223 protein-coding genes, 17 tRNA genes, 3 rRNA genes and 2 pseudogenes (2 of these 245 only partly in view) are annotated in these 230,686 nt (G+C 41.2%); 165 read left to right on the forward strand and 80 right to left on the reverse strand.

The annotated features are described in order from the left end of the window. Window positions 1-668, reverse strand: the start of a protein-coding gene (locus NSQ72_RS03925) for a helix-turn-helix domain-containing protein (RefSeq protein ID WP_039177198.1). 841 nt of this gene lie to the left of the window's left edge; 668 of the gene's 1,509 nt are visible here — the first part of the coding sequence; the start codon lies at window positions 666-668; its stop codon lies off the left edge, out of view. A gap of 690 nt (window positions 669-1,358) precedes the next feature. Between NSQ72_RS03925 and NSQ72_RS03930 the strand changes: the two genes are divergently transcribed. The 4 genes from NSQ72_RS03930 (at window position 1,359) to NSQ72_RS03945 (ending at window position 9,552) form a co-directional block, all read left to right on the forward strand. Then, entirely contained in the window at window positions 1,359-7,511 is a 6,153-nt protein-coding gene (locus NSQ72_RS03930) for a SpaA isopeptide-forming pilin-related protein (RefSeq protein ID WP_341083336.1), read from the forward strand. Window positions 7,512-7,532: 21 nt separating this feature from the next. Then, complete coding sequence (locus NSQ72_RS03935; protein ID WP_058837499.1) at window positions 7,533-8,135, forward strand: class D sortase; 603 nt, start codon at window positions 7,533-7,535, stop codon at window positions 8,133-8,135. After that, window positions 8,128-8,454: a hypothetical protein gene (locus NSQ72_RS03940; RefSeq protein ID WP_039177201.1), complete on the forward strand. Its 327-nt coding sequence runs from the start codon at window positions 8,128-8,130 to the stop codon at window positions 8,452-8,454. Before NSQ72_RS03935 ends, NSQ72_RS03940 begins: the two co-directional genes overlap by 8 nt. Window positions 8,455-8,739: 285 nt before the next feature. Next, window positions 8,740-9,552 carry a leucine-rich repeat domain-containing protein gene (locus NSQ72_RS03945; protein ID WP_341083337.1) on the forward strand — a complete coding sequence of 271 codons (813 nt, stop codon included), beginning with the start codon at window positions 8,740-8,742 and terminating at the stop codon, window positions 9,550-9,552. A gap of 36 nt (window positions 9,553-9,588) precedes the next feature. Here NSQ72_RS03945 and NSQ72_RS03950 read toward each other — a convergent pair whose 3' ends face one another. The 3 genes from NSQ72_RS03950 to NSQ72_RS03960 form a co-directional block, all read right to left on the reverse strand. Further along, complete coding sequence (locus tag NSQ72_RS03950) at window positions 9,589-9,903, reverse strand: DMT family transporter (RefSeq protein ID WP_003217878.1); 315 nt, start codon at window positions 9,901-9,903, stop codon at window positions 9,589-9,591. Window position 9,904: 1 nt separating this feature from the next. After that, a complete protein-coding gene (locus NSQ72_RS03955) occupies window positions 9,905-10,249 on the reverse strand; it encodes a DMT family transporter (protein WP_059377657.1) in 345 nt (114 codons plus the stop codon). Between the two features lie 80 nt (window positions 10,250-10,329). Next, window positions 10,330-10,908 carry a TetR family transcriptional regulator gene (locus NSQ72_RS03960; protein WP_039183028.1) on the reverse strand — a complete coding sequence of 193 codons (579 nt, stop codon included), beginning with the start codon at window positions 10,906-10,908 and terminating at the stop codon, window positions 10,330-10,332. 176 nt (window positions 10,909-11,084) lie between these two features. Here NSQ72_RS03960 and NSQ72_RS03965 point away from each other — a divergent pair, with 176 nt between their 5' ends. The 7 genes from NSQ72_RS03965 to NSQ72_RS03995 all read left to right on the forward strand — a co-directional run bounded on the left by NSQ72_RS03965 (window position 11,085) and on the right by NSQ72_RS03995 (window position 18,511). Continuing rightward, window positions 11,085-11,630, forward strand: a complete 546-nt coding sequence (locus NSQ72_RS03965) for a VanZ family protein (protein ID WP_039177210.1) — start codon at window positions 11,085-11,087, stop codon at window positions 11,628-11,630. After that, window positions 11,631-12,095, forward strand: a complete 465-nt coding sequence (locus NSQ72_RS03970; RefSeq protein WP_039177212.1) for a DUF6884 domain-containing protein — start codon at window positions 11,631-11,633, stop codon at window positions 12,093-12,095. It begins immediately after the preceding gene. A 152-nt stretch (window positions 12,096-12,247) separates the two neighbouring features. Further along, the gene (locus NSQ72_RS03975) at window positions 12,248-12,877 is read left to right on the forward strand and encodes a rhamnogalacturonan acetylesterase (RefSeq protein WP_039177214.1); all 630 of its coding nucleotides are present in this window, start codon (window positions 12,248-12,250) and stop codon (window positions 12,875-12,877) included. A gap of 154 nt (window positions 12,878-13,031) precedes the next feature. After that, window positions 13,032-14,072 (forward strand): NAD(P)/FAD-dependent oxidoreductase, encoded by a 1,041-nt coding sequence (locus tag NSQ72_RS03980; RefSeq protein WP_039177215.1) that lies wholly within the window; start codon window positions 13,032-13,034, stop codon window positions 14,070-14,072. Window positions 14,073-14,141: 69 nt separating this feature from the next. Then, window positions 14,142-15,746 (forward strand): helix-turn-helix domain-containing protein, encoded by a 1,605-nt coding sequence (locus tag NSQ72_RS03985; protein WP_144516533.1) that lies wholly within the window; start codon window positions 14,142-14,144, stop codon window positions 15,744-15,746. Window positions 15,747-15,856: 110 nt separating this feature from the next. Then, on the forward strand, window positions 15,857-16,783 hold the full coding sequence (locus NSQ72_RS03990) for an ABC transporter substrate-binding protein (RefSeq protein ID WP_048240082.1): 927 nt from the start codon (window positions 15,857-15,859) through the stop codon (window positions 16,781-16,783). Window positions 16,784-16,795: 12 nt separating this feature from the next. Then, window positions 16,796-18,511, forward strand: coding sequence for an ABC transporter ATP-binding protein (locus tag NSQ72_RS03995; protein ID WP_039177231.1), 1,716 nt, complete (start codon window positions 16,796-16,798; stop codon window positions 18,509-18,511). A 62-nt stretch (window positions 18,512-18,573) separates the two neighbouring features. On the opposite strand, the gene NSQ72_RS04000 is transcribed toward NSQ72_RS03995, so the two are convergent. Further along, window positions 18,574-18,900: a YnfA family protein gene (locus NSQ72_RS04000; RefSeq protein ID WP_024425817.1), complete on the reverse strand. Its 327-nt coding sequence runs from the start codon at window positions 18,898-18,900 to the stop codon at window positions 18,574-18,576. A 336-nt stretch (window positions 18,901-19,236) separates the two neighbouring features. Here NSQ72_RS04000 and NSQ72_RS04005 point away from each other — a divergent pair, with 336 nt between their 5' ends. From NSQ72_RS04005 to NSQ72_RS04030, 6 genes are all read left to right on the forward strand, one after another. Then, window positions 19,237-19,803 (forward strand): RNA polymerase sigma factor, encoded by a 567-nt coding sequence (locus NSQ72_RS04005; RefSeq protein WP_039177235.1) that lies wholly within the window; start codon window positions 19,237-19,239, stop codon window positions 19,801-19,803. Beyond that, the gene (locus NSQ72_RS04010) at window positions 19,800-20,546 is read left to right on the forward strand and encodes an anti-sigma factor (RefSeq protein ID WP_039177238.1); all 747 of its coding nucleotides are present in this window, start codon (window positions 19,800-19,802) and stop codon (window positions 20,544-20,546) included. The genes NSQ72_RS04005 and NSQ72_RS04010 overlap by 4 nt, the downstream gene beginning before the upstream one ends. A 99-nt stretch (window positions 20,547-20,645) precedes the next feature. Continuing rightward, a complete protein-coding gene (locus tag NSQ72_RS04015; protein WP_039177241.1) occupies window positions 20,646-21,149 on the forward strand; it encodes a hypothetical protein in 504 nt (167 codons plus the stop codon). Between the two features lie 90 nt (window positions 21,150-21,239). Further along, window positions 21,240-22,265 carry a zinc-binding alcohol dehydrogenase family protein gene (locus NSQ72_RS04020; RefSeq protein ID WP_039177244.1) on the forward strand — a complete coding sequence of 342 codons (1,026 nt, stop codon included), beginning with the start codon at window positions 21,240-21,242 and terminating at the stop codon, window positions 22,263-22,265. After that, window positions 22,262-22,789 (forward strand): YfiT family bacillithiol transferase, encoded by a 528-nt coding sequence (locus NSQ72_RS04025; RefSeq protein WP_106025895.1) that lies wholly within the window; start codon window positions 22,262-22,264, stop codon window positions 22,787-22,789. Before NSQ72_RS04020 ends, NSQ72_RS04025 begins: the two co-directional genes overlap by 4 nt. A 12-nt stretch (window positions 22,790-22,801) precedes the next feature. Then, window positions 22,802-23,089: a hypothetical protein gene (locus tag NSQ72_RS04030; protein WP_039177247.1), complete on the forward strand. Its 288-nt coding sequence runs from the start codon at window positions 22,802-22,804 to the stop codon at window positions 23,087-23,089. Window positions 23,090-23,113: 24 nt separating this feature from the next. On the opposite strand, the gene NSQ72_RS04035 is transcribed toward NSQ72_RS04030, so the two are convergent. Then, window positions 23,114-23,593 carry a MarR family transcriptional regulator gene (locus NSQ72_RS04035; RefSeq protein WP_024425228.1) on the reverse strand — a complete coding sequence of 160 codons (480 nt, stop codon included), beginning with the start codon at window positions 23,591-23,593 and terminating at the stop codon, window positions 23,114-23,116. A 169-nt stretch (window positions 23,594-23,762) separates the two neighbouring features. On the opposite strand from NSQ72_RS04035, the gene mprF reads away from it, so the two are divergent. From mprF to NSQ72_RS04050, 3 genes are all read left to right on the forward strand, one after another. Next, window positions 23,763-26,333 carry a bifunctional lysylphosphatidylglycerol flippase/synthetase MprF gene (mprF, locus tag NSQ72_RS04040; protein ID WP_039177250.1) on the forward strand — a complete coding sequence of 857 codons (2,571 nt, stop codon included), beginning with the start codon at window positions 23,763-23,765 and terminating at the stop codon, window positions 26,331-26,333. Between the two features lie 92 nt (window positions 26,334-26,425). Continuing rightward, on the forward strand, window positions 26,426-26,974 hold the full coding sequence (locus NSQ72_RS04045; RefSeq protein ID WP_039177253.1) for a thioredoxin family protein: 549 nt from the start codon (window positions 26,426-26,428) through the stop codon (window positions 26,972-26,974). Window positions 26,975-27,307: 333 nt separating this feature from the next. Next, window positions 27,308-27,775 (forward strand): thiol-disulfide oxidoreductase DCC family protein, encoded by a 468-nt coding sequence (locus tag NSQ72_RS04050; protein ID WP_039177256.1) that lies wholly within the window; start codon window positions 27,308-27,310, stop codon window positions 27,773-27,775. Window positions 27,776-27,811: 36 nt separating this feature from the next. On the opposite strand, the gene NSQ72_RS04055 is transcribed toward NSQ72_RS04050, so the two are convergent. After that, on the reverse strand, window positions 27,812-29,068 hold the full coding sequence (locus NSQ72_RS04055; RefSeq protein ID WP_039177258.1) for a transcriptional regulator: 1,257 nt from the start codon (window positions 29,066-29,068) through the stop codon (window positions 27,812-27,814). Between the two features lie 275 nt (window positions 29,069-29,343). Here NSQ72_RS04055 and NSQ72_RS04060 point away from each other — a divergent pair, with 275 nt between their 5' ends. Then, window positions 29,344-29,931: a nitroreductase family protein gene (locus NSQ72_RS04060; RefSeq protein WP_039177261.1), complete on the forward strand. Its 588-nt coding sequence runs from the start codon at window positions 29,344-29,346 to the stop codon at window positions 29,929-29,931. 38 nt (window positions 29,932-29,969) lie between these two features. Here NSQ72_RS04060 and NSQ72_RS04065 read toward each other — a convergent pair whose 3' ends face one another. From NSQ72_RS04065 to NSQ72_RS04075, 3 genes are all read right to left on the reverse strand, one after another. Continuing rightward, window positions 29,970-30,125, reverse strand: coding sequence for a YfhD family protein (locus tag NSQ72_RS04065; RefSeq protein WP_041087330.1), 156 nt, complete (start codon window positions 30,123-30,125; stop codon window positions 29,970-29,972). A gap of 61 nt (window positions 30,126-30,186) precedes the next feature. Beyond that, entirely contained in the window at window positions 30,187-30,297 is a 111-nt protein-coding gene (locus NSQ72_RS04070) for a YfhE family protein (protein ID WP_017358836.1), read from the reverse strand. Window positions 30,298-30,349: 52 nt separating this feature from the next. Next, entirely contained in the window at window positions 30,350-31,246 is an 897-nt protein-coding gene (locus NSQ72_RS04075; RefSeq protein ID WP_341083349.1) for a TIGR01777 family oxidoreductase, read from the reverse strand. A 94-nt stretch (window positions 31,247-31,340) separates the two neighbouring features. On the opposite strand from NSQ72_RS04075, the gene recX reads away from it, so the two are divergent. Together recX and NSQ72_RS04085 are read left to right on the forward strand one after the other, a co-directional pair. Then, the gene (gene recX, locus NSQ72_RS04080) at window positions 31,341-32,132 is read left to right on the forward strand and encodes a recombination regulator RecX (protein WP_024425808.1); all 792 of its coding nucleotides are present in this window, start codon (window positions 31,341-31,343) and stop codon (window positions 32,130-32,132) included. A gap of 3 nt (window positions 32,133-32,135) precedes the next feature. Continuing rightward, window positions 32,136-32,450 carry a YfhH family protein gene (locus NSQ72_RS04085; RefSeq protein ID WP_039177269.1) on the forward strand — a complete coding sequence of 105 codons (315 nt, stop codon included), beginning with the start codon at window positions 32,136-32,138 and terminating at the stop codon, window positions 32,448-32,450. 23 nt (window positions 32,451-32,473) lie between these two features. Here the strand turns inward: NSQ72_RS04085 and NSQ72_RS04090 are convergent, their stop codons facing one another. Next, the gene (locus NSQ72_RS04090; protein ID WP_008360604.1) at window positions 32,474-32,647 is read right to left on the reverse strand and encodes a YpzG family protein; all 174 of its coding nucleotides are present in this window, start codon (window positions 32,645-32,647) and stop codon (window positions 32,474-32,476) included. A 25-nt stretch (window positions 32,648-32,672) separates the two neighbouring features. Further along, complete coding sequence (locus NSQ72_RS04095) at window positions 32,673-32,822, reverse strand: small, acid-soluble spore protein K (protein ID WP_003217849.1); 150 nt, start codon at window positions 32,820-32,822, stop codon at window positions 32,673-32,675. Window positions 32,823-32,938: 116 nt separating this feature from the next. Here NSQ72_RS04095 and NSQ72_RS04100 point away from each other — a divergent pair, with 116 nt between their 5' ends. The 3 genes from NSQ72_RS04100 (at window position 32,939) to NSQ72_RS04110 (ending at window position 37,177) form a co-directional block, all read left to right on the forward strand. Next, window positions 32,939-33,211 (forward strand): YfhJ family protein, encoded by a 273-nt coding sequence (locus tag NSQ72_RS04100; RefSeq protein WP_024425219.1) that lies wholly within the window; start codon window positions 32,939-32,941, stop codon window positions 33,209-33,211. A 300-nt stretch (window positions 33,212-33,511) separates the two neighbouring features. Next, a complete protein-coding gene (locus NSQ72_RS04105) occupies window positions 33,512-34,495 on the forward strand; it encodes a glycosyltransferase family 2 protein (protein ID WP_024425218.1) in 984 nt (327 codons plus the stop codon). Between the two features lie 87 nt (window positions 34,496-34,582). Continuing rightward, window positions 34,583-37,177 carry a YfhO family protein gene (locus NSQ72_RS04110; RefSeq protein WP_341083350.1) on the forward strand — a complete coding sequence of 865 codons (2,595 nt, stop codon included), beginning with the start codon at window positions 34,583-34,585 and terminating at the stop codon, window positions 37,175-37,177. Window positions 37,178-37,240: 63 nt separating this feature from the next. Here the strand turns inward: NSQ72_RS04110 and NSQ72_RS04115 are convergent, their stop codons facing one another. From NSQ72_RS04115 to NSQ72_RS04125, 3 genes are all read right to left on the reverse strand, one after another. Next, entirely contained in the window at window positions 37,241-37,660 is a 420-nt protein-coding gene (locus NSQ72_RS04115) for a regulatory YrvL family protein (RefSeq protein ID WP_059377633.1), read from the reverse strand. Window positions 37,661-37,729: 69 nt separating this feature from the next. After that, window positions 37,730-38,893: an oxalate decarboxylase family bicupin gene (locus tag NSQ72_RS04120; RefSeq protein WP_341083354.1), complete on the reverse strand. Its 1,164-nt coding sequence runs from the start codon at window positions 38,891-38,893 to the stop codon at window positions 37,730-37,732. A 95-nt stretch (window positions 38,894-38,988) separates the two neighbouring features. Continuing rightward, window positions 38,989-39,153, reverse strand: coding sequence for a YvrJ family protein (locus NSQ72_RS04125; RefSeq protein WP_073204399.1), 165 nt, complete (start codon window positions 39,151-39,153; stop codon window positions 38,989-38,991). A gap of 166 nt (window positions 39,154-39,319) precedes the next feature. On the opposite strand from NSQ72_RS04125, the gene NSQ72_RS04130 reads away from it, so the two are divergent. Both NSQ72_RS04130 and rsoA read left to right on the forward strand, forming a co-directional pair. Continuing rightward, a complete protein-coding gene (locus tag NSQ72_RS04130) occupies window positions 39,320-39,922 on the forward strand; it encodes a sigma-70 family RNA polymerase sigma factor (protein ID WP_212040416.1) in 603 nt (200 codons plus the stop codon). Further along, on the forward strand, window positions 39,870-40,091 hold the full coding sequence (rsoA, locus tag NSQ72_RS04135; protein WP_039177285.1) for a sigma-O factor regulator RsoA: 222 nt from the start codon (window positions 39,870-39,872) through the stop codon (window positions 40,089-40,091). Before NSQ72_RS04130 ends, rsoA begins: the two co-directional genes overlap by 53 nt. Window positions 40,092-40,116: 25 nt before the next feature. On the opposite strand, the gene NSQ72_RS04140 is transcribed toward rsoA, so the two are convergent. Then, window positions 40,117-41,097 (reverse strand): metal-dependent hydrolase, encoded by a 981-nt coding sequence (locus NSQ72_RS04140; protein WP_034623275.1) that lies wholly within the window; start codon window positions 41,095-41,097, stop codon window positions 40,117-40,119. Window positions 41,098-41,288: 191 nt separating this feature from the next. Between NSQ72_RS04140 and mutY the strand changes: the two genes are divergently transcribed. Then, the gene (gene mutY / locus NSQ72_RS04145; RefSeq protein ID WP_341083358.1) at window positions 41,289-42,389 is read left to right on the forward strand and encodes an A/G-specific adenine glycosylase; all 1,101 of its coding nucleotides are present in this window, start codon (window positions 41,289-41,291) and stop codon (window positions 42,387-42,389) included. Here the strand turns inward: mutY and NSQ72_RS04150 are convergent. Beyond that, window positions 42,376-42,600: a hypothetical protein gene (locus tag NSQ72_RS04150; RefSeq protein ID WP_003217808.1), complete on the reverse strand. Its 225-nt coding sequence runs from the start codon at window positions 42,598-42,600 to the stop codon at window positions 42,376-42,378. The two genes, mutY and NSQ72_RS04150, sit on opposite strands and share 14 nt — an antisense overlap. A gap of 81 nt (window positions 42,601-42,681) precedes the next feature. Here NSQ72_RS04150 and fabL point away from each other — a divergent pair, with 81 nt between their 5' ends. From fabL to NSQ72_RS04200, 10 genes and pseudogenes are all read left to right on the forward strand, one after another. Continuing rightward, the gene (gene fabL / locus NSQ72_RS04155) at window positions 42,682-43,434 is read left to right on the forward strand and encodes an enoyl-[acyl-carrier-protein] reductase FabL (protein WP_341083362.1); all 753 of its coding nucleotides are present in this window, start codon (window positions 42,682-42,684) and stop codon (window positions 43,432-43,434) included. Between the two features lie 76 nt (window positions 43,435-43,510). After that, window positions 43,511-43,660 (forward strand): annotated as a pseudogene (locus tag NSQ72_RS04160) (gamma-type small acid-soluble spore protein); the annotation flags it as partial. Between the two features lie 174 nt (window positions 43,661-43,834). Next, window positions 43,835-44,095 carry a YgaB family protein gene (locus NSQ72_RS04165; protein ID WP_047204195.1) on the forward strand — a complete coding sequence of 87 codons (261 nt, stop codon included), beginning with the start codon at window positions 43,835-43,837 and terminating at the stop codon, window positions 44,093-44,095. Window positions 44,096-44,242: 147 nt separating this feature from the next. After that, window positions 44,243-44,773: a nucleoside tri-diphosphate phosphatase gene (ntdP, locus tag NSQ72_RS04170; RefSeq protein WP_024425209.1), complete on the forward strand. Its 531-nt coding sequence runs from the start codon at window positions 44,243-44,245 to the stop codon at window positions 44,771-44,773. A gap of 95 nt (window positions 44,774-44,868) precedes the next feature. After that, a complete protein-coding gene (locus NSQ72_RS04175; RefSeq protein WP_330545970.1) occupies window positions 44,869-46,611 on the forward strand; it encodes an ABC transporter ATP-binding protein in 1,743 nt (580 codons plus the stop codon). Window positions 46,612-46,722: 111 nt separating this feature from the next. Further along, complete coding sequence (locus NSQ72_RS04180) at window positions 46,723-47,745, forward strand: ABC transporter ATP-binding protein (protein ID WP_039177320.1); 1,023 nt, start codon at window positions 46,723-46,725, stop codon at window positions 47,743-47,745. Continuing rightward, complete coding sequence (locus tag NSQ72_RS04185; protein WP_341083364.1) at window positions 47,714-48,691, forward strand: ABC transporter ATP-binding protein; 978 nt, start codon at window positions 47,714-47,716, stop codon at window positions 48,689-48,691. Before NSQ72_RS04180 ends, NSQ72_RS04185 begins: the two co-directional genes overlap by 32 nt. Next, a complete protein-coding gene (locus NSQ72_RS04190) occupies window positions 48,666-50,252 on the forward strand; it encodes an ABC transporter substrate-binding protein (RefSeq protein ID WP_041087361.1) in 1,587 nt (528 codons plus the stop codon). The genes NSQ72_RS04185 and NSQ72_RS04190 overlap by 26 nt, the downstream gene beginning before the upstream one ends. A 61-nt stretch (window positions 50,253-50,313) precedes the next feature. Further along, complete coding sequence (locus NSQ72_RS04195; RefSeq protein ID WP_041087395.1) at window positions 50,314-51,315, forward strand: ABC transporter permease; 1,002 nt, start codon at window positions 50,314-50,316, stop codon at window positions 51,313-51,315. A gap of 17 nt (window positions 51,316-51,332) precedes the next feature. Continuing rightward, a complete protein-coding gene (locus NSQ72_RS04200) occupies window positions 51,333-52,229 on the forward strand; it encodes an ABC transporter permease (RefSeq protein ID WP_048240058.1) in 897 nt (298 codons plus the stop codon). Window positions 52,230-52,457: 228 nt separating this feature from the next. Here NSQ72_RS04200 and NSQ72_RS04205 read toward each other — a convergent pair whose 3' ends face one another. Both NSQ72_RS04205 and NSQ72_RS04210 read right to left on the reverse strand, forming a co-directional pair. After that, window positions 52,458-53,531, reverse strand: a complete 1,074-nt coding sequence (locus NSQ72_RS04205; RefSeq protein WP_039177329.1) for an FUSC family protein — start codon at window positions 53,529-53,531, stop codon at window positions 52,458-52,460. A gap of 247 nt (window positions 53,532-53,778) precedes the next feature. Continuing rightward, window positions 53,779-55,074: a glutamate-1-semialdehyde 2,1-aminomutase gene (locus NSQ72_RS04210; protein ID WP_064497769.1), complete on the reverse strand. Its 1,296-nt coding sequence runs from the start codon at window positions 55,072-55,074 to the stop codon at window positions 53,779-53,781. 129 nt (window positions 55,075-55,203) lie between these two features. On the opposite strand from NSQ72_RS04210, the gene bcp reads away from it, so the two are divergent. Continuing rightward, window positions 55,204-55,671 carry a thioredoxin-dependent thiol peroxidase gene (gene bcp / locus NSQ72_RS04215; protein WP_024425791.1) on the forward strand — a complete coding sequence of 156 codons (468 nt, stop codon included), beginning with the start codon at window positions 55,204-55,206 and terminating at the stop codon, window positions 55,669-55,671. Window positions 55,672-55,828: 157 nt separating this feature from the next. Beyond that, entirely contained in the window at window positions 55,829-56,266 is a 438-nt protein-coding gene (gene perR, locus NSQ72_RS04220; RefSeq protein WP_003217782.1) for a peroxide-responsive transcriptional repressor PerR, read from the forward strand. 36 nt (window positions 56,267-56,302) lie between these two features. On the opposite strand, the gene NSQ72_RS04225 is transcribed toward perR, so the two are convergent. After that, window positions 56,303-56,650, reverse strand: a complete 348-nt coding sequence (locus NSQ72_RS04225) for a YgzB family protein (RefSeq protein WP_024425201.1) — start codon at window positions 56,648-56,650, stop codon at window positions 56,303-56,305. A 189-nt stretch (window positions 56,651-56,839) separates the two neighbouring features. Here NSQ72_RS04225 and NSQ72_RS04230 point away from each other — a divergent pair, with 189 nt between their 5' ends. The 23 genes from NSQ72_RS04230 (at window position 56,840) to NSQ72_RS04340 (ending at window position 67,211) form a co-directional block, all read left to right on the forward strand. Then, window positions 56,840-57,718 (forward strand): nucleotidyltransferase-like protein, encoded by an 879-nt coding sequence (locus NSQ72_RS04230; RefSeq protein WP_024425790.1) that lies wholly within the window; start codon window positions 56,840-56,842, stop codon window positions 57,716-57,718. Window positions 57,719-58,035: 317 nt separating this feature from the next. After that, a 16S ribosomal RNA gene (locus tag NSQ72_RS04235) occupies window positions 58,036-59,584 on the forward strand. 182 nt (window positions 59,585-59,766) lie between these two features. Beyond that, window positions 59,767-62,697: ribosomal RNA gene (locus NSQ72_RS04240) — 23S ribosomal RNA — on the forward strand. Window positions 62,698-62,806: 109 nt separating this feature from the next. Further along, a 5S ribosomal RNA gene (gene rrf / locus NSQ72_RS04245) occupies window positions 62,807-62,922 on the forward strand. The 16S, 23S and 5S rRNA genes sit together here with 16 tRNA genes alongside, the layout of an rRNA operon. A 9-nt stretch (window positions 62,923-62,931) precedes the next feature. Then, window positions 62,932-63,006 (forward strand) — tRNA-Asn (locus tag NSQ72_RS04250). Window positions 63,007-63,010: 4 nt separating this feature from the next. Beyond that, window positions 63,011-63,101: transfer RNA gene (locus NSQ72_RS04255), tRNA-Ser, on the forward strand. 17 nt (window positions 63,102-63,118) lie between these two features. Further along, window positions 63,119-63,193 (forward strand) — tRNA-Glu (locus tag NSQ72_RS04260). Between the two features lie 33 nt (window positions 63,194-63,226). Continuing rightward, window positions 63,227-63,302, forward strand: a tRNA-Val gene (locus NSQ72_RS04265). Between the two features lie 15 nt (window positions 63,303-63,317). After that, window positions 63,318-63,394, forward strand: a tRNA-Met gene (locus tag NSQ72_RS04270). A 4-nt stretch (window positions 63,395-63,398) separates the two neighbouring features. Further along, a tRNA-Asp gene (locus NSQ72_RS04275) sits at window positions 63,399-63,475 on the forward strand. 18 nt (window positions 63,476-63,493) lie between these two features. After that, a tRNA-Phe gene (locus NSQ72_RS04280) sits at window positions 63,494-63,569 on the forward strand. 6 nt (window positions 63,570-63,575) lie between these two features. Continuing rightward, window positions 63,576-63,648, forward strand: a tRNA-Thr gene (locus tag NSQ72_RS04285). A gap of 15 nt (window positions 63,649-63,663) precedes the next feature. Beyond that, window positions 63,664-63,748, forward strand: a tRNA-Tyr gene (locus tag NSQ72_RS04290). A 14-nt stretch (window positions 63,749-63,762) separates the two neighbouring features. Beyond that, window positions 63,763-63,836 (forward strand) — tRNA-Trp (locus tag NSQ72_RS04295). A gap of 29 nt (window positions 63,837-63,865) precedes the next feature. Continuing rightward, window positions 63,866-63,941, forward strand: a tRNA-His gene (locus NSQ72_RS04300). A gap of 9 nt (window positions 63,942-63,950) precedes the next feature. Beyond that, window positions 63,951-64,022 (forward strand) — tRNA-Gln (locus NSQ72_RS04305). Between the two features lie 7 nt (window positions 64,023-64,029). After that, a tRNA-Gly gene (locus NSQ72_RS04310) sits at window positions 64,030-64,104 on the forward strand. Window positions 64,105-64,109: 5 nt separating this feature from the next. Next, window positions 64,110-64,180: transfer RNA gene (locus NSQ72_RS04315), tRNA-Cys, on the forward strand. Between the two features lie 14 nt (window positions 64,181-64,194). After that, window positions 64,195-64,283 (forward strand) — tRNA-Leu (locus NSQ72_RS04320). A gap of 36 nt (window positions 64,284-64,319) precedes the next feature. After that, window positions 64,320-64,401, forward strand: a tRNA-Leu gene (locus tag NSQ72_RS04325). A gap of 415 nt (window positions 64,402-64,816) precedes the next feature. Then, entirely contained in the window at window positions 64,817-65,242 is a 426-nt protein-coding gene (locus NSQ72_RS04330) for a hypothetical protein (protein WP_059377521.1), read from the forward strand. Window positions 65,243-65,653: 411 nt separating this feature from the next. Further along, entirely contained in the window at window positions 65,654-66,448 is a 795-nt protein-coding gene (locus NSQ72_RS04335) for a phosphotransferase (protein WP_341083369.1), read from the forward strand. A gap of 58 nt (window positions 66,449-66,506) precedes the next feature. Then, entirely contained in the window at window positions 66,507-67,211 is a 705-nt protein-coding gene (locus tag NSQ72_RS04340; RefSeq protein ID WP_339209641.1) for a hypothetical protein, read from the forward strand. Between the two features lie 30 nt (window positions 67,212-67,241). On the opposite strand, the gene NSQ72_RS04345 is transcribed toward NSQ72_RS04340, so the two are convergent. The 5 genes from NSQ72_RS04345 to NSQ72_RS04365 form a co-directional block, all read right to left on the reverse strand. Then, a complete protein-coding gene (locus tag NSQ72_RS04345) occupies window positions 67,242-67,787 on the reverse strand; it encodes a histidine phosphatase family protein (protein ID WP_039177341.1) in 546 nt (181 codons plus the stop codon). A gap of 62 nt (window positions 67,788-67,849) precedes the next feature. Further along, window positions 67,850-68,047 carry a hypothetical protein gene (locus NSQ72_RS04350; RefSeq protein WP_039177342.1) on the reverse strand — a complete coding sequence of 66 codons (198 nt, stop codon included), beginning with the start codon at window positions 68,045-68,047 and terminating at the stop codon, window positions 67,850-67,852. A 144-nt stretch (window positions 68,048-68,191) separates the two neighbouring features. Then, window positions 68,192-68,461 (reverse strand): hypothetical protein, encoded by a 270-nt coding sequence (locus NSQ72_RS04355; RefSeq protein ID WP_039177345.1) that lies wholly within the window; start codon window positions 68,459-68,461, stop codon window positions 68,192-68,194. A 64-nt stretch (window positions 68,462-68,525) separates the two neighbouring features. Further along, on the reverse strand, window positions 68,526-69,215 hold the full coding sequence (locus tag NSQ72_RS04360; RefSeq protein ID WP_039177346.1) for a DUF1963 domain-containing protein: 690 nt from the start codon (window positions 69,213-69,215) through the stop codon (window positions 68,526-68,528). Window positions 69,216-69,233: 18 nt separating this feature from the next. Next, entirely contained in the window at window positions 69,234-70,037 is an 804-nt protein-coding gene (locus NSQ72_RS04365; RefSeq protein ID WP_341083371.1) for a DUF2262 domain-containing protein, read from the reverse strand. Window positions 70,038-70,577: 540 nt separating this feature from the next. Here NSQ72_RS04365 and NSQ72_RS04370 point away from each other — a divergent pair. After that, window positions 70,578-72,521: an LTA synthase family protein gene (locus NSQ72_RS04370; protein WP_024427404.1), complete on the forward strand. Its 1,944-nt coding sequence runs from the start codon at window positions 70,578-70,580 to the stop codon at window positions 72,519-72,521. A gap of 155 nt (window positions 72,522-72,676) precedes the next feature. Beyond that, window positions 72,677-73,243: a signal peptidase I gene (gene lepB, locus NSQ72_RS04375; RefSeq protein ID WP_047202849.1), complete on the forward strand. Its 567-nt coding sequence runs from the start codon at window positions 72,677-72,679 to the stop codon at window positions 73,241-73,243. A 41-nt stretch (window positions 73,244-73,284) separates the two neighbouring features. Here lepB (NSQ72_RS04375) and NSQ72_RS04380 read toward each other — a convergent pair whose 3' ends face one another. After that, a complete protein-coding gene (locus NSQ72_RS04380; RefSeq protein WP_144491028.1) occupies window positions 73,285-74,580 on the reverse strand; it encodes a homocysteine synthase in 1,296 nt (431 codons plus the stop codon). A 265-nt stretch (window positions 74,581-74,845) separates the two neighbouring features. Here NSQ72_RS04380 and NSQ72_RS04385 point away from each other — a divergent pair, with 265 nt between their 5' ends. The 12 genes from NSQ72_RS04385 to NSQ72_RS04440 all read left to right on the forward strand — a co-directional run bounded on the left by NSQ72_RS04385 (window position 74,846) and on the right by NSQ72_RS04440 (window position 84,092). Next, complete coding sequence (locus NSQ72_RS04385) at window positions 74,846-75,001, forward strand: FbpB family small basic protein (protein ID WP_039177358.1); 156 nt, start codon at window positions 74,846-74,848, stop codon at window positions 74,999-75,001. A 164-nt stretch (window positions 75,002-75,165) separates the two neighbouring features. Then, window positions 75,166-75,933: an ABC transporter ATP-binding protein gene (locus NSQ72_RS04390; protein WP_126682085.1), complete on the forward strand. Its 768-nt coding sequence runs from the start codon at window positions 75,166-75,168 to the stop codon at window positions 75,931-75,933. Between the two features lie 29 nt (window positions 75,934-75,962). Beyond that, window positions 75,963-76,940, forward strand: a complete 978-nt coding sequence (locus tag NSQ72_RS04395; protein WP_376765046.1) for an aliphatic sulfonate ABC transporter substrate-binding protein — start codon at window positions 75,963-75,965, stop codon at window positions 76,938-76,940. Then, window positions 76,937-77,767: an ABC transporter permease gene (locus NSQ72_RS04400; protein WP_039177367.1), complete on the forward strand. Its 831-nt coding sequence runs from the start codon at window positions 76,937-76,939 to the stop codon at window positions 77,765-77,767. The genes NSQ72_RS04395 and NSQ72_RS04400 overlap by 4 nt, the downstream gene beginning before the upstream one ends. 17 nt (window positions 77,768-77,784) lie before the next feature. Next, entirely contained in the window at window positions 77,785-78,927 is a 1,143-nt protein-coding gene (gene ssuD / locus NSQ72_RS04405) for an FMNH2-dependent alkanesulfonate monooxygenase (RefSeq protein WP_144490852.1), read from the forward strand. A 541-nt stretch (window positions 78,928-79,468) separates the two neighbouring features. After that, window positions 79,469-79,681 carry a hypothetical protein gene (locus NSQ72_RS04410; protein WP_012009371.1) on the forward strand — a complete coding sequence of 71 codons (213 nt, stop codon included), beginning with the start codon at window positions 79,469-79,471 and terminating at the stop codon, window positions 79,679-79,681. A gap of 115 nt (window positions 79,682-79,796) precedes the next feature. Continuing rightward, complete coding sequence (locus NSQ72_RS04415; RefSeq protein ID WP_059377550.1) at window positions 79,797-80,543, forward strand: ABC transporter ATP-binding protein; 747 nt, start codon at window positions 79,797-79,799, stop codon at window positions 80,541-80,543. Continuing rightward, window positions 80,521-81,987, forward strand: a complete 1,467-nt coding sequence (locus tag NSQ72_RS04420; RefSeq protein ID WP_106025345.1) for a hypothetical protein — start codon at window positions 80,521-80,523, stop codon at window positions 81,985-81,987. The genes NSQ72_RS04415 and NSQ72_RS04420 overlap by 23 nt, the downstream gene beginning before the upstream one ends. Beyond that, complete coding sequence (locus NSQ72_RS04425) at window positions 81,971-82,876, forward strand: PqqD family protein (protein WP_107163793.1); 906 nt, start codon at window positions 81,971-81,973, stop codon at window positions 82,874-82,876. The genes NSQ72_RS04420 and NSQ72_RS04425 overlap by 17 nt, the downstream gene beginning before the upstream one ends. Continuing rightward, window positions 82,873-83,154 (forward strand): hypothetical protein, encoded by a 282-nt coding sequence (locus NSQ72_RS04430; RefSeq protein ID WP_041089539.1) that lies wholly within the window; start codon window positions 82,873-82,875, stop codon window positions 83,152-83,154. Before NSQ72_RS04425 ends, NSQ72_RS04430 begins: the two co-directional genes overlap by 4 nt. An 80-nt stretch (window positions 83,155-83,234) precedes the next feature. Continuing rightward, window positions 83,235-83,891 (forward strand): hypothetical protein, encoded by a 657-nt coding sequence (locus NSQ72_RS04435; RefSeq protein ID WP_268465454.1) that lies wholly within the window; start codon window positions 83,235-83,237, stop codon window positions 83,889-83,891. A 127-nt stretch (window positions 83,892-84,018) separates the two neighbouring features. After that, window positions 84,019-84,092, forward strand: a tRNA-Gly gene (locus NSQ72_RS04440). Between the two features lie 98 nt (window positions 84,093-84,190). On the opposite strand, the gene NSQ72_RS04445 is transcribed toward NSQ72_RS04440, so the two are convergent. Continuing rightward, complete coding sequence (locus NSQ72_RS04445; RefSeq protein ID WP_247544393.1) at window positions 84,191-84,787, reverse strand: hypothetical protein; 597 nt, start codon at window positions 84,785-84,787, stop codon at window positions 84,191-84,193. An 83-nt stretch (window positions 84,788-84,870) separates the two neighbouring features. Between NSQ72_RS04445 and queG the strand changes: the two genes are divergently transcribed. The 10 genes from queG (at window position 84,871) to NSQ72_RS04495 (ending at window position 95,513) form a co-directional block, all read left to right on the forward strand. After that, entirely contained in the window at window positions 84,871-86,019 is a 1,149-nt protein-coding gene (gene queG, locus NSQ72_RS04450) for a tRNA epoxyqueuosine(34) reductase QueG (RefSeq protein WP_126682096.1), read from the forward strand. A 61-nt stretch (window positions 86,020-86,080) separates the two neighbouring features. Continuing rightward, entirely contained in the window at window positions 86,081-86,983 is a 903-nt protein-coding gene (locus tag NSQ72_RS04455; RefSeq protein WP_144464973.1) for an amidase domain-containing protein, read from the forward strand. A gap of 43 nt (window positions 86,984-87,026) precedes the next feature. Next, window positions 87,027-87,500: a tRNA (uridine(34)/cytosine(34)/5-carboxymethylaminomethyluridine(34)-2'-O)-methyltransferase TrmL gene (gene trmL, locus NSQ72_RS04460; protein ID WP_144464971.1), complete on the forward strand. Its 474-nt coding sequence runs from the start codon at window positions 87,027-87,029 to the stop codon at window positions 87,498-87,500. Window positions 87,501-87,672: 172 nt separating this feature from the next. Continuing rightward, window positions 87,673-88,380: a YrpD family protein gene (locus NSQ72_RS04465; RefSeq protein ID WP_144464969.1), complete on the forward strand. Its 708-nt coding sequence runs from the start codon at window positions 87,673-87,675 to the stop codon at window positions 88,378-88,380. A gap of 376 nt (window positions 88,381-88,756) precedes the next feature. Next, window positions 88,757-90,652 carry a PrkA family serine protein kinase gene (locus NSQ72_RS04470; RefSeq protein WP_107163795.1) on the forward strand — a complete coding sequence of 632 codons (1,896 nt, stop codon included), beginning with the start codon at window positions 88,757-88,759 and terminating at the stop codon, window positions 90,650-90,652. Between the two features lie 126 nt (window positions 90,653-90,778). Beyond that, window positions 90,779-91,942: a sporulation protein YhbH gene (gene yhbH / locus NSQ72_RS04475; protein WP_034282299.1), complete on the forward strand. Its 1,164-nt coding sequence runs from the start codon at window positions 90,779-90,781 to the stop codon at window positions 91,940-91,942. A gap of 364 nt (window positions 91,943-92,306) precedes the next feature. Next, complete coding sequence (locus NSQ72_RS04480) at window positions 92,307-92,939, forward strand: HlyD family efflux transporter periplasmic adaptor subunit (protein ID WP_039177397.1); 633 nt, start codon at window positions 92,307-92,309, stop codon at window positions 92,937-92,939. Window positions 92,940-92,978: 39 nt separating this feature from the next. Next, entirely contained in the window at window positions 92,979-94,598 is a 1,620-nt protein-coding gene (locus tag NSQ72_RS04485; RefSeq protein WP_039177398.1) for a DHA2 family efflux MFS transporter permease subunit, read from the forward strand. 17 nt (window positions 94,599-94,615) lie between these two features. Next, complete coding sequence (locus NSQ72_RS04490) at window positions 94,616-95,140, forward strand: NAD(P)H-dependent oxidoreductase (RefSeq protein ID WP_024425322.1); 525 nt, start codon at window positions 94,616-94,618, stop codon at window positions 95,138-95,140. A 13-nt stretch (window positions 95,141-95,153) separates the two neighbouring features. Beyond that, entirely contained in the window at window positions 95,154-95,513 is a 360-nt protein-coding gene (locus tag NSQ72_RS04495; RefSeq protein ID WP_039177402.1) for a hypothetical protein, read from the forward strand. Window positions 95,514-95,626: 113 nt separating this feature from the next. Here the strand turns inward: NSQ72_RS04495 and cspB are convergent, their stop codons facing one another. Continuing rightward, window positions 95,627-95,827, reverse strand: coding sequence for a cold shock-like protein CspB (gene cspB, locus NSQ72_RS04500; RefSeq protein ID WP_008349061.1), 201 nt, complete (start codon window positions 95,825-95,827; stop codon window positions 95,627-95,629). A 211-nt stretch (window positions 95,828-96,038) separates the two neighbouring features. After that, window positions 96,039-97,130, reverse strand: a complete 1,092-nt coding sequence (locus tag NSQ72_RS04505) for a diguanylate cyclase (protein WP_341083377.1) — start codon at window positions 97,128-97,130, stop codon at window positions 96,039-96,041. A gap of 97 nt (window positions 97,131-97,227) precedes the next feature. On the opposite strand from NSQ72_RS04505, the gene NSQ72_RS04510 reads away from it, so the two are divergent. Beyond that, on the forward strand, window positions 97,228-97,608 hold the full coding sequence (locus NSQ72_RS04510) for a hypothetical protein (RefSeq protein WP_268502440.1): 381 nt from the start codon (window positions 97,228-97,230) through the stop codon (window positions 97,606-97,608). 34 nt (window positions 97,609-97,642) lie between these two features. Here the strand turns inward: NSQ72_RS04510 and NSQ72_RS04515 are convergent, their stop codons facing one another. Next, the gene (locus NSQ72_RS04515) at window positions 97,643-98,041 is read right to left on the reverse strand and encodes a hypothetical protein (RefSeq protein ID WP_059375344.1); all 399 of its coding nucleotides are present in this window, start codon (window positions 98,039-98,041) and stop codon (window positions 97,643-97,645) included. Window positions 98,042-98,192: 151 nt separating this feature from the next. Between NSQ72_RS04515 and NSQ72_RS04520 the strand changes: the two genes are divergently transcribed. Beyond that, entirely contained in the window at window positions 98,193-98,699 is a 507-nt protein-coding gene (locus tag NSQ72_RS04520; RefSeq protein WP_034282294.1) for a YhcN/YlaJ family sporulation lipoprotein, read from the forward strand. Between the two features lie 156 nt (window positions 98,700-98,855). Continuing rightward, entirely contained in the window at window positions 98,856-99,731 is an 876-nt protein-coding gene (locus NSQ72_RS04525) for a hypothetical protein (RefSeq protein ID WP_341041002.1), read from the forward strand. A 25-nt stretch (window positions 99,732-99,756) separates the two neighbouring features. On the opposite strand, the gene NSQ72_RS04530 is transcribed toward NSQ72_RS04525, so the two are convergent. Beyond that, window positions 99,757-100,401, reverse strand: a complete 645-nt coding sequence (locus NSQ72_RS04530; protein ID WP_341040280.1) for a spore coat protein — start codon at window positions 100,399-100,401, stop codon at window positions 99,757-99,759. A gap of 144 nt (window positions 100,402-100,545) precedes the next feature. On the opposite strand from NSQ72_RS04530, the gene NSQ72_RS04535 reads away from it, so the two are divergent. From NSQ72_RS04535 to NSQ72_RS04545, 3 genes are all read left to right on the forward strand, one after another. Beyond that, window positions 100,546-103,926: a CheR family methyltransferase gene (locus NSQ72_RS04535; RefSeq protein ID WP_341083378.1), complete on the forward strand. Its 3,381-nt coding sequence runs from the start codon at window positions 100,546-100,548 to the stop codon at window positions 103,924-103,926. Window positions 103,927-104,013: 87 nt separating this feature from the next. Further along, on the forward strand, window positions 104,014-106,917 hold the full coding sequence (locus NSQ72_RS04540; RefSeq protein ID WP_341040284.1) for a 5'-nucleotidase C-terminal domain-containing protein: 2,904 nt from the start codon (window positions 104,014-104,016) through the stop codon (window positions 106,915-106,917). 46 nt (window positions 106,918-106,963) lie between these two features. After that, entirely contained in the window at window positions 106,964-107,530 is a 567-nt protein-coding gene (locus NSQ72_RS04545; protein WP_041089565.1) for a class D sortase, read from the forward strand. Window positions 107,531-107,567: 37 nt separating this feature from the next. Here the strand turns inward: NSQ72_RS04545 and NSQ72_RS04550 are convergent, their stop codons facing one another. After that, the gene (locus NSQ72_RS04550) at window positions 107,568-108,476 is read right to left on the reverse strand and encodes an RluA family pseudouridine synthase (protein WP_341040288.1); all 909 of its coding nucleotides are present in this window, start codon (window positions 108,474-108,476) and stop codon (window positions 107,568-107,570) included. A 109-nt stretch (window positions 108,477-108,585) separates the two neighbouring features. On the opposite strand from NSQ72_RS04550, the gene NSQ72_RS04555 reads away from it, so the two are divergent. The 15 genes from NSQ72_RS04555 (at window position 108,586) to NSQ72_RS04625 (ending at window position 126,557) form a co-directional block, all read left to right on the forward strand. Then, window positions 108,586-108,933, forward strand: coding sequence for a DUF5365 family protein (locus NSQ72_RS04555; RefSeq protein WP_099663086.1), 348 nt, complete (start codon window positions 108,586-108,588; stop codon window positions 108,931-108,933). A 310-nt stretch (window positions 108,934-109,243) separates the two neighbouring features. Further along, complete coding sequence (locus tag NSQ72_RS04560; protein WP_041089572.1) at window positions 109,244-109,909, forward strand: HAD family hydrolase; 666 nt, start codon at window positions 109,244-109,246, stop codon at window positions 109,907-109,909. A 15-nt stretch (window positions 109,910-109,924) separates the two neighbouring features. Continuing rightward, window positions 109,925-111,463 carry a bifunctional GNAT family N-acetyltransferase/carbon-nitrogen hydrolase family protein gene (locus tag NSQ72_RS04565; protein WP_012009394.1) on the forward strand — a complete coding sequence of 513 codons (1,539 nt, stop codon included), beginning with the start codon at window positions 109,925-109,927 and terminating at the stop codon, window positions 111,461-111,463. A gap of 227 nt (window positions 111,464-111,690) precedes the next feature. Next, a complete protein-coding gene (locus NSQ72_RS04570; protein ID WP_024425308.1) occupies window positions 111,691-112,107 on the forward strand; it encodes a VOC family protein in 417 nt (138 codons plus the stop codon). A gap of 283 nt (window positions 112,108-112,390) precedes the next feature. Beyond that, window positions 112,391-113,308 carry an AEC family transporter gene (locus NSQ72_RS04575; protein WP_106025337.1) on the forward strand — a complete coding sequence of 306 codons (918 nt, stop codon included), beginning with the start codon at window positions 112,391-112,393 and terminating at the stop codon, window positions 113,306-113,308. 33 nt (window positions 113,309-113,341) lie between these two features. Next, complete coding sequence (locus NSQ72_RS04580; protein ID WP_144464967.1) at window positions 113,342-114,934, forward strand: PucR family transcriptional regulator; 1,593 nt, start codon at window positions 113,342-113,344, stop codon at window positions 114,932-114,934. A 255-nt stretch (window positions 114,935-115,189) separates the two neighbouring features. Beyond that, entirely contained in the window at window positions 115,190-116,530 is a 1,341-nt protein-coding gene (locus NSQ72_RS04585; RefSeq protein WP_341083380.1) for an aspartate aminotransferase family protein, read from the forward strand. Window positions 116,531-116,680: 150 nt separating this feature from the next. Then, window positions 116,681-117,238: a glycerol-3-phosphate responsive antiterminator gene (locus tag NSQ72_RS04590; RefSeq protein WP_024425304.1), complete on the forward strand. Its 558-nt coding sequence runs from the start codon at window positions 116,681-116,683 to the stop codon at window positions 117,236-117,238. 214 nt (window positions 117,239-117,452) lie between these two features. Beyond that, window positions 117,453-118,268, forward strand: a complete 816-nt coding sequence (locus NSQ72_RS04595; RefSeq protein WP_039177442.1) for an MIP/aquaporin family protein — start codon at window positions 117,453-117,455, stop codon at window positions 118,266-118,268. Window positions 118,269-118,283: 15 nt separating this feature from the next. Beyond that, on the forward strand, window positions 118,284-119,780 hold the full coding sequence (gene glpK, locus NSQ72_RS04600; RefSeq protein WP_039177444.1) for a glycerol kinase GlpK: 1,497 nt from the start codon (window positions 118,284-118,286) through the stop codon (window positions 119,778-119,780). Window positions 119,781-119,919: 139 nt separating this feature from the next. After that, complete coding sequence (gene glpD / locus NSQ72_RS04605; protein ID WP_047202870.1) at window positions 119,920-121,581, forward strand: glycerol-3-phosphate dehydrogenase; 1,662 nt, start codon at window positions 119,920-119,922, stop codon at window positions 121,579-121,581. A 146-nt stretch (window positions 121,582-121,727) separates the two neighbouring features. After that, window positions 121,728-123,473, forward strand: coding sequence for a phospho-sugar mutase (locus NSQ72_RS04610; protein WP_341083382.1), 1,746 nt, complete (start codon window positions 121,728-121,730; stop codon window positions 123,471-123,473). Between the two features lie 156 nt (window positions 123,474-123,629). Then, window positions 123,630-124,775, forward strand: a complete 1,146-nt coding sequence (locus NSQ72_RS04615; RefSeq protein WP_059375324.1) for a GAF domain-containing sensor histidine kinase — start codon at window positions 123,630-123,632, stop codon at window positions 124,773-124,775. Then, a complete protein-coding gene (locus NSQ72_RS04620; protein WP_059375321.1) occupies window positions 124,772-125,422 on the forward strand; it encodes a response regulator in 651 nt (216 codons plus the stop codon). The genes NSQ72_RS04615 and NSQ72_RS04620 overlap by 4 nt, the downstream gene beginning before the upstream one ends. A 250-nt stretch (window positions 125,423-125,672) precedes the next feature. Continuing rightward, complete coding sequence (locus NSQ72_RS04625) at window positions 125,673-126,557, forward strand: GNAT family N-acetyltransferase (protein ID WP_064498240.1); 885 nt, start codon at window positions 125,673-125,675, stop codon at window positions 126,555-126,557. 51 nt (window positions 126,558-126,608) lie between these two features. On the opposite strand, the gene NSQ72_RS04630 is transcribed toward NSQ72_RS04625, so the two are convergent. Further along, window positions 126,609-126,857 (reverse strand): YhdB family protein, encoded by a 249-nt coding sequence (locus NSQ72_RS04630; protein ID WP_024425297.1) that lies wholly within the window; start codon window positions 126,855-126,857, stop codon window positions 126,609-126,611. 191 nt (window positions 126,858-127,048) lie between these two features. Here NSQ72_RS04630 and NSQ72_RS04635 point away from each other — a divergent pair, with 191 nt between their 5' ends. After that, complete coding sequence (locus NSQ72_RS04635) at window positions 127,049-127,369, forward strand: YqzG/YhdC family protein (RefSeq protein ID WP_371412180.1); 321 nt, start codon at window positions 127,049-127,051, stop codon at window positions 127,367-127,369. A 144-nt stretch (window positions 127,370-127,513) separates the two neighbouring features. Here NSQ72_RS04635 and NSQ72_RS04640 read toward each other — a convergent pair whose 3' ends face one another. Beyond that, the gene (locus tag NSQ72_RS04640) at window positions 127,514-128,989 is read right to left on the reverse strand and encodes a catalase (protein ID WP_268474887.1); all 1,476 of its coding nucleotides are present in this window, start codon (window positions 128,987-128,989) and stop codon (window positions 127,514-127,516) included. Between the two features lie 160 nt (window positions 128,990-129,149). Continuing rightward, on the reverse strand, window positions 129,150-129,581 hold the full coding sequence (locus tag NSQ72_RS04645; RefSeq protein ID WP_047202875.1) for an Rrf2 family transcriptional regulator: 432 nt from the start codon (window positions 129,579-129,581) through the stop codon (window positions 129,150-129,152). A gap of 183 nt (window positions 129,582-129,764) precedes the next feature. Between NSQ72_RS04645 and NSQ72_RS04650 the strand changes: the two genes are divergently transcribed. Together NSQ72_RS04650 and NSQ72_RS04655 are read left to right on the forward strand one after the other, a co-directional pair. Next, the gene (locus NSQ72_RS04650; protein WP_058838775.1) at window positions 129,765-130,964 is read left to right on the forward strand and encodes a globin domain-containing protein; all 1,200 of its coding nucleotides are present in this window, start codon (window positions 129,765-129,767) and stop codon (window positions 130,962-130,964) included. 67 nt (window positions 130,965-131,031) lie between these two features. Further along, window positions 131,032-132,456 carry a SpoVR family protein gene (locus NSQ72_RS04655; protein WP_445285737.1) on the forward strand — a complete coding sequence of 475 codons (1,425 nt, stop codon included), beginning with the start codon at window positions 131,032-131,034 and terminating at the stop codon, window positions 132,454-132,456. Between the two features lie 47 nt (window positions 132,457-132,503). Here the strand turns inward: NSQ72_RS04655 and NSQ72_RS04660 are convergent, their stop codons facing one another. Further along, complete coding sequence (locus NSQ72_RS04660; protein WP_039177476.1) at window positions 132,504-133,868, reverse strand: alkaline phosphatase; 1,365 nt, start codon at window positions 133,866-133,868, stop codon at window positions 132,504-132,506. A 353-nt stretch (window positions 133,869-134,221) separates the two neighbouring features. On the opposite strand from NSQ72_RS04660, the gene NSQ72_RS04665 reads away from it, so the two are divergent. Both NSQ72_RS04665 and NSQ72_RS04670 read left to right on the forward strand, forming a co-directional pair. Continuing rightward, window positions 134,222-135,052: a C40 family peptidase gene (locus NSQ72_RS04665; RefSeq protein WP_025093318.1), complete on the forward strand. Its 831-nt coding sequence runs from the start codon at window positions 134,222-134,224 to the stop codon at window positions 135,050-135,052. 451 nt (window positions 135,053-135,503) lie between these two features. Next, on the forward strand, window positions 135,504-136,904 hold the full coding sequence (locus NSQ72_RS04670; protein ID WP_039177483.1) for an amino acid permease: 1,401 nt from the start codon (window positions 135,504-135,506) through the stop codon (window positions 136,902-136,904). 63 nt (window positions 136,905-136,967) lie between these two features. Here NSQ72_RS04670 and NSQ72_RS04675 read toward each other — a convergent pair whose 3' ends face one another. The 3 genes from NSQ72_RS04675 to NSQ72_RS04685 are packed head-to-tail and all read right to left on the reverse strand — an operon-like array spanning window position 136,968 to window position 138,788. Continuing rightward, window positions 136,968-137,258 carry a hypothetical protein gene (locus NSQ72_RS04675; protein WP_024425288.1) on the reverse strand — a complete coding sequence of 97 codons (291 nt, stop codon included), beginning with the start codon at window positions 137,256-137,258 and terminating at the stop codon, window positions 136,968-136,970. Next, complete coding sequence (locus NSQ72_RS04680; RefSeq protein WP_041089604.1) at window positions 137,246-138,304, reverse strand: anti-sigma factor; 1,059 nt, start codon at window positions 138,302-138,304, stop codon at window positions 137,246-137,248. Before NSQ72_RS04680 ends, NSQ72_RS04675 begins: the two co-directional genes overlap by 13 nt. Next, entirely contained in the window at window positions 138,297-138,788 is a 492-nt protein-coding gene (locus NSQ72_RS04685; RefSeq protein WP_024425287.1) for a sigma-70 family RNA polymerase sigma factor, read from the reverse strand. The genes NSQ72_RS04680 and NSQ72_RS04685 overlap by 8 nt, the downstream gene beginning before the upstream one ends. 370 nt (window positions 138,789-139,158) lie before the next feature. Between NSQ72_RS04685 and NSQ72_RS04690 the strand changes: the two genes are divergently transcribed. Further along, window positions 139,159-139,761 carry a lysophospholipid acyltransferase family protein gene (locus tag NSQ72_RS04690; RefSeq protein WP_039177489.1) on the forward strand — a complete coding sequence of 201 codons (603 nt, stop codon included), beginning with the start codon at window positions 139,159-139,161 and terminating at the stop codon, window positions 139,759-139,761. Window positions 139,762-139,800: 39 nt separating this feature from the next. Here the strand turns inward: NSQ72_RS04690 and NSQ72_RS04695 are convergent, their stop codons facing one another. Together NSQ72_RS04695 and NSQ72_RS04700 are read right to left on the reverse strand one after the other, a co-directional pair. Beyond that, complete coding sequence (locus NSQ72_RS04695) at window positions 139,801-141,132, reverse strand: hemolysin family protein (RefSeq protein ID WP_039177491.1); 1,332 nt, start codon at window positions 141,130-141,132, stop codon at window positions 139,801-139,803. A 58-nt stretch (window positions 141,133-141,190) separates the two neighbouring features. Beyond that, on the reverse strand, window positions 141,191-141,631 hold the full coding sequence (locus tag NSQ72_RS04700; RefSeq protein WP_075622707.1) for a MerR family transcriptional regulator: 441 nt from the start codon (window positions 141,629-141,631) through the stop codon (window positions 141,191-141,193). A 337-nt stretch (window positions 141,632-141,968) separates the two neighbouring features. Here NSQ72_RS04700 and NSQ72_RS04705 point away from each other — a divergent pair, with 337 nt between their 5' ends. Beyond that, window positions 141,969-143,351, forward strand: coding sequence for a hemolysin family protein (locus NSQ72_RS04705; protein ID WP_039177497.1), 1,383 nt, complete (start codon window positions 141,969-141,971; stop codon window positions 143,349-143,351). A gap of 90 nt (window positions 143,352-143,441) precedes the next feature. Beyond that, window positions 143,442-143,834, forward strand: coding sequence for a hypothetical protein (locus tag NSQ72_RS04710; protein ID WP_034282242.1), 393 nt, complete (start codon window positions 143,442-143,444; stop codon window positions 143,832-143,834). Here NSQ72_RS04710 and crcB (NSQ72_RS04715) read toward each other — a convergent pair. The 3 genes from crcB (NSQ72_RS04715) to NSQ72_RS04725 are packed head-to-tail and all read right to left on the reverse strand — an operon-like array spanning window position 143,831 to window position 145,314. Further along, window positions 143,831-144,196, reverse strand: a complete 366-nt coding sequence (crcB, locus tag NSQ72_RS04715) for a fluoride efflux transporter CrcB (protein WP_039177499.1) — start codon at window positions 144,194-144,196, stop codon at window positions 143,831-143,833. The genes NSQ72_RS04710 and crcB (NSQ72_RS04715) overlap by 4 nt on opposite strands. Next, window positions 144,197-144,592: a fluoride efflux transporter CrcB gene (crcB, locus tag NSQ72_RS04720; protein ID WP_341083391.1), complete on the reverse strand. Its 396-nt coding sequence runs from the start codon at window positions 144,590-144,592 to the stop codon at window positions 144,197-144,199. It abuts the gene before it with no gap. 5 nt (window positions 144,593-144,597) lie between these two features. Then, on the reverse strand, window positions 144,598-145,314 hold the full coding sequence (locus tag NSQ72_RS04725; protein WP_341083393.1) for a glycerophosphodiester phosphodiesterase: 717 nt from the start codon (window positions 145,312-145,314) through the stop codon (window positions 144,598-144,600). A gap of 305 nt (window positions 145,315-145,619) precedes the next feature. Between NSQ72_RS04725 and NSQ72_RS04730 the strand changes: the two genes are divergently transcribed. The 3 genes from NSQ72_RS04730 (at window position 145,620) to NSQ72_RS04740 (ending at window position 147,735) form a co-directional block, all read left to right on the forward strand. Beyond that, on the forward strand, window positions 145,620-145,721 hold the full coding sequence (locus NSQ72_RS04730; RefSeq protein ID WP_017360338.1) for a YhdX family protein: 102 nt from the start codon (window positions 145,620-145,622) through the stop codon (window positions 145,719-145,721). Between the two features lie 164 nt (window positions 145,722-145,885). Then, on the forward strand, window positions 145,886-146,974 hold the full coding sequence (locus NSQ72_RS04735; protein ID WP_039177507.1) for a mechanosensitive ion channel family protein: 1,089 nt from the start codon (window positions 145,886-145,888) through the stop codon (window positions 146,972-146,974). A gap of 29 nt (window positions 146,975-147,003) precedes the next feature. Then, a complete protein-coding gene (locus NSQ72_RS04740; protein WP_369880167.1) occupies window positions 147,004-147,735 on the forward strand; it encodes an NAD-dependent protein deacylase in 732 nt (243 codons plus the stop codon). Between the two features lie 39 nt (window positions 147,736-147,774). On the opposite strand, the gene NSQ72_RS04745 is transcribed toward NSQ72_RS04740, so the two are convergent. Then, on the reverse strand, window positions 147,775-148,629 hold the full coding sequence (locus tag NSQ72_RS04745) for a polysaccharide deacetylase family protein (protein WP_039177516.1): 855 nt from the start codon (window positions 148,627-148,629) through the stop codon (window positions 147,775-147,777). Between the two features lie 296 nt (window positions 148,630-148,925). Between NSQ72_RS04745 and dat the strand changes: the two genes are divergently transcribed. Continuing rightward, window positions 148,926-149,783, forward strand: a complete 858-nt coding sequence (dat, locus tag NSQ72_RS04750; protein ID WP_341083398.1) for a D-amino-acid transaminase — start codon at window positions 148,926-148,928, stop codon at window positions 149,781-149,783. Between the two features lie 45 nt (window positions 149,784-149,828). Here the strand turns inward: dat and NSQ72_RS04755 are convergent, their stop codons facing one another. Then, a complete protein-coding gene (locus tag NSQ72_RS04755; protein ID WP_095408097.1) occupies window positions 149,829-150,335 on the reverse strand; it encodes a universal stress protein in 507 nt (168 codons plus the stop codon). A 556-nt stretch (window positions 150,336-150,891) separates the two neighbouring features. On the opposite strand from NSQ72_RS04755, the gene NSQ72_RS04760 reads away from it, so the two are divergent. Continuing rightward, window positions 150,892-152,649: an ABC transporter ATP-binding protein gene (locus NSQ72_RS04760; protein WP_341083400.1), complete on the forward strand. Its 1,758-nt coding sequence runs from the start codon at window positions 150,892-150,894 to the stop codon at window positions 152,647-152,649. Then, a complete protein-coding gene (locus NSQ72_RS04765) occupies window positions 152,646-154,661 on the forward strand; it encodes an ABC transporter ATP-binding protein (RefSeq protein WP_058838785.1) in 2,016 nt (671 codons plus the stop codon). The genes NSQ72_RS04760 and NSQ72_RS04765 overlap by 4 nt, the downstream gene beginning before the upstream one ends. Window positions 154,662-154,766: 105 nt before the next feature. Here NSQ72_RS04765 and NSQ72_RS04770 read toward each other — a convergent pair whose 3' ends face one another. The 7 genes from NSQ72_RS04770 to NSQ72_RS04800 form a co-directional block, all read right to left on the reverse strand. Further along, complete coding sequence (locus NSQ72_RS04770; protein ID WP_039177527.1) at window positions 154,767-155,384, reverse strand: NAD(P)-dependent oxidoreductase; 618 nt, start codon at window positions 155,382-155,384, stop codon at window positions 154,767-154,769. A 285-nt stretch (window positions 155,385-155,669) separates the two neighbouring features. After that, on the reverse strand, window positions 155,670-155,873 hold the full coding sequence (locus NSQ72_RS04775; protein ID WP_039177528.1) for an alpha/beta-type small acid-soluble spore protein: 204 nt from the start codon (window positions 155,871-155,873) through the stop codon (window positions 155,670-155,672). Window positions 155,874-156,109: 236 nt separating this feature from the next. Further along, window positions 156,110-157,216, reverse strand: coding sequence for an ABC transporter ATP-binding protein (locus NSQ72_RS04780; RefSeq protein WP_341083402.1), 1,107 nt, complete (start codon window positions 157,214-157,216; stop codon window positions 156,110-156,112). A gap of 143 nt (window positions 157,217-157,359) precedes the next feature. Then, on the reverse strand, window positions 157,360-158,235 hold the full coding sequence (locus tag NSQ72_RS04785; protein WP_341083406.1) for a helix-turn-helix domain-containing protein: 876 nt from the start codon (window positions 158,233-158,235) through the stop codon (window positions 157,360-157,362). Between the two features lie 20 nt (window positions 158,236-158,255). After that, on the reverse strand, window positions 158,256-158,465 hold the full coding sequence (locus tag NSQ72_RS04790; protein ID WP_003211787.1) for a YheE family protein: 210 nt from the start codon (window positions 158,463-158,465) through the stop codon (window positions 158,256-158,258). A gap of 153 nt (window positions 158,466-158,618) precedes the next feature. Then, entirely contained in the window at window positions 158,619-159,977 is a 1,359-nt protein-coding gene (locus NSQ72_RS04795; RefSeq protein ID WP_341083408.1) for a YheC/YheD family endospore coat-associated protein, read from the reverse strand. Further along, complete coding sequence (locus NSQ72_RS04800) at window positions 159,934-161,046, reverse strand: YheC/YheD family protein (protein WP_341083409.1); 1,113 nt, start codon at window positions 161,044-161,046, stop codon at window positions 159,934-159,936. The genes NSQ72_RS04795 and NSQ72_RS04800 overlap by 44 nt, the downstream gene beginning before the upstream one ends. Before the next feature lie 215 nt (window positions 161,047-161,261). Here NSQ72_RS04800 and NSQ72_RS04805 point away from each other — a divergent pair, with 215 nt between their 5' ends. The 5 genes from NSQ72_RS04805 to NSQ72_RS04825 all read left to right on the forward strand — a co-directional run bounded on the left by NSQ72_RS04805 (window position 161,262) and on the right by NSQ72_RS04825 (window position 167,151). Continuing rightward, window positions 161,262-162,395, forward strand: coding sequence for a DUF445 domain-containing protein (locus NSQ72_RS04805; RefSeq protein ID WP_341083411.1), 1,134 nt, complete (start codon window positions 161,262-161,264; stop codon window positions 162,393-162,395). Window positions 162,396-162,516: 121 nt separating this feature from the next. Next, on the forward strand, window positions 162,517-162,873 hold the full coding sequence (locus tag NSQ72_RS04810; protein ID WP_024425750.1) for a YlbF family regulator: 357 nt from the start codon (window positions 162,517-162,519) through the stop codon (window positions 162,871-162,873). A gap of 448 nt (window positions 162,874-163,321) precedes the next feature. Next, a complete protein-coding gene (locus tag NSQ72_RS04815) occupies window positions 163,322-164,188 on the forward strand; it encodes a Cof-type HAD-IIB family hydrolase (protein ID WP_039177545.1) in 867 nt (288 codons plus the stop codon). A gap of 113 nt (window positions 164,189-164,301) precedes the next feature. After that, entirely contained in the window at window positions 164,302-165,801 is a 1,500-nt protein-coding gene (locus NSQ72_RS04820) for a coproporphyrinogen III oxidase (protein ID WP_341085013.1), read from the forward strand. A gap of 75 nt (window positions 165,802-165,876) precedes the next feature. Beyond that, complete coding sequence (locus NSQ72_RS04825) at window positions 165,877-167,151, forward strand: lysine N(6)-hydroxylase/L-ornithine N(5)-oxygenase family protein (protein WP_341083413.1); 1,275 nt, start codon at window positions 165,877-165,879, stop codon at window positions 167,149-167,151. A 37-nt stretch (window positions 167,152-167,188) separates the two neighbouring features. Here the strand turns inward: NSQ72_RS04825 and NSQ72_RS04830 are convergent, their stop codons facing one another. From NSQ72_RS04830 to NSQ72_RS04840, 3 genes are all read right to left on the reverse strand, one after another. After that, window positions 167,189-168,412: a cation:proton antiporter gene (locus NSQ72_RS04830; protein WP_268474914.1), complete on the reverse strand. Its 1,224-nt coding sequence runs from the start codon at window positions 168,410-168,412 to the stop codon at window positions 167,189-167,191. A gap of 3 nt (window positions 168,413-168,415) precedes the next feature. Beyond that, window positions 168,416-168,913 carry a cation:proton antiporter regulatory subunit gene (locus tag NSQ72_RS04835; RefSeq protein ID WP_047202899.1) on the reverse strand — a complete coding sequence of 166 codons (498 nt, stop codon included), beginning with the start codon at window positions 168,911-168,913 and terminating at the stop codon, window positions 168,416-168,418. 64 nt (window positions 168,914-168,977) lie between these two features. After that, window positions 168,978-169,304 (reverse strand): potassium:proton antiporter, encoded by a 327-nt coding sequence (locus tag NSQ72_RS04840; RefSeq protein WP_228285953.1) that lies wholly within the window; start codon window positions 169,302-169,304, stop codon window positions 168,978-168,980. Between the two features lie 184 nt (window positions 169,305-169,488). On the opposite strand from NSQ72_RS04840, the gene NSQ72_RS04845 reads away from it, so the two are divergent. Then, window positions 169,489-170,259: an enoyl-CoA hydratase gene (locus tag NSQ72_RS04845; protein ID WP_039177561.1), complete on the forward strand. Its 771-nt coding sequence runs from the start codon at window positions 169,489-169,491 to the stop codon at window positions 170,257-170,259. Window positions 170,260-170,290: 31 nt separating this feature from the next. Here the strand turns inward: NSQ72_RS04845 and NSQ72_RS04850 are convergent, their stop codons facing one another. Next, complete coding sequence (locus NSQ72_RS04850) at window positions 170,291-170,479, reverse strand: YhzD family protein (protein ID WP_047202901.1); 189 nt, start codon at window positions 170,477-170,479, stop codon at window positions 170,291-170,293. Window positions 170,480-170,650: 171 nt separating this feature from the next. Between NSQ72_RS04850 and NSQ72_RS04855 the strand changes: the two genes are divergently transcribed. From NSQ72_RS04855 to NSQ72_RS04870, 4 genes are all read left to right on the forward strand, one after another. Further along, a complete protein-coding gene (locus NSQ72_RS04855; protein ID WP_341083420.1) occupies window positions 170,651-171,865 on the forward strand; it encodes a metallophosphoesterase family protein in 1,215 nt (404 codons plus the stop codon). Between the two features lie 16 nt (window positions 171,866-171,881). Next, entirely contained in the window at window positions 171,882-174,668 is a 2,787-nt protein-coding gene (locus tag NSQ72_RS04860) for an ATP-binding protein (protein WP_341083422.1), read from the forward strand. A gap of 62 nt (window positions 174,669-174,730) precedes the next feature. Next, a complete protein-coding gene (gene yhaM / locus NSQ72_RS04865) occupies window positions 174,731-175,678 on the forward strand; it encodes a 3'-5' exoribonuclease YhaM (RefSeq protein ID WP_024425447.1) in 948 nt (315 codons plus the stop codon). 116 nt (window positions 175,679-175,794) lie between these two features. Further along, entirely contained in the window at window positions 175,795-176,025 is a 231-nt protein-coding gene (locus tag NSQ72_RS04870; RefSeq protein ID WP_041089925.1) for a sporulation YhaL family protein, read from the forward strand. Between the two features lie 53 nt (window positions 176,026-176,078). Here the strand turns inward: NSQ72_RS04870 and NSQ72_RS04875 are convergent, their stop codons facing one another. Further along, window positions 176,079-176,957 (reverse strand): peptidylprolyl isomerase, encoded by an 879-nt coding sequence (locus NSQ72_RS04875; protein WP_039177572.1) that lies wholly within the window; start codon window positions 176,955-176,957, stop codon window positions 176,079-176,081. 161 nt (window positions 176,958-177,118) lie between these two features. Here NSQ72_RS04875 and NSQ72_RS04880 point away from each other — a divergent pair, with 161 nt between their 5' ends. Beyond that, window positions 177,119-177,205, forward strand: a complete 87-nt coding sequence (locus NSQ72_RS04880) for a YjcZ family sporulation protein (RefSeq protein WP_008361129.1) — start codon at window positions 177,119-177,121, stop codon at window positions 177,203-177,205. A gap of 145 nt (window positions 177,206-177,350) precedes the next feature. Beyond that, a complete protein-coding gene (locus NSQ72_RS04885) occupies window positions 177,351-177,440 on the forward strand; it encodes a YjcZ family sporulation protein (RefSeq protein ID WP_017360317.1) in 90 nt (29 codons plus the stop codon). Window positions 177,441-177,491: 51 nt separating this feature from the next. Here the strand turns inward: NSQ72_RS04885 and NSQ72_RS04890 are convergent, their stop codons facing one another. Further along, window positions 177,492-177,677 (reverse strand): hypothetical protein, encoded by a 186-nt coding sequence (locus tag NSQ72_RS04890; RefSeq protein ID WP_072368131.1) that lies wholly within the window; start codon window positions 177,675-177,677, stop codon window positions 177,492-177,494. An 82-nt stretch (window positions 177,678-177,759) separates the two neighbouring features. Then, the gene (locus tag NSQ72_RS04895) at window positions 177,760-178,281 is read right to left on the reverse strand and encodes a DUF3267 domain-containing protein (protein WP_039177576.1); all 522 of its coding nucleotides are present in this window, start codon (window positions 178,279-178,281) and stop codon (window positions 177,760-177,762) included. Between the two features lie 232 nt (window positions 178,282-178,513). On the opposite strand from NSQ72_RS04895, the gene NSQ72_RS04900 reads away from it, so the two are divergent. After that, window positions 178,514-178,858, forward strand: a complete 345-nt coding sequence (locus tag NSQ72_RS04900) for a YhaI family protein (protein WP_039177580.1) — start codon at window positions 178,514-178,516, stop codon at window positions 178,856-178,858. Here the strand turns inward: NSQ72_RS04900 and NSQ72_RS04905 are convergent. Then, window positions 178,836-179,456 (reverse strand): HTH-type transcriptional regulator Hpr, encoded by a 621-nt coding sequence (locus tag NSQ72_RS04905; protein ID WP_039177583.1) that lies wholly within the window; start codon window positions 179,454-179,456, stop codon window positions 178,836-178,838. The two genes, NSQ72_RS04900 and NSQ72_RS04905, sit on opposite strands and share 23 nt — an antisense overlap. Window positions 179,457-179,643: 187 nt before the next feature. Then, window positions 179,644-180,000: a YtxH domain-containing protein gene (locus NSQ72_RS04910; protein WP_024425453.1), complete on the reverse strand. Its 357-nt coding sequence runs from the start codon at window positions 179,998-180,000 to the stop codon at window positions 179,644-179,646. 128 nt (window positions 180,001-180,128) lie between these two features. Between NSQ72_RS04910 and NSQ72_RS04915 the strand changes: the two genes are divergently transcribed. Next, window positions 180,129-180,320, forward strand: a complete 192-nt coding sequence (locus NSQ72_RS04915) for a hypothetical protein (RefSeq protein WP_024425454.1) — start codon at window positions 180,129-180,131, stop codon at window positions 180,318-180,320. Between the two features lie 49 nt (window positions 180,321-180,369). On the opposite strand, the gene NSQ72_RS04920 is transcribed toward NSQ72_RS04915, so the two are convergent. The 3 genes from NSQ72_RS04920 to NSQ72_RS04930 form a co-directional block, all read right to left on the reverse strand. Continuing rightward, complete coding sequence (locus NSQ72_RS04920; RefSeq protein ID WP_039177586.1) at window positions 180,370-180,888, reverse strand: tryptophan transporter; 519 nt, start codon at window positions 180,886-180,888, stop codon at window positions 180,370-180,372. Window positions 180,889-181,015: 127 nt separating this feature from the next. Then, window positions 181,016-182,095, reverse strand: a complete 1,080-nt coding sequence (gene serC / locus NSQ72_RS04925) for a 3-phosphoserine/phosphohydroxythreonine transaminase (protein WP_341083424.1) — start codon at window positions 182,093-182,095, stop codon at window positions 181,016-181,018. Between the two features lie 358 nt (window positions 182,096-182,453). Further along, a complete protein-coding gene (locus NSQ72_RS04930) occupies window positions 182,454-182,882 on the reverse strand; it encodes an HIT family protein (protein ID WP_024425457.1) in 429 nt (142 codons plus the stop codon). A 487-nt stretch (window positions 182,883-183,369) separates the two neighbouring features. Here NSQ72_RS04930 and NSQ72_RS04935 point away from each other — a divergent pair, with 487 nt between their 5' ends. From NSQ72_RS04935 to NSQ72_RS04945, 3 genes are read left to right on the forward strand one after another with little or no spacing between them, the layout of a single operon-like run. Continuing rightward, a complete protein-coding gene (locus tag NSQ72_RS04935; protein WP_047202605.1) occupies window positions 183,370-184,110 on the forward strand; it encodes an ABC transporter ATP-binding protein in 741 nt (246 codons plus the stop codon). Further along, window positions 184,103-185,323 carry an ABC transporter permease gene (locus NSQ72_RS04940; protein WP_039177593.1) on the forward strand — a complete coding sequence of 407 codons (1,221 nt, stop codon included), beginning with the start codon at window positions 184,103-184,105 and terminating at the stop codon, window positions 185,321-185,323. The genes NSQ72_RS04935 and NSQ72_RS04940 overlap by 8 nt, the downstream gene beginning before the upstream one ends. 53 nt (window positions 185,324-185,376) lie before the next feature. Then, window positions 185,377-186,084 carry an EcsC family protein gene (locus NSQ72_RS04945; RefSeq protein ID WP_099663106.1) on the forward strand — a complete coding sequence of 236 codons (708 nt, stop codon included), beginning with the start codon at window positions 185,377-185,379 and terminating at the stop codon, window positions 186,082-186,084. Window positions 186,085-186,284: 200 nt separating this feature from the next. On the opposite strand, the gene NSQ72_RS04950 is transcribed toward NSQ72_RS04945, so the two are convergent. Next, window positions 186,285-187,472 carry a M20 family metallopeptidase gene (locus NSQ72_RS04950; RefSeq protein WP_039177597.1) on the reverse strand — a complete coding sequence of 396 codons (1,188 nt, stop codon included), beginning with the start codon at window positions 187,470-187,472 and terminating at the stop codon, window positions 186,285-186,287. A gap of 283 nt (window positions 187,473-187,755) precedes the next feature. Between NSQ72_RS04950 and NSQ72_RS04955 the strand changes: the two genes are divergently transcribed. Continuing rightward, complete coding sequence (locus NSQ72_RS04955; RefSeq protein WP_228285951.1) at window positions 187,756-187,908, forward strand: hypothetical protein; 153 nt, start codon at window positions 187,756-187,758, stop codon at window positions 187,906-187,908. A gap of 64 nt (window positions 187,909-187,972) precedes the next feature. Here the strand turns inward: NSQ72_RS04955 and NSQ72_RS04960 are convergent, their stop codons facing one another. Next, window positions 187,973-188,458, reverse strand: coding sequence for an antibiotic biosynthesis monooxygenase family protein (locus NSQ72_RS04960; protein ID WP_024425462.1), 486 nt, complete (start codon window positions 188,456-188,458; stop codon window positions 187,973-187,975). Window positions 188,459-188,585: 127 nt separating this feature from the next. Here NSQ72_RS04960 and NSQ72_RS04965 point away from each other — a divergent pair, with 127 nt between their 5' ends. From NSQ72_RS04965 to NSQ72_RS04995, 7 genes are all read left to right on the forward strand, one after another. After that, window positions 188,586-190,721: a transglycosylase domain-containing protein gene (locus NSQ72_RS04965; protein WP_144464943.1), complete on the forward strand. Its 2,136-nt coding sequence runs from the start codon at window positions 188,586-188,588 to the stop codon at window positions 190,719-190,721. A gap of 124 nt (window positions 190,722-190,845) precedes the next feature. Beyond that, window positions 190,846-191,904, forward strand: coding sequence for a uroporphyrinogen decarboxylase (gene hemE, locus NSQ72_RS04970; RefSeq protein WP_341083433.1), 1,059 nt, complete (start codon window positions 190,846-190,848; stop codon window positions 191,902-191,904). Window positions 191,905-191,936: 32 nt separating this feature from the next. Next, window positions 191,937-192,875, forward strand: coding sequence for a ferrochelatase (hemH, locus tag NSQ72_RS04975; RefSeq protein ID WP_099663110.1), 939 nt, complete (start codon window positions 191,937-191,939; stop codon window positions 192,873-192,875). 22 nt (window positions 192,876-192,897) lie between these two features. After that, complete coding sequence (gene hemY / locus NSQ72_RS04980; RefSeq protein ID WP_039177605.1) at window positions 192,898-194,310, forward strand: protoporphyrinogen oxidase; 1,413 nt, start codon at window positions 192,898-192,900, stop codon at window positions 194,308-194,310. Window positions 194,311-194,483: 173 nt separating this feature from the next. Next, the gene (locus NSQ72_RS04985) at window positions 194,484-195,062 is read left to right on the forward strand and encodes a TetR/AcrR family transcriptional regulator (RefSeq protein WP_059376290.1); all 579 of its coding nucleotides are present in this window, start codon (window positions 194,484-194,486) and stop codon (window positions 195,060-195,062) included. Window positions 195,063-195,126: 64 nt separating this feature from the next. Then, complete coding sequence (locus NSQ72_RS04990) at window positions 195,127-197,436, forward strand: YhgE/Pip domain-containing protein (protein ID WP_059376286.1); 2,310 nt, start codon at window positions 195,127-195,129, stop codon at window positions 197,434-197,436. Window positions 197,437-197,580: 144 nt separating this feature from the next. After that, the gene (locus NSQ72_RS04995; RefSeq protein ID WP_039177610.1) at window positions 197,581-198,630 is read left to right on the forward strand and encodes a M42 family metallopeptidase; all 1,050 of its coding nucleotides are present in this window, start codon (window positions 197,581-197,583) and stop codon (window positions 198,628-198,630) included. A 33-nt stretch (window positions 198,631-198,663) separates the two neighbouring features. Here the strand turns inward: NSQ72_RS04995 and NSQ72_RS05000 are convergent, their stop codons facing one another. Further along, window positions 198,664-199,953 (reverse strand): cation:dicarboxylate symporter family transporter, encoded by a 1,290-nt coding sequence (locus NSQ72_RS05000; RefSeq protein WP_106025312.1) that lies wholly within the window; start codon window positions 199,951-199,953, stop codon window positions 198,664-198,666. A 339-nt stretch (window positions 199,954-200,292) separates the two neighbouring features. After that, entirely contained in the window at window positions 200,293-200,430 is a 138-nt protein-coding gene (gene yhfH, locus NSQ72_RS05005; RefSeq protein ID WP_008359029.1) for a protein YhfH, read from the reverse strand. Between the two features lie 156 nt (window positions 200,431-200,586). Between yhfH and NSQ72_RS05010 the strand changes: the two genes are divergently transcribed. The 3 genes from NSQ72_RS05010 to NSQ72_RS05020 all read left to right on the forward strand — a co-directional run bounded on the left by NSQ72_RS05010 (window position 200,587) and on the right by NSQ72_RS05020 (window position 204,048). After that, the gene (locus tag NSQ72_RS05010; RefSeq protein ID WP_180272396.1) at window positions 200,587-201,330 is read left to right on the forward strand and encodes an MBL fold metallo-hydrolase; all 744 of its coding nucleotides are present in this window, start codon (window positions 200,587-200,589) and stop codon (window positions 201,328-201,330) included. Between the two features lie 2 nt (window positions 201,331-201,332). After that, the gene (locus NSQ72_RS05015; protein ID WP_024425472.1) at window positions 201,333-202,322 is read left to right on the forward strand and encodes a lipoate--protein ligase; all 990 of its coding nucleotides are present in this window, start codon (window positions 201,333-201,335) and stop codon (window positions 202,320-202,322) included. A 172-nt stretch (window positions 202,323-202,494) separates the two neighbouring features. Then, window positions 202,495-204,048, forward strand: coding sequence for a fatty acid--CoA ligase family protein (locus NSQ72_RS05020; RefSeq protein WP_341083437.1), 1,554 nt, complete (start codon window positions 202,495-202,497; stop codon window positions 204,046-204,048). 93 nt (window positions 204,049-204,141) lie between these two features. Here NSQ72_RS05020 and NSQ72_RS05025 read toward each other — a convergent pair whose 3' ends face one another. Further along, on the reverse strand, window positions 204,142-204,549 hold the full coding sequence (locus NSQ72_RS05025) for a hypothetical protein (protein ID WP_047202362.1): 408 nt from the start codon (window positions 204,547-204,549) through the stop codon (window positions 204,142-204,144). A gap of 177 nt (window positions 204,550-204,726) precedes the next feature. Between NSQ72_RS05025 and NSQ72_RS05030 the strand changes: the two genes are divergently transcribed. Beyond that, a complete protein-coding gene (locus NSQ72_RS05030) occupies window positions 204,727-206,010 on the forward strand; it encodes a M48 family metallopeptidase (protein WP_341083439.1) in 1,284 nt (427 codons plus the stop codon). A 46-nt stretch (window positions 206,011-206,056) separates the two neighbouring features. On the opposite strand, the gene NSQ72_RS05035 is transcribed toward NSQ72_RS05030, so the two are convergent. The 5 genes and pseudogenes from NSQ72_RS05035 to NSQ72_RS05050 all read right to left on the reverse strand — a co-directional run bounded on the left by NSQ72_RS05035 (window position 206,057) and on the right by NSQ72_RS05050 (window position 211,154). Then, window positions 206,057-207,202, reverse strand: a complete 1,146-nt coding sequence (locus NSQ72_RS05035; RefSeq protein WP_341083441.1) for a serine alkaline protease SapB — start codon at window positions 207,200-207,202, stop codon at window positions 206,057-206,059. A gap of 387 nt (window positions 207,203-207,589) precedes the next feature. Next, entirely contained in the window at window positions 207,590-208,174 is a 585-nt protein-coding gene (locus NSQ72_RS05040) for a histidine phosphatase family protein (RefSeq protein ID WP_039177618.1), read from the reverse strand. Window positions 208,175-208,235: 61 nt separating this feature from the next. Continuing rightward, window positions 208,236-208,847, reverse strand: coding sequence for a methyl-accepting chemotaxis protein (locus NSQ72_RS19315; protein WP_404841197.1), 612 nt, complete (start codon window positions 208,845-208,847; stop codon window positions 208,236-208,238). 144 nt (window positions 208,848-208,991) lie between these two features. Then, window positions 208,992-209,531: pseudogene (locus NSQ72_RS19320) on the reverse strand (protoglobin family protein); the annotation flags it as partial. A 90-nt stretch (window positions 209,532-209,621) separates the two neighbouring features. Beyond that, window positions 209,622-211,154, reverse strand: coding sequence for an FAD-dependent oxidoreductase (locus NSQ72_RS05050; RefSeq protein ID WP_212043318.1), 1,533 nt, complete (start codon window positions 211,152-211,154; stop codon window positions 209,622-209,624). 142 nt (window positions 211,155-211,296) lie between these two features. Here NSQ72_RS05050 and NSQ72_RS05055 point away from each other — a divergent pair, with 142 nt between their 5' ends. After that, on the forward strand, window positions 211,297-212,157 hold the full coding sequence (locus tag NSQ72_RS05055; protein WP_024425480.1) for an SDR family oxidoreductase: 861 nt from the start codon (window positions 211,297-211,299) through the stop codon (window positions 212,155-212,157). A gap of 56 nt (window positions 212,158-212,213) precedes the next feature. Here the strand turns inward: NSQ72_RS05055 and NSQ72_RS05060 are convergent, their stop codons facing one another. Further along, entirely contained in the window at window positions 212,214-212,450 is a 237-nt protein-coding gene (locus NSQ72_RS05060) for an IDEAL domain-containing protein (protein ID WP_008348804.1), read from the reverse strand. Between the two features lie 289 nt (window positions 212,451-212,739). Here NSQ72_RS05060 and NSQ72_RS05065 point away from each other — a divergent pair, with 289 nt between their 5' ends. Continuing rightward, window positions 212,740-213,318 (forward strand): competence protein ComK, encoded by a 579-nt coding sequence (locus NSQ72_RS05065; RefSeq protein ID WP_039177625.1) that lies wholly within the window; start codon window positions 212,740-212,742, stop codon window positions 213,316-213,318. Between the two features lie 313 nt (window positions 213,319-213,631). Then, window positions 213,632-214,114, forward strand: coding sequence for a hypothetical protein (locus tag NSQ72_RS05070; protein WP_212043319.1), 483 nt, complete (start codon window positions 213,632-213,634; stop codon window positions 214,112-214,114). Window positions 214,115-214,144: 30 nt separating this feature from the next. On the opposite strand, the gene pdxR is transcribed toward NSQ72_RS05070, so the two are convergent. Beyond that, the gene (pdxR, locus tag NSQ72_RS05075) at window positions 214,145-215,584 is read right to left on the reverse strand and encodes a MocR-like pyridoxine biosynthesis transcription factor PdxR (protein WP_341083447.1); all 1,440 of its coding nucleotides are present in this window, start codon (window positions 215,582-215,584) and stop codon (window positions 214,145-214,147) included. Between the two features lie 145 nt (window positions 215,585-215,729). Between pdxR and NSQ72_RS05080 the strand changes: the two genes are divergently transcribed. From NSQ72_RS05080 to NSQ72_RS05090, 3 genes are all read left to right on the forward strand, one after another. Next, window positions 215,730-216,899, forward strand: a complete 1,170-nt coding sequence (locus NSQ72_RS05080) for an MFS transporter (RefSeq protein ID WP_144464938.1) — start codon at window positions 215,730-215,732, stop codon at window positions 216,897-216,899. A gap of 65 nt (window positions 216,900-216,964) precedes the next feature. Next, the gene (locus NSQ72_RS05085; RefSeq protein WP_144464992.1) at window positions 216,965-217,243 is read left to right on the forward strand and encodes a barstar family protein; all 279 of its coding nucleotides are present in this window, start codon (window positions 216,965-216,967) and stop codon (window positions 217,241-217,243) included. Between the two features lie 177 nt (window positions 217,244-217,420). After that, complete coding sequence (locus NSQ72_RS05090) at window positions 217,421-218,377, forward strand: LCP family protein (protein WP_341083450.1); 957 nt, start codon at window positions 217,421-217,423, stop codon at window positions 218,375-218,377. A gap of 62 nt (window positions 218,378-218,439) precedes the next feature. On the opposite strand, the gene NSQ72_RS05095 is transcribed toward NSQ72_RS05090, so the two are convergent. Continuing rightward, window positions 218,440-218,808 carry a hypothetical protein gene (locus tag NSQ72_RS05095; RefSeq protein WP_341083451.1) on the reverse strand — a complete coding sequence of 123 codons (369 nt, stop codon included), beginning with the start codon at window positions 218,806-218,808 and terminating at the stop codon, window positions 218,440-218,442. A gap of 159 nt (window positions 218,809-218,967) precedes the next feature. Between NSQ72_RS05095 and NSQ72_RS05100 the strand changes: the two genes are divergently transcribed. Further along, window positions 218,968-219,585, forward strand: coding sequence for a TVP38/TMEM64 family protein (locus tag NSQ72_RS05100; protein WP_024425492.1), 618 nt, complete (start codon window positions 218,968-218,970; stop codon window positions 219,583-219,585). Next, the gene (lepB, locus tag NSQ72_RS05105) at window positions 219,585-220,097 is read left to right on the forward strand and encodes a signal peptidase I (protein WP_039177636.1); all 513 of its coding nucleotides are present in this window, start codon (window positions 219,585-219,587) and stop codon (window positions 220,095-220,097) included. Before NSQ72_RS05100 ends, lepB (NSQ72_RS05105) begins: the two co-directional genes overlap by 1 nt. A 36-nt stretch (window positions 220,098-220,133) precedes the next feature. Here the strand turns inward: lepB (NSQ72_RS05105) and NSQ72_RS05110 are convergent, their stop codons facing one another. After that, window positions 220,134-221,279 carry an AbrB family transcriptional regulator gene (locus NSQ72_RS05110; RefSeq protein WP_058838811.1) on the reverse strand — a complete coding sequence of 382 codons (1,146 nt, stop codon included), beginning with the start codon at window positions 221,277-221,279 and terminating at the stop codon, window positions 220,134-220,136. Window positions 221,280-221,546: 267 nt separating this feature from the next. Between NSQ72_RS05110 and NSQ72_RS05115 the strand changes: the two genes are divergently transcribed. From NSQ72_RS05115 to NSQ72_RS05125, 3 genes are read left to right on the forward strand one after another with little or no spacing between them, the layout of a single operon-like run. Beyond that, a complete protein-coding gene (locus tag NSQ72_RS05115) occupies window positions 221,547-221,969 on the forward strand; it encodes a BlaI/MecI/CopY family transcriptional regulator (protein WP_024425495.1) in 423 nt (140 codons plus the stop codon). Beyond that, the gene (locus NSQ72_RS05120; protein WP_039177640.1) at window positions 221,962-222,801 is read left to right on the forward strand and encodes a M56 family metallopeptidase; all 840 of its coding nucleotides are present in this window, start codon (window positions 221,962-221,964) and stop codon (window positions 222,799-222,801) included. The genes NSQ72_RS05115 and NSQ72_RS05120 overlap by 8 nt, the downstream gene beginning before the upstream one ends. Window positions 222,802-222,858: 57 nt before the next feature. Further along, complete coding sequence (locus NSQ72_RS05125; protein ID WP_039177642.1) at window positions 222,859-223,269, forward strand: DoxX family protein; 411 nt, start codon at window positions 222,859-222,861, stop codon at window positions 223,267-223,269. 197 nt (window positions 223,270-223,466) lie between these two features. Here NSQ72_RS05125 and NSQ72_RS05130 read toward each other — a convergent pair whose 3' ends face one another. Further along, window positions 223,467-223,913 (reverse strand): ferritin-like domain-containing protein, encoded by a 447-nt coding sequence (locus NSQ72_RS05130; RefSeq protein WP_039177646.1) that lies wholly within the window; start codon window positions 223,911-223,913, stop codon window positions 223,467-223,469. Window positions 223,914-224,065: 152 nt separating this feature from the next. On the opposite strand from NSQ72_RS05130, the gene addB reads away from it, so the two are divergent. Continuing rightward, window positions 224,066-227,575 carry a helicase-exonuclease AddAB subunit AddB gene (gene addB, locus NSQ72_RS05135; protein ID WP_341083453.1) on the forward strand — a complete coding sequence of 1,170 codons (3,510 nt, stop codon included), beginning with the start codon at window positions 224,066-224,068 and terminating at the stop codon, window positions 227,573-227,575. Next, window positions 227,553-230,686: the 5' portion of a helicase-exonuclease AddAB subunit AddA gene (gene addA, locus NSQ72_RS05140; RefSeq protein ID WP_341083455.1), read on the forward strand. It continues 571 nt past the right edge of the window; only the first 3,134 of its 3,705 coding nucleotides appear in the window; it begins with the start codon at window positions 227,553-227,555; its stop codon lies off the right edge, out of view. Before addB ends, addA begins: the two co-directional genes overlap by 23 nt.

The raw sequence follows: 230,686 nt of genomic DNA on the forward strand, positions 1-230,686 counted from the left end.
TAATCGCGTCGTATTGAAAAATTTTTCCTCACTCGGTGTATGGAAACGGCGAGCCATAGGCAAAATTTATCTATCGCCACATCAGGTAGATTGACTTCGAGCACCTGAAATAGCTTTTGTAAAAAATCAACTGCATCTTGCTTTTGAATATCATCGAATGGCCAAAGCCTGCTTCCATAGACTTCAAACAAAAATTCCACAAAAAATTGACGAATCTCCTTCTCATTTCCATGGAACTGCATACTATCTGGTCGTAACTCAATGTCATACGAGATAAGAAGCGAATTGATTTTATGAATGGTGTTATACAATGTGGATCTACTGATATTCAGTATGTCCATCCATTCATAGAAAGATCTGTTTTGTTCAAAGAAAACGCCATCAATCAATCGAATTTCAATCGTATCTTTTAGAATTTCTTTGATATAGTAGTCGACTCGTATCGTCTGTGTATAACAAATGGATATGCCTTGTCTTGGCTTTATGTGGATTAACGGCTCTCCGTTTTCTGTTTGGAACGACTTCATTTGTTCTAAATCGCTTTGAATGGCACGAACCGAACCGATTTGTTCATTCGATATCTCTTGAAGGCTCCACCACTTATCTTTTGATACAAGCAGTTTTAAAATTTTTATCCATCTCTTTGATTTATTATCAATGAGCTCCATTAAACAACTAACTCCTTCCCTTGGCTTGCCTCTATATTATGAAGTTCACTTAAAGAACATTTGATTTTCTAAATAGGCATAAAATGATTTTAATGTTTAGGCTAAATCGTTTTGTCTTCACTTTTCATGATAAAAGAGAAAAAAATTAGACGAAAACAAATATTATTCGTTAATTCTCCATATTTTTCTTTTAAAAGGTGATAATTATGCCATGAATCCTATAAAAATGGATCATTTTAGATATTTTGTTTATTTTTTTGCTGTTGAAACGGTAAATGAAAGAATAAAATGCAGCAGATTTTTGATTACCATATGAAAGGGAGTAGAAAGGAATGCGGTCTATATGATGCTGAACTGTCTAACCATACATACCATATGATACATGCTTGTTTCATATGAACGAACTATATGTGAATACATGCTTATATATGCATGTACACATCGTTTATTGTTCATTCAAGTATCAATAGAAAAATTCATATTTATTCTTTCATGATCCCTCTCACTATTCCCCATTTCTATGGACCCCAATCCAGTTATTGAATCCACTATCATGATTGATCAACTCATTTTATTCATAGGGTCGTAAGGTGCAATTTTTTAGAAAATATTTGATCAGAAGCGGAGTGATTGATCGAACAGTATACAACAGATTTTTTTATCATTGCTGAAAATTAATTTTAGAAAAGGGTGGATGTATTGAAAAGAATATTGTCGCTGGCACTCATTACAGTGCTAGTCATACAGTCTAGTATATTAGGAGTCTTGCCTTTAGCAGGGGCACAAGCAAAAGAAATTCAAGAAAATATTTATGGGGATATTGAGTTTGCTGATAGCGAAGGCAATAAGTTATCAAGCATGGAAGATCAGCAAGTAAGAAAGGCCACTGTGCATTGGTCAATAAAAGGAATTGATCTAAAAAAACAATATCCGTATGTTCTCACTCTTCCTTCAGCCATCCAGGTAGAGAAGGAGCAGAAGGAACCCATTACTGTAGGTGACATACCTGTTGGCGAGTATACCGTTTCAAAACAAAATGAAGTGACGGTAAAATTTAAAGAAGATGTTGAGATCGATCCAAATTTAGAAGGATCAATTGACATCGATGTCACCAGTATAACTCAGCAAGAAGAGAAAACAAAGCAAAATGAGGGTGAAGAAAGCCTTCCAAAAGATGACTCAACCTCATCTGAGAAAGATAAAGCTTCTAACAATCAAGAAGCCGCTCAAACGAAACAAAACGAAGAAGATGAATTACTAAAAAATAAAGTGAGCGTGTCTAAGCGTGCAGGGCTGCAAAGTGTTACAAAACAAACGCTGATACAAGAAAATCTCCTCACTGATGCGAAATTAATATTTGAAGATCCGGAAGGAAATTCAATTGAGAAACCTGATATCAACTCGCTGATTTCCATTAACTATGAGTGGGCCATCCCGAATGGGCATAGCTATAATGGCGGAGATGAATTCCATTTCAAGGTTCCAGAGGAATTAGTGATTTACGAAAAAATCGATCGTCTCGAGATGAAATTTAATCAGGCAACCGTTGGTTATTTCTCTGTAGATGAGAGCGGAAATGCCTCCATCGAGTTCACCGATTTTATTAAACAATATTCAAATATTCATGGAACACTTCAAGTTTGGACGCAATTAGATCAACAAACAGTCATCACTGAAGAAAAAGAAGTCATCATTACCCCGATTGAAGGCAAGGATACGGTATCTATTCCGATTCAATACATTCCAAATGGTCCAAACGTCTCTAAAAAGGGAAAACCAAATCGATCTTACAATGCTGAAACCATTCAATGGACAGTAGATTTTAATATGGACTTAGACGATGTGAAACAAGCGAAGCTATTAGATCCGATTCAAGAAGGTCAGGCATTGAAAAAAGATTCAATCAAGCTTTATCGTATTGATACAAAGCTAAATGGGGAAACATCGATTGGTCAGCTGCTTGACGAAAACCACTACACAATCGGTCAAACAGCAGATGGTCAAGATTTCACGATTGAATTTAAAGATGACGTGCATCTAGCTTACCGTTTAATGTATGAAACGGACATTACAAATCAAGATCAGTCTGCATTTCGTAATAAAGCGTCCCTAGTTTCCGGTGATAAAGTGATCAGTTCAGCAGAAGGCACAGTGAATGTGACAAGAGGCAGTCCTTTAAATAAAAAAGCCGCTCACTACGATCCAGTCACACAAACGATTACTTGGGAAATTCGATATAACTATAACGAAAAAAAGCTGGCTCAAAAGGATGCTTTGTTAGAAGACTACTTTAATGGCACACAGGCGCTGATTTCTGATTCATTTCAAGTCAAAGAAGTCACAATTGATCAAAATGGCAACGAAGCAGGGACAAAAGCGTTTGAAAATTATGTAGTTCAACCTCAAAAAAAGGATGAGAAAAACGGGTTTACCTTGCAATTCAATCAAGATATTCAATCAGCTTATCTCATCACCTATCAAACAAAAGCAACCGAGCGGGTTTTTGAAGCTGAAGAGATCATCAATACGGTAACAGCTGGCAAAGAGAGCAAACAAGGGAAGCAAAGAATTGACCAGCAAATCCTAACGAAAAATCATGGAACACCAAATTACAAGACCAAGACCATTCCATGGCGTATCACCTTCAACAAAGATCAACAAACGATGAACAATCTAATATTAAAAGATACGTTTACAAACGAAGGATTGACGCTGCAAAAAGATAGTTTAAAAGTGACGACAGGCAATTCAGTGCTTGAAGAAGGCACAGATTACCTAATAATTGAACATGAAAATGGATTTGATATTCAATTTACGAAAGAAATTAAGACAGAACATATCGTCACATATACAACGTCTTTTGATTATGAAAAAAGAGCAGATAAAGACCAAAAGAATCTGCGTAATCATGTAAAGCTTGAATGGGTAAATGAAGATGGCAAGGATTTGACGAAGGAAAATCAATCTGTCTTCACACCTGACACATACACGCAGTCTAATGGTTTTAAGAACGGAACTTATGATGCAAAGAAAAAAGAGATCACATGGAATATCGGTGTGAACTATAATTTGAAACATCTAGAAGAGGCGAGAATCGAGGATTTCATTCAAGGAAATCAGCGTTTGCTTAAAGATTCAATCACCGTCTATTCGCTTGATTTACAGGGCGGGGAAAATGGAGTAGAAGAAAAAGAGGTATTAGCGAAAGAACATTATGACATCAAATTCCTTGAAAATGAAAAGGGAGAAACAGGCTTCGAAGTCATCTTCAAAAAAGCCATTGATTCCCCATACAAAATCACGTATCAAACAAGTGTTGAAGGAATGGATTTAGTACAGAAAACCTACGAAAATAAAGCGACCCTTTATGATGGACAGACAAAAGAATCAGATGTGAATGCTGTGGTGTCCATTCCAAATGGAGGGAAATACACGAGCAAATCAGGAAATCAACAAGGGAAAGTTATTGATTGGAAAGTAAATATCAATTTTGGTCAATCAACAGTTCAAGATGCGACGATTATAGACCATCCAAGCAGTAACCAAGCCATAATTGAAAACTCATTTCATCTCTATTCGACGACAATAGATGAAAAGGGGCAAGTGACAAAAGCAGAAGAGCTGGAAAAAGGGAAGGATTACGAACTAGACCTTGAATTCGACCCAGATTCTTTTCAAATCAAATTTAAAGAAGAAATCACGAGACCATATATTTTAGAATACCAATCTCTCATTTTAGATAAGGTGGGAAGTACACTTCAAAACGAAGTAACGTTTAGAGGTGAAAATGTAAAAGAAATCAAAAAGGAATCCGAAGCCTCAATTGTGGTCAAACGCACCGCTGGCATGGGGGACGGCACAGGAGCGATTGGTGCTTTAACCGTTAAAAAGGTAGATGCGAGTACTGGAAAAGCGCTAAAAGGAGCAACCTTCTCACTTACAGATGCTGCGAGTGGCATCGTCATTGGTACAAAGACAACAGATGAAGAAGGATCTCTTCGATTTGATCGTCTTCTGTATGGTGACTATATCGTGACAGAAGAGAAAGCACCTGATGGTTATATTAAAACCAAGGATCCGATCCATGTAACGATTGATCAGCCTTACGAATCTGGAGATCAAGCGAAATCAGGAAATAGCATGACGGTGCAAAACCAAGAAATCCGCCAGCATGTCAAGTTAACGAAAAAAGACAAAGAGACGGGTGCAGCATTAGAGAATGCAGAATTTGAACTGAAAAATGAATCTGGAGATACCGTCCAAACCGATTTGAAAACGGACGAAAAAGGAGAAATCCTTTTCAAACAACTTGAGCCAGGTTCCTATTATTTTGTTGAGACAAACGCACCGAAAGGCTATCAATTAAATCAGCAAAAATGGTCGTTCACCATTAAAGAAAATCAAACAGAAACAACAATTGTAACTGCAGTAAATGACATCATCAAAGGCTCTGCAGAATTGAGCAAAATAGGTGAAGGCGGAGAGCGACTAGAAGGTGCACAGTTCAAGCTTTTAGATCAAGATGGGCATGAGCTAAAAGGTTCGCTTGTCACAGGAGAAAATGGCAAGATCACGATAAACGAACTAAGGCCGGGCACGTATCAGCTCATTGAAACAAAAGCACCCGATGGTTATGTATTAGATGAAACGCCAATCAAATTTGAAGTACCACTTGATCCAAAGGAACCAATCGTCATTTCGCAAAAGAACTTCTATGAAACAAGTGCATTACAAGTGATAAAAGAAGGGGAAGATGGCAAGAAGCTTCAAGGTGTTCGATTTGAAGTCTTGGATCAAAATGAGAAAGTCGTGCGTAAAGATTTGACAACAGATGAAGATGGGAAGCTTTTGGTTGATAACCTCAAACCGGGCAAATATCAGCTCGTGGAGACAGAGAGTATTGATGGTTACCAAAAGAAAAATAAATCTTATCCTTTTACCATCGAAATCGCACAAAAAACACCGGCAGAAATCAAAGTGATCAATGATCTCAAAACTGGATCTGTCCAGCTCACGAAGCTCGGTGAAAAGGATGATGTGCTTGAAGGAGCAGAATTCAAGCTTATAGATGCAAATGGAAAAGAGATGAAAACAGGTCTTGTCACTGATCAGAACGGGAAGATCATCGTCAACGATCTGAAGCCTGGAACCTATCAGTTTGTTGAAACGAAGGCGCCATTCGGTCACGAGCTTGACGAAACACCTGTCACTTTTGCTATTCCATTTAACCCTGAGAAGCTGGTCAGTGTGACAAAAGAAAATAGCCGCAAAACAGGCGGAGTGCTGCTCCACAAAAAAGGCGAAGATGGGAAATCATTAGAAGGGGTTGTCTTTGATCTATCTGATGATAAAGGAAAGATAGTGGCAGGAGGAGAAGGAATTACAACCAATCAGGATGGAAAGATCACCTTCACAGGGCTAAAACCTGGAACCTATCAATTTGTTGAAAGAAAGAGTCTTGAAGGCTATGAATTGAGTACGAAACCACTTGTCTTTGAAGTTGAATTAGGTCAAAAAGAATTGATTCAAGTGGAGGCAATCAATCAGCTCAAGAAAGGTTCTGTAGAACTCACAAAAATAGGGGAAGAAAAAGAAAGATTGAAAGGCGCAGAATTTACACTTTTCAATGACGATGGCAAAGAAATGATGTCAGGTTTAACAACAAACGAGAAAGGCATCATCACTGTCAACGATTTGAAACCAGGCGCTTACCAATTGGTTGAAACGAAGGCTCCGTTTGGACATAAACTAGATGCAGAACCAGTAGAATTTAAAATTGATTTCAACCCAAATCAACTGGTGAAAGTGACAAAAGAAAATATTCGGACGACAAGTGCTGTGAAGCTTCAGAAAAAAGGAGAGGATGGTCAGTTGCTCGCTGGGGTGACCTTCGATCTGATGGATGAGCATGATCAGCGTATTCAGAAAGACTTAAAGACAGACAAAAACGGTCAACTGACAGTCGATCAACTGAAGCCAGGAACCTATCGATTTGTCGAAACAGCAAGCATTGCCGGCTATGAATTGGATCAGACACCTGTCTCATTTACGATTCGTTTAGGTCAAGACAAACCAGCAAAAGTAGAAATGATCAACAAACTGACGCCGGGAGCAGTGGAACTGACCAAAATCGATGATGAGGGACATCCGCTGGAAAATGCAGAGTTTGCTCTTCTGAGTAAAGAAGGAAAAACGTTGAAGAAATCACTTGTAACGGACCAAAAAGGAAAGCTTCACATCAACGATCTAAAACCGGGAGAATATCAATTCGTTGAAACGAAAGCACCTCATGGTTATGAATTGGATAATAAGCCGATCCTGTTCACAATTGAGAAAAATCAGCAGAAGCCGCTTCAATTAACAGCGAAGAATCACTTGATCTTAGGAAGTCTGCGTATCATAAAGGTAGACCAGCAGACAGATAGAACCTTAAAAGGGGCAGCCTTTGACATTCGTACAAAAGCTGGGAAAACCATAAAATCTGTGACAACAGGAAAAGACGGAGAAGCCATTGTCAAAGGGCTTAAACCTGGAGAGTATCTACTCACAGAGACAAAAGCACCAGATGGTTATGTAGCTTTAAAGAAACCGCTCGCTTTTACAATTCAAATGGGCGAAGTGGAGATCAAGACAATGATTGTGAAAAATGCACCAGTGAAGAATGAAGAGGACCACACGAATCCTCCAGCTTCAGATAAAGGGGATCAACATCCGCCTCATGACTCAAACGGAGAGCTGCCAAAGACTGGAGAAGAATGGCTGCGTTACTTGATGTATGCAGGGATTTTACTAGTAGCTTCTGGAACTGTTCTTCTTGTTCTTAGAAGAAGAACCATTCAGTAAGAGGAAGGAACGAGTGTATTGATGAAAAAAAGAACCTTATTAGGCAGCTTTTTGGTGGTCACGGGGCTGATGCTCATCTCCGTTCCTTTTCTATATGAGTGGCGAACTTCTCAAGAGACAGCAGCAATGGAACAGGCATTAAAGATGATTGAAGAAAATGAAAGTGATGCCCTTTCTTCAATTCCACATTTAACTGTGTCAGAAGAAGACCTGCGAGATGTGATGGAGCTAGAGATCCCGTCAATTGATTTAAACGAAAAAGTGCTGCCTGTTACAACAAAAGAAAATTTAGGCATTGCACTGACTCAAATCAAATCTCATCAAATGCCAGGTGAAGGAAATTTCACGATTGCAGGCCATAGAGGGTATAGAGGCGACCGGCTTTTCCGGCAGCTGCCAGAGGTACCTAAAGGAGAAAAAGTCGTCTTACATCATCAAGCTGAAACATACGAATATAAAATTGTCAGCTCTGCTACGATAGAACCGACGGATGTGGATGTATTAAAGGATCGCGGGAAAAATGAACTGACATTGATCACTTGTACACTTGATGGTCAGAAACGCTTTGTCTTAAAAGGAATACGAATCAACGCTTCAAAGGGTGAACAGCTGTCGGATGTATAACACCAACATAATAAATGATGGATGCGATGGAAAAGCAGCGCTCACGACCGGCATGTTACACCAATTGTTATCAGAGCAATATCCAACTTTAAAAAACGAATGTTGGGATGTTGATGTAGATACAATTCGGGCTTCACCTATTCTTCACCCTTTATTAAAAAGAAAGCTGCCAGTTGGTATTGAAAAATTCACATGTGTTTTGTTCACGCAACAGACAGCAGCTTTTGGAGAACCTTTGATTGTGTACTTTCTGTTGGATGAGAAAGGCGAATCGATTTACGCAATGGATCTATTGCTTGAGCAGCAAGATACCCATTAAACGAGAAAGATTTTAAGGTAGAAAAATAAAATCAGTCATATCATGAGGACTCTAATTCGTATACGAATTAGAGTTCTTTTATTTGTTATATATAGGCGTTTTGCTAACTTTATTATCTACTAAAATTAGCATATCAATTGGTAGAAGTCCGCTGACTAGCAGATAGTCTCCAATGACTGCTTCATAAGAAATAGTAGAAAATGCTAAAGATCATAATGTGTTGACTCCTAAATACTGATAAAATTTATTTGGATATTCCTTGATTATAGGTGTGGAGGTAAAAGCATGCGAAAAGAAGACCCCCAATATATTTTTCATCATGATAAACGACCAGAAGTTGTTCATGATTTAGCCGATGTAGATGAAAATTCTACTGAGTTGTTAATTATAGGGGAAACAATAAACATTGAAAAATTGAAATCTTTTTCTAACCTGACGAAATTGTGGATTTACAAAGTGGACCAAAAGGAATTCAATACGATCTTGAGTTTAGTTAATCCAAAAATGCTCTTTGTGCATGAACTGAGAGTAGAAGATTTATCAATGATAAGTTCTCTTAAAGATGTAGAGGTATTGGCACTTGAATGGAATACAAAGGCACAAAGTTTATGGGATTTATCAAAAAACACGTTTTTAAAATCTTTATCCATAAAAGATTTTTCAAAGTTGAATGACATAGCCCCTTTGCAAAAAAACACTGGTTTAGAATTGCTAGAATTGTCAGGCGGGGTTTGGAATTCATTAAATTTAAATACGCTTCAACCTTTAAGATACCTCAAGAATTTAAAATATCTGTGCTTATCAAATATAAAAGTGAAGGACGAGTCTTTAGAGCCAATATCGGAATTAGAGGGACTCAAGGAACTTGACATTTCGAACCAATTCCCGACAGAAGAATATGCCAGGTTATCCGTAACCCTCCCAAATACGAAGTGTGATCGTTTTGCACCATACATCTTTTTATCAAGTTCTATTGTAGATAAAGATGTGATGGTGATTGGAAAGCGAAAACCGAAATTAAATTCAAAAGTGGATGGGGCAAAGTTGCAAAAATACGAAAAACAATTTAAAGCGTACCAACAAAAGTATATAAATTAACTTAAAAATGGAAAATCAATTCCATTGCTTTTTTTATTACGCAAACAACTTCAGCCCAACCACACCAATCACAATCAGCAGCAGGCTGAGTATACGAATCATGTTTTTCGGCTCTTTAAATAGAATCATATTAAACAAGACAGAGCCCGCCGTTCCAAGCCCGATCCAGACCGTATAAGCGACGGATACTTGAACGGACGAGAACGAGGCGTATAAAAACAAAAAGGATAACGCAAACCCGCCGACAAATAAAATGCCTGTCGTGATTTGCTTTTTCTTACTAAACATATTGAGGCCAATGGTCCCACCGATTTCGCAGGCAGAGGCTAACAGTACAAAAAACCAGCCCATGTTATACCGCTTCTCCTTTCTGCTCATGTGCATCTCCATCAGACACTTTCAGTCCAATAATCCCGAGAATTAAAATGCCCATAAATAAGAGCTTTTCAACTGAAAACGAACCGCCAAACAGTGCATAATCCATCAAAGATGTCCCAATCGTTCCAACACCGGCAAATACGGCGTACACGGTCCCTGTCGGCAGCTTTTCGCAGGCCTTCATTAAAAAATAAAAATCAACCGGGATCAGGCAGATAATGATGGCCCACTCCCACAACGCATCTGCTCTATTTAAACCAAACACCCAAAGTAATTCGAATAAACAAGTGAGTGCAACATACATCCAGCTTTTTTTCATTGTATTTCCTCCTAAAACTCAAAACTGACGATTCGTCATTTTAAAGCCAAAAAAGAGCGTACAGCAAGTGCTGTACTAAGTTAAGGTGTCTCTATGCCAAGTGCGTAAAGAAGAAATTGCTTCACCTCTCGCTTTTGAATCAGAACCTCTTCTGTATCTGTTTCCGTAAATAAGTACATTTGCTCAGCAGACGATTCGAGTAAACCGATAATGAATTTCGCCGCGTAATGACAGTTCAAATTCGCACGGACTCGTTTGTCCTGCTTTGCTTTTTCTAGAAAAGCAGCGACCCATTTGTAAATTGGCTCATAAATATCTTCCCATTCCTTTAAATGCTCGGTGGCGGCTAAGCCTGAGTAGGTGAGTGCAAGGACATCACGGTATTGCCTTGTAAAAGCAAAAATGAATTCAACAAGTGCATCTGCTTGATCGAGGACATCTGCATGCTGAGTGAATTCCTTTTCGATCGCAGGCACCATCTGAGCGATCAGATGTTCAGCGATCGCAGGCATGACGGAAAGCTTTGAAGGAAAATATAAATAAAACGTTCCTTGCGCTACTCCTGCTGCTTTCACAATATCCGAAATGGTCGTCTTTTCAATGCCTTTTTCTTTAAACGCATCAATCGCAGCAAGCATAATCTTTTCTCGTTTCGACATATCATCACCGACCTTAAATGACTGAATGTCATTCAGTTTAGCGAGAAAATGACGATTTGTCAATATGGTTTTCTCTACATTGAATGTGAGAATAAGTGATGAATAGATGCGGGCAAGCCTGAATAAGCTGTAAATATGGTCAAGCATCATCATGTGAGAAAGGGGCAGCTCTCTGTATGACATCCAGTGCTATGTTTTCCATTGCTTATTTTCTCCTGCTCGTCCCGCTCTATTTACATATGAGATACAGACAGGCAAAAAAGCAACATCGTTTTATCTATTTACGAACAGAATTGATCCTTGCCTGCCTGTTTATTTATACGAATGTTTTATTATATTTGACGGTCTTTCCAAATCGTTTTTCCGCCCCAAGGGATCAGGTGAGTGTGAATCTCATACCTTTGCAGTCCATTTATCAAAATCTTCACGCCTACCATCACGGCTATCCAAATCTCGTCTTTTTAAATTTAGCAGGGAACATATTGTTATTTGTCCCACTCGGTTTTTTTCTTTATCAAGCCTTTCGAACCATGCGCTGGCAAAAGGCGCTTCTTGGCGGCTTTCTCCTGTCAACCATGATCGAAATGCTCCAATGGATGTTCTCGCAATCTGGTATCATTACAAGAAGCAGCGATATTGATGATATTCTTTTAAATACACTTGGCACAGCGCTAGGCTGTATCGTGTATCAGATCTATCGAAAAAGGAAGGAGAAAACCTGAGTGAAGCGAGTTTGTATTATTCCATGTGGCGCGAAGAAAATTTGGGACGTCGATCCAGAGGCAGGGAGCCAGCCAGCGAACCTTGTTTATTTAAGTCCCCTGCATCAGCGTACGAAAAGCTATGCTCAAACGTTCTTTTCAGACTGGATGATCTTATCAGCGAAGCACGGATTCTTAAAGGCAGATGATATCATACATGAAAATTATGATGTGGCTTTTGGTATACCGCATGCTAAGCAGATCACACGAGAAGAACTGAGCCGGCAATTTCATCAAAAAAATCTTTTCGCATATGATGAACTGGTGGTACTAGGTGGGAAGAAATATCGAAAAGTGATCGACCCTTTATTACATCCTCATCAAAAAGCGAATTACCCGCTGGCTCCATATAAAGGAATTGGCTATATGCTTCAGGCGTTACATCAAGCAGTGGAATCAAAAATAGAACTTCCGCCGCATATTTAACACATTCACATCTACCGGTAAGCAGGGTTTTGACCATTAAAAAGAGAATAATTGAAATAGCGATGCTGATTGTTTCATATCTTTTCAGCAGCCATTAGGATGCCCGTATCGCTCGGGTGAAGTGGCTCAATGAAAAAGGGAGGCGTATGAACATGACAACCATCTATTTAGCTGGTGATTCGACCGTTTCATCTTATCCAGATCGTCCTGTTCAAGGAGGATGGGGAGAGTTTTTACACCGCTATACAGCGCACGGCGTTCACGTCGACAATCGTGCCATTGGTGGAAGAAGCTCAAAAACATTCATTGAAGAAGGACGCCTTGATGACATATTGGCTGACATTCAGCCAGGAGACTGGCTTTTCACACAAATGGGGCACAATGATGCTTCCAAGGAGAAGACCGAGCGCCATACAGATCCTTTCACGACGTATAAAAGCTACCTGTCTCAATATATTCACGGAGCAAGGGCAAAAGGGGCAACACCACTTTTACTCACTCCAGTCGGCCGTTTTCATGAAAAAGACGGAGAATATATCAACGATTTTCCTGATTACTGTGCCGCTATGAAAGAATTAGCCGATGAAGAAGAAGTTCTTCTCGTCGATTTAAATACCGCAAGTCTTCAGTTTTATCAAATTTCCGGCATAGAGAAAACGACCTCTTACTTTATGCTGTCAACAGGAATTGAGGATCGCACGCACTTTACAAAAGAAGGCGCAGATGCGATTGCAAGACTTGTTTCTCTTGAATTAAAAGACCTTGGTTTAACGATCGTGTGATGAATGACAGGACGAGTGAGCGCTCGTCCTGTTCTTTTTTTTGCAGAAAGCTATTGATTCCCTTCACTAGAGTAGACTACAATAGATACATATGATAATGAGAATCAATATCACTGATAAATAGATCATTCGATGGAAAACTGGAGGGACTCAAATGTCAGATCAGCTTGAATTGTTTGACGTCACCATTATTGGCGGCGGGCCAGCAGGCATGTACACCGCCTTTTATAGTGGGATGCGGGACTTAAAGACGAAGGTACTTGAGTACAACGAAAGCCTTGGCGGGAAAATCCTTCTGTATCCTGAAAAGGTCATTTGGGATGTCGGCGGTTTGCCGCCAACAAGAGGAGAACAGCTGATACAGCAGCTGGAAACTCAGGCGAAAACATTTGAACCAGAGATTGCACTGAATCAAAAAATCACGTCATTCGAGCGAGATGAACATAATCATATCCTACTGACGGCTGAAAATGGTGATCGTCATTTGACAAAGACCCTCATATTAGCGATGGGTCACGGCATTCCAGTTCAGCGGAAACTTGAAATCGAGCATGCAGACCGCTATGAAGTGACAAACCTTTATTACACTGTCCAGGAGCTCAAGACATTTGCAGGGAAACGGGTTGTGATTTCTGGAGGCGGCGACTCAGCGGTTGACTGGGCCAATGCCCTTGCTCCAATTGCTGAAAGTGTCACCGTTGTGCATCGCCGTGACATGTTTGGCGGACATGAGAAAAACGTCGCCAATATGAAGGCGACTTGCAAACGAATTTTAACCCCGCATGAACTAACAGAGCTGCATGGTCAAGGTGACAAAATTGATGCCGTCACCATTCAAAACATAGAGACAGGTGAAAAAGAACGAATCGAAACAGATGCTGTGATCGTTAATCACGGGATGAAAGGCGATTTAAGCGTGCTATCAGAATGGGGTCTCAAGCAAGGTGAATGGGGACTGATCGAGGTTAATGAAAAAATGGAAACCAATTTACCGGGCGTCTATGCGGTAGGCGATTTGTGTACACATAAAAGCAAGGTCCGCTTAATTGCTGGTACGTTTGTTGATGGAGTCAATGCGCTGAATAGCGCAAAGCTTTACATCGAACCAGAAGCCGAAAAAGTGGCATACGTTTCCTCTCATAATGAACGCTTTAAGGAGAAAAACAAAGAATTACAAACAGCTGGAGCTCGCTGATGAATATCCAGTCAAACATTGAAGTGCTAAAATTTTAGCACTTTTTTTATATGGAAGGAGAAAGAGAAAATGACAACCCGTACTCATACCATTCTGCGCATGAAAGAAAGTAAAGAGCGATCTCTTTCTGTCAAACAAACAGTCTCCTGGCATACATCTTTCCCTATGTTCTTGACATGCGACGGATCTGTGAGAATTGAAATGGAAGGATTGCAATATCAGCTAAACGCAAAAGACAGTATGTTGATCCGCTCAGGTATCAATGTCATGCTCCAATCTTTATCCAACGAACAGGTGGCGATTTATACGATCACATTTGATCAGTTTATCCTGACAAATGATGCGCAAAATGAATTGGTTTTTAAGATGAGTTATGATGATCTGCCGGATAATGGAGCAATGGTCAAAGGCTCTGCCGTGCTGTTTTCTTACATCAAACAAATGAAGGTGGGTCAGTGCATCCGAGAACAGGAGAAAAGGCTGGAGGACATCATGCACATTTTTCACCGTCAATCCAAGCCATACGCTGAGAAGGTGCATTATTCAATTGAAATGATTTTGCAGTATATGGCGCAGCATTATGAAAAAAAGCTTACGAGAAAAGACTTAGCCCATAAGATGGGTTTTCATGAGAGTTATTTTTCGACCTTTTTCAAACAAAGTATGGGACTGAGTGTGAGTGACTATATTGCACAAATTCGAATAGATGAAGCAAAAAAACGGCTTCTGCAAACAGATGATCAAATTCAAATGATTGCGCGGCAAGTGGGCTATACAGACAGTTTATATTTCAGCAGGAAATTCAGGCAGAAAACAGGAAGGTCCCCTAGTCAGTTCCGAAACAATCGAAGACCAGAGCGAATTGCTGCTTTTCAATTTGTCGGGTTATTGGGCGCGCTAGGCATTCGCCCTGTCTGCATTGACCAAGATACCTTTCACCATTCAGATATACTCAAAGATCAGCTGGCCGGTATGCTGGTCATAGATGAACACACGCCTGATGACGTATTCAAATCACTTCAACTAGATTTAATCATTATTCCTAACTATTTTTATTCGAAGCCTGCGTTGATCAAGCGGTTGGAGCGAATTGCCCCTGTCCTTGTTCTGCCATATGCCGGTGGTCATGTTGTACAAGAGGTCTTAACTACAGGGCGCCTGTTAGGAAGAGAGAAAGAGGCTGAAGATTGGGTGAAACGCTTCGAACATCTGAGTCAAAAGGCAAGAAACGATCTATCTTCCTTTAGGGAAAAAGGAGAGACAGTGGCGATTTATGAAATGAGAGGACATGACAAAGTGTACATGTGGTCCTATGATGCTAGAGGTGCCTTCTACCTTTACGAAACGCTTGACTTAAAGCCTCCGAAGACGATTCTAGAAGAAGTTCTTCTCCCCAATCAACATACAGTCATTCCTTTAGAAAGGTTAAGAGAATACGAGGCGGATCACATGTTTTTTATTGTAGGTGTTGAACATGGGTGGTATGAACAAATGGATCAGCGGATGGAGGAAAGCGATGTTCTTCGTCAATTGTCCGCTGTGAAAAATGGAAACTTCTACCCATTAAAGCTAGAGGATTTTCGATTTGATGAAGGAGAGCGGGCTCTTCATTTGATTGACCGTTTTGTCTCCCGATTGACTGAGGCAGCTAATCCAACAATTGTCCATATGTAAGTTGCGAGAATCCTCCATAGACCACTTCGTATGAGGTTGGTAGAATACATGAGACTAGTAATTGATAACTATTCTCATTTGTATCGGAGAAATGAAGGAGGAATACTCATATGAAAAAGACATATTGGATATGTGCTGTCATCTTCATGCTGGTATTGTCAGCCTGTGGCAAAAAAGAAGAAGCCAAAACGGCAGAAACAGAGCAGCAAACGAAAACCATTGAGACTGTTAAAGGAAAAATCGACATTCCAGCAAACCCAAAACGCGTTCTCATAGATGGATATTTAGGCAGTGCAATTGCATTGGATGTTCACCCTGTAGGTGCAACGACTCAAGATTTAAAGAATGTACACTTGAAGGACAAGATCAAAGGTATAGAGGACATTAGTGACGAGCGTTCAGCTGAAAAAGCACTCAGCTTAAAGCCTGATCTAATTATCACCGCAGTACAGGATGAAAAAGTCTATGATGTGTATAAAAAAATAGCACCAACACTCGTATATCCTTACAATTCATTCAAAGACGCACATGAAGAAATCACAACTTTGGCCAAGGTGTTAAACAAAGAAGAGGAAGGAAAGGCGTTTCTCGCCTCCTTTGACCAACGAATCGAAGCAGCTCGAAAAAAAGTAAAATCTGTATTAAAAGAGAATGAAACAGTTTCTATCATGGGCGCATTTAAAAATGATGTGTTTGTGTATGGGAACGGAATTTACCGAGGTGGACAAGCACTATATCAACAATTGAAAGTGAATCCGCCAAAAGAGGTCAAAGATACAATTTTAAATAGTAAAACAGGCTATGAGGTACTCTCCTATGAAACCCTTCCGAAATATGCAGGGGATTATATATTCATTGATGAATCCAATGGCGGGACATTTGATAAAAATAATTCCATCTGGAAGAGTTTAAAAGCTGTCAAAAAGGAACAGACCTATCAACTGGATGCAGAATTCTTTTGGCCTTATGATCCCATTGCAGTCATGAATCAAGCTGAAAAGTTTGCTGATTTATTGACAGATTTATCTCATCATTAGGAGGTCTGTCAATTGTTCAAACGTTTTTTTTCATACTACAAACCCTATATGGGGCTGTTTATATTAGATTTTTCCTGTGCGGTACTAGCGGCCTTACTCGAACTATCCTTTCCGCTAGCCATCAGTAAAGTGATGGACGATTTACTGCCAAATGGTGATTGGGAAGCCATTTGGTTCTGGGGCAGTTTGCTGCTCATTTTATATGTCATCAGTTCCACCATGCATTACGTTGTGACTTATTTTGGCCATAAGCTGGGGATCAATATTGAGACCGATATGAGGAATCAACTATTCTCTCATGTACAAAGAATGTCCTTCCGTTTCTTTGACCAAAAGAAAACAGGCAAGCTCGTTTCCCGCATGACCAATGATTTAATGGATATTGGAGAGATGGCACATCACGGCCCAGAGGATTTATTTATCGCCATCATGACATTAACGGGTGCGTTTGGCCTCATGCTATCGATTAACTGGCAGCTTGCGGTTCTCACATTTATTGTCGTTCCATTCCTGATCGGATTATCTGTCTACTTTACGAAAAAAATGTCTGCTGCTTTTGATAAAATGTTTTCAAGCATTGGACAATTCCATTCACGTGTGGAAAACAATATTAGCGGCATTCGTGTGGTGAAAGCATTCGGGAATGAGTCACATGAAATGGATCGTTTTATCGAGCATAACGAGCAGTTTAGAAAAACAAAACTGACCACATATCAAATGATGGCACTGCATACAGCAGTGAGTCATTTACTCATTAAAAGTGTCACCGTATTTGGCCTCGTGTGCGGTGCATGGTTTGTGCTGCAAAAAAATATGACATATGGAGAATTTGTTTCGTTCGTGCTATTAACAGGTATTTTCTTAGGACCCATTCAGCAAATCAATGCAGTCATTGAAATGTATCCAAAAGGTGCAGCTGGCTTTAAACGATTCGCATCACTGATCGATCAAACACCAGATGAAAAGGATGATGAGGATGCAATCGAAGTCTATCAGTTAAAAGGGAATATCACTTTTGAGCATGTATCATTTCAATATGAACCAAACAAACCTGTGCTGCATGACATCAATCTTGAGGTCAAGCAAGGAGAGAAAATTGCCATTGTCGGTCCATCTGGTGCCGGGAAATCGACCCTTTGCAATCTGCTTCCCCGTTTTTATGAATGGCAGGAGGGGAGCATTACAATTGATGGCATAGAAACGCGAAAGATGACACTTGCATCGCTGCGCGCACAAATTGGTGTCGTACAGCAGGACATTTATTTATTTCATGGGACGATACGCGAAAACATCCAATACGGAAAACTGAATGCATCTGAAGAAGAAATTTGGCAGGCAGTAGAGAAGGCTCAGCTTACGGACTTAGTCAAAAGTTTGCCAAAAGGACTTGATACGATGATCGGTGAGCGTGGGATGATGTTATCTGGAGGACAAAAACAGCGTATCTCCATAGCACGTATTTTCTTGAAAAATCCGCCCATTTTCATTTTAGATGAGGCGACCTCTTCGCTTGATACTGAGACAGAGTCATTTATCCAAGCATCACTAGAAGAGCTGGCTGAAGGACGAACGACCTTTATCATTGCCCATCGTTTAGCGACAATACAGCATGCCGACCGCATTATTGTTCTTACAAAAGAAGGCGTAAAAGAGCAAGGAAAACATGAAGAGTTACTCAAAATAGATGGTCTGTACCGTCGTTTATACGAAACACAATTTAGAATGTAAGGTTCGAAAAGAAGACAAAGGGCTAAAATAAACATCATTTTAGCCCTTTTTGATGTTAGAAATTAACTGCGTGGCGCAAATAACATCACACTGACTCCAGCCAAACAGATCAAAGCACCCATCCAGTCATATAGATCAGGTGTTTTTCGATCGACCCACCAGCCCCAAAACACAGCAAGAATGACAAAAACACCGCCATAGGCAGCATAAACCCGTCCGAAAGTCGGAAACTGCTGAAAGGTCGGAATGACGCCATATGCGACTAGGATAAGGCTGCCGGCGATTCCGAAGCTGACAGGCTTTGCTTCACGGAGCCAAAGCCACACCAAATAGCCGCCGCCAATTTCTGCTAAACCTGCTAATAAAAAAAGAACTATCGTCACCATCATATATGGACACTCCAATTTCTCCAATTTACACCCTATTATGACATGCGGAAAGAATGCGTTCTACCTCAATTGAATGGAGAGATCAACTGATTAGAGAGTGGTCACACATGGATTCTTGACTTTTGTATCATGAGTGATCCAAATGGTCTGTTATGTCGTAAAGTAAGTACATTCTCATGAGGAGCACACTTCCTTTTTCAGCGCTCTTTTTTTCTCCTTGAAAAAAGAGTAAAGTACAAGGTAGGCTTATTTCAGTAAATCGAGTGATAAGCAATACGTGAAGGATTTCATGATGGATGCGCATGCTCTTTCTCATGAAAAAGGAAGGAGATGACCATGGACACACTGAAAGATTTTGAGCTGTATCACAAGATCAAATATGATCGTCACAAGCCCTCGCTTGAAGTGCTGTACGATCGCTATGAACGTGTATTATATTCGTTTATTTATAAAATGACTGGCAACCGTGAGCTCGCGGAGGAAGTGCTTCAAGAGGTCTTTATCAAGCTCTGGCGCGGCATAGGAGAATATCATACGGATAAAGGGAAATTCTCTTCGTGGTTATTCATGATGTCACGCAACACGGCCATTGATCTCTTAAGAAAGCACCGGAATGAAACGGCTTTGGAAGATGAGCATATTGAATATTTAGCCGATCATCAAGAAGATGTATCAAAAGAAGTGGAATGGAAAGAGGAAAAACAGATCATACGTGAAGCAGTATCTACATTGTCAAAAGAACAGCAAACCATCATAGAAGATGTCTATTTTAAAGGAATGACACAAAAGAGCATCGCTGAAAAGCTGGGCATCCCTATTGGTACGGTAAAGGGAAGGGTTCGATTGTCTTTGAAGCATTTGCGATCGAAACTGTCTCGCGGAGGAAAGGAGGAAGAGGCATGACTCAGTGTAAACATCAAGTGATTGATTATTTCAACGGGCATTTACAAGGAGAAGAAAAAACGCAATTTGAAGAGCACATCAAGCACTGCCCAGCTTGCAAAGAAGAGCTTGAAGAATTGACAGCGCTCATGTCTGACATTCCACTTCTAGCCGAAGACCAAACACCTCCGGCAGGGATGAAAGACCGTATTTTATCCCAGGTGTTTGAAGAAGAGACAGTCGAAGAAAACAATAGCGATAGAAAAGAGCAAAAGGCTGCACCTGAGCCAAACGAAATCAAACCGCTGCAAAAGAAACGAAACCAATGGCTCTTACCGCTCGTTGCCGCACTGCTTCTTATTTCAGCAGCTGGAAATGTGTATTTCTTATCGAATGGAAAACAGCAGGCGGAAGAACCTGTCAGGGTTGTTGCCACAAAATCACTGACTTCTGCCGCATCACCAAAAACGACAGGTGCTTTCTCAGTGATAGAGCATAACGGCAAAAAAGAACTTGTTGTGAGTGCAGACGGCTTAAAGGGGCAACTTGATTCATCTGCTGTTTATCAAGTGTGGCTCATTAAAGGAGATCAGCCGGTGCCAGCCGGTGCTTTTAAAACAGATAACAAAGGGGAAGGAACCGTCACCTATGCGTTATCTGAAAAAGAAGCAAACGAATCATGGGATACCGTGGCTGTTACCCTGGAACCAAAAAAGGATAACAAGCTTCCGCAAGGTCCAGTCGTACTAAGCGCTGCTTTTTAAGTTTGATTCATCAAGGATGCCTTTTTAGGGGTATCCTTTTTTTATAGGTTTGGGAAACTTTTCGGCAAATGAAACGTAGTTCATATGGAGGTGAAACAGATGAAAACATCTATGGAAAAAGTCCTATTTCTCTTATCTGTCAGACACGCATTGATTGCCTGTTATTTTTTAGTCTTTCCGTTCGTTGCACAAGTCCTTTATACCCCATCACCTTTATTGCTCGTCCTCATCGCTCTTTTTATGATTCATAACCTAACAGAAAGTATTATTTGGTTCTACAAATCGAGAAGGATCAGAAAGCACCAGTCTGGTGATCTAACAAAACGCGGGCATGTCTTTAGCCAGCTCGTGCAAAGAGTTGAACAGCTCCTCATCGTCGGTTTTGTGATTCTTTTGATCAATGAATGGATACAGGGAAGAGTAGATCTAACTACTCTCTCATTCACTCTTTTTCTATTAATCATCGTTTTTCTGCAGCACATTCAGTTTTACTACGTTCAGCTGTTTTTTAAATCCAACAGCTGGTTCACTTATGTTTTTTCTTTGCAAAAGGCACGTCCTTCATACATGGCGAGAGAGCGAAAGGCCCTGAAGAGGTCATAAATGTGCCATCACTCGTTTGACCCAGCCATAAACATCAGAAAATTATGATAAAATGTGGAAAGAAAGAATGGAGAAAGGGAGTGCGAGCGAGTGAAAGCAGTTGGACTATTGGAGTATTTACCGATTGAGCATGAGCAAAGCCTGATGGATCAAGAGGTTGAAAAGCCTAAAGCGTCTGGCAGGGATGTACTGGTGAAGATAGAGGCTGTGTCCGTAAATCCAGTTGATACAAAGGTGAGATCACCGAAGGAGCAGAAGGAAGAAAAACTGAAAATTCTTGGCTATGATGCAAGCGGTACGGTTGTTGAAGTGGGCGAAGCGTGTACATTATTTCAGCCAGGCGATCACGTTTACTATGCGGGAGATATTACGCGTCAAGGCTCGAATAGTGAATACCAGCTTGTGGATGAGCGTATTGTGGCGAAAAAGCCAGCTAATCTATCCTTTGCAGAAGCAGCAGCGATGCCCCTTACAACAATTACGGCTTATGAGGCTTTATTTGACCGGATGCATATGAAGCGGAATGCAGAAGGCTCAACCTTGCTGATCATTGGTGGTGCAGGCGGGGTTGGTTCAATTGCCATTCAACTAGCCAAATTAGCGAAGGCAACTGTGATCGCAACCGCATCAAGACCAGAAACAAAAGAGTGGTGTCTGTCATTAGGGGCCGATCATATCATTGATCATCATCAGCCGCTTCTCGCGCAGCTCGAGGAAAAAGGAATCGGCGAAGTGGATTTTATTTTATGCTTAAATGATACAGATGGACATTTCAAAGGCATGGCAGAAGCCATCAAACCGCAAGGCACGATCTGTACCATTGTCGAGAACAAGCACAACCTAGACATTCAGTTACTCAAAAATAAAAGTGCGGCATTTGTATGGGAATTCATGTTCACACGTCCTATGTATGAAACAGCGGACATGATCAAACAGCATGAGCTTTTGACAGAAGCGAGTCGGTTATTTGAGCAGGGGAAAATAACGCATACCTTAACAAAGGTTCTCAGCCCGATCAATGCTACTAACTTGAAGCAGGCACATCAAACACTTGAACAAGGAAAGATGATTGGAAAATTTGTGCTTGAAGGATTTGAGAGAGGAGAGAACGTATGACGTCATTACAATATCCGATTGGCTTATATGAACCGGTAGAAACAAAAACGAGAGCACAGCTGGAAGCATGGATTGATGAGCTGGCTGCAATCCCTGAAGAGTATGAAGCGGTGACTGCACCGCTTACAGATGCACAGCTTGATACACCTTATCGGCCGGGAGGATGGACTGTTCGTCAGCTCATTCACCACGTAGCAGACAGCCATCTAAATGCATACTTACGATTCAAACTTGCTCTCACAGAAGATACACCGGACATACGTCCATATGATCAGGAGGGATTTGCCTCACTTCCTGACAGCAAGGCTCCCATCAGTTTATCCCTGCCTTTGATCAGCAGTTTACATCGCAGGTGGGTCACTTTACTGCGGGGAATGTCAGAGGAAGACTTCAACGCTTCTTATTATCACCCTGCCGATCAACAAACAGTGTCCTTATATGATGCAACGGGAATGTACGTCTGGCATTCAAAGCATCACCTTGCCCATATTACGGATTTAATCAAAAGAAATCATTGGAAGTAAAGGAGTAAACGCATGTCTGGAAGAAGAATTGTCGGCGCCATGTTTATCTGTATGGCGGCATTGTTTTATATAGCGAAATATGTTCTTTTTGAGATTCATTTTTTTAGAACGAGCTTTGATGATGAGGTCAGTAAATTTCAGCTTCTTGAAGAAGTGCTTCCTGGCGGTACGTGGATCAGTATCCTTTTTCTCATTATCGGCTTAGCCTATCTTTTATGGGATGACAGGGAAGTCATTCGTAAAAATCTTTTCACCCCAGATCGACAAATAGAAGAAACAAAAAAGACGGACCTCAAGTGACCGTCTTTTTTCTTTTTTACTTTTTTAGCCGCGTTCAGGACGCAGTGCTTTTTCTAAGATAGCAAGGCCTTCATTGACTTTTTCTTTTTCCTCGTCATTGAGCCGTTGCAGGGAATTTTTGATTTTTTCGTGTCCTTTTTGATAAATACTTCTGAAAATATTTTTCGCTTCCTCTGTCAGCTCTACGACAATGATTCTCCGGTCACGCTCAGAGTGCTTTCGCACGACAAAGTTAGACTGTTCTAACCGGTCAAGCAGACCTGTCATATTGGACAAAGAAGCGCCCATTTTTTCAGCGATTTCGGATACTTTGAGAGAGCCATGGTTATTGAGCAGCATGAGCACCTTCATTTGAGGCATACTCATATCAAGCTTCATCCATTCAGAAACATCTCCAAGACCTGCAGCTGTGAGCACTTTCATATAAAGAACCCATGTCTTTTTTTCCTCTGGAGATAGAATCTCTTCTTTTAATACGGTGGTGTCATGAATATTATATTCCACGCTTGTTCACTTCCTTTAAGCGGCTCTTTTTCTTTATATTACTGATTTTTACTTCTAATTGAAAGGTTCGTCAAGCTTTTGAATGTTAAACTGCATGAATCAAGTGGTATTTGTTGTATAATAATGTTCAGTTGAAATAATTGAAGCAACCTAGAAAGTTGGGAAAAACATGTGGAACAAAAAAACGGGTATGACGATCTTAAAAATGCTTTTTCCGATCGTGATTATCCTTGTCTTGATCTTTGTCGCGAAGCAGGAGCTAAGCGGACTTTCCATTAAAAAGACGTTTTATATTATTGACAGCTTGAACCGAATGGATTTGTTTATTCTTGTCTTTCTTGGACTTGTTGCGGTTTTATCGATGTCCTTATATGATTTTATTTTACGGAAAAGCCTAAATATGCCGATCAGCGGTTGGAAAACGATTCGCATTTCCTGGATTGCAAACTCCTTTAACAGTGTTCTTGGATTCGGCGGTCTATCAGGAGCAGGGCTTAGAACGCTTCTCTATAAGGAGTACATAACAGATACGAAAAAACTGCTGAAAGGCATTGCCCTTTTGACTTCCTCTGTCCTTTTGGGCTTATCTATTTTCAGTGATCTGATCTTGGTCAGGGTGCTTCCTGTTGAAAGTATTATCAGCCAGGAGCCGTGGCTATGGGCATTTGTCATTATCTTTGCCTGTATTGTACCAATATATATCGTCATGGCTTCCATTCGAAAAAGCTCGATTGAGAGCGGTGAAAATGGACTAAAGCATCCAATTTACGCTTATATCGGTGCATCGTTTTTAGAATGGCTGGCAGCTGGACTTGTCATGTACATGGCTGTCGTATCTATGGGAATGAATGTCGATGTCCGAATTGTATTAGGTGTATTTGCGATTGCATCAATTGGCGGTTTAATCAGTATGGTTCCGGGCGGATTTGGTTCGTTTGACCTCATCTTTTTACTGAGCATGCAGTACATTGGTTTTGATAAAGAGATGGTTCTGACGGCGCTCGTCTTGTACCGCTTCGTGTACTCAATCTTCCCGTTTATCCTAGGGCTTTGTCTAGCTGCTTACGATTTAACAGGCACGACGCTTAGACGTCTTGAAGGGAATCCGAAAATGGCACCTGCCATTGAAACAACGAACGTCTTAATTGTTTTGCACCGTGCTTTATTAATCCGGTTATTGTACGGATCTTTATCGATTTTAACCTTTGGAAGCGGCTTGCTTATCATGGCATCTGTTGTGCTTCCAGTCGATCGATTAGGTGTGATTACCAGCATTCCGCGCTTTCTTTTATCAGGATTTAATGGTCTTTCCTTAATGTTCGGAATCATTCTGATGATTTTGTCCATTGAAGTGTATAAAAGAACGAAAAGATCGTACGTGCTGACAATGATCTCCTTAGCAGGCGGTTTTGTGTTTACTTTGTTAAAGGGGTTTAACCTCAGTCTGATCTTTATTTTGCCAGTCATCATGGCTGTGTTTTTCTCTCTTCGAAATCAATTTGTGAAGCAGCAGGCACCTTATTCTTTGAATCAGTTTGTGGCGGCTGCCGCTGGATATTTATTCGTGCTCTTTAACTATAATGTCATTGGCAACTATATTTGGACAAAAATAGGGCATTTCTTGAGTAAGGATTATCTCGTTCACAATGAACGGCATATCACGATGACAAGCATGATTGCTCTCATCGGTGTCCCGCTTTTCTTCTTCATTAGTAAATTGATTTTTAATAAGAAAGCATTTCCGATTGGAGAAAAAGCAGATGAGGAAAAATTAAAAACGTTTTTAGAAGAAAAAGGCGGAAATGCCCTCAGTCATCTTGGCTTTTTAGGCGACAAAAAACTATTTTTCTCAAGTGATGGAGAAGCGATGCTTCAGTTTGGACGAATTGGCCGCTGCGTCATTGTGCTCGGAGATCCATCTGGACGTGAGGCGTCTTATCCGCTTGTACTTGAAGAGTTTTTACAGGAGACAGAAAAAGCCGGCTACCGCGTCGCTTTTTATCAAGTAGAACGAGAAGGGATGGCTCTTTATCATGACTTAGGCTTTCACTTCTTTAAGCTTGGGGAAGAAGCCATGGTCGATTTAGAAACGTTTACTCTGTCAGGTAAGAAAAAATCAAATTTACGAGCTGTGGCGAATAAATTTGAACGAGAAGGCTACACCTTTGAAATGCTGGAACCTCCCTTTTCAAATGAGTTGATCTCAACTTTAAAACAAATCTCTGACAGCTGGCTCGGAAAGAAAAAAGAAAAAGGGTTTTCGCTCGGTTATTTTCAAGAAGACTATCTTCAAAAAGCACCGATTGCGATTTTAAAGGATGAACAAGGGCAAATCATTTCCTTTGTATCATTAATGCCGATGTATCAAGAAGGGGAGATTTCCATCGATTTAATGCGTCATATGCATGATGCACCGAACGGGATGATGGATGCGCTGTTTATCCACCTGTTTCAATGGGCGAAAGAAAAAGGCTATAAATCGTTTAACATGGGAATGGCACCTTTATCGAATGTGGGGACGTTCCATCAGTCCTTTCTCACGGAGCGTTTGGCGAGTGTTATTTTCAACAATGTCAGATATATGTACAGCTTCAGCGGTTTACGGTCGTTTAAACAGAAGTATAAGCCTGAATGGCGCGGGAAATATTTAGCGTATAAAAAAAATACGTCACTGCCTGTCACAATGGTGCTTGTCACCAAGCTGATTGGGACGGACCCAAATCGAAATCGGCGTCGATAAACCAAAAGACCTTTACCTTTCACTAGGTGAAGGTTTTTTTAGACAAAAGAATAGCAAAAGTGGTAAAGTTGAAGGGTAAGGGGGATGTTCATATGACATTAAATGAATGGTTTACAAAGGGATTAGCTGAACGTACATATGTACACAACATGGAGAAAAACCGGGAAAATCTACTCACGGTGTACAACCAGTACGCAATTCATCAAAAAGAAAAAGAGCTGCTTCAAAAGCTGCAAAAGAAAAAGCTCAGAGCACTTGTCATCACAGCGGATTGGTGCGGGGATGCAATGGTCAATGTCCCGATTTTCATGCGTATTGCAAATGAAGCACTCATTGATGCGCGCTATTTCATTCGGGATGAGAATCTAGACCTGATGGATCAGTATTTAACGAACGGGACCGCAAGATCGATTCCGATTATCGTCATCATTGATCAGGACGGAAATGAAGTGGGGAAATGGGGACCTCGCTCAGCAGAAGCACAGCGCTTTGTGGACGAGAAAAAACCGGACAAAGATGCACCTGATTATGAAGAAGCTTTTCAAGTATTTGCGAAAGAAGCCGCACATCACTATACGACAGACCGTTACTTATGGAAAGATATTGAGAAAGAAATAGTAGAAGTTTTGGCAAAAATATAAACCAAAAGACTACTTCGCCGCAATGGGAAGTAGTCTTTTTTTATCTTGTTTTTGCGTTTTACCTACAAAACCACCGCATAAAGGTGTAGAAAACCGCAGAATTCTATCAAAAACCGCAGAAAACCGCAAAGCACCACGATTTTCCCAACCACTTTTAGTTGAAAAACCTCATATATGCCATGAAATCAATGATTTTGCCCTTATCCAAAGGCTCATATAACGCACAAGGGTTGGCTTTTTCCCAATACAAGAGGCCCAGCAACTATAGTAATCTAGTTGTAATCTCCTTTGAACGAACTAAAAAAATGACAGAAAAGGACAGGCGATCAATTTATGAAAAAAATCATTTATCTCGATCAAGAAAAAAAGAAGCTCGCTGAATCGAAAAAAAGAGAACAGCGTTCCATCAAATCACTGAGACTGCTTGTGTTTTATGATGGACAAAGTCCTTCATGTGCAAAAATGATTGATTTGTTAAAATCACTCGATTGGAAAAATCGGATTCACTTTGAATCCTTTAGACACTCGCAGCTGCTCAGGCTGAATAAAATCAGTGAAGAGAAGGCGGAAAAACGAATCGTGTCTATTTCCCTAGCCAAAAATCAAAAGAATTCAGGGATCTATACTTGGCTGCGTATGGCTTGCCATATCCCTGCATTATGGGGAACGGTCCCATTCATCATGCTCAGTATATGGCTTGGCTTTGGACAGCATGCGTACGATTTTTTTGCAAAAAGACGGTATATTCATTCTGTCAAACGGATGAACCATCATGACACAGATCAACAAAAGACTATTTAATAAATAGAAAAAGCATGACCTTCGATCGGCAGAAGGTCATGCTTTTTTGTAATAGGGAAGATATACTGTTAAATGATCTAGCAGCTTCTTTGTGTAGAACTTATAGGCCTGATCATCAAGCTCAGCACCTGCATAGGTAAGCAAGGTTCTAAGCGCAAACAAATATTCACTGTGCAGCTCATTGTGTTCAAAGTAAGGAAGGGCTGCTTCGATCAAATAGGTTTTCAAATCAAGAGGATTTTCCTCAATCATCAATTTATAGATTTTGATCATATATAAACAGTTTGGCTGAATACGAGGCTGTTTTAACAGCTCATGTATGTAGGGAAGTGCCTTTTTGCGGTCATATTCAGCATATAGTGTCGCAATTTCATATAGCGTTTCACAGTAGCGATCTTCTATCTGTTCTTGATTAAAGTAATTGAGTGAATCTAGTAAATAAGGCACAGCTGAAGAGAAATCGCCTTCACGTTTTAAGAGCACCCCGTAATAAAAATATGCGGACATTTTAATATAGGCATCAGGGTAAAGGGAAGTGTGCAAAATCACTTCCTTTATATATTTCTTCGCAGTTTGATAGGCTTTTAGTTCAAGTGAGATCACGCCGTGAATAAGTGTACAGTGAATAATCCGCTTGAAATTGTTCTTTTGTCTATATAAATCCATCGCTTGATGTGTCGCTTCAAGCGCGTCACCGAGCTGTCCCATGTTTCCGAGTGCTTTTGCATAGTGATAATACAAATCACTTTGTTCAACTGAGGCGTAGGAAAAGCAGCTTTCAAGCTTTTTCAGCCCATCCTCAAGCTGACCAATTTTAATTTGATGAATACCGTCTAGATATTCAAAAATTTCTTTTTCCGTTTCAATAAACGTTTTTTCGAATTTTTTGAGCACGCGGTGTGTTTTTAAGGCAAGCGGCTGTTTTTCCGTTAATAAATAAAATTGAAATAAAGACAAATGATACTGAATGCCTAAATCCAGTGAAAAGAACTGCTCCTCGTGCTGAATGATCATTTCTGCATTTTGTTCAGCCTGATCGAGCGCATAGAAGTACATATTCATTTGAAACTCATCCAAAAGTGACAGCAGATGACGTGCCTTTTGTGACAGCTTTTCTTGGCTGATACCAAGCCGTTCAAGCAGCAGGTTGATCGTATCTTGATTGGCCTCCTTTGAGCCATTTTCAATTTTACTTAAATGAGAGACAGAACAAATTCCTTCTGCCAATTCAGATTGGGTCATATTTTGTTTATAACGATAGAGTTTAATGATTTGTCCAATATTAATTTTCATTCCATCCAGAAGCCTCCCTTCCAATCATGGTTGAAAGCCTTTTGACAAAAAAACTGAATCAGACAAAATGGGAATACTTGAAAATCATTTCATCATCTTGGCTTTTTTCTCAAAATTTGTTTAAAACGTAATATGATTGTAACATTACTTGAAAAAGTCAAACAACTATTTAGCAGACGGGGAGGAGAGATACTTGATTTGCAACTGCACGCGATGATGTTTATAATGTGAATGAGAATCAATTTCAATTAAGGTTGATTGAGAGGATGACATATATGCCAGAAACGAAACAACAAAAAGACGCGTTAACGGTTCGAGACGCTGTCAGATATAGACGATCGATTCGCAAATTCAAAGACACACCGGTGACGATTGAACAGCTTCAGCCGCTATTAGAGGATGCAGTCTATGCACCAAACCATAAAATCACGGAGCCGTGGCGCTTTTTATATGCGGTGACGGATGAAGCCAAAGCCACTTTTGTAGAGCGCTTCATTGCGTTCTTTCAGCGCAACAACCCAGATGCAAAAGAAGAAAAGATCAATCAATACAGAGATTACTTTTCTAAGGTCCCAGCGCTTTTACTTGTCGTACTAAAAGAAGACGAGAACCCTGTGGTGAGAAATGATGATTTTGCCGCCGTGAGCGCGCTCATTCAAAATCTCCAGCTGCTTGCATGGGATCAAGGAATCGGTATGGTATGGAAGAGCGGACGTATTTTATACGATAAAGGCTTTCAACAAGACATGGGATTAAAGGAAAACGAACGGTTTGCTGCGATCCTTCATATAGGTTATCCAGAAGAGGTGCCAGAGGAAAAATCACGCCAGAAAGCATCAAGTCTTCTTACTGAAATCAAATAAAAGAAAAGCAGACCGCTGAATAAGGTCTGCTTTTTTACTTATTGTTTTTTGGCGCGCTGATCGGCTGCTTTCATACGTGCCATTGCTTTTAAGTCATTCGGATCTGCAAGTTCTTTGGAAAATTCAACATATTCGCCATCCGTCTCTTGTGCTGCGAGCTCGTGGTTGGATTTTTTGTGTTGGTCTTTTTTCAAAGCCTTTCCCTCCTTTACAAGATCACTTTAGTTATGTGCTTGTTGGAGGGGAATATCCGTCTTATTTGTTTCTTTTTTCTGCTGCTCTTTCCGCTTTTTTGAATTCCTGCTGATACAGGACTTCCTGAGTTTTCTTCAGCTTCGAAGTTGGCTGGTGTTCTTTTTTCTTCATCAAAATCGCCCCCTCATATCATTTCTAATAGGATGGGTGTTTTTGACAACATTTATTCCTCAGAATGCAAAATCGCTTCTTTTAGTTCAGGGTGCAAAAAGTCATAAGAAGAGAGCAGTGCTTTTTTTGGCAGAGCACGCTGGCCTTCTAAAACAAGCAATGACATTTCACCGAGTGCCGTTTTGATCACAAACGATGGCACCTTCAGCCAATGGGGACGGTGAAGGGCAGAAGCAATGGTTTGTCCAAGCTGTTTCATTTGAACAGGATTCGGTGATGTCACATTGAGCGGGCCTGAGAGGTCGTCATTATGAATCGCATAGGCAATGAGATGTGCTACATCCTCAACATGCACCCATGAAACCCATTGCGAGCCAGCGCCAATTGTCCCGCCGGCAAACAGCTTGTAAGGAAGTGTCATCAGCGGCAGTGTGCCTTTTTCTCCTAACACGACGCCAAAGCGTGTGTAGACCGTACGAATGCCGAGGGCTTCAATCTTTTGCCCCTCAGCCTCCCAAAGTTTTGATGTATGACTTAAGAAATCAGTATCTGCAGGAGGTGACTCCTCCGTAAAATCTCCTGTTTGAGATGTGCCATAAATCCCGACAGCACTTGCTTGAATCAGCACAGTTGGTTTCGATTCCTGCGCTTCTATTATGCGTCTTACCTCTTGTGTTGATTTGAGACGGCTGGAGAGGATGCCTTCTTTTGCCTTGTCTGTCCAGCGTGTGAAAATGGATTTTCCAGCAAGGTTAATCCATACATCGATGGCAGGCAATTCATGCTCAGGCGCAGCACCTTCGGTCAGCCACTGCACATAATGTAAATGATTTTGTTCGGATTCCTTTGGATTTCTTGTTAAAATATATAGATGATGTCCCTCAGCAGCGAGCACTTTTGTAACATGCTGGCCGATAAAACCGGTTCCTCCGGTAATGGCGATATTCAATTGACATCTCTCCTCTCATATACATACCTATATCTTTCACGATTTTGAATCAAAAGAAACATCCTGACTGTTTTGGAAAAGGAGTGATCACAGGATGCCCTATATTACAAAAATTTCTGCTCAGAAAAACAATACAGAGCGGGTCAACATCTTTCTTGATGAAAAGTACGCCTTTAGTGTTGATTTAGATGTGCTCGTCCAGCACGATTTGAAAAAAGGCAAAGAGCTGGACGAAGCAGATATCATTGAGATTCAATTCGGTGATTCGGTGAAAAAAGGATTTCAGCAGGCCGTTGATTATTTATCCTACCGTATGAGATCAGTGAAAGAAGTCACCGATTATTTAACGAAAAAAGAAATCCCGGCACCTGCTATTAGTGAAATTATACACAAATTAAAGCATTATAAGTATGTAAATGATCTTGAATTTGCAGAAGCCTATGTCAGCACCCACCGCAAAACGAACAGCAAAGGACCGTCCGTCCTAAAAAAAGAATTGAAGCTCAAGGGGATAGACGATGACACGATTGAGCAGGCGCTATCGCAATACCCTGATGACTTACAGCTCGAGGAAGCTGTAAAGCAGGTTCTCAAGCTTGTCAAAAAAGAAAAAAATCGTTCTGCAAAAGAGATCGAGCAGCGCATTAAGCTGCAGCTGCAGCGAAAGGGATTTTCGTTTGAGATCATTGATAAAGCCCTTCAAGAAGCCTATGATGGACAAGAAGAGGAAAAGGAAGAAGAAGCCCTCCTTTATATGCTGGAGAAGGCAAAACGCAAGGTAGGGTATGACGGATCATTTGAAAAGAAGATGAAAGTGAAGCAATTTTTATTCAGAAAAGGCTTTGATCTCGATACAATTGATCACGTTTTAGACAAAGGGGAATGACAGATGGAAAAACGCTATAGTGAAATGACAGAATACGAATTGAAGCAGGAAATTGCCGCCCTTTCTGAAAAAGCACGAAAGGCTGAGCAGCTTGGCATTGTGAATGAATACGCAGTTTTAGAACGGAAAATCGATATGGCGAAAGCCTATTTATTAGATCCAGCCTCGTTTCAAACGAAAACGACTTATCAAATCAAAGACACAGAAGAAGAGTTTTATGTGGAATATTTAAATGGCGTGTTTGCGTGGGGATACAGAGTATCGGCTCCAAATAAGGAAGATGCCCTGCCGATTTCAATGCTGACGCAAAAGGACTGATCCAAAGAGATCAGTCCTTTTCTTTACTTCGAACGTTGTTTACGGACGTTGTTCTGAAGTACGATGTCGTGCTGCGTTTGCTGCGTTTCTCCGTTGACCTGAGAGGCAGAATGCTTTGCATTTGCCCATGGTTGAGGGTAAGCGGTTGTCCTTAATTGAACAAAGTCTGCCATATACGATTTCCCATTTGAACTCATATCTCAAGCACTCCCTTTGGAAAAATTAGCGTTTCCCTGATGCCCTCATACGTTCCTGTGGACGTGTATTCGTTTCACCATTCGGCCGTTTAGACGCATAAGCATCTGTAGCGCCTGGTTCGCCTTCAAACTTGTGATTCACCTGATTTGGAAAGCCTTTTGCTTTATTACGCATATCAAATCCCTCCAAACAATACAAATCATTTGCGTCTTTTGAAGACGTAAGGGTAGTATATGAAAAAAGAAGTTTTTTTAAAAAGGCACTTTCTGCTAGATGAAGGAGGAACAAGCATGGAACAATACTTTGAGCGATTAACAGAACAACTTATGGAAAAAAACAATATGCTGACATATGACGAAGCACGTACATGGGTAGAGCTGCTTTGGAGTGATTTTGAAACGACTTATGCAAAGGCTGGCCGCAAGTATAAAGGACAGGAAACAACAGAACGAATTGTCCAAGAGTGGATCGAGAGCTACGGCGCACAGCTGCATCTATTTCAAAATAAACAATCAAAGGCAAACGAGCATCTGCAACAAAACAATCGAGGGCTGCTTCACTAAAAAGGCTGCCCTTTCACTTCCATTCATCTTTTTCAATAAATAGGAAAATATACAAATGAACAAATAACTTTATGAAACAATACCCAGTCTGTGATCGAAATTACAGGCTTTTTACAATGATTAAACTTAAAATTACATTAAATTCATCCTGCTGAAAATCACTGGAAATAAAACTCTGATATAATGAAACGATTAAAGAGACATGTAATTTATGGATAATAAAAAAGGGTTTCGTTTTCTGACAAAAAAGGAATAATGAACATATCAGACTATGTGAAAAAAGTGAAGAGAAGGTGCGATATGGAACGGGAATTGCTCTCTGTGATAATTCCTTCTTACAATGAAGGTGAAAACATCAGACGAATCTTTGAGGCACTCGAGGAAGAGTTTCGCGATTTTCATTATGACTTTGAAATCATCTTTGTGAATGATGGAAGCAAAGACAACACGCTTCAATATATGAGAGAGCTCTCTCGCAAAAGTGCAAAGGTCAAATATATATCCTTTTCGCGTAACTTTGGAAAGGAAGCCGCTATTTTGGCAGGTCTTGAACATGCAAAAGGAGCAGCTGCGATTATTATGGACGCCGATCTGCAGCACCCGACGTATTTAATTCAGGACTTTGTCAGAGGGTATGAAGAAGGCTACCATCAAGTCATTGCCAAACGGAATCGTAAAGGTGACAGCAAGCTGCGCTCTTACCTGTCATCCATGTACTATAAGGTGATGAACAAGGTAGTAGAAGTGGACTTGCGTGATGGCGTCGGGGATTTCCGTTTAATTTCACGCCAAGCCATCGATGCACTGCTTCAGCTGAAAGAGGGAAATCGTTTTTCAAAAGGGCTTTTTTGCTGGATTGGGTTTGAAGAAAAGGTCATCTATTATGAAAATGTAGAAAGACAGCATGGTGATACAAAATGGTCACTGAAAAAATTATTTAACTATGGCATAGATGGCGTCATTTCTTTTAACAACCGCCCGCTGCGAATTTGTTTTTATACCGGCATACTGATCTTATTTCTCTCATTGATTTACATCGTGGCCACCTTTATTCAAATCGTCAGAACGGGCATTATGGTGCCGGGTTATTTTACTTTAATATCAGCTGTGCTGTTCCTCGGAGGTGTCCAGCTTTTGAGTCTAGGCGTGATTGGAGAATATATTGGCCGTATCTATTATGAAACGAAAAAGAGGCCGCATTATTTAATCCAGGAATCAAATGTGATGGAACAAGAGACAAGCTCAAAGGAACAAGACCGAGTGTTAACGCAGTTATTTAAATAACGTGGAGTCAAATAACCGGCAAGCACGAATCGCTTGCTGGGTTGTTTTGTTTCAAAGAACAGTGGATCTTTTGTGGAAAGGATTTAGATGATGAAACGTAGATGGATAATCATAGGAATGTGCCTCATTCTCGCTTTATTAGGACACTCCTTTTTCTTATATGAATATACGCAAGGCCGGTATATGACAGGAGATGGAGACGGGATCTCACAAATGCTCCCATTTAAAAAGCTGCTGTACGATGAATACGTCAAAGGGAACTTCTTTTATTCCTATCAATTCGGTCTAGGCGGCGGTACATATACGCAATTAGGTTATTATTTCACAACGTCGACTGTCTTTATGGTCACGGTCGCTGTCGTCTGGCTGATGAATGCACTTCATCTTATCCAGTCAACGGACATCCATTTCTGGGCAAATGCCGTCATTTGGCTGAGTGTGATCAAGCTGACACTTATTCTGTTCATCGCTTACCGTGTGCTTCTTTCAATGGTTCAGCATAGGCTGAGCGCATTAACAGGAGCCGCAATTTACGGATTGTCTATTGTGTATTTTCGGCATCAAACGTTTTGGGAGTTTTTCACCGACAGTATGATGTGGCTCCCGCTGCTTGTACTTGGGGTTGAACGGATTTTCAAAACGGGTAAGCCGGCTTGGTTTATTGCGAGTTGCAGCCTGATGCTCATCAACAATTTTTACTTTGCTTATATTCATTTTATCTTTTTAGCGATCTATCTTGTCTTCAGATATATCATCAAGCTGCGAAGTGAGGAGAACGGGTGGAAGGTATTCTGGACGCTGGCGGTCTCTACGCTGTTATCCTTTGGTATCAGTGCTGCCTTTTTTGTCCCGTCTGTCTATGGATTTCTTAATAATATAAGACCGCCATATGATCAATCTATACCTTGGTTTGATCTGCATGATCATCTGCTGTTTACAAGCAGGGTGTATTTATTACCTGTGATCTTTCTCATTTGTATGTTCCTCGTTCCGCTCTATCGGAACAGGTGGTTTTTTATGTTTACATCGATCAGCGTTCTGCTTATTGTTTTTCACTACAGTCCAAAGATGGCGAGCGTGTTTAATGGTTTTTCAGCACCGCAGTACAGATTTGAATACATTCTTGCCTTTACAGTTGGAGCGGTCGTAGCCATCACCATCAAGCATTTCTCGCAAATCGAGTGGAAGTGGAAAAAGCGTGCGGTCTTAGGCACTTGGATCGTGTTTCTTCTCGCAGTCATCTTATCAGAACGAGCAAAGGGAAATATGGATGTTGTTGTATTTACAGCCATAGGACTGCTTGTGATCAGCGTGTTTTTCCTTGTGATTCATGCGGAAAAACGCCAGCACCTTCGTCTCTTTTCAGCTGTGCTCATCGTTGTCAGCTTACTGACAGCAGGCGTGTATCAGCAGGGCTACTTATCTGAAAGAAGCAATATTAAGAGCGTATCAGATACGTATCTGAATAGTGAGGCATATGCTGGACATGAGCAAATGAAGCTCATTCAGCAGATTCAAAGCCGCTCTTCAAAAGATCCGCTTGCCCGGATTGATTGGATGAATGGCGTGCGCAACAATACCCCGTTATTTGAAGGCTTTCAAGGCATGAGTGCGTATTCAAGTATATTGAATCAGCATTTGCTCAATTTCTACTGGAATGACCTGCAAATCGATATGGGACGTGAAAGTGTCAGCCGTTATGCAACAATGGGGGACAGGGTGAATTTATACAGCCTGACCTACGGAAAGTATTATATGAGAGACAATACGATGCCTTACTCACCACCAGCTTATTTTAAGCCAATATTGGAAAGCGAGCATTATAAAGTGTATGAAAATACACGGCCGCTGCCATTTGCAAGAACAACAAGCGCCGTTTATTCAGAAGAATCCTTAAAAAATGCCTCAGCGCTTGATAGAGAGCATGCAATGCTGCAAGGTGTGATTTTAGACAAAAAAGGAAACGCTGAAATTGAGCGCACGCCAAATCGAGTCAAGGATACAAATATTCATACCGAACAAGCTATATACGAACATGGTGTGCTTGATGTATACGGAGAAACAGGCGGCCTGAATATCACGCTGCCAGATGATATGGCCCGCGCTGGAGATGTGTATGTGAGCTTTTATGTGAAGCGGACAGACCGAAACGAAGGATTTCAGTTATCCGTTGACAACTACGTCACCTCACGAAAAAGCAATACATCCATCTACAAAACAGGCGTCAATGAAGTGACGATTCGAGTCCCTGCGGAAAAAATCCTTTCCATTCGAGTACCAAAAGGGACGTATGAACTCGATCAACTGAAGCTGTACCAAGAGCCTTACCGCATTCTAGAAAAAGCATATGAAAAAGAAAAACAGGACAATGGCAGCCAGCAAGTAAAGCTCGAAAACAACCGCTTTACGATTTCATATGATAACAAACGCGGCGATGATTATATGATCTTGCCAGTACCATATGAAAAAGGCTGGGAGCTCACGGTAAACGGAAAGCATACCGATATTGAACAAGCCAATTACGCCTTTATCGGTTTTCCAATAGAAAAAGGCAAAAATGAGATTGTGCTAACCTACTATCCGCCTTATATCAGAATTCTCGCGTTGATTTCACTCGTCAGTTTGATCGGTGCGATCCTATATGCACGAAGAAAACACAAGAAACACCACTTTTCATCATAAGTGGTGTTTTTTTATCTTCCAAGGACTTATCGAGCATGATATCCATCATATGAAGCAAAATCACTAAGCTTCCTTCTCAAACGAAAACGTCGCATAATCAAACAAAAAATGAAACAACCAAAGGCTTAGGGCAAAGAGAATTTCCTCAGAAGTAGACAGTAAAATGCCGCCCACCAATTCATCTGATAAATAGACAGCACCCCAAATAAACAAAAGATGCATTGAAATGGCATATAAAACGATGGAGCGTTTTTTGGAACGGCACTTTCTAACAACCCTCATGAGCATATGCTCCACATGCTCAAAGGATATCCCAAGTACCACATAGATGCCCATAAATAAAAGCATCGATAAAATCGATTGATAAAAAGCACCCGTTAAATGAAAGAACAGTACACAAAACAACAAAAATATGTAACAGACAGCCGACGCCGCCATGAACCATTTCAGCCCTTGCCATAAAGCGTGAACAGATTGCTGCATAGTTGAACAAACACTCCCTTACATGAAGATACCTGCAAAAAGGACAGCCTTTTTGCAGGAAGTCATACGTTAATCCTCTTTTTTAGGTGCAGCGATCACAGGATGTTTTTCAGCATCAAGCAGTTTTAAGAAATCTTCGCCTTGATCTAAATGATCAAGAACAAGCTGTTTCGGTGTAACCGCAAGCCACTGATTCAGCGAGATATCTGCATAATGATCGCTCTTAAAGATTTCTAAGAAATAAAGCGGTTCGTCGCCTGTATTTTCTACATAATGCCCCATCGCAAATGGGACATATCCAACGTCTCCCGCCTGATAGTTGAAGGTTCTCGCATGTCCATCAGAAGCAAAAACCGTCATTCGTGCTTTTCCAGAAATGAAATATTGCCATTCATCCGTATTTGGATGCCAATGCAGCTCGCGAATGGCACCTGGATCAACTTTCACAAGAGCGGATGCAATCGTTTTAGACGCTTTGAAATTGGTAGAGTCCGCAATCCACACTTGTCCGCCACTTGACGTAATCGGCTCCTGTTTTAACAGCTCATATTTAAAGGAATTCGGGACTTCTCCTTGCTCTGTTTTCACCTTGTCACATTCAAGGGAACCAGGAATTCCTTTTTGGAAAATATATTTTTCTTTCTCTGGCAGCTTGTCAAACTGCTCTTTTGTGATACCGAAGTTCTTGAGCACGACTTCCTCTGGCGTGTGGGCAAGCCAATCGGTTACTTGGAACGTACTATTTTCTGAGAATGACCCATCATCAAACACAAGCAAGAATTCAGCTCCCGGTTCAAGTGCTTGGATAGAGTGCGGCAGGCCAGAAGGGAAGTACCACAAATCACCCTCTGTTACATCCTCTGTAAAATTGCGCCCCTCTGCATCAACCGATGTAATCCGGGCTTCCCCATAAATCATGTACGCCCATTCTGCTTCCTTATGCCAGTGCAGTTCACGAATCGCACCAGGCTTTAGCCGCATATTGACAGATGCAAGACTTTTAGAGATCGGCAGTTCGCGGACTGTTACCTCACGAGCGTAGCCGCCTTTTTCTAAACGATTGTGTGTATCAGAGAAAGAATATTTCAGATTGGAGACCGTTCCATGATCGGTTTCTGGCGGCGTGAGCATATCTGGGTTTTGTCTATCCCGCTCGAGATTACGTGGAATTTTGACCGTTGCTCCTTTTTCTCCTCGAATCGGCTGTGGTATTCCATTTTGCTTTTCACTCATGATAAAATCCCCTTTCAACATCGTATTGTGTGAGGTGACCAAAAGGCCTTTCATTTCGCCCTCGTTTTCATAAGGTGAAACGAATCAAGCAGATGTCAATCTGATTCATCATTTTTTTGAGCAGCGACTAATCGTTGGATGAGCTTGCTTAATTCATCAAACTTTCGTTCAAAGCGTGTCAGCAAGTAAACCGTCAAAATGGCAGGGAAGCCAGCCTGACCGAGCTGCTTCAACCATTCCTCTGAAAAAAAGGTCTCCATTTGTCTCACCCCCCAGCGGATACTCGTCTTCTATATAAGTGGTATGAAAGAAGAAAAAGGAAAGCAGAGGGGGATAAAATGAACCATTAGACCCGTTTCACGAAGTTTACTTTTTTTAACTTTTGTCCACTTAATGCTAGTAGAGGGAACAAAGGGGAGGATGCACATGGATTATCGGCTGTTATTGAAAGCAAAATGGAAAGAAATCATTGATCACCCGCTCATTCAGCAGTTTTTAAGCAACCCGAAAAACGAGCAGCTGCTCCGGCAAGTCATGGAAGAGCCAAACGAGGAAAATGCCAAAAAACTAGATTCCGAGTTCAAACAGTTCTATCAAAAAATCCGCATCATCAAGTATATCTCCACAATGATACGCATCTTTTCAGTCGACTTTGACAAACGAGTAAAAAAGAAACAGCAGCGCTTTCCGCTCATACTCGATCATCCTGATACGCAAGAAGTGAAAGACCCTGTTCAAACAGATACGTATGAAGCCGTGCTCTTCAACCAGCAAGACCTAGGGGAGCATCTGCAAGACCAAACATTGTACAAGGCCTACCAGCAGCTCACAGACAAACAAAAAATGGTCTTAACCCAAATCTATGTCGAAGGCCAGACGATGAAAGAAATAGCCGATCAGTTAGGCGAAACAAGACAAAACATCTCAAACATTCACAAAAAAGCACTCAATAAACTAAAAGAAAAAACAGGGGGAGATGTCCGTGCACGAAGACAAAATGACCAATGGAGAAATGGAAGAACTCATTGAAACCTTCACACCCATGATCAAAAAGAAACTACAAAACACGGCATATCAAGAAAGAGAAGACCTCGAACAAGAACTCTATATCAAACTCATCGAAAAAGTAGACCGGCTGATTTACCAAGAAGGACCTGGCTTTTGGGAGTTTATTGTGGAATATATGACGAAGTTGTAAAAGTGAAGCACAAAAAAAGACTCGCTCACACAGAGCCGAGTCTTAATTTTTTTTGCAGTTTTTCTTCACTGAAAATCCAGCCGGTATAGGAATTTTTGATTTGGTGGTCCATGTCGATATGGCAGATCGCGACAAAAGGATAATGACCTTTGCTGCGGTAGCGTAAATCAATGAACCGCACCTCATAATGATCCTTGTATTTATCCACTTCCCACCGGTAGACAGGGGAGAAGGAGAGAAAGGCTGAAATATTTTCATCTTGCTTAGCAATTTTCATAATTTCAGTATCAGGGACCGGCACTCGGTTAAAGGTGTCTAAAATGACGACTTCTCCATTCATGCTGCGCCCAACATGGAAAGAGGATTTACATTTCACGGCAATGCGCCATTGTCTGAACTTCATTGTAGGCGAAATGATAATCTCTTCAATTTCATCGAATCGTGCACGCAGTTGACGTTTAATTTGTAGCTGCATAATGACCCTGACGATATAGTAACAGAAAATCACCGCATACAGCGTAATAAACGTATAGCCGGGATGTCCGCCAATCGCCCAAACGACTATGGCGACAAGGTGTGTAAAAAAGATAAACGGATCAAACGTATTAATGATCCCTAGCGCTACCCACTTCTTCGAAAATGGACGAATGGCCTGCGTACCGTATGCGTTGAAAATATCAACAAACACATGAAGCACAACAGCTAATAATGTCCATAACCAAAGGTGAAGTAAATTCGCCCCCGGCACAAATGGAAAAATCACAGCCGGAATCAGCAATGACCAAAACAGTACAGCCGGAATGGAATGTGTAAATCCTCGGTGATTTCTTATATAAACCGCATTATTTTTTAGTTTTAGCACAGTATCAATGTCTGGTGCTTGGGAGCCGGCGATGGTCGCGATCATCACGGCGTGTGCCATGTGTGGATCTGCGCTGACGGCTGGATCTAAAAGTGCAAGTCCCCCAAGAGAAATGCCCATTACTACATGAGTACCAGTGTCCAATTGATTACCTCCTAGTTGTCATGCTTAGGAACAATCATACAAAGTATACGTCTCCAATCAAGACTATGTGCAAAATCACTTTTGCTTTATCCCGATTTAATGTAACATGTTAACGTATCTACAAACAGTATACAACAAATAAGGTTCTATTCAGAACGTTAGCCCTCGGTCCAATGAGAAGGAGTATAGATATGAAAGACATTCAAGAAAAGCTGGACCGCAAAGATATTGCGGGCTTTCAGCATGATTTAATTGATTGGTATGAAAAAGAACAACGAACATTGCCATGGCGTGAAAATCAAGATCCATACCGCGTCTGGGTATCAGAAGTCATGCTCCAGCAAACGAGAGTGGATACGGTCATTCCGTATTTCAACCGGTTTATGGAGCAATTCCCGACGGTGAAGGATCTCGCTTTAGCTGATGAAGAAAAGGTCATGAAAGCATGGGAAGGTCTTGGCTACTACTCAAGAGTGCGTAATTTACAGGCAGCTGTGAAAGAAGTATATGAATCCTACGGTGGCATTGTCCCTGATACGAAAGAGCAATTTTCAAAGCTTAAAGGTGTAGGCCCGTATACGAGCGGCGCAGTGCTGAGTATCGCCTATAACAAGCCGTATCCTGCGGTAGACGGCAACGTGATGAGGGTCATTTCTCGTATTTTGTCCGTATGGGATGATATTGCAAAACCAAAAACGAGAAATATTTTCGAATTTGCGGTCGATCAGCTCATTTCCCGGGAAAAGCCGTCAGAATTCAATCAAGGGCTGATGGAGCTTGGTGCGCTCATTTGCACTCCAACTTCCCCTGCCTGCCTCATTTGCCCTGTGAACATGCATTGTTCGGCACTCGAGGAAGGCGTTCAGCATGAGCTCCCAGTGAAAAGCAAAAAGAAAAAGCCGACTGCAAAATCAATGGCAGCAGCGGTGTTATTTGATGACGCAGGCAACCTATATATTCATAAGCGGCCAAGTACAGGCCTCCTTGCGAATTTATGGGAATTCCCTAACATTGAAACCATGAAGGGAAGAAAAACGGAAAAAGAGCAGCTGATTGATTTCTTAAAAGAGGAGGCGGGTGTACAAGCGGAGCTTGGTGATTTAGAAGGCACCATTCAGCATGTATTTACCCACCTCATCTGGAATATTTCTGTTTTCTTTGGACGAGTTACCTCTGTATCTGATGACATGATGCTGAAAGAAGTCACAACAGAAGAATTTGAGGCGTATGCTTTGCCAGTCTCACACCAAAAAATTTGGAAACTGGCACTTGAGCAGCCTAGTCGTATTTAACCGTTGTACCGTGGGTATAATCAGCTTCATTTCGGTGCAGACCCCCGCGGTCTTCGATTTCAGAAATGATTTCTCGATACTTAGATTGCCCTTCTTCGTTCAAATAAGGTAAAATTTGTTGGAAAGCATGATGAAAGTAAGCAAGCTCAGTATCTTTCCATTGATCCTTGGACATCATGCCAAGCTGGCTTAAATCGCGTCCGACATACATGAATGTAACCTCCTAATAGGAACTTTCCTATTAGTGTGAAGCGAATGAACGAAAACTATTCAAATCAGGAGATGAACCATAATGAGTCAACGTAAATGTGCATTAATTACAGGAAGCAGCAGAGGAGTAGGGAAAGAAGTAGCCCTTCGCCTCGCTGAAAAAGGATATGACATTGTCATTAACTATGCGAGAAGCAAAAAAGCCGCACTTGAAACAGCGGAAGAAATTGAAGCGATGGGCGTTAAAACATTGGTTGTTAAAGCCAATGTTGGCCAGCCTGAGAAAATCAAAGACATGTTTCAGCAAATTGACGAAACCTTTGGCCGTTTAGATGTATTTGTGAACAACGCGGCATCAGGGGTTCAGCGTCCAATTATGGACCTTGAAGAAAATCATTGGGATTGGACGATGAATATCAATGCGAAAGCCTTGTTATTCTGCGGACAAGAAGCGGCGAAACTAATGGAGAAAAACGGGGGCGGACATATCGTCAGTATTAGCTCTCTTGGCTCTATCCGCTACCTTGAAAATTACACAGTAGTCGGCGTATCAAAAGCAGCACTAGAAGCTTTGACACGTTATCTTTCTGTTGAGCTTTCACAAAAAAATATCGTCGTCAACGCTGTTTCAGGCGGTGCGATCGATACCGATGCACTTAAGCACTTCCCGAACCGAAAAGAGCTTTTAGAAGATGCGAAGAAAAACACACCTGCCGGCCGAATGGTGGAAATTAAAGACATGGTCGACAGCGTGGAATTCCTTGTATCAGGTAAAGCAGACATGATTAGAGGCCAGACGATTATTGTCGATGGCGGACGTTCTTTGCTTGTTTAAAAAAAATCATGAATAGGATGTACACCTTCTGCACAAATTAATGTGCGTGGAGGTGATAATGATGGATCAACAACAAAACAAAACAAACGCACAACAAGTGAAGAAACAAAACCAAGCTGCTGCACAAGGTGGTCAATACGGCACTGAATTTGCTAGCGAGACTGACGCACAGCATGTAAAAAAATACAACCAAAAAGCTGAGCAAAACAAACAACAAAACAGCTAATCACTGAAACAAAGGAAAGCACTTCATATACGAATGAAGTGCTTTTCTTTTTGCCTCGCACCACCATCCGACAAAACCTGTAAAACCTCTACATAAACAGTCAAAGGATTTCCTCCTTCTTTCAAGAAATGGTATACATACAAAAAGTGGATTCGATGAAAAGGGAGGAGTTAGATGTCTGATTTCGATCAGCTTGTAAAAGAACAAATGCAGCTCATGGATCAGCTGCTCGACGTGCAGGGAGAACTCGATCTATGCTTAGAAACAGAAAAACAATTGCTGCAGGATGAAAAAAAAGAAGAGTGGCACAGGCTTTGTGTTCAGATCAAACAGAAACGTGAGGAACTGCAAAAAGTGCAAACCTTATTTACAAAACAGACAGAAGAGGTCATCAATTCATATAAACAGATGGAAAAGAGTTCTAGCGTGATGTAAATCAGTGTGCCGTTCAATTGGGTTGAATGGCTTTTTCATTTCATTTTTTAATGATGTAACGGTATAATATAATAGAGACATGTTTAGTTGGGAAATTAGGTCTTTGGACTGTTAGGTTTGTTTGTTATAGAAAGTAGGGGAGAAAATATGGGCTATCCCAAGGAAGGAGAAACCATCCAAATTCAAAGCTATAAACATAATGGCTTGATCCACAGGATTTGGAATGAAACCACCATTCTGAAAGCAACGGAATTGTGTATCATTGGTGCAAACGACCGTACAATGGTGACTGAATCCGACGGCCGTACTTGGATGACGAGAGAACCGGCTATTTGCTATTTCCATGCAAAACAATGGTTTAATGTAATTGGGATGCTTAGAGATGATGGGGTATATTATTACTGCAACATCAGCTCTCCTTTTGCGACAGATGATGAGGCAATTAAGTATATTGATTACGATTTAGACGTCAAAGTCTTTCCAGACATGACGTACAATATTTTGGATGAGGACGAATATGCAGATCATAAGAGGCAGATGAATTATCCAAAAGAAATCGATAGTATCTTAAGAGAGCATCTAAATACATTACTGCATTGGATTCACCAGCGGAAAGGTCCGTTTGCTCCTGAATTTGTGGATATGTGGTATGAACGTTTTTTACATTATACAAAATAAGCAAGAGCATCCAAAAACCTGTTTGGCTTTTTAGGCTAACAGGTTTTTGACTGCGTACGGATAAGAGGCACTGATAGATTGGGAAGGAGATTTACATGGGGGTCATTAAACGCTACATGGCTTTTGTAACACCGTATAAAAAACAGATTGCATTAACAATGGTCATCGGGATGATTAAATTCTCGATTCCGTTAACATTGCCTCTGCTTTTAAAGTATGTCATTGATGATGTCATTCAAGGCTCGGGGTCGCCTGAAGAAAAGACATCAACTCTACTGATCATAATGGGAATCATGCTCGTATTATTTTTAGTGATGAGGCCGCCTGTTGAATACTATAGACAATACTACGCACAGTGGACAGGCAGTAAGGTATTGTTTGATATTCGGGAGAAGCTGTTCTCGCATATTCAAAAGCTAAGTCTTCGTTATTATGCCAACACGAGAACAGGAGAAATTATTTCAAGAGTGATCAACGATGTGGAGCAAACAAAGGAATTTGTCATCACAGGTCTTATGAACATTTGGCTGGATATGATGACTGTACTGATCGTTATCGCCATTATGTGTACACTGGATCTGAAGCTCACCATCGTGTCTGTCATTATTTTTCCGCTATATGCGTTTGCAGTAAAGTATTTTTACGGACGGCTTCGTAAGCTGACAAAAGAGCGGTCACAGGCGCTGGCTGAAGTGCAAGGGCATTTGCACGAGCGTGTTCAAGGAATGCCGGTCATTCGCAGCTTTGCGATTGAAGAATATGAACAAGAGAATTTTCATGATGAAAACAAAAATTTCTTAAACAAAGCAATCAACCATACGAATTGGAACGCCAAAACATTTGCTGTCGTCAATACCATCACCGACATTGCGCCGCTGCTCATTATTGCTTTTGCTGGCTATACCGTCATTAACGGATCGCTTTCGATTGGGACGATGATTGCCTTTGTCGGCTATATTGACCGGATGTACAATCCGATTCGCCGTCTCATTAACTCATCTACGACTTTAACTCAGTCGGTTGCATCAATGGATCGGATCTTTGAGTTTATTGATGAGCCATATGAGGTCACAGATCGGCCGAATGCAAAAGAAGCCAATCATTTAAAAGGAGAGGTAGAGTTTAAAAATGTGTCGTTTCGTTATGAACACACGCAGGAAGAGATTCTGCACAATATCTCCTTAAAAGTAGAAAAAGGACAAACGGTTGCCCTTGTAGGAATGAGCGGTGGAGGGAAGTCGACACTCGTCAGCTTAATTCCAAGGTTTTATGATGTCACAAACGGGTCACTTGAAATTGACGGCATTGATATCAAAGAGTACAAAGCAAGAAGTCTTCGGAATCAGGTCGGAATGGTGCTGCAGGATACATTCCTATTCAGTGACACGATTAAAGAAAATATTGCGGTTGGTGACCCTGAAGCATCTTTTGAAAAAATCGTGTCGGCTGCAAAAGCGGCAAATGCGCATGATTTTATTATGTCTCTTCCTGAAGGATATGACACGAAAGTAGGAGAACGGGGCGTAAAGCTATCAGGCGGACAAAAACAGCGAATTTCGATTGCAAGGGTATTTCTTAAAAATCCACCGCTGTTGATTTTAGACGAAGCGACGTCTGCACTTGATTTAGAAAGTGAGCATTACATTCAAGAAGCGATGCAAAAGCTGGCGAAGGATCGCACAACCTTTATTGTCGCACACCGATTATCAACCATTACACATGCTGACCAAATTGTGGTCATGGAACAAGGCGAAATTGTGGAAAAAGGAACACACGAAGAATTAATGAACCAAGACAGCCACTATCGTCATTTATTTACCATTCAAACATTAAATTAGTAGAAGCCTATCCGATTCTAGCGGATAGGCTTTTTTGTGTTGTCAAAAACATGACATATTTCCCAGCTTGTCTCAATACAATTTTAAAAAGTATGACGGGGTGGTGAATATGTGAAAGAACAAGACGTGCTGCTAGATGTCAAACAGCTGTCCATTGCGTTTCAGCAGAAAAAACAAAAAGTGCCCATCGTCCATCACATATCGTTCTCAATTCAAAAAGGAGAAACGTTAGGAATTGTGGGCGAATCTGGCTGCGGGAAAAGTATCACAAGCATGTCATTAATGGGATTGAATCAGCAAACCGATACAACGGGCGAGGTTCATTTCGAAGGGCAAAATCTGCTGTCACTTTCAGAGAAAGAGTGGCGAGAGATAAGAGGAAATGACATTTCGATGATTTTCCAAGAGCCCATGACTTCTCTGAATCCATTAATGACCATCGGCAAACAAATGACGGAAGCCCTTTTCACACATCAATCAATCGGTCAAAAAGAAGCAAAAGCGAAGGCGATTGATCTGCTTCAAACAGTTGGGTTGAAGCAAGCAGAATCGCTGCTGAAAAAATATCCACATGAATTATCAGGCGGTATGCGCCAGCGTGTGATGATTGCAATGGCAATGCTTTGTCACCCAAAGCTCATGATCGCTGATGAACCGACAACTGCACTTGATGTCACCATCCAAGCGCAAATCCTTCGTCTGCTCAAAAAGCTGAACGAAGAGATGGACACTGCTATTTTATTTATTACTCACGATCTAGGCGTGGTGCGGCAAATATGCCAGCGAGTCATGATTATGTATGCCGGTCGAATTGTAGAAGAAGGAACCGTTGACCGTATTTTTCAAAAACCTCTGCATCCCTACACGAAAGGTCTTTTCGCCTCAGTTCCATCGTTTAAAGAGAAAAAAGAAAAACTCATCTCTATTGCAGGTCATGTGCCTAAGCCAGGTGCCATCCGGTCCGGCTGTCAATTTGCACCACGCTGCCCATATCAAATGGCGCAATGTCTTGAAAAAGATCCAGCCTTACAATCCATTGAACAGAATCACCGCGTGGCATGTTTTCTAATGGAAGGAGGAGAAGACACTGAGTCACCCACTTTTGCAAGTGAATCAGCTGACAAAACGGTATGACACAGCTGCTTTTTTTTCTAAACATAAACAATCGACTTTGGCTTTAAATCAAGTCTCCTTTTACGTGAAGGAAGGAGAAACGCTTGGCATTGTTGGTGAATCAGGCTGCGGGAAATCAACACTTGGCAAAAGCTTGATGAGATTGACTGAACCGACGTCAGGCTCTATTCAATTAAAAGGGCAGGAGATCACCCTTCTGAAAGAACGAGACATGAGTTCCTTAAGAAAAGATATTCAAATGATCTTTCAAGATCCTTATGCTTCTTTAAATCCGAGAATGAAAATCAAAGATATTTTAGAGGAACCGCTGATTGTTCATCATCATGGGACGAAAGCAGAAAGACGGAAACGGGTTAAAGAGATGCTGCACATTGTTGGATTTGATCCTTCCTACGGGGAACGTTATGCGCACCAATTCAGCGGCGGACAAAGGCAGCGTATTGGCATTGCTAGAGCGCTCATTACGCACCCAAGTCTTGTCATTGCCGATGAACCAGTTTCGGCTTTAGATGTATCCGTTCAAGCGCAAATTTTGAATTTGATGCTTGAATTACAAAAGACGCTTTCTCTGACGTATCTATTTATTTCTCACGACCTTGGGGTTGTCAGATATATGAGCGACCGGATCGCCGTCATGTATGCTGGGCGCATTGTCGAGATGGGGCCTGCCGAAGAGGTGTTTCACAGCCCGCTTCATCCCTATACGTCGCTGCTTCTGAAATCCATTCCACATATGGATCACGTACTAGAGTCGCAAGATGTGGCAGCAGAAGAGACCACAATGGCGGAACGCGGCGGCTGTCCTTTCTACAAAAGGTGTCCAAAAAGATGGGAGAAATGCCTGAAAGCAGTTCCTGCTTTGTATGAGAAGGAATCGGGACATGCGGCCGCGTGTTATTTATATCAAAAGGAGGAACACAATGAAGAAGACATGGTTATTCAGTAGTTTCATTTTTGTGCTGGCACTGGCGCTCTTTTTAGGGGGATGCTCGTCTTCACCGACATCGGAAGAAAAGGCAACAAAAGATACCCTCGTATTTGGCAGAGGGGGAGATTCCACTTCACTAGATCCAATCACAACGACAGAAGGCGAAACCTTCAAGGTCACAGAGAATATATTTGAAAAGCTTTTGAATTACGGTGAGAAAGACACGACCATCCATCCTGGCCTCGCAACAGATTGGGATGTTGCAAAGGACGGAAAATCATACACGTTCTACTTAAGAGAAGGTGTGAAATTTCATGATGGCACAGATTTTAACGCAGAAGCAGTGAAATTCAACTTTGACCGCTGGATGAATGGAGACGCAGAAAAGTTCCCTTACTATGGCATGTTTGGCGGCTATAAAAAAGATAAAGGGCATGTCATTAAAGACATCATCGTCAAAGGCGAGCATGAAATTGAATTTCAGCTAAAGCGTCCGCAGGCAACATTCCTCAAAAACATTGCCATGTCACCATTTGGCATTGCCAGTCCAGCGGCCGTTGAAAAAAGCGGTGATTCATTTAGAGAAAATCCGGTGGGGACAGGACCATTCAAGTTTAAAGAGTGGAAGCAAAACGACCGTATCGTGTTAGAAAAGAATGACGATTATTGGGAGAAGGATAAACCAAAGCTGAATCAAATCATCTTCCGCTCCATTCCAGAAAACTCTGCTCGTTTAAATGCCCTTAAAACAGGCGAGATCGACTTAATGGATGGCGTGAATCCGTCGGATTTAGATGGCATCAAAACCGACAAAGCACTCCAGCTTATTGAAAGACCATCGATGAACGTAGGCTATATCGGACTGACCGTCACAAGAAAGCCGCTCGATAACAAGCTGGTTCGTCAGGCACTCAATTATGCGGTCGATAAAGAATCGATTATTGAGTCATTTTATGGCGGACTTGCTGAGCCAGCAAAAAATCCATTGCCGCCAGCTTTAGAAGGCTACAACGACGACATTGAGCCATATCCGTATGATCCAGAAAAAGCGAAAGAACTATTAAAAGAAGCGGGCTTCCCTGATGGCTTTCGCATCAAACTTTGGGCGATGCCTGTACCACGTCCATACATGCCAGATGGGATGAAGGTAGCAGAAGTCATTCAGTCAAATTTTGAAAAAGTCGGTGTCAAAGCAGAAATTGTGACATATGACTGGGCGACCTATTTAGATAAAGCAAGTAAAGGGGAAGCAGATGTGTTCTTATTAGGCTGGACAGGGGACAATGGCGATCCAGATAATTTCATTTACACACTGCTGGACAAAGATAGCATTGGCGGTAACAACTATACATTCTTCGAAAACGATAAAATGCATGACATCCTCATTGAAGCACAAACAGACACAGATCAAAAGAAACGAAATGAACTGTATAAAAAAGCGCAGGAAATCATTCATGACGAAGCGCCTTGGATTCCATTGGTGCATTCAATTCCAATGCTTGCCGCATCTAATGATTTAAAAGGCTACCAGCCGCATCCAACTGGTTCAGAGGCTTTGACTGACGTGTATTTCGAATAAGCAAATAAGGGAGATCTTGTATCTCCCTTATTCAAACAAAGATGAAGGCGGTGAAAGCTGTTTGTTTGCTTATTGTATGAAGCGGGCAGGAATGCTCATCCCAGTACTGATCGGAATGACATTGGTCGTGTTTTCAATTATTCGTTTTATACCTGGAAATCCAGCGCAGGTCATCTTAGGACAGCGGGCAACGAAAGAGGCAGTAGAACAATTAACGATCCAGCTCGGTTTAGATCAGCCATGGTATGTTCAATACGGTCATTATATGCTTGGCCTTTTAAAAGGGGATTTAGGGACTTCTATTCGAACAGGAGCGGCTATTGCCCAGGAAATGAAGCCTTACTTATTTGCGACGTTAGAATTGACCTTTTTTGCCATGGTGCTGGCGATTGTCGTGGGAGTGAATGCCGGAATCATTAGTGCTTGGTTTAAGCATTCTTTCTTTGATTATGCCGCGATGTTTATTGCACTTATCGGAGTGTCCATGCCGATTTTCTGGTTAGGCTTAATGGGGCAGTGGCTGTTCTCGATCGAATTAGGTATTTTGCCGACAACGGGCCGAGAAGACGTAAGGAATCCAGTCGAATCGATTACGTATATTCATACGCTGGACACGCTTTTGCAAGGCCGGTTTGATCAATTCGCTGACAGTATCAAGCATTTGATCTTACCAAGTACAGCACTCGCGACAATCCCTGCAGCGATTATTGCGAGAATTACAAGGGCAAGTATGCTGGAAGTGCTTCATTCAGATTTTATTCGAACAGCAAAAGCAAAAGGGGTACGTTCATTGTTCATCATTTATCAGCATGGTCTGAAAAATGCGCTCATTCCGATCTTGACGATTATTGGTCTTCAGACAGGCCTCTTACTTGGTGGAGCGATTTTAACAGAAACCATTTTTGCTTGGCCGGGAATTGGCCGGTATATATATGACGCCATCAGTTATCGTGATTACCCAGTCATTCAAACAGGCATTCTCGTCGTTGCGCTCATATTTGTCCTGATCAATTTCATTGTGGACATCTTGTATGCGGTTATTGATCCAAGGATTAAATATTAGGGAAGGAGAGTGACAATATGGAAGCACAAAAAGAGCTTGACCCACCTCAGCCAAAAGATGAACGCCCTCAATCATTGATTCTTGAATCAATGAAACAGTTCTTTCAGCATAAGCTGGCGGTCATTGGCAGTGTGATTGTCTTTTTATTTCTCATCCTAGCGATCTTTGCACCGCTCATTGCTCCTTATGGAATCAATGAACAATCACTTGGTGAGCGATTTAGTGCCCCCTCAGCTGCACACTGGTTTGGTACAGATGATTTCGGTAGAGATATCTTTTCAAGAGTTGTGCATGGAGCACGGATTTCCTTATGGGTCGGTTTCTTCTCGGTTCTCGGGTCTGTCATTTTAGGCACACTGCTTGGATTGATAGCTGGCTATGGCGGAAGAGTGCTAGATGCTGTGATCTCGAGATTGTTTGATATTTTACTTGCTTTTCCTAGCATTCTCTTAGCGATTGCTATTGTCTCCATCCTAGGCCCCTCCTTACAAAATGCCCTTATTGCCATTGCGATTATTAATGTCCCAACTTTTGGACGGCTCGTTCGTTCAAAAGTACTGAGTATTAAACAAGAAGAATACGTGCTGGCAGCAAAGGCGGTTGGGATGTCACACCGCCGCATCGTGCTGCGCCACATTCTGCCAAATAGTATGGTGCCGGTCATCGTACAGGCGACGCTAGCGATCGGAACGGCAATTATTGAGGCAGCGGCTTTAGGCTTTTTAGGATTGGGTGCACAGGCGCCAAGTCCAGAATGGGGGAAAATGCTAGCCGACGCGAGACCTTATCTCGTTCAAGCCCCTTGGACATTATTCTTCCCAGGGATAGCAATCATGCTGACGGTTCTAGGCTTTAACCTGATGGGGGATGGATTAAGAGATACACTAGATCCTAAAATGAAGAAAATAAAATAAGACCGATTCTCAGAATCGGTCTCAGCGCACTGACAAACCCTCGCATTCGGTGTCAGTCCTGCGTGCCGGTGCTCACGAATACTCAATTCGCTCCGCTCCAGTACTCGTTCTTCCTAGACTGCAAAGGTTTTCAGAGCACGCTGAAAAGAAGACAAAGAGATAAAATCAAGATCATTTTAGCTCTTTGTCAACAATTTAAGACCGATTCTAGGAATCGGTCTTTTCTGTTTATGCTTCTTTTTCTTCTGTCTCAATTTCACTATCTTTTGGGTGATACGTCTGGAAGCTTGTAATCAATGTATCTAAATGCTCTAATTCATCACGGTACTCAATGATGCTGGACATGACATTCAGCATATTGTAATCGAGTAAGTCGTTTTCTTGGTTTTGCTGATGCTGAATAAATGATTTCGTTAACGTCTCAAGGCGAAGAGAGCATTCATTTTGAAATTCATCGTCCTGCGGCTTCATTTTTCCGACGAATTTCATCAAGGTGCGCTCATGCCAATACAGTAAATAATCAATTTCATCCGTTAGGCTTTCCCTGAAATGCTCTGGCATCAAATGAATCTCATTTTCTAATTTATGAAGCTTTTTCAGCAAATATAGCGCGCGATTTGATGCCATAATGGCCTGCCTGAACAAAACAAGCTTTCTTGATTTGACATAGGTGGTTTTCTTTAAATAGCTTCGTTCTTCTTTGTATAACAAGTAAATGTGATCTAATTTGATCATGCGTTCTTTTATTTGATCGATGTCATCCTTTAAAGTGGAATGATCAGTAGACTGTCTGGAGGTCAGACGGATCCATTTTAAAATCTCCTCCGTATTTTCCATAATGTGATGAACAAGCTTTGTTTCATACTTTGGCGGCAGGAAGATTAAATTCACTAAAAATGAAGAAAGAACTCCTAACACCACAGTAGCTGTTCTAATTAAGGCAAAGGAAAGGAAATGATCCCCTGCACTTTCTAAAATCGCGATGACGGTTACAAGTGCAATTGGAATTGTGTGTTCAATCTTCAGCTTTAAATTAATGGCGATAACCATGACGGCGGTTAAACCGATAATGACTGGTCCTGTGCCAAAAAGCAGACCGAACGTAATGGCAAGTGCTGCTCCAATAATATTGGCTTGCACTTGATCAACAATAGTTAAAAAAGATCGATAAATAGATGGCTGGATAGCAAATACAGCTGCAATTCCCGCGAAGACGGGCGTTGGCAACCCAAGCCATGTTGCCAGGTAAAGCGCGAGTACAATGGCAATACCAGTTTTTAAAATACGGGCTCCAAGTTTCATTGGTTTTGTCCCTGCATTCCTTTCTTTTCGATAATAGATGATCACTCGTCATTTATCATTCATATTTTGATGAAACAACTAAGTAATATACAGCGGTCTTCCGAAATATTCAAGTGATTTTTGAAAGTTCATGAAAACATCAAAAGAAGGTATTGAGAAGAAATGTAACAGATTCGCACGCTTTTGACAAACAAGAGCTGGTCAATAAAAAAACAGGCGCATGTTTTTACGCCTGTTTTGGACTTCATTATGATTGTTTCAGCTGTGCAAACGCATGATCTACTGCTTGCAGCGTCTCGGAAATATCTTTTTCAGTATGTGCAATTGTTAAGAACCAAGCTTCATATTTAGAAGGAGCGAGGTTAATGCCTTGCGCGAGCATTAATTTGAAGAAGCGGGCAAACATTTCGCCATCCGTATTTTCAGCCTGCTCGTAGTTCACAATCGTTTCTGTTGTGAAATAAATTGTGAGAGCACCTTTTAAGCGATTCACTGTAATATCTACTTGATGCTTTTTGGCATGGGTTAAAATGCCTTCTTCTAACATAGCGCCAAGCTGATCAAGACGTTCGTAAACGCCATCTTCTTTTAACACTTCCAAGCAGGCAATACCTGAAAGAATGGATGCAGGATTTCCTGCCATTGTGCCAGCTTGATAGGCTGGTCCAAGCGGAGCAACTTGCTCCATAATTTCTTTTTTACCGCCGTAAGCACCGATAGGAAGTCCGCCGCCAATAATTTTTCCTAATGCAGTAAGGTCAGGTTTTACTTGAAGCAAGTCCTGTGCACCGCCATACATAAAGCGGAAAGCGGTAATGACTTCATCATAAATCACCAGTGCGCCTTTTTCATGTGTGAGGTCATTGACCTGCTGCAGGAAACCGTCCTTAGGTTCCACGATGCCGAAGTTCCCGACAATTGGCTCGACAAGGACAGCAGCTACTTCATCGCCCCAGCGATCCAATGCTTCTTTATAGCTGTCAATATCATTAAATGGAACGGTAATGACTTCATTGGCGATACTCTTTGGTACACCCGCGGAATCAGGTGTTCCTAAAGTGGAAGGACCAGAGCCTGCTGCCACTAGTACAAGATCAGAGTGGCCGTGATAGCATCCGGCAAACTTAATAATTTTTGTTCTGCCTGTATATGCGCGAGCTACTCGAATCGTTGTCATCACCGCTTCTGTACCTGAGTTGACAAAACGAACTTTGTCCAAAGCAGGCATGGCTTCCTTCAGCATTTTAGCAAAAGTGACTTCATGCTTCGTTGGTGTTCCGTAAAGGACACCTGTTTCAGCCGCTTTCGTGATGGCTTTTGTAATATGCGGGTGGGCGTGTCCTGTAATAATTGGACCGTATGCTGCTAGATAGTCGATATAGCGGTTTCCGTCAACATCCCAAAAATAAGCGCCTTCTCCTCTTTCCATCGCAACGGGTGAACCGCCGCCTACTGCCTTATATGAACGAGACGGGCTGTTGACACCTCCAACAATGTGCTCCAGCGCCTCTTGATGTAATTTTTCTGATTCTGTGAATTTCATAAATAGCCTCCTATCTCAACGTATCACGTCGTCTATCATTATTTTAACATGCCGATGCAAGCGTCCTTAGTTGAATATCCTCTCAAAATTGGATAGGCTAATTAAAAAATAGGTTGGAGGGATTGTGTCATGACAATCGAAGTAGGGCAGCAAGTACCTGACATTGAATTAACCGGTGACAATGGGGAGAAAGTAAAGCTTTCTGATTTTAAAGGAAAACATATTGTTCTTTATTTCTATCCAAAAGATATGACACCAGGCTGTACAACAGAAGCATGTGATTTCCGCGACCGCCATCAAAGCTTTGCAGAACTAGATGCTGTCATTATCGGCGTAAGCCCAGACAGTCAGGACAAGCACCAAAAGTTTAAAGAAAAACATGATTTGCCGTTCCTGCTTCTTGTAGACGATGAACAAAAATTGTCTGAAGCCTTTGGCGTATGGAAGCTGAAAAAGAACTTTGGCAAAGAATATATGGGAATCGAGCGTTCAACGTTTCTTATTAATAAAGAAGGCACGCTTGTGAAAGAATGGCGAAAAGTAAAGGTAAAAGACCACGTGGAGGAAGCGCTTGAGGAATTGAAAGCTCACGCTTAATATCCTAACAGGATGAGATCGGCAGTCATGCCGGTCTTTTTTGTAAAGAAGAATAGGTAAAAAAGAGGATTGTAATTGACAAAGTTTCGGCTCTGGGGGTACACTATTTATAAAGATTACAATATAAGAATATTTTTGAAGAGAGGTGCATGATGAAATGGCTGCTCACGAACTAAAAGACGCTTTAGATGCTCTAAAAGAAACCGGTGTTCGAATTACTCCGCAGCGCCATGCCATCTTGGAGTTTCTCGTAAATTCTATGACTCACCCAACCGCAGACGATATATATAAAGCACTTGAAGGAAAATTTCCAAATATGAGTGTCGCAACGGTTTACAACAATTTACGAGTCTTCCGGGAATCTGGATTAGTAAAGGAATTAACGTATGGTGATTCCTCAAGCCGATTTGATTTTGCGACATCTGACCACTACCATGCGATTTGTGAAAACTGCGGAAAAATCGTGGACTTTCACTATCCTGGCCTTGATGAAGTTGAACAGCTTGCATCCCATGTGACGGGCTTTACAGTTAGTCATCATCGCTTGGAGATCTATGGAACTTGTCAAGAATGTGCGAAAAAAGAAAATCATTAATGAAAAAAGCTGACCGGTTAAATGGTCAGCTTATTTTTATGACTTTTTTCGATTGTAGGATTCATCAAACTCTTTACCTTCTAATGCTGGATCAAGTGTAAGCGGCTCCCTGCAATGCATGCACATGTCCACACGCCCAAGCACTTTTGTTTCCTTCTCACAGCCTGGACAAACGACACGTACTGCCTTCGTAGAAAGCATACCAATCCAAAAGTAAACGGCTGTACTTAATCCAATCGATAAGACGCCGAGCAGCATAAAGAAAGTCGACAGCCAGATCGATTCCTTGAAGAACACACCGATATACATGATCAGAAAGCCAACAAAAACCAAACTAAGTGCAAATGTTCTGATTTTATTAATCTTACTGGAGTATTTCGCCATCCCTAGTCCCCCTTGTCTCCAATATAGCACATTTTACCTTTCAGTTTGAATTAGTTATAGAGTTTTGTGAATAAATTGCTTATAATGATTCAATGATCTTTTTTCATGTATTGAAGGAATTTTGATTCTATGAGGAGAAATACATAGCATTAGAGAAGAACTTTACACCCGAGTATTGGAGGAATCACTATGGAAAATCTTCTCCGTCCTATTTATCAAGAGAGAGCAAGCCATCCAGATACATTAGCTGTGATTATAGTAGAAAGAAGACATAAAGTATCTTCTGAGACGGATAACTTTGATGCAGCACTTTTAGTCATCGTAAAAGAAGCGGAAGAACCGTTATTTATCAAGCACTATGAATCCGATCACCAAACAGCTTCTTTAAACGTTGTCACAGATGATCAACTGAAGGAATGGATTACCCTTGGTACTAACCGACGAATCATCGATTGGATTTTGAATGGAAAAGTCCTGTTTGATCGAAATGAATATATTTTCAACTTAATTGATGAACTAAGTACATTCCCGTTTTCAAACCGCAAGCTCAAAATCGGTTTAGAATATGGCAAGCTCATTCGCAGATATATAGAAGGAAAAGCATTTTTTGAGTCAAATCAATTCCTTGATGCATATAATTCCATTGTGCATGCCCTGCATCACTTAGCACGTATTGAAGTAATTGATAAAGGCTTCCACCCAGAAGTGACCGTTTGGAACCAAGTGCGTCATATGGAGCCCGAAGTATACAAACTTTATTCAGAACTGATTGAAAGTCATGAAAGTCTGCATAAGCGTTTAGAACTTTTATTTTTAGCAAATGATTTTTTGATCCATTCAAAAGCAGAAATTGGTGCCGCTCATTTGCGTCATGTCATGGAACAGAAGGATATATGGCTTTTTGGTGAGCTTCTTGCACACCCTGATCTAAAGTATTTCACGCCTGACCTTAGCGTGATGATTGATTTCTTTGTGGAAAAAGGAATTGTTCAAGTAGAGCCGATTGAGACAAAGGGACAAAAAATCTATCATCGAGGATATTTTGTGAAAAAAGATATTGACGCATGAATATTATGATGGTATATTATTAAACGTCGCTAACGAGCAACTGAGTTGCTTTGAAAGAAAAGCTGACAAAAAGAAATTCTAAAAAACACTTGACGCACACGGTGCTCAAATGTTATATTAAGAAAGTCGCCTCTGAGCGATAACGAACATGATCTTTGAAAACTAAACAAGACAAAACGTACCTGTTAATTCGATTTTTTATAAAAAATCCTATGATACTTCATAGGTAGTCAGTCAAACGCTGACGAGGCAGGAAATGATCACATGCTAAGTTCGCTACATCGTGTAGCAACGCATGTGTGATATGCATCCTGCATACCTCGGAGAGTTTGATCCTGGCTCAGGACGAACGCTGGCGGCGTGCCTAATACATGCAAGTCGAGCGGACAGAAGGGAGCTTGCTCCCGGATGTTAGCGGCGGACGGGTGAGTAACACGTGGGTAACCTGCCTGTAAGACTGGGATAACTCCGGGAAACCGGAGCTAATACCGGATAGTTCCTTGAACCGCATGGTTCAAGGATGAAAGACGGTTTCGGCTGTCACTTACAGATGGACCCGCGGCGCATTAGCTAGTTGGTGGGGTAATGGCTCACCAAGGCGACGATGCGTAGCCGACCTGAGAGGGTGATCGGCCACACTGGGACTGAGACACGGCCCAGACTCCTACGGGAGGCAGCAGTAGGGAATCTTCCGCAATGGACGAAAGTCTGACGGAGCAACGCCGCGTGAGTGATGAAGGTTTTCGGATCGTAAAGCTCTGTTGTTAGGGAAGAACAAGTGCGAGAGTAACTGCTCGCACCTTGACGGTACCTAACCAGAAAGCCACGGCTAACTACGTGCCAGCAGCCGCGGTAATACGTAGGTGGCAAGCGTTGTCCGGAATTATTGGGCGTAAAGGGCTCGCAGGCGGTTTCTTAAGTCTGATGTGAAAGCCCCCGGCTCAACCGGGGAGGGTCATTGGAAACTGGGAAACTTGAGTGCAGAAGAGGAGAGTGGAATTCCACGTGTAGCGGTGAAATGCGTAGAGATGTGGAGGAACACCAGTGGCGAAGGCGACTCTCTGGTCTGTAACTGACGCTGAGGAGCGAAAGCGTGGGGAGCGAACAGGATTAGATACCCTGGTAGTCCACGCCGTAAACGATGAGTGCTAAGTGTTAGGGGGTTTCCGCCCCTTAGTGCTGCAGCTAACGCATTAAGCACTCCGCCTGGGGAGTACGGTCGCAAGACTGAAACTCAAAGGAATTGACGGGGGCCCGCACAAGCGGTGGAGCATGTGGTTTAATTCGAAGCAACGCGAAGAACCTTACCAGGTCTTGACATCCTCTGACAACCCTAGAGATAGGGCTTTCCCTTCGGGGACAGAGTGACAGGTGGTGCATGGTTGTCGTCAGCTCGTGTCGTGAGATGTTGGGTTAAGTCCCGCAACGAGCGCAACCCTTGATCTTAGTTGCCAGCATTCAGTTGGGCACTCTAAGGTGACTGCCGGTGACAAACCGGAGGAAGGTGGGGATGACGTCAAATCATCATGCCCCTTATGACCTGGGCTACACACGTGCTACAATGGACAGAACAAAGGGCTGCAAGACCGCAAGGTTTAGCCAATCCCATAAATCTGTTCTCAGTTCGGATCGCAGTCTGCAACTCGACTGCGTGAAGCTGGAATCGCTAGTAATCGCGGATCAGCATGCCGCGGTGAATACGTTCCCGGGCCTTGTACACACCGCCCGTCACACCACGAGAGTTTGCAACACCCGAAGTCGGTGAGGTAACCTTTATGGAGCCAGCCGCCGAAGGTGGGGCAGATGATTGGGGTGAAGTCGTAACAAGGTAGCCGTATCGGAAGGTGCGGCTGGATCACCTCCTTTCTAAGGATATATGGAGCAGCGTACGTTTTCGTCTTGTTTAGTTTTGAAGGATCATTCCTTCAAAACATGTCTCTAGCGAGACAGGATTGTTCTTTGAAAACTAGATAACAATAAGTAATACATTCACATTGAATGCAATGCAAAGTTCATCACACATAGTGATTCTTTCTAAAGTAAGAAATGGTTAAGTTAGAAAGGGCGCACGGTGGATGCCTTGGCACTAGGAGCCGATGAAGGACGGGACGAACACCGATATGCTTCGGGGAGCTGTAAGCAAGCTTTGATCCGGAGATTTCCGAATGGGGAAACCCACTGCTCGTAATGGAGTAGTATCCATACTTGAATACATAGAGTATGAGAAGGCATACCCGGGGAACTGAAACATCTAAGTACCCGGAGGAAGAGAAAGCAAATGCGATTCCCTGAGTAGCGGCGAGCGAAACGGGAACAGCCCAAACCAAGAGGCTTGCCTCTTGGGGTTGTAGGACACTCTATACGGAGTTACAAAGGAACGATATAAGCGAAGAGGTCTGGAAAGGCCCGCCAAAGAAGGTAACAGCCCTGTAACTGAAATGTTGTTCTCTCCAGAGTGGATCCTGAGTACGGCGGAACACGTGAAATTCCGTCGGAATCCGGGAGGACCATCTCCCAAGGCTAAATACTCCCTAGTGACCGATAGTGAACCAGTACCGTGAGGGAAAGGTGAAAAGCACCCCGGAAGGGGAGTGAAATAGATCCTGAAACCGTGTGCCTACAAGTAGTCAGAGCCCGTTAACGGGTGATGGCGTGCCTTTTGTAGAATGAACCGGCGAGTTACGATCCCGTGCAAGGTTAAGCAGAAGATGCGGAGCCGCAGCGAAAGCGAGTCTGAATAGGGCGCATGAGTACGTGGTCGTAGACCCGAAACCAGGTGATCTACCCATGTCCAGGGTGAAGTTCAGGTAACACTGAATGGAGGCCCGAACCCACGCACGTTGAAAAGTGCGGGGATGAGGTGTGGGTAGGGGTGAAATGCCAATCGAACCTGGAGATAGCTGGTTCTCTCCGAAATAGCTTTAGGGCTAGCCTCAAGGTAAGAGTCTCGGAGGTAGAGCACTGATTGGACTAGGGGCCCCTACCGGGTTACCGAATTCAGTCAAACTCCGAATGCCGATGACTTATCCTTGGGAGTCAGACTGCGAGTGATAAGATCCGTAGTCGAAAGGGAAACAGCCCAGACCGCCAGCTAAGGTCCCAAAGTATACGTTAAGTGGAAAAGGATGTGGAGTTGCTTAGACAACCAGGATGTTGGCTTAGAAGCAGCCACCATTTAAAGAGTGCGTAATAGCTCACTGGTCGAGTGACTCTGCGCCGAAAATGTACCGGGGCTAAACGTATCACCGAAGCTGCGGACTGTTCTTACGAACAGTGGTAGGAGAGCGTTCTAAGGGCTGTGAAGCCAGACCGGAAGGACTGGTGGAGCGCTTAGAAGTGAGAATGCCGGTATGAGTAGCGAAAGACGGGTGAGAATCCCGTCCACCGAATGCCTAAGGTTTCCTGAGGAAGGCTCGTCCGCTCAGGGTTAGTCGGGACCTAAGCCGAGGCCGAAAGGCGTAGGCGATGGACAACAGGTTGATATTCCTGTACCACCTCCTCACCATTTGAGCAATGGGGGGACGCAGGAGGATAGGGTAAGCGCGGTATTGGATATCCGCGTCCAAGCAGTTAGGCTGGGAAATAGGCAAATCCGTTTCCCGTAAAGGCTGAGCTGTGATGGCGAGCGAAATTTAGTAGCGAAGTTCCTGATTCCACACTGCCAAGAAAAGCCTCTAGCGAGGTGAGAGGTGCCCGTACCGCAAACCGACACAGGTAGGCGAGGAGAGAATCCTAAGGTGATCGAGAGAACTCTCGTTAAGGAACTCGGCAAAATGACCCCGTAACTTCGGGAGAAGGGGTGCTTCTTAGGGTGTTAAAGCCCCGAGAAGCCGCAGTGAATAGGCCCAGGCGACTGTTTAGCAAAAACACAGGTCTCTGCGAAGCCGTAAGGCGAAGTATAGGGGCTGACGCCTGCCCGGTGCTGGAAGGTTAAGAGGAGCGCTTAGCGTAAGCGAAGGTGCGAATTGAAGCCCCAGTAAACGGCGGCCGTAACTATAACGGTCCTAAGGTAGCGAAATTCCTTGTCGGGTAAGTTCCGACCCGCACGAAAGGCGCAACGATCTGGGCACTGTCTCAACGAGAGACTCGGTGAAATTATAGTACCTGTGAAGATGCAGGTTACCCGCGACAGGACGGAAAGACCCCGTGGAGCTTTACTGCAGCCTGATATTGAATGTTGGTACAGCTTGTACAGGATAGGTAGGAGCCTTGGAAACCGGAGCGCTAGCTTCGGTGGAGGCATCGGTGGGATACTACCCTGGCTGTATTGACCTTCTAACCCGCTGCCCTTATCGGGCAGGGAGACAGTGTCAGGTGGGCAGTTTGACTGGGGCGGTCGCCTCCTAAAATGTAACGGAGGCGCCCAAAGGTTCCCTCAGAATGGTTGGAAATCATTCGCAGAGTGTAAAGGCACAAGGGAGCTTGACTGCGAGACCTACAAGTCGAGCAGGGACGAAAGTCGGGCTTAGTGATCCGGTGGTTCCGCATGGAAGGGCCATCGCTCAACGGATAAAAGCTACCCCGGGGATAACAGGCTTATCTCCCCCAAGAGTCCACATCGACGGGGAGGTTTGGCACCTCGATGTCGGCTCATCGCATCCTGGGGCTGTAGTCGGTCCCAAGGGTTGGGCTGTTCGCCCATTAAAGCGGTACGCGAGCTGGGTTCAGAACGTCGTGAGACAGTTCGGTCCCTATCCGTCGCGGGCGCAGGAAATTTGAGAGGAGCTGTCCTTAGTACGAGAGGACCGGGATGGACGCACCGCTGGTGTACCAGTTGTTCTGCCAAGGGCATCGCTGGGTAGCTATGTGCGGACGGGATAAGTGCTGAAAGCATCTAAGCATGAAGCCCCCCTCAAGATGAGATTTCCCATTCCGCAAGGAAGTAAGATCCCTGAAAGATGATCAGGTTGATAGGTCTGAGGTGGAAGCGTGGTGACACGTGGAGCTGACAGATACTAATAGATCGAGGACTTAACCTATATTCTAATGTGAAACATGAACATTGTTATCTAGTTTTGAGAGAACATTTTTAAAATATCTCTTGATTTATTTTCAATACATAGTATAATATCTTTTGTCACTAAATTGTCTGGTGATGATGGCGAAGAGGTCACACCCGTTCCCATACCGAACACGGAAGTTAAGCTCTTCAGCGCCGATGGTAGTTGGGGGTTCCCCCCTGTGAGAGTAGGACATCGCCAGGCTTTCTTCATTCCGCAGTAGCTCAGTGGTAGAGCTATCGGCTGTTAACCGATCGGTCGTAGGTTCGAATCCTACCTGCGGAGCCAATTTGGAGAGCTGTCCGAGTGGCCGAAGGAGCACGATTGGAAATCGTGTAGGCGGTAACCCCGTCTCAAGGGTTCGAATCCCTTGCTCTCCGCCACAATTTACATAATAAAGGGCCCGTTGGTCAAGCGGTTAAGACACCGCCCTTTCACGGCGGTAACACGGGTTCGAATCCCGTACGGGTCACCATTTTTATAGAATATATACCAGCATTTTTTATTCGGAGGATTAGCTCAGCTGGGAGAGCATCTGCCTTACAAGCAGAGGGTCGGCGGTTCGAGCCCGTCATCCTCCACCATATCTTTTATATCGTCGCGGGGTGGAGCAGTTCGGTAGCTCGTCGGGCTCATAACCCGAAGGTCGCAGGTTCAAATCCTGCCCCCGCAACCAAAATGGTCCGGTAGTTCAGTTGGTTAGAATGCCTGCCTGTCACGCAGGAGGTCGCGGGTTCGAGTCCCGTCCGGACCGCCATTTTTCAAAAGAATACTTGGCTCGGTAGCTCAGTTGGTAGAGCAACGGACTGAAAATCCGTGTGTCGGCGGTTCGATTCCGTCCCGAGCCACCACTATTTGCCGGTGTAGCTCAATTGGTAGAGCAACTGACTTGTAATCAGTAGGTTGGGGGTTCAAGTCCTCTTGCCGGCACTGTTTTTCAAAAGTGGAGGGGTAGCGAAGTGGCTAAACGCGGCGGACTGTAAATCCGCTCCCTCCGGGTTCGGCGGTTCGAATCCGCCCCCCTCCACCATTTTTTATTTTCATAGGGGCATAGTTTAACGGTAGAACAGAGGTCTCCAAAACCTCCGGTGTGGGTTCGATTCCTACTGCCCCTGCCAATTATACTTTATAATTCATTACATCTATGGCGGTTGTGGCGAAGTGGTTAACGCACCAGATTGTGGCTCTGGCACTCGTGGGTTCGATTCCCATCAATCGCCCCATTTTATTATTGGGCTATAGCCAAGCGGTAAGGCAACGGACTTTGACTCCGTCATGCGTTGGTTCGAATCCAGCTAGCCCAGTTGATGTGCGGAAGTAGTTCAGTGGTAGAACACCACCTTGCCAAGGTGGGGGTCGCGGGTTCGAATCCCGTCTTCCGCTCCAATAATGGCGGCATAGCCAAGTGGTAAGGCAGAGGTCTGCAAAACCTTTATCCCCGGTTCAAATCCGGGTGTCGCCTTTTTTGAAAAGACTGCCGGGGTGGTGGAATTGGCAGACACACAGGACTTAAAATCCTGCGGTAGGTGACTACCGTGCCGGTTCAAGTCCGGCCCTCGGCACCATTGTTTTTAATATAAGATGCGCTCTTTAATGATCATGCCGGTGTGGCGGAATTGGCAGACGCGCACGACTCAAAATCGTGTTCCTCACGGAGTGCCGGTTCGACCCCGGCCACCGGTATCTAGTTTTAGATATTCTTTATTATCATTCATTACAGAAGAATTAAGGAATATCAACGTTTAAAACGTCTTTCTACAAATTGTAGGAGGGCGTTTTTTATTTGTTTTTTAGCTGATTTTTCACACGACAAAATTGCTTCCAATCGTGTTCTGTTTACTGGTGAAAGGGGAATTAGCTAAATGGCACGACGTTAAAATATTTGAGACTACATTCTATTCAGTATTACATGAATAAATTTAAGGGGTTTCTTAATGTTCTAACAGTACAAGGAATAAATATTTCTGAATTAAAGCCTTACGAGGAACATATGAAGGAGATTATCTTTTACTTTATTGATGGTTACCTTATTATTAAACTAAAAGGGCAGGATAATTGAAGAAGGATGAGATAAATTGTACATAGGAGAGGTGTTGTCATGATTACGGTTAAAAATGCTGAAAGTTATCTTAAAGATAGCATTGGTGAAGATATCGATGATATAAAAAAGGTTTGGGAAACATTTAAGGCTTTTTCAAAGGAGGCAGTTGAGGGCGAAGAAGATAAAGAAATTTTATTTCAGTGTGGTGTCTATGACTTTACAGGAGAGGAACTATTTCATTTTGACCTTGTACGTCAGTTTACAGTTTATGAAGAAGATGATTATTCTCACATGGAACAACTACACTGTGAATTTTTATTTAAACCAACAAGCGAGTTAAAAAATTTAAAAGTGGTAGAAGAATGGTCAATGGATTATGACGATATCGATCATTTTTTTAATCATATTGAAAGTATTCATGAGTTTAAAATACCTTTGAGTTTAAAGCCGATAAAATCAGAAATATATCAAGAAGAACTTTGATTCTTATTTTATAAACGAGTACTTTACTTTAAGAGGGTATACCTTGCCTTTTAGGAATAATTTATCACGGGTGCCGGTTCAACCCTTGCCATCGGTATCTATTAAAAGTTTCATGATTGGTTTTTACCGTGAACCTAACGTTTCACCCTTGTGGTAAACGTTTTTTTGTGGTTTAAATGAGTTATTAAAAATAGAAAACTATTAGAAAATAATGAGCATGTACTTTTTTAGCAGAATAATCTTTAGATGATTTGCAACATTTGATAAGATACATTTAACCATGTAAGGAAACAAAATGGGGCAGCACATTCACACAAAACAGTGTACTACCTTTGTGTAACTAAAAATATTTGGGGAAATACACATCTTTAGCTGACATCATCATTGTGACCCAATTTTAGGGGAGAATTTATGAAAAAACAAAGTGACCATGAAGAGTTATTGACAGGTGGCAATGTCTCGAACGTATATCGTTCGGGAGATACGGTTCGTCGAGAAGTAAAGTCAGACAATATCAATATACGAAAGCTGCTAAAGCATTTAGAAAAAAAGAATTTTTCCTATGCTCCAAAGTTTTTAGGGGTTGATGAAAAAGGTAGAGAGATCTTGTCTTTCATTGAAGGCGTAGCTGGTCATGATCCCTTAAAAGAATACATGTGCTCTCACCATGCCTTAAAAGAATTAGCGAGAATGCTTAGACTGTATCATGATGCTGTTTGTGATTTTCCCATTTCAGACGATTGGGAACGAATGGACAATACGCCTAACAACATAGAGGTTGTATGCCATAATGATTTTGCGATGTACAATATCATTTTCAATAACGAAAAACCAGTAGGAATTATTGATTTTGATGTAGCTGCTCCTGGTCCAAGGCTTTGGGATATCGCATATACTCTGTATACATGTGTACCTATCAGTAGGTTTTTTCGCACTGAAACAGGGGAGATCGTGAAATATTCTTCATTAGAACATGCAGACCAGATAAAGCATAGAGTGAAACTGTTTTTTGAATCTTATGGTGAGGAAATAGCAGAAGATTATTTGGATATGGTGCTGCTGCGTTTAAAAGGGTTATGTCAGTATATGAAACGAAAAGCGAGTGAGGGTGAAATCGCTTTTCAAAAAATGATTCATGAGGGGCACCTTGAGCATTATCAAAAAGACATTCAATTTATTCATGAACATAGAAAAGATTGGATGTAAAACTACTTCCCTTTAAATAAGAAGTCAAAAGAATGAATGTAAAGAGGCGGCGTTGTTATTGCAAACGAAGACGATATTACAGACCATCATTAAAGACGAGGGATCACATGATTATCCTCTTTTTAGACAGTACTGTGTGAAAAAAGAACAGGGCCTGCGTAAAGATGCGCTAAAAGTTCTTCAGGCCTTTATTGAAGAGATGAGAGAGAACGATTTTGAAGTACAGCGTTCATTTGTTTCTTGGCTATTTGAGAAGATTGAACGGTTTGAGGATGGTCATCATTTGCTTGTGTATCCATTGATAATTGGGGTGATTCAGCCTGTTCTGCAAGAGTGGGAGAAGGTTGACCCAATGGATGTGAGACCATATCGCTGGCAGGGCTTGTTTGTACATCAGGGAGAAGGGCTGCCCTATTTATTGAAAGCACTAGAGCTTGGAGGCAGCAAGGAGCAGCGTGTGATTGTTCAAATTTGTGAAATCTATTTATCGGCCTTGTGGTATTCGTTTCATCATATACATGAAGATCTTTATTTAAGCATCTATGAGAAAGACCAAGAGCGAATTCAAGGTATTGAAGATGTCATGATGCTGATTGAAGATAAGAGGATTCGCTCTAATGTTGAAAAACAAGCAGCCTATTATGATCAGCTTTTATCGGACTGGAAGAAATTTCAGCAAACGGAGACAAGAGGCTTCATGAAATGGTGTGCGGAGCGTAAGAAGCCGTATGAGTGGGTAGAGGCTTTTTATTATCAACAATAGATGAGGAAACGGCAGAATTCATTCTGCCGTTTATTTATACCATATTCGTTCTATTTCTACATGATCTGGTTTGAAATATTTCAGGATATAGACATCTGGATTGCTTAATTTTTCCCACTCCTTGAATCCAATCGTTGGATCGGCATGTTTAAGAAGCAGGCTCATGATATTACCATGTGTGATGAATAGGGTATGATCTTTTTCTAATTTTATTTGTTCGTGGAGCACTTCTACAATACGATTCATGGCTTCTTGGCTCGATTCTCCGCCTTCACAGGTCATATGTAAGTCTGTAAAACTGAGCTTTAGCTTCTCATACCAATTGTCTATTGGCTTGCTGCTTAATACACGTTCAGAGAGGCGCTGATCGATTTTTATCTCGAGCTGTTTTGCATGAGCAAGGGGCTCAGTAGTTTGGATCGCTCGTTTATAAGGACTTGAGATAATCTGATTAAGATGAATGCTGGAAAAAAACTGTGACAGTTCGTGAGATTGAGTGATGCCTTGTGGTGTTAAAGCTGCATCTTTAGATTGTCCATCTGCTTGGCAGTGTCTGACGATATAATATGTTTTCATTGGATACACCTTTCATTGAGTATAAAAAAATCATCCAGTATTGGATGAGGATTTGTGAAGAGCTAGGTAAGCTTGTTCGTATCTGTTTCTTTATAGGGATCTGTGAGCTTGGAGGTCAGGTCTAGGTTGAACAAAAAATCATCGACGGTGTCTGTGCCAAAGGGAAGTGTGGAGAAGTTGATTTGGATGCTGTCTTCTTGCTTTTCTGAAGCGACTTGCTGTGCAGGCTGCTTTTTTCTCCAGTTCTTAAACAAGCGCATGTGAGGCCCCCTTTTCTTTGAAAAAGATGGATTTATACATAATATACGGGGAGAGTTGTCCAGGCGTCAAATGTTTTCTTCAAAAGGAACGATTCAATTGATAAAACAAGAGCCACAGGAAAGTGCGGCTCTTGTTGTTTCAGTTTACATTGCGCGTTGTAATGCTTGTAGTAATTTACGTTCGCATCTTAAGTTGTATCGCTTCTTATGGAGTTTCTCCGTTTTAAACCTGCCTATGAGACGCCGGACACCGGGATCATAAATGATGAGCTCCCTGCAAGTTTGATCAAGTAATAGTGCTTTAAACCAGCTATATTTTTTGAGATGTGCTGCGTTCCTTGAGATATCCTCTTCATCCACTTGTAGAAAAGGGATATACACAGCAAGTGAAAAGATGTCTAAAATGAATCCCATTTTGCTTCCTCCTTTCATATTATTCATTACGCTTAGGAGAAGGCAAGGTTTCATTCAATAAACGTTAAAAACAATCCCAGTGCATAAACCATTCTTTTGATTCTTTGTCATAATAGAAATACATCGTGCCGTTATCACCAATCATGAAACGAGGTTTTTCTTCTGAGGCGATTTGCAGCATGAATTCGCCTTGTTGTTGATGGGGTGGGGATTGAATATACGCCCCATACCCACCGATTTTTGTGAACGAATAATTTGTGTATTGATTAAAAAAGTGGTCTGTCGCTTCTTCACTTTCGTTTACTTCTGTTAGATCCACATATGACCATGCTTCTTCCCAGCAAGGGAAATCCCTTTGCTCACTTTTGTTCCATTGGATTTGAAAGGGTTTGAGTCCTCTCACTTCTTCAGGAGTCTCAGCTACTTCTAAACCTTCGATTGATGCATATTCAATGAGCTTCCAGCCTTCGCCGTTTTTTGTGATATCAATCGGAAGTGCTTTCTGGTTGAGGAAAATTTGAATCAGCTTACACTCATTGAAGCCGTTCATTCCTCCTGGCACTTCTGGTAAATAAATTTGTAAGATCGGAATCATGGAACCATCTTGATCTGTCGGCCAGCCCTGATGAGGATCGATGAAAAAATGGCCTGCAAACCAGCTGTGTACAGCTGGATCAGGACGGAACCCGCCTATTTTGGCAATGGCTGGCGTTTTCCCAATTAGATTTAATTCTTGAAAAGCTTTGATCTCCATCTAATGTCCCTCCAGCTGTTAGCCTGCAATGTGTGCATCATGAAATGTGCCATCTATATTTCCTGTGATAATAATGACATGTCCCCAAAATAAATCACCGTCATGATAGTAGACTTCAAACTCTCCCTCAGGGTAAACATGCAGGCTTTCAAGTGAAATGCGGCTCATAAATTGATTCAGTGTGAGTTCTTCTTGCTTTTCAGCTGATTCGTCTTGTTCCTGCCAATCCTTTGCTAGATCTATCAGCTGATTCGCGGCAAATGATTTAATAGAAGAATCCCATTTGGCTTGTTCTGGTATGAGTTGTTTTGCTGTAGAAAGTGAGTCATTTATTTTTTCATCTTCTTCGAGGTTGAAGTAGAGAAGGCACTCTTCATTGCTCCATTGGATCGTCTTTTCAAATAAGTCTAGTCCTTTCACTAGCTCAAAGGTTCCAAGTGTATCATCATGGTAAAACACAGGCTTTTGGGCTTGTTCTAAAATTTCTTGAAGTGCTTGATCCTTTGTATCTGTATTGATCAAAGATACAAGCATGAATTCACCTTCGCCTTTTCGAACCTGAAGTGTAACGATTGATTCTTTATGTAATTGTGACTGCTTTTCCCTTAATCCTTCGTCATCTGTTAACCAGCAAAGTCTTACATTTTCGTTTGTGATATGGCCGTTTTCCTTCCAGGCAATTAGTGGAATAGAAGCGGTCCAAAGAGGTGCCTGTCCTGCTTTCCCTGCCCCTACACCAGAAGGTCCTGTAACAGCAATGATAGTGACTATATCTTCTGAAAATCTTCCTTCAAAAGTGTTGATTTGTTTGTTAATCTTCATGTGATGTCCTCCAGCTCGATATTTTTGTTATGAACATAAGGATGATATGATCAAAATCTACCTCTTAATCACACCGCACATTAGTAGGGGAAATCAAGCTTTTTTTGTTTAAAACTGTTTTTTTAGGAGGTACATGGATTAATGAAGGTTGAGTCACAATAAAAGAAGCATGGATCGAATTTTGTATAAATTTGGGTAAGTGAGTCGAAAAGCCTAGGTGATTCTTCCTTTTCTTTATAATTACTTTGACACGAATAGATGAAAAAAGTAAAGTAATACTGAGTGATTTACAAAACCTTCTTCATCCACTAAAACATGAAGTGTGCGTAAATTTAATGTAAATGGATATTTTTCCTTTTATTTACTCGTATTTTTTTTGAAACTTATGATGCCTCTCGTTCGTTATATTAAAGGAGCGCATGTATCCGGCGGAGACAGAGCATCGGAATGCTTGACGAAGAAGATTTACATTTGCAAAATGAATGTAAATTTTTTATGATTTCATTTATATCAGAACGATGATAAGAAAGAAGAGGTTTTATGAAAAAAATATTTGCGAACAAATATAGCTTTTTTGTTTTGGCTGTCCTATTATTCTGGGCTAAATCATACACAGCCTACAAAATGGACTTTAATTTAGGAGTGAAAGGTTCTTTTCAAGAGGGGCTTCTCTTATTGAATCCATTTAGTTCAGCCATTGTGTTTTTTGGACTTGCTCTCTTTTTAAAGGGGCGTAAATCTGCCATTGTTTTAATTGTTATTGATTTTATTATGACCGCACTTTTATATGCAAATGTAGCGTATTACCGTTTCTTTGATGACTTTTTGACTTTCTCAACAATGAAGCAGGCAGGAAATCTTGGGGGAGGCATGACTGGCGGTGTGTTAGCAAGCATTAAGCCGCATGACCTTTTATACTTCCTTGATATCATCATCTTGATTGCGATTGTCATTTGGAGACCGGAAGTGAAGAAGTTCCAAATGAAAAAGACGTTTGCACTGCTGATTGTAGCTGCAGGTATTGGACTGTTCTTTGTAAACCTTCATTTGGCTGAAAAGGATCGTCCAGAATTATTAACGAGAACCTTTGATCATAAGTATGTTGTCAAATACTTAGGTGTTTACAATTATACGATTTATGACGGGGTACAAGCAGCACAAAACGCAACGCAGGTTGCAAATGCAAGCAGTGAAGATTTAACGGATGTTGTGAACTATACGTCTTCTCACTATGCGAAGCCAAATGCAGAGTATTTTGGAAAAGCAAAAGGTAAAAACATTATTAAAATTCATTTAGAAAGCTTCCAGTCTTTCTTAATTGACTACAAATTAAATGGAGAAGAAGTGACTCCATTTTTAAACAAACTGGCTCATGGGAAAGATGACTTTACGTATTTCGATAACTTCTTCCATCAGACTGGTCAAGGGAAGACATCTGATGCTGAGCTGATGATGGATAATAGTATGTTTGGCTTGCCAGAGGGAGCAGCATTTGTGACAAAGGGTGAAAATACCTTCCAATCACTACCTGCCATCCTAGATCAAAAAGCAGGCTATACGAGTGCAGTGCTTCACGGGGACTATAAATCTTTCTGGAACCGTGACACGATTTATAAACATATGGGAATTGATCAATTCTTTGATGCTTCCTATTACAACATGGATGAAGAAAACCTTGTGAATATGGGTCTGAAGGATAAACCGTTCTTCAAAGAATCAATCCCAATGCTAGAATCAATGAAAAAGCCATTTTATGCACATTTAATGACACTGACAAATCACTATCCATTTAATTTAGATGAAAAAGATGCGACAATCGCTAAGGCAACAACGGGCGATAAAACAGTCGATAACTATTTCCAAACAGCAAGATATTTAGATGAGTCATTAGAGCAATTCTTCAAAGACTTGAAAAAATCAGGTATGTATAAAGACTCAGTCATTTTATTGTATGGTGACCATAACGGTATTTCTGAGAACCATAACCGTGCAATGAGTGAAATTCAAGGGAAAGAAATCACTCCTTATCAAAATGCACAAAACCAGCGTGTTCCGCTCATGATTCGTATTCCTGGTAAGAAGGGCGGCGTGAACCATACGTATGGTGGTGAAGTCGACGTGATGCCAACACTTCTTCACTTACAAGGTATCGATTCAAATGAATTCGTGAATTTTGGAACAGACTTATTCTCTAAAAAGCATGATGAGACTGTTGCCTTCCGTAATGGAAACTATGTGACACCGAAATACACACTTGTCGATAATACCGTTTATGATACGAAAACGGGTAAAGTGGTGAAACAAAATAAAAAGACAGAGGCGATTAAAGCCCGTGTTGATAATCAGTTAAGTCTTTCAGATAAGGTGCTCTATAGGGATCTTCTTCGATTCCATAAGTTATCTGATTTCAAACCAGTGAATCCATCGGATTATTTCTATGGTAAAGCAAACAAAGAAAAAGAAGCGGATTCTTCTGCTAACTAACTGAGTTTTGGGCAAGCACAGAAAGGTGCTTGCCTTTTTCTCTCTCTTTGCTTGATTTGTTGGCAAAATATGTTTATATTTAGGGAGAAACAAGCGTGACGCCGGCTGGCAGCTGGTGACACACATTTCGTCCTTGGGGAATTCAGGAGGAGCTTATGACAACAAATACAAAAACACAAAAAAAGAAATCAGAATTATGGGGCTGGATCAAAGCCATCTTAATCGCATTTATTGCTGTTTTTATCATTCGGAACTTTTTATTCGCACCGTACATTGTGAAAGGGACTTCTATGGACCCAACACTGCATAACACAGAGCGGGTGTTTGTGAATAAAACGGTTGATTATTTCGGTGATTATAAACGGGGACAGATCATTGTTCTTGATGGGGAAGATCGCAGCACTCATTATGTCAAACGATTGATTGGTTTACCTGGTGATAAAATTGAAATGAAAAATGATCAGCTATTTGTTAATGGGAAAAAAGTGGCAGAGCCTTACTTAGCGTCAAACAAAAAGAAAGCAGCGGCAGATGGTACTTTGCTGACACCTGATTTTGGCCCTCTGACTGTTCCAAAAGGAAAGTACTTTGTCATGGGGGACAATCGCCAAAATTCAATGGACAGCCGCAACGGCTTAGGTCTTTTTACAAAGCGTGATATTCAAGGAACTACCTCATTTGTATTTTATCCTTTCCAAGACATTCGCTTACTCAATCATTAATAAACAAGAAAAAAGCACACAGCCGTGTGCTTTTTTCTATGTCATTCAGACTGACTTTTTGTAATCGCCTGTTCAAGATCTGCAAGAATATCTTCAATCGCTTCTGTTCCAACGGATAAACGAATGAGCTCTGGTGTGACACCTGTCGCTTTTTGTTCTGCCTCGCTTAATTGTTGATGCGTTGTGCTGGCAGGATGAATGATGAGAGATTTAGAATCACCCACGTTTGCGAGATGGGAGAAAAGTTTCACAGAATCAATGAGCTTTTTACCTGCTTCGCGTCCACCTTTGATACCGAATGTGAGGATTGCCCCTTGTCCTTTTGGTAAATAGGTTTGAGCAAGTTCATAGGATTCGTGACTTTCAAGGCCCGGATAGCTTACCCAATCGACAAGAGGATGATCCTGTAAGAACTGTGCTGTTTTCAACGCATTTTCACTATGCCGCTCAAGACGAAGGTGTAATGTTTCTAAGCCTTGCAGAAGTAAAAATGAGTTGAATGGCGACAGAGCTGCCCCTAAATCACGTAAGAGCTGTACTCGTGCTTTTGTGATATAAGCCGCTTCTCCAATCGCTTCTGTATATGTCAGACCGTGATAACTTGGATCTGGTTCAGTCAGCCCTTTGAACTTATCGCTTTCAGCCCAAGGGAATCGGCCGCTATCAACGATGACGCCGCCAATTGATGTACCATGACCGCCAATAAATTTCGTCGCTGAATGGACGACAATGTCTGCACCGAACTCAATAGGTCTTAATAAATAAGGGCTGGCGAGTGTATTGTCCACAATAAGTGGGATATGATGCTTGTGTGCAATGGCTGAGATGGCTTCAATATGTAAAATGTCACCTTTTGGATTCCCAATGCTCTCTGCATACACTGCCTTTGTTTTGTCTGTGATCGCTGCTTCAAGTTCTTCAAGGTTGGATGAGTCGACGAATTTTACTGTAATTCCGAGTTTTTTGAGTGTATGGGCAAATAAATTGTAGGTGCCGCCATAAAGACTGCTTGAGGAAACGATTTCATCCCCGGCTCCTGCAATGTTTAAAATAGAATAAGTCGTCGCTGCTTGCCCAGAAGAAACAGCAAGTGCACCAATCCCACCTTCAAGCTCTGCGATACGCTTTTCAAATACGTCATTTGTCGGGTTCATAATACGTGAATAAATATTTCCCGGTTCCTGAAGACCGAATAAATTCGCTGCATGATCACTATCTCTAAAACCAAAGGAGCTTGTTTGGTAAATAGGCACGGCTCTTGAATAGGTCGCTGAATCAAGCTCCTGACCCGCGTGAATGGCTTTTGTTTCTAAACGAAATGGACGTTCTTCTGACATGTGTGTATCCTCCTTTTGTTAGATAAAACCAACTGTTTTGATAAGAAATATTTAATAAGACTATAAATCTTGTTCACTGCTCGGTCAATCATTTTTTAGATAAATCTGAAAAAACAATAAATATAGTTGACAGGTAGGAATAGTATGTATTAACATGAGCATACTGAAAACGCGAACAAGAATGGCTGATCGGTCAACCGAAGGCTCTATCACTCAAGCATGAGTGAAGAGCCTTTTTTTATTTGAATGAGAAAGGATGATGAAGATGGAAAAAAAGAAAAAACGAAAAAAATACAGAAAACATATGGATATCACACTAGACATCTTAATTGAGCGGAACAAATATGAGATTTACAGCAGCAAGGAACGAATAGAAGCGATTTACGATCGGATTGATGAAAAGCATACAAGGACAAAATAACTATTTTATAAATTTGAGTTGATTTATGGGATTAATATGATTTAGGATGGTGCTAACAAATCAATATGATTAGCTGATCGGACAACACGAAGGCTCTTATCTCTTTTTGGGGATAAGGGCCTTTCTGTGTATTTATCTGATGGCAAGAGGAGTGGAGGGTTTCAATGACGATTTCAATTGATATTGTGGATAAATCCTTTTGGAAAGACAAACAGTCCATTCGGGTTCTTGAAGACTTGAAATTGAGCATGATTCCAGGTGAATTTGTAACAGTGATAGGTCCGAGTGGATGCGGAAAAAGTACATTGCTAAAAATCATAGGCGGGCTCGACACATCGTATGATGGGCAAATTTTGATAGGAGACAGACGGGTCACAGAACCAGGAATGAAACAGGGCTTTATCTTTCAGGAACACCGCCTGTTTCCATGGCTGTCAGTCGAAGAAAACATAGCGGCCAATTTCAATTTAAAACAACAGGATGTACGCCGCAAAGTGGATGAATTGATAGAAATTGTTCGATTAAAAGGATTTGAACATGCTTATCCACATGAGCTTTCAGGAGGAATGTCGCAACGGGTTGCCATTGCGAGAGCACTCCTTCGTGATCCGGAGATCTTATTGCTTGATGAACCATTTGGTGCGCTGGATGCATTCACGCGAAAACACTTGCAGGATGTGCTGCTGGACATTTGGCAGGAGAAAAAAACAACGATGATGCTCGTTACTCATGATATTGATGAATCGATTTATTTAGGAAATGAAATTGTGCTCTTACAAGCGAGACCTGGCCGAATTCATAAAATTCTTCCTGTGAATCTGCCTTTTCCGCGTGATAGAACATCAACCTCTTTTCAACATTTAAGACAAAAGGTGCTTTCAGAATTTGAGAAAACAGATGAATTGTTACTAACTGATGGATCAGGGATTTAGGGAGGGGAAATCGCATGAAAAAGGTACAAATGATCGTGATTTTTTTGAGTCTTCTCCTTGTTTTAGCAGGGTGTGGTCAAGCAGCAGACGGCTCAGAAAACAAGGTGAAAGAAATTCGGATTGGGATTCAGCAAAGTTTGAGCCCGCTGCTTTTAGCAAAGGAAAAAGGGTGGTTTGAACAATCATTTGAAAAAGAAGGAGTGAAGGTAAAGTGGGTGGAGTTTCAAAGTGGTCCTCCCCAATTTGAAGGCCTTGCTGCAAATCAATTAGATTTCTCGCAAGTTGGAAACTCACCTGTCATAGCAGGTCAGGCAGCAGGTATTAATTTTAAGGAAATTGGTTTATCTCAGGATGGGCTGAAAGCGAACGGTATTTTAGTGAATAAGAACAGTAAGATTCAAAAAGTAGAAGACTTAAAAGGGAAAAAAATCGCTGTCGCTAAAGGGAGCAGTGGCTTTGACTTTTTATACAAAGTATTAGATCAGGCAGGTTTATCTGCGAAGGATGTTCAGATCATTCAGCTTCAGCCAGATGAAGCGATATCAGCATTTGAAAATGGGTCCGTTGATGCTTGGTCGATCTGGGAGCCGTTCTTATCACTTGAAACGATCAAGAAAGGAGCAAAGCTGCTGGTGAATGGGGAAGCGACTGATTTATATTCTCCAGGTTTCACACTTGTTCGCACTCAGTTTGCTGATCAGCATCCTGAACTAGTGGTGAAATTTTTAAAGGTATATGACCATGCGGTGAAGTGGCAGAAATCACATCCAGAAGAGGCTGTTACTCTATATGCGCGTTTAAAAAATTTAGATAAGAAGATCGTCACACAAGTATTAAACAATACGGAACCACTCAATAAGCCCATTTCGAAGAAGATCATCAATGCTCAGCAGCATACCGCTGATTTTCAATATAAAACAAAGGCGATCCAGCGGAAAATTGATGTCAATCAGGTTGTAGATAATTCGTTTATTGAAAAAATGCTGAAAGAGGAGATGGATGAATGAAAGCTATTTCGAACCCGGCTTTAGCATCTAAAATTGAGCGGTCAAAGAGAAAAAGGAGAAAAGCTTCTTCTTTATATAAGTTAAAGGGACTGGTATTACCTGTTCTACTTATTGCGGTTTGGCAGATTATAGCTGGTTCTCAAATTGTTTCTTCCACTGTATTGCCTTCGCCCGTTTTGATTGCTGAATCCTTTCGAGAGTTGATACGTTCTGGTGAGCTGTTTGGCCATCTTTACATCAGTCTTTATCGAGCAATATGTGGATTTTTACTTGGGGGAGGCTTAGGTCTTATGCTGGGCGTATGCGTAGGGTTTTCTAAAAAAACAGAGCAGTATGTAGATCCGACCTTGCAAATGCTGAGAACCGTTCCTCATTTAGCGGTCACCCCTTTATTCATCCTCTGGTTTGGCTTTGATGAAACGGCGAAAATTTTATTGATTGCACTTGGGGCTTTTTTTCCGATTTATATTAATACTTTTCTTGGTATTCGCAGTGTAGATAATAAGCTGTTTGATGTGGCTCGCGCCTTAGAGTTTAATCTGTATCAAAGCATCACAAAGCTGATTTTACCGGCTGCTCTTCCGCATATTCTTCTGGGCGTGAGGCTGTCATTAGGAATTGCTTGGCTAGGTTTAGTGGTAGCTGAGTTAATGGGTTCAAGCAGCGGCGTCGGCTATATGATTATGGATGCAAGGCAATTCTCTCAAACGGATAAAGTGTTTGTCGGAATTATCATCTTTGCAGTAGTAGGTAAGCTGACAGATTCATTTGTACGTCTGTTAGAAAAGCGTCTGCTCAAGTGGCGCACTAGTTATCAAGGTGAATAATAACAGGGGGCGATGTCATGAATATTTTATGGTTTATTCCAACACATGGAGACGGCCGTTATTTAGGTTCAGCAAAAGGGGCAAGACAGGCAGACTATCCATATTTTAAACAGATTGCTCAAGCAGCTGATCAGCTTGGTTATACAGGGGTCTTGCTGCCGACTGGGAGATCATGTGAAGATCCATGGCTGACGGCAGCTGCTTTAGCTGCTGAAACCACTCATTTAAAGTTTCTCGTGGCTCTTAGACCAGGGCTTATGCAGCCGTCTGTTGCTGCTAGAATGACGTCTACATTAGATCGTCTTTCAGGTGGAAGGCTGCTGATTAATGTGGTAGCAGGGGGAAGTAAAGAGGAGCTTGAAGGAGATGGGTTATTTATTTCTCATGATGAACGCTATGAGGCAACAGAAGAATTTTTGACGATTTGGAAGCGGTTATTGAAAGGAGAAAATGTACAATTTCATGGCAAACATCTACAAGCGGAAAATGGCCGGCTGCTATTCCCGCCAGCTCAAACCCCCCATCCACCAGTCTTTTTTGGCGGATCATCATCAGCAGGAATTCAAGCGGCCGCCAAGCATACAGATGTCTATTTAACTTGGGGCGAACCGCCTGCACAAGTAAAAGAGAAAATTGAACAAGTGAAGAAACAGGCTGAAAAGGAAGGAAGAACGGTGAAGTTTGGCATTCGTCTTCATGTGATCGTGCGAGATACCGAAGAGGAGGCATGGCAGGCAGCGGAACATCTGATTCGTCATTTAGATCAGAAAACAATTGAGGAGGCGCAAAAAGTTTTACAGGGGATGGACTCAGTAGGTCAAAGACGGATGGTGGAATTGCATCAAGGGAGGAAAGACAAACTTGAAATTAGCCCAAATCTTTGGGCAGGCATTGGCTTAGTACGCGGCGGTGCAGGAACAGCACTCGTCGGAGATCCGCAAACAGTAGCAGATCGTATCATAGAATACAAGTCTCTAGGCATTGATACATTTATATTTTCTGGCTACCCGCACCTAGAAGAAGCTTATTATTTAGCAGAGCTTGTTTTCCCGCTCCTTCCATTTAAGAGGTCGGGGGATACAGGACTCTCTGTGCCAGCTGGTGAAATCATTGGGAACAATCATTTTCCAGATGCAGCCTCTGCTGCTAGTTCCTCATAAATATGAAAAAGCAAAGCAGTCTACGATGGCTGCTTTGCTTTTTTTCATAGAATAGGAGCGAGTCATATGTTGTGTACTGCTGAACAAGGTAAGGGCTTTTTTCCCAATCGATTTTCTTGTATATACATATTTTCAGAGTCAAGAGAAGAAGGAAAATATACTCACTCTTTTATCGGAATGATCAGTAAATATTTCATAATTGATGTTATTGCGACATATAATCAGGACTTTTATATCTGATATATCGGGGGAATTCTTTCTATCTCACAAAAAAGAAAGAATAAAAATGATAGATGATAAATATGGACTATTTGAAAAAGAGAAGAAAAAAGATGGTGCAAATGACATTAAATGGGTTTTGTGGTTCTTAAGAGGTGTTAAAATCTAGTAAATAAGAGAGGGTTTAAACAGATGAAGGTGAATAATTGAATAAAAAGTCACATTTTAATCAAATGTATGTTCGGTCAAAAATGGGATGTTCTGTAGATGTTTGGCGTGTGACGCCTATGATACGATCATCATAAGCTGGGAGGTGAAAAGTATGACTTATGCAGCGCCGCAAGTTGACTATTCCACTATGGAACCTGCTATTATGGACCAAGCTTGGTTCTTAGTATTTGTTGCTGTCCTTCTTGGATTGGGAGCAACAGTTGTTCTAGGAGCAGCAGTTTGGTGTATCGCAAACGGCAAGGGTAGCTTTACAGGAGCCGTTCAGTGGGAAAGTGGCTTAAAAGTCCAAATTGAATGTAAGTAGCTATACTTAGGATTCATCTTTTTACTTCTTAGATAAGACACCAGGGCTAAACCGTCTGTGGCGGGCGGTTTAGCCTGATCTGTTTTTAAAGAATATGCAGACACTTGGAGGTTATATGTTTACGATCGAGAATTTAACCAAAACGTATAAAAATAACGTGACTGCTGTCAATGATTTTCATTTAAAGATCGACCCTCATCAAATCGTTGCTGTTGCTGGACCGAATGGTTCGGGTAAAACAACGATGATTAACTGTATACTTGGCATCATTAAGCATACAGAAGGAAAAATTCATTTGCAGGGCGTCACTAATGATGAACCATCCTTTAAAAAACAAGTAGCCTATGTTCCAGATGACCTGCTGCTCCCTGAAGCATTGACTGGTGCTGAATATTTAGAGTTTGTTTCTTCTATGTATGAATGTAAAACAATCCACAGAAGAAATCAACTAATTGAACTGTTTGATATGGACTCGGCTTTATCAAGACCGATCGAAACCTATTCACATGGGATGAAAAAAAAGACACAGCTGATTGCTGCCTTTATGCTTGATAGTCAATTGGTGATCATGGATGAGCCCTTTAGAGGGCTTGATATTGAAGCGGTTATAAACACAAAGAAACTGATGAAGCGGTATGCCGAGCATCATGGTGCGATCTTGCTTTCAACGCATGATATGCTTTCAGCGGAAGAGCTGTGCCAGAAAATCGCCATTATTTCTAAGGGAAATAAAATGGATGAAGGAACAGTTTCAGCCTTAAAGGAGAAGTATCAATCAAGCACACTGGAACAGGTGTTTCTGAAAGCTTCAATGTTAAGTGATAGGGGTGCACATTTTGATGAAATCATTAATCATTTCTAAAATGATGCTTAAAATGTGGCAGCAGGAAATGTATAAGCTATTTGATACTCAAACGAAGCGGATCATTGTGGTCTTATTCTTTTTGTTTGCTGTCACAATGGGAGCCATTATCGGATACAGCTTTACAGGTGTCTTTATGAAGGCTTTTTTAAATGGAGATGAACGTTCCCTTGGATTACTCGTTGTGTCAATGGCAATCAATGCTTCTATTTTTACAAGCTTGTTATTCGTTTTGATCAAGGTCAGAACACCTGAACAAGACCGGTTTTCTATGCAGCTCAGCTGGTTTCCGCTCTCTACCTTTCAGAAAAGTTTTGGATACTTCATTCCGATGGTGACAGTGGTGACAGGACTTGTTTTATTTTTTATCGGTATTCTGCTTTTACCTAATTTTATTGCCCAGGGAATAGGTATTTTCTTTATCTTTACTTTCTTTTTGATGGTGCTTTTGCAGTCGCTCTTTGTCTTAATGCTCCTGCAGTTTATTTACAATATCACTTATTTACTCGTTTTGAAATTAAAATTACCGTTGCAAAAATTTGCAGCGATATTTGTTTTATTGGCACTCGTTGTTGCGTATGGATTGACGCATTTTGATATTAGCCAAATTCAGCAATCATATCTACAGTTTGATTATCATTTGATGTATTTTACAGCACCGTTTTTCTTAGCGGCACAAGGAATGTCTCCTGAAGGGGTGAATTATGCCATCTTGATTCTGTTCATCCTTTTATCGGCAGGCGGCGCATTTCTTTCTCTTGCGATGATGCCGATTATGGCAGAGAAAAAAGCGTTAACCTTTTTACACAAGCTGCCATTCTCTTCTTCAAAAAAGTGGTCACTTATTGTGAAGGAAATGAAGTCACAGGTACGGAATGAAGAAAACATTTTAAACTTTCTTATTCTTCTCATAGTGATCTTATTCGTTCGTTATCAATTTGGATTCCGCTTTGAAGAAGAAGCGTTTTTTGTTCTATGTGCTCTTGCTGGATTAACAGCCTTCAATTCGTTTGGCAATGATAAACGAATGCTGGGGATGTATAAAACATTTGGCCTGAGATCCTGGGAAGTGGCTTTGTACAAGTTTATCGGTCTTCTGCTTGTTGGTGTACTGCAAATTGTTTTATTCATGCTGACAACGCTGACGCTTCCTGATCAAATTTGGCACGCGTTGATTGGTGCGGCTGTCTTATGCAATGCCACTGCGCTCTTTTATGTAGTAGGTATTTTACTTCCTCTTGATCGAAACAATCCCTACACAGGCATATTTTCATTTGGAGCGCTTATTTTACTCATGATTCCGATTGTTTTTATTGGGAACTATGTCATAGGGGCATCGAGTCAAATGCTTCAATGGCTGCTTGTCGCTGCATTTGAGGGTCTGCTCATCTTTGCCATATACAAAGGTTTTTCATGGAGGTATTCACATGATTCAACTTCTTAACAATAAGCTAAAGATTGAGCGGGTACCGGAACTAGCGCCGTATGTGACCTTACAAAAGAGGCATCTCACGGATACGCAGTATGGAAGCACACTCCCGATCAATGAAAGTGCCTATCATATGTTAACGAAAGTGGACGGTAAAAGGACAGAAGCGAGTATTACCGCAGAGCTCGCCGATTTGTTTCAGGTCGATGAGTCGGTGATTGCTCGTGATTTTTATCAGCTGATGACGGGATTGAATCAGCATCACTTGCTGTCCATTCATTATCATTCACCGTATCGGATTGTGACAGCCTGCTGTCAATTTTTCAAGCAGTATCAAATCAAAATGAAGGAACGATTTGATTGTACTGGTCACTCGTTCCTTCACATTTTTGGAACGGCTTTGCTCATGGTGACGCGTAAAATCATCTTTTTCTGGCTACTTTTTATGGTCATGGCAGGGCTCGCTTTTTTATTCATTCCTGATCCATCGATTGCAGCCATTGCCATTTATTTTACGATTATTTATTTCGGGTTAATTACCGGAACTGCCTTACATGAGGCGGCACATGGCTATGCGCATCGAAAATTTGCAGGGCGAGATGGTCCTCAAGGCTTTTTTGCGAGTGACATGATGTCAGTGAAGTTTGTAAGACCCGTGTTAGATCCGTTTCAGAAAAAGCAGGTGTGGATCACGCTGCTTGGACCGCTCGTTCCCGGTGTGATTGGCGCAGCAGGCATCATTGTGACCATTTTATTTCTAAAAGAAAATCCGGTTTCAACAGGTTTTTTCATTTTTTCAATCTCGTATTTTATCCAATTACTCTATCTTCTTCCGTTTATGGGGGATGGTAAATCCATTATGAAGCAGCTATTGCTTGGGGGAATGGGAGGACAACGATCATGAACGTACAGGCGATGAAACAAGGCGCAATAGTTGGTGGTTTTCTAGGGTTCTTAGGCTTTCCGATGCTGACAATCGGCGTATTGTTCTATCATTTATTTCAATCAAAAACGAATGATGCTTTATTATTTAACAGTCTCGCTTTTGAAATGGAAGGCTCGTCCGCATTTACTTTTCAGATCAAGCCAAACTTTTTTATTTATATGATTGTGATTTTTGCTGCGAGTTTTCTCATTGTGGCATGCCTATCAGCAATAAAGCAGAAAAGAGCGAAAGGTTAGGAGAATTCTCCTAATCTTTTTTTGTATGACAAACCAAATTTTAGTATAATAAGAAATAAAAAACATCAAAGGGGATCACAATGTTTAAAAAATGGAGCATTCTTTTATTCACAGTTTTTCTATTAGCAGGATGCGGCGAGAAGGCTGCAGAAACAACGACAACCGAAAAGACGGTTTCGACAATAAAAACAGAGCCTGCTACTAAAAACCAAGTAACCATCGAACAAATGAAACTCTCAAAAAAAGAAAAAAACTTACTAGAAGCAGCAACGACTAATGAAAAGGTGGCTCTGACACTGAAAGGATTAACGAAGAAGAACAAGAGTATTACGTTTATCGGGAGCCATTACAAAAATGGCCGATTAGTGAATAAGGAAGCATCATCTGCTACCTTTACTTTACACCAGAATGGAACCGACCAAACGGTGAATGTACTTCTTCAATTACATCATGAGAAAGATACATATGAATCACAATTTAGTATTTGGTCAGATAAAAAGAATGATGGGATGACGAAAGCGACATCAAGCTTTCCGTTCAAAGTAAATGATTATGTTTTTTCTGCACAATCTGAATCTGTCAAAGTTGCTTCAGGGGGAAAGGCACTAATTGCATATACTGCAGCAATGGGGAAAGAAGGAAATGCACCAATGCTTGACGTAATTGAGAAGAATCCAAAGGAAGCGTTGAAGAATAAGTCACATGCGTACTTATTTTATATTCAGTTAGATAAATAACTATCGTAATATATACGGAGAATATGAATTTTTTTGACGAAAAATCTTCATATTCTCTTGACGAATTGTTAAGAAAGTTGTAACATAATAAAAGTCAACGCGATGACGTTGCTTTTAAAAAATTGATGCGGGTGTAGTTTAGTGGTAAAACCTCAGCCTTCCAAGCTGATGTCGTGAGTTCGATTCTCATCACCCGCTCCAATACATAATTTTGTTTATAACGCAGTATTTCGTTTCATAGATAAACGAAGTGTTGCGTTTTTTATTATGTCAGTATAATGTGAAAAAGCACTGTCAGGCTACAGTGCTTTTTCAATGAGTTCATATTTGCTTTCTCCGCCATGTATTTGTACAAACATCTTCGTCAAGGATTGAATAAGAGCTTCACTCTTTTCCCGGGAAATAGATGGAGGGAAAAGGATGATTTGAAGAATGTTCTTTGTGTCTGGAGAAATATGTGCTGTACTTGCTTGAGAAAATAATCCATTCAGTCCTGCACCGTCCTGCCATTCGATGTGACCAGCCTCATGTTTTGTCAGTGAAAGCGGTCCTTTGATGTGATCGGCATCTAATGTCAGGATGGGTAAGAAATATTTTAGTGAGAAAAATATCGACAAATCCTGTACGGAATTGGTCGAGTCAATAAATTGTTCCTTTTGGATATCAGCAAGAAGTGAAAGGAAAGGAACATCTTTTAAAAGATCCGTCCATTCTTTGATGGCTGGTACTTCTTCTAATACTTTATCTTCGTATTCAAAAAATAAAGATTCTTGAAACAGGCGTAAGCGGCCTTTTAACATTTGAGGTGATGTGCCAACTTCAATATGCGAATATTCAATCTGCCCAACATGGATAGACGGGTTTTGAGGATGAGAAATTTCCATATGTATCTTCACAGTGACTCACTCCAATCGGTCGTGATACACTCGTATTATACTGAAAACAACAGAAGAAACAAAGAAAGGAGGTTTGCAAGGTGATTCATGTTGGAGAATTAAAAGAAGAATTGATTCAATATGCGAAAGAAATTGGTGTCGATAAAATTCGATTTGCAAGTGCCAATACATTTGATTCATTAAAGGACCGCCTCATCTTACATGAATCGTTAGGGTATTTGTCAGGTTTTGAAGAGCCTGATATTGAAAAACGAACAAACCCTTCTTTGCTGCTTCCGAAGGCCAAATCAATTGTTGCGATAGCGCTCGCGTACCCTTCCAAAATGAAAGATGCTCCACGAAGTACAAAGGATGCGAGAAGGGGGATCTTTTGCCGGGCTTCATGGGGAACAGATTATCATGTCGTGCTGAAAAAAAAGCTTGATATGCTCGAAGAATTTTTGCGGAGCAAGCATGTCGATATACGGACAAAATCAATGGTGGACACAGGAGAATTGTCTGATCGTGCTGTAGCAGAACGTGCTGGTATTGGTTTTAGTGCAAAGAACTGTATGATTATCACGCCAGAGTTTGGATCCTATGTGTATTTGGCTGAAATGATCACAAATGTCCCGTTTGAACCGGATGAGAAAATTGAAGACCAGTGCGGAACATGCAATAAATGTGTGGATTCGTGTCCAACAGGTGCGCTTGTGAATCCCGGACAGCTGAATTCTCAGCGGTGCATTTCATTTTTAACGCAGACAAAAGGGTTTTTACCTGACGAATTTCGTTCGAAAATAGGAAATCGATTGTACGGGTGCGATACGTGTCAAACTGTCTGCCCGATCAATAAAGGAAAAGATTTTCATCTGCATCCTGAAATGGAGCCGGATCCTGAAATTGCAAAGCCGCTGTTAAAGCCGCTTCTGACAATCAGCAATCGTGATTTTAAGGAAAAATACGGTCATGTTTCAGGTTCATGGCGGGGGAAAAAGCCCATTCAGCGGAATGCAATTTTGGCACTCGCTCATTTTAAAGATACATCTGCCTTACCAGTGTTAATTGAGCTGATGCACAAGGACCCAAGACCGGTCATTCGGGGAACAGCTGCTTGGGCAATTGGGAAAATTGGCGATGATCAGCAGCTCCCAGAGCTGGAAAAGGCCCTTGAGCGAGAAAGTGATGAAGAAGCGAAAGCGGAGATTGTGAAAGGGATTGAGCTCCTGCAGACACCTTTAAATACTAAATAACATCCCTGTGAACATAGAATGAACCAAACAGAGATTTTAAAAAATGTTTGGTGGTGTCTGTGTGAAACAATTATTAGAGAAAACTTTAGAAGACAGGCTGGCGTATTTAATCAATGACCGTGCAATCAAGCAGCCGCAGCTTATGTCTGATGTGGAAGCAGTAGAGCGGAAAAAAGAGCTTTTTGCTAGAAGACAGGTTGAAATTGTGAAGGCGAAAGCAAAAACAAAACTTCTCGATTCATCTATTCAAGATGATGGTGCTCAGCATGTGCAGTATCTTGCTCATCTCACATATGTCTGCAAGGATGTAGACGATTCTTTTTATTTAGAGGAACAGGTGGAAAAAAGAGAAGCAATTCTTTATAACGACATGCTTGTCAAAGATCGGATGATGCTAGAAGAACGGCAAAGGGAAGAGCTTATGGATGAGCGCTTTCAGATCGAAGAACAATTCGGCAGAGCTTTTCACTATGACCGGCGGGCAGCCGTGCAGTATGCGGAGACTTACTGGAATAAGCGGAATCCAGCCTATAAAAATTTTGAAGATAACTGTACAAATTTTATTTCACAATGTTTGAAAGCTGGGAATGCGCCAACAAGAGGATATCCGAACCGCGGGTCTGGCTGGTGGGTGCGTCCGCATACGTGGAGCTATAGCTGGACGGTGGCTCATGCGATGAAAAATTATTTAGCGAATTCGAAAGCGGGTTTGAGAGCAAAGAAACTCAAAGAACCACGCGAGCTTCAAATTGGAGATGTCATTTGCTACGATTTTGAAGGTGATGGAAGGTATAATCATACAACCATTGTTGTTGATCATGACAAAGGTGGAATGCCTCTTGTGAATGCACAGACGTATGACTGCCGCATGCGTTATTGGTCATACGAGGATTCGACCGCCTATACACCTGCTATTCGATATATGTTTTTTCACATTTTGGACGATGCCGCGAAAGGTAGTTAGTGGTATAATGTTGAGCGGAAAAGAAAATTAGAGGTGAACTTTTTTGGGACTTCATGTCGTTTTATATCAACCAGAAATTCCAGCTAATACTGGAAATATTGCGCGTACATGTGCAGCAACAAATACAACCCTTCATCTGATTCGTCCGCTTGGTTTTTCGACAGATGACAAAATGCTGAAGCGTGCAGGACTCGATTATTGGAAATATGCCAATGTGGTCTATCATGATTCACTTGATGAATTGTTTGAGGCTCATCCGAAGGGGCAATTTTTCTATATCACAAAATTTGGCCAAAAGCCGCATACGACATTTGATTACTCTAAGCTGGATGAAGACTATTTCTTCGTCTTTGGCAGAGAGACAAGTGGATTGCCAAAAGATTTGATTGAACAGAATATGGATCGTTGTCTTCGTTTACCGATGACAGAGCATGTTCGTTCCCTGAATCTGTCGAATACGGCAGCCATTCTTGTATATGAGGCACTTCGTCAGCAGCAATATCGCGATCTCATATAAGATCATGATAAAAGCCGAGATACTGATCTCGGCTTTTTTATGTGAGATAAGATACAGACAGATGAAAAATATGACTTAATTATACTTTTTTTGACATGTTAAAAAATAGGTAGTATGATAGATTGTGATGACGTTTTCAAAAAATGATGAATCCATTAGGAGGAGTAATGAGATGAAAAAGCTACTGATCACTAGTGCCATCAGCTCAGCAATTTTAATGGGGACGATTCCAGTCAGTATTCCAGGACTCTCTCAGACGCAGGAGATAGAAGCAGCTCAGCTATCAAAAGGGATTGGCGGGCGTACTTATATCAATAGTAACGGATCCATATTGGTCACAAAAATTCAGCTCCCTCCCGCAATGAGTGTGTCAAATGGTACAGCTTATATTTATTCTGGATTCACAGGTTCAAAGGAAGCGGATATTGGGCTTCAATACAGTCCAACCTATAATGTGTGGAAACCTACGATGAAAGTAGGAGTAAATAATCAAGAGACATATATCGAAGGAAAAAATGACTTTACGTATACAAAGGGATTTAAACCTGGAAGTACTGTTCAAATGACGATTTATAAAAATTTGAATGGGCATACAAGAGCGACGTTCTGGGGTACAAATAATGTTGGCTATACCGGCCGCATTATTACAGAAATTCAAAACTCAAACATTGGCGCTGTGACCAAGTGGAAACTACTGTCGACGGTAGCAGTAACTGACGATATTTATCGAAAAGACATCCGTGCGAACTTCTCTACTCGTTTTACTGACATCACATTGGATAATCGTGCTGTCACACCTGTGGTGGATACCCAAGACTTTACGAAGGTTCAGGTGTCAGGGAATACAGTGAATATGCAAGTGCTGAAAACAACGAACTAAATGAAAAAAGGATGTTCCGCAAATGGAACATCCTTTTTTTCATTTCCCAGGCTTGCCTTCGTAGCCAGCAGTGAAAATGGATACTAAAAACGTAATGATGACGCCCATCATAATGACCGTTCTCATATAAGCTCCCCCTTATCCCTTTGTTCCGTTCGCTGCCTGTTTCATATGATGTGAAGTTCACCTTGAAAAGCAGGAGAAGAAAATCATTTTTCTCCTATTTTTCCTTTATTATGAAGGGTCTTGCGGATGGTTGTCAATTCAGTTTGCCAATTCGTCATTTTGAAGAACGAAAGCATGTAATAGGACGCCTCCGCATAGATTGTAAAACAGTATCTGATTTCTAGCTTCAATCTTGAAAGAGGAGGTTCATATGGATATTTTAAAGAAAATCGAACAGCACAGAGAAGAAGAGCAGCGTCTCAAATGGGAAGGCACATTCAGCGATTATTTAGACATTATTAAGGAAAATCCACTTGTCGCTCAATCTGCTCATTCTCGCGTTTATCATATGATTAAAGATAGCGGGATTGAAGAGGAGAATGGGGTCAGAACCTACAAATTTTTTGATCAGGAGCTGTTTGGGTTAGAGGAATCACTCGAAAGATTAGTGGAGGAATATTTTCACCCTGCTGCAAAGCGGCTGGATGTCAGGAAGCGTATTTTATTACTGATGGGACCAGTAAGCGGAGGGAAATCGACGCTTGTCACGAGATTGAAAAGAGGACTTGAAGAATATTCACTGACAGATCATGGCGCAGTTTATGCGATCAAAGGCTGCCCTATGCATGAAGATCCGCTTCATCTTATTCCGCAAAATTTGCGGGAGGATTTCTATAGAGAATATGGGATTCGTGTGCAGGGGAATTTGTCGCCTCTGAACATGATGAGACTGGAAGAGGAATATGGCGGTAGAATTGAGGATGTAAGGATCGAGCGGATCTTTTTCTCAGAGGATAAACGGACCGGCATTGGTACCTTTAGTCCGTCTGATCCGAAATCTCAGGACATTGCCGATTTAACAGGGAGCATCGATTTTTCAACCATTGCTGAATTTGGATCAGAGTCAGATCCCCGTGCGTACCGCTTTGATGGAGAACTCAATAAAGCAAACCGAGGGATGATGGAGTTTCAGGAGATGTTAAAGTGTGACGAGAAATTTCTATGGCACCTCTTGTCATTAACGCAGGAAGGAAATTTTAAGGCAGGGAGATTTGCCTTGATTAGTGCAGATGAATTGATCGTCGCCCATACGAATGAAACCGAGTACCGGTCATTTATTTCAAATAAAAAGAATGAGGCTTTGCATTCAAGAATTATTGTGATGCCAATTCCTTATAATTTAAAGGTCACAGAAGAAGAACGCATTTATCATAAAATGATTTCAGAAAGTGATGTCTCAGATGTGCATATTGCCCCGCATACGCTGAAGGTAGCAGCAATGTTCTCCATTTTGACGAGATTGAAAGAGCCGAAGCGTTCTGATATTGATTTGGTGAAAAAAATGCGTCTGTATGACGGAGAAAGTGTCGAAGGCTTCCAGTCAGTCGACATTGATGAGATGAAAAAGGAATTTCATGATGAAGGGATGAGCGGAATTGACCCGCGTTATGTAATCAACCGAATTTCATCTACCATCATTCGAAAGAACATGGAATCGATCAATGCACTGGATGTCCTGCGTTCCTTAAAAGAAGGGCTTGATCAGCATCCATCTATATCCAGCGAGGACCGGGAGCGTTATTTGAATTTCATCTCAGTCGCGCGAAAAGAGTATGATGATATTGCGAAGAAGGAAGTGCAAAAGGCATTTGTGTATTCCTATGAGGAGTCTGCGAAAACGCTGATGGATAATTACTTAGATAATGTCGAGGCTTATTGCAATAAAAACAAGCTGCGTGATCCGTTAACAGGTGAAGAAATGAATCCTGATGAAAAGCTCATGCGTTCAATTGAGGAGCAGATCGGCATTTCTGAAAACGCCAAAAAAGCATTTAGAGAAGAAATTCTGATTCGTATTTCGGCTTATGCGAGAAAGGGAAAACGCTTTGATTATAATTCGCATGAGAGATTGCGAGAGGCCATTCAGAAGAAGCTGTTTGCTGATCTAAAAGATGTGGTGAAAATTACGACATCGACGAAGACTCCGGATGAACAGCAGCTGAAGAAGGTCAACGAAGTAGTAGCTAGATTGATTGATGAGCATGGCTATAATTCAACAAGTGCAAATGAACTTTTAAAATATGTAGGCAGTCTTCTGAATCGTTAATAAATGAAGGAGGCATTATTGGCGCATCAGCACCGGTAATGTCTTTTTTAGAAATGATCGTCAACTTGGATGACGATCAGCATAGGATAAAGGAAGAATTGTGCAAAAATGTGAGGAGGGGGATGGATGTCCCGGCAAGAAAAAAGTCAGTTTATTGTGTCTCAGGAAGACTGGTCCCTCCATCGAAAAGGCTATGACGACCAGCAGCGTCATCAGAAAAAAGTCAAAGAGGCGATTAAAAACAATTTGCCGGATCTTGTCACAGAAGAAAGCATCATCATGTCGAACGGAAAAGATGTTGTGAAAATTCCGATTCGTTCATTAGATGAATATAAAATTCGGTATAACTACGACAAAAATAAACATGTGGGTCAAGGGGATGGAGACAGCGAGGTTGGCGATGTTGTTGCGCGTGACGGCTCAGACAGTAAGCAGGGTCAAGGAAAGGGGCAGGGCGCTGGAGATCAAGCTGGTGAGGATTATTACGAAGCAGAAGTCTCATTAATGGATCTCGAGGAAGCACTGTTTCGTGAACTGGAGCTGCCAAACCTCAAGCAAAAGGAGCTTGACGACATCATTGTCGAACAAATTGAGTTTAACGATATTCGCAAAACCGGGTTAACAGGAAATATCCACAAAAAACGAACGATGCTCTCGGCATTTAAACGAAATGCGATGACAGGGAGTCCTTCCTTTTATCCCATCTACCCGGAGGATATCAAGTATAAAACGTGGAATGAAGTGACCAAACCAGAGTCGAAAGCCGTCGTTTTGGCGATGATGGATACGAGCGGAAGTATGGGTCTTTGGGAAAAATATATGGCGAGAAGTTTTTTCTTTTGGATGACACGTTTCTTACGGACAAAGTATGAGACAGTCGATATTGAATTTATTGCTCACCATACAGAGGCGAAGGTGGTAGACGAAGAACATTTCTTCTCGCGGGGTGAGAGCGGGGGGACCATTTGCTCGTCTGTCTATCGAAAGGCACTAGAGCTCATAGACGAACGATACCCGCCGTCGCGGTATAATATTTATCCTTTTCATTTTTCTGATGGTGACAATTTGACATCAGATAACGCCCGGTGTGTGAAACTTGTTTCTGAGATCATGAAAAAAGCCAATTTATTTTGCTATGGTGAAGTGAATCAATACAACCGGCATTCTACGTTAATGTCAGCATACAAGCATATTCAGGATGAGAAATTTAAGCATTATATTCTGAAGCAAAAATCAGACGTTTTTCTCGCACTAAAAAAATTTTTTCAGCAGGAAGAAGTTCATTCATAACGAGCACATTTGAAAAAACCTTTCAGCATAAGGGCTGAAAGGTTTTTTGTGTGGAGAAGGAAGGGATCACCAGAAAAAAAGTAAAACTTTCTCTTTGACATTTCAATTTTCATTTATTAATATTTAATCTTGTTAAATATAAGTTTTTCAAAAAAGATGCCGATCGTCTTTTCTTCTTTTTCTGCTCCTTGCTCATAATTGAACAATAAATATAAATGGGCTGCACACCATGTTTCGGGCGGGGGTAGATCAAGGGAAAAAGACAGATTGTTGAGCTTGTTTCATATTCTGTCAGATGATGGGCATTCTAAGTTTGCTAAAGCAGATGACACTATATTTTTATACATGAAAGGAGAAACAAAACATGAACAGAGGGCGTTTATTGCTAACGAACATTATTGGCCTTATTGTAATTCTTGCCATTATTGCCGGAGGTGCTTATTACTACTACGAAAGCACAAACTTTGTCAAAACAGATGAGGCTAAAGTGACAGGTGACATGTATCAAATCACAGCACCAGCAGCTGGACAAATCAAAGGCTGGGATATCAACGAAGGTGACGAAGTGGAAAAAGACAGCACAGTTGCAAAAGTTGAAGGACAAACAAAAACAAACATTAAAGCAGTGGCTGATGGCACATTAGTCAAAAAAGAAATCCAAAACAACCAACAAGTGCAGCCTGGTACAGTTCTTGGTGAAACAATCGATTTAAGCAAGCTTTACATCACAGCAAATATTAAAGAAACAGATATTAAAAACATTGAAAAAGGCGATAAAGTCGACATCGTTGTAGATGGAGATCCTGATACAACATTTGAAGGAACTGTTGAACAAATTGGTTATGCGACAAACTCAACATTCAATATGCTGCCAGCAACAAATTCAAGTGGTAACTATACAAAAGTAACGCAAAAAGTAGCAGTGAAAATTTCAATTAAAAATCCATCAGACAAAGTACTTCCAGGTATGAATGCTTCTGTCAAAATTTCATCTTAATGATGATTGATATCAAAAAATGAAAGGAGGTTGTCTGAGATGGCAAATCAACCTGCAGCGACAAAACAGGGAGCAGGCTCCTTGTCTTTACTGATCATTTTAATGGCCGGTTTGTTCGTAGCGATTTTAAACCAAACGCTTTTGAACGTAGCTATGCCCCATTTAATGACAGAATTTAATGTGAGTGCAACGACGATTCAGTGGCTGACAACAGGCTACATGCTTGTCAACGGTGTGCTGATTCCGTTGTCTGCGTTTTTAATCACACGTTTTGGACAGCGTAGCTTATTCCTAGTGGCCATGATCTCATTTACACTAGGTACATTTATTTGCGGTATTGCGCCAAACTTTTCAACAATGCTCATCGGCCGTTTGATTCAGGCTGTCGGCGGCGGTATTTTACAGCCGCTCGTCATGACAACAATCCTTTTTATTTTCCCTCCGGAAAACAGAGGGAAAGGAATGGGGATTTTCGGTCTTGCGATGATGTTTGCTCCTGCAGTAGGACCAACATTATCTGGCTACATTATTGAACATTATTCTTGGCGTATTATGTTTTACGGACTTGTGCCAATCGGTGCGATTGTCATTATCGCGGCTTTCTTTATGTTTAAAAATATTGTAGAGCCTAAAAAAATCAAGCTGGACAGTCTTGGTGCGATTCTTTCAATCGTTGGTTTTGCTTCCCTTCTTTACGGAGTGAGTGAAGCAGGAAGTGATGGTTGGACAGATCCGATCGTCTTATCTACGATTATTATTGGTGCGATTGCGATTATTCTCTTTATTTTCCAACAGTTGAAAGTTGATAATCCGATGCTTGATTTCCGCGTATTTAAATACAGCATTTTCTCATTATCAAGTGTTATTAACATCATTATTACGGTTGCCTTATATACAGGGATGTTCTTACTTCCGATTTATCTGCAAAACCTCGTTGGATTTACGGCATTGCAATCTGGGCTATTAATGCTTCCAGGGGCACTTGCGATGCTCATTATGTCCCCGATATCAGGGATCTTGTTTGATAAATTTGGACCTCGTCCGCTTGCGATTGTGGGGATGCTCATTACCGTTGTCACGACATATGAGTTTACAAAGCTGACCATTGATACTTCTTATAGTCACATTGTGCTCATGTATGCAGTACGTGCATTTGGTATGTCACTTCTTATGATGCCGGTTATGACAGCAGGGATGAACCAATTACCACAGCACTTAAACAGCCATGGTACAGCGATGTCTAATACATTGAGACAAATTAGCGGTTCCATCGGTACGAGTTTGATCACAACGATTTATACGAATCGGACGACATTCCATTATTCCAATATGGCGGATCAAACAAATACAGCCGACCCGCTCTTTATGAATTCATTCCAGGCGGCTGTATCGAATGTGATGCATCATATGGGCATGACAGCAGAAGCTGCTCAAAAATATGTATCCACCCAGCTCTTTACGAAAGCACAGATCGATTCAAACGTGATGGGTATCAATGATGCTTACATGTGGGTGACATTATTCTGTGCGGCTGGTGTCATTCTCAGCTTGTTCCTGCGAGATGTTCGTAAGGATAAAAAGCGAAAAGAACAGCAGCATAAGAAACAAGAAATATCATTGCTTCCAGCACCTAAGGAAGCAAACCAAGATGCAAGATAAGTGTGGAGGGACCGTACATGAAAATTTATGTTGTATACGATAGTGAAGGTGACCATACAAAAGCACTTGCAGAAGCGATTGCAGCAGGCGCAGGTGAAACAGAGCAAGCTGAAGTATTCATTGATCACGTGAAAGATGCAGACATTCGGAAGCTCGATCAAATGGATGCGATCATTTGGGGCTGCCCTGGTCACTTTGGTACCATTAGTTCTGGGTTAAAGACATGGATTGACCGTCTTGGCTACTTATGGGCAGAAGGAAAACTAATCGATAAAGTCGGTGCTGTTTTCTGTACAACTGCTACAACACACGGCGGTTTAGAAATGACAATGCATAATTTGATTACCCCAATGTTCCACCAAGGAATGCTTGTTGTCGGCCTTCCTGGAAATGTTCCTGAGAATGCTTTATACGGCTCTTACTATGGAGCTGGTGTGACATGTCCGATCGATTCTGATGAATTGATTTCGACTGAAGGCATTGAACTCGGAAAAGCACTAGGAAGACGTGTAGCATCAGTCACTGCATCATTTAAGCGATAAGGAGAGGGTTCTTTTGGCGACGATTATTGTAGCGTTAGTAGCTGCTGTTCTAGTCATTATTGGATTAGTAGCGTTCAATGTCAGACACGCATCGGCCGATAAGGAAGAGATTAAAGAAGATGTCTCCAATCAGCCTGACGTGCCGCATAGCGAGCCAGAAGCTGTGGCGAGACCTGTAGAGCCTGAAGTTGAAAAAAAAGCGTCAGAGCCTTCTCAAACAGATGATGCTGCGTCTGGCGACGATTTCTATAGACAGGCGCTTCAAAAGTTTAAACAGCCAGAACCACCTGTCAAAGAAGAAGAACCAGAAACTAAAATGAATGATGATATGTATCGTTCTGCTTTGCAGAAGCTAAAGCAGAAGGATAAATAAAAAAGAGAACCTCTCATCAGGTTCTCTTTTTTTATGGAACAAAAAAACCGCCGGCAGAAGCCGGGCGGTTTTCCTTCACTCTATAAAGTGCTAAAAGAGCAGATGCTCTTAAATTACGCTTTGTTAACGTTAGCAGCTTGTGGTCCACGGTTACCTTCAACGATTTCGAAAGAAACTGATTGACCTTCTTCTAAAGTTTTGAAGCCTTCGCCTTGGATAGCAGAGAAGTGAACGAATACATCGTCTTGACCTTCTACTTCGATGAATCCGAAACCTTTTTCAGAGTTGAACCATTTTACTTTACCTTCTAACATGAAATTTCCTCCTAAAGCGATCTTAACGCTTAAATTCACTATTCTTGCTCTTACACAAACTTCAAAGACGAAAACTCTTTCAAAACTTTCTTCTTAAAGATGATACGAACAAAAATAATTACCTTTACTTTACCAGTGTTTGCGGGAAAAAACAACTGTTATACGAAAACTTTTTTAAAAATAATTAGCGCTAACAAATTGAGGAAAATGCCTATGTCAAATGGTCTTTTTTTCTCTCTGAAAAGCTCACTTGATTTCGGCCGGACTCCTTCGCTTTATAGAGCTCTTGATCAGCTATAATCGGTAATTGCTTGATGTCTGCACCAGTTCCATGAGAATAAGCACATCCAATTGATACTGTAGTGTGAATGGACAGACCGTTTTTTAAATAAATCGGCTGATCTGCTATTTTTTTTCGTAAGCGTTCTGCAATCTGCCATGTTTTTTCAATTGTACAGTTTGGAAGAAGGACAGCGAATTCTTCACCGCCAATCCGCCCAATATAATCAGAGCTTCTTGTGTTTTTAATCAGCCTTGTACCGATTTCTTTTAAAACGATATCTCCCTCATGATGCCCATATTGATCATTAATGGTTTTGAAGTAATCGATGTCTAGGTAAATAAGGGACATTTGATGGATAGGCTGCTTCAACTTCTTAGTAAAAGCATCACTTAATACCTCATCGAACTTTCGTTTATTTAAAACACCTGTTAAAAAGTCATAATGAGCTTGGAATTTATACAAATTTAACAGCTGATATGCTTTTGTTTGATGCTCAATGACATAAAAGTTAAACAATCCAGCAATATATGAGAAAATCCAATAAGTAGAATGCAGTTGAAATGATGTCTCATGCACGACCATGATAAACAGGCTTGTGGCCATCACATTACCAATCGTAAGGGATAACAGCATTTTCACAACATGATTCATATGACGCTCTGCAATCAAAAAAGAAGAGGCTGCGATAAACATCATGGAAAAAATATTGATGGAAGAAGCGATGTTGGCTTCAATTAATAATCGGCCAATGACGACAACAAAGGCTGCAATCATTGTTTGGGCGATGCCTCCATAAAAGGCCGTTAAAATAAGGGGAATATGTCTTAAATCGATGATCGCTGGTCCTGTTTTAATAGAGAAGAACATTAAAAGGACACCGAGTAACCCAGAAAGCATGCCTTTGCATATTTGTCTGAGCAAGGTATCTTCTTTTTTTAGAAAATTCTCTTTAAACACAAGCATAAATAAATAATGGAAAGTAACAAGAATTGTTAAATTAATAAAGAGGTCTCTTAGCAAAATAGAATCACCTTTTTAAAATTACTAAAATTTGTTGCAAAAGAAAAGGGTAAAAAGGATAATTAATAAAAATTTTAATGAAGAGGAATTGAAGAAAATGCGAGGAAAACGCTTTCCAGATCAAACGGACTGGCTTTCTTTTTTTGAAAAAATGCCAGATGCCGGATTTGAAAAAGAAATGCCGGTTGAATATCAAGATTTGACGTTTCGGTTCGAGAATCAGGAGGAGCGATTTGTTGTGGACATGTCGCTTGCTATGCGGGAATTTACCTTAAAGGTCGTTCGAAAAAAGACCGAATCCGTTTTAGGCATATATGATTTTAAAACAGTGCAGCATGTAGAGATAAAAAAAGATCGGAAGGAAGAAAAGGAGCTTTTGCTGATATTAGATCATCATGACGACTTCCTCACAACAATCGAAATCTCATTTTTACCTTCCTTTTGTCTCATGGTCAAAGAACATTTTTCTGGAGAATAAACAGGAGCCTTTCTTTATGAAGGCTCCTGTTTTATTATTTGTGCTCGATGTCATTGATGACTTGCTGGATTGATTCATCATCCATCACATTCATCACATTTTCATCAATGTGAAGAGATTGCGCATAAGACTCTCTTGGCTGATGGGTTCTTGTTGGTGATTGGTGCTGGTTTGTTTGATTTGGCTGGACAGCTGTGAATGCTTGCTTGATCATTTGTCCAACTTCACCTGTTCCTTTTGATTCTTTATGTGAGTGGGACTCATGGCGAGATGAGTTTTGGTGCTGATGGTTTGCGCCTTTCATCATTGAAGACATATTCATTTGTGTCATGCTTTTCAGCCTTCTTCGTAATACCGGGGAGAATAATGCAATGATAGCTGTTGATACTGCGATCATTGCGCCAGTGCTCATACCTTTTCTTTTTTTAAACAAACGAATCCCTCCATTTGGTCGTGATGATTCTTCATCATGTTTAGGATGACCAAACCCAGCTGAATTATGAATTCATTTTACAAAAACAGAGGATGTGTGCATAAAAAGCCGGCTGGATGAAAAACCTATGAGCAAAAGGAGGGAATAATTGATGAATAAGAAATGGATGCTATCTTTACTGCTCGTGCCAACATTAATCACCGCTGGGTGTGGAATGAACAATCAAGGCGATGAGCGTAGAGGAACAATGAAAAGGCAATATGAAAATGTCACATATAAGAATGACAACATGAGACAGGATCAGCCAGATGTTCAAACACCTCAGAAGGTCAAAGTGGCAGATAAGGCGTCAGAACTTGTAGCGAATATGTCTGAAGTGAAAACAGCGAACGTGCTTGTCACTGGAAAAAATGCATTTGTAGCCGTTGTGCTTGAAGGCAATAAAAGCGGTGATGTGACGGACGATCTGAAAAAGAAAATTTCAGACAAAGTCAAATCAACGGATCAACAAATCGACAACGTGTATGTATCTGCTAATCCAGACTTTGTCGATCGTATGCAAGGTTACGGAAAACGTATTAAAAGCGGAGAGCCAATTTCAGGATTCTTCGATGAATTTACTGAAACGGTTAGACGTGTCTTCCCTGAATCAAAATAGCTACGACAAAAGCCGTATGTCATATGCGGCTTTTTTGTTTGGAACCGCACCTCGCGTACCTGACTGCATAAAGTAAAAAATATATCACCTCTTGTTGATCTTTGTTTCTTCATAGAAAGAGAAAGAGGGTGCAGGATGAATTCAGGTGGGGAGCAAATGAAAGCCAAGCCGTCATTGATTCATAAAAAACTTGTAGGCGGAATGATTGCAGCAGGTCTGATTTTTTATGCTTTCACCGCGTACTTGATTTATGTTGCGTTTCAGCTGACAGGACAATATTTAGAGCAGCAGTCTTCTCCTAAAACGATTATAACGGAGGGACTCAATAAGCAAGTCTATGAACATATTCGAATCTACTATGCAGAGGAAGAGGAAGCTTTTGTTGATCTGACAATAGAGGCTTTGAAACAGGCAGAGAAGAGGACAGCGTCAGTGTTTCAATTTGAAGCTGACAGACCTTTAGACGTTATCTATTTTGATGATAAAGAGTCGATCGAACAAATGGCAGGGATCAAGCATATTACCGGATTTTACTCTGATCATGATCAAATGATTGGCTTATATCCAGATAAACGGGAAGCATTATTGAAGAAAGAGACACTGCCTTTATATTTTTTCAATACGTTGTTTATTCATGAGTATGCTCATTTTGTTTTCTATGAAAAGGTCCATTCATATGAAGTGTCTCCAGGCATTTTTCCGCTTTGGTTCCACGAAGGAACAGCAGAATGGACGGCCTATGACGTGTTAAATGCTACGTCTGAACGCTTCGACGTGATTCCTTTTCAATCTCTTCATTCTGATCAAGACTGGCAGAATTCACGGGTGACGTATGAGACAGATGTATATTTACAAAGCTATTATATGATCTATGAGCTGGTGCAGCTTTGCGGACGAGACGTCATACATGAAATCATAGAGGAAACTGCGAAAACGGGCCAATTTGCTAGCGGCTTTGAACAGGCGACGGGGAAGAGGCTCACAGATTTCGAAGATCAGTTTAAAGTCATGTATCAAAGAAAAAACGGCTGACCAAAGAAGGGGGTCAGCCGTTTTTTTAATGAAGAGGCTTTTGTTGATCGGCCTTGCTAGGAGGCATTTGAACCTGCCCCTGAAGCGGTGCAAAAGCTGACGTCATAGCTGTCATGTCTTGTTTGGAAAGCTGAGGAACTTGATAGTAGCCATGCTTGTTTTGATACAAGAAAATTTCATACGCCATTTCGATAAAGTTCGGAATCTGCGCAGCAAGCACACGTCTGACAACAGGGTTTGTTACTTCTAATGCTGACATTGAAAGTAACCCGGCGTGTGATTTGACTAGGCTGAGCATGTGTCCTGTGATGCCTAAGTCTTTTACATCCTGTAGTGACTGGTTCGGCTTCTTCGGCTGAGTAGGTTTGATTCCGTATGTCACTTGTGTGTGTTCTTTCATCATATAAGTAGCGGTTTCTTCAGTAGGCTTTTGGCCTGTAGAAAAACAATCTACAGTGACATTGTACTGGGATAAAACGAATTGATATTGTCGATCCAGGATGTCGGATAATGCAGGATCTTGAATAAATTGCCTCAAGATCATATATTGATCCAAAATATTAATCGTGCCGGCTAAAATTTCATGTAAATCGAATAACTCATGCCCGCCATGGTTGAGCTCAGGCTGCTGAGCGCTTCCTTGAAACATTGGCTGCTGATCGTTTTGCATTGAGATTCCTCCTTCTGTTTATACACTCTGTTTTAATGTGAGGATGTTTTCACGATTTCATGCAAAAAACATTATTTACAATTAGAGGGTTTTCTTTCTTTTTGTCGAAAAAAAGTATCAGACGAATGAACATGGGGGTACCAGATGCAGGACAAAATCATTAATCGTTTGATAGAAGACGAACATGTGCAGACACCAGTGATCGGCATCGGTGTTTCGCCGTTTGAACAGCATCATCTTGAGGCTTTTTTTCAATCATTACCACATGATTTAAATGCCTCTTTTATTGTTGTGCAAAATCATGTGACAGGCGATTGTATAACAGATTTGGAAGCACTTGTTTTACCGATTGGCTACCGGGCAAAAACGATTAAACATGGTGAGAAAGTCATGAAAAAGACGATCTATTTTTGTCCGCAGCATGCAGCTGTGACGTTAACGGAAGATCACCGGCTTCATGTGTCTGAGCAGCTGCCAACAAACAAGACATGCTCTGTCAACTCGCTTTTTAAGTCACTTGCCAGTGTTCAAAAGGAAGAGGCGTTTGCGATCTTCTTTCAAAAAGGTCATTGTGTGGGGAGTGGATTGCTGCAGTTGGTTGAGCAAGGCGGTACAGCCTTATCATGCAGTGAGGTAGAGAGTGGTTTTGACAGTATGTATCATCACACATTCAAAAATCCAGCCACCCTTGCGGCATATATGGCCAATATCATCAATGTTCCGCATACTGATGAGATGGATCCAGCTTTACTAAGAATCATTGAACGTCTTGAAATGTATAAAGGGATTGCCTTTTCAGCCTATGAGAAGAAAAGGCTGCTTTCTGTCATTCAAAAGCGTATGCGCACTGCAAATCAACAGATGTCATTATTATCAGAGTACGATCGTTTATTAGAAAGAGAACCAGATGAGCTTGATCGCCTGCATGCTCAGCTCCTAAGCGGCACGACTACTTTCTTTAGAGATACGGAGGCTTTGCGAGTATGTGAACAGAAGGTGATACCGTCAATCATTGACCATTCAATGAACAACGGGAAATCTCGATGCCGAATTTGGATTGCGGGATGTTCGACAGGGGAAGAAGCTTATTCTTTTACAATTTTATTTTTAGAAGAAATGAAGCGAAGAGATGTGTCCATTGAACTTCAAGTCTTTGCGACAGATATCAACCGAAAAGCCATTCAAATAGCTAGTAAAGGTCTTTATTCGAGAGAATCTATGGCAAGCATACCGGAAAAATGGCGGGCGCGATATTTCGAAAAGAAAGGTGACGCTTTTATTGTGAAGCAGTCGCTTAGAAAACATATTGTTTTTGCTCCTCACAATTTATTGATTGATTCACCTTTTATCCACCTCGATTTTATCAGTTGCCGAAATGTTCTGATGTACTTTGAGCCAGAAGTGCAAAAACGAGTATTATCCCGATTCCAATATGCTTTAAAAGATCAAGGGGTGTTGATTTTAGGGCCAAATGAAACTGTCCCCAATATCCCTCGATTGTTTCAATTGTTCAATGAGAAGTGGAACATTTACACCTATTCCAACGTTCCTGTACCTAGTGTCCCTTGGGTACATGACGCTCGTGATGCCGAGTTAAAAAAACGAGCTGCACAATATATGAAGGATGTAAGCGAGGATTATGATGCATGTATAGTCATTAATGATTGTAACAAGATCCTGGCAATGTCAAATGGGGCCTATTCCTTCTTAGACCATGTAGAAGTGTCAGATCAATCATGTGAATATGTGACACCTGAATATTTGAAAGAGATGTTAAGTCAAACCTTTCAAAAGGTGTGGACTGACGAGACAGAGGTTGTGTTTCAGCATGTTCTCATTTCGGAAAAAGGAAAAAAGCAGTATGCGGACTTTACTGTAAAGAGTTTTGATCGCCGTTTTAAAGGAGTATACGTCATTCTTATTCGAATGAATGAGAGAGGAAAAAATCAAAAGAACAGCAGGGAAAATGGGATGTCAGATCAGAATTCAGTCTATCAACAGCGTATTGTCGACTTAGAAAATGAACTAAATGAAGTCAAACAAAAAGAGCAGGAGGCAAGGGCTCAATTAAAAGCGAAAAACACGCAAATAGCGGAGCTTGAGAAAAAACACGATCATTTTATTAATATCATAAACAACTTAAGGGTAACAAGGGAAGAACTGTATAGACCTTCTGTCAAGCCGGAGCTTGCGACGTTGTTTGTGGACCGAGACATGAATATTCGCTACTACACTCCTACAGCTGCCTCTTTATTTACTTCAGCTCAAATAAGGCACCAGCAATCCTTTCAGTCGATGGCTAAGAAACTTACGCAGGAAACGCTCTATCATGACATACAATCCGTTATCTCGGATAAGCGCGTCATCGAACGAGAAATTGAAACGAATGAAGGAGAACAATTCACCGTTCACATCACACCTATTCTTGACCAAGATCATGAGGGAGCGGTGATGACGTGGATTAAAATGACGGAAATGACAAAAATCAAACAGTCACTTCATCTAGCGGTAACAGCACTGGATAATAGCCATATTCATATTGTTGTTGCAACTGAGGAAGGGGTCATCCAATGCGTGAATCAGCGTTTTTGCCAGTTTGTGCAGCAGCATGAATATGACCTGATCGGCAAAGATATCTTTTCTGTCTACCATTCTCTGTGTCAATGTGATGATTTAGAAAAGCAATGGGACGTTTGTTTAAAAGAAGGCAGCTGGACAGGTGAGCTGTACTTTCAGGATTTATCAGGCCGTGAACGATGGGAGAGGGTCTCTTTACATCGAATTGATGATCCTGACAAAATGCAGTCTACCGTGATGCGGATTTCAGAGGACATTACGAATCAAAAGCAGTCAGAGAAGATGCTGATGAAGTCAGAGATGCTGTCCGCAGTAGGTCAGCTTGCAGCCGGCATCGCCCATGAGATAAGGAACCCGCTGACGTCGTTAAAGGGATTTTTACAGCTGATGATTCAAAGTAAGAAATATCAGAAGGATTATGCAGATGTGATGATGTCTGAATTTAATCTGCTTGAAGCCATTATTAATGAATTCCTTGTGCTCTCTAGAAGCAAATCGGTGAAATTTGAGCCGGTACAAGTCAATCTTCTGCTCGAAGAAGTGATCATGGTCGTTGAATCACAAGCGGTTTTAAAAGGCGTGTCTATTCAAAAGAATTTGTCTCCGTCGCTGCCAAACATTCAAGGTATACCGAATGAACTGAAACAAGTCTTCTTAAACATTCTTAAAAACGGTATTGAAGCGATGGATGGTGTGACAGGTGTTATTCAGGTCACATCCGTATTGGAACATAATCAGATGATGCTGATCTTTGAAGACCAAGGTAAGGGCATACCAGAAGACGAAATAGGGAAACTGGGTGAACCTTTTTATACAACGAAGGAAAAAGGGACTGGCCTTGGTTTAATGATGACGATTAAAATCATTGAAAGCCATGGCGGCAGCATTCGTTTTGAAAGCAAAAGCTTCGAGGGGACACGGGTGATTATTACGTTTCCAATGAGCTAGCAGACATAAGATTTACAAGAAATCCATCTACCATCAATATTTACTTAGTACACTATGAGAGATGAAGCTCGGAAGGGGAGAGGTCTAATGAAACGTGTTCTATCCATTCGAATGATCTGCTGTTTGGTTTTGGTGATTTTTAGTCTGCAATCCTTACTGCCTGGCATGATCACAGCAGAACAAGCCAGTGCGTCTGAAAAGAAGGAAACGGTATGGAACCAAAAGAAACCAATGAAAATTAAAAAAGCCCGTCAGCTAATCGGAGAGACAGTGACAGTGAGCGGAATTGTGACAGCAGATCAATCGGCTATAGGCAATGGGAAACTGTCAACGTACATTCAAGACAAATCAGCTGGAATCAATATATATTCAGCACAGCCTGACAACTTCCCAGAACTAAAAGCGGGCATGAAGGTGACAGTATCGGGGAAGATCACGTCTTATAAAGGACTGATTGAAATTGTGCCGGATCGAGACCGCCTGAAGATCGATGGTGTGAATCAAACCTTGCCAAAGCCGAAGCGAGTCTCCGTGAAACAACTAGAAACGGATCAGGCACGTAAACATGAAGGAAAACTTGTGAAGGTCAAGGGCTATGTTGAATCAAAACCAGAGCAGCCGGCTGGCGGTGGATACAATGTGGTGATCATTGATAAAAAATATCACAGCACCACCCTTAGAGTGATGGTGGATACAAGTGCCATTGATGAAGTGAAGACAGGGAAATGGTATGAGTTTACAGGAGTGTTAAGCAGGTATGATTCGCTGCAGGTGCTTCCACGACAGAAGGGTGATGTCAGCCTGCTGAAACGCCAGCCAAAGCCGCCAAAAATCAAGAAAGAATACGAGGCAACGGTTGACCGGGTGGTGGATGGAGATACGATTCATTTAAAGAAGCCTGTGCTTGGTACAACAAAGGTGCGCTTTGTGAATATGGACACGCCGGAAACGTACCATAAGCCAAAAAATGAATTAGATCAAAACCAGCTGCGTTTTGGACAGAAGGCGGCAGACTATTTAAACACACTTCTTTCAAGCGGAGATAAAGTCACATTAAAGATTGGTCCAGAAGCGAAGGACGGCTATGGACGTCTTTTAGCTCAAGTGAAAACCAAAAAAGGGGTCAATACGAATTTAGAGCTTGTGAAAAAAGGATATGCTCCTACGTATTTCATCTGGCCGGTTGGAGATGAAAAGGACTATCAGACGTTCCAAAAAGCTGTCAAAGAGGCGAAAGAAAAAGGGCTTGGCATTTGGAATGAAGCAGATCCGCTGCTGGAACAGCCGTTTGAATTTAGAGCACGTGAACAGAAAAAAGGACTGACACGCTACGTCGGTGATTCATCAGCGAAAACGTACGTATCGCCTGACAGCTGGAAAGAAATCGCTGTAGATAAACGCATCTTTTTTGCTTCGAAAGAAGAAGCAGAACAGGCTGGCTATCAGCCGGCAGAAGGAACTGGGGAAGTCCCATTAACCATTTTAAGCATGAATGATTTACACGGGAAAATTGATCAACAATACGAACTGGATCTGAAAGGTGATGGCAATAAAGGAACGTACGGACGGATGGATTATGTGGCGGCTTATATGAAACAAAAACAAGCAGCAAACAAAAATACGATCACAGTTCATGCTGGAGATATGATTGGCGGCAGCTCTCCAATATCTTCTCTTCTGCAAGATGAACCAACGGTTGAACTCATGGAGAACATTGGCTTTGATGTTGGCACAGTCGGCAACCATGAATTTGATGAAGGGGTGGACGAGCTATTACGTATCATAAATGGCGGAGAACATCCTAAAGGCACAAAGGGATATGACGGACAGAATTTTCCGCTCGTTTGTGCAAACTGTGAATACAAGGATACAGGTAAACCACTTTTACCTGCATATGAAATCATGGATGTCGAAGGAATCCCTGTAGCATTTATCGGTGTTGTGACAAAATCAGCCGCAGGAATGGTCATGCCAGAAGGGATTAAAGACATTCAGTTTACAGATGAAGTTAAAGCCGTAAATGAAGCCGCGAAGGAATTAAAACAAAAAGGGATCAAAGCCATTGCGGTTTTAGCTCATATGACAGCCTCGCAAAATGGAGATACCATCACTGGAGAGAGTGCGAAGCTTGCCAAAGAAGGCGATGATGAAATTGATGTCATCTTTGCAGGGCATAATCACGAAGTCGTAAACGGAGAGGTCAATGGGAAATTAATTGTTCAAGCCTTTGAATATGGGAAGGCCATTGGCGAAGTTAATGTAACACTTGACCGCAAAACGAAGGATATTGTCAAAAAGAGTGCAAATATCCAGTATGTAGACCAGTCTGGTATTGAAAAGGACAAGGAAGCAGCCGTCATCTTGGCTCATTACGGGAAAGAAGTTGAACCGATAATTAGTGAGGTAGTTGGTGAAGCTGGTGTCAAAATGGAAGGCGGCTATTCAAATGATGGAGACACGCCGCTCGGTAATTTGATTGCCGATGGTATGAGATATTCTATGAAAAGTGATTTTGCCATGATGAATGGCGGCGGGATCAGGCAAAACCTTGAAAAAGGGCCGATAACGTGGGGAGATCTGTTTAATATTCAGCCCTTCGGCAACGTCTTAGTTAAACTTGAGATTAAGGGGAAAGACTTGGCTGAGATCATTGAAGCGCAAATTTCTCCTCAATTTGGACCAGATTATAGCATTTCGGGCTTTTCATATTCCTATGATCCGGTAACATATAAAGTAGTCGACTTAAAGCTTCCAGATGGTTCAGCCGTTGCGCTCGATCAAACGTATACACTCACGGTGAATAACTTTATGGCAACTGCAACTGGCAGTAAATATGAACCGATAGGAAGGCTGGGGAAAAATCCTGAAACAGGTCCAGAGGATTTAGAAGCCACTGTCGCTTTTGTGAAGAGCTTTGAAGGAGCTTCCATTGTGTATCAAAAAGAGGGACGCATTCAAAAAGCAAAACAAGAAGAAAAAGCAGCAAGCTAATGACCGTATCATCTAAGAGAAATGTAACAGGTAAAGGAGTTTAAGCATGAAAAAGTGGCTTGCACTTACTGTGATGACAGCAGGAATTGTCTTGCTCGGCTGGGGAATTTGGCAAATCGCCTCTACGCACCTTCAAACGGCACAATCATTAGAAGATGCAAAGAAAGCGGTAGCGGACGATCAAGGGATGTCAAAGAAGCAGTTTTCTCCTGATGTGGGGAAAGCCTCTGGCATCCTGACGATTCCGAAATTAAAAGCAGACCTTCCCATTGTCGAAGGGACAGATGCGGATGATCTTGCCAAAGGAGTCGGGCATTACAAAGGCAGTTATTACCCAGATCAGAAGGGACAAATCGTCCTATCTGGCCATCGTGACACGGTGTTTCGCCGAACAGGTGAACTGAATATTGGGGATCAGCTGAAAATCACTGTGCCGTATGGTGAGTTTGTTTATGAAATCACACATACGAAAATCGTGGATCAGCATGATACTTCCATTATTACTTTACAGAATAAAAAGGAAGAGCTGGTGTTAACGACATGCTATCCATTTCATTTCGTCGGCAATGCACCAGAGCGGTATATTATTTATGCAAAAAGAGCATCTGTCTAAATAAAAAGAGCCTGCATTTGATCAGCAGGCTCTTTTTTTAATGGATGATTTCGTCCATGAGCTGAGACATATCTAGAGGAAGCGGTGCTTCTATGCTCAGGTGCTCACCTGTAAAAGGATGTGTCATGTCTACTTGTTTGGCGTGGAGAGCGCATCTGTTGATATGATGACGAGCTCCGCCATAAAGTGTATCTCCGGCTAAAGGGTGCCCGAGACTGCTAAGATGGACTCGAATTTGATGTGTTCTTCCGGTCTCAAGTTGCAGCTTGACGGATGTCATTTGCAGACGTTTATTGGTGTCCATGACCTGAAAGTGTGTGACAGCACTTTGACCAGTAGGAGAGATTCTTCGTCTGACGGCATGATGCTTGTCACGGCCAATCGCTGCATCAATAGTGCCTTTCTTTTTCTTGAAAAGTCCTTCTGCGATGGCGATGTAGGTTCGGCTGATCGTTTTTTTAGAAAGCATTTGATCAAGCACTGCATGAGCTAATCTGTGTTTAGCAAAAATGACCGTGCCGCTTGTGTCTTGATCGAGTCTGTGAATATGTCTCACTCGCTTTTCCTCGCCATTTGCTTGAAAATGAAAGGACACAAGGTTTGCCAGTGTGCCCGTTTGTCCCTTTTCATTCGGGTGCGTCGGTCGTCCAGCGGGTTTTTGCACAATCAATAAGTGCTCGTCCTCAAATAGTACCTCTAATTCACCATATTCTGGCGTCACATCACTTTCTTCCGTTTCAAATAAATCGATCAGTATGTGATCACCTGAACTGACTTTTGCTGCGTGATGGGCCGGCTTTTGATTTAAACGTACTTTTTGATGGTCCATCCAAAAATGGATAATCGGTTTTGAAGCCGACACGGCTGTTTTTAAAAACTGACTCAGTGAAGTATCTTGATGCTGCTCACCTACTTTTAGCGAGAGCGTGTGTCCTTGAATGTTCATGATATCCGTTCCTCTCTTTGGGTATATATAGGAAACACTTACCTTGGCGAACGCCTTTTTTTCTGTGCTATTCTGAATGGAGAAATAACGACAGAGAGGTAGATGTCACGTGAGAATAATGAAAGCTGCTACAGACCTGCAAGAGCAGGCAATTGAAGAAATATCAAAGGATGTTGAAGATCTTCTATCCCATGCTGTCGGCGAAGACCCAGCTGCGCCTCAAAAAGAACGCCCGCTAACCTTTGTTGAAGGGGTTTATAACGGAACGATGGACGATGCTTTTCGTATTTTATCGGGACTTCAGTTATTACATACCATTATTGTAAAACCTAAACGCCATATTACAAAGTGTGATCGTGAGCTATTCGAGCGAAACCGTGAGCAGGTCAATGCATGCGGCTTTTCTTTTCCGTTTGATTTAGACGATTTTGCCAGCCGCCGCCTTCAAAATGCGTAAAAGTTGGTGTGAACTTCCTTGTTAACTTACAAGGCTGCCGCACATACTATTTTTAAGGGAACGGAGAAACCTTTAGATCTGTAATACCAAACCCGCTCTTTTTCAACATTGCCTATTTCTCCACGAATCGGAGCGCTTGGATCTCTTGCAGAATGAACCGAACACGGGTAGGAGCCTGACAAAATGGTACAGGCTCCTTTTATACATAATTATTTTAGCAGACATTCATCTTTGAAAGTCAATTTTATTCACGATATGATAGCATTGAGTATCATATTAAAGACTTTCGTAAAAAAAAGGAGTGGCCTCGTTGGTAAAGGCGATTATATTTGATTTTGACGGATTAATTTTAGATACAGAAACACATGAATATGAAGTATTACAAGAAATGTTTGCGGAGCATGAGTCAGAGCTGCCTCTTTCCGTTTGGGGCAACGTCATCGGGACGCAGGCAGGCTTTAAGCCGTTTGAATACTTGGAAAAACAGCTAGGAAAGACGCTCGATCATGAGGCACTCACAGCGGACCGGCGTTCTCGTTTTCAAAAGAGAATGAAGGATGAATCAGCACGACCTGGCGTAGAAGCTTATTTACAGGCAGCAAAAGAGCTTGGAATCAAGATTGGACTTGCTTCCAGCTCAGACTATAAATGGGTGTCTGATCACCTAAAGCAAATTGGTCTTTTTGATTACTTTGAATGTATCCGCACGTCAGATGATGTGGAAGAAGTCAAACCTCATCCAGAGCTTTATTTGCAAACTGCAAGCTGCTTAGGTGTAGAGCCAAAGGATTGTGTGGCTTTTGAGGATTCAGTGAATGGATCAGTGGCTGCCAAACGGGCAGGCATGAAATGCGTCATCGTCCCAAACAAAGTGACGAGCACGCTGCAATTTGAAGAATATGATGTGAGATTAGAATCCATGGCTGAAATCGAATTGCTCCAGCTATTCCATCAGCTTGAAAAAGAGGATCAGTAAGGGGGCAACAACATCATGGCAGAAAAACTCGATTTAACGCGGTTTGAAAAAAGAATGGTGATCCGTAATATCCGGGAAGAAGATATTGACCGAATCATTGCCTTACAGGAGGTATGCTTTCCGGGCATGGACCCTTGGAAACGAGAGCATCTTGAAAGCCATCTTGAACATTTCCCAGAAGGGCAGTTTTGTGCTGAATTTGAGGGAGAAATCATTGGCTCTTGTTCAAGTTTATTAATTAACTTTGATGAATACGATGACCGTCATACTTGGCAGGACATCACAGATGATGGGTACATCACAAACCATAATCCAGATGGGATGAATATGTACGGAATTGAGGTTATGGTTAGTCCTGAGTACCGCCGCATGAAAATTGGGCATCGCTTATATGAAGCAAGAAAAGACTTAGCAAGAAGATTAAATTTAAAAAGTATCATTATTGGTGGACGCATCCCGAATTATCACAAATACCAAGAGGAAATGACGCCTCGTCAATATGTGGAGCAGGTCATGCTTCACCAAATTTATGATCCTGTTTTATCTTTTCAGCTGTTAAATGAATTCAGCCTCATGCGGATTAATCCGAATTATTTGCCGGATGATAAGGCATCCAGCACATATGCGACGTTAATGGAATGGAATAACGTCGATTATCGTCCGCAATCGAAAAGATATTATAAATCGGCGTTCCCAGTTCGTATTTGCGTCATTCAATATGCGATGAAACAAATTCATTCCTTTGAGGAATTTATGAATCAGGTGGAGTATTATGTTGATGTCGCATCAGATGCGTCAGCTGACTTTGCAGTCTTCCCAGAAATTTTTACAACGCAGCTCATGTCTTATTTAGAAGAGCGCTCCCCAAGTCTTGCAGTGCAGCGTATCACGGAATATACCGAGGACTACATTAATTTGTTCACAGACCTTTCTGTGAAGTACAACATTAATATCATTGGTGGATCCCATTTCGTTGAAGAGGAAGGTAAAATCTACAATATCGCCTATTTATTTAGACGTGATGGAACGATTGAAAAGCAATATAAGCTCCATATCACACCGAATGAAAGAAAATGGTGGGGGATTTCAGCAGGTGATCAGGTTCGGGTATTTGATACGGACTGTGGTAAAATTGCGATCCAAATTTGCTACGATATTGAATTTCCTGAGCTGGCTCGGATTGCAGCTGATAAAGGAGCAAAAATTATTTTTACTCCGTTCTGTACAGAAGACCGTCAAGGCTATTTAAGAGTGCGTTATTGTGCACAGGCTAGAGCGGTTGAAAATCAGATTTATACCGTCATCTCTGGAACTGTCGGAAACCTTCCGCAAACCGAAAATATGGATGTCCAATATGCACAATCAGCGATTTTTGCCCCATCTGACTTTGAATTTGCAAGAGATGGGATTGTAGGAGAATGTAATCCGAATATAGAAATGGTTGTCGTTGGCGATGTCGATTTAGAAATTTTAAGAAGACAGCGGCAAGATGGAACGGTACGTCAGCTCAAAGACCGAAGAAGAGATGTGTACCATATTGAATATAAGAAATAATGAAAGGAAGCGCCTACCACAAGGCGCTTCTTTTTGATGACATTTTTTAAAATGACATAGCAGCTGGACGAGCTAAGGCTTTCGTAGCCACCTGTTCAAGATTCATCATAAGTATTGTAAACAAAGCTAAAGAAGGAGGAAAGCTTATTTTTTCATGTGATAAAGGGATGCTCGAGAAAAATCTGAATATACTGAAACGAGATCAAGTGTTCAAAAAGGAGAGGAAAATGGGGCGACAAGCTAAACATTTGTATATCAATTTACCGGTAAAGCATGTCAAGGAATCAAAGGCTTTTTTTGAGCAGCTGGGTTTTGATTTTCAAGAGCAGCTGACGAATGATCAGGCAGCTTGTTTGGTCATTGGTGACACCATTACGGTTATGCTGTTAACCCATAAGCATTTTCAAACCATCTCAGAGAAGCAATTGGTGGATGCAAGGCAGGGATCCGAGGTCATTGTCTCTATGCGGGTTGATTCACGAAAAGAGGTCGATGAGCTGGTGGAGCAGGCGATGGCAGCAGGCGGGTCACCGTTTAAGGAAAAGCAGGATCATGGGTTCATGTACGGTTGGAGCTTTCAGGATCTTGATGGTCATTTGTGGGAAGTGTTCTATTTGGATGAGGAGAGAAGCGGCCTTTCATAAGGGCGCTTCAGCTTGTAGACAAACCCTCGCATTCGGTGTCAGGCCTGCGCTCCGATGCTCACGAATGTCAAATTCGCTCCGCTTCGGTACTCGTCCTTTCTAGACTGCAAAGGTTTTCAATCACACTGAAAAGAAGACAAAGGGCTAAAATAAAGAACATTTTAGCCCTTTGTCAATAATTAGAAGCTACCTTCATAAGGGTGCTTCTTTTTTATTGTTTAACAGTGGTATGATTATGAGGAAACAAAAAATAGGAATTCATCTAGAGAAAAGTAGGTGCAGCATGGAGTTTTTACTTGTCTTACTGCCAGTGTTCGGTATTTTCCTTATCGGGTATATTGGGCAGAAGGCCATTGGTTTTGACATACATACGCTCTCATCAATGTCTTTATATTTAATGTCACCATTTCTTGCGTTTGAAACCTTTTATCAAAACAAAGTGTCGATGGACTATGTGTACTTATCTATTTTTGTCGTCGGACTTTGTCTTTCACTTGTTTTATGTGTCTTTATTTTATCTCGTATCTATGGTTATTCGAAGGAAATGTATTGTGCCATGATTCTGTCGTCAGCATTTATGAACAATGGGAATTACGGCACGCCTGTTGTCCTGCTTGTCTTCGGAGCAGCTGGTTTAGATATTGCTATCGTTTTAATGGTGCTGCAGCAGCTTGTCATGAGTACGATCGGTATGTATTATGCAGCAAAGGGCGGAGAGGATGCAGGGGATGGAAAGGTCGTGCTGAAAAAAGTGCTGCGTATGCCGGTTGCATATGGGGCACTCCTCGGTCTATTATTTCAGCTGATGGATTTTTCACTACCTAAAGAGGTGATGACGGGTGTCCAGCTTGTGGGAGATGCCGCCATACCGACGATTATGCTTATTTTAGGTATGCAGCTCGCCGTCATTTCTTTTAAGCAAGTGGATTATCGCAACATTTCTTATGCTGTATTGCTGAAGCTGTTTATCTCACCACTCATCGCATTTGGCTTTACACTTATTTTACCGGTAGATGATCTAGTGAAACAAATTATGATCTTAGTTGCAGCGATGCCGACAGCAGCAAATACTACGCTAATGGCTGTACAATTTCGAACGAAGCCTGAGTTTGTCTCAAGCACGACATTTCTCAGTACCGTTTTAAGCATCGTGACATTACCAGTTTTATTATGGATTTTATCTATGCACCCTCTGGGATAGGGGATAGGCGGCAAAACAAAGGGGGACATATCAATGAATGTAGACGTTCATTTTCAAGTGAGTGATGTGTTGAAAACAAAGTATTTTGCCCATGCGAAAGTGTTAGCAGGAGAAAAGGGATTGTTTCGGCAGGTCAGATGGGTGCATGTGTTAGAAGTGCCTGCTGTAGAAGATTTGTTAAATGGGGGAGAGCTCATACTAACAACAGCCGCAGGCTTCCATGACCAATTGGATGTGTTTCAAGCATTTTTAAAACAGTTGATCGATTCTGGTGCGGCAGGCTTGTGTATTGAATTTGTTCCGCTCAGATTCGATGTGCCGGAAGAACTGATTGAGTATGCAGAAGAAAGAAATTTTCCGCTGATTCTGTTTACAAAAGAAGTGAAATTCGTCAACATCACACAGCATCTCCATACGATGATGATTGAACGCCAGTATCAAATGATGGCTGATCTAGAAGCACTATCATCAAAGCTGAATGAGCTTTTGCTGACTCCCCATCCGCAGATGGATATTTTGGATCAAGTGTATCAGCACGTAAGGGGCATTCTTTTACTCATTCCTGTTCAGGGGGAGCCGATTATTTTATGTGATTCCTCCAAACAAACCGAAGAGATGGTCATGAATTATTTACAGTTTGCTTCCTTGCCAAAAGGATACGAAGTGACCAAAAAAGAAGTGCTTGCACTCAAGCAGACATTTGCAGACCTTGTGCTCATTCATCAAACAAACACACTCTCAGAATTTGAACTGCTCGTAATGGATAAAGGAGCAAATGCTCTGGCCCAGCAAACGCTAAGAGAGCTTTATACAGAAGAATTGAAGAAGACCAAAGAGAACGAATGGCTGCAAAAATGGTTCCAAGAAGAGCATACAGAAAGAGATATATTAGAGCATCTTGAAGAAACAGAAGGATTGAAAAAGCCAACCGGCTGTGTCGTGATGCTCTTTCAAAAGCATCATCAAATCGAAGAAATCGCAGGAAATTTATATTTTCTCGTATCGTGCCGCTCCATCTTTCAGCGTGCGGGTTTCCATTTGATTCCGTATGAGCATCAAGGACAAACCTTGTTTATTTTATTGAACACAAGAAAGAAGGAGGACTGGAAAGAGCGTGCAGAGAAGGCTGCAAGCGACATCAAACAATTGTATGATCGGGAGCAGCCACGCGGAACCGTGATCAATTTTGGCATCGGTCCATATTGTGAGCAGTTTCAACATATGAAAAAAAGCTTTCAAGCAGCCAAAGAAGTGCTGCATTTAAAGAAAGTGATGCCCCAGCGGGTGGAAAGCCCATTTTATCAAGATTTGCATATGCTCCGTCTCATGCCTGTCATGCAGGAAAGCGGACTGCTTGAATGTATGGTGAAAGAGTATTTGGAGCCTGTGCTTTTATATGATAAGCAAAATAGCGGAAGACTCTATCAAACGCTGAATATCTTTTTACAGACAAACGGTTCTAAAAAGGAAACTGCAAGCCAGCTCTTTATTGTCAGGCAGACCCTTTATCATAGACTAGATAAACTGCATTCATTGCTTGGCGAGGATATGATGCAGGCCCCGAAACGACAGGCGCTTGAATTTGCGATTCTTGCATATGAATTCCTGCAAGGAAATCGCCGTTAACGAGGTTTGTTAGATTTGCTAAGGCACACGAGTAGAATGTCTTATCGTTCTTTTCAATCAGTTGACGATCTGTCTAATGTAATCAGCCCGGCCCCTTTTTTATAATGAAAGTAACGGTTGGTTCTCTCTTACAGGCGGCCTAGTTTCAGTTTCATATGCCTCCCTTTTCATCCATATAATGAATGGAGAGGCAATGTGCTGCTGAACCAGTCTAAGCTTCTTTAGTGATGAAAACGGATACATGGGGGCGAGAAGATGAAAATACATGAGCAGGCTCAAAATCTTCAGGCGAAAGATGATCAGTTGATCTGGCATCATATGAAAGGGACAAACAAGGAAAATGAAAGCATGGTTATTCACGAGGCAGAAGGCGCATGGGTGACAGATATTCATGGGAATCGCTATTTAGACGGGATGTCAGGTCTTTGGTGTGTAAATGCCGGTTATGGCAGAAAAGAGCTTGCAGAAGCGGCATATAAGCAGCTGAATACAATGCCTTATTATCCGCTGACGCAAAGTCATGTGCCAGCGATTCAATTGGCTGAAAAGCTAAATGAATGGCTTGGAGGGGACTATGTCATCTTCTTTTCTAACAGCGGTTCTGAAGCCAATGAAGCCGCATTTAAGATCGCCAAACAATATCATGCGCAAAAAGGAGAGAGCATAAGAACAAAGTTCATCTCCAGGTATCGGTCGTATCACGGCAATACAGCAGCTGCCCTTGCCGCAACGGGGCAGGCGCAGCGTAAATATAAATATGAACCATTAGGTCAAGGCTTTATCCATGTCGCACCGCCTGATATGTATCGTCATCCTGAGGATCAAGAAACTTTGGCAAGTGCAGCGGCAATCGATCAATCCATGACGTGGGAACTAAGTGAGACCATTGCTGGAGTTATTATGGAGCCGATCATTACAGGCGGCGGTATCTTAATGCCGCCAAAAGGGTATTTGAAGAAGGTTAAAGACATCTGTGAGGCTCATGGAGCGCTTCTCATTGTGGATGAAGTCATCTGCGGCTTTGGCCGGACAGGGAAGCGGTTTGGTTTTATGCATGAAGATGTAAAGCCGGACATCATCACAATGGCAAAAGGGATCACAAGCGGCTATTTACCTCTTTCTGCAACGTGCGTGAAACGAGAAATCTATGAAGCCTATGCAGGGGAAGATACGTATGACAGGCTGCGCCATGTGAATACATTTGGCGGACACCCTGCTTCCTGTGCGGTTGCCCTTGCGAACCTAGAGATCATGGAAAACGAGAAATTAGTAGAACGGTCTGACACGCTTGGGCAAGACATGCTTGAACGTTTGCAAGAGTTAAAAGAGCATCCATTTGTCGGTGATGTCAGAGGAAAAGGCCTGCTGTTTGGAATTGAGCTTGTCCAGGATCAACAGTCCAAAAAACCAGCTGATCCACAGGTTGTCGGTCAATTGATTGCAGAATGTAAAAAACGCGGACTAATCATTGGGAAAAATGGTGATACGGTTGCCGGCTATAATAACGTTGCCCAGCTTGCACCGCCGCTCAATATAACAGACGAAGACGCCTCATTTATTATAAACACGCTTAAAGAAAGCATGGCACAGTTATAGCAGAGAGATTTCTCTGCTTTTTTCTATGGAAAAAGCACATACGCTGCTAAGTAAAATCGGCATTGGATACACTAGGTGTATTGAAAAATAGAAGAGATTCTATTACTGTTAGGAGATGACTGAACCAATACACTTTGAAGGAGACGGCATATGAGTTTTCATGATCAACCCATTCTACCTGCTGTTCGCAATATGAAGCAATTTGAGGAATTTTTAAAAAGTCCATTTACATATGGGGTCTTACTTGATGTCCATTTAGGCCGGCTAAAGGGCATCATGAATGAGGCAAATGCCCATCATAAAAAAATGTTTGTCCATGTCGATCTCATTCATGGGATCAAACATGATGAGTATGGAACGGAATTTATTTGTCAGGAAATGAAGCCGGCAGGAATTATTTCTACTAGGTCTTCTGTCATAGTAAAAGCCAAGCAAAAAAAGGTATATGCCATTCAGCGAATGTTTTTACTTGATACAAGTGCCATGGAAAAAAGCATGGAGTTCGTAGGGAAACATCGCCCAGATTTTATTGAAGTATTGCCAGGGGTCGTGCCGGATCTCATTACAGAAGTGCGCGAGCGAGCTGGGATTCCAATATTTGCAGGCGGGTTTATCCGTACAAAAGAAGATGTAGAAAGAGCGCTTGAAGCAGGTGCTACAGCTGTGACAACATCGAATACAGCCCTTTGGAAAGCGTTCCAAAAGTGAAAAAGATAAAATGTGAAAATTGATTGACAACGTTTTCATCCTCTGATACTATAGCACTAAGTTAATATCATGTGATGGAGAAACGGAGATCCACAACAGCGCTTTACTAGGTGACAAATGACCCTGATGTAAAGTATGTTTGTTGTGGATCTTTTTTCTTTATCTTTTTTACACATTCATAGGGGATGGCAACTGAACCAGAGGAGGAATTTTCATGACACCATTTTGGGGTGAAGTCGTAGGTACAATGCTGCTTATTATTTTTGGAGGCGGTGTATGTGCGGCAGTCAATTTAAAGAAATCGCTCGCATATCAGTCCGGCTGGATTGTAATCGCTTTCGGATGGGGATTTGCAGTAGCCATAGCAGCTTATGCAACAGGTGGAATCAGCGGAGCGCATTTGAATCCTGCACTGACAATCGGGCTTGCGTTAGAAGGAAGTTTTCCTTGGGCTGATGTACCAATGTATATTGCCGGTCAAATGCTTGGCGCATTATTAGGAGCTATTATTGTCTTTTTACATTACTTACCGCACTGGAAAGCAACAGACGATCCAGGTGCAAAGCTGGGTGTATTCTCAACTGGTCCTGCGATTCCCCATACTTTTGCAAACGTACTTAGTGAAGTCATTGGTACATTTGTATTGGTTCTAGGAATCTTAGCGATTGGTGCAAATAAATTCGCAGACGGAATCAATCCGCTGATAGTTGGTTTCTTAATTGTCGCAATTGGTCTTTCATTAGGCGGAACAACTGGTTATGCAATCAATCCTGCACGTGATTTAGGTCCGAGAATTGCTCATGCGATTCTACCGATTCCAGGTAAAGGTCCATCGAATTGGAAGTATGCTTGGGTGCCAGTCGTTGGTCCAATTTTAGGCGGCGCATTTGGCGGTGTTTTCTACAATGCAGCCTTTAAAGCGAACATCACTCCAGCCTTTTGGATTGTAAGCGTTATTTTAGTTGTGGTATTGTTAGGACTCTATGTCTCTACGAAAAATCAAACAAATGCTGTAAATGAAAGTATGTAAGGGGAGGAAAACACCATGGCAAAAGAAAAATATATTCTCGCTTTAGATCAAGGGACAACAAGCTCAAGAGCGATCTTATTTGATCAAGAAGGCAAAATTGCACATACAGCTCAGAAGGAATTTAATCAATATTTTCCGAACCCAGGCTGGGTAGAACATAACGCAAATGAAATTTGGAGCTCTGTTCTATCCGTCATTTCAACTGCTTTAATTGAATCAGGCATTGAAGCAGATCAAATCGCCGGTATCGGCATTACGAACCAGCGTGAGACAGCTGTTGTTTGGGATAAACATACAGGCGCACCTGTTTATAATGCAATTGTTTGGCAGTCTAGACAAACGTCAGGCATTTGTGAAGAGCTAAAAGCGCAAGGACACAATGAAACGTTTAGAAATAAAACAGGACTTCTCATTGATGCTTATTTCTCAGGGACAAAAGTAAAATGGATTTTAGACAATGTAGAAGGTGCTCGTGAGAAAGCAGAAAATGGCGACTTGCTGTTTGGCACAATTGATACATGGCTCATTTGGAAGATGACAGGCGGTCAATCACACGTCACAGATTACTCCAACGCGTCAAGAACGTTAATGTTCAACATTTACGATCTGAAATGGGATGAAGAATTACTGGATATCCTTGGCGTACCTGCTTCTATGCTTCCAGAGGTGAAACCATCTTCACACATCTATGGTGAAACAACAGACTATCACTTCTTCGGCAGAAATATCCCGATTGCAGGAGCGGCGGGAGACCAGCAGTCTGCACTATTCGGTCAGGCTTGCTTTGAAGAAGGAATGGCGAAGAACACGTATGGTACAGGATGTTTCATGTTGATGAATACAGGGGAAAAAGCAATTAAGTCGGATCATGGTTTATTAACGACAATTGCATGGGGCATTGACGGTAAAGTTGAATATGCTTTAGAAGGAAGTATTTTCGTAGCTGGTTCAGCGATTCAGTGGCTGCGCGACGGACTGAGAATGTTTAAAGACTCAAAAGACAGCGAAGCCTATGCGGAGCGCGTTGAGTCAACAGAGGGCGTATATGTCGTTCCAGCATTCGTTGGTCTAGGCACACCATACTGGGACAGTGATGTCAGAGGCGCTGTATTCGGATTAACACGCGGTACTTCTAAGGAGCACTTTGTCCGTGCAACGTTAGAATCACTTGCTTATCAAACGAAGGATGTTTTAGATGCGATGGAAAAGGATTCAAACATCTCATTAAAAACTTTGCGTGTAGATGGCGGAGCTGTAAAGAATGATTTCTTAATGGGCTTCCAAAGTGATTTGCTGGATGTACCAGTAGAGCGTCCAGAAATTAATGAAACGACGGCACTCGGTGCGGCCTATCTTGCGGGAATAGCAGTTGGCTTCTGGAACGACCGTTCAGACATTGCAAAACAATGGAATCTTGACAAGCGCTTTGACCCTAAAATGGAAGAGGACAGCCGTGACTCGTTATACAGCGGGTGGAAAAAGGCTGTAAAAGCAGCTCAAGCTTTCAAATAAACCAAAAGTATGGTATACTTCAAGTAAGTTAATAGAACGGTTGGAGAACTGGAGAGACCGCAGGCACCGAAGTGTAGAAATACGCTTTGGGTGTTTGCGGTCTCTTTTTCTTTACCGTACAACATGGGAGGAACAAGAGATGACTTTTTCTAGCTTAGAAAGAGAACAAATGCTGCAGGAAATGACAAAAAAACCATATGATGTGTTTATCATTGGTGGGGGTATTACAGGCGCTGGTACAGCACTTGACGCGGCTTCACGCGGAATGCGTGTCGGTCTTGCAGAAATGCAGGATTTCGCAGCAGGTACGTCTAGTCGCTCAACGAAACTAGTGCACGGCGGACTTCGTTATTTAAAACAATTTGAAGTGAAAATGGTCGCAGAGGTCGGTAAAGAGCGTGCCATCGTATACGAAAATGGTCCTCATGTCACGACGCCAGAATGGATGCTTCTTCCGATGCATAAAGGCGGGACATTTGGGAAGTTTTCAACCTCTATTGGACTGAGAGTGTATGACTTTTTAGCTGGCGTAAAGCATAGCGAACGCAGAAGCATGCTAAGTGCGAAAGAAACACTTGCAAAAGAACCGCTTGTCAAAAAGGACGGCTTAAAAGGCGGAGGCTACTATGTTGAATACCGTACAGATGATGCACGCCTCACAATCGAAGTGATGAAAGAGGCTGTGAAATTCGGAGCGGAAGCGGTCAACTATGCGAAAGTAAAAGAATTTATTTATGATAAAGGCAAAGTGGTTGGTGTTGTCATTGAAGATGTCATGACGAAGAAAACATACGATGTGTATGCGAAGAAGATCGTCAATGCGACAGGTCCATGGGTAGATCAGCTTAGAGACAAGGATCACTCAAAAGAAGGAAAACACTTACAGCATACAAAAGGAATTCACTTAGTATTCGACCAATCGGTCTTCCCATTAAAACAAGCGATCTACTTTGACACACCTGATAAACGTATGGTCTTTGCCATTCCAAGAGAAGGCAAAACGTACGTTGGAACAACAGATACAGTATACAAAAAACAGCTGGAGCATCCGCGTATGACAAAAGCTGATCGTGACTATGTCATTCAAGCGATTCAGTACATGTTCCCTGATCTCAATATTACAGAAAAAGATGTGGAATCCAACTGGGCCGGTCTTCGTCCGCTCATTCATGAAGAGGGCAAAGATCCTTCAGAAATTTCTCGTAAGGATGAAGTGTGGACATCATCTTCAGGCTTAATCACCATTGCTGGTGGTAAATTAACAGGCTATCGCAAAATGGCTGAGCATATTGTCGATCTCGTACGTGATGGATTGAAACAAGAGACTGGCAAAGATTACGGTCCATGTAAAACAAAACATATGCCAATCTCAGGCGGTCATGTAGGCGGATCTAAAAACATGGCAGCTTTTGTTCAAGCGAAAACAGCAGAAGGAGCATCTGTTGGTTTAACAGAACCGATTGCACAAAAATTAGCTGAAAAATATGGTTCAAACGTCAGCAGTGTCTACAAACGAGTAGAGCAGCTTCAAGGGGAAGCAGACAAACGAAACATTCCAGCATATGTGCTGGCAGAGCTTGTTTATGCGATCGAAGAAGAACTAGCTGTAACACCTGTCGATTTCTTCTTAAGAAGAACAGGAAGCCTATTATTTAATATCAATTGGGCAAAAAAATACGCACAGCCTGTTGTTGATTACATGGCAGAGCGTTTTGGCTGGGATGAAGCAGCAAAACAGAAACATCAAACAGAATTAGATCAACTATTCCATGAAGCAGTCGTACCGCTTGATGCTGAATAAAAGGAAAAGCCGATCATGTATCGGCTTTTTTTATTTATTCTGCATTTTTTCCAACTGCCAATGATATAGCATGACATAAAGGATGATTCCATATAAAATAACAGTAGATGTTATTTTATTGATGATAAGAGCTGGGGAGGACGACCATGAGTTGGAAGACGAGTTATGAGCGATGGATCAATGAGAAGCACCTGGATACTGAACTAAGGGAATGGCTGGAGACGCATCAAGATGATCATCAAGCACTTGAAGACTGCTTCTACAAAAACCTTGAGTTCGGCACTGGAGGAATGCGCGGTGAGATTGGTGCAGGCACGAACCGAATGAATGTGTATACTGTTCGTAAAGCTTCAGCAGGTCTTGCTGCGTATATTGCGAAACATGGAGAGGATGCAAAAAAAAGAGGCGTCGCCATTGCATATGATTCACGTCATAAATCGCCTGAATTTGCGATGGAAGCAGCCAAAACACTTGCTTCACAAGGCATTCAAACGTACGTATTCGATGAATTGCGTCCGACACCAGAGCTCTCCTTTGCGGTTCGTGAGCTGCATGCATTTGCTGGAATCGTTGTGACAGCAAGTCATAATCCACCAGAATATAATGGCTATAAAGTGTATGGTGAAGATGGCGGGCAGCTGCCTCCATTTGAAGCAGATCAAGTCATTCAAGAAGTAGATGCAATTGAAAATGAACTGTCGATTTCAGTTGATTCTGAAGAAACGTTGAAACAGCAAGGGCTGATCAAAATGATCGGAAAAGAAATCGACCAGGCTTATATTGAAAAATTAAAAACCATAAGTGTGCACCCTGAGCTGGCAAATGAGGTCGATGTCAAAGTCGTGTTTACTCCGCTTCATGGGACAGCCAATCATCCTGTCAGAAGCGGACTTCAGGCTCTAGGTTATCAGCATGTCACGGTTGTGCCTGAGCAGGAAAAACCAGACCCACAGTTCTCAACAGTGACCTCGCCGAACCCAGAGGAGCACGCAGCATTTGAGTATGCCATCAAGCTTGGCGAAAAACAAAATGCCGATATCCTCATTGCCACAGACCCAGATGCTGACAGGTTAGGCATTGCAGTCAGAGATCACGAAGGAGAATTTACCGTCTTAACAGGCAACCAAACAGGCGCCCTGCTGCTCCATTATTTATTGTCTGAAAAACAAAAGCTGGGTCAGCTGCCGCCTCGTCCTGTTGTGATGAAAACCATTGTCACAAGTGAGCTTGGGCGTGCTGTAGCATCAGCTTTTGGTGCCGACACGATAGACACACTTACAGGCTTTAAATTTATTGGAGAAAAAATTAAGCAGTTTGAAAAGAGCGGAGAATACACGTTTCAATTCGGTTATGAAGAGAGCTATGGCTATTTGATCGGTGACTTTGCCCGGGATAAAGATGCGGTGCAAGCGGCACTATTAGCCGTTGAAGTCGCTGCCTTCTATAAAAAACAGGGCAAGTCCTTGTACGACGCGCTTGTCGATATTTTCAAGCAGTTTGGATTTTACCGTGAAGGATTAAAGTCATTAACCTTAAAAGGAAAAGAGGGAGCAGAGCAGATTTCAGCGATCCTTCATACCTTTAGAACAAATCCGCCAGCTGCCATCGCAGGGCAGCGCATCACAGTGATCGAGGATTACCAATCAAGTCAAAGACATCTTGTGGCTGAAAAGAAAGAGGAAACCATTCATCTGCCAGCATCAAACGTGCTGAAATATTTCCTTGAGGATGGTTCGTGGTTCTGCTTAAGACCTTCCGGCACTGAGCCTAAAGTGAAATTTTATATTGCAGTCAAAGGCACATCTTTAACAGATAGTGAAGAAAAACTAAAGCATCTGTCAGAAGAAGTGATGAAAGTCGTTTATGATATTGTGGAAGAAACAGCGAAATAACGAAAGACAAGGCCATCGTGTATGAATGCATGATGGCTTTTTTCTCAGTCAAAAGGATGAGAAAAAATCATTCTTTTGGAGAAAGAGCCGCGTGGGGACTCATGGTATAATGAGCGTAATGATAAGTGAAGGCTGCAAATGCCGGGGGTAAACAGTATGGGAGAATACCAAGAGAAGGTTGAAACATTAAAAACGTTAAAAGAAATTGCTGAAAAGCTAAATGAAGGCATGGAAATGAAAGAAACGCTCCATGAAGTGCTCCATATGCTGATGGATGTCACAGGCTTTCATTCAGCATGGATTTATTTTATAGAAAAAGACGGGTCATATGAACTGATGGCAGAGGTTTCTTTACCTGAAGCACTCGCAAAGCATCAAAAACAGCTCATGTGTCAAAATGATTGTTATTGCATCAATCGATACACAAAAGGCTCACTGCAATCAGCCACCAATATTATGAACTGCAAACGGATTGAAACGGCGATTGAACAAAAGCTTGGAGATACAGAAGGGATTACACATCATGCGACGGTGCCTCTACAAGCATGTAAGCGTACGTTCGGCTTATTAAATGTGGCGGCAAAGGGAAAAGTCACATTTACACAAGAAGAGCTGAATTTGCTTGAAAGCATTGCGCTTCAAATTGGTACAGCGATTCAGCGGATGAAGCTTGTGCAAAATGAACAGCAGCACGCCCTTTTACAAGAAAGAAACCGGCTGGCACAGGATTTACATGATTCTGTCAACCAAATGCTATTCTCTGTGAGTCTGACTGCTAAGGCTGCACGGCAAATGACAAGCGATCAGAATCTAGGGGAAATGATTGATTTTATTCAGCATTTGTCACAAGACGCTCTGATTGAAATGCGGTCACTCATTTGGCAGCTGAGACCAAGAGGCCTTGAAAAAGGGTTTACGACAGCAATTGAAGAGTATGCTCAGCTTTTAGGATTACGCTGCAATTTATCTTTATCAGGCTGTATAGAAATGGATCATTCTCACAATGAAACTTTGTTTCGGGTATGTCAAGAAGCGCTGAATAACTGTCAAAAACATGCGGAAGTAGAAGAAGTCGAGGTCAAACTTGAGCAATCAAAAGACACGTTTGAGATGAAAATCATTGACCTCGGAAAAGGTTTTCAATATGACGAGCAGATGAGCCTTCCTTCACTTGGGCTGAAAGGGATGTCTGACCGCATCCGAAGAGCAGGTGGAACATTTTGTATCCATTCAGAGTTAGGGAAAGGAACAACGATTCATGTAAAAGTGCCATTTTCACAAGAAAGGAAGGGATCGTCATGAGAGTTGTCATTGCAGATGATCATCATATTGTGAGAAAAGGCCTGGTGTTTTTCTTACAGACACAGCCTGATGTGGACATCGTTGGTGAGGCGTCCAATGGGCAAGAGGCATTAGAGGTTGTCAGAGATACTCAGCCTGACATTGTCTTAATGGATTTGTCTATGCCTGTTATGAATGGCATTGAGGCAACGAAACAAATGATGCTGGAAATGCCGGACACCCGCATTGTGATCCTGACAAGCTATGCGGACAAAGATTATGTGATTCCCGCTATTCAAGCAGGGGCGAAAGCCTATCAATTAAAGGATGTAGCACCAGAAAAGCTGCTTTCGACTATGATTGAAGTACAAAATGGCACCTATCAGTTAGATGGTCATATCACGACCTTTCTTGTGCAGCATCTGACAGAGCCAAAAGAGCAGAAATGGGCATTGATGAAAGAGCTGACCAATAGAGAGCGAGATGTTTTATTTGAGATTGCAAAGGGCAAAAGCAACAAAGAAATTGCCTCATCTCTGTTTATTTCTGAAAAGACTGTCAAAACGCACGTATCTCATGTATTATCAAAGCTAGAGCTGGCAGATCGAACCCAGGCGGCTCTGTATGCAGTGGATTATCAAAAAAATCAGCCAAAAGAGCTGCTATGACAGAAAGGATCTTAGTCGTTATGCTAAAACTTTTAAGCGCACATTCAATTCAATGAATTGAATAAAAAAGAGCACAGATGTTGGTTATTTGATGTGCGCTTTTGTGTAAAAAGAGAGGCATGTATAGTCTAATTTCTAATAGAAAAACGTAAAAGACTTGACGAGTGGATGCTCATCAAGTCTTTTTTTATTTTATAGGAGGTGATGAACTGGTCAATCACAGGTGAATTTAAAATGGGAGGGAATCAAAGTGGGAAAATATGAATTAGTAAGTGATTATCGCCATGATGTCAAATTAAAAGAGAGCTTTAATAAGCTTGCGATCGATACATTTGATTTGGATTTTAGTGACTGGTACGAAAGAGGCTATTGGGATGAAAAATATATACCTTATTCCTTTGTACATAACGGGAAGGTAATCTCTAACGCTTCTGTCTATCTTATGTCAGTGATCATTGATGGGCAAACGTATCGAGCAGTTCAAATCGGCACTGTTATGACAGATCAAGCCTATCAGCGTAAAGGATTAGCGGCAAAGTTAATGCAGCATATCATGGATGAATACAAAAATGAGTGTGATGTCATCTTTCTTTTTGCTAATGAAACTGTGTTAGATTTTTATCCGAGATTTGGTTTTACCCGTCATCACGAAAGTGAATTTAGCTTAAATATCAATAAAAGCGCTGTTCAAATAAAAAAAGGCGTAGATGTTAAAAAGCTGACATTGGAGCAAGACCTCTCATTACTTGAACGTTTCGCAGAAAAGCGGCAAACTCACTCAATGAAGCTGGATGCTCAGCATCACAGCAGCTTATTGATGTTTTATTTTACATTAGTATGGCCGGATGCCATTTTTTATATTGAAGCATTAGATACCATTGTGCTGATGAATGAAGAAAATGAAACGATGCATGTTTTTGATATCATCTCGCTTCAAACACCAAATGTACAAGAAGTTGTAGAAAGCATTGTGAAGGAAACAACGGAAAAAGTGATCTTTTATTTCACGCCTGATACGACAATTGAAGGTTTACACGCAGTTACGAAGCCAAATGACGAGGATGCACTATTTATTTACACAAAGGAACATTGGGCAAAAGGCCACTTTATGTTTCCCATCACAGCGCACTGCTAATTGTATGTAAAAAGGGAGGGCTAAAATAAACTTCATTCTAGCCCTTTTTCTTTATGTGTACATCGGTTGTGAATAAACTTCAGCAGCAGCAGCCTCTGAAGCGTGGTCAATGTACTGCAGGAGCCCATATAAACATTTTTCAACATCTGCATCGTTCCGGTTAAATTGATACGCATGTAAGAAATGCTCAATACGTTTCGAGAGCAGATCATCTTGCGTACGTACCATAAGAATAAGTAAATTATCCCATTGCGAGCGATGCGTATAATAAAGTGCTTTATCATAATCCGCCACATTCATTAAACCTTCTCCTTTCCCTTGAGAAGTCCTCATTAGTTTGCTCGGATCATATCGACTTTTTCAGGGGAAAAGTTGGTGTCCGCATGAATTGCGTACCGGGAATTATAGGCTGAATAATTGCTTCATGTATGAAAAAGGACCAGCCTGCTAAACCTAAACAAAACATATATGAAAGTGAGATCAATGATATCATGCAGCCGAAATGGTGGATGCTTATTGCAGCAGGAATCGTTTTGCTTGGCAGTTTGATGATTCATCCTGCATCAAAAGCAGCGGTGCAGCCGTTTGAAAATTGGGAAAGACTCGCGTACACAGCGTTGAAAGATGAATATAAAGGTGCCGCTTTAAACGATTATCATTACATTGGCCGGACAGAAGTAAATGATGAGCAGACAAAAGATGTGTTTCGCGTAACTGTTAAGGAAGGCACAACTCGTTTTGCCGCACATGCAGAAATTTACTTTCATCCGGTGACCGGTCATTTGATTAGTATTAACGTGTTTCGACTATAAAGAAGCACCTTTTTCTGTAAAAGGTGCTCGAGGCGTTCTGACAAAACCTCAATAACTGCCCTTACTAGCACACTCAAAAAAAGACAAAGGGCCAAAATTAAGATCATTTTAGCCCTTTGTCCAAAGATTTATTTCGAGATGGATTTACTTCATGCTTCCTTGAAGATAAGCGCGAATATCCACACCAAGTGAATCCGCTAATCGCTGACCGTAATCTTCATCGGCACGATAGAAGTTGCAGATTGCAAGTAATTTTGTTTTGTCATTTACATCTTTCAAATCAGCTGTTAGGTTTTTAATCAATGCTTGTTTCTCTTCTTCAGAGTAGCTTCGATATCTTTCTCCAGCTTGTTTGAAATCGTTCGGTTTTTCAATTTTTTGTCTCACGATACGGTCGCCGTGAAGAACTGGCTCACTTTCTTTGTAGTGAGGGTTTTCTTTTGGCTGATCGTCATAACGGTTTGGTTCATAGTTAATATGACCGCTTGGACGAGTCGTTGTCATAAAGCCATCCTGCTGGTTATTGTGTACAGGTGCATAAGGGCAGTTAACCGGAATGCGCATGTAGTTCGCACCAAGACGGTGACGCTGCGTATCAGGATATGAGAACAGACGGCCTTGAAGCAGTTTATCTTCAGATGCCTCAATTCCTGGAACAAATGCACTTGGCGTGAAAGCAGACTGTTCTGTTTCAGCAAAGAAGTTTTCAGGATTGCGGTTGAGTGTCATGCGTCCTACTTTTTGAAGCGGGTAATCTTCCTCGCTCCACGTTTTTGTTGGGTCACATGGATCATAATCAAGTTCATCATAATCGCTAAGCGGCATAAGCTGAACATATAAGTCCCATGCTGGGAAGTTGCCTTTTTCAATGCGGTCATATAAATCTCTTGTCGCATGCTGGAAGTCGTTCGCTTGAATTTCTGCTGCTTCTTCCATAGATAAGTTGTGAATACCTTCAGAAGGTCTCCAGTGATATTTCACATATTTTGCTTCACCGTATTTGTTCACCCATCTAAATGTATGCACACCAGAACCGCGCATTTCAGCGTAGCTTGCGGGGATTCCTTCGTCAGAGAAGAGCCATGTGAGCATATGAGTGGATTCAGGTGTTAAGGTCATAAAATCCCAATAACGGTCAGGATCTTGAATATTGGTTACAGGATCTGGCTTGAGAGAGTGAACCATATCAGGGAATTTCAATGCATCACGAATAAAGAAGATCGGCAAGTTGTTACCAACGAGATCATAGTTGCCTTCTTCTGTATAAAATTTGACAGCAAAGCCGCGCGGGTCACGTAAGGTTTCAGGTGAACCTTTTGGATGAATAACGGTGGAGAAGCGAACGAAAACGTCTGTTTGTTTTCCTTCTTCACTTAAGAAGGCTGCTTTTGTATGTTTCTCCATGCTATTTTCTACTTCAAACACACCGTAAGCGCCGGCGCCTCTAGCATGAACGACACGTTCTGGAATACGTTCACGGTCAAAGTGTGCAAGTTTTTCAATCAAATGGTAATCATCAAGAAAGGTAGGTCCGCGGTGACCAGCTGTTCTTGAGTTTTGGTTATCGCCAACAGGAACGCCTTGGTTCGTTGTCAAATTTTTATGATTTGAATTTGTCATTCTTTTCTCCTCCTGTAAACAAAAAAGTGTTTTCTAGCAATCTATATACCCTAATTATATTGAATCAAACATGATAGTCAATATTTATTTATAATAATTTTAAATAAATTATTATTACAAGAAGGTAAAGAAAAAGACGAAAGAATAAAATTCTTTCGCCTTAAAGCAGGAGCTCTCTGAGAGCATCTTTGTTTTGTGTTAAATCTTTTAGTGTGTATCCGTCAAGAACGCTTAAATAAGCAGTGAGTGCTTCATGAAGTACATGCTTTAATGAACAAATCGGGGAGATGATGCAGCCATTTTTCTTTGGATCAAAGCATTCAACCATGACTAAATCATCCTCTGTATAACGGACAACCTCTCCAATGTTAATGCTTTCTGGGCTTTTTCCAAGCCTGATCCCGCCATTTCTTCCGCGAATCGTGTCTACATACCCACGTTTTCCAAGATGATAAATCACCTTCGTCAGATGATTTTTAGAAATGCCATAAACATCGGCGATCTGCTGAATATTTGACAGTTCATTGTTTTCTCTTGATGCTAAATAAATGAGTACCCTTAATGAGAAATCTGTGTAATTCGTAAGTTTCATTTTGACGACCTCTAAACCTAATAGAGTTTTGTATCATCGTAACACATTTTAGACAAAAACTGTTCGAGAAAGTGTGAAATGTGACAACATTTAAAACATGTATTATAAATATTGCTTTTAGGGACTGTCTTCCATTACGATAAAGATGTATTCAAAATACTTCTTTTGAAAGAAGGAATGACGATGTTATCTACAGATCAAATGAATGCAATAAAGCAATCAGCTCCTCTACTAAAAGCCGAGGGAACCAAACTTGTCACTGTTTTTTATGAAAATATGATTCGCCAGCACCCGGAGCTACTCAATCAATTTAATAAAACAAATCTTATGAACGGAAGTCAGCCAGAGGCACTTGCTGCGACACTATATCAGGCTGCACTGCACATTGATCGATTAGAGGTATTACTTCCTGCGGTCAAACAAATTGCCCATAAGCATGTCAGTGTCATGGTCAAAAAAGAGCAGTACCCAATTGTCGGATATCACCTGATTGAAGCGATGAAAGATGTGTTTGGTTTAAGAGAAGAAGATAACACTCTATTAGCGTGGAAAGCTGCATATGACATCATTGCGAATATTTTCATTACCATTGAAGCAGAAATGATGGATGAAAATGTGAAGCAGGCAGGCGGATGGGCAGATGTGAAGCCGTTTGTGATAAAGAAAAAGAAGCAAGAATCACCATCGCTTATTTCCTTTTATTTAGTACCAGAAGATGAATCAGAGCTGCCAATGTATAAAGCAGGCCAATACATTACGGTTCAGACAGATATGCCAGGAGAAGCCTATATGTGCAGCAGACAATACAGCTTATCAGACGAGCATCATCCATCTTATTACCGTATTACAGTGAAGCGTGATGGTCATGTGTCCACATTTTTGCATGATGAAATGGAAGAAGGGGACGTTCTTCAAGTGAGTATGCCGCAGGGAATGTTCTGCTTGCAAGATGACATAAAAGAGCCTGTTTATTTCATCAGTGCAGGGTCTGGTGTCACACCAATGATTGGTTTAGTGAAAACTGCAGCACAAAACAGCCAGACATTTACGATGATTCATGCTGATCGATTAGAGGATGTCACCGCTTTTGAAAATGAGTTTGAACGCGTTTTAGCTTCAGCAGCCCATGGGCGCATCATTCTATGTAATGAACAATTTGCGCAGTCTGGAAAGGGTGAGCTTGTTGAGAAAGCGGCTTCCCGCATTGACCGTCCATTTCTTCAATCGGTGATCGGAGAAGGGAAAGGCCAATTTTATCTATGCGGTTCCCCGGTGTTTACACAGGAGATCATTCATATTTTAAAAGAGCTGAGAATTCCAACAGACCATATTCATTTCGAAGCATTTGGCGGGCAATCCACGAAAGAAATGGAAGTCGTCTAAACGGTTAGCGGAACATCATGTTTTTTTACATACGCTCATATAGTAGGGATAAGTCCGATGAGGAGGGATGGTTTCCTTGAGCGTATCTGAAAAACGTCTTTTACAAAGAGCGATTGATGAAATTACAGAAATTGCAGAAGGATTTGGTCTAGATTTTTATCCGATGAGATATGAAATCTGTCCCGCGGAAATTATTTATACGTTCGGTGCATATGGAATGCCAACACGATTCAGCCACTGGAGCTTTGGGAAGCAATTTCATAAAATGAAGCTTCATTATGATTTAGGGTTAAGTAAAATTTATGAGCTGGTGATCAATTCAAATCCTTGCTACGCCTTTCTACTTGATAACAATACGCTTGTTCAAAATAAATTAATTGTGGCTCATGTACTGGCACACTGTGATTTCTTCAAAAATAATTGCCGTTTCCAAAATACAAAACGAGATATGGTCGAAAGCATGTCAGCAGCGGCAGAGCGGATCAAAGAATATGAGCATATTCACGGAACAAAAGAAGTCGAATCCTTTTTAGATGCCGTATTGGCTATCCAAGAGCATATTGATCCGTCTCTTGTTCGATCAAAATTAAGCTGGAGTATAGACGATGAAGAAGAATATGAAGATGATAAACCAAAACGTCAAACGCCTTATGATGATTTGTGGGGAATGGATGAGCCGAAGACACGTGAGAAAAAGAAAAACGTCAAACAATTTCCGCCAAAGCCTGAAAAGGATCTTTTACTCTTTATTGAGGCGCATTCCCGGGAGCTGGAGCCATGGCAGCGAGATGTTCTTACTATGCTGAGAGAAGAAATGCTCTATTTTTGGCCGCAGCTGGAAACAAAGATTATGAATGAAGGCTGGGCATCATATTGGCACCAGCGGATTATGCGGGAGCTTGATTTGGATTCAAGTGAATCGATAGAGTTTGCAAAATTAAATGCAGGTGTGGTACAGCCATCTAAAACAGGCATCAATCCTTACTATTTAGGGCTGAAGATTTTTGAAGATATCGAAGAGCGCTATGACAACCCATGTGAAGAATTAAAAAAAGCTGGGGTCACAGAAGGATCTGGCCGCAGCAAAATGTTTGAAGTCAGGGAAATTGAATCGGATATTTCCTTTATTCGAAACTACTTAACGAAAGACCTTGTGATGAGAGAAGACTTGTACTTGTTTCAAAAGCAGGGGAGAGATTATAAAGTCATTGATAAAGAATGGAAGGCGGTACGTGATCAGTTAGTTAGCATGAGAGTGAATGGCGGCTTTCCGTATTTGACCGTGATTGATGGCGACTATTTAAAAAATAATGAACTTTATATCAAGCATTGGTATGAAGGCATTGAACTTGATCTGAAATACTTAGAAAAAGTCCTGCCGTATTTATATCAGCTATGGGGAAGAAGTGTGCATATCGAGTCCGTTCTTGAAGGAAAAGAAGTCATGTTTTCTTATGATGGAAAAGGGGTTCATAGGAAATATCTTGCATAAAAAAGACGAAAAAAGATGTCTCTTAGCAGACATCTTTTTTGCTCGTTTTATTGGTTTTTCAGCAGTTTGAAAATGTGCTTTGCTTGATCGGTGTTTTCCATCAGACCTTTTAGCTGCTGGCTTGTTGGACCATATGCATAGAATGGAACTTCATCACCCGTATGACCTGATGTGGTCCAGCCTGTATGTGATCTCGTGTTGATCACTTCTTCAATCGCATCATCAATTTTAACAGCATCCTTTGTTTCAGCTGCCTTTTGAATGGCGGCTGTTTCCTCTTTTGTGAAATCAAGATTGATATATTGTTTCAGCGCTGACTCAACAGGCATGCCGCTGACAATTTTGTTTGCGATAAAGTCAGGCGTCTTTTTCGCTGCTTTGACCGGCTTGTAATCCCAGCTGCCCGAACCGTCTGCTCCGAAGGAAAGTCCGCCAGTTGAATGATCTGCTGTCGTGATGACTAACGTGTTTTTATCCTTTTTCGCAAAACGAATCGCTTCTTCAAATGCTTTTTCAAAATCCTTCATTTCGCTCATCGCACTGACAATATCATGATCGTGTCCAGCCCAGTCAATTTGACTACCTTCAACCATAAGGAAAAATCCTTTTTTGTTTTTAGACAGCTGTTTGATGGCTGAGGATGTCATATCTTGCAGGGAAGGAGTCGTTTTATCACGATCGATGGCTTTATCTAGACCTCCATCAGCAAAAATGCCTAACACTTTTTCATTTTTGTTTTTTTGTAAGGCGGCTTTATTGGTGACATAATCATAACCGGCTTGTTTGAATTCTTTCGTCAGATCACGATCCTTTCGCACAAAATCGACAAGTCCACCGCCAAGCATGACGTCGACTGTATGCTGTTTACCGATTTTCTCATCGAAGAAATCATCAGCGATGGCTGCTGTGTTTTTCCTAGACACATCGTGAGTGGCATACGCAGCAGGCGTGGCATTCGTTAATTCAGATGTCACGACAAGACCCGTTGACTTTCCTTTGCGTTTGGCTTCTTCTAAAACGGTTTTTAATTTTTTGCCGTTTTTATTTACACCAATGGCATTGTTGTATGTTTTTTTACCAGTGGCCATGGCTGTACCAGCCGCTGCTGAATCAGTAATGTTACTTTTAGAGTCGTCAGGGTATGTTTTATGCATGCCAGTGAGGTAAGGGTCAAACGCTGTTTGCTTTGAAAGGTCACCGTTGTGTTTAAATGAGCGGTAAGTTGAAAGATAAGGTGTTCCCATGCCATCTCCAATCAGCACGATCACATTTTGCACATCATTTTTCGGCTTCTTTTTAGCCTCAGCTTTGTCAGCTTGTCCAAATTCAATCCCTGAAAAAATGCCAATCGATAGCACAGATGCTGCTGCCACTGCAGCGATTTTCGTTTTTGAGTTTTTCAACACACTCATTCATTTTGCCTCCTCATTGTTTATGTATCGCTCTTACGTTTACAATGGTAGAGCAGAAGTGTGGATTCCTTTTTACAGCATCGTAAAGTTCACTTTAAAATTGTAAAGGTCCACTTTACATAGAATGAACCAAAAAGAGAAATGAATGTATCATTTATCCATGACAAGGTGTGATTATTTTGTCATGATTGTGTAATGAAAATGAAATAAAAAGAACCCTAAAAAAAAATAAATTTTGCCGAATTAATAAGCATAATGTCGTAGGAAGTCAAGACTATTTCTTCTGGTATTTGATCCTTATAATAGGGAGTAGATAAAAAATCGGATCAGATAGATACATACAGGAGGAACAAATGAAAAAACAATTGATCACAGCTGCAAGTGCAGTTCTACTTGGGACGACATTATTTGCCGGAGCTGCCTCAGCACAATCAGTAAAAGTTCAAAAAGGTGACTCTCTTTCTGTTCTAGCGAAAAGATACAAAACAAGCGTGAGCAAAATTAAATCAGACAATAAGCTGAAATCTAACGTAATTTATGTTGGACAAACCTTAAAAGTGAATGGCACTTCTTCGAAAAAAGCAGTGAAAACATCAAAAACAACAACAAAAGTAAAAACGGCTTCAGCAACTGCCACTCATAAAGTTGTCAAAGGCGATACATTATCGAAGATTGGCAAAAAATATGGGATGACTGTGAAAGAGCTGAAATCGTTAAATAAACTTAAAACAGACCTCATCAAAATCGGACAAAAGCTAAAGGTGAAAAAGACGTCTAAAGTAAAGACGAAACCTGTAAAAGAAAAAACAGTCTCTACTTCTTCCTTAAACACGTCTAAGCTCATAGCAGATGCTAAAGCGCAGAACGGTACACCATATAGATGGGGTGGAACGACACCGAAGGGCTTTGATTGCAGCGGATTTATGTGGTATATCATTAACAAACAAAAAAAGATTTCAAGACAAACCACTGAAGGCTTCTGGGGATCGATGAAAAGTGTATCCAAACCAAAAGTTGGAGATTTTGTCTTCTTTACAACGTATAAATCGGGTCCATCTCACATGGGTGTCTACCTTGGGAACAACAAGTTTATTCATGCTGCTTCTGACGGAGTAACGATCAGTGATATGACATCAAGCTATTGGAAGCCTATTTATCTTGGAGCGAAAACATTTGTAAACTAATTCATTTTAAGAGACTGCTATGAAGCAGTCTCTTTTTTCATATATCATTTGTGCCGCGGAACTGGTCTTTTATCATAGATCACTATCAGTCTAAAGGCTTTAAAATAACATAATTGTGGACCCGCTTTTTAAAAAAGGTCTAATTTTTGTTGCATAATAAGTATTCTAAAAAAATATAATCTTCTATGTTGTATAATAAATAGAGAAAGACAAGCTATCAATTGAATAAGGAATGGAGAAAATCTAACCCACTTATTGACAAACATTCCGTTGATATATAAGAATTTTCACTCTATTTTTTAAAAAAAGTGTTTTCATTTTTTAATTTTCATATATAATAATTTTACGCCACCAATTTATTGTGCTAAATTTAATCTAAATATTCAGAAAATATTGTGAATTACATGAATGTGGCGTCTTTAGACTGATACTAAGTTTTGGGAGTGATGGTATGAGCAATTCGTTGTTTAGAAAAAAGAGCATTTCAGAGCTCATTGCGGCAACACAAGGGGAAAAAGCATTAAAAAAGGAATTGGGTTCATTTGATTTAACCATGCTTGGCATTGGAGCCATAATCGGGACAGGGATATTTGTTCTGACAGGTACAGGAGCCGTCACTGCAGGGCCAGGACTTGTTCTATCATTTGTCATCGCAGGTCTTGCTTGTTTGTTTGCAGCACTGTCATATGCGGAATTTGCTTCCGCAGTGCCTGTATCAGGGTCTGTGTATACATTTACGTACGCATCAATGGGGGAATTTCTAGCGTTTATCATTGGCTGGGATTTAATATTAGAATATATGCTGGCCGCTAGTGCCGTTTCAGCGGGCTGGTCGGGCTATTTTGTGTCATTTTTAAATGGGATAGGGATTCATATACCAGTTGAATTAACAGCAGCACCAGGTGGTTTAAAGGGGCAAGTGACATATTTTAATCTTCCAGCATTTATTATTTTAATGGTTATCACCTTCCTGTTGTACTTTGGTATTAAAGAATCAAAACGAGTAAATAACATCATGGTTATTATGAAAATTGCTGTGATTCTGCTCTTTATTTTAGTCGCTGTGAAATATGTAAAACCTGAAAACTGGACACCATTCGTTCCATTTGGGACATCAGGGGTCTTAAGTGCAGCAGCCCTAGTATTCTTTGCATTTATCGGTTTTGATGCAGTAGCTTCCGCGGCAGAGGAGACAAAAAATCCATCACGCAACCTGCCTAGAGGGATTATTACTTCCTTATTGATTTGTACGCTGCTTTATGTTGTTGTTAGTGCGATTATGACGGGCATCGTTCCTTTCATGAATTTTGAGGGAGTATCACATCCAGTGTCTCTCGTTTTACAAGTAGCCGGACAAAACTGGGTGGCGGGTATTGTGGATGTCGGTGCGATCCTAGGGATGACAACCGTGATGCTTGTCATGCTGTACGGCCAGACACGCGTGATGTTTGCTATGTCTCGTGATGGTTTGGTGCCGAAGGTTCTATCAAAGGTTCATCCAAAGCATAAAACACCTTACATCAATACACTGTTCTTCGGTACATTGTCAGCATTAATGGGTGGATTTATTCCACTTGATGAGCTGGCAAGCCTAGTGAACATCGGGACACTTTCAGCATTCATTTTGATTTCAGTGGCGGTCATTGTGATGAGAAAAACGCAGCCGGACTTACCGAGAGCATTCAGATGCCCAGCAGTTCCGCTTATTCCGATCTTGGCTATTCTATCTTGCGGATTGCTCATTTATAAGCTTGGTGCAATCACCTTTGTTCGTTTCTTAATCTGGCTTGCCATTGGGCTGGTTGTGTATTTCTTATATTCAAGAAAGCACTCAGAATTGAATAAAAAATAAATTAAAAAAGCCCGTGCTACTTGGTGCAGTCAAGTAACACGGGCTTTTGCTTTTGATTGCTGATTAAAAACCTAACTGAAGATCGACATCGATTGATACGATGGCATAGACACAAACAATGACAAAGATATTCAGTACGACACCGAGGAAACCTGGACCCGTACGGCCTTTTTTAATGAACAGTTCAATAATGCCAAATGGAACTGCAGCCATTGCAAAAGGAAGCATTTGAAAAGAATAAAATGTCACGTTGCTGATAATGGCGAGGTTTAGCATGAGCAGGGATAATATCGCTGTGCCGACAGAAATCCAGCCAAATACATTATGCTCTTTAAAGATTCTTACCAATTCCATAATTCCACCTCGCTCACTTTTGCCGTTTTAATACGTTTTGTCTTCACAAATTTCTCGATTTCTTTAGAAGGTCCAGTGACCACAGAGCCATAAACCGTGACGCCATTTTGATCGATATAGCGTATACGATTAGACAGATCAAGATCAGGTCTGCCAGAGATCGTGGTTGCCCAGGTCGGGTGCTGATTGACATAAGCAAGGGCATCTTTGAATTGATCTACCTCAGTTTTGGATGTGTGCTGAAGCTCTTTTAAAAATTCAGAGTCTTTCCCAGGAAAGCCGATTGGCCGCTGATTTCCACTTAATGAATCCTCTGTTTTAATCGCATTCCACAGCACTTTCATATCGTATTTTTTAGCAAAGGAATAAACATCCTTTGGTGTGTAAGCTTTGTCATAGGATACATACACTTCACTTACTGTTCCTTCAGGAAGCTTGTCTAACGTAGTGAGTGTTTGTTTTTTTGAGGCATCTGCCTGCGCCGAAGGATGAGTAAAGAAACCTTCTGTTTCGCGTGCACTGTCACCATAATAAGAGATAGTAGGCTGCTTTAATTTATCGAAAAACATCTCGATTTGTTCACTGCCAATGGCTTCTGTTTTATTGCCAATTTGTTTTTGCAGCTTCAATTCGGTGTTCATCCCAAAAAGTTTGACCTGACCTTTTAAATCCTTCATATCTATAGCCACGTTTGGTTTGGTCAAAGCGACGGTGACAGCGGCTGTTTCCATGAAGTGATTGCCTTTGCTCTCGGCTCCGCCAACGCCGTAGTATAGATAACTTCCTAATGTACAAAGCGGTAAAATAATGAGTGTTGATATGACAGCAAGTACGGAAATACGTAAATATGACTTTCTTTTTCCGTATTGTAAAATGGCTTTTTGCTTCTCAGGACTGATGGAAAAATCTGTCCAATCCGAGTCGTTCAGTTCCTGGCTTAAGCGTTTTTCGTTTTCTTCAAGCTCTTCCTCAAACGCTATCATTTCTTCCTCATTCATCTCACCATTATTATATTTTTCCCATCGCTTGTTAAACTCTTCATTCATCATTAACACCTCTGTTGTAAAGTGCTTTTAGGCGCTGCCTTGCACGAAATAAAACACTTTTAAAATTTGCTTCAGTAATATTCATGACCTTGGATGCTTCCTTGTAATTTAGTTCTTTTAAATAATACAATGTCAACGCTTCCTTGTAGTTATCTGGAAGCTGCTCCAAATACATGGTGAGTACTTCCTTTATTTCAACCTGTTCAGCAGGGCTTTGTACAGACGTTTGTAAAAGACCGCCAATAAGGTCATCCGATATGGTCACTTCTTTTTTATGTTTCCTGACATAATCAATAAAAGCATTTCGTGCCACCTGAAATAACCAAGGTTTCACTTTGCTATGGTCGTAGGAATGAATATGTATATAAGCACGCATAAAGGTTTCCTGCAATAAGTCCTCTGCCAAATGTTTGTCTTTTGTCATGGAGAGCAGAAACCTGTAAACATCGTTCATATACATTTGATAAATTTCATCGATCGTCACTGATTTTTCTCCCCTCTATGTTATACACGCATAAGAAAGGCATAAAGTTGCACGAAACTTCTCATTACCGTACATTACTCATTTCTTTCGCCGAATCAAAATCATTTCTCCTTATCATAGCGAAATTTGCATCATTTATAAAGTATTTTCAATAGAACAAATCAGGAAAAAACATCGAAAAACGACAAAATTGGACACAATTCCTATTCTATTCTCCCCTAAAACCATGTGCTTGAATACAGTCAGAACGTTCATTTTAAACGAAAAAGACAGGGAGGATTGGGCTGCTCATAAATTTTTAGTACCAGGTAATAAAAAATTTGTTATAATAGAGACAAATCCTTCATTTTTCAAACAAAGGAAGTGCACTATGTATAAATTTTCAGGCTATACCGTCAAATTAATATTTGGTCTCCGAGGTGGAATCAAAGTATATCAAAAAGAGAATCTGCCAACTGATCGGGGGTTTGTCATTGCTTGTACACATGAGGGTTTTGTGGATGTTCTTGCATTAGGCGCAGGAATTCTTCCGTTTGAGATCCATTACATGGCGAAAAAAGAATTGTTTGCGAATAAATGGATCGGTGGATTTTTAAAAAAGATTCATGCCTTTCCAGTTGATCGAGAGAACCCTGGGCCAAGCAGTATTAAAACGCCCATTAAATTATTAAAAGAGGGAAAGATCGTTGGGATTTTTCCAAGCGGAACACGTACAACAGAGGATGTTCCTTTAAAAAGAGGGGCAGTGACCATTGCGCAGCTCGGTAAAGCGCCAATTGTTCCAGCTGCATATAAAGGACCTTCAAATGCGAAAAGTCTTTTCAAAAAAGGGAAAATGCGCTTAATCATCGGTGAACCGATTGAACTGTCTGAATTTGACCATCTCCCGCCAAAAGAAAGATTAGGTGCCATGACGGAAGTATTAAACACGAGAATCAAAGAGCTAGAAGCTCAATTAATTGAAAAGTCATAAGAAAAACGACCGCTTGCTTAGGCAAGGGTCGTTTTTTTATTAAGAAGCGCCTTCTTCAGCTGCTTCTAATAATTGTTCATTTAACTTTTTTACTTCGATGTATGCCACATGGTGTCCATCGACTTCATTAATGATAAATTCATAGCCTTGTTCACGAATGGCGTCATTTTTCTCTACTTCATATTTCTGAGTAAGGAACCAGCCGCCGATTGTGTCGACCTCTTCATTATCAAGCTGTATACCTAATAGCAGGTTGACTTGATCAACAAGGACCTTGCCATCAAAGATGTAATGGTCTTCTCCAAGTTTACGCACTTCGTTGATTTCATCAATGTCGAACTCATCACGAATTTCACCGACGATTTCTTCAAGAATGTCTTCAACAGTGACAAGACCTGCTGTACCGCCATATTCATCAGATAAAATGGCCATGTGTACACGTTCACGCTGCATTTTGAGCAATAAATCATGAACAGGAACCGTTTCAATCACATGAATAATCGGATTCACAAACTTTTCGATCGTATCACTTGTAGAACACTCACCGCTAATGCAGGCAGTGAGAACCTCTTTAATATTTAGAACACCGATAATGTTGTCTTTGTCGCCATCTTCAATTGGATAACGTGTATATTTTTCTACCTTTGTTACCTTCAACATTTCCTCAATGGTAATATCATGAGGGAAGCTGACAACTTCAGTACGAGGAATCATAATTTCTTTCGCCAGACGGTCATCAAATTCGAAAATTTTATTTACATATTTGAATTCAGACTGGTTAATCTCGCCGCTCTTATAGCTCTCTGATAAAATAATCCGCAATTCTTCTTCAGAGTGCGCCATGTCATGCTCAGATACTTGCTGAAGACCAAACGCTTTTGTTAACAAACGAGCAGAACCATTTAATACCCAAATGAACGGGAACATCACTTTGTAAAAGATCATCAGTGGTCTAGCAAATAGAAGGGATACTTGCTCCGCCTTTTGAATGGCAAGCGTTTTTGGTGCAAGCTCTCCAACGACAACGTGTAAAAACGTCATGATACTAAACGCAATAATAAAAGTGACAATAGAACTAGCTGATTGAGGAATGGACAGCTCTACAAATAGTGGAGCAAGCATATGTGCAATTGTTTCTTCCCCTAACCAACCAATACCAAGGGCGGTAATGGTAATACCAAGCTGACAGGCTGATAGGTACTCATCAAGGTGAGTCGTTACATGCTTGACAGCAACTGCTGTTTTATTACCTTCTGCGATTAACTGATCAATTCTTGAGCTTCTTAAGCGAATGATCGCAAACTCTGATGCAACGAAAAACGCGGTTAAAGCTATAAGTAAAGCAACTATGAGTAAATTAACTATGTCCAATTAAGGCCTTCGTTCTGACTTTGAGAACGAAGGTAACACCTCCTGTTTAGTAAAAATTTTAACTTAACAGCAGTAAAAATGATTGGACAGCCGTCATTTTTTCAGGAGTAAGCTGTTCTTTTAGTTTTTCACGTTGTTCTGGCTGAAGCTGCTTACAACGTGCCAAAATGCGGTCCATATGCTCATTCATCCGATCGATATCAGAGGTTAAATGGACAAGTTCATCTTGATCTTCCTTTTGAGAAGGAAATTGTTCATCTAATCTGGATTTGATGTCAGAAAGAGCCAATCTCTGCTGTTTGCAAAGAACGATTAATTGTAATCGTTTTAAAGCATATTCATCGTAATAACGATAATTTGAGCAAGATCTAACAGGCGCAAGCAAACCTAGATTTGTATAATAATCTACAGTTCGTTTCGTTACCTGTGCAATCTGTGCTAGTTCACCAATACGATACTTTTTCTCAGCCCCATCTGAACATCTCCTCCTAACCGTCACGTTATAGTTTATGAAAATAGTTTAATATAATTCTAGTCTGAAACACAAGTTAATTGTTCATATTTCCTGCCAATAAGAAGAAACAGAGGAGGATTTCCCTCAATTTAGTCAGTCATGTCAAAAACAGCATGATGATACAGGAATTTTCAGATTATTTATGGTAAGATAAAATGAATACCGTTTCATATATATGTAGAGAGGCGGAATTTCACGTGAACCGGAGGTGGTTAAGTGGGGCCCTCAAAGTCGTCTTATTTAATCAGTTAACCGTTTTGCAAAACATAACATCATCAATCAGGAGGTGACTCCTTGTTCTTCAAAGAAAGAGCAAGGTTAAATGGACGATATTGTTAATCTGAGTATAGTCGGTGTTTTGATTGCTTTAACAGCTTTCTTTGTTGCATCTGAATTTGCCATAGTAAAGGTGAGAAGTTCAAGAATTAATCAGCTTGTTGCCGAAGGGTCCAAAAAGGCCATCATGGCGAAAAAGGTGACATCAAGGCTAGATGAATATTTGTCAGCCTGTCAGCTCGGTATTACAGTGACATCCCTTGGTTTAGGGTGGATTGGTAAGCCGGCTGTGAAAGAACTTTTGGTTCGAGGTTTTGGTTTGACAAACATTCCTGATTCAGCAATCAGCCTGATCTCAGCAACACTTGCGTTCTCTATTATTACCTTTTTGCATGTAGTTGTAGGTGAGCTTGCACCAAAAACGCTTGCCATTCAAAAGGCGGAAAAAATGACGCTATGGCTGTCAGGCCCGCTGCATGCATTTTATATCCTTATGTTCCCTTTCATTTATGTGTTAAACGGGTCAGCCCGTTTGTTAACTAAAATGATGGGCATCGATATGGGGTCTGAAAAAGAACATTCCCATTCTGAAGAGGAACTGAAGATTTTATTATCTGAGAGCTTAAAAAATGGGGAAATCAACCCATCAGAATATAATTATATGAACAAGATTTTCGATTTCGATAATCGAATTGCCAGAGAGATCATGATACCGCGCAGAGAAATTTGTGCGATTCCAGAAGATATGCCGTTAGATGATATCCTCGCCATTATGACGCAGGAAAAGTATACACGTTTCCCTGTGTTTTCAGGAGATAAAGACCATGTTATCGGCATGCTGAACAAAAAGCAGCTCTTTGCAGATCTTGTGTATCAAGGAGAAAAAGATCAACTGAAAATTCAAGATTATATATATCCAGTGATTGAGGTCATCGACACGATTCCTATTCAAGAGCTTCTCGTCAAGATGCAGCGTGATCGAATGCATATGGCGATCTTAACTGACGAATATGGCGGAACGTCTGGGCTTGTCACAACGGAAGATATTTTAGAAGAGATTGTCGGAGATATTCGAGATGAATTCGATGAAGATGAGCAGCCAGTTATTCAAAAAAGAGCCGATCATCATTATGTTTTAGATGGCAAAGTGAGATTGGATGAAGTTCAAGATTTGATCGAGATTTCATATCATGATGAGGAAATTGATACAATCGGCGGGCTCATCTTAAAAGAGAATATTGATATTAGAGAAGGACAATCCATCTATCTTGATGATATTCGAATGAAAGTGCTGGAAATGGATGGACGTTACGTTAAAAAGATTGATTTAAAAAAAGGTGTCACATCGGCAGAAAAAGGCAGTGCACGCACTGGGCTTGATATAAAGGAGCCGCTGCTAGTAAACGAAATGACCTTGAGCGAAAAATAAGCTCAAGGTTTTTTTAGGTATTTAGTCTCTTTTAAACGAATATATGTTCGGTATATAATAAGAACAAACGTTCGATAAAGGGGGATGGACATGCTTTGGTACGAAACAGCAAGTATCACGGAGAAAAAAACCTCAATGAAACGAATTGAGTTTCATTTAAAGAATTTCAAAAATTATCAAGCAGCGATCTTAAATATCGAAAGGCAGCTTGAAAAAAGAAGCCCGCATCATCTCGACCACATGACACGGAAAAAGTTAGAAGAGCAAAAAAGTCAGTATGAACTCATCGTTGCTTGTATTGAAACGGCATTAAAAGAGTTGGATGAAATAGAGCAGCAGCTCATCGATTATAAATATTTTCGAGATTGGCGGATGGCAAAATGTGCAATGGAAATCGGCTATAGTGAAAAAACACTCTTTTTGATGAAGCGCCAGCTCATGGATCAGTTGCTCATCAGCTTAGCCGCCATCACCAATATTTAAAAAAGATGCTGTCCTATTTGATAAAACGCAGCAAACAGACATAAAGACCCGATGATGGTGACCAATAAGTAGACAGCAAGCTGTCCAATTTGCCGCTCATGCAGCATGGACGCAGCCTCTACACTAAATGTAGAGAATGTTGTAAAACCACCGAAAAAACCAGTCCCAATGATCATAAGCAGCGGATCATTGTTAGTCACTGCACCTGTCAGTAAACCTAAACCGGCTGCGCCGAGTAAGTTGATGAGAATAATACTAAACGGAAAACGAGTATGAAACTTGGTTTTCTGAATTGATTGACTGAGGAAAAAACGAAGGGCACTGCCTATCCCGCCAGCAACAGCTGTATACAATACAATCATTTATCTGCTTCCTTTCGGCTGCTCATTTTGTTGAAAGAGGTACTGAGCGGTGATCAGTCCACATAAGGCAGCGCCCACTCCAGCAATCACTGAGAGTAGAATGTACATGACACTTGATGTGAACAGTCCATCCTGTAATAAGAGAACTGTTTCTTTAGAAAAAGTGGACATTGTCGTAAAACCACCACAAAATCCTGTTCCGATTAAAGCAGCAAGATATTTTTTTCCCTTCCGAAACATAAAATACCCTGTTGAAAAGCCAAGAAGCAGACTGCCTATAATGTTTTCAATCAGCGTTGCATAGGGGAATGTGTGGCTGACAACGGACTGGCTAAGTTCATATCTACAAAGGGTACCAACCAATCCGCCGATAAATACGGCGAGATATGCTTTCATTTATATCATTTCTCCTTTAGAAAAAATGGCGGGTGATCCGTCACCACTCCATCAATAGGGTATGTTTTGATCCTGTCGGCTGTTTTTTGGTCTTTCACTGTCCATATAAGGACATCCATTCCAACTGAGTGAATGCGATCAATCCACCATCTGTTAATCATCGTTTTCTTCATATTAAGGCAATCCGCAAAGGAGCTGTACTCCGCTAATTTCCTTTTCGTCAGTTTGAAGGCAGAGGGTTTTATAATAAAAGCCGTTCGAAGAGAAGGGGCGTAAGCTTTGACTCTTTGAAGGGCATTGGCATCAAAAGATTGAACCATGATGTGACGGGAATAGGCAAACCGGTTGATGATGTCGACAACTGCTTTTTCAATCCCAATCTGCCGTTTTGGATGCTTGATCTCAATCAGTATCCCGACACGCTGACTGTACCTTTGAAGGATTTCCTGTAAGGTGGGAATTCGTTCGTTGGCGTACTGAGAATCAAACCAGCTTCCTGCATCCAGTTTCTTCAGCCGATCAAGTGTATAACTTTTCACTAATCCGCTTCCGTTACTCGTTCGATCAACGGTATCATCATGGATGACGGCTACGTGCTGATCCATTGTCAGCTGGACGTCTAACTCAATATAATCCGCACCCTGCTGAACAGCTAAATCAAATGCGGCGATTGTATTTTCTGGGGCAGCGCTTGATGACCCTCTATGTGCGATAATATACACATGCTCCAGCTCCTGACATAAGTTCTGGTCTTATCATATCAAATTTTTGCTGTTTTTCCTTCTTTACTATATGGAACGAGGGAAAGCTATATGTAATGGAACATGGCTTGTGGTGAGAAAGCATCGTGTATAAAAGGTGAAAAGTTGCAGGAATATCCCAAGCTCTTATTGAGTAAATCTGAACTACATCATTTTTTCTTCGATCAATTTTGTCCAAATCGTCAGCGTTCGTCAAAATATTAGTGCTTTCGTCATGTTGACTGAAAATTCTGATGTTTTATAATGATGAAAAGGAGGCGAGATGATTGGGTAAAGGGAGAATTAGAGTGGAAGAACGTATTAAGGCCGAAACGGATGCTGAAATGTTTAAAGCGACTCTCCTTGATCAGGCTCAGAAGAAAAAGTAGTTTGCTGCCCGTCGATATGTCTCTAGCCAAAATTTCATATTTGAACATCATGCCTCGGGATTATTCCCGAGGCTTTTTATGTAGAGGTCAGACATTTAAGAGAGGACATGAACGAAGGTTATATTATAAACTAGAGAGGATTGTTTTAAAGGAGAGAGACAGACATGTTTACACAAAAATGGATGGATACATATTTTACAGTAGATATTGCGATCCAAATCGGTATTAGCCTTTGTATTTTATTGCTTTTTTTATTGCTTCGGAAAGTATTTACGAAGTATTTGTTTCAACTTCTGTTTAGGCTGACAAATCGGTCTAAGACGGAGGTCATTAACCAAATCGTTGTGGCATTTGAAAAACCAGCCAGGCTGTTTTTCGTGGCACTTGGTTTATATTTTGCGTTAAGACAGGCACCATACTTTGAGCATCATATGGATGTCATCATTAAATTGTATAGATCCTCCATTATATTGATGCTGACGTGGGGACTTTGTAATTTAACCGCAGCATCTTCCTTCTTATTTCAAAAGGTCAATTCGAAATTTGAATTAGAAATGGATGATATTTTAGCACCGTTTTTATCAAAGGTACTTCGTTTCATTATTATCGCACTAAGTATTAGTATCATTGCACAAGAATTTAATTATGATGTCAATGGACTTGTGGCAGGTCTTGGTTTAGGTGGTCTAGCCTTTGCGCTGGCTGCGCAGGATACAGTAGCTAACTTTTTTGGAGGGATTGTCATCATTACAGAGAAGCCTTTTACGATGGGCGACTTTGTGGAGACACCAAGTGTTCTTGGGACTGTTGAAGATATTACATTTCGAAGCACAAAGTTTCGAACACCTGCTGAAGCCGTTGTGACCGTTCCGAATTCTACGCTTTCTAAGGAGCCAATCACAAACTGGACGAGAATGAATAAACGTCAGATTACGTTTTCTGTTCGCGTTTCCTACAATACACCAAAGGAAAACATTGATCAGTGTATTAAGCGTCTCAAACAGATGCTTCACGAGCATGATGGTGTACATAAGGAGACGATTATGGTGAATCTCGATGTATTGGCAGACAGCTATTTGAACTTGTTTTTCAACTTCTACACAAACACGACAGCTTGGTCTGAAAACCTTGATATTAAGCAGGACATTAACTATCGCATCATAGATATTTTCCACGAAGAAGGTGTAGAATTTGCTTTCCCTGGACAGACCATTTATATGAAACAAAAAGGCGAGAAACAGCTGGGTGAATAAAGGAGGAATGGTACGTGGATCAAAAAAAGGTGGAAGCGCTAAGAGAGAGAATATCGCAGGCTTCACATATCACAGTACTCTCAGGTGCAGGTATGAGTACAGAATCGGGTATTCCTGATTTTAGATCAACGGGTGGATTGTGGACGGAAGATACTTCTCGCATGGAGGCGATGAGCCGGTCCTACTTTTTATCAAATCCTCATCAATTTTGGCCGAAATTTAAGGAATTGTTTCAGATGAAAATGAGCGGGGAATACGAGCCAAATAGCGGGCACATCTTTTTAGCCAGCCTTGAGCAACAAGGGAAGCATGTGGATATTTTTACCCAAAATATTGATGGTCTTCATAAAAAGGCGGGAAGCCAGCACGTATATGAACTCCATGGTTCCATTCAAACGGCTACTTGTCCATCCTGCCAGGCGGTATATGATTTGCCTTATTTGTTAAAAGAAGAGGTGCCTGTCTGTCAAAGGGTTTCCTCTGATGGCAGTACGTGTGGACGTGTGCTAAAAACAGATGTTGTTCTTTTTGGAGATATGGTCAAACATCTAGACCAAGTGGAGGCATCACTTCAGAAAACGGACATGCTCCTTGTCATGGGGACTTCCCTAGAAGTAGCGCCAGCAAGATATATTCCAGAAGACGCAGCCCATGATCCTTCCATCTTCATGGTGATGATGAATTTGAGTGAAACAGAATTCGATCCGCTTTTTGATCTTGTCTTTCATGAGCGAATTGGCGATCTCGTGAAAGCTTTATAAATCATTAAAAAACCCGCACCTAAAGGTGCGGGTTTTTCTTTATTGCTGCAGCGGCTTCATTGTTTCATCAAGAACTTCAAATGTATAGCCCTTTGCCTTTAGCTGCGTGATTAAGCTGCTTAAGTATTTTGCTGTTGCCGGCTGATCATGCATTAAGATGATTTTTGGTTCTTTTGGATATTTTGTTTCCAGCACTTGTAGCTGATTTAATACCTCTGGTACATATTTTGAGCTTTTATATTTCCAGTCCAGACTGTCAATGGTCCAGTCCCAGTAGACAAAGCCTTTTTGTTTTAAACGTGCTTTTTGCTGATCGGTTAAATTGGGGGTGCTGCCATAAGGTGTTCTTACAAGATGGGTATACTCACCTGTGACAGAAGCCAAAATGCGCTGATCTTCCTTCATCTCGTTAACAGGAGAATCACTTTTTTGATAAAAGCGTTTCACATCATGGGTAATACCATGAAGCCCTAATTGATGTCCTTCTTGATGGAGTCTTTTCACAGCTGCCGGGTGTTCTTTAATCTGCGGCCCGAGCATAAAGAATGTAGCCTTCACTTTTTGCGCTTTTAGCACATCTAACAGCTGATTTGAAGTCGCTGATGGACCATCATCAAAGGTTAAAAAGATTGTTTGATCCGTTACATGTTTATTAGAATCGATCTTAAAATGTGCATCTAATGTTTTCCTAGAAGCATCTTTTGCTTTCATACTAGTGCTTGTGTCCCTAAATTGACTGCTCGCAGACAATTTCGCCGGCTGATCTGCTGCCTGCATATTGGTTTTGGACATATCCCAAATAAAAAAGAGGATCAGTGTCAGAATGACAAAACCAATCGCCTTTGAGAGCAGCATTGTGTTTGAAGGTGTCTGTTTTTTTTTAACCCGTTGCATTACAATCGCTCCAATAAATCAAAAATTTGTGTCGAATCATGTAGTAGATTCTGTCTTTTTCCGCTGTTTTTTGTCATGTTTATATGGTGTCAGTATACAGGAAAAAAGAGCCTATGAATATAGAAGATGCTAAAAAATTGGAATCTTTTTGGTTATGAATCTATATTTGTTACAATAGAAAGTTATCCATTTCATATGATGTGAAATAATTCTGAATAATCATTGAAACGTACTCATTTATCCGCTAAGATAGCATCAGATTCAACCATTATTGCAAAGCGAAGGGGAGATTCCATATGAAAGTATTGTACAATGGAGATTTCATTGAAAAAAAAGATGCACATGTTGATATTGAGGACAGAGGCTATCAATTTGGTGACGGAGTCTATGAGGTCATCCGAGTATACAATGGTACTTTGTTTACGTTAAAGGAGCATACAGAGCGTCTGTTCAAGAGTGCAAAGGAAATTGGTATTCATCTGCAAGGTACAGTATCTGATATGGAAGAAAAGTTAAAACAGCTCGTCGCTCACAATCAATTAACAGATGGCGGTGTGTATATTCAAGTCACGCGGGGAGTCGCTCCTCGTAAGCATCAATATAGCGATTCTCTCACTCCTCAAATCACGGCATATACGTTCCAGGTGAAAAAGCCTGTTCAAGAGCAGACAGCTGGTGCAAAGGCCATATTATCTGAGGATCTTCGCTGGTTAAGATGTGATATCAAAAGCTTAAACCTTTTATATAACATCATGGAAAAGCAGAAAGCATCTGAAGCTGGTGCGTTTGAAGCAATCCTGATAAGAGATGGCTTTGTGACCGAGGGAACCTCCTCGAATGTATATGCCGTGATTGATGGCGTGATTCGCACTCACCCTGCAAACAATCTCATTTTAAACGGCATTACCCGTAGAAAGCTGCTGGAGGTATGTGAGGCAGAAGGATGTACTGTTGAAGAAAATCGAATAAGCAAAGAAGAACTGCTGCGCGCTCAGGAAATCTTCATCAGCTCGACGACGGCTGAAGTCATTCCGATTGTTGAAATAGATGGCGAGCTAGTAGGGAAAGGCGTTCCAGGCGAGCTGACAAAGCGCGTACAGGAAGGCTTCCAGCAAAAAATTAAACATGAAAATGAAGCATCGATCTCTTCATAAATAAAAAAGGCTGTAAACATTCGTTTACAGCCTTTTGTGATGCATTTATTTCACAATAAGCACAGGTATATCTGATTTTGCTGATAACTTTTCACTCACACTGCCAAATAGCATTTTTTTCAATCTGCTTTGGTCACGTGCTCCCATGACGATGAGGTCTGCTGATATTTCCTCAGCATATTCGATAATCGCTTCTGCCGGTTCTCCCTCCACAATTTCAATGGCAGCCTCAAACTGCTCCTCATTTAAAAGCATTCTTGCTTCTGCGACGACCTCTTCTGTATGGTCTTCAAAAATCAAGGGACTTTGCTGTTCATCATGAGGCACATACACAGGGGGTGTTTGAAGATCTGCCGTACCGCCGCCGATATAAGCTCCGCCAGTCATTGGGCGCGGTGCATCAAACACCTGTCTGCCTGTTTTGCCATCATGGGCATAGGCAACGGTCAGCTTGGCATGCAAGGTTTTGGCTAAAGCGATTGCCTTCTTTAATGCTTTCTTACTGTCTTCATGTCCATCAAACGCAACGACCATCCGATCAGCTTGAAACAATGTCCTCATTCCTTTCAAAAGGAGTCTTTACACTCATGGTATACCCGTTAATAGAAAAAGATACACATAAGGGAGATTGATTTTTGTTAGAAAATTTCATTTATTGAAAAATATTTATTGACAAAATGGTGACAGCCGCTATAAGATAAAAAAAGATTCAAGAGCCAAAAGGAGGAAATGTCATGTGCAACATTGGAAGAATGAAATCAAACTGCATGAATGGGTTGATTCACGTGACAATTACACCTTCATTGGTCATTGAAAAGGAACTCGTATGTTCCAATTGATCGGATGAATCAAGGCGTATGTTGCGTATTTGTCAACATGCGCCTTTTTACATGACGAAAAGAGGCGTACCAGCCAGCTGGTGGCCTCTTTTTTTGTTGTATTCATTTCGCATTCCGAAATAAAGGGATGGAAAACAACAAGTAAATGAAGAGGAGTGAAAGCATGTGAACATGCCAAAATCAAGACAAATGATAAAAGCCCAAAAAACGAAACAAGGTGACTTGCAGGAAAATTTAGAAAGCGGCTAGCTTGAAAAGGAGAGACAAACATGTTTTCAGTATTTGCGAAATTAGGCTGGTTCTTTAAACAAGAGTGGAGGCGTTATACAATCGCTATTACGCTTTTGCTCATTGTGAATGTGCTTGAAATGCTGCCGCCAAGATACCTTGGCCAGGCAGTGGATGACATTCGTTCTGGTCAATTTACAACATCCAGTATTTTGTTTTATGTGACCATTTTTTGCTTACTCGGTGTCGTCGTCTATACACTTACATATTTTTGGATGTATCAGTTATTTGGCGGCGCAAATGTCATGGAGCGTGTGATGCGCGGGAAACTGATGCGCCACTTGCTGAAGATGACACCGACCTTTTATGAAAGGAAAAAAACCGGTAACTTAATGGCATTAGGAACAAACGATTTAAATGCTGTAGCCTTAACGACAGGCTTTGGCGTTCTGACCTTGGTTGATTCCACTGCTTATATGCTGATGATCTTCTTTACGATGGGTCTGACAATTAGCTGGAAATTAACCTTAATGGCGATTATCCCTATGCCGCTGATGGCGCTCTTAATTGCGTTTTATGGCAGCAAAATCCATGAGCGCTTTACTGTCGCTCAGGATGCATTTGGTGATATGAACGATCGTGTTCTTGAATCAGTGGCAGGCGTTCGAGTCATTCGGTCTTTTGTGCAGGAGAAACAAGACGTCAAACGCTTTCGCGAAATGACAGATGATGTATTCCAAAAAAACATGCGAGTGGCGATCATTGATTCCTTGTTTGAACCGACAGTGAAATTACTTGTAGGAATCAGCTATTTAATCGGAATCGGCTACGGAGCCTATCTCGTATTTCAAAGTGATTTAACCATTGGGGAGCTTGTTGCATTTAACGTCTATCTTGGCATGATGATCTGGCCAATGTTTGCGATCGGCGAATTGATTAATATTATGCAAAGAGGAAATGCGTCGTTAGACCGGTTGAATCATACACTCAGCTACAAGCCGGACGTAACAGACGCTGCTCAGCCGAAAACGTTACAAGAGCCTGGAGATATTAAGTTTGATCACGTGACATTCAGGTATCCAACTTCACCTAAAGATAATCTCATTGATGTGTCCTTTACCGTTCGAAAAGGGCAGACGATTGGGATTACAGGCAAAACGGGAAGCGGCAAAACGACCATTGTCAAACAGCTTCTGCGCCAGTACCCGGCAGGTGATGGGCAAATCTTGCTATCAGGTGTTCCAATCCAAGACATTGAATTAGATCAGTTATTTCAATGGATCGGATACGTACCTCAGGATCATATTCTTTTCTCAAAAAGTGTCGAACATAATATGCGCTTTGGTCATCGGGACGCGAAACAAGATGAGTTAGCACAAGCAATCAAAGATGCTTACTTTGAAAAGGATCTACGCCTTCTGCCAGAGGGTTTGGAGACCATGGTTGGGGAAAAAGGAGTTGCGCTGTCAGGCGGACAAAAACAGCGAATATCCATTGCACGTGCTTTATTAATTGATCCAGACATTTTAATTCTGGATGATTCATTGTCTGCTGTAGATGCAAAAACAGAAACCGCTATCCTAGAAAATCTAAGACAAAACCGTCATGGCAAAACGACGTTTATTACGACTCATCGCCTATCAGCTGTTGAACATGCGGACCTCATTCTTGTCATGGAAGAAGGACGCATTGTCCAAAAGGGCACTCACAACGAGCTCATCCAGCAGGATGGGTGGTACAAAGAACAATTTTTGCGTCAGCAGCTGACAAATCAGCTGGAAGGAGGGGATGAGGCATGACAACAGGACGAAGACTCCTTGCCTACGCACTCCTATATAAGAAAGTACTGTCTGTTGCCTTAATCTTTCTAATGATTGCAGTTGGTGCTGAGCTGACAGGACCGTTTATTGGGAAGAAAATGATTGATGATCATATTTTAGGTGTAGAAAAACCTTATGTCGAGGTCAATGAAAAGACAGACAAAACCGTTTATTACCAGGGAAATAACTATATACGAAGCGATCGATTAAACAATGGAATGGAATCTGGAAAGCAAATTAATGTGGTGCAAGTCGGGTTCGGTTACTACTTTGTGAATGAGCCGATTCGTTTTGATGGAAACAGAAAGATATCGGGAGATCAGCTCACCATTGATAATGGGAACGAGCGTGAGACCTATGAGGTACAGCGCTTATCAAAAGAAGAGATTTTTGCTTTTTATCAGCCAGAAATCAGTGGTTTGGTGCAGCTTGTTCTATTTTATCTAGGGCTGCTCATCGTTGCGATTTTCTTTCAGTATGGGCAGCATTATTTGCTCCAGAGGATTGCAAATCGAATTATTCAAAAAATGAGGGTAGACGTATTTGAGCACATCCAAACGCTGCCGATCCGATATTTTGATAATTTACCGGCTGGAAAGGTTGTCGCGAGGATCACCAATGACACGGAAACCATTCGTGACCTATATGTCACAGTCCTTGCTAATTTTGTGACGAGTGCCATTTACATGATTGGGATTTACATTGCCATGTTTTTATTAAATGTGAAGCTGGCACTCATTTGTTTGGTCGCAGTACCAATTATATTCCTATGGTCGATGACTTACAGAAAGTTTGCATCCGTGTACAATCACCGAATTCGTTCGATCATCAGTGAAATCAATGCCAAGTTAAATGAAGCCATTCAAGGGATGACCATTATTCAAGCGTTTCGTCATGAGAAAGCGACGAAAGAGGAATTTGATGAGCTGAACAACAATCACTTTCGGTATCAGCGAAAGATGCTGCATTTAAATTCACTTCTTTCACATAACTTGGTTAACCTGCTGCGAAATTTAGCATATGTGGCGCTCATTTGGTATTTTGGCGGTGCGTCATTAAGTGCGACAGGCATTGTGTCCATTGGTGTGCTCTATGCGTTTGTCGATTATTTAAATCGATTGTTTCAGCCGATCACAGGTATTGTGAATCAATTCTCTAGGTTGGAATTAGCAAGAGTTTCATCGGAAAGGGTGTTCCGATTATTAGATGAACCCGGTACAGAGGTGGAAGAACCTGTTCAGAAGAAGCTGGAGGGACACGTTCAGTTCAAAGATGTCACCTTTGCTTATAATGAAGGGAAAAATGTCTTAAAGAACATTACGTTTGAAGCTAAGAAAGGTCAAACGGTTGCACTTGTGGGGCATACTGGTTCTGGGAAAAGCTCGATCATGAACTTGCTGCTGCGTTTTTATGACATTCAGCAAGGAGACATTCTCATAGATGGCGAAAGCATTTATGATCAGTCGCGTCAAACGCTGCGTAAACAAATGGGCATTGTGCTGCAAGATCCGTATTTATTTTCGGGAACGATTGCCTCCAATGTCAGCTTAGGAAATGAAGACATCAAAAGAGAAACCATTGAATCCTCATTAAAGCAAGTAGGCGCAGCAGAGTTATTGAAGCATCTGCCGCAAGGCTTTGATGAACCAGTCGTTGAAAAGGGAAGCACCCTTTCCTCAGGGGAACGTCAGTTGATTTCATTTGCGCGCGCATTAGCATACGATCCAGCGATTTTAATTTTAGATGAAGCCACCGCCAACATTGATACAGAAACAGAAGCGATCATTCAGCGGGCGCTTGATGTAGTCAAAGAAGGACGAACGACTTTTGTGATTGCTCACCGATTATCCACGATTAAGAAAGCCGATATGATCTTGGTGTTAGAAAAAGGTGAAATCGTCGAGCGTGGCAGTCATGAACAACTCATGCAGCAAGAAGGGCTGTATGCGCAAATGTATGAACTGCAAAAAGGCGCTGTTGCAAACAGTTGATGAATAGTAGAAAAAAGAGCCTCTTCAAATTGAATGAGGCTCTTTTCCTTTGCATGAAAAAGTCGACGACTTTTACAGGTTATATCGTTTGGACAGGCTGCAACATCAATAAGCGATGCCGACGCGTTGATGCACAAATTCCTTCGAATTTAACTGCTGATATAAAAAGTGTGCGGTATCTTCAACTGAAATTTTCTTTCCATCTATAGGGAGAAAATCTTTCTCATAGCGATATGACCGTGTCACTTCTCCATCTGGTAAATAGGTTGGACAAATAATGGTCCAATCTAGATCAGTTGATTGAAGGATTTCAAACGCTTTCGCATGCTCTTTAGCTGCTCGGGAAGTAGTCCGCTTTGATTCATTTGTTTCAAAACGGTAAAGCTCCGGCTGCTGCCTTGCTTTTAAAATACCTGCTGTACCAATTGTAATAATTCTAGATGTATTTGTTTGCTTCATGGCTTGTACGATATGCTCCATTGAAACAGATAATGTATCATCACCATCTGTTGATAGACAGCTCACAACAATATCTGCTCCTTTCATTGTCTCAAGCACATCTTCTCGATTTCTTGAATTGCCGGTGACTTGAAACATACCCGCAAGCATTTCTTCTCGGTTTGTCCGAATCAATGAACGAACCATGTAACGATCATCTACTTGAACGAAACGAAGAAATGCTTGTCCTACACGTCCATGAGCACCGAAAAGAGCTATTTTCATCTGTTCGATCCCTCCACTACATACTATAAGTGAAAAGAACCCAAAATGGTACAACTTTTATGTGATGCTTTTTTTATAAAGGTGAAAGGACCGAATACTATGACCATATTCACATAATAGAGAGATCCCTACAAATTGTAAAAGTTCAAAATTCATACCAGAAATAATGTCCATGAAGATCCGCTCCTTTCTACTACATGATATGAGCTGAAAGGAGTTTGGTGAGGGATAAAAACAAAAAAAGAAGACACCATAAGAGGTGCCTTCTATGATCCAGATATGAAATTAAGCTTTTGTTCCGCCAAGGTTTTGTTGAGCGTAAGACACAAGACGTTTTGTGATTTCTCCACCAACTGAACCGTTAGCACGAGCTGTAGTTTCTGCTCCAAGGTTTACACCAAATTCAGAAGCAATTTCGTATTTCATTTGATCGATTGCTTGCTCTGCTCCAGGAACTAGTAATTGGTTTGAACTATTAGAATTTGCCATGATGTGATTCTCCTTTTTGTATATGATTTATTTTTTTGGTTGGGTTTGCTGGAATCGCACCAGCGAAATGATCAAGTCATTTGCCACTTGGCGAAACCCAATGCAGTAACTGCTTTGTACTAAGTATTATGGTTATTTCCGAAAAAAACATACGAGAAAAGAACATGGTAAATGTTGTGTGAACATACAAAAAACCATCATCCAATAATGAGTGATGGCGCTGCTTATATATCTTTTTATTCAGCTGAGCGGATGCGCAGCTCTGTATCTGAATCAAAGAAATGGGCTTTGTTCATATTAATCGCAAGAGGGATAGACTGTCCGGCCTGTACATCGGTACGAGAATCAACACGTGCAATAAACGATTGATCATCGATAGAAGAGTAAAGCATCGTTTCTGCTCCCATTAATTCAGCTACTTCTACGTTAGCTTTAATTTTTGTGCCTTCAGACGCCTCTATAAATACTGGTTCATCGTGAAAATCTTCTGGTCTGATGCCTAGTATGACATCTTTTCCAATATAGCCTTGGCTGCGTAATACTTTCATTTTCCCCTCTGGTACACGAATACGCGTTTTTCCAACCGCGATGGCGCCGTCAGAGAGCTTTCCTGTAAAAAAGTTCATCGCTGGTGAGCCAATAAATCCACCTACAAATACATTCTCTGGGTTTTCATATACATCTTTCGGTGCTCCAACCTGCTGAATAAAACCATCTTTCATCACAACAAGGCGGGTTGCCATTGTCATGGCTTCAGTCTGATCGTGTGTCACATAAATAAATGTCGTTTGCAGACGCTGATGAAGTTTAGAAATTTCAGCACGCATCTGAACACGGAGTTTTGCATCTAAATTAGAAAGCGGCTCATCCAAAAGGAAAACCTTTGCATCACGTACAATCGCTCTGCCAAGGGCAACACGCTGTCTTTGACCGCCAGATAGTGCTTTTGGTTTTCTGTCTAAATATTGCTCAAGCCCCAATATTTTAGCGGCATTTCGAACCCGCTCATCAATCTCTGCTTTCGGAAACTTCCGAAGCTTTAACCCAAATGCCATATTATCGTACACATTCATATGAGGGTATAATGCATAGTTTTGGAAAACCATTGCGATATCCCGGTCTTTCGGTGCTACGTCATTCATCCGTTTTCCATCTAACAGAAAGTCTCCTTGTGAAATTTCTTCTAGACCTGCAATCATGCGAAGGGTTGTTGATTTTCCGCAGCCTGATGGACCAACAAACACAATAAATTCTTTATCTTCTATATGTAGATTAAAGTTGTCTACTGCTGTTACCTTGTTATCGTACACTTTATAAATTTGATTCAGCATTATTTCAGCCATTTGATGTCAGCCTCCCCAGTCTCTCTTTTTTGAAAGCGCTTTATTGTTGAATAAAGTGTATAAAATGGGGAAGAGTCTGTAAATGGACAACGTGCACAACATCCTATTTTCATTTTTGGGCAGGATGCTCATACCTTCGTTTTTTATGAAAGATCGAGTAGAGTCATCATTAAATAAGCAGCCGATGCTTCTGAAAAATGTCGTATATCTAGCCCAGTGCGCTCAATAAATTTATCAATTCGATATTGAAGACTGTTTCTGTGAACATATAATGCTTTTGCTGCTTTGGATGCGTTTAAATTACATTGCATATAGGTCATGAGAGTGCGGTAAACATCTCGGTCAACAATCGCTTCTTTAAAAGCATCTGATATAGCATGAGAGAGGACAGATGCATCATAACAAATGAACGATGGTAGGCATTGATAAAATGTGGCAACCCCTGATCTAAGCTTTTCTCGCTGCATGTGGCATACAAAGAGCTGTTGTTCATTTAATAATCTCATCTGTAAATGGTCATTTGGCAAATGTAGCTGCCCTTGTATAAAGACTGAGTCTGTTAAAAAATCACTTGTAATGGCCAGAGACAAATCATTTAATTGATCTAATTGACTATTTTCTGATGTAGCGTTTGGTTGAATCAGCATAGCTGTTTCAGGGCCTGTCCATATGAAATGAGCATGTTCGAGGCTGTTATTCACAGCCTCTTTTATTTGCTGTCTTTGTTCCTCTTGATGGATCATTTGAAAATAATAAACACGGACGGGATGTTGGACAGTTAGTGGTTTGTTTTCAAAAAGGTAGCTGAACCATTTTTGTTCACCCTCGGTCTGCGCTTTTTGAAATAGATCAATCGGTGTAAGAAAAGAGTTGAGAAGAAGTGTTTCTCTTGCTGTAAGCGCCGATTTGTCTACTCCAAATATTTCGCCTTCGTCTGTTTGATACCAAAGAATTTGTTTGTCATGAGTAGGTGTGCTGATGATATGGTCTCCGTAAACAAGTTTTAATTTTTCTAACATGGCGGGGCTCCTTAAACAGTTTAATCATAGACATGGAATAGCATTAATTCGTGGATTTCTTCTTTTAAGGTTGGTTCAACTTCATGGGGCGGAAGCTGAGAACCCCATTCGATGTCACCTGTTTTGTGGTAGATGCCTTCATAATGCGCACCATTGTGGAAAAAGGATATTTTCCAGCCTGGCAATTGTGCTTTTTTAAAAAGAGGTTTCCATTGAAAATGAGAAATCATATCATCATTGCCTCCTTGCTTTTTATTGATGAAACAATAAACAAACACGACAACACGGAAACAACCTTGAACTTGATTTTATTGTATCTCATCTCATGAAAAGAGCATAGAAAAAGCATAAATTTAAGGGCACGACATGTGGCAAAAATGTAGTCAGTAGACGTTCGCGTGATTTGAAGTGGTGAGTGCCGTTTCTGAAAGGTAAGATGCGTAACCCATAATTCTTTTCCCAATCAGCCATTCTGATTTTTTCAAAGAGCCATGCTGGAAAATCTCTCGGCCAGGGCGAGAATTGGCCTCAAACATCCAAATGGCGCCTGTTTGATCAATGCCTAAGTCAAAACCGATTTCACCAATATGCCCGGTCATTTTTTTATCTATTACTTGGCTAAGCGTGATGGCAGTATGAGAAAGCTGCTGTAAAATCTGCAAACGTTTCGTTTCTTCTGGAAAGACAGCATAAAGTGTTTTCACCGTTCCGCCGTGTAACTGGTGAGTTGTGATGGTGTGATCTCCAGAAATTTTTGCTGCTGCTGCTGTGACTGTCCAATCACCGTCTTTATTTTTATTCGTATGAACTCTGAAATCCATCGGCTGATTGTCTATTTGAAGAAGCTCAATGCCTTGTTGTGCAATAAAATCATGAATTGCATGATCTTTTCGCAGCCTTTGAACAAACTGATCTATTGAATCATATGGAATAGACCTTCCAAAATTTGTGCATACAGTGATTCCGTGATTTTCCTTTTTTAACTGATAAATACCGTCTCCATGACTTCCGTTCGTCGGTTTTAAGTATATAACTTGATGCAGGTGGAGAAGTGTTTCAATTTTACTTAGAGCGTCCATGGGATCTAATTGTACAGAATGTGGGAGAAAGGACCATGTTTTTTCATCTGTTAATAGCTGTTCATGAATCTCCCATTTATTAAAAAAGTAAGGATTGAACCAAGGGATATCATAGTCTTGGGTGAGTTTTCGCTTCGTTTCTTGAATGAGTGCTGACTGAGCAGCTTTTCTATTTGGAAGCCGGTCATAAATGACTGACGGCAGGGGAAGCTGTTTTTTAACCCATGAACCTTGCTGGTACAACAATCCTTCTACAATTCCTTTTTCCCAATCAATAGAATGTGACCCAAAAAGATAGGCAAAACCAGCATGCTGTCTGAAAGAATGCAGCAGTTTGATAAAAAGTTGTGTTCTTGTTCCTAATGGCTGCGTGCTTTGCTCAAAACCTGCAGTGAAAATGCCCATCAACGGCCCTATAAAAAGTGTATGGTCAATGATGATCACATCAGCTTTTGATTGGTAAGGAATCAGTAAATCTCTGTATAGATCTTCAGATAATAATATTTTCTTTGGATGCTGATGATAGAAAATGTTGAAGTCATCGACTAAACGAGACCCTAGGGCAAGAGAATGGATGGCCTCTTTCTGTTTATAATGGTCGGGAAGATGAATTGTTTTTTCACTTGTGAGGTGTGGGGCGATGATGCAGCGATTTTTGTTCATAAGAAACCTCCTTCGGTTGAGACATCATCGATTGCGCATGTTCAAGAATGGTACGAATCAACTGATGTTCCTTTTCAGGGTAAGCTTTTAAAAAAGCGGATCGTCCTGGCTTTGATCTGACATTAGATATGAACAGCCTGCCTTCACTTGTATGAAGCAAGTCTACTGCGAATTCAAAGCAAGGAGAGTAGGTTTTATCTATATAAGCTGGAATTGATGCCTGAATGGACGCAAGATCGTCTAAAAGGAGCTCCTTGATTTGTGGCTGCAATGTATGTAGATAGTGTTCAAAGCCTATCACAGGATCTGATTTTTGTGTAAAACTTAAAAGACTATTTTCTGCAGGTGATTTTGTGTGAATCCCCATGCGTTTCCATTGATTTTGTGAATCTTTCATAAGAAAAATCCTGATTTCATTGAATAAAGGTTCTTTTTGATCACTTGTGTTGAAAAATTGAAGGAAATACCGGCCTGCATATTTTTGGCACCAGCGCTCCATCTCTGACGCGCGAGAAAATGTAATGGTTTGATTGGAACTTAGCTGAACGGTGAATGTTGATTTGCCATCAAAGGAAATGAAGTAAGTAGATGCTGCGTGCTGCTGGGAGAGAGGCTGCATTCTATAATAACCGCCAGCCCCGCACTCCCTTACCATATTGATCAGGTCTGAGGGCTCTTTTAATAAAGAGCATCCAGGTAAATATGGCTGTAAAGCAGAGAGGAGACGGAGCTGCTCAAATAGCACCATTTTATTTGAAATGCCGGTATTCAAAAAATTTGTTTTTGGATACTTTTTTAGCCATTCCATGATGGGTTTTGCTTTTTTAGATTGTGCGTCATGCCGGTAAAGACATCGATCGTAAATCAAGTCGGGAATCGGAAACTGTGCGTCGGCAAACCCTTGGTCATTCATATATGTTTGACCTTGTATCAAATTTGAAGCCGGCTTTAAATCAAGTGGTGTAAAACGAACAACCTTTAAACGATAAGAAGAGGCAGCTTTGGCGAGCTGACGTGTAAATGCCTCTTCATACTGCGGAGAAAGGGTTACAATACCTAATGTTTTCATTAAAAAACACCTTCTTTTCAACTTCTTTTTTTACCATTCACAAAAACGTTTTTTTATGATTTTACATAAAGCTTGCGCTCCTTTATCATTACGACAGATCGCTTGATCATATGTCTCGCTGCATACTTCATTTGCTTGGGAACTTGACAACAACTATAATACGTATAGATCAAAACAATAAACATCGGGTGTTGTTTGAAAGGTAGATGACGACTTTGAATATATTCACAACGTTTATCTTTATGATTGTTATCGGCGCAGTCATAGGAGCAGCGACAAACCATCTTGCAATTAAAATGCTTTTTCGGCCTTATAAACCATATTACTTATTCGGAAAACAGCTTCCATTTACACCGGGGCTTATCCCTAAAAGAAGAGACGAAGTAGCCAAGCAGGTTGGTGTCATGGTTATGGAGCATTTGCTCACGCCAGAAGGTATTCAAAAGCGATTTGAATCATCCGAGGCAAAGCAGGAGATCCTGCGTACAGTCCATCGATATATTGACAAAGGCGCAAATATGGAGATAACCGTATTCTCCCTGCTAGAAAGGTTCGGCGTTATAGAGGCTGATGTCAAAGCAGATAAATGGCTCCATCAGTGGTCTGATCAGAAGCTCAAATCACTGCTTGAAACATATAACCAGCAAACTTTATCTGAATTGCTCCCTGTAGAAGTGGAAAACAAAATATCATCGAAAATTCCAGATGCAGCAGATTATATTTTAAAGAGAGGCATTCATTATTTTGAAAGTAATGAAGGCAAAGCAAGGCTCGGCAATATGATTGATGATTTCTTAAAAGAACGGGGAATGCTTGGCAGTATGGTCCAAATGTTTCTAGGGAATACAAGCTTAATTGATCGTGTACATCCCGAAATCATCAAGTTTTTAAGAAACGCAGAAACAAAAAGATTTTTATCCGATTTGCTTGTTCAAGAATGGGACAAGGTGAAGCAATTTTCTCTTCATGAGCTTGATGAAAAATGGAATGTGAAGGAACTTATTTTTAGTGTGAAAAACCAATTGCTTTCTCATTTCTCTACAAAGCTGATATTAGACAAACCCGTCGGGATATATGTCAGTGCTGTCGCGGATGATCTTAAAACACACTTTGCGCCAGTGTTGATTGATAAGGGGATCGGAGCGGCTTCAAATGCTTTAGAGGGTCTGCTTGCAAAGCTGCAATTTGAAGATATCATTCGTGAACAAATTGAACTTTTCCCGCTTGAAAAAATGGAAGAGCTTGTAGTCAGCATCTCCAATAAGGAGCTGAAGATGATTACATTTCTAGGTGGTCTTTTAGGCGGGATGATTGGTGCTATCCAGGCTGTTTTTGTGGCGCTATTCTAAGACAAGCTAGAGAAATTTTAATGAATTCATTGTATATATGTGAAACGAAAGCCATAGTTTGTTATAGTGGAGTGGTGTCCGCCGATCATATCGGTGATAACGGATAGAAAGGAGACATAACATGTCTGTAAATCTTTACGATGTTGCATATGACCTTGAAAAAGCATTGCGTCATAGCGAAGAATATTCAACTTTAAGAAATCTTTATGATGAGGTAAACGCGGATGAGTCCTCTAAAAGAATGTTTGAGAACTTCCGTGACATTCAAGTAAACCTTCAACAAAAACAAATGACTGGTCAAGAGATCACACAAGAAGAAGTGGAGCAAGCTCAGAAAACAGTTGCGCTTGTTCAGCAGCACGACAAAATCTCTCAGTTGATGGAAGCAGAACAACGTGTGAGTGTTCTTATCGGTGAATTAAATAAAATTATCATGAAGCCACTTGAAGAGCTTTATGGGAATCCAGAAGAAAACTAATGGAAAGGGCGATGTCATTCGCCCTTTTTTGTTTTAACTTTTCTCCTCAATATCTTTTAAAAAAAGGTTGTCGAAGCACATAAATTCTGCGATAATACTTATATTGAAAGTGCTTTCAAAAAGGCGCTCTCAAGGGACAATTGGGTGCGTTTCACTTGGGATTTAAGGCAGTGAGCCAAACGAGAGAGAAGCGCTTCTGGGAGAAACGCAAAGCATAAGGGGATCTGATATAAGCAATGCTTTGGTGTGTGAAAGATAAGGGGATCATGGGGAGCTTCATCACTCCATTGTAACGCATCCAAACCATACATAAAAAAAAGCCTAGGGGTAGGCTTTTTTTATTTATCAATCATTCATAACCTGTGGCTCTTTCAACTGCATGTTCTAAAGCACCAAGCTAGGGCATATCCTCATCGTAAGTACAGTCATCAAGAAGGGGGATGCCTCAGTGTCAAAAAAACTACTTGCACTCAATATAGATGGGACGTTACTTCGTTCCAATGGTAAAATCCATTCCGCTACAAAAGAAGCTGTGGAATATGTAAAGAAAAAAGGGGTTTACGTGACGATTGTCACCAACCGGCATTTTCGTTCCGCTCAAAAAATTGCCAAGGCGTTGAAGATTCCAACATCAACCCTTGTGACGCATAGTGGTGCATTTATCGCGGATAAACTCGATGAGCCGCTTCATGTGAAAAAATTAACGGAAGAAAAGACATTTAATCTTGTGCAAATCCTTGAAAGCTTTGATTGTAATGTTCGCTTGCTGCATGAAAAATTCTCGATCGGCAACCGGAAAAAAACGCAGTCTCAGCTGATGGGAAAGACGCTCATTCATCCGTCTGATCCAATTTTCTATCCCGTTCAATTTGTTGAATCGTTAAGTGATATGCTGATGGATGAACCGGTCAGTACACCAGTGATTGAAGTATATTCGACAGCGGAGCTTCAGCCTGAGATTCACAGGACCATTCAACAAGCATTCCCATCTGTTGATCTTATTAGGATCAGTGATGAGAAAATGAATATTGTCTGCAAAGGGGTTTCGAAAGAAGCGGGACTTTCTCTCTTAACTTCTGCACTCGGTTTTACTTTAGAAGATACGGTCGTTATTGGACATGGAACAGATGATATTCCAATGCTTGAATTGGCTGGTTTAGGCGTTGCTATGGGAAATGCCCCCAATGATGTCAAGCGCAAAGCCGATTGGGTGACCCGCTCGCACGATGAACAGGGTGTGGCTTATATGATCAAGGAATACTTTAGAATGCAGCAAAGAGAAGGATTTTTACATCAATTTGATATTAAAAGATAATACAGTGAAGGCCCTGTCAATCAAGAAATGGCAGGGCCTTCGTCTGTTCCCTTCATTGCTTTTCCTACATGAATTTTGTAAAATGAAACAAGTTTGAAGATAAAGGTGATATGATGCGAATTTTAATTAAAGGGCTGTCAGATGAACGATTTCATCGCCCGCTTGTCAATATAGCCAATTTATTTGAAGAAGATAGTGAAGTGATATTTGAAACAAGTGAATTTGATGATGGTTTGGTCATTGAATTTAGTTGTAAGGAAGAAAATGGCATGGTGGAAGCGTCTGGCCATATCGATGGGTCAGATATCACCAGTCGTTTTTCACGGGATCTCCCAAAGAACTTGAACGATAAGGAGCGCTGGAAGCAAATCAAAAACACAGTGCTGTCTGTTTATTTACACTTGCTTCAGGAGCACACGGGAATGACACAAAAGTGGGGGATTCTCACAGGAATACGTCCTACGAAATTGCTTCATAAGATGCTGAGAGAGGGCATGTCAAAGGAAGATGCACATGCGGCATTAAAGCGTGATTACTTGATTCATGATGAAAAAATCAATTTGATGCAGGAGATTGTCGACCGTCAGCTTAAAGCCATTCCAGATCTGTATGACCTTCAGCAGGAAGTGAGTATTTATATTGGCATTCCTTTCTGTCCCACAAAATGTGCTTATTGTACGTTCCCTGCTTACGCCATTAAAGGACAAGCTGGTAGAGTGGGAACGTTTTTGTTTGGTCTGCATTATGAAATGCAAAAAATGGGCGAATGGCTAAAAGAACATGGGATCAAAGTGACGACCGTTTACTTTGGCGGAGGCACGCCAACGAGCATCACAGCCGAAGAAATGGATTTGCTGTATGAAGAAATGTATCGCTCGTTCCCTGATGTGAAGCATATACGGGAAGTAACTGTCGAAGCAGGGCGTCCTGATACGATTTCTCCTGATAAGCTAGAGGTGCTAAACCGCTACAATATTGACCGAATTAGCATTAACCCGCAATCGTATGAGAATGAAACACTAAAAGCTATTGGCCGGCATCATAGTGTGGAAGAAACGATTGAAAAGTATCACTTATCAAGACAGTACGGCATGAATAATATCAATATGGACTTAATCATTGGATTGCCGGGAGAAGGGCTCAAAGAATTCCAGCACTCCTTGCAGCAGACTGAGGAACTCAAGCCTGAATCTTTAACTGTGCATACACTTTCCTTTAAAAGAGCATCTGAAATGACGCGCAATAAGGAGAAATACCAAGTAGCAGACCGAGAAGAAATCACACGTATGATGGATGAAGCGGTCACTTGGACGAAAGCGCATCATTATTACCCATATTATTTATATAGACAAAAAAATATTTTGGGAAATCTCGAAAATGTCGGGTATTCATTAGATGGACAGGAAAGCTTGTATAATATCATTATCATGGAAGAAGTACAGACAATCATTGGCATTGGGTGCGGTGCAGCAAGTAAATTCATTGATCCACGGTCAGGGAAAATTACACAGTATGCCAATCCAAAAGATCCAAAATCGTATAATGACCGCTATGAACACTATACAGAAGAGAAAATTCAATTCCTTGAATCATTATTTGTTTCTCACGTTTAAACACTGCGATGACGCAGTGTTTTTTTCATTTGTAAAAGGGTATATAAGTGATAAAAAGTTAAAGCAGGTGTACATATGATAGATGTGATCGGAATTGGGGTTGGGCCTGCCAATTTAGGATTGGCCGCTTTGTTAGAGGAGTATGAGGATGTCTCATGCTGTTTTTTTGAACAGGAGTCTGAGTTTGCTTGGCATCCCGGTATGCTGATCAAAGGAACGGATTTACAAGTTTCCTTTTTAGCAGACCTTGTCACAATGGCGAATCCAAGGAGCAGGTATACCTTTTTAAATTATTTACATGAATCAAATAGACTTCACCGCTTCTATACATTTGAACAGTTTGATATCCCGCGGAGAGAATTCAATGAGTATTTATCATGGGTTGCAGGAGAGTTAGATAGCTGTCAGTTTGGGATGAAGGTAGAAGAAGTGACGGACTGCCAAGAAGGCTACCTTGTGAAAGTCAGACGATTGAAAGATGGTTCACTATCTGAGTATCGTGCAAAGCATGTCGTGCTTGGAACAGGAAGTAAACCGATGATTCCGGTCGATGTGCCTGAAGCAGCATACCCATATGTGACCCATAGCAGCCGTTATTTAGAACAGCAGAAATCACTTCACGAAGCTGAGTCGGTGGCGGTGATCGGTTCAGGGCAGAGTGCAGCCGAAATTTTCTTAGACCTGCTTCAGCATCAAAAGAAAGGCCAGCAGCTTTCGTGGTTTACGCGTTCTAGTGAATTTAGAGAACTGGAGACGGCTGAGCTTGGCCAAGAGCTTTTTACACCAAAGTATGTCGAGTATTTTCATTCGCTTCCTTATGAAGAACGTATGAACACATTGCCTAGGCTGACAGGATTAAGAAATGGCATAGATGCATCGACGCTTTCGCGCATTTATCAGGAATTGTATCATCGCTCTGTTTCAGGTGAAGAGCCATCTGTGATCATTCAGCCAATGACTGAGCTTGAAGCGATTCAAATAGGAGAGCAGCAGTCTTTGGAGCTGCACCTCAGACAGTGGCAGCTGAAGAAAGAAAAAAGCATAACAGCAGAACATGCCGTATTAGCTACAGGGTACACACCGAATATCCCTAAATGGTTTGACGCATATGAACCTTTGATTGAATGGGAAAGTGATGCGCATTTTAAAGTGACAGACGACTTCAGGCTTGTGTTCAAAGACAAGCGCTCAAATCATTTCTTTACATTCACGAATCTTGATCATTCTCATGGAACAGCGGCGACCAATTTAAAACTATCGATTTACCGCAACCAGAAAGTGATTCAAACCATTCGTGGGGGCGAGGAAGCGCCAGTCAAGCAAAAAACTGCATTTCAGCAATTTGAATAAGACATAAAAAAGGGCCCAAGCATAGGGCCCTTTTTTATTAGATCGTCGTTTCTTTTTTTACTTTTGGTTTTTCAGGTTTCCATTTGAAGATTTTGTTAAGGATTTGATAGATTTTCTTAGATTCTTTCGTTACGAGCGGTCCTAAAATCGCAAGGATTAAGACATACAATGCAGCAAAGGGCTTCAAAGTAGCGGCAAGTCCGCCCGCAATGCCAAGCTCGGCAACAATGATTGAAAACTCTCCTCTCGATACGATGGTTAATCCAATATTAGAAGAGGCTTTATGAGAAAATCCAGCTCTCCGTCCAGCAAACATTCCGGCAGTGAAGTTCCCAATTAAGGTAAGCATCACAGCGCCGATCGCAAGCCAGAAGGCATCACCCAATGTAAATGGATCAATACTGAGACCAAAGCTGAAAAAGAACATTGCTCCAAAGAAATCTCTAAACGGAACCACGAGATGCTCGATGCGGTCAGAGTGCTCTGTTTCTGAGAAAACAAGACCAAGTAAGAGAGCCCCAATAGCCTCTGCTACATGAATCGTTTCTGAGAAACCAGCGACAAAGAACAAAGCCGCAAATATCACAATGATGAACACTTCGTTCGAACGGATATCAAACAACTTGTTTAATAGTTTTGGCAGCTTTCGCGCAATGATAAAGAAAAGCATCATATAACCAAAAGCAATTAAAATAGATAATAAGGCACCGCCAACAGTAGTGGCATCTCCTAGGACAAGACCTGATACGACAGATAAATAAACGGCAAGGAAAATATCCTCAAACATAATAATCCCTAGAATTAACTCTGTTTCAGGATTTGCCGTCCGTTTCAAATCGACAAGGACTTTGGCCACAATGGCGCTGGATGAAATGGTAATCACTCCTGCCATAATGAGAATCTCAAGGAATCCAAACCCTGTGATAAAACCGTAGAGCAGTCCTAAGCTGAAGTTGATCAAAATATAAATAGATCCGCCGACTGCAATGGATTTACCAGATTTAATGAGTTTTCCGACAGAGAACTCAAGTCCAAGATAGAAAAGCAGGAACAGGACGCCCATTCTGCCAAAAAACGAAATAATCTCGGTGCTTTCGATAAATTTTAAATCAATGATCCCGATAGTTGGAGCATGCGGCCCAACAATCATTCCGAGGACAATGAGAAAAGGGATGATAGAAAATTTAATTTTATTGGCGATTAAGCTGGCGATGGCGATAAGAATAAGCGCCGTCCCAACTTCAAAGACTAAATGATCCATTCATCACTCTCCCCCTCTAGAAAGAAAATCACGTATCAATCGCTTCAAGTGTTTTCTTTCGCCCGAAATGACCATCGTATCATTTTCTTGAATAATCGAATCGGCACCAGGGTTGAGTAATTTTTCATTTGTATGTTTAATGATCGCAATCACGGTGACTTCATAATTTTGTCTCACATCTAAATCACCGAGTGTATGTCCCACCGCTTTTGCACCTTTTTCCACCTTAAACCATTCAATGATCAAGTCATTGAAGGCCATTTCAATGGTTTCTAGTGCCTGCGGTTTATACACCATACCGCCGATAATAGCAGCGATTTGCCGGGATTCAGCATCATCGAGTGAAATGGTAGACAGCACTTCATCTGGATCATCATCGTCAAAACGATAAATTTCCCGTCTGCCATCATCATGAATCACAATCGTCATCTTTTCTCTATTTCTCGTTTCAATTTCAAATTTCTTTCCGATCCCAGGAAGATCATTTTCTTTAATGTTCATTTTATCCCTCCGAATTTGATAGGCTGTGTTTTTCGTATAGTAAATACGGATGAAATAAAATGAATCAGTAGAGGTAATTAGATTGATACATAACGGGGATCGCACACTTCATTTCCAAAAAACATAGATCAATGGATAATGCAGATGATGGGGCAAGCTTTGACAGAAAAGTTTTGGCATCCGCCATTGATAATCTGTCCTTCAACAAAAGAGATGAAGCATGTTTTTTTGAAAATGAAGGTGTCTTCACAGCATTGATTTCTTCATCATAGATGGATGGAGAAATCAGGCTAGGTGTGCTCGCTTCTGCTTGTGACGCAAAAACGACATTTGAAAAAGGAGAAAACATGACGATGAAGCTAACCAATATCATGATGGAACATCTGATCAATCATCCTCCTCCTTTCAAATTTATTTTCTTTCTTATTTTACTATATAAAAATATATTTCTTGTTTCAATGATTATGCTTATTTTAGTATCAATTGATCTTGAAATTTTTTGTTTAGAGAAAAAGGTTTTACTTGATGGAAATGGAAGTAAGTTATGAGCTTTTAAACAAAAAGGGGGATGGATGATGACATATATCAATTGTCAGTTAGACGGGGATGTTTTTGAAATCGTTTTCAATAGGCCTGAAGCTTATAATTCGTTTCATGTGGACATGTTTGCTGAATTCAAAGAAGCATGTGATGCAGCGGAGGAAAGCAGTGCTAAAGTCGTTGTCATCAAGGGAGAGGGAAAAGGATTTTCAGCAGGCGGAGATATTGGGATGATGCTTAAGCAGGAAAGTGAAGAAGATTTCCATCGTGTGATGGATTTGATCGAGGGAATTACACTTTCACTAGCTAGTATGAAAAAAGTGACGATTGCGCTTGTCCACGGGTCAGCAGCAGGCCTTGCTTTTAGCTTTGCCCTAAGCTGTGACTACTTGTTTATGCATCACGATGCTAAACTTGCCATGAATTTTAATGGGGTAGGATTAATTCCAGATGGCGGGGGGCATTTTTTCCTCACAAAAAGAGTCAGTGAGCAAACCGCCAAACAATTGATTTGGAGCGGACAAAAGCTGCCGGCTGAAGAAGCGTTAAAGCTGCGCCTTGCCGACGGGCTGTTCCAAGAAGAGGTCGATACGTACCAAAAAGTGTGTGTGAAGTCGTTTATGAACATGCCGCTTCAAGCCTTTATCGAAACAAAGATGATCTATTTCCAGCAGTCAGAATCAAAGCTCTTAGCAGTTCTTCAAAAAGAGAGGGCAGCACAGGCAAGACTGAGAAAAAGTCATGATCACAAGGAAGGTATACAGGCTTTTTTAGAAAAAAGACGACCTGTCTTTCAAAAAGCATAGATGAACATAAGGCCGGCGAAAGCCGGCTTTTTTAACGTTCAAATAAAAGCAGCTTGCCTGCTTGATTAACGAGTCGATGGGAATGCTTTGTGTATTGCTGTTCCATTAAGCGATGACGCCCTAATTCCTTTGCTTTCTCGTCACTATCCGCTGTGATTTTTTCATTTAATAAAGTCTCACCCGACCGATCAAATACGGTTAAAAAGTATGTCTTCTCCATTCCTCATCTTCCTTTCCTCTGTTTTTAATGTAATTAAACATGGAATAAGACAAAACCTCTTTTTTAGCCCTTAAAAATGTGTTTTGTAGAATGAGAGTGATAGAACGTGCATTCGTAAAAATGGCATGATAAAATATGGACAATGACAGTATCGGACAAGGAGATAGACGTTTGACTAAGCTCACCTTTATTCATGCCGCAGATTTACATTTAGACAGTCCATTTGCAGGAATGTCGACTATACCTAATTCTATATTTAAGCGGCTCAAAGAAAGTACATTTCAAAGTGCTAAGAACATGTTTGATCTTGCCGTTGCGCGAGAAGTAGACTTTGTGCTGCTGAGCGGAGATTTATTTGATGAATCAAATCGCAGCCTGAAAGCACAGCTCTTTTTAAGAAACCAGTTTTTAAGACTGCAAACACATGGGATTGAAGTCTTTATTATTTATGGGAATCATGATCATTTAGGCGGTGAATGGACACCGATTGAGTGGCCTGAGAATGTACATGTCTTTTCGAGCAGTACACCAAGTGATCACTCCTATTATCGAGGGGATCAGCTTGTCGCGAGCATTTATGGGTTTAGCTATAAAGAGCGGGCTGTCTATGAAAATATGACATCTCATTATGTCAAAACGACAGATGCTGCCTATCACATTGCGATGCTTCACGGCACATTAGCCGGGCAAGAAGGCCATGATGCCTACGCCCCATTTCAGCTTCAGCAGCTCCTTTCACAAGATTTTGATTATTGGGCGCTCGGACATATACATAAAAGAGCCCTTCTGCATGAAGATCCATATATTATTTATCCTGGTAATGTGCAGGGCAGACATATAAAAGAAACGGGAGAAAAAGGCTGTTACTTGATTCACCTCTCCGAAGATTCTCACACAGCGGATTTTATCAGCTGTGCAGATATCATCTTTGAGACACTGGCAATAGACATCACAGAAACGGCTCATATGACCGATCTTGTCACACTTGTGGAAGGCAAAATCAATAAGCTGAAAGAGGAAGGCATTCCTCATTTTGTGAGAATTGAATTGATAGGTGATGCGCCTTCTTACTTTGAGCATACACAGCTTGAGGTCCTCGAAGAGCTGATGACTGTTTTTCATGAGCAGGAGGAAGATGAAGACGTGTTCGTTTGGGTGATGTCAATTGACTGCCGAACAAATGAGGATGTGATCTATCCAGAGGATTCTTTTTTGAAGGAACTCACTACAGAAATTGCACAGTTTGAGTCATATGAAGAGCTGCTTTCACCGATCAAGCGTCACCCAACCTACAGAAAGTCAGGAAAAGCGCTCACAAAAGAGGATGAAGTGGATATAAAAGAAGAAGCACAAAGGCTGCTGACGGAACAGCTGAAGCAATTATGAGAAAAGGAGAGGTATGATGAAAATACGTTCACTCCATATAGCGAATTTCGGGAAATTTTCAAATCGAACCTTTCACTTTTCTGATGACGGTTTTCAGCTAGTTTACGGCCTGAATGAATCGGGGAAAACGACATTGAAGGCGTTTATTGAGTCGATGTTATTTGGTTTTTCAAAAAACAAGATGTACAAGTCGAAACAAGGTTCTTTCTATGGCGGCTCCCTCACTTGCTTAGATGAAGAGTTAGGTGTCATTCACATTGAGAGATCGTCCGATCGAGGCGGTCAAGCACAGGTGTTTTTACCGAATGGTGAAGTGAAAGACGAAGCATTTCTGCGGACTCTTTTAAAGGGAACGGATCGCAGATTATTCCAATCAATCTACTCATTTGATGTGTTTGGACTGCAAAATGTCCAAGCCTTAAACGAAGATCAAATCGGTGAATTTCTTCTTTTCTCAAGTTTATTTGGCTCAGATGCGGCCTCCAAGATGGAGAGCAGGCTGCTTAAGCAGCAGGAGCAGCTGTTTAAACCAAATGGACGCAAGCCAGAATTAAACCAGCAGCTTGATCGTTTAAAAGAGCTGACTGGCCAGCTGAAACAAGCTAGATTGGCAGAAGGCCGTTATACAGAAAAGAAACGGGAGCATTCTGAATTCATAGAGACGATCGCAGCGCTTCAAAAGGAAATGAAGCAGACAGAAGAACAGATACAGCAGCTAACTGAACACATTCAACTTTATCCCATGATAGAGAAGAAGCTGGAGTTAAAAAAAGAATTAGCCCGTTATCCAGAACGAGTCAAACGCTTTAGATCAGAAACAGAGCATGAATTGGATAAGTTAGAATCACACCTTCACCCGAAAAAGGCTCAAATGACTGCACTAAAGCAAAAATTAGATCATTTGCAAACCACGTTGGCACAAGTTCAACCGCTTCATGACAAGGATACGTTACTGGAGATGAAGCGTGTCGTTGATGAATCTCCTCATGCTGAACGTGTCAAAAATCGCTTAGCTGAATGTAAAGCAGAACGTGATTCATTGAAACAAAAAATGGACGAAGCCGCAGTGAAGCTGAAGTGGCAGCGTTCAGTCAAGCTCGATCAGATCGACGACTCCCTTGAATTTGAGTGGGAATTAAAGGAGGCTGTCAGCCAATATGTTCGTTTAATGGACAGAAAGGCACAGCTGGATGACAGGTTTGATCATGCAAGACATGAGCTGGAAGAAGCGGAAACCGCTTTAAAAGGATTAAAGGAACAGCAGGCCAAATCGCACAGTACAGTGGAAACTGGGGAAACAAGAACAAAAGAGAAACAGGTTCATTCCCGGGCGTGGTTATTTCCTGTGATGGTGATGTTTGATGCTGCATTTCTGCTTGTCCTTTTCTTTTTAACAGAATGGTGGATTACTTTCTTATTTGCGGGATTTTCTGTTTTTGTTTTTTTTGCCATTTACCCATTTTTGAAAGCAATACAGGTGAAACAGGGAAGCGGCGTGGGAACATTCGATTCCTTCCAAGTGCAGGCAGCTTCAGCTGAAACGCTTGTGAGGCAGAAGGAGCTTTTGTACGAAAGGATCATCCGGCAATATGAAGACTGGGAGCTGGAGCTGGAACCTGTCCAGCAGCAAGTAGAGGAAAAGAAAAGACAGCTGGGCTTGTCCTCAGAGCTTTCTTTCCTTGTAGAAGCCTTCCTTATTCTGAAGCAATTAAAAACGGATACAGCGGGATATGAGGGGCTTAGCCGGGAAATAGACGAGCTTGCCGGCCAGCAATCCAATTATGAGCATAGGGTGGAAGCGTTAAGCAGTCTTCTTCAACGAAAGGAAGGCACCATTCAAGAGAATATCTTGGCCTTTCAAGAGATATTGAAAGATGAGGCGAAAAGAGAAAAAGAACGTCAGACATTGGATGTATCGATTCAACATGTGAAACAGCAGATCACGACGCTAGAAGGGGAAATTGACTATTACGAAAAACAAATGGACGCGCTTTTTCGTCAAGTAGAAGCAGAGTCCAAAAAAGATTACCAAATCCTTTCTCATTTATCGAAAGAATATCGGGAACGGCTTTCCCATTTGCAGCAGCTGAATCAAGAGCTGCATAGAAGCGGCTGCTTTGATGAGGAAGAATCGATTGTTCGCAAAGGATTGCGTCTTCTTGAAGAAGAGTGTGCAGAAGCGAAGCAGCACCTGAATAACGTACAATCGAATGCGGCAAATATGGAAAAACGCCTGGCAGAACGAGCAGTGGAAATCCGGCAAATAGAAGCTTCTGGTACGGTGTCTGATTTGACTCATCAGCTTGCAGCTGAGCAGGAGCATGCAAAGCACCTTGCGAAAAAATGGGCGGCAATTCAGCTTGTCCGCTCCGTCATTCGAGAAAAATTGAATGAGCATAAAGAAACAAGGCTGCCAGCATTGCTGCAAACAGCTTCAAGCTTTATTCAGCCGTTAACGAATGATCGATATGAAGCCATTTTATTTTCACCCGAGGATGACCGGCTGATTGTGAAAAGGGTGGATGGACGAATATTCCGCCCAGAAGAGCTCTCACAGGCAACATGTGAACAAGTCTATCTGGCGATTCGTTTTGCACTCGCCTTGTCTCATCAGCAGGAATGTCAGCTTCCGTTTATGATGGATGACAGCTTCGTTCATTTTGATCATGTTCGTCTAGGAAGAGTGCTGGAGTTGATGAATGAACTCACGCGTTTTGAAACACAGCTGTTTTATTTTACCTGTCATCAGCATATGGCGCAGGCAGCAGAAGATGGACAGATTACGAGTTTAGCAGTTGAATGATTGACAAATAATGACTTATGTTATACTTATATGAGCAGAAACATGGAAGGAGCTTTTATTGAATGGCTAAAGGGATCATGACCTATGATGTCGGCGAACAAGTTGACCTGCATTTATTAATTAAATCATCTACTAAAGGGATTGCAAGTAATGGCAAACCATTTTTAACGCTCATTCTTCAAGATCAAAGTGGAGATATTGAGGCGAAACTATGGGATGCAAAGCAGAATGATGAAATCACCTATGGCCCGCAAACCATCGTGAAGGTAGTAGGCGACATTCATCATTATCGCGGGAGGAATCAGCTGAAGCTTAGGAATATACGCCCTGTTGCTGAAAACGAGCAAATTCGAATTGATGATTTTCTCGAAACAGCTCCTATTCCAAAACACGATATGATGGATACGATTATGCAATATATCTTTGATATGAAAAACCCTAATATTCAGCGTGTTACAAGGCATTTGCTGAAGAAATATGGACAGGAATTTGCTGATTATCCAGCAGCGACAAAAAATCATCATGAATTTGTCTCTGGACTCGCCTACCACGTCGTGTCCATGCTGCATTTAGCAAAATCCATTGTTGACCTATATCCATCACTAGATCGAGATCTTTTATATTCAGGCATCATTCTTCATGATTTAGGGAAAGTAAAAGAGCTTTCAGGTCCAGTCTCTACCACATATACAGTGGAAGGGAATTTAATTGGCCACATTTCCATCATGGTGACAGAAATTGCGAAAGCGGCAGAAGAGCTTAGCATTGATTCAGAAGAAATTCTCATTTTACAGCACTTAGTCCTAAGTCATCATGGAAAAGGAGAGTGGGGAAGCCCGAAACCACCAATGGTGAAAGAGGCTGAAATTCTCCACTATATTGATAATTTAGATGCGAAAATGAACATGATGGATCGTGCGCTTGAGCATGTGAAACCAGGAGAATATACAGAACGTATTTTTGCTCTTGAGAATCGTTCGTTTTATAAACCAACTTTCCATCACGAATAATCATGTCAAAACGTCCGTTTATGCGGGCGTTTTTTTCATAACTTGTCTTCTTTTCGCATAAGCATGTAACACAAAGGAAGAGAGGAATGTCCTTAAGAAAAGGAGGCGATGAAAAAATGTTGTTTTTTCCGTGGTGGGTGTATGCCTGTATCATCGGCATTATTTTCTGTGCGTATAAATTAATGACAACAGCCAAAGAGGAGCAAGAAATTGATCAATCCTTTATTGAAAAGGAAGGAGAAATTTTTATCGAGCGAATGGAACAGGAAAGAGAGCGCAGACGTCAGGATCAGCAGGTGAAAAGATCACAGGATACTGCGGCACATGAAGATCATTCGATTGCTTAATCTAGTCATACAAAAACCCCTCTGCACGATGATGGCAGAGGGGTTTTTTGTGATTACTGTTGAGTCTGCTGATTTTGTGCAGGCTGTTCAGATTTTTCTTTGAACGTTTTTTCAAGCTCTTTATCTTTTACTTTCACATCAGCATCTTTTACTAATTTGTTTAAGATGTTTTGGATTTCATTTGTGTCTGCTTGTTTTTGGTCAAGCAGTTCTTTTTTCAAGTCCGCTTTCATGTCATCATATTTACCACGTTCTTCGGTCTTTTTAATGATATGGTAGCCGAATTGGGATTTTACTGGCTTACTGATTTCATTTACTTTTAGTTTGAAAGCAGCCTTACTGAAGTTCTCGTCCATTTGGCCTTCTTTTGCGAACCAGCCTACATCGCCGCCTTGTGCAGCTGAAGCAGTATCAGTTGAATATTCAGAGACAAGGGCATCCCATTTTTCACCTTTATCTAATTTCTTTTCCACTTCGTCAGCTGTTTTCTTATCAGCTACTAAAATATGGCTTGCGCGGATTTTCCCTTTAAGGTCATCGTAATACGCTTTGACTTCTTTATCAGTGATTTTGATGTTAGCTTTGGCAGCCTTTTGAGTCAGCAGCTCATATTTCACTTGATCTTTGATGTAATCTTTACCGAATTCATCTTGAAGCTGTTTTAAACGATCTTCACCAAGTGTCTTTTTATATTCTTCCAATTTCTTATCGATTTCTTTATCGGATACTTTGTATTTGTCAGCAAGAACCTTTTGTTGAACAAGTAGGTTTAGAGCATCTCCACCTGCTTGTTTCTTAAGAGTTGTATAAAGTTCTCCTTTTGTGACATCTCCTGATTTTGTTGTTGCGATTACATCTTTATCACCGCTACTGCATGCGCCAAGAGTTAAAACACTTACTGCTGTTACAGCTGCTAAAGCCATTTTTTTCATTCAAAAAACACTCCTAATCTTTCCAATTTATTTATCATTGCTTGTATCATAACATATTGTGACATGCTGTAAAAAGAAATGCAAATGGAAGGGCATTCGTCTAGTCAAAAAATTGCGCGCGACATACACATATAGTGATCACAAAAAGGAGGCTGAATTATATGGGAGCAGGATATTCTAATGGGTTTGCTTTATTGGTCGTGCTATTCATTTTGCTGATCATCGTTGGTGCAGCATATCTTTATTAATTAAATCGCTGTGACAGAAGGGAGCCGTCCTGCCGTGCGTGAGGGCGGTTCTTTTTTCAAACGATGACAGGTGCCTAAACGCTTTTTATTTTTCTGCATACACTGAGCTTAGAACAGAGGAAGAACTGGCAGGAGGTGTTTTTACATGGGAGGAGAAGTCTTTGCTGGCGGTTTTGCACTAGTCGTCGTATTATTCATCTTATTGATCATCATCGGTGCATCTTGGATTTGCTAATTAAAATATACACAAAAAGCTGCCCTCAAACTGGCAGCTTTTGCTTTGATCTTAAATGGAAATGGTAATTTCAACAAATGATGAGATAAGTAAGATCAGTATTGATACATTGATAAAGCGAAACACCTTATCTTGCCGTTCTTCAGGAATCTCTCTGACAAGGCATAATGTATTAGTAAGCCTGTTTATTGAATACACAATAAACGCGGCAAAGACGATGAAGTAAAATAAAACTATCGGAGATCCCCCCTCTCTATGCTATTCCCATACTACATTACCAAATTTTTTATGAAAAAGATAGAAGTTGGCTTTAAAAACCTCATGATGAGGAAGTTTGGTCAACTAAAATATCAAACTCGTCTTGAGCTTGATCGATGATGCAGGATTTAGGTGCTTTGAGCAGCTTCCATGCAAATAAAAAGTCAGGCAAACAATAGCCTGCATGTATACTTGCGATGATGATAAAATAGTGTGCGTACATAGGAAACGCCACGCCTAATACAAAGTAAACCGGTGAGATGACACAAAACGGGCTGAGAAGTGAAAAAAGCATCACTTTCTTAGGCACGCGCTGCCAGCAATTTCGTTTCATAAATAGCGTCATTTTTTTCTTATTTTTCATCACTGGGATCAAGTGAACCACACGGTGGACAAGCAATGTCACAAGTAAGAGCACGGCAAAAAGCGGTGCGTTATGGCTGCTTAGCCTCGTTTCAGGATGAGTCAGTTGAAAACATAAAAATGCCATAATGAAAAAAAGGATAGCAAGACTTATGGCAGAAATCATCATTCTCGTATAACCATAATCCTTTTCAAGATTAATGGTCTTCCAACAATTCATTTTTCATCCTTCCAATCTAAAAATCGAATTGAATATCTCAAGATAATTTACTCTTCCTGAGGATAAAAATCAATGGTTTTGATGAAAAAAAATAAAATGCTGCCTTCAAATGGAATAAAGAGAGGAAACTTTGGATTTTTCAAGAAAAAAGAACAGAAGGGGGAGGTTCGTCTCTTTCGTCAATGAGTAATTTCGGCTAAAATAGAAGGACTAAGAGAAAGAGGGAACGTACATGAGTATTGAGGAACGAATGAGCCAGCTTGAATATTATATGGAACTTTTATTGACGGCAACCGATATGAGCCGTTATCCATATTATGCGTTATTGATCAGGCAGCGTGTATCGAAAGAAGAGGCAGAGGGAATTGAGCGTATTTGTGCTGAGCTTTCAGAGGAAATGGATAAGCAAAAAGCACAAGGCTACGTCATGTTTGACGATCTCCTCGCGCTTTTTGCGGGACAATTAATTGAAAAGCTGGATGTTCATGAGACCATATTTGCTTTGCATGATCAAGGACTATTTCAGCCGTTAATGAATGAATTTATAAAGATCATTAAACAATTTGATTTGTGTTAGCCGCTTTTTCTGCTGCCTCAGCTGAGTTTTCAAGTTCCTCAGTCTTTTTCGTGACTTTTCCTCGCTCATTCAAAAAGTCCTTCTCAATGTTTGAAAACGATTTCTCAAAAATCTCCATGAAATCCTGACCATAAATGTTTCGGATGATGCACATCATTTCTAAAATCTCAGGGAATTTTCCGTAAATGTCATGAAGCGGCTGTGCGCCTTTGACAATACCAGTTCGTGCCGGGTCAAAATCTTCGAGTAGTTTATGGAATGTCTCTTCGCCTTTTGGCGTTAGCTCAATATACGTATTGCGTTTATCGTTTAACTTTTTAGAAAATTTTAAAAATCCTCGTTCCTCCAGTTTCTTGGAGAAGTTAAACGCCGTTGATACATGCATGACGCCAAACTTTGCAATTTCTGATATTGAAGCTCCTTTTAATTGATACGCAATCCATAAAATATGATGTTCATTGATATTTAGGTTATACGGTTTGATCCACTGCTGCCAGTCCTTTTCAATGGATTTCCAAAGAGCTTTGCTCAATTGGGCCATTCTTTGACTGAATAAAAGTGCTTCTTTTACATCGAAAGGCTGTTCCGAATGATTCATCCATTTCACCTACTTCTCTTTTTCTTGTAATTCTATTATGCCAATAAAATAAAGATTAATAAAGCTGAAAATTCAAGAATTTTTAAAAGTCATGAAAAACATTGACAAAATAACCTTTTTTCAACAAAAAAAGTGCGGGATACGCACCCCGCACACTTTTGTAAACGAATATTTTTTTGTGAGTATATTAGTTTTGTAAGGTTTTCTCCAGTTGTTTGAGCTTTTCCTCAATTTCCTGAATTTCCTTTTGTAAGTCCTGCTGATGAGGTTTGATTTCTTCGCGCCATTGCTGAATCGATGTTTGCAATTCAGATCCGACTTCTTTAATCACCTCTGCGCTTTCTTTTGCTGTTTCCACAATTTGCTCTTTTAAAGCTTGTCCATCTCTTTTTAATTTTGTCAGCGTATCTTCGAATTTGTCATAGCCGTCTTTCACTTTTCCGCGCACATCTCTGCCAGAAGAGGGAGTCGTCAGGAGCACTGCCGCACCTCCGAGGAGACCGCCTACAAATAATCCTGTTAATAAAGAACGTCCACTAGCCATTCAAATCACCTCTAGTCAAATTTTACACATTCGCATGTTCTCTCTGAGCTGACGATCAGCTTCATTGAACTTCCATACATAGCTTGCTTTATTTTAGCATACTTTTGAAGAAAAGGGAGGGGAGAAGGTTGTCTGTCTTTCTGTTCGTTTTTATGTGTATCGTCATCGTTTTTACAGGTGGTTCTATTCATTATGCAAGACAGCTTGGGTATGCAGGGTCTTATCCGCCAAAACATGTCTTAAAGCAAAAAGCACTTGTGTGTGCGGCAGGTGCAGGGATTTCGCTCCTCATTTTGCTGCTGACCCTTTTTCTTTTATAAAAGCATGAAAAAAACCTCTTCATCTATCATGAAGAGGTTCGGTTATTCGTTAAGCAACTTCTATCATTCTTGCACGTCTCAGAATGGACTGAGCAATTGGGAAGACAAATACCATAGCGATGGTATTAATCACAGCAGCTGGCAGGACGACGCCCACAAGAAGTGCCGGTAATGCAGCTGGCAGTCCAGTGATCAGTAAAGCGGCAGATAAGAAAATCACGCCGGATACGATGGTTCCAATCGCAGTTAACACAGCGGTCAGCACCACTTTGTTCTTTATCTTCGAGCAAGATAAGAAAAGGGCTAGGAAGATAAAGGCTGTCACTGGCTTATCAATCATATTCGGAATTTGTCCGCCTGGGAATCCCGTTGTTAATGCAGAAATGACTCCAGTCACTAGCGCAATCACGACGACATGCTGAACCTTTGGGAAAAGGATGATGCTTAAAAACATCATGACCAGCATCATATCAGGTTTCATTCCGAAAAAGATGGGCGGGAAAATCGTATGCAAAACAGCTCCCATTGCTGCAAGCAATGACATAATCACTAATTCTTTTGTTTTCATTTCTATGCTCTCCTCTGCTAAGCTCTTATAGGACTCTCCAATAATATGGCTCATCATTTATTGCAAGAGTCATGACTTTATATTTCTCGTTATTATAACAAATTTATTTCCCTATAGAAAAGCCTTTTTACTCATTTTCTTGCTGGAACTTTTTCATAAAGTCCGCAAGCTTTTGGCAGTCTTCAATTGAGACCGCATTGTAAATAGATGCTCTGCATCCACCGACAGAACGGTGGCCGGCAAGTCCAACCATTTGCTCTTGCTTTGCTTTTTCCACAAAGGAAGAAGTAAGTGCATCATCGCGAAGAGTAAAGGTGACATTCATATGCGAACGGCTGTCAGCACGCGCATGTCCTTGATAAAAACCGCCGCTTTGATCAATTGTATCGTAGAGAATGCCTGCTTTTTGTTCATTGCGTTTTTCCGCTGCTTCTACACCGCCAGCTTGTTTAACATGCTCAAGGACAAGCGACAGCATATAAATCGCAAAAGTCGGTGGTGTGTGATAAAGAGAGTTAGCTTTTGCGTGTGTTGAATATTTTAATATTTTTGGCGTACTGCTTTTCTCTTTCTCTAATAAACGTTTACGTGCGATCACAATCGTGATGCCAGAAGGCCCTAGGTTTTTTTGTGCCCCGGCATAAATGAGATCAAATGAAGAAACGTCTATTTTTTTGCTGAGAATATCACTGGACATATCCGCAATGAGCGGAAATGACGTTTGTGGGAACGTTTTCCACTGTGTGCCGAAGATCGTATTGTTTGATGTGATGTGTAAGTAAGCGCCATCTGTTAAACCGGAAGCATCTACTTCTGGAATATACGAGTAGTTGTCATCTTCACTTGAAGCAAAGACAGATGTCTGACCAAACCCTTTTGCTTCTGACAAGGCTTTTTCTGACCAAGCGCCTGTTTGAATGAAATGAGCTGTTTCGCCTTCATGTAAGAAATTCATAGGAATCATCGCAAATTGAAGACTAGCTCCGCCTTGTAAAAAGAGGACTTCATAATCTTCAGGAATGTCCATCAGTTCCACCAAAAGCGCTTTTGCTTTATTGTGGACTTCTTCATATTCACTGCTGCGATGAGAAAGCTCCATCACAGACATCCCAGTTTGTTTAAAATCAACAAGTTCTTCCTGTGCTTTTTGAAGCACTTCTAGCGGCAGTGCCGCCGGACCAGCATTAAAATTTGTCGTTCGCTTCATCACAATCTCTCCCTATTTCTCGCGTTAATGGATCAAAAGATAAAACCATCCTATCACAAATTTGAAGCATTTGGACAAAAAATTTGAATCGTTCAAAATATCTTACTATTAAGAGATGAAAGCGATGAAAAGGGGCAAAAATAAGAAAAACCTCATCTGTTAAGATGAGGTACAGATTGTTGACAAAGGGCTAAAATGATCTTGATTTTAGCCCTTTGTCTTCTTTTCAGCCTGATAGAAAACCTTTGAAGTCTAGGAAGGACGAGTACCGGAGCGGAGCGAATTTGACATTCGTGAGCACCGGCACGCAGACCTGACACCGAATGCGAGGGTTTGTCTACATGCTGAACCTCATCTGTTAAGATGAGGTAAGCCGCGTGTGGATGGCAGAAGAAATGTCTTTTAAATCCTCTGACGTGTATTGATCTTGATGTGATTTCCATACGGCACCAAAGCCATCACCTTTGCCGTAGCGCGGAATGATATGCATATGGTAATGGAACACCGATTGACCAGCTTTTTCACCGTTGTTGTTCAGGAGGTTTAACCCGATTGGTTCAAATTCCTGTTTGATCGCCCTTGCAATTTTCGGAATCGCTTGGAAGTAGTGGTTAGACACTTCTGGTGTCATCTCATAGATATTTTCTTTATGTATTTTCGGGATTACAAGTGTATGTCCTTTTGTTACTTGGCTGATATCAAGAAAAGCCAATACATGCTCGTCTTCATATACTTTTGCACATGGAATGTCTCCATCAATGATCTTGCAAAAAATGCAGTCGCTCACGCCATGTCACTCCTCATTATTTTTCCTTTATCGTATCACAAAAAGAAGCAAAAAAGAAAACAGGACAAGCGAACTCCTTTGGTCGCTCATCCTGCTCCTGCAGAAGAAATGCTGATGCTTTCATTCGATATGCCTTTTGAATTCTCTATTTACTGAAATAAAGAATTCATATGCCTGCTATTTCTGCCGTAAACACCTCATTTGACGTTTTGGTTTGTCGTATACATATTGTATAGGACACAAAAATCAAGAATCAGTGAAGCAAAACAGAAGCTAAGGTTTTTAGATGAAAAACCAACTTGTCATGCGGTTCTTTGCCTTTAACAAACACCTCATTTACTTATTGGTCATCAAGTTCATTTCTTCTACATACATTATGATGACCATAGCGCCTATTTTTTATTCATGACTCGTCTATAGGTAAACATTTCAAATTATCATTCGTTTTTGTTACTATAAAGGAAAAAAGAAAGAAAGGAACGAATTCATGTCCCTTCTCACTGTAAAAGATGTAACGGGTGGATATACGAAGAATCCCGTTCTAAAAAATATTTCATTTGAATTAGAAAGAAATCAAATCGTCGGTCTCATTGGCTTAAACGGGGCGGGAAAAAGTACAACCATCCGCCATATTATCGGGCTTATGAAACCGCATAAAGGTGTCATTGAATTGAATGGACGAACCCTTCAAGACGACCAAGAGGCGTATCGTTCACAATTTACATTTATTCCTGAGACACCTGTTTTATATGAAGAATTAACGTTAAAAGAGCATTTAGAGCTGACAGCGATGGCTTACGGTCTATCGAAGGAACAATTAGACGAACGGCTGCCGTCGTTGCTGAAAGAATTTCGGATGGAGAAACGGCTGAAATGGTTCCCTGCTCATTTTTCAAAAGGAATGAAGCAGAAGGTCATGATTATGTGTGCATTCCTTGTGGAACCAGAGCTGTATATCATCGATGAACCGTTTTTAGGGCTTGATCCTCTTGCGATCAATGCACTGCTTGAACGGATGAATGCTGCGAAGAAAAGCGGTGCTAGTGTCCTGATGTCAACGCATATTTTAGCGACAGCTGAGCGCTATTGTGATTCCTTTATTATTTTGCACGAAGGGGAAATCAGAGCGAAAGGAACACTGGCAGAGCTGAGAGAACAGTTCAATATGAGAGATGCGACACTCGATGATCTTTATTTGGAATTAACAAAGGAAGAAAACTATGAGTAAAACAACGCTTACTATTTGGAAATCAAGATTAGAGGAACACATACAAGAAACAAGAAAATACTTAAAATACATGTTCAACGATCATCTTGTCATTGTGCTCATTTTTTTCCTTGCAGGCGGAGCAAGCTGGTACAGCAGTTGGCTCAAACAGATTCCGGCTCACTTCCCATCCTACTGGGTGATGGCAGTTGTTTTCTCGTTAGTACTTACAAGCTCATACGTACGTACGTTAATTAAAGAAGCCGATCTCGTGTTTTTACTTCCTTTAGAAGGGAAGATGGAGCCTTACTTAAAACAAGCTTTTAACTTTAGCTTCATTTCTCAGCTGTTTCCTCTCATTGCTGTATCCATTGTCGCACTTCCGCTTTATTCGGCAGTGTCTTCAGGAGGTATCACGGGGTATGTGCTGATACTGGCGCAAATGATTTTGATAAAGGGTTTGAATACAGCCATTCAATGGAGAATGACTTATTTTCAAGGAAAACATGTGAGATGGCTCGATGCAGCCCTTCGTTTTCTATTAAATATGATGTTGATCTACACCGTCTTACAGGCAGCCTATGTGATTGCAATCGTTTTTTATCTTATCTACGGTGTCTATCTCGTCTACTTAACAAATGCAGTGAAAAAACAGCCTTTTCAATGGGAACTGCATATTTCTGATGAATTAAAACGGAAGCAGCGTTTTTATCGTTTGGCAAACTTATTCACCGATGTGCCTCACTTAAAGAAACAGGTGAAAAGAAGAGCATACATGGACTGGATGTTGAAGTTTGTTCCTTATGATCAGCGTAAAACTTTTTCTTATATGTATGTGAGGGCGTTTGTACGCTCAAATGACTATTTTGGTCTGGTGTTTAGATTAACAGCCGTGTTTGTCCTGATTATTTTGTATACAGGTGCAGCAGGCTGGGTGGGTGCGTTGCTTGTCTTGTTCACAGTATTTATCACAGGTGTACAGCTTGTGCCTTTAACGAAGCACTTTGCTCATCTTTCATTACAGGCACTTTATCCAGTTTCTCAAAAAGAAAAGGATCGAAGCTTTTTTGTTCTCGTCCGTAATGTGCTCATCATCCAATCGATATTGCTGAGCTGTGCGGTACTTCCAGCAGGAGGCTGGCAGGGAAGCGGACTTGCCCTTCTCATTTCTGTAGCGTTTGTGCTTGTCCTCTTTAAGCCTTACGTACAAAGTAGGTTAAAAAAGATGAGATAAGTGGAGATATGTTTTTTACAACGCGCGTATGATGACATCTAGGAGGGGACCGGATGAATGCAGCTGAACGGGAGTTGTATGAAGAAGCCATTCTTTTTCAAACACGTTTTTTAAGAAAACCTTCAAAGATCGAACGGTTTTCAAAAGGAGTTCAGCAGCAGGTGAACCGCCGAATTCCTGCCAGGTTTCATCAAGTCATCACAAGTGCAGTCAAAACAATGGTTGAATCCACCGTATCAGGATCACACTTCACTTCATTTTCAGTGATTGATGAACAATTATCTCTTGTAGAACGAAATGAACTGGCAAAGGATAAAGTGAAGTATTACCAAAAGGCGGCTGCCGTCGAAGGGATTGGAACAGGTGCAGGCGGTTTATTCCTCGGAATGGCAGACTTTCCGCTGCTGCTGAGCATAAAGATGAAATGCCTTTATGAGCTGGCGTGTATTTACGGCTTTGATTTATCTCAAAAGGAAGAAAGACTCTTTTTGCTCTGTATATTTCAACTCGCTTTTTCCAGCAGTGCACATCGTCAAAAAATGATGAAGATCATAGATGATTGGGAAACGAGCCGAGAGGAAATGGATTGGTACAGCTTTCAGCAGGAGTATCGAGATTACATTGATCTTGTGAAGCTGTTTCAATTAATGCCGGTCGTCGGAGCCGCTGTTGGCGGCGTGGCAAATCATCAGCTGACAGGACAGCTCGGAGAGGTCGCACGCCATGTGTTTCATTTACGGATATTGAAAGATATGAAATAGAAAAGCCGCTGAGGACAGGGGCTTCAGATTGTTGACAAAGGGCTAAAATAATTTTTATTTTAGCCCTTTGTCTTCTTTTCAGCACAGCGTGATAGAAAAAACCTTTTCAGTCTAGGAAGGACGAGCACCGGAGCGCAGACCTGAAACCGAATGCGAGGGTTTGTCTACACGCTGAAACCGCTGAGGACAGCGGCTTTTTTTTATTCATTGTAGGAAAGAACGGCGTTAGCGAGTACCTTTGCTGCGACAGGCATTGCTTTTTCGTTGATATCGAACTTTGGATGATGATGTGGATACACATCCTGGCTGTTTTCCGGCATGGCGCCTGTGTAGAAGAAGGTGCCAGGGACATGCTGAAGGTAGTAAGCAAAGTCTTCTCCGCCCATTTGGGTTTCCGCTTCTTTTACTTCTGTTACACCTTCCGTCTGTTCTGCGACGTCCGCAATATATTCAGTCGGCTTCGGGTGGTTTTTGACAGCTGGATATCCTCTCACATATTCATATGTGTAGGAAGCATCATGCATCTGACACACCCCTTTTACCACCTGTTCAATTTCTCGTTCGATGATATGCCGTGCACTTTCTTCAAAGGATCGTGCAGTACCAGTTAAAACAGCTGAATCTGCAATGACGTTAAAGGCATTCTCTGCGACAAAACCTCCAACAGAAACAACAGCAGAATCAATCGGATTGACTTTACGGGCAACGACTTGCTGCAGGTTTGCGACGATTTGTGAACCGATGAGTACGGCATCTTTTGTTAAATGAGGCTGGGCACCGTGTCCGCCTTTCCCTTGGACTTGAATAGAGAAACGATCGGCGGCTGCCATAAAGTTTCCACTTTTATAAAGAATCGTGCCACAAGGCTCTGAAGACCAAAGGTGCGTACCAAATATCACATCGACACCGTCTAAACAGCCGTCTTCAATCATTGGTTTTGCACCGCCGGGAGCATATTCTTCCGCATGCTGATGAATGAGGACGATCTTTCCTTTTAATTGGTCACGATGTGTATGCAAAACTTTTGCTAATACAAGAAGTGTCGCAGTATGTCCATCGTGACCGCACGCATGCATCACTCCAGGTTTTGTTGATTTGTAAGGTACATCTTTTTCATCGTGGATGGGAAGTGCATCAAAATCAGCTCTGAGGGCAATGGTTGGCCCCGGAGAAGCTCCTTCGATAAAAGCGAGTACGCCATGACCGCCCACCTGAGTACGCGTAGGGATTTGTAATGTATCATAGTAGCTGGCGATGAAAGCGGCTGTTTCTTCTTCCTGAAAAGAAAGTTCAGGATTCATATGGAGATGGCGTCTAATTTCAACCATTTCCTCATAATGTTCATCAAGACGTTCATTGATGCTTTTCTGTAAAGTGGATATTGTCATTGAATCGAAAACCTCCTTCATGCTCTTTTACTGATTGTATGGTAATTGTTAGAATCTTTCAACAGAAGAGGATTTCGTGGTCAGTATCAAAAGGTCATTTTGCATAAAAGTCGAAGTTGATATGAAGCAGGGAAAGGGAGGAGTAGCGTTGGGAAGCTGTCCAAATTGTTCAAAAACATTTTCTTTCGTCGAAAAGTTTCATTTATCACATACGAAAATGATGATGTGTCCAAGCTGCCGGCATCAAATCAAAGAAACGTTTGTCTCAAAAATGAGTTTTTTCATGATCTGTTTGATTCCGCTATTGGTGCTGCTCGTTCAATTGAAAGGTGCTTCACCTATGTTGAAATGGCCGGTCTTATTGGGTTGGATATTGCTGAATTTCTATGTGCTTCAGCCGATCATTCATCGGTACGAGCTGAAATCAAGCTCATAAAATGAAGAGCCCAGCGATTGGGCTTTTTTTCATGAAAAAAAGAAGTGCTGAGAGCAGCACTTCCTTAATTGTCTGTGACGGCATGGTAGGATGTGAGGTAAGCCGGACGAGAGAAAATGGAGCCTGTATCCTCGTGTGGCTGAAAGAATGCTTCTGATTCTTGAAAGTCTTGAAATAAGTCCTCTGATTCCCAAAGTGTCAAAATCAAATAAACTTCTTCATCTTTTTGAGGTCTTAAAACGCGAATAGCTTGGAAGCCGCGCTGATGTTCTGAGATGTTCGTCTTTTTCTGAAAGGTGGATTCAAAGAGTGCTCTGCTTTCAAGCTTAACAGGGATATGATTCAAGGTGACGAAACCAGATTGGACAAGCTCGCCTTTCGCATAAATCACATCATAGGCATGAGGGGCTTTAAATACAGTCTCACCCTCCGTTTCATGAAAAAGAGCTGCTTGTTCTTTCCCGACCATATAAAGCAGATTTTCCAGATGGTGTTTTTTTGCGATTTTATGCAAAAAATCTGCTGTTCCATATGTAATATAGAAATTCATCTAAACCGCCTCCTGCTTGATAGTATAACAAAAGAATGATATATAATTCTTTGGCAGTCAATCCATAAAACATATTATGAAGCAATACATCCCATACTATCCGTATAAAGGAATGAGGTGACCTAATTTGAAGAAAAAGAAGATAATCATTCCATTAGTCATTGCAGGAAGTACAATCGTACTCTCATTTATTGGCTATCTGACGATTTTATTTTTAGGACATTATGTCATAGATGAAAAGAAGCTTGTTTTTCACGCTTCCTCCAAAATCATTGACCAGAATGGAAAAGAACTCACAAGCATGTATTCAGAAAATCGGGACCCTGTGTCGTTAAAAGAGGTGCCCGATAAAGTAGCAAAAGCCTTTGTGGCTGTCGAGGACAAGCGTTTTTATGAGCATCACGGAATTGATGCACAGTCTATTTCAAGGGCGGTTTATCGAGATATATTAGCAGGAGGAAAGGTAGAGGGCGGCAGTACAATTACTCAGCAGCTCGCAAAAAATATTTTTCTCACAAATGACAAAACCTTTCTTCGAAAAACGAAAGAAGTCATTATTGCCATTAATTTAGAAAGAGATTATTCCAAGGATAAGCTGCTTGAAATGTATTTGAATCAGCTTTACTTCGGCCATGGTGTTTATGGTATTCAGGCAGCAGCCAATTATTACTTTAGTAAGGATGTCAAAGATTTAACGGTCAGCGAAGGTGCTACTCTCGCTGCGATGCCAAAGGCACCATCTACTTATTCGCCTGTTCTACACCCTGATAAAAATAAACAAAGGCGGGACACCATCCTGAATTTAATGAACGAACAAGGATATTTGTCTTCAACAGAAACGGTAGAAGCAAAAGGGAGAACACTAGGCATTCATTTAAAAAAGAAATCAGAAACACCTTGGGTGGACAGCTATGTTGATCTCATCATAAAAGAAGCAGAATCAGAGTATGCCATTTCACATGAACAATTGCTTCAAGGCGGCTATACCATTAAAGTACCGATTGATATGAATCTGCAAAAAACTGCATATGATGCGATGAAGAACAACCGTTATTTCCCGGGAAAAAGCGGTTCTCCGGAAGGCAGCGCCGTATTTATTGATAACGAGTCTGGTGGAGTGAAAGCAGCCATTGGAGGACGAGAATATCAGGCGAGAGGCTATAACAGGGTGACAGCTGTTAGGCAGCCGGGATCTGTTTTTAAGCCGATCGCGGTGTACGGTCCGGCAATGCAGGAGAAAAAATTCAGACCTTATTCGCTGCTTGAAGACAAAGAAAAAAGCTATGACGGCTACTCACCTAAGAATTACGATGGGCAGTATGAGGGCCGGGTCACAATGATGGAAGCCCTCATGAAAAGTAAAAATACCGCTGCTGTGTGGACGTTAAGCCAGCTGGGCATTGATACGTCGAAGTCATATCTCGAGAAAATGGGGATAGATATCTCTGATAAAGGCTTAGCTATTGCGCTTGGCGGTTTAGAAAAAGGAGTTTCGCCATTACAGATCGCTGGGGCCTTCCATACATTTGCCAATGAAGGCGTATATAAAAAGCCTTTCTTTATTCAAAAGATCACCAATGATGAAGGAGAAACTGTAGAAAAGAATCGTGGTAACCAAGAACGAGTGTTTAGCGTGCAGAATGCATGGAACATGACAAGAATGCTTCAGCAAGTTGTCAAAGGCGGGACAGCCCAGAGCGGTTCATACGCTGGAGATTTAGCTGGTAAAACAGGGACGACCACATATTCGGGTGTGAAAGGTGCAACAAAGGATGCTTGGTTTGCCGGTTATACGCCTAGTACAACGGGTGCGATTTGGATGGGGTATGACAAAACCGATAACAGCCACTATTTAACTGGGGGCAGTCAATACCCAGTGCAGCTGTTTAAAGATATTTTAACAGCAGCTCAAATCACCAATGAAACGTTTGAAAAACCAGAGGGAATAAAAGAGCTTCAATCTCCTATCCATTTAGAGGGAGTATCAGGATTTGAAGCCCGCTATGCGTTTAAAATCAAAGGATTATTTACATTAGAGCTGTCTTGGAACAAGCAGGAGGATAAACGCGTTGAATACCGCATCTATGAAAAGAGAAATGGAAGCGAGACGCTGATCGACACAGTGACAGGCGTGGGCAGTTATACAATGCCGTATGCCAATGTATTTTCAAACGCAGAGTATAAAGTTGTTCCATATAATACCCAAACACAAGAAGAAGGCGAAGGCAGTGCGTATGTCAAGCCAGAGTCTTTTGGACGTTAATATTCGGCGATTTTTTGAACATTGAGCCGCTTTAGTATACCGTGCCTTGAAAACGCGGTATAGTAAAAGCAGTGTTTGAGCCTTATGCAAAGAGAGTGTAGGGCGAAAGGTGGAATGAAAGGTAATGGGAAAAACGAAGGTTTTTAATGACACGTTCTTAAAGGCGTGTAAAGGGGAAAAAACAGACCATGTACCAGTTTGGTATATGAGACAGGCAGGACGCTCACAGCCTGAATATCGTGCCCTTAAAGAAAAATACGGGCTATTTGAAATTACGCATCAGCCAGAGTTATGTGCTTATGTAACAAGACTTCCTGTAGAACAATATGGTGTAGATGCCGCTATTTTATATAAAGATATTATGACCCCGCTTCCGGCTATCGGAGTGGACGTAGAAATTAAAAATGGAATTGGACCTGTGATTGATGCACCGATTCGATCTAAAGCAGATATCGAACGTCTTGGGGAACTTCATCCTGAAGAAGACTTGCCATATGTGCTTGATACCATTCAGCTTTTAACGAAGGAGCAGCTGAATGTTCCACTTATCGGTTTTGCTGGCGCACCATTTACGATGGCAAGCTATATGATTGAAGGCGGTCCATCTAAAAATTATCATAAAACAAAGGCGCTGATGTACAGTGATCCTGAGGCGTGGATGCTGCTCATGAACAAGTTAGCTGATATGACGATCACGTACATACGCGCGCAGGTAAAAGCCGGGGTCAGTGCATTTCAAATTTTCGACTCATGGGTTGGCGCTTTAAATGCAGCAGATTACCGGACATTCATTAAGCCTGTTATGCAGCGAATTTTCACAGAGCTGAAGTCTGAAAACGTCCCAATGATCATGTATGGAGTTGGTGCAAGCCATCTAGCGAAAGACTGGCACGATCTGCCGCTTGATGTGGTTGGACTGGATTGGCGTATGAGTGTAGACGAAGCGAGAAAAGAAGGGCTCACAAAAACGTTACAGGGGAATCTTGATCCAACCATCTTACTTGCTCCTTGGGAAGTCATTGAAGAAAGAGCAAAAGATATTTTAGATCAAGGAATGAAATCAGATCACTTTATCTTTAACTTAGGTCATGGGGTATTTCCTGATGTTTCACCAGATACGTTAAAGAAGCTGACAGATTTTATTCATGGTTATTCAACGAAACATAAAAAATCATCCATCTAAACTATTTCAAATGATCTGAAGGAGTGTTGGTTGTGGAGAAAAAGAAAATGGGACTTCTTGTCATGGCATATGGCACCCCATATAAAGAAGAAGATATTGAACGTTATTATACACATATCCGCAGAGGCAGAAAGCCGGAGCCAGAGATGCTGCAAGATTTGAAGGATCGCTACAAGGCAATCGGCGGTATATCTCCTTTATCAAAAATTACAGAACAGCAGGCAAATGGTTTGTGTGATCATTTGAATGACATCCAAGACGACATTGAATTTCATGTCTACATTGGCTTAAAGCATATTGAACCGTTCATTGAGGATGCAGTTGCAGAGATGCATAAAGACGGCATCACAGAAGCAGTGAGTATTGTTCTTGCGCCGCATTTTTCAACCTTTAGCGTGAAATCGTATAACAAGCGTGCACAAGATGAGGCAGACAAGCTTGGCAATCTGAAGATTACGTCTGTGGAAAGCTGGTACGATGAGCCGAAGTTTGTGGACTATTGGGTGAAACAAGTGAAGGATACGTATGCATCGATGAGTGAAGAGGAAAGAAAATCAGCCGTACTCATTGTGTCTGCACACAGCCTTCCTGAAAAAATTATTGCAGCAGGAGATCCATATCCTGATCAGCTTGCACAATCTGCTAAAATGATTGCAGAAGGTGCGGGAATTGAACATTATGAAATTGGCTGGCAAAGTGAAGGCAACACGCCTGATCCATGGCTTGGACCAGACGTTCAAGACTTAACACGGGATCTATTCGAACAAAAAGGCTATAAAACGTTCGTATATGTGCCTGTTGGGTTTGTCGCTGACCATCTAGAAGTGTTATACGACAACGATTATGAATGTAAAGTCGTGACAGATGAAATCGGTGCAGCCTACTATCGTCCAGAAATGCCAAATGCGAAACCAGCATTTATTGATGCTCTCGCAACTGTCGTATTAAAGAAGCTTGACGAAAGCAAGTAATTATATAAAAGAAGGCGATCCTATGCATGACAATCAAAAACACCTTGTCATCATTGGCGGTGGCATCACTGGTTTAGCCGCCGCCTTCTATTTGGAAAAGGAAGTCGAAGAAAAAGGTCTTCCCATTCAAATATCTCTTATTGAAGCGAGCCCTAGGCTAGGTGGAAAAATACAAACATTATATAAAGACGGCTACATCATTGAACGTGGACCTGATTCATTTTTAGAAAGAAAGGTCAGTGGACCGCAGCTGGCGAAGGATGTTGGTCTCGCGGATCAGCTCGTCAATAATGAAACAGGGCAAGCATATGTACTAGTCAATGAAACCCTTCACCCGATGCCAAAAGGCGCTGTCATGGGTATTCCAACTCAAATCAGCCCATTCATCACAACCGGTCTTTTTTCAGTTGCAGGAAAAGCGAGAGCCGCAATGGATTTCGTACTGCCAAAAAGCAAGCAGACAGAAGATCAGTCGCTCGGTGAATTTTTTAGAAGACGTGTCGGTGATGAAGTAGTTGAGAATTTAATCGAACCTCTTCTATCAGGCATTTATGCAGGTGACATTGACCGCCTCAGCTTAATGTCCACCTTCCCGCAGTTTTATCAAACAGAACAAAAGCATCGCAGTTTGATTCTTGGGATGAAAAAATCACAGCAGCATGCGAAAGCGCAGCAAGTGACAGCGAAAAAACAAGGGCAGTTCCAAACGATCAATCAAGGACTGCAAGCGCTTGTTGAAGCAGTAGAAAGCAAGCTCAAGCTGACAACGGTTTATAAAGGGACAAAAGTGAAGCAGATTGAAAAAACTGATGGGGGCTATGGAGTGCAATTAGACAGCGGTCAAACGCTTTTTGCCGATTCAGCCATTGTGACAACTCCGCATCAATCGATCTATTCCATGTTTCCAAAAGAAGCGGGACTTGAGTACTTGCATGATATGACATCTACTTCTGTTGCAACAGTTGCACTCGGTTTTAAAGAAGAGGATGTTCATAATGAATATGACGGCACTGGTTTTGTCATCTCAAGAAACAGTGATTTCTCTATTACAGCCTGTACGTGGACGAACAAAAAATGGCCGCATACAGCTCCTAAAGGAAAAACGCTATTGCGTGCTTATGTAGGGAAGGCTGGCGACGAATCAATTGTCGAACAGTCAGACCATCAAATCGTCAGCATTGTGCTGGAGGATTTGAAGAAAATTATGGATATTAAAGCAGATCCAGAACTGACGACAGTGACTCGTTGGAAGACGAGCATGCCGCAGTATCACGTCGGTCATCAGAAAGCCATTTCGAACATGCGAGAAACGTTTAAGCAATCATATCCTGGTGTTTATATCACAGGTGCTGCTTTTGAAGGTGTCGGAATCCCTGATTGTATTGATCAAGGAAAAGCGGCCATTTCAGAGGCTGTATCTTATCTATTTTCATAAAATAAACTCCCTTTTCTACCAAGGAAAGGGAGTTTTTCGTGTTCTCATCATTCAAAAAGAGTTGTGAATCATAAAAGTGAACAAAGTTGTTGCATCCGGAGAAAAGGATGTGGTATATTACTTTCTGTACTTAATGACCAAAACGTTCAAATAGTCATTTTGGGAGTGAGATCATGAGTGTTGATAGGAGACAAATGATTTTAGACGGGGCTACGAAGGCATTTACTCAATTTGGGTATAAAGCCACCACAATGGATCTTGTGGCGAAGCTGGCCAACGTCGGAAAAGGAACCATTTATACCTTTTTCAAAAACAAAGAAGAGCTGTTCGATGAAATTTTCACATCCCTTTTAATAGAGATGAAGAAAATTGCGGATGAAGCAATGGATGAGGAGAAAAGTTTCTCTGAAAACCTTCATTTAGCACTCTTTGCAATATTGGAATTTCGAAAAAACCACCAGCTCACAATCAAAATCTTTCAGGAAAATGCGGAGCTTGGCACATCAGCGGTCAAGGAAATGATTGAGAAGATGGAGCAAATGATCATTCGCTATGTTAAAACGAAAGTAAAAGAAGCGATTGATAAAGGCGATATTAAGCCATGTGATCCTGAATTGACTGCATTTGTGATGGTGAAACTATATATTGCACTTATTTTTGATTGGGAAAAGCGATACGAGCCTTTAACAAAAGAAGAGGTGGCCGAGTCGCTGGAGCTTTATGTACTCAAAGGACTTTTAGCCGCAACATAATTTTTTTTAAGTTCAAATGACCAAATTCTAAATTTAGTCATTCATCTATGGGAGGAAAACAGCAATGAATTTAATTCGGAATCAATGGAAAGACATTGTGACGAGCAAAAAACTACTGATCCCGATTTTCGCTGTGTTATTTATTCCGCTGATTTACAGTGGCGTATTTTTAAAAGCGTACTGGGATCCATATGGTACAGTCGATCAATTGCCTGTAGCAGTGGTCAACTTGGACGAAGGCAGTCATTATGACGGGAAAACACTGCATGTCGGCGATGATTTAGTGAAGGAATTAAAGAAAAACGATAATTTCAAATGGAATTTTGTCGACAGTGAAGAAAAGGCAGTGAAGGGATTAAATAACGAGGATTATTATCTCGTCGTGGAAATACCAAAGGATTTCTCGAAAAATGCAAGTACAGTCCTTGATAAACATCCAAAAAAATCGAATCTGAAATATTATACGAATCCAGGCGCCAACTATGCGGCGTCACAAATTGCGAATAATGCCATTATCAAATTAAAAGATTCGGTTTCAAAGGAAGTCACAAAAAATTACGCAGAGGTCATTTTTGATAACTTCAAAACGATTGCAAAAGGCTTAGATCAAGCAAGCGATGGTGCGAAGAAAATTGATGACGGAACAAAAAGTGCAAAAGATGGCAGTAACAAGTTAAAAGACAATTTAGCAAAATTGGCTGAAGGAACGTTAACCTATAGCGAAGGTGTTCATCAGTTTGCTGGTAAAATGGGTGAACTGAACACAGGGATACAATCTCTTGACAGCGGACTTGGCCAGCTCTTAACAGGCTATCAAACCATCGATCAGAAATTTGGAGAGCTTGGTTCAGGAATTGATACATTGACTGAAGGGTTAAACACAAGCCGGGAAGGCCATCAGCAGCTCGCTTCTAAAATGCCGCAATTCACAGCGGGCATTGAGCAGCTAAACAACAAAGCACAATCCTTTTCAGAAAAAATTGAAGCAGTAGAAAAAGTCTTGTCATCACCAGAATTAGCGAATCTTGAAAAGATGGCGCCTAAACTCGATCAGGTGAAAAAAGACGCAAAAACGTTTAGTACAAAACTTGCTTCATTAAAAGAAGCGTTATCGAATCGAGATGCTAAAGTAAAAAGCATTATCCAAAACAGCTCAATGACAGATGAAGAGAAAAAGGCGGCAATGGATCAGCTTGACAGTCTGCCTAAAATCGAACTCCCTGATCTGTCTGGACTTGAACAAAGCTTAGCGGCCTTGCAGGAACTGCCTGATGCAAGTGAGGTTCAATCTGCGGTTGCTTCTGCAAAAGCTCAGCTGCAGCAAGTCAAACAGCTGCCACAGAAAACAGAACAGCTGTACACATCTACAGTCGCGATACAAAATGCGATTGATCAAATGACATCTGGTACGAATAAATTGTATCAAGGTGCACTGAAGCTTCAAACAGGTCAAGGCCAATTACAAGATGGTCTGCAAACAGCAAATGGAAAGCTTGATACAGCGAAAAGTGGTGCAGATAAGCTTGCAAATGGTTCAAGCCAGCTAAGCGCAGCGTTAAATAAGCTGGAAAGTGGTTCAACGAATATCCAAAGCAACACATCTAAGCTTGCTGAAGGCTCAAAATCACTCGATAAAGGATTGGGAGATTTAAAGAGCGGAACAGGTAAGCTGTCCGATAAATTAAAAAGCGCCGCTGATGAAACAGGAGAAATTGATGCGGGTCAAGACAATTACAATATGATTGCGAGTCCCGTGAAAACAGAAAATGATACAGCGAAAAAGATTGATAATTATGGTACAGGACTCACACCTTATATTTTATCGATGGGACTCTTTGTAGGGGCTCTCATGCTCACCGTTGTCTTCCCAATGAAAGACCCTGCTGGACGCCCTAGAAATGCGTTTGAATGGTTTTTCAGCAAATATAGTGTGCTCTTTTTTGTCGGTATCCTGCAAGCAGTTATTGCAAGCTCCTTGCTCATCTTTGGGCTCGGTCTTGAGGTGGAAAGCCTCTGGCGCTTCTATCTCTTTGCGATTATCGTCAGTCTGACATTCTTAGCGATCATTCAGCTGCTGGCGACAACAATGGGGAACCCAGGACGCTTCATTGCTGTTATCATCTTGGTTCTTCAGCTCGCAGCAAGTGCTGGTACATTCCCGCTTGAGCTTGTGCCGAAATTCTTCCAAGTCATTCACAGTCTGCTTCCAATGACGTATACAATCAACGGATTTAGAACGATCATTGCAAGCGGTGATGACAGCTATTTATGGCACCAAGCAGCGATCCTTGGTACAGTTGCGATCATCATGATGGCGGCAACAACAGCATACTTTGCTTGGAACGTAAGAAAAATGAAACAGGACGAAGTTTAATCCATGAATCCTTTCTCTTTAATAGAGGAAGGATTTTTCATTTGAAATTAGACATCTCGAACCTGAAGCGATATATTTTAAGAAGAGATGCTGAAAAAGGCATACATGGAAGGAATTGCTTTCAGACAAAGGAGGAAATGCCGAATGACTACTGAAGTAAATGAAACCGTTCAGCTGATTCAAAAGCTTGTATCAATCCCAAGTCCATCAGGAAATACAGAAAAAGTGATCGGCTTTGTTGAACGTTTTTTACAAGATTTGAACATTGAGACAAAACGAAATCGAAAAGGCGGATTAATTGCCACCATTAAAGGAACAGATGACAAAGAACATCGCATGCTGACAGCGCATGTCGATACGCTCGGTGCGATGGTTAAGGAAATTAAATCAAATGGACGGCTTCGTCTAGCACTTATTGGAGGCTTTCAGTATAACTCAATTGAAGGCGAATATTGTGAAATTGAAACAGCATCAGGCCATACATACACAGGGACCATTCTTATGCATCAAACATCCGTGCACGTCTATGCGGATGCTGGAAAAGCGAAACGAAACCAAGAAAATATGGAGATTCGTCTCGATGAAAAGGTGAAAGATGCAGACGATGTCAAAGCACTTGGCATTCAAGTAGGGGACTTTATCTCATTTGATCCGAGAGTGGAAGTGACGTCTTCAGGTTTTATTAAATCAAGACATCTGGATGATAAGGCAAGTGTGGCGCTACTTTTGCGGCTCATCCACAGAATTCAAAAGGAAAATATCACATTGCCGCATACGACGCACTTCTTAATTTCTAATAATGAAGAAATTGGCTACGGCGGGAACTCGAATATTCCAGAAGAAACGGTGGAATATCTAGCTGTAGATATGGGCGCGATTGGTGACGGTCAGTCAACAGATGAATACAGTGTATCGATTTGTGTAAAGGATTCGAGCGGCCCTTATCACTATGGATTACGCAAGCATTTAGCTGCATTAGCAGAAGAGCACAACATTGATTACCGCCTTGATATTTACCCTTATTACGGCTCTGATGCATCAGCAGCCATTAGAGCAGGGCATGATATCATTCATGGACTGATTGGTCCTGGTATAGATTCCTCGCATGCCTTTGAAAGAACACATGAAGATTCACTTGTCCATACTGCAGATCTTCTTTATCACTATGTTCAATCACCATTAATCACAGCATAAAAAAAGAACCCCGATAGATGGGGTTCTTTTTCATTAGCTTGAAAGCTGTGTTGGCTCGGGTACCTCTTGTCCTGTCATCACGCGATGTCCTTTTTCAGGGTCATACTGCCCTTCCCATTTAGACATCACAACAGCTGCAAGTGCATTTCCTGTTAAGTTCACAACAGTCCGTGCCATATCCATGATACGGTCCACACCTGCAATAAATGCAAGACCTTCAGCAGGTACACCGATCGTTCCTAATGTCGCGAGTAATACAACAAATGAAGTACCAGGAACGGCAGCCATTCCTTTAGATGTTACCATCAGTACAAGAACAAGTGTAAGCTGCTGGACGATCGTGAGGTCAATGCCATATACCTGTGCAAGGAAAAGCGCAGCAATGGCTTGATACAAGACGGAGCCATCCAGGTTAAACGTATAACCGATTGGGATAACGAACGAAACAATTCCTTTTGGACATCCGATGCGTTCCATTTTATCCATGACTCTTGGTAAAACTGTTTCAGAGCTGGATGTACTAAAGGCAAGAAGCATTTCGTCTTTCATGTAAGCAAGAAATCTGAAAATATTGACGCCAATCATCTTTCCGATAATTCCGAATACAACGATAAGGAAGAGAGCGAGCGCAAAATAAACAAGACCTACAAGCTTACCTAATGAAATAAGAGATTCAAGACCAAATTTTGATACGGTCACACCAATGAGTGCGAATACACCAAATGGTGCAGCTTTCATCACAACATTAACGACATGGAACATGGCATGTGATACACCCTCGAAGAAGGCGAGCACTGGTTTACCGCGTTCCCCAATCGCTGAAACGCCAAGTGCAAACAGCACAGTGAAGAAAATAATCGCAAGCAAATCACCTTCCGCCAATGATTGGAAGAAGTTCGTTGGAACGATATGAAGGAACGTATCAGCAACTGATTTGCTGCTTTGCTCTTTTTCCGTTTCAACATACTGGCTAATATCTTGTTTTTCCGCATGTCCAAAGTCAACGCCTGCACCAGGCTGTACAAAGTTTGCTAGGACAAGGCCAAGGATAATCGCAAATGTTGTGATAATTTCAAAATAAAGAATGGTTCTAAAACCTAGTTTCCCTACTTTTTTACCATCACCCGCACCTGCAACACCTAAAATTAAGCTGGATACGACAATTGGTATGACAATCATCTTAATGAGTCTTAAGAAGAAGTCTCCAATTGGTTTTAAGTATGTCTCGACTCCTGGGTTACCGAAAAAGATTGCCCCAACAACGACACCGAGAATAAGACCGATTAGGATTTGAGTAGCCAATCCAAATTTTAATTTTTTCATAGATTTCCTCCCTAACATATTCATTAAAGGAATATTCCCATCATATTAAGTTTTAATATATGAATTAAAGTATAACTAAAATTAAAGAGGTTCGTCCACGATAAAATTATATTAAGAAAATACAAAATTGTTAGAAAAAATAGACATTTAGAACCTCCTTCATTGTTTTTAGTCAATAAAAAGTGTCTTCAGAACTAAAACTCATCATATAAAAATACTAAAAAACCCTTTTGTGACAAGGGTTTTACCTTTTTACCTATTTTTCAGAAAAAATAAAAAGCACTTTTGACTCCAACTGACGGAGGAGGGAAAAAGTGCTTTTTTATTCAATTTATTCCCTTATTTAAGATAACTTACTTGTGAGCATTCCTCACATTCATTACCGTAACACTCGTGCTGTTCCATTAAATCATTTCCACATTTTGTGCATTTCTTTGAAGGCAAATTTCTAAAAAACTCTGTGATTTTTCCTAGCATTTGTCATCCTCCAATACGTTTTGTTGCTATCATTGTATTATAACAGATTAATAATTGTCAATCTGTTTTGTAACAATAGGCAAGAAGAATGCTTTTTCCATGAAAAATGGGTATATTGTAAGAAGGGGATTTTTAGAAAAGGAGGGAAAAATGACGATGAAATTAACCGTAATTGGATGCTATGGAGGGTTTCCGGCAGCAGGTGAAGCGACATCAGGCTACCTTTTTGAATCAAATGGCTTCAGGCTTCTTGTAGACTGCGGAAGCGGTGTTCTTTCAAAGCTTCAGCAATACATTGATATAGAAGAACTAGATGCTGTTCTCCTTTCTCATTATCACCACGATCATATTGCAGATATCGGACCACTCCAATATGCGAAGCTAGTGGGATATCATTTAGGAAAAAGCAGCGGCCCGCTTCCGATCTATGGACATACTGGTGATCAAGAAGCGTTTAGACGGCTTTCTGATGATGTACATACAAAGGCAAAGCCTTATCAGCCAGAAGAAGGGATTCAGCTTGGACCATTTCAAATTGATTTTTTGAAAACGGTTCATCCGGCAGAATGCTATGCTATGAGAATTCAGGCAGAGGATGCTGTGGTCGTGTATACAGCAGACTCAAGCTATCAGGAGGCATTTATTCCTTTTAGCAAGGGAGCAGATCTGCTCCTAGCCGAAAGCAATTTTTACGCTGGACAGGATGGATCAGGTGCTGGACATATGAACAGTACAGAGGTAGGGAAGATTGCAAAGGAAGCAAATGTTGGGGAACTCATCATCACCCATCTGCCCCATTTTGGTCGTCATAAAGACCTAGTCAATGAAGCACAGGCGTTATATACTGGCAATATACAGCTTGCCCATTCAGGGCTTAGATGGAACAAGGAAGGAAGATAGAGATGCTGTTTATCGATAACGAACAACATTATGATCCAATGATTAACTTGGCAATTGAAGAATATTGCTTAAAATATTTAGATCCAGAAGAAACGTATTTGCTGTTTTACATCAATCAGCCGTCAATCATTATTGGAAAGAACCAAAATACAATAGAAGAAATCAACACGAAGTATGTGGAAGACAACGGAATCAAAGTCGTGCGCCGCTTATCTGGCGGTGGTGCAGTTTACCATGACAAAGGAAACTTAAACTTCAGCTTTATCACAAAAGATGATGGGGACAGCTTCCATAACTTTAAAAAGTTCACAGAGCCGGTCATCAAAGCGCTTGAAAAGCTAGGTGTTAAAGCTGAATTGAGCGGCAGAAATGACATCATGGCAGATGGACGTAAAATTTCTGGAAATGCCCAGTTTGCAACAAGAGGACGTATTTTCAGCCATGGCACGCTGCTATTTGATTCAGAAATTGAACATGTCGTTTCGGCTCTAAATGTGAAAAAAGAAAAGATAGAATCAAAAGGCATCAAATCGATTAGAAGCAGGGTTGCCAATATCAGTGAATTGATGGATCAAAAAATGACAACAGAAGAGTTTAGAAAAATTCTTTTAAGCTACATTTTTGATACAAATGGGGACGTGCCTCAATATCGCCTGACCGAAAAGGATTGGGAAAAGATTCACGAGATTTCCCGAGATCGCTATCAAAAATGGGAATGGAACTATGGCCGTTCACCGAAATTTAATTTACAGCATTCTAAGAGATTCCCTGCAGGCTCCATTGATTTGCGATTAGAAGTGAAAAAAGGGATGATCCAGGATTGCAAAATCTTTGGTGATTTCTTTGGCGTAGGGGATATTGCTGATATTGAGAAGCGGCTCATTGGGCAGCAATATGATCGTAAAACGATCAGTGACGTCTTAGAAGATATGGATATGCGCCACTATTTCGGCAATGTATCAAAAGAGGATTTTCTTGATTTGATTTATTAATCGCGTGAAAGCACGGCTAGAGATAGCGGTGCTTTTTTGATTGAAGGAAATGAAAGCGATTTACATTTGATCTTGTGGATTTTTTCGATTGTCTATTATAATAGAAAGGAGGAATGTTCGGCCAGAAAATGAATGGTCATTCATTCATTGATGACATGTAAGGGGTGGGAGAATGGATTTGATCAAAAATCTTCAGCAGACGGCGATGACGAAGGGAGAAAATATCGCACTGATCTATGAAGGAAAGAAGTGGACCTATCGAGAGCTGATGACAAGTATCGAGCGTTTTGCAGATGGATTAGTCAACGAAGGGTTTCAAGCTGGGGATCATATCGCGCTTATTTTAGGAAATTCACCGCATTTTGTCATTTCTTTTTTTGGCGCATTAAAGGCAGGGCTTGTCGTAGTACCTATTAACCCAACATATACACCTAGTGAAATTGGGTATATGCTCATCACAGGCGATGTAAAAGGTATTGTGGCGCCTGAACAGCTTCTGCCAGTGTACGAGCAGGTGTATGAGCAGCTTCCGTCCATTGAAAGAGTCATCATTTGTGCAGAAAATGAATCGGCGTGCAGATCAAGCTTCAAGGAAGTATCTGATCGACTTGTTTTCTTTGGAAAGCTTGTGTCAGGAGCTGCGAATGAGAATGTACATCCTTCCATTCAGCCAGATGATACCGCTGTTATTTTATTTACATCTGGCACGACAGGAAAACCAAAAGGTGCAATGCTGACTCATTTCAACCTTTATTCAAATGCCAGAGATGTCGCTGAGTATTTATCGATTGATAAAAAGGACAAGGTCATTGCCGCTTTGCCAATGTTCCATGTTTTTTGTTTAACAGTCTGCATGAATGCACCGTTGATTCATGGTGCGACGATTTATGTCTTGCCGCATTTCAGCCCTTCAGAGCTTTTGCGCATGATGGAAAAAGAGAAGCCAACGCTATTTGTTGGTGTGCCCACCATGTATAACTATTTGTACCGCCAGGAGGGGCATGATAAAGCGATGGCATCTGTGAGGATCTGTATATCAGGCGGTGCCTCCATGCCTGTTGCCTTACTCCATGGCTTTGAGAAAAAGTTCGGTGTTACGGTGCTTGAGGGTTATGGATTATCAGAGGCATCACCAGTGACTGCATTTAATCCTCTTGACGGAAAAAGAAAACCAGGTTCTGTCGGGACTGACATTATGAATGTGAAGAATAAAATAGTGAATGAACTAGGAGAAGAAGTCGGTCCAAATGAAGTCGGAGAGCTGATAGCAAAAGGGCCGAACATCATGAAAGGCTATTACCAAATGCCAGAAGATACGGAAGCTGCACTAAGAGACGGCTGGCTGTATACTGGCGATTTGGCGAGAAGAGACGAAGAAGGATATATTTATATTGTCGACCGGAAAAAGGATATGATTCTTGTTGGCGGTTATAATGTGTATCCAAGAGAAGTAGAAGAGGTACTTTATCAACATGAAGCTGTAGCAGAAGCCGTTGTCATCGGTGTGCCAGACCCAAACACAGGAGAGGCAGTCGTCTGTTACATTTCCCCTAAGAAACATGCTCACATCAATCAAGAAGACATCATTACACATTGTTCACGCTATTTAGCGAAATATAAGCAGCCCCAAACGATCCATTTCATAGATGATATTCCTAAAAACACAACAGGTAAAATTTTAAGAAGAGCGCTAAAGGAAAAGTATCAAGCAGAAGAAAGTAAATAAAAAAAGGGAGTCTCTGATGAGGAGGCTCCCTTAGCATGTAGACAAATCCTCGCATCTCACGCCGAAAGAAGACAAAGGGCTAAAAAGATCATTTTAGCTCTTTTGAATGGCTTCTTTTAACTGTTTCTGAAAAGATTTCGACTGTTTTTGATTCAGTTCATAAAACGTTCCATCAACTAAAAAAACGACTTGTGATCGGTCGGTCCAAAGCTGAAAGGTGGTGCCGTTTGTTCGTCCGAACATCACTTTGGCGATATAATCGGGCTTTTTTAAATTTTTCTTGAGATGATTGCTTGTTTGTCTGCCTTTATTTAATTCTTCAATTAGATCTTCTGCTGTGTCCTTATCATCTATTTCATACGAGATGGATTCATTCGCTGGCGAGAGCAGCAATTTTTCTGCTCGATTTTCATCAAAGATTTCGCTCGTCCGGCTGAACACATAAAAGAAGGTGATGAATAAAAGTCCCAAAATCACAACTCCTGCAAGGATTTTCTTCATTTTGATCCTCCAACTCACTGTTATACATGTAGCTTCTCCGATTTTTGAGTCGCATAATCATTTTTTTCGCGAAAGCTTTTTCAGATGGGGCATGCTATGATGGAGCCACATGAGACAGGTTCTAAACGAAAAAAAGAGTGATTAGAATAGAGAGAGGAATGGAAAGGAGGCTGACCTGTGCGAGTACGTAAATGGGTAGCTCTTGCAACGGTAGCATACATATTGTACGGTCTTTTTATTTATTCATATTTGTTTCTAATGGGGGATTCATCGGTACCTGAAAGCGTAAAAGGGACAAGTGCAGATCCGCATACTTTTATGACAAGTCATGAGCTTGCGATCAGCGAGAATTTCTCGAACATACGGAACCTGCTGTATTTCATAACCATCCCATTAGATTGGTATGTCTTTTTCCTTTTGCTCATTTCAGGGTTTTCACGGAAAATAGCAGACTGGAGCCTGGCAGCAGCTCGTTTCACGTTTTTAAGCAAACTTGTGTACGTGTTTGTGCTGTCGCTTCTCACAATGCTCATTTCATTCCCAATTAAGTGGATTGGCTATCAGCTGTCTTTGCACTACGGAGTATCTGCACAAAGTACGGCAAGCTGGTTGAAAGATCAAACACTGGATTTTTGGATTCAATATCCGCTCCTTGCCCTTTGTGCAATTGTGTTTTTTTGGCTGATTCAAAAGAGAAGAAAACGCTGGTGGCTGTATGCGTGGTGTTTGACAGTCCCAGTTACACTGTTTCTCTTCTTTATACAGCCGGTCATCATTGATCCGTTATATAACAATTTTTATCCACTAAAGGATCAAGCGCTTGAAAAGAAGATATTAACGCTTGCAGACAAAGCGCATATTCCGGCAGATCATGTGTATGAGGTCAATATGTCTGAGAAAACGAACACGATGAACGCTTATGTCACAGGAATTGGTGAAAATAAGCGTATTGTCTTATGGGACACAACACTGCAAAAGCTGAAAGACCGCGAAATTTTATTTATCATGGCGCATGAAATGGGACATTACGTCATGAAACATGTTTATATTGGATTAGCCGGATATTTAGTGCTGTCATTGGCCGGATTATTTGCGATCGATCGTCTTTATTTTTATCTTTATCAAAAAGGGGCAGCCACATTTCGTCTGAAGGTGTCACACGACATTGCTGCTCTTCCGCTTCTTTTCATCATCGTATCGATGCTGTCATTTGCAGCTTCACCTTTTACAAATGCAGTGTCAAGGCATCAAGAACGGGCAGCCGATGAATATGCGGTGAACATGACAAAAGACGGGGAGGCGGGCGTAACGTCTTTTCAAAAACTTGCAAAATCAGGATTGTCCCAGGTGAATCCACCGTTTCTAGTGAAGATTTTCCGTTATGGACACCCAACCATGATGGAGAGAATCATGGATATGGAAAAAGCGGCGGAAAAAGAGAAGCCTCCTAAAAAGCAGTAATAAATAAAATCCGGCTGGATCAGCCGGATTTTTTTATCACACTTGGTTAGTTAGAAGCCGCTTGAACGTTGATTAACCCTTTTCCGTAATAGAATGAGTCACCAAGCGGTGTCGCTGTGCTTTCTAAGCGCTGGCGAACCTGTGAATTTGTTAGGTTCGGGTTTTTAGAAAGAATAAGCGCTGCTGCTCCTGCTACATGAGGAGACGCCATAGATGTTCCAGTATAAGAAGTGTATCCACTGCTTGGCACTGTACTTAAAATAGAAGTACCAGGTGCAGAAACATCTAATTCAGGACCTGCGCTAGAAGATGAGTTTCTGACATTGTTACTGTTTACATTGGCAACAGCAATTGTAGAATCGTATTTTGCTGGATAGCCAACTGTACTGCTAGAGCCGCTAGAGCCAGAATTACCTGCGGCTGCCACAACAACGACTCCACGGTTATTCGCTGTATCGACGGCATTTTTAAGCGCAGTTGAACCGCTTGGTCCGCCTAAGCTCATATTGATGACATCCATATTATTGGCTACAGCCCATTCAATACCGCTAATAATCCAGCTGTATTGTCCGTCGCCATAACGGTCTAATACTTTCACAGCATATAGGGAAGCGCTTGGAGCGACCCCAAGAACACCAATTGTGTTATCAAGGGCAGCAATGGTTCCAGCTACGTGAGTTCCATGTGATTGAAAGTCTTGGGTGGCATTTGGCTCTGAAGGGACGAAGCTCGCACCGCCTGCAACATTTAAATCAGGGTGTGCAGCGTGGATTCCAGTATCAAGGACAGCTACTTTGACATTAGCACCTTTATAACCTTGAGCGTGTACAGCTGGAGCTTTGATTTGAGGGATTCCATAAGGGACGGTTTGTGCATATGCTTCTGCTTTATGGTCTTCTTCTACGTAAGCAATGCTAGGGTCATGTTCAAGTTTTTTGGCGGCTTGTTCGGACATTTTCACTTGTGCAGCATTAATGAGGCGGTATTGTTTTTCTAGTTTTCCACCATTTTGAATGACAGCTTGTTTTTTAGAGCTGTTTGTGGTGGCGGAGGCTTTAAAACCAACAATATAGCTTTTTTCACTATCTGTTTTGGAGACCGTCTCGGCATTTGCCATGTAGCCTCCAAACCCTGCTGAAAACAGAAGAGGGACAGCCAATAAAACACTTGTCATCACATTTTTCTTTTTCACGCACATTCCACATCCCTTTTTTCTTATTTCAGAATAATCATCCGTAGTCTAATAGAATGATCCGTTTGATTATTCTGTATATTCAGTTTAAGGGAAGTAGGCAAATAAGAGTAGACCTGAATTTTTGTGAAAGTCCTAGCGAAAATTGGGGAATTAAGTCACTTGGAACTTGTGGTAAAATATGTTTATTCTATCATTTCAGCGATGATCTATTAAAAAGGGAGTGTGCTTTTTTTCTCATGATCCATTTCCGGTTAAATATTCGATACCCGAAAAGCCATAAAATAGGTAGAATCGTCTAGCATCTATTTCGAATTTCGATATAAAAAAATATTATTTTATCATTGTTTTTGTCATAAAAAAGAACCTGCTAAGATAACAGGCTCTTTAAGAAGGGGTGGATTGAGTTAAATGGCTGACCACATTGTAATCACGAACCTTCCATTTACCATCTGACCATTCCACATAATTTAAGCAAGCATTGACAAGTCTCGTGTTCTGTAGACCCATATGTTCATCAGCCAAAGTGGTGAGTAAAGCATGGATAGCAGCGCCGTGAGCTACGATCAAGACATGTTGATCAGGATAGGCGGCTCTGACTTTCTCAATACCTTCTAACATTCGGTTTTGAATCGTCTCAAGTGGTTCCATATTTGGATACTGTTTATCTGGAAACAGCTTTTGACGTTCCTCAAATGACATGCCTTCAGCGTCACCGTAATCTCGTTCAATGAAATCATCCATGATGACAAGTGGGGCATGGACATGATTTAAAATCAAGTGTGCCGTTTCTTTTGCCCTTGTTAGTGGACTGGAAATGACAACATCCCAATGGACATCCTTTAAGTAAAGTCCAGTTTGTTCAGCCTGCCATTTACCTTTGTCGTTTAAAGGGATATCTGTTCGTCCTTGAATTCGTTTCGCTGCATTCCAATCTGTTTCCCCGTGTCTGACTAGGCAAATTGTTGTCAATCAAATCCCGCCTTTTCTATCTTTTCTTCTATTATACTAAAGCAGAAGAAAAAAGGCTGTATTAGCGATTTGTCAGGCTAGTTAAGGATTCGACGGAACTTGCGACTTGAGACACCGTTTGTTTGACTTCCTTCAATTCGTTAAGGAAGGTCTGAAGGTCAATTTCAATTTTTCCGTTTTGGTTTTTGCTTAAGTTCATGCTGCTGACGATATCATCAAAGAGTGAATTGATTTGGGTCATTTTTTCTTTACTGTCTGTCACAAGTAAATTCACGTCCGCAATATGCTGAGACACAATGGCGATTTGTGAATTGGTATTGTTAACGAGTTCAGATACAGTTGAAACCGTTTTCTTTGTGTCCTCTGATAATTTGCGCACCTCGTTTGCAACGACAGCAAAGCCTTTTCCGTGTTCACCTGCTCGTGCAGATTCAATTGAGGCATTTAAAGATAACAAGTTCGTCTGCTCTGCAATACCTGTGACAATCCCAAAGATTTGTTCAATTTGTTTAGCGATTTCTTCAAGGCGCTTAATTTCTGTTTCAATCTTTGTCATGCTACCATCAATTTGATTCATTTGTGTTTGCTGAATTTCTAATTCTTTTTTACCGCCGATTGATTTTTCTTCGACCTGTGCTGAAATTTGTGTTCCAGCTTGTGACATGTCCGCCATCTCATCCGATTTTGAGACAAGCTTGTCAACTGCACTTGTTGTGTTTGAGAAGAGCGAAGCAAGCGAATTTGAAGTTTCCGTGATTTTTGTATGAAGCTCCTGCTGCTGCTCTTCTGCTTCATCACGAATTTTAGAATATTCATTTTGGAATGTATCTAGGACAAGCTGCTGCTCTAAATTTAAAATTTTCGTTGTCGCTTTGACTGCTGTCTGATATTCTTTGAAATCTTGGATATGGTTAGCGAATAAATCCATAATTGATAGCAGAAGGTCTTGGAATGCGGCCATGTACCATTTAGGCTGGAGTCCAATCCGTAAATGAACTTGAGCAATTTTAATGCGTTTTGCCACATAGTTTTCGTCAATCACACCTGCAAACATTTCGCTAATATGAATGCGGAGTGTTTTTTTCAAACGATCGACAGAACTATTGTCTTGAATGATATGCATCAAGGAAGACTCGACTTCTAAATTTTTATAAAATTTATCAACGATATGTGCAATATCATCCTGAACAATTGAATTGAGCTGCTTTAATATCAATAGGTCATGCTGCGTCAGGTCGATCATTTTGATTTGTTTAGCGATGTCCGTATTGTTCGAGAAATTGATTCGTTTTATCCCATCATCCTGCTCTGTGAAAAAAGCAGTGTTTTTTCTTTTCGACTCTTTTTTAAATAACAATGTGTTTGTCCCCCCATAATCATCACAAATATCAGACTTTATGTTTTTTATCGGATAATATTGGATTTTTTAAAGGGGAAGAGTGAAATTTTACTGTTCTTTATACGACCTTTTTAGTGGTTTTTTAGCAGGGCCTTCTACTACTTCTCCAGTAATAGAAAAACGTGAACCGTGACACGGGCAATCCCAAGTGCGATCACTATTATTCCAAGCGACTTCGCAGCCTAGATGAGTACATGTGGTATCGACAAGAAAGACATTTCCATCCTCTGATTTATAGGCGCCGCACTTTTTATGTTCATACGAGATAATGCCGCCCTCGCCTGGTTGTAAATCATCGATTGTTTGATCAGTTCGTTTGAATTTACCACTGATCAGCTTGGCAGCGACATTGGTATTTTCTTTTATGAAATCTTTGACGAAAGAGTCAGTAACAGGTCTTGATGGCGTAAAAATTGATTCGTATGGATTCGATTTTCCTTCAATTAAATCACCGATAAGAGTAGCAGCCACGTGGCTTGTGGTCATGCCCCATTTTCTAAAGCCGGTCGCTACAAAGATATTCTGGTGGTGTTTGGTCAGGCGGCCAATGTAAGGGATTTGATCCATTGTGACCATATCGTGTGTCGACCAGCGATACAGCACTTCTTCAATTCCAAGGGTGGCGTCTCCAAACGTTTCTAGTCCTTCATAGTGAGCGGATTCATCTCCGCCTTGTCCTGTTTTATGACCTTCTCCTCCGATGAGGACAACTTCCTCGCCGTGCCATTCTGCCGTTCTTAATGAGTGAGCAGGCTGATCAATTCCGAGGTACATCCCGTCTGGGAGAGGTTTTGTCGTTTTGGCTGCTACGACATAAGATTGTTCTGGATGAATTCGGGTGAAGTAAAGTCCTTTCCCATCATAAAAAGGAAAGTGTGAGCATGAAATGATGTAGCGCCCTGTCAGATGATGTCCGTTTTTTGTGACGACAGCAGGCCGGTTCCCTTCTTTTACATCAATAGCGGTTGTTTGTTCAAAGATACGTACACCTCGCTCTAGGAGCTTGTCGATTAGCGCATTGAGATAATGAAGGGGATGAAACTGTGCCTGATTGGTCATCGCAAGGGCTGCTTTGATGTCAGCGTCAAAAGGAAGCTCTGTTTTCCATTCCCGGTCAATACCAAGCTGTTTGTAGGCATCTAATTCCTTCTTTAACTTTTTTACACCGCTTTCTTCCTTTGTATAAAGGTACGCATCTTTTATCTCTAGCTGACAATCGATGTCGTGCTCTTTGATACGAGCTTGAATGAGGTCTTTTGCTTTTTCGTTTGCTTCTACATACAAACGTGCTTTTGGCATGCCAATTTGTTGAATCAGCTCATAATAGTACACATCATGCTGTGAGGTGATTTTAGCCGTTGTGTGTCCGGTCGTGCCTTGCAGCAATTGTTCGGCATCAATGATGATCACATCTAATCCTCGCTCTGTCATTTCAAACGCCGCAGCGATACCGGTAATACCGCCGCCGACAATGATCACATCTGCTGTGAGATCTTCATTGACAGAAGGAAAAGAATGCTTCCGGCTGTCCGACAGCCATAACGATTTTGCCTCTTCCATTCCTTTATGTTCTTGTTCCATGTTGTCGCCTCCACTTGACTTGTTGTGTATAATTTTTCCACAATGATGAAAATCATACATCTGTAATGAAACAAGGGCGTCATACATAAAAAAGGAGCCAGCACATAAAAATAAACAAGATAAAAGGAAGGAGTGGACTAACGTGTCAACAAAGCAGCCGAAGAAAACATTGCCGCCTCAGCACCAAAATGAACGTCCTGGTCTTGAATATAAAATGAACCCTAGACCTGTCTTTGATCGTGAGGTGCAGGACAAAAAGTTAGCGGGAAAAACAGCCATTGTGACAGGTGGAGACAGCGGGATTGGAAGAGCAGTCTCTGTCTTATTTGCGAAAGAAGGTGCCAATGTCGCCATTGTTTACTTAAGTGAACATCGCGATGCCGAGGAGACGAAGGACTATATTGAGAAAGCGGGAGGCCGTGTCATCTTAATTGCAGGTGATTTAGGGGATGAGGCTTTTTCAAATGAGGTCGTCAAAAAAACAAAAGATGCGTTTGGTTCCATTGATATTTTGGTGAATAACGCCGGGGAACAGCATCCGCAAAAAAGCATTGAGCAAATTACCTCGCATCAGCTTCTTCGGACGTTTCAAACGAATATTTTTGCCATGTTTTATTTAACAAAGGCTGTTCTTCCTCATTTAAAAAAAGGAAGCAGTATTATTAATACAGCATCTGTCACCGCCTATAAAGGGCATGAAACATTGATCGATTATTCATCTACAAAAGGGGCGGTCGTGACATTTACGAGATCATTATCCTTATCGCTCATTAAACAAGGGATTAGAGTGAATGGGGTAGCACCGGGTCCCATTTGGACACCGCTGATTCCATCAACCTTTACGGAAAAAGAAGTCTCTGAATTTGGCGGGGATGTCCCAATGGAGCGTCCTGGTGAGCCAGTAGAGCTTGCACCGAGTTATTTATTTTTAGCAAGTGAAGATTCATCTTATATGAATGGACAAATGCTCCATGTGAATGGCGGAACCATTTTAAATGGATAAACAAAAAACTTGCGGTAAAGAGACAAGTTGCTGTCTCTCTGCCGCAAGTAAAATCATCATGATTGATGTAAGCAGTGTTCTGCATATTGAGCTGACAAGTCATTGAATCGCTTTTCATCACGCTGATCCAGAGCCTTATCAATCTCTTCTCTTAGGAAGGTTAAGCGCTGTTTATAAAGCGCCTCATCTAAAACCATTTGAATATAGATGTCTAAAATGGTGACGCCGTTTTCTTCGGTTTTTTGGGTGTTGCGGGACTTCATGAGCTCAGCATACGTTTTTTTCTCTTTCATAAAGAATCCCCCCGATGCCTTTTTTATAGTATATGGATTGGCGGAGAAAAAATCAACAAGAATTTATAATTTTTAGACAATTTATTTTTGAGCAGAATCGACATCACTTGTCCAATCGACAGAATGTGATATATCTTTAAAAAAAGCTTTTCGATAGATCGAATGGACTAAAAAATATGATAAAAAGATGAATTTTAATAAATTTTGAAAAAATCCTGTCGTTTCTTATATGTTGGTGATAGATTAATAGTATCTTAAATAACCAAATATTAACACAGGAGGAAATGAAGTGTCAGGAATTAGTGAAACACCTTTAGATTCATACGTCATTAATCAAACAACAATGGCGGTCCTTTCAGTTGAAGAAGGAAAAAGAGTATATTCAAAAGTCATCGAAAGAGAGACAAGCTTTTATGTTGAATTAAAGCCCCTGCAAATTATTGAACGCAGCTGTAGATTCTTCGGCTCAAGCTATGCAGGCAGAAAGGCGGGAACATACGAAGTAACAGGAATTTCTCACAAACCCCCAATTGTGATTGACTCATCCAATCATCTGTATTTCTTCCCAACCTATTCATCCAACCGTCCTCAGTGCGGCTGGATCTCCCACAAATACATTCATACCTTCCAGGAATCATCCCTCGGAGACACGGTGGTCACCTTTACAAATGAGCAAACCATCAAACTTGATGTCTCTTATAAATCATTTGAGAGTCAGGTGCACCGAACAGCATATCTCCGAACGAAATTTCAAGATCGTCTTGATGGAGGTCTTCCTAAGAAACAAGAATTTATGCTCTATCCAAAGGAACAGCAGCTCAATCTTGTATACGATTTTATATTAAGGGAGCTTCGTAACAGATATTAATCAAAAGCCAGCGGCAGAGCAGCCGCTGGACCTCTTATCTCATATGGACTTCATGCAATGTAAAAAGGGGGACATCCATCATAAAGATGAATTCATTGAAACCAAATACGTATGTCTCGTCGTCTATTGGTTGTATTGGGAAATGACAGGGGAATGTGAATCCTTAGACGTATTTTCATCATAAATCACAGAAGTGACACGAGCTGTCTGTTACAATAAAAGAAAATCATTTCTTGCGAAGTATTTTTATGTAGTAAAGGATGCTTATATTTGACCGATATGAACGAGTGGGATGAAGAAATGGAGGCTCTGTATGAAAAAACAATCACATTTGGTGCTGCTATTTATCCTAACAGTGACATTACTAGCAGCCTGTCAGCAAGCAGGTCAATCGCCTTCAAAACAAGACGCAAAAGAAGCTGCTTATGAACAATGGGTTCAATCTTATATGAATGAGTTAAATGAATCATATGAAAAGATGACCGATCAGTTTATCTCAGATGGACATGGAAAAATTCAAACAAATAAAAAATTGACAGAAGCGACGAAAGCATTTGATCGTGTGATTCAAAAAGGGCTTGATCATCAAGAAGTTCCAGCCGCTTATCAAAAGGCCGATCAACAATTAAAGACGGGCCTGGCTTCATTTGAAAAAGGGGTTAGTAAGGTGGAGAAGCTCTTGAAGCATCCCGATCAAGAAAAGCTGTTTATATCCGCTACCCATCATTTTCAGGATGGCTTGCAGCAGACAGCCGCATTTATTGAAGAAGTAGGTCAGATTCAGCAATCATCCTAAAAAGCTTGGAAGGTTTACTTCCAGGCTTTTTTAGATGTGAAGTATTTTCTTTAAACGGCGAACGCCCTCTTGAATCATGCTTTCGTCCGTACAGGCGAATCCTAGCAGTAATCCCTTTCGATTGCTTTCAAAACAATAAGGACTTAAAGGATAAATGCCAACGCCAGCTGCCTTTGCTGCTTCAATGCTTCCTTTTTCATCAAAGTCTGGTGTTCCTTCTAAAAAGACATGAAGGCCCGTATCGGTTCCATAGATACGGAAGTGTTTGTCAAATTGATGTGCCAAAAGGGCTTCCATCATGGCCGCCTGTCTTTTTTTATACAGCTGTCTCATTCGCCTGACATATCGGGTGAATTCTCCTTCTTTGAAAAAAGAAGCAAGTGTGATTTGTTCCATAATGGGCAGCTGTCTTTGAATGAGTGATTGCAGTGCGGCAATTTCTTTCATGACTGCTTTGGTGCCGATAATGGCAGCAAGGCGGATGCCAGGCGCCAGCACCTTTGAGAAGCTTAAGATGTAAATCACATGCTCGGGTGCTTCTGAAAATAGGGAAGGGAGCGGCCCGCCATGGTAACGATAATCTCCATCAAAATCATCCTCTAATATATAAGACTGATGGCTGACAGCAAACTTTAGCAGCTGCTGCCTTCTGTTTACACTCATACATACTCCAGTTGGACGCTGATGGGAGGGCGTCACAGCAATCAGTTTTGTTTGCTGGGGCAATGTATTCACCATCATTCCTTCTTCATCAACTGGTGCGGGGTGAATGTTCATTTCGCGATGCATAAACGACAGCCTTGCCCCAGGAAAACCTGGATCTTCAACAGCTACTGTATCCCCTTTTTTAAGCAATACCTGTGAAATCAAATCAATGGCTTGCTGGGTGCCACCTGTTAACACCATTTGATCTTCTTCTACTTCAATCCCGCGCTCAACAGATAAATATTGGCGTATTTCTGAACGCACTTCCCATAATCCATGCGGGGAGGAATAGCCCCAATTCTTCATATCTAATCGCTGTAATGCTTTCATGAGCGAGCGTTTCCATATGTTTTGAAAGTGTTCATCGATCGCCGGTTCCTGATGACGAAAATCAATATCGAGCTTCTCATGAAAATGATTGGCTGACAGCCAATGGTCCATTTGTTTTTCGGCTTCTTCAAAGTGAGGTCTTATCGGAGGTGGGAAAGGCGGTTCACTTTGATGGGGAGGGGAAGCTGTATATTGATCACTTGAAATGACCTTTGTACCGCCTCTTCTAGATGTGCTGACGTAGCCTCTTGCCAGCAGTTCATCGTAGGCAAGCTGGACGGTTGATCTTGATACATTAAGCTCCTGTGCGAGCACTCTTGTCGGTGTTAACTGATCGTCAGGATGCAGTTTTTGTGAATGAATTTTTTGAATGATCTCATTTACGATTTGCTGCCAGAGCGGGGTGGCGCTTGAACGGTCTAAATGAATATACATCGTGCACCTTCTCTCGTTTTCACATCATAAGATGATGATGACACGGAATTATGGACTGGTCAATAGTGCCGTTTTTGGATGTAGGAAGTAAGCCAAATGGTGTGTACACTGTTCTCATATGTAATGATATAGAGGAGAGAGTCAAATGATCCCAGCATCCAAAGAAGAAACGGCACACTTATCCATCATCCCGTTTATTTTCGTTTTACTTGGTCTTTTTATGATTACGATTGCTGTGAATCTGCAAGTGCCCCTTTATACGGCATATGCAGAACAAGCAGGGTACGGAAAGGCGGCAACAGCACTTGTATTTGCCGCGTATGTCTTCGGTCTCATTCCAGTTTTGCTTTTTCTTGGCGGTATTTCTGACCGGGCTGGACGCAAACCGATTTTATTGGTTGCGCTTAGCTTTTCGTTATGTGCCACCTTGTTGATGATTGTACATCCTTCCATACAGATGCTTTTTGCTGCCCGGCTGCTGCAAGGTGTCGGTCTTGGTCTTAGTGTTGGAACATGCACCGCATATTTGATTGCTTTATATCCTGAGAAATCAAGCTGGATTCCAACTTTTATTGCATTATGCAGTTCGGTTGGATTTGGGGGCGGTGCTCTTTTTACGGCACTTCTTTCTTTTCAGCGTGTGTCTCTCACGCCGCTTAGCTATTGGATTGTGCTGGCCTTTTTGTTCTTAACTATTGTGGGTGTCTTCTTTTTCGTGCCGCCTGTCCAAGGAGATTCAGGTAAACCGATGATGAACATGCCAAGATTTCCAAAAGGAACAATGCCGGCGAATGCAGCCATTGCTATCGCGTGGTCGGTGTGCGGCCTTGTCATTTCAATTTTGCCAGCACAGCTTAAATTAAATGGTTATGAATTGTGGGTAGGACCGGCGCTCTTTTTGATTAATATGGCAGGTGTCCTGATGCAGCCCTTTGTGCGCAAGATGAATAGCAGCACAGCGCTTCTTTTGGGGTTTATCTGTCTTCCATGCGGATATGGCCTCTTGCTATACGGTGCAAACAGCGGATCTATCTTCCTTGTGCTTGCCGGAACGATGCTGGCGGGTACTGCTTGCTATGGATTTACTTATTTAGGTGGACTTCAGCTCATTGTTGAGCGGGGGAAAAAAGAGGCGGCTAGAGCCGTTGCAGGGTATTACTTGTTTGCTTATTTAGGTCTTGGTATTCCAAGTGTGTTTGTTGGCCTCTTCGCTGATATTTACGGTACTCAGCTCGTATTAATCCTCTTTTTCTTGCTCGTTTTGGCTGCCTGCCTCATTCTATTCATCTCAGGTGTCAGACAGAAACAAAAGTAAGATGTCCATCTTTCTCTTTCTCCTCCAATTCGTTTAAAATATAGAGAGGAGAGGGGAAGATGAACATGAAAAAAGTGCAGCTGGACGGCGCAGTGTGCAGGTCGCAAGAAGAGCTTCATGATCAGCTAAAAACCGTTTTACACCTTCCTGATTATTACGGGAAAAACCTTGATGCTCTTTGGGACTGTTTAACAGGAGAGGTGGATCTTCCAGTAGAACTGACATGGGTGAATTTTCAAACGAGCAAAGACGCTCTTGGCGATTATGCTGAGAGCTTGCGTCAGTTATTTCAAGAAGCAGAAGAAGAACTGAAGGGACAATTTCAATTTGATATTCAATCATGATGGAAAAAGCAGCCGCTGCCGCAGGCTGTTTTTTGATTTGATTTGTAAATAGGTGAGCTGTCTGATGTTTAAGATTGTGGATTCATAAAAATATGTTGTATGAAGGAAACTTTCATCAAAATATGTTATAGTGGGACCTACATTGATAGACTAAGATAGAGTGAGGGTTCGGAAAGGATGAAGGAAAAAACAAGATCAAAAAGAAGACTAAGGCCTTGGGTCAAAGCCGTGCTGTTTATCATGGCATTTGTCATGGTGATGGCAGTGTCCGTGACTGGATACGCATATTATAAAATTTCAAAAGCGTCGAATAAGGCGCAAGTATCATTAGAAAGAGGAGACACCTCACAAAAGCGTGTGAAAGCTTTTGATCCAGGAAAAGACAGCTTTTCGGTGCTGCTGCTTGGAATTGACAGCCGTCCAGGTGAAACGGTAGACGAAGCAAGAAGTGATGCGGTCTTACTGGCGGCGGTGAACCGAACAGACAAAACCATTAAGCTTCTCAGTATTCCTCGTGATTCTTATGTGGATATACCGGGAAGAGGATATGATAAAATTGCTCACGCCCATGCGTATGGGAGTGCAGATTTGTCAGTCAAAACGGTCGAAAACTTGTTGAACATTCCTGTAGACTATGTGATTTCAGGTAACTTTAAGGCATTTCAAGACATTGTGGATGAGCTAAACGGAATTGATGTAACGATTGAAGATGAAAGCATCGTAAAACAGATGGAAAAGGATTCAAAAGGAAAAGTTCAAGTGCGCACAGGCACTCATAGACTGAATGGCGAAGAAGCTCTAGCCTTTGTGAGAACGAGAAAAGCAGACAGTGATCTCATGCGCGGAAAGCGCCAAATGGAAGCACTTCAAGCCATCTTTGAAAAATCTAAATCGATTTCTTCGATCCCGTCATACGACAACATCATTGATACGCTTGGTGATAATGTCTCAACCAATCTTTCCATGAAACAGTTCATCGGTCTTTTTCCATTACTGAGCTCATTGAAATCAGTAGATACCATTCAGCTAAAGGGTCATGATTATCAGCCTGGGAATGTGTATTATTTTGAGTTAGATGGACCAGAATTAAACGAAGTCAGAACAGAGCTGAGAAAACAGCTTGAATTATCATAAATAAGTAGGAGCCTGCCGCCGCGGCAGGCTTTTTTTGCATGTGTAACGCGCCGCATTTCAGCCTATAGTTCATTTGTTTGTTGGAGAAAATATCGAGTCAGCAGTTCCTCTACCCGGTGACGTATACGCGGATTAAAGTATTTATGCTTTTCTTCATAGCCATTTATGATAAATAGGTACGTTGTAAATCCCTCATCGTGTTCAATTTGCTGTACTTTCATACTTTCTTTACGTAAATCCTGCTTCAGTTCATAAAGTGCTTTCTGTGCTTCCTTTAACACAGAGGTCACAAGCTGAATGTATGGTTCATTTAATTTAAATGTTTGATGTTGTTTTAAGTGTGTCAGATCACGATTGAGGATGGAGATGACCATAGGAAGAAAGATGGCCTGTTCCATCATTTGAAGCTGTACTCTTGATAGTCTCGTCATGTCTAAGCCTGCTTTCTTTATAAATAGAACAAACGTTCTTATTTATTATATCGAATGAGTCAAACAATCTCAAGGGGGGGGCGAGTGGGATTTATTTGTATATTTTTATGTTTTCCATGTAAAATGAAATGTAGACTAACCTTGAAGGAGTCAAACAAGTTGACATCATTTCTTTCTCTATTTACTCATGAAAATATCACATCATTTTTTGAAAGCTACAAGGCCTTTGGACCAATTGTCGCTATATTGCTTCCTCTAATTGAAGCATTTCTTCCTTTTTTACCACTCGTGGCGTTTGCGGTGGCAAATGCAAATGCATTCGGCCTTTGGGAAGGCTTTTTATTAACCTGGATCGGTGCAAGTGCAGGTTCTATTCTTGTCTTTTTACTGATCAGAAAATTTGGACAGATGAGAATGCTGAACTTTATTAGCAGACACCCTTCCATTAAGAAATTAATGCTTTGGGTAGAGAAACGGGGATTTGGTCCGTTATTTATTTTACTCTGCTTTCCTTTTACACCTTCTGCTGCCGTCAATGTGGTCGCAGGCTTATCAAGAATTAGCATGTGGCAATTTTCATTAGCTGCTTTAGCTGGTAAGTGTGTCATGCTCTTTATCATTAGTTTTATTGGTTATGACCTTTCTGCTTTAGTAAAGAATCCGTTAAGAAGTGTTTTTGCGGTTCTAGTTATCGTTTTATTATGGTATGTTGGAAAGAGAGTAGAAAATAGGTTGAACATTCGAATGAGCAAGCGTGAGGACAAAGGAGGCTCTTAATGAAAAAGAAGCCATTGTTATGGTTGATGATTATTACATGCATCGTCTTATTGTTCCAGGTAAAGAATTTCATGTTTGTGAAGTATAAAGTAGAAGGGGTTAGTATGGACCCCACATTTACAGATGGAACAGAATTATTAATCAACAAGTTCTCGCCAAAACTCACGAAAATTAGTCGGTTTGATTATGTGTTATTTCACGGACCAAAAAATCAAATTTTGATCAAACGGGTCATTGGGCTCCCGGGAGAATCGATCAAGTATGTCGATGATCAGCTATTTGTGGATGGTGCAAAATGGAAAGAACCCTATTTAAAAGAGCAGAAAAAACATAAAATGGGGAATGTCCTGACAGGGGATTTTCAGCTGAAAGCCATCACAGGACATGATAAAATCAAAAAAAACCATTACTTCGTGATCGGAGATAACCGAATACATAGCTTTGACAGCCGGCATTTTGGAACGATTTCAAAAGATCAAGTAGTTGGTGTCAAAAGAAATCAGGATGAATAAAAAAGAGGCGCTCTGCACATGCAAAGCGTCTCTTTTTTATTTAGCGGCTTTATATTCAGGATGTCTTTTTGCCCAGACATGATGTAAGAATCGAAAAAACGGTGGCAGCATAGCTATGACAAGAATGATTCTAACGACTTGTACAGCTACTACAAAGGTTGAGTCCTCATGGAGTGTAACTGCTGTTGTTGCCATTTCTGCAATACCGCCAGGCGAAAAGGCAAGAATGGCTGTAATGACAGAAATCCCTGTGACCTCAGCAATGGCAATTGAACTGAGAACCGTTGCAGCAATTAGTCCAGCTGAGCTGACGACTGCTACAATTAACGTGTTTTTTAGTCCGACAAACATCTGTTTATTCATTTTTGAACCGATGGTTGCACCTAGAAATACCTGTGATGCGATATTCGCTTGTGCTGGCCAATAAGGAATCAAATCATGACCTATGAGCGCACCTGCACCTACTTGAAGAGCAGCAACTCCTAACATGCTGCCAATCAGCCAAGGGGCAGGGAAATGAAGACGAACCGCTAGGCGTGACATAAGCCAGGCACCTAAAATAAGTGCAGCAGTCCACGAGATGTTTGACAGGGTGAAAACACCGGATGAAAAGGCGCTCCCTTGAATGCCTGCAGCTGCATCCGCTGGATTTTTTGTATTTAAATAGAACACCGTAAAAGGGATGGTGAGTACCACCATTAATACACGTGTTGTTTGTACGAGACTGACAACGGCTGTATTTGCTCCAACCTCTTGGGCAATCCCTGGCATAGCAGATAAACCGCCTGGTGCTGTGCCGACAAAGCTGGTCAGCATATCTGTTTTACTCAGCTTCCATAAGGCAAAGCCAGAGAGCATCGCCAGTAGAATAGAAAAAACGAGCATGAAACTCACAGGGAGCCAATGTTCAGCGAAAATATGAAGAACTTTCATGTTCATTTTTTGTCCGAGTTCGATTCCGAGAATAAATTGACCAAGGAGTAGCCATCTGCTGTGAATACGCAAGGTGTTGTTTCCTTTACGCTGAAACAGGGTGGGACGTCGCATGGCAATAAATGCAGCTGTGATTAATGTACCGATCATCCAACCAATAGACATTCCTGTTAAAGACAAAAGAAAACCACCTAAACCGCTTATTGCGATCAAAATGAGATCGGTTCGAAGGCTGTTTCCTTGTTTCATCACATGTAAACCTTCTTCCTATAATTTTGTTCAGTAAGTGAAATGTTGTTATCTTCACTATAATACAAAAGTCTCTATAAATAAAATACGAATTTTTTTACCATTTTCATAAGATTATCTTATCAAGAACCTGACAGCTTCTTAATAAAAGTGAAGATATAATTTTTACCAAAAACAAAAACAAATATACAACGATTTTCCCCTATTTTTGTTATCAGTTGACTATCATTTTCAATTACACTACAATCCTTAGTGTGAGGTGATAACATGAAAATTCCTTCTTTTAAATATAATGAAAAGGGATTGAATCGTTTTTTCGGTCCTTTAGAGGGAAGAATTATGGAGATCCTTTATCAAGGTGAGGATATGCCGATTAAAGAAGTGCAGCAGAAGCTGTCAGATGAAAAGCCGATTAATTTCAACACGGTGATGACTGTGCTGAACCGCTTAACCGAAAAGGGAATTGTGGAGAAGAAAACAAAAGGGCGTTCATCTATTTATAATCCTATTTTAACAAAAGAAGAATTTCTAAATGAGCAGACAAAATGGATTACGCAAGGTCTGATGGACGATTTTGGTCCACTGGCAGTGAATCATATGGTGGATGCAATTGAAAGTGCTGACCCTGAATTACTCAAAGTGCTTGAAGCAAGGCTGGCATCCAAAAAAGAGGAGCAGCAAAATGAATAAAATGAAATCGAGCCTGCTATTTTTAGGCGGTATATTGATTGGTTTAACGATTTTTTATCAGATGGGGTATTACGTGCTTTCAAGCTTTTTTGGCTGGAATCAAGCATATAATCTCATTCATGTATGCCAATCTGTTCTCGAATTCTATGGATTCACTCCTTTGAAATATTTTCTAGATGCTTTAGTGCTCTATACACTGGGATTTGCGATTTTCTATATGACGAAGCAAATCAAAACGTACATTCAATTCAAGCAAAATCTCATGCTTGCAGTCAATCACGAGTCGACCGAATCTTTATCTGAGAAATATGCAAACGACATCGTTGTGTTTCATTGTCATGAACCGCTTGCTTTTGCCATGGGGATGCTTCACCCAAAGGTTTACCTATCAACGTCTCTCATGGACATGCTGGATGAAGAGGAGATTGACGCTGTTGTTCATCATGAATTGCACCACAAATACAGCTATGATCCTTTAAAGGCCTTCACATTCTCAATGCTCACAAAAGTTATTTGGTACATTCCAGTGTTAAAGCATATGAGACAAAGCTATTCCGTTTTTCGTGAAGTGATCGCAGATGACTATGCGATTCGGCAGACAGGCACTGAGCTTGGAGTAGGGCAAGCCCTTTTGAAACTCATTAAAAAGAGAACTCAGTTTCAAAAACAAACGAAGTTTGCGGTATCCTTTGGAGATCGGGCATTGAATTTAAGAATACAAAAGATCTTAAATCCAACATACAATATTCCTTTCAATGTACCCATCATTCCCATTGTCACATCAACCATTCTCATGGTGGTCTTGATGATTATGCTTAATCTAAATTACTAATTTTTTTTACTTATTAACATTACATTATGTAGTGTAAAAACAGGAGGAAATCACTATATGAAAACGAATCAAGAAATAGGAACACTTTTCGTGCGTGTTATTTTAGGTTTGATCTTCTTTCTACACGGACTTCAGGCATATCAAGGAGGTCTGGGAGGAACAGCGGCATTCTTTGGACAAATCGGTATACCGGAATTTATGGCCTATATTGTGAAGACAATTGAACTGGTCGGTGGTATCGCCTTGATTTTAGGTCTAGGAACACGTATTTTCGCTGCGCTATTTGTACCGATTATGGCTGTGGCGATTATGACGGTTGGTTTTTCTAAAGGATTTGTTGGCGGTTATGAATTTGAACTATCACTGCTTGTCATGGCGCTTTATTTAACACTTAGCGGCAGTAAGATGCTGTCCATTGATGGGCTGCTAAAACATCAGCAGCAAAGCAATGAAGCAAAATTTCATTAAACGATCATGAAAAAAACTCCTTCTGCTATGTGTGGCAGAGGAGTTTTTTTATTTATCAAATTGTTGTTTTCACGTTTGAAAAAGGGAAAGAGATGAGAGGTTTGCTGAAAATAGTCCTTTATTTTATAGATTGAATGAACAAAAAGACGATTTCATTTTTTGACGGAACATACGATCTCCTATTAAAATAGGACTATCTAAGACACATGGTGCGTTAAAAGATATAAAAACCATACAGCATGCTGCTGTTCATCTTGAGCAATACGTTTCATCAGCTCTTTTGTTCCTTGATCCCGGACATAATCTGATACCGTTAAGTAAAAATCGACCGTTCTTTGTTCATCTTTAAATGCGAAAAGAAGCCCTTCTCTAAATTGATCTGGACAAGGTTCTGTTACGCTTGGTTTGTGGTTTTTACCTGTTAAAGAATAATATAGCTTTGTAAATAGTTGATAGTGTCTGACTTCATCCTGGCGTATTTCTTGAATGATTTTTTTTGCCTCAGGAGTTTTTGCTCTTTGGGCAAGTTTTTCGTAGCATTGGATCGCAGAATATTCACCATTGATCGCTTTTTCAAGGTCAGAAATGATCCTTGTGTTTTGGCGCATGTCATATGGCGAGTAGTCATAATAACCGTAATACATGATATTGCCAGCCTCCTTTAAGTTCATGATGGTTTATGATATGAGAAGAGTTAGGAAAGGTGCCTATATCTTTTTAGGAAGGAGAAGGGGAAAATAGCTATTTAATTCTATTTTCGCTAGAATATGAGTACATAAGAAAGGTGTTGTGGAGCGTGGAGATTCAGTTTTTAGCAGGCAGATCGGGGAGTGGAAAAACGACTGCAATCTTAGAGGAAATCAAAGAACAGCTTCGGCTAGATCCGCTGGGTCCGCCAATCATTTTTTTAGTCCCGGATCAAATGACATTCTTAATGGAGTACGAGCTTGCAAAAACGTCTGAAGCTGGCGGGATGATCAGGGCCAAAGTATTTAGTTTCACGCGTCTTGCTTGGTCTATTTTACAGCAGACTGGCGGAGCGAACCGGCAATTTGTGACAAGCACAGGAATTCAAATGCTTTTAAGAAAAGTAATTGAAGAAGAGAAAGAAAAGTTTAAGGTATTCAAAAAAGCGAGTGATAAGCCAGGGTTTGTCGAGCAAATCGAAAAGACGATGGCTGAGTTCAAAAGATACTGCATGTTGCCGGAGGATATTGAAAAAATTTCATTATCGAGCATGCATTCAGAGTATACAGAAGAAAGACGGGCAGGCGAAAAATTGCATGATCTGCATGTTCTTTATCAGCAGATGGAGCAGCATTTACAAGATGAATATGTGCACTCAGAAGACTATTTGACGCTTCTCACGCAGCAAATTCCTCTATCTGAAGAAATAAAAGGAGCACATATTTATATAGATGGCTTTTATCAATTTACACCGCAGCAGCTTCTCGTCATTGAACAGCTTCTGCTTCATGCTGAGAAAATAACGGCTGCGTTCACAGTGGATCGTTCCTACCATGATAAGCAGCCAAATGAACTTGATTTATTTCGTATGACTGGTAAAACGTATTTCCAGCTCTATCAGCTTGCCAAAGAGTGCGGAGCGGTCATTTCTGAGCACATTTTGGAGAGAAATAACCGGCATCTTCATACGCCAGATCTTGCTTATTTAGAACGCCAATATGAGCAGAGACCGGTGCAGCCATATCAGGAAGTAACCCCTCATCTCACAGTGTCTAAAAGTGCGAGTAAACGAGCTGAAATTGAGGGTGTAGCGAGAGAAATTCTTCATTTAGTGAGAGAAGAAGGACTTAGACTGCGAGATATTTCAGTTGTCGCACGGCATGTAGATGACTATAAAGATACGTTAAAAGAGGTTTTTCGAGATTACGATATTCCTTTTTTTATTGATGGAAATGAATCAATGCAGTATCACCCGCTTATTGAATTGATTCGTTCGAGCTTGGATGTCATAAAAGGAAACTGGCGGTATGAGGCCGTGTTTCGCTGCGTGAAAACAGAGTTCTTATTTCCGCTCGAACTTGCCAAAAACAAAGCGAGAGAACAGGCAGATCAGCTTGAAAACTACTGTATTGCTTATGGTGTAAAAGGAGAACGCTGGACAAACGGCTCCCGTTTCCACTACAGACGATTCCAATCTTTAGATGAGGATTTTGGACAAACAGATCAAGAAATTGAAATGGAACAGATGCTGAATGATGTAAAGGAATGGATTGCACCTCCGCTTTTCCAATTGCAAAAAAGGCTGAAAAAAGCGCAAAAGGTAAAAGACATGGTGGAGGCAGTCTATGTCTTTTTAGAGGAAATACAAGTGCCGGATAAACTTGAAAAGGCTAGGCTGGAAGCAGAAGAAGCAGGTAGATTAGCTGAAGCCATGCAGCATGGACAAGTATGGGATGCTGTTATTCAATTAATGGATGAATTCGTTGAAATGCTCGGTGAGGAGGAGCTCTCATTTCCTTTATTCCAGCAAATGATGGATACAGGATTGGCCTCTTTAAAATTCGCTTTAATTCCGCCTTCACTCGACCAAGTATTTATCGGAAGTATGGATTTATCAAGAATGTATCAAGTGAAGTGTATGTTTATCATTGGGGTAAATGATGGCGTTATTCCCGCACGCCCTTCTGACGAAAGTGTTTTGTCTGAGGATGACAGGGAATGGTTAAAGCGAGCAGGAGCAGAGCTGGCAGAGACAGGAAAGGAACGGCTGCTAGATGAGCAATTTTTAATTTACCAGGCGCTGTCGAGTCCATCTCATCATTTGTATCTGTCTTATTCAGTGTCAGATGAAGAGGGGCGCTCTTTATTGCCTTCGACTCTTATCAAGTATTGTCAGGAGCTTATGCCAAATCATCAGCATGCTTTGTATGTGTTAGACCCGGAACAGCTGGATGACGAGGAGCAATTAAAATTTGTAGCGAATGAGCATGTCTCGTTATCGTATACTGTCTCGCAGCTGCAGCAATGGCTCAACCAATATCCCATCAGTGGTGTATGGTGGAGTGTTTATAATTATTTGATAACGTCAACTCATCGGGATGTATCAAAAAACATCTTGTCGAGTTTGTTTTTTACAAATCGAGCAAAGCGCTTAAAACCAAACGTCACAAAAGAACTTTACGGTGATCACATTCAAGGCAGTGTTTCAAGAATGGAGAAATTCAATGCGTGTGCATTTTCTCACTTTGCTTCCCACGGGTTAAAACTAAAGGACCGGCAATTTTATAAATTGGAAGCACCCGATATCGGCCAGCTGTTTCACTCGGCTTTAAAGCATATTTCAGATACGCTTGTTGAACAAAAAAAGGATTGGAAAAACTTAACGAAGGATGACTGTGTCAACTATTCAAGACATGCAATCGAACAGCTTGCTCCGCGTCTTCAAAAGGAAATCCTCTTAAGCTCTAATCGGCATGCTTATATTAAAGAAAAACTCCAAAAAATCTTAATTCGAGTCTCTTCTATCTTAAGTGAGCATGCAAGAGTGAGTGGATTTTCTCCCGTTGGACTTGAGTTAGGGTTTGGCGGCCAAGGACCTCTTCCGCCGTTTACTTTTCAATTGAAAAATGGCTGCACGATGGAGCTTGTCGGAAGAATTGACCGCGTAGATAAAGCAGAAGGTTCAAAAGGGCTGTTGTTGAGAATCGTCGACTACAAATCGAGTGAGAAAGGTCTTGATCTAGCAGAGGTATACTATGGGCTGGCCTTGCAAATGCTCACTTACTTAGATTTAACCATTACGTATTCGAAGGAATGGCTCGGTGTAGAAGCAAAGCCAGCTGGCATTTTATATTTCCATATCCATGATCCGCTTATTCAAGCACCGATTCCGCTTGCAGAGGATGAAATTGAGCAGGAAATATTCAAGAAATTTAAAATGAAAGGTCTATTGCTTGAAGATGTAGAAGCGGTAAAGCTAATGGATCAAACGCTTGAATCAGGAAGATCACAAGTCATTCAAGCCGGTTTGAAAAAGGACGGATCTTTCCGTTCTGACTCTGCTGTTTTAAGTGAAGATCATTTCCATATACTCACACAGCACGTTCGGCGCACATTTGAAGAAGCAGGCGAAAGAATTACAAATGGTGAAATAGCCATTAATCCATATAAATTGAAGGATCAAACACCATGCCGCTTTTGTTCATTTAAGTCTATTTGCCAATTTGATGAATCGATAGAGGATAATGAATTTAGAGTGCTATCATCTGAAAAGGATGATGTTGTGATAGACCGGATCAAAAAAGAAGGGGATCAGTATGCAAATACCAAAACCGAATAACAGTACTTGGACGGATGACCAATGGGAAGCCATCGTTTCAGAAGGACAAGATATCCTTGTTGCGGCGGCAGCAGGGTCAGGTAAAACAGCTGTTTTGGTTGAACGGCTGATTCGAAAAATGACCCGTCCAGAAGATCCAGTTGATGTGGATCGTCTGCTCGTTGTGACTTTCACAAATGCATCTGCGGCAGAGATGAAGCATCGGATCACAGAAGCACTTGAAAAGGAATTAGCGAAAAACCCCGGGTCCCTTCATATGAGAAGACAGCTGTCGCTCATGAATCGTGCCAATATTTCTACCTTGCACTCCTTTTGTTTGCAGGTTCTGCGCACCTTTTATTATGAAATTGACCTTGATCCAGGCTTCCGTTTGGCTGATCAAACAGAAGGAGAATTATTAGGAGATGAAGTGTTAGATGAACTGTTTGAGGATGAATATAAGGCTGGAAAGCCATCGTTCTTTGAACTGGTTGATCGCTATACTTCTGACCGCCATGATTTAGACTTGCAATGGCTTGTGAAGAGAATTTATGAGTTTTCCAGATCTCACCCTTCACCTGAGCAATGGATGAGGGCATTTCTTTCTCTTTATGATGTAGATGCTCAAACAAAAGTAGAACAATTACCGTTTTACCCATATATCAAAGAGGATCTTTCTCTCGTTTTTCGAAGCTGTCTCGAACTACTCGAACGAGCTCTCGCCCTATCAAAAGAACCGGGCGGCCCGGCACCGAGAGCAGAAAATTTTATAGATGATTTAGAGCAAGTCAATGAATTAATCAGGCACCAAAATGATTTTGAAAAGCTTTACGAGCTTTTGCCAAACATCAATTTTAAAAGGCTCAAAACATGTAAAGGGGACGAATATGACCCTGTGCTGTTAGAAAAAGCCACAGAAGCACGCAATCAAGCAAAAAAACAATTAGAAAAACTTAAAGATGAATACTTTATGCGCAGTCCAGCCCAGCATTTGAAAAGCTTAGCTGAAATGAAGCCGGTGGTCGAAACACTTGTGGAGCTTGTCATCCAATTTGGACAGCGTTTCGAAAAAGCGAAGCAAGAAAAATCAATCGTGGACTTTTCGGATTTAGAGCATTATTGCTTACGCATTTTAGCAGAGCAGGATGCGGAAGGAAATTTGATCGAAACAGAAGCGGCCAAGTACTATCAACAGCAGTTTGAAGAAGTGCTCGTTGATGAATACCAAGATACAAACCTTGTACAAGAAACGATTTTAAAGCTTGTATCTAAAGGGGAACATGCCGCAGACGGCAACCTGTTTATGGTTGGTGATGTAAAGCAGTCCATTTATCGTTTTAGACTGGCTGAGCCCATGCTCTTTTTAAATAAATATAAACAATTTACATCAGACGGCAAAGAAACAGGGAAGAGAATTGATTTAAATAAAAACTTCCGCAGCCGTTCAGATGTGTTAGACAGTACGAACTTTTTGTTCAAACAGCTGATGGGGGAAACAGTTGGAGAAATTGAATATGATGAACAAGCTGAATTAAAGCTTGGAGCGAGTTATCCAGAAAGTAAAGATACAACGACAGAAATGCTTCTTGTCCATTTAGATCAACAGGAAGCAGAAACTGACGAAGAGCGAGAAGAACTAGAGACCGTACAGCTTGAAGCGAGAGTCATTGCTAAAAAAATAAGACAATTGGTGGAGCAGCCATTTCAAGTGTACGATGCAAAACAGCAAATGACCCGTAACTTGCAGTATCGGGACATTGTGATTTTGCTTCGTTCTATGCCATGGGCCCCGCAAATGATGGAGGAATTGAAGAAGCAGGGAATCCCTGTGTATGCGAATCTTTCTTCCGGTTATTTTGAAGCAACAGAGGTGTCTGTCATTCTTTCTCTGTTAAAAGTCATTGATAATCCATATCAGGATATCCCGCTTGCAGCTGTATTAAGATCACCACTTGTCCATTTAGACGAAAATGAAATGGCACTGATTCGTACGAGTGATAAAAAAGGCACTTATTATGATGCTGTGAAGGCATTTATGAGTGTGACTCATTCAGATCACCCTACATGCAAAAAACTAGAACGGTTTTTCAGGTTGCTACGTAAATGGCGTGATTTCTCGATGAATCATTCAGTAGCGGAATTGATTTGGGAATTATACCGCGATACGCAGTATCTAGATTACGTTGGCGGGATGCCTGGAGGCAAGCAGAGACAGGCGAATCTCCGCGCTCTTTATGATCGATCAAAGCAGTATGAAAAAGCTGCCTTTAGAGGACTGTTCCGTTTTCTTCGTTTTATCGAAAGAATGCAGGAGCGTGGAGATGATCTTGGTGCGGCAAAAACGTTCAGTGAAACAGAAGATGTTGTTCGCATGATGACGATTCACAGCAGTAAAGGGTTAGAATTTCCAATCGTCTTTACCGCAGGACTCGGCAGGAACTTTAATATGATGGACTTAAACCAGTCCTATTTACTTGATAAAGAGCTAGGTTTTGGAAGCAAGTATATCCATCCTGAGCTGAGAATTAGTTATGCAACATTACCGCTTGTAGCGATGAAAAAAAAGATGAGGAAAGAGCTATTATCTGAAGAGCTGAGAGTTCTATATGTGGCGCTCACAAGAGCTAAGGAAAAATTATTTCTGGTCGGCTCTGTGAAAAATCAGGTGAAAGCATTAAGCAAATGGCAAAATGCTGCAACCGGAGAAGATTGGCTGCTCCCTGATTTTGAACGTTATCAATCGAAAACATACTTAGATTTTATTGGTCCTGCTCTCATCCGTCACCAAGCAATGTCATCTATTTTAGAAGAAACAGGTGATGTTGTTCTTTCGCATCCATCAGCATTCACAATCTCATTTACTCAAGCTTCCGATCTTCTAAAAGAAGATATGTCACTTGAAAAGGAGCAGCAAGACGAGGTGGTACAAGCTTTGATGGAGGGGCTGCCTGTTGAAGAATATGGTGATGCTGATGAGAAAGTAGCAGAGAGACTTTCATGGAGGTACCCATATCTAGCGGCCTCACAAGTCGGCACAAAGCAGTCTGTTTCCGAGATAAAGAGAATGAAAGAAATACAGGATGAGTACAGTGTTCCTTCTTCTCTTCGAAAAGCTCGTGCCACGTTGTATGA

This window comes from Bacillus sp. FSL R5-0659 (assembly GCF_038008785.1).
GTDB classification, from domain to species: Bacteria; Bacillota; Bacilli; order Bacillales; family Bacillaceae; genus Bacillus; species Bacillus safensis.

Excerpts from the sequence above, each read along its gene's own strand:
- NSQ72_RS03935 (WP_058837499.1), top strand. The coding sequence starts at position 7,533 with ATGAAAAAAAGAACCTTATTAGGCAGCTTTTTGGTGGTCACGGGGCTG.
- NSQ72_RS03940 (WP_039177201.1), top strand. The coding sequence starts at position 8,128 with ATGTATAACACCAACATAATAAATGATGGATGCGATGGAAAAGCAGCG.
- NSQ72_RS03945 (WP_341083337.1), top strand. The coding sequence starts at position 8,740 with ATGCGAAAAGAAGACCCCCAATATATTTTTCATCATGATAAACGACCA.
- NSQ72_RS03950 (WP_003217878.1), bottom strand. The coding sequence starts at position 9,903 with ATGGGCTGGTTTTTTGTACTGTTAGCCTCTGCCTGCGAAATCGGTGGG.
- NSQ72_RS03955 (WP_059377657.1), bottom strand. The coding sequence starts at position 10,249 with ATGAAAAAAAGCTGGATGTATGTTGCACTCACTTGTTTATTCGAATTA.
- NSQ72_RS03960 (WP_039183028.1), bottom strand. The coding sequence starts at position 10,908 with ATGTCGAAACGAGAAAAGATTATGCTTGCTGCGATTGATGCGTTTAAA.
- NSQ72_RS03965 (WP_039177210.1), top strand. The coding sequence starts at position 11,085 with ATGACATCCAGTGCTATGTTTTCCATTGCTTATTTTCTCCTGCTCGTC.
- NSQ72_RS03975 (WP_039177214.1), top strand. The coding sequence starts at position 12,248 with ATGACAACCATCTATTTAGCTGGTGATTCGACCGTTTCATCTTATCCA.
- NSQ72_RS03980 (WP_039177215.1), top strand. The coding sequence starts at position 13,032 with ATGTCAGATCAGCTTGAATTGTTTGACGTCACCATTATTGGCGGCGGG.
- NSQ72_RS03985 (WP_144516533.1), top strand. The coding sequence starts at position 14,142 with ATGACAACCCGTACTCATACCATTCTGCGCATGAAAGAAAGTAAAGAG.
- NSQ72_RS03990 (WP_048240082.1), top strand. The coding sequence starts at position 15,857 with ATGAAAAAGACATATTGGATATGTGCTGTCATCTTCATGCTGGTATTG.
- NSQ72_RS04000 (WP_024425817.1), bottom strand. The coding sequence starts at position 18,900 with ATGATGGTGACGATAGTTCTTTTTTTATTAGCAGGTTTAGCAGAAATT.
- NSQ72_RS04005 (WP_039177235.1), top strand. The coding sequence starts at position 19,237 with ATGGACACACTGAAAGATTTTGAGCTGTATCACAAGATCAAATATGAT.
- NSQ72_RS04010 (WP_039177238.1), top strand. The coding sequence starts at position 19,800 with ATGACTCAGTGTAAACATCAAGTGATTGATTATTTCAACGGGCATTTA.
- NSQ72_RS04015 (WP_039177241.1), top strand. The coding sequence starts at position 20,646 with ATGAAAACATCTATGGAAAAAGTCCTATTTCTCTTATCTGTCAGACAC.
- NSQ72_RS04025 (WP_106025895.1), top strand. The coding sequence starts at position 22,262 with ATGACGTCATTACAATATCCGATTGGCTTATATGAACCGGTAGAAACA.
- NSQ72_RS04030 (WP_039177247.1), top strand. The coding sequence starts at position 22,802 with ATGTCTGGAAGAAGAATTGTCGGCGCCATGTTTATCTGTATGGCGGCA.
- mprF (WP_039177250.1), top strand. The coding sequence starts at position 23,763 with ATGTGGAACAAAAAAACGGGTATGACGATCTTAAAAATGCTTTTTCCG.
- NSQ72_RS04045 (WP_039177253.1), top strand. The coding sequence starts at position 26,426 with ATGACATTAAATGAATGGTTTACAAAGGGATTAGCTGAACGTACATAT.
- NSQ72_RS04050 (WP_039177256.1), top strand. The coding sequence starts at position 27,308 with ATGAAAAAAATCATTTATCTCGATCAAGAAAAAAAGAAGCTCGCTGAA.
- NSQ72_RS04055 (WP_039177258.1), bottom strand. The coding sequence starts at position 29,068 with ATGAAAATTAATATTGGACAAATCATTAAACTCTATCGTTATAAACAA.
- NSQ72_RS04060 (WP_039177261.1), top strand. The coding sequence starts at position 29,344 with ATGCCAGAAACGAAACAACAAAAAGACGCGTTAACGGTTCGAGACGCT.
- NSQ72_RS04070 (WP_017358836.1), bottom strand. The coding sequence starts at position 30,297 with ATGAAGAAAAAAGAACACCAGCCAACTTCGAAGCTGAAGAAAACTCAG.
- recX (WP_024425808.1), top strand. The coding sequence starts at position 31,341 with ATGCCCTATATTACAAAAATTTCTGCTCAGAAAAACAATACAGAGCGG.
- NSQ72_RS04085 (WP_039177269.1), top strand. The coding sequence starts at position 32,136 with ATGGAAAAACGCTATAGTGAAATGACAGAATACGAATTGAAGCAGGAA.
- NSQ72_RS04090 (WP_008360604.1), bottom strand. The coding sequence starts at position 32,647 with ATGAGTTCAAATGGGAAATCGTATATGGCAGACTTTGTTCAATTAAGG.
- NSQ72_RS04095 (WP_003217849.1), bottom strand. The coding sequence starts at position 32,822 with ATGCGTAATAAAGCAAAAGGCTTTCCAAATCAGGTGAATCACAAGTTT.
- NSQ72_RS04100 (WP_024425219.1), top strand. The coding sequence starts at position 32,939 with ATGGAACAATACTTTGAGCGATTAACAGAACAACTTATGGAAAAAAAC.
- NSQ72_RS04105 (WP_024425218.1), top strand. The coding sequence starts at position 33,512 with ATGGAACGGGAATTGCTCTCTGTGATAATTCCTTCTTACAATGAAGGT.
- NSQ72_RS04110 (WP_341083350.1), top strand. The coding sequence starts at position 34,583 with ATGATGAAACGTAGATGGATAATCATAGGAATGTGCCTCATTCTCGCT.
- NSQ72_RS04115 (WP_059377633.1), bottom strand. The coding sequence starts at position 37,660 with ATGCAGCAATCTGTTCACGCTTTATGGCAAGGGCTGAAATGGTTCATG.
- NSQ72_RS04120 (WP_341083354.1), bottom strand. The coding sequence starts at position 38,893 with ATGAGTGAAAAGCAAAATGGAATACCACAGCCGATTCGAGGAGAAAAA.
- NSQ72_RS04125 (WP_073204399.1), bottom strand. The coding sequence starts at position 39,153 with ATGGAGACCTTTTTTTCAGAGGAATGGTTGAAGCAGCTCGGTCAGGCT.
- NSQ72_RS04130 (WP_212040416.1), top strand. The coding sequence starts at position 39,320 with ATGGATTATCGGCTGTTATTGAAAGCAAAATGGAAAGAAATCATTGAT.
- rsoA (WP_039177285.1), top strand. The coding sequence starts at position 39,870 with ATGTCCGTGCACGAAGACAAAATGACCAATGGAGAAATGGAAGAACTC.
- mutY (WP_341083358.1), top strand. The coding sequence starts at position 41,289 with ATGAAAGACATTCAAGAAAAGCTGGACCGCAAAGATATTGCGGGCTTT.
- NSQ72_RS04150 (WP_003217808.1), bottom strand. The coding sequence starts at position 42,600 with ATGTATGTCGGACGCGATTTAAGCCAGCTTGGCATGATGTCCAAGGAT.
- fabL (WP_341083362.1), top strand. The coding sequence starts at position 42,682 with ATGAGTCAACGTAAATGTGCATTAATTACAGGAAGCAGCAGAGGAGTA.
- NSQ72_RS04165 (WP_047204195.1), top strand. The coding sequence starts at position 43,835 with ATGTCTGATTTCGATCAGCTTGTAAAAGAACAAATGCAGCTCATGGAT.
- ntdP (WP_024425209.1), top strand. The coding sequence starts at position 44,243 with ATGGGCTATCCCAAGGAAGGAGAAACCATCCAAATTCAAAGCTATAAA.
- NSQ72_RS04175 (WP_330545970.1), top strand. The coding sequence starts at position 44,869 with ATGGGGGTCATTAAACGCTACATGGCTTTTGTAACACCGTATAAAAAA.
- NSQ72_RS04190 (WP_041087361.1), top strand. The coding sequence starts at position 48,666 with ATGAAGAAGACATGGTTATTCAGTAGTTTCATTTTTGTGCTGGCACTG.
- NSQ72_RS04200 (WP_048240058.1), top strand. The coding sequence starts at position 51,333 with ATGGAAGCACAAAAAGAGCTTGACCCACCTCAGCCAAAAGATGAACGC.
- NSQ72_RS04205 (WP_039177329.1), bottom strand. The coding sequence starts at position 53,531 with ATGAAACTTGGAGCCCGTATTTTAAAAACTGGTATTGCCATTGTACTC.
- NSQ72_RS04210 (WP_064497769.1), bottom strand. The coding sequence starts at position 55,074 with ATGAAATTCACAGAATCAGAAAAATTACATCAAGAGGCGCTGGAGCAC.
- bcp (WP_024425791.1), top strand. The coding sequence starts at position 55,204 with ATGACAATCGAAGTAGGGCAGCAAGTACCTGACATTGAATTAACCGGT.
- perR (WP_003217782.1), top strand. The coding sequence starts at position 55,829 with ATGGCTGCTCACGAACTAAAAGACGCTTTAGATGCTCTAAAAGAAACC.
- NSQ72_RS04225 (WP_024425201.1), bottom strand. The coding sequence starts at position 56,650 with ATGGCGAAATACTCCAGTAAGATTAATAAAATCAGAACATTTGCACTT.
- NSQ72_RS04230 (WP_024425790.1), top strand. The coding sequence starts at position 56,840 with ATGGAAAATCTTCTCCGTCCTATTTATCAAGAGAGAGCAAGCCATCCA.
- NSQ72_RS04330 (WP_059377521.1), top strand. The coding sequence starts at position 64,817 with ATGATTACGGTTAAAAATGCTGAAAGTTATCTTAAAGATAGCATTGGT.
- NSQ72_RS04335 (WP_341083369.1), top strand. The coding sequence starts at position 65,654 with ATGAAAAAACAAAGTGACCATGAAGAGTTATTGACAGGTGGCAATGTC.
- NSQ72_RS04345 (WP_039177341.1), bottom strand. The coding sequence starts at position 67,787 with ATGAAAACATATTATATCGTCAGACACTGCCAAGCAGATGGACAATCT.
- NSQ72_RS04350 (WP_039177342.1), bottom strand. The coding sequence starts at position 68,047 with ATGCGCTTGTTTAAGAACTGGAGAAAAAAGCAGCCTGCACAGCAAGTC.
- NSQ72_RS04355 (WP_039177345.1), bottom strand. The coding sequence starts at position 68,461 with ATGGGATTCATTTTAGACATCTTTTCACTTGCTGTGTATATCCCTTTT.
- NSQ72_RS04360 (WP_039177346.1), bottom strand. The coding sequence starts at position 69,215 with ATGGAGATCAAAGCTTTTCAAGAATTAAATCTAATTGGGAAAACGCCA.
- NSQ72_RS04365 (WP_341083371.1), bottom strand. The coding sequence starts at position 70,037 with ATGAAGATTAACAAACAAATCAACACTTTTGAAGGAAGATTTTCAGAA.
- NSQ72_RS04370 (WP_024427404.1), top strand. The coding sequence starts at position 70,578 with ATGAAAAAAATATTTGCGAACAAATATAGCTTTTTTGTTTTGGCTGTC.
- lepB (WP_047202849.1), top strand. The coding sequence starts at position 72,677 with ATGACAACAAATACAAAAACACAAAAAAAGAAATCAGAATTATGGGGC.
- NSQ72_RS04380 (WP_144491028.1), bottom strand. The coding sequence starts at position 74,580 with ATGTCAGAAGAACGTCCATTTCGTTTAGAAACAAAAGCCATTCACGCG.
- NSQ72_RS04385 (WP_039177358.1), top strand. The coding sequence starts at position 74,846 with ATGGAAAAAAAGAAAAAACGAAAAAAATACAGAAAACATATGGATATC.
- NSQ72_RS04390 (WP_126682085.1), top strand. The coding sequence starts at position 75,166 with ATGACGATTTCAATTGATATTGTGGATAAATCCTTTTGGAAAGACAAA.
- NSQ72_RS04395 (WP_376765046.1), top strand. The coding sequence starts at position 75,963 with ATGATCGTGATTTTTTTGAGTCTTCTCCTTGTTTTAGCAGGGTGTGGT.
- NSQ72_RS04400 (WP_039177367.1), top strand. The coding sequence starts at position 76,937 with ATGAAAGCTATTTCGAACCCGGCTTTAGCATCTAAAATTGAGCGGTCA.
- ssuD (WP_144490852.1), top strand. The coding sequence starts at position 77,785 with ATGAATATTTTATGGTTTATTCCAACACATGGAGACGGCCGTTATTTA.
- NSQ72_RS04410 (WP_012009371.1), top strand. The coding sequence starts at position 79,469 with ATGACTTATGCAGCGCCGCAAGTTGACTATTCCACTATGGAACCTGCT.
- NSQ72_RS04415 (WP_059377550.1), top strand. The coding sequence starts at position 79,797 with ATGTTTACGATCGAGAATTTAACCAAAACGTATAAAAATAACGTGACT.
- NSQ72_RS04420 (WP_106025345.1), top strand. The coding sequence starts at position 80,521 with ATGAAATCATTAATCATTTCTAAAATGATGCTTAAAATGTGGCAGCAG.
- NSQ72_RS04425 (WP_107163793.1), top strand. The coding sequence starts at position 81,971 with ATGATTCAACTTCTTAACAATAAGCTAAAGATTGAGCGGGTACCGGAA.
- NSQ72_RS04430 (WP_041089539.1), top strand. The coding sequence starts at position 82,873 with ATGAACGTACAGGCGATGAAACAAGGCGCAATAGTTGGTGGTTTTCTA.
- NSQ72_RS04435 (WP_268465454.1), top strand. The coding sequence starts at position 83,235 with ATGTTTAAAAAATGGAGCATTCTTTTATTCACAGTTTTTCTATTAGCA.
- NSQ72_RS04465 (WP_144464969.1), top strand. The coding sequence starts at position 87,673 with ATGAAAAAGCTACTGATCACTAGTGCCATCAGCTCAGCAATTTTAATG.
- NSQ72_RS04470 (WP_107163795.1), top strand. The coding sequence starts at position 88,757 with ATGGATATTTTAAAGAAAATCGAACAGCACAGAGAAGAAGAGCAGCGT.
- yhbH (WP_034282299.1), top strand. The coding sequence starts at position 90,779 with ATGTCCCGGCAAGAAAAAAGTCAGTTTATTGTGTCTCAGGAAGACTGG.
- NSQ72_RS04480 (WP_039177397.1), top strand. The coding sequence starts at position 92,307 with ATGAACAGAGGGCGTTTATTGCTAACGAACATTATTGGCCTTATTGTA.
- NSQ72_RS04485 (WP_039177398.1), top strand. The coding sequence starts at position 92,979 with ATGGCAAATCAACCTGCAGCGACAAAACAGGGAGCAGGCTCCTTGTCT.
- NSQ72_RS04490 (WP_024425322.1), top strand. The coding sequence starts at position 94,616 with ATGAAAATTTATGTTGTATACGATAGTGAAGGTGACCATACAAAAGCA.
- cspB (WP_008349061.1), bottom strand. The coding sequence starts at position 95,827 with ATGTTAGAAGGTAAAGTAAAATGGTTCAACTCTGAAAAAGGTTTCGGA.
- NSQ72_RS04510 (WP_268502440.1), top strand. The coding sequence starts at position 97,228 with ATGCGAGGAAAACGCTTTCCAGATCAAACGGACTGGCTTTCTTTTTTT.
- NSQ72_RS04520 (WP_034282294.1), top strand. The coding sequence starts at position 98,193 with ATGAATAAGAAATGGATGCTATCTTTACTGCTCGTGCCAACATTAATC.
- NSQ72_RS04525 (WP_341041002.1), top strand. The coding sequence starts at position 98,856 with ATGAAAGCCAAGCCGTCATTGATTCATAAAAAACTTGTAGGCGGAATG.
- NSQ72_RS04530 (WP_341040280.1), bottom strand. The coding sequence starts at position 100,401 with ATGCAAAACGATCAGCAGCCAATGTTTCAAGGAAGCGCTCAGCAGCCT.
- NSQ72_RS04535 (WP_341083378.1), top strand. The coding sequence starts at position 100,546 with ATGCAGGACAAAATCATTAATCGTTTGATAGAAGACGAACATGTGCAG.
- NSQ72_RS04540 (WP_341040284.1), top strand. The coding sequence starts at position 104,014 with ATGAAACGTGTTCTATCCATTCGAATGATCTGCTGTTTGGTTTTGGTG.
- NSQ72_RS04545 (WP_041089565.1), top strand. The coding sequence starts at position 106,964 with ATGAAAAAGTGGCTTGCACTTACTGTGATGACAGCAGGAATTGTCTTG.
- NSQ72_RS04550 (WP_341040288.1), bottom strand. The coding sequence starts at position 108,476 with ATGAACATTCAAGGACACACGCTCTCGCTAAAAGTAGGTGAGCAGCAT.
- NSQ72_RS04565 (WP_012009394.1), top strand. The coding sequence starts at position 109,925 with ATGGCAGAAAAACTCGATTTAACGCGGTTTGAAAAAAGAATGGTGATC.
- NSQ72_RS04570 (WP_024425308.1), top strand. The coding sequence starts at position 111,691 with ATGGGGCGACAAGCTAAACATTTGTATATCAATTTACCGGTAAAGCAT.
- NSQ72_RS04575 (WP_106025337.1), top strand. The coding sequence starts at position 112,391 with ATGGAGTTTTTACTTGTCTTACTGCCAGTGTTCGGTATTTTCCTTATC.
- NSQ72_RS04580 (WP_144464967.1), top strand. The coding sequence starts at position 113,342 with ATGAATGTAGACGTTCATTTTCAAGTGAGTGATGTGTTGAAAACAAAG.
- NSQ72_RS04585 (WP_341083380.1), top strand. The coding sequence starts at position 115,190 with ATGAAAATACATGAGCAGGCTCAAAATCTTCAGGCGAAAGATGATCAG.
- NSQ72_RS04590 (WP_024425304.1), top strand. The coding sequence starts at position 116,681 with ATGAGTTTTCATGATCAACCCATTCTACCTGCTGTTCGCAATATGAAG.
- NSQ72_RS04595 (WP_039177442.1), top strand. The coding sequence starts at position 117,453 with ATGACACCATTTTGGGGTGAAGTCGTAGGTACAATGCTGCTTATTATT.
- glpK (WP_039177444.1), top strand. The coding sequence starts at position 118,284 with ATGGCAAAAGAAAAATATATTCTCGCTTTAGATCAAGGGACAACAAGC.
- glpD (WP_047202870.1), top strand. The coding sequence starts at position 119,920 with ATGACTTTTTCTAGCTTAGAAAGAGAACAAATGCTGCAGGAAATGACA.
- NSQ72_RS04610 (WP_341083382.1), top strand. The coding sequence starts at position 121,728 with ATGAGTTGGAAGACGAGTTATGAGCGATGGATCAATGAGAAGCACCTG.
- NSQ72_RS04615 (WP_059375324.1), top strand. The coding sequence starts at position 123,630 with ATGGGAGAATACCAAGAGAAGGTTGAAACATTAAAAACGTTAAAAGAA.
- NSQ72_RS04620 (WP_059375321.1), top strand. The coding sequence starts at position 124,772 with ATGAGAGTTGTCATTGCAGATGATCATCATATTGTGAGAAAAGGCCTG.
- NSQ72_RS04630 (WP_024425297.1), bottom strand. The coding sequence starts at position 126,857 with ATGAATGTGGCGGATTATGATAAAGCACTTTATTATACGCATCGCTCG.
- NSQ72_RS04635 (WP_371412180.1), top strand. The coding sequence starts at position 127,049 with ATGCAGCCGAAATGGTGGATGCTTATTGCAGCAGGAATCGTTTTGCTT.
- NSQ72_RS04640 (WP_268474887.1), bottom strand. The coding sequence starts at position 128,989 with ATGACAAATTCAAATCATAAAAATTTGACAACGAACCAAGGCGTTCCT.
- NSQ72_RS04645 (WP_047202875.1), bottom strand. The coding sequence starts at position 129,581 with ATGAAACTTACGAATTACACAGATTTCTCATTAAGGGTACTCATTTAT.
- NSQ72_RS04650 (WP_058838775.1), top strand. The coding sequence starts at position 129,765 with ATGTTATCTACAGATCAAATGAATGCAATAAAGCAATCAGCTCCTCTA.
- NSQ72_RS04655 (WP_445285737.1), top strand. The coding sequence starts at position 131,032 with ATGGTTTCCTTGAGCGTATCTGAAAAACGTCTTTTACAAAGAGCGATT.
- NSQ72_RS04660 (WP_039177476.1), bottom strand. The coding sequence starts at position 133,868 with ATGAGTGTGTTGAAAAACTCAAAAACGAAAATCGCTGCAGTGGCAGCA.
- NSQ72_RS04665 (WP_025093318.1), top strand. The coding sequence starts at position 134,222 with ATGAAAAAACAATTGATCACAGCTGCAAGTGCAGTTCTACTTGGGACG.
- NSQ72_RS04670 (WP_039177483.1), top strand. The coding sequence starts at position 135,504 with ATGAGCAATTCGTTGTTTAGAAAAAAGAGCATTTCAGAGCTCATTGCG.
- NSQ72_RS04675 (WP_024425288.1), bottom strand. The coding sequence starts at position 137,258 with ATGGAATTGGTAAGAATCTTTAAAGAGCATAATGTATTTGGCTGGATT.
- NSQ72_RS04680 (WP_041089604.1), bottom strand. The coding sequence starts at position 138,304 with ATGAATGAAGAGTTTAACAAGCGATGGGAAAAATATAATAATGGTGAG.
- NSQ72_RS04690 (WP_039177489.1), top strand. The coding sequence starts at position 139,159 with ATGTATAAATTTTCAGGCTATACCGTCAAATTAATATTTGGTCTCCGA.
- NSQ72_RS04705 (WP_039177497.1), top strand. The coding sequence starts at position 141,969 with ATGGACGATATTGTTAATCTGAGTATAGTCGGTGTTTTGATTGCTTTA.
- NSQ72_RS04710 (WP_034282242.1), top strand. The coding sequence starts at position 143,442 with ATGCTTTGGTACGAAACAGCAAGTATCACGGAGAAAAAAACCTCAATG.
- crcB (WP_039177499.1), bottom strand. The coding sequence starts at position 144,196 with ATGATTGTATTGTATACAGCTGTTGCTGGCGGGATAGGCAGTGCCCTT.
- crcB (WP_341083391.1), bottom strand. The coding sequence starts at position 144,592 with ATGAAAGCATATCTCGCCGTATTTATCGGCGGATTGGTTGGTACCCTT.
- NSQ72_RS04735 (WP_039177507.1), top strand. The coding sequence starts at position 145,886 with ATGTTTACACAAAAATGGATGGATACATATTTTACAGTAGATATTGCG.
- NSQ72_RS04745 (WP_039177516.1), bottom strand. The coding sequence starts at position 148,629 with ATGCAACGGGTTAAAAAAAAACAGACACCTTCAAACACAATGCTGCTC.
- dat (WP_341083398.1), top strand. The coding sequence starts at position 148,926 with ATGAAAGTATTGTACAATGGAGATTTCATTGAAAAAAAAGATGCACAT.
- NSQ72_RS04760 (WP_341083400.1), top strand. The coding sequence starts at position 150,892 with ATGTTTTCAGTATTTGCGAAATTAGGCTGGTTCTTTAAACAAGAGTGG.
- NSQ72_RS04765 (WP_058838785.1), top strand. The coding sequence starts at position 152,646 with ATGACAACAGGACGAAGACTCCTTGCCTACGCACTCCTATATAAGAAA.
- NSQ72_RS04770 (WP_039177527.1), bottom strand. The coding sequence starts at position 155,384 with ATGAAAATAGCTCTTTTCGGTGCTCATGGACGTGTAGGACAAGCATTT.
- NSQ72_RS04775 (WP_039177528.1), bottom strand. The coding sequence starts at position 155,873 with ATGGCAAATTCTAATAGTTCAAACCAATTACTAGTTCCTGGAGCAGAG.
- NSQ72_RS04780 (WP_341083402.1), bottom strand. The coding sequence starts at position 157,216 with ATGGCTGAAATAATGCTGAATCAAATTTATAAAGTGTACGATAACAAG.
- NSQ72_RS04785 (WP_341083406.1), bottom strand. The coding sequence starts at position 158,235 with ATGTTAGAAAAATTAAAACTTGTTTACGGAGACCATATCATCAGCACA.
- NSQ72_RS04790 (WP_003211787.1), bottom strand. The coding sequence starts at position 158,465 with ATGATTTCTCATTTTCAATGGAAACCTCTTTTTAAAAAAGCACAATTG.
- NSQ72_RS04795 (WP_341083408.1), bottom strand. The coding sequence starts at position 159,977 with ATGAACAAAAATCGCTGCATCATCGCCCCACACCTCACAAGTGAAAAA.
- NSQ72_RS04800 (WP_341083409.1), bottom strand. The coding sequence starts at position 161,046 with ATGAAAACATTAGGTATTGTAACCCTTTCTCCGCAGTATGAAGAGGCA.
- NSQ72_RS04810 (WP_024425750.1), top strand. The coding sequence starts at position 162,517 with ATGTCTGTAAATCTTTACGATGTTGCATATGACCTTGAAAAAGCATTG.
- NSQ72_RS04820 (WP_341085013.1), top strand. The coding sequence starts at position 164,302 with ATGCGAATTTTAATTAAAGGGCTGTCAGATGAACGATTTCATCGCCCG.
- NSQ72_RS04825 (WP_341083413.1), top strand. The coding sequence starts at position 165,877 with ATGATAGATGTGATCGGAATTGGGGTTGGGCCTGCCAATTTAGGATTG.
- NSQ72_RS04830 (WP_268474914.1), bottom strand. The coding sequence starts at position 168,412 with ATGGATCATTTAGTCTTTGAAGTTGGGACGGCGCTTATTCTTATCGCC.
- NSQ72_RS04835 (WP_047202899.1), bottom strand. The coding sequence starts at position 168,913 with ATGAACATTAAAGAAAATGATCTTCCTGGGATCGGAAAGAAATTTGAA.
- NSQ72_RS04845 (WP_039177561.1), top strand. The coding sequence starts at position 169,489 with ATGACATATATCAATTGTCAGTTAGACGGGGATGTTTTTGAAATCGTT.
- NSQ72_RS04850 (WP_047202901.1), bottom strand. The coding sequence starts at position 170,479 with ATGGAGAAGACATACTTTTTAACCGTATTTGATCGGTCGGGTGAGACT.
- NSQ72_RS04860 (WP_341083422.1), top strand. The coding sequence starts at position 171,882 with ATGAAAATACGTTCACTCCATATAGCGAATTTCGGGAAATTTTCAAAT.
- yhaM (WP_024425447.1), top strand. The coding sequence starts at position 174,731 with ATGGCTAAAGGGATCATGACCTATGATGTCGGCGAACAAGTTGACCTG.
- NSQ72_RS04870 (WP_041089925.1), top strand. The coding sequence starts at position 175,795 with ATGTTGTTTTTTCCGTGGTGGGTGTATGCCTGTATCATCGGCATTATT.
- NSQ72_RS04875 (WP_039177572.1), bottom strand. The coding sequence starts at position 176,957 with ATGAAAAAAATGGCTTTAGCAGCTGTAACAGCAGTAAGTGTTTTAACT.
- NSQ72_RS04880 (WP_008361129.1), top strand. The coding sequence starts at position 177,119 with ATGGGAGCAGGATATTCTAATGGGTTTGCTTTATTGGTCGTGCTATTC.
- NSQ72_RS04885 (WP_017360317.1), top strand. The coding sequence starts at position 177,351 with ATGGGAGGAGAAGTCTTTGCTGGCGGTTTTGCACTAGTCGTCGTATTA.
- NSQ72_RS04895 (WP_039177576.1), bottom strand. The coding sequence starts at position 178,281 with ATGAATTGTTGGAAGACCATTAATCTTGAAAAGGATTATGGTTATACG.
- NSQ72_RS04900 (WP_039177580.1), top strand. The coding sequence starts at position 178,514 with ATGAGTATTGAGGAACGAATGAGCCAGCTTGAATATTATATGGAACTT.
- NSQ72_RS04905 (WP_039177583.1), bottom strand. The coding sequence starts at position 179,456 with ATGAATCATTCGGAACAGCCTTTCGATGTAAAAGAAGCACTTTTATTC.
- NSQ72_RS04910 (WP_024425453.1), bottom strand. The coding sequence starts at position 180,000 with ATGGCTAGTGGACGTTCTTTATTAACAGGATTATTTGTAGGCGGTCTC.
- NSQ72_RS04920 (WP_039177586.1), bottom strand. The coding sequence starts at position 180,888 with ATGAAAACAAAAGAATTAGTGATTATGTCATTGCTTGCAGCAATGGGA.
- serC (WP_341083424.1), bottom strand. The coding sequence starts at position 182,095 with ATGAAGCGAACGACAAATTTTAATGCTGGTCCGGCGGCACTGCCGCTA.
- NSQ72_RS04935 (WP_047202605.1), top strand. The coding sequence starts at position 183,370 with ATGTCCCTTCTCACTGTAAAAGATGTAACGGGTGGATATACGAAGAAT.
- NSQ72_RS04940 (WP_039177593.1), top strand. The coding sequence starts at position 184,103 with ATGAGTAAAACAACGCTTACTATTTGGAAATCAAGATTAGAGGAACAC.
- NSQ72_RS04945 (WP_099663106.1), top strand. The coding sequence starts at position 185,377 with ATGAATGCAGCTGAACGGGAGTTGTATGAAGAAGCCATTCTTTTTCAA.
- NSQ72_RS04950 (WP_039177597.1), bottom strand. The coding sequence starts at position 187,472 with ATGACAATATCCACTTTACAGAAAAGCATCAATGAACGTCTTGATGAA.
- NSQ72_RS04955 (WP_228285951.1), top strand. The coding sequence starts at position 187,756 with ATGATCTGTTTGATTCCGCTATTGGTGCTGCTCGTTCAATTGAAAGGT.
- NSQ72_RS04960 (WP_024425462.1), bottom strand. The coding sequence starts at position 188,458 with ATGAATTTCTATATTACATATGGAACAGCAGATTTTTTGCATAAAATC.
- hemE (WP_341083433.1), top strand. The coding sequence starts at position 190,846 with ATGGGAAAAACGAAGGTTTTTAATGACACGTTCTTAAAGGCGTGTAAA.
- hemY (WP_039177605.1), top strand. The coding sequence starts at position 192,898 with ATGCATGACAATCAAAAACACCTTGTCATCATTGGCGGTGGCATCACT.
- NSQ72_RS04985 (WP_059376290.1), top strand. The coding sequence starts at position 194,484 with ATGAGTGTTGATAGGAGACAAATGATTTTAGACGGGGCTACGAAGGCA.
- NSQ72_RS04990 (WP_059376286.1), top strand. The coding sequence starts at position 195,127 with ATGAATTTAATTCGGAATCAATGGAAAGACATTGTGACGAGCAAAAAA.
- NSQ72_RS04995 (WP_039177610.1), top strand. The coding sequence starts at position 197,581 with ATGACTACTGAAGTAAATGAAACCGTTCAGCTGATTCAAAAGCTTGTA.
- NSQ72_RS05000 (WP_106025312.1), bottom strand. The coding sequence starts at position 199,953 with ATGAAAAAATTAAAATTTGGATTGGCTACTCAAATCCTAATCGGTCTT.
- yhfH (WP_008359029.1), bottom strand. The coding sequence starts at position 200,430 with ATGCTAGGAAAAATCACAGAGTTTTTTAGAAATTTGCCTTCAAAGAAA.
- NSQ72_RS05010 (WP_180272396.1), top strand. The coding sequence starts at position 200,587 with ATGAAATTAACCGTAATTGGATGCTATGGAGGGTTTCCGGCAGCAGGT.
- NSQ72_RS05015 (WP_024425472.1), top strand. The coding sequence starts at position 201,333 with ATGCTGTTTATCGATAACGAACAACATTATGATCCAATGATTAACTTG.
- NSQ72_RS05020 (WP_341083437.1), top strand. The coding sequence starts at position 202,495 with ATGGATTTGATCAAAAATCTTCAGCAGACGGCGATGACGAAGGGAGAA.
- NSQ72_RS05025 (WP_047202362.1), bottom strand. The coding sequence starts at position 204,549 with ATGAAGAAAATCCTTGCAGGAGTTGTGATTTTGGGACTTTTATTCATC.
- NSQ72_RS19315 (WP_404841197.1), bottom strand. The coding sequence starts at position 208,847 with ATGGCGGACATGTCACAAGCTGGAACACAAATTTCAGCACAGGTCGAA.
- NSQ72_RS05050 (WP_212043318.1), bottom strand. The coding sequence starts at position 211,154 with ATGGAACAAGAACATAAAGGAATGGAAGAGGCAAAATCGTTATGGCTG.
- NSQ72_RS05060 (WP_008348804.1), bottom strand. The coding sequence starts at position 212,450 with ATGAAAGAGAAAAAAACGTATGCTGAGCTCATGAAGTCCCGCAACACC.
- NSQ72_RS05070 (WP_212043319.1), top strand. The coding sequence starts at position 213,632 with ATGAAAAAACAATCACATTTGGTGCTGCTATTTATCCTAACAGTGACA.
- pdxR (WP_341083447.1), bottom strand. The coding sequence starts at position 215,584 with ATGTATATTCATTTAGACCGTTCAAGCGCCACCCCGCTCTGGCAGCAA.
- NSQ72_RS05080 (WP_144464938.1), top strand. The coding sequence starts at position 215,730 with ATGATCCCAGCATCCAAAGAAGAAACGGCACACTTATCCATCATCCCG.
- NSQ72_RS05085 (WP_144464992.1), top strand. The coding sequence starts at position 216,965 with ATGAAAAAAGTGCAGCTGGACGGCGCAGTGTGCAGGTCGCAAGAAGAG.
- NSQ72_RS05090 (WP_341083450.1), top strand. The coding sequence starts at position 217,421 with ATGAAGGAAAAAACAAGATCAAAAAGAAGACTAAGGCCTTGGGTCAAA.
- NSQ72_RS05095 (WP_341083451.1), bottom strand. The coding sequence starts at position 218,808 with ATGACGAGACTATCAAGAGTACAGCTTCAAATGATGGAACAGGCCATC.
- lepB (WP_039177636.1), top strand. The coding sequence starts at position 219,585 with ATGAAAAAGAAGCCATTGTTATGGTTGATGATTATTACATGCATCGTC.
- NSQ72_RS05110 (WP_058838811.1), bottom strand. The coding sequence starts at position 221,279 with ATGAAACAAGGAAACAGCCTTCGAACCGATCTCATTTTGATCGCAATA.
- NSQ72_RS05115 (WP_024425495.1), top strand. The coding sequence starts at position 221,547 with ATGAAAATTCCTTCTTTTAAATATAATGAAAAGGGATTGAATCGTTTT.
- NSQ72_RS05120 (WP_039177640.1), top strand. The coding sequence starts at position 221,962 with ATGAATAAAATGAAATCGAGCCTGCTATTTTTAGGCGGTATATTGATT.
- NSQ72_RS05125 (WP_039177642.1), top strand. The coding sequence starts at position 222,859 with ATGAAAACGAATCAAGAAATAGGAACACTTTTCGTGCGTGTTATTTTA.
- NSQ72_RS05130 (WP_039177646.1), bottom strand. The coding sequence starts at position 223,913 with ATGTATTACGGTTATTATGACTACTCGCCATATGACATGCGCCAAAAC.